Here is a 224,951-nt window from a genome sequence, read left to right on the forward strand (position 1 = left end):
TGGCCGGGGCCCACGTGATCGCGACCACGTCGAGCACAGCCAAGGCTGAACGACTAAAAGCCCTAGGAGTCGACGAGGTAATCAACTACAGGCAAAAACCTGACTGGTGGGAAGACGTCCGGACTCTCACCGACGGCGCCGGGGTCGACCTCGTGGTAGATGCAGCTGGCCCTTTGGAGCAGTCACTGAAGTCCGTCGCCTCAGGCGGCGACGTCGCCTTGGTCGGCTACTGGCTGTCTGGCCTCGATGGGGCCAAGCCAGTCGACCCTGCCCTTATTTTCGCGGCAGGCGCCACACTGCACCGTACCGCGGCAGGCAGTCGACTCTCACTTCGTCGAAGTGAACCGCTCGATCACCATGCACAGGATGCGCCCCGCAATTGATCGGGTGTTTCCGTTCGCGGAGATTCCCGAAGCAATCAGATACTGCGAGTCAGGTCGCAGATTCGGCAAAGTGATCATCAGTCATGATTGATAGCGGATCTTGGCCAACGATCCAGGCAGGGCAGCGCCTAGAACTGCTGAGGACGGACGCCCCCCGTTGAAGACCGAGACCTAGGTTCACAGGATCAACACCCGTGGGAGGTCGTGCTCACCTTCAGCCAACGGCATCCCAGCCCTGAAGGACTTCGCGCGCGACCTGCCGAATCATGCGGTGTCCCAGGTTACGAAGGTCGGAACTTAGGTCGATGATGAAGTCTTAGGACAGGCACGGTCTTGTCGCTGTCTTGGACGGCCGCGGCGCTCGCGGGCAGCTTCGGTTGCTGCGGGCGAGAGGCCCCGCACCACGCGGTGACCTCGGCCTTGGCGTGCGGTCCGTAGTTGCCACAGAACAGGTCGTGCATCCCGGCCAAGAAGCGCCGGCGGAGTGCTTGCAGAAATCGAGAAATTGCGGTCAGCGTTTGCGGTCACGGAACCGGTAGAACATCTGCCCGGTGGCGAGGTCGAGCGCGGCGACATGTGCCGGACCCCGCCAGTGCGCGTGCAAGTCGCGCGCAATTGTACCCGGGCGCCCGACGGGAAACCAGCTCCGGCCGGGGCCGCGGCTGCACGTCAGCGGCCCGAACTTATAGCCGCAGATCCCCCGCTTGTCGACGTTCGGGTGATCGTAGAGGTCGAGGATGCGACCGGCCTGCACCGAGGCCAACACGATCCCAGACCGCCGCAGCCGCACCCGATCGGGCCGATCTCCTGATCTTGACCAGCCACTGGGTCTCCTCCGGTTGGCGAGCCATGGCTCACTTCCACCGGTCAGCCTCGCGATCACCAGCCCGAACGTCCACACGACATGGTCACCACGTCAACGCTACTTGCCGAGGCAGCATAAGGCGGGCGGTGCCGGTGCAGGTCACGCCCTGGGCCCCGGTTGATGGTGGCGGGTAGGCGAGCTTGACGTGCGCTTGGACGTACCCGACCGGTAATGTGATCGCGACCTTGTGCACCGGTGCTGCACGGTCATCTTGCCGCTCGCGCGGATAGCGGTGACGGTCCAGACGTCGCCGTTCTTGACGAAGTCGCGCCGCCGAACAGCGATAGCAATCGATGACTGTGTGCCGGGTGACCACCAGCCCGACCCCGGCAGTCGTGGCATCGTGCAGATCCACCTCGCAGCCACAATCGACCGCACCACGAGCCAGGCGCCGTTTGCGGGCTTCGATGTTCAGCGCGGCGGCGTGCCTCGTTGGTCGGCACGATCAACAACGACTGCACCCCGGCATCGAGATCAGTCCGCCAACGCGAGCGCGCCACGTCGCGCATCGCCGATCCGCCCGAACCGGCACACCGCCAGCGCGATCAACTATGTCAGCACGTCCAGTCTCATCTGCCCCTTGCAGCTCAGCCTCGGAGAAAGACGTGTTGCTAGAGTACGCGGACTTCAATCCTAAGTGAAGTGCCACCATGGTCGCCAGTTTCTGACTTAAGCTGACGGAGACATGCGTAACGCTTCATGATTAAGGAGATAGCCTTGAGGAATATCAAAACTGCGGCGACAGGGGCTGCTGCTGCCGTTTTAGCGGCACTGGGTACCGTAACACTTAATGCGACACCTGCCCGCGCTGACGTGTGGGACTGCGCCGGCTATGTCAATAAATCCGAAAATATCGGCGAGCCGTTCTGTGCGCAGGGGTTCGGGAGTTACTTTGTGCGCGCTACATGCGCCTCGGCACATTGGCCTTATTCGAAGACCATAGATGGCCCGCTGGTTTATAGGTCAAGCAATCAACCGGTCCCTCCCCCGTTTTCAGTAGTTCATGGCGATGCAAATGGTTGTCAAGTCGTGAGCGCCTGGCCTGTAGTCGTCTAGCCTGGCGGGACCGGGGACGGGTCGTGAGAGTTCGAGACGCCGGTTGCCGAGCAGCCGCGATGTGGACGCAGGCTCCCGAGACCTCGACGGGTCCTGGCCGGTATGAGTGGGCTGATTGGTCGCGGTTTTCCAGGGACGGCGCGTCTCGCCCGTGATTTCATAGGTGAGACGCAGCTGGCTTTAGGCGGTCAACAGCAGTCAAGTGCAGCGGTCGGCCGCATCGCGGCGAGCCTCGTTTCGGGTTGGTCCAGCCGAGTGTTTGCTCACTGGCACGAGGATGTCTCGACATCGATCGGCGGCGCACCGCAGTGGGGGTCTCGCCGCCGCGCGATCCTTAATCTTGGAGCTGTCTTTGTGCTGATTGTCGGACACCCCGACTCCCATGCAGCCAACGAGTCGGCGCTCTCAGGCAGCTCGACACAGGGCGGCGCAACGCGCACATAGTCCAGCACCTCGAGCCCGGGCAAACCTGCTGACTCAATCACCGGCGGGGCCGCTTCATTGGAGCGGCCCCGCGCCGACCACAGGAGCAGCAAATGAACCACGACGTGCACCGGCCGATACGACTGGCACGCGCCGTGCTGCAGGCAGCCGACGACGGGACCTGTCGTCGCACATTGCAGCTTAGTTTAGCGCGCGTCCGGCGGCCTTACGCCGGCCGGGTTGGCTTCGATGAAGCACGACAGCGTGCCCCGCAGGCAGACCTGTGCCTCTCCCAGCTCGACGAGCCCGTCGGCGGGCCAAGGCAGATCGTGGTAGCGGAGCTCGTATGGTTTCGGCGGCGAAGAGGTGGATGGTGTCCTGCGCAATGAGGGTCAACGCGTGGGTGGCGCTGCGGGTAGCCCGCGCGAAATCTGGGACGCCCCATGCCGCAACGGCGGCGCAGGCGCGACGCGGGCGTGCCTTCTTCGTTCCAGCCTGGAATCGGGCCTTCACCGCGCGTGTCCCACTCGGCGGAGTGCACGATCAGCGCGCGTACTGCCTCCGGCCACAACGCCGGGTACTCCGCCATCACCGACACCGACAACGCCGCAGCCTGCGCGGTGGCGGCGTGGTTCCCAGGGCGCGTTTGGTGGTCAGCAGTTGCAGTTACGTCGGGGGCGAACAATTCGCCGCCACGGGGACACGTACCCATTGCTCCCGACGCGCTGAGCCACACACTTCAACACCGCCCACTAACACCGCACGGCCGAGTTGGCGAATCAGGACGGCTTCGACATGATCATAGGCGCGCGATAGTTTCACTGGCACATAATCGTCATTATGCATGAAACCGCGTCTAACGCCCTTGATTGTTGCACGCCGCTCTGAATCCGCCGAGATCGCGTGACGCAACGCTGGACGCAGTTCCTCGTCTTCTTAAAACAAATCCCTGCCCACCGGTTGCGAAGAGGTCCTGCGCTATCGGCAGCAACTGGCTCGCCGAATGCCTGCATCTGCTCAACCACGGCAACAATTTGCTGCGCCTGTTCAAAGCCCTAGTCGCCTAAGGCGCCAAACAGGACATTTGGGTGTGGGTGGACGAGCACCGGGCTACCGGCGCCGACCAGCTGACAGTCCAGATTCTCACCGGCGACAACAGGACACGGTCCCGCGAAGAGCGGCGCCGCCACCACCTGGCATGGCCGACCCGCCTGCCCGCCCCAATACGGCGGGCAGGCGGGAGCGCCGCTCGCTCAAGGAGCCGCTGATCAGCTGGCCCCGCGGACCACCGGCTCGACGTGGTGCTCGGCGTACGGCGCGGACTGCAGGTCGTACAGGTCGTGGTACCGGCCGCGAAGGCTCATGAGCTCCTCATGGGTGCCCCGCTCGACGATCTTCCCCTGATGCAGCACGATGATTTGGTCCGCTTGCCGCACGTTCGCCAGCCGATGGGTGATGAGCAGGCATGTCCGCCCATCGCGTAAGGCGCGGAACGCCTCATAGACACCGGCCTCGGCGCGGGCGTCCAGGGCGGCGCTCGGCTCGTCGGCGACCAGGATGGGGGAGTCACGGAAAAGCGCCCGGGCGATGCCGAAACGCTGCCACTCGCCGCCTGACAGGTCTCTGCCGTGTTCGAACTCCCGGGAAAGGACGGTGTCCCAACCGGCGGGCAGGCGCTCAATGACAGGACGCACACCGGCGATCTCGACAGCGCTGGTGAACACGGCCTCGCCGCCGCCGGCCAGGTGACCGGCGCGGCCGAGCCGGACCGCCGCGGCAGCCTTCACCGGCCAGCGCGCCAGCTGCTGGGCCACCACGGCAACAGCGGCCGCGACAGACTCCTCGCTGCACTCGGAGAGGTCGGCGCCGTCCCAATGGATCGTCCCCGAATCAGGCGCGTAGAGACCCGTGACGAGCTTGGCGAGAGTCGTCTTGCCCGAGCCGTTCTCCCCACCAGGGCGACGACCTGTCCCCGGCGGATCTCGAGGTCGATGTCGTGCAGGGCCGGCCGTACCTGGCCGGGATAGGTGAACGTTACCTTGGCCAGCCGAATCCGCTCCGGGTTCGCAGGGGCGCGGCACGGTCTTGTGGCCGGGTGCGGGTACGGCATTCGAGCCGCAGCTTCTCGTAGAGGGCCACGTAGAAGCTGCTCTCGTAGAACTGGTTGACCGTATGAACACCGGCCGACAACGCCGCCGACGAGGTGCGCATGGCCAGGACTGCAGCGCCTGCCAGGGCCAGAGGCATCTGCCCCGTGTAGAGCAGGAGGCCCAGCGCGGCGTAGGCCGCGCCGGTGCCGATGCCCGTCAGAGCGCGTCCCATGAGGTGGACGGCAGTGGTGCGGAGCTCCGTCGTGGTGGACTCGGCGGCGAGCGCGGCACTTGCGGTCCGGTAGTCGGCGAGCACGGTCTCCGCCAGTGTGAAGGCCCTTAGCTCCGCGGCGGTATCGCGGCCGGTCAGCAGCCGGCCGGCGATCGCCTGCCGCCGCTGGGTGGCCACCATGCGGAGGAAACTCGCGTAGCCGAGCCGGGCGGCCTTCGCTGCTGCCCAGGCCGCCGGAAGCATGGCAAGGAGCGTCACCGGAACGAGCCATGGGTTCAGTGACATGACTGCTACTAGGGCCGCCAGCACTTGCACGCTGGCGGACAGCAGCGCTCCGGCATGCCTGAGGCTCGCCTCAATCGCTCTGATGCCTGCCCCGGAACCCTGCTCCACCAGTTCGCCGAAGCCCGCGTCTTCAAAGGCGATGAGCCGGACCTGGGAGACCAGTTCGTGGAGTTCGACCTGGGCCGCCTCGCGTACGCGGGGGATCGTGGCGCCGAGCGCGGCGGCGGCTGCCGCGTCGAGCAGGGCGCGGAGCGAGTACGAGACTGCGACCAGCGCGATCGCGGACAAAGCGGCGACGACCCTGTCGGCCGTCGGCCCGCCGGTGATCAGCTCGTCGATGACGCGGGCGCCTGCGACGATTCCAGAGACCGTCGCCAGGCCGCCGACCAGGTTCAGGAGGACGGCGAGGATCATGGTGCGCGGGGCCACGCGCCAGACGATCGCGAGAATGACCCGTGCCGCCGCGGGTATCGCGGCCAGACCGGCCCACAGGCTGGAGCCCGCGACCTCGCGGTCGATCCGGGTCCAGGGCGGCATGACGGGCTCGTCTCCACCGATGAGAGTCGTGACCGGTTCACGTGCAGGTTTCACACGTACAGCCTGTGAATTCGCGGGGAGGACGACAAGCCTGGGCGGCGCACATTGGCAGGAACGACGCTAAGTTTGGCAGGCACTCGCGTTGCTCGCCCACGGCGTCGCCAACAAAGATGATCGGCATGCGTCTGCATCTTGAAGGCGGGGAAGGCCATTGAAGAAATCAATACATGCCCGTGAACCGGTCTTCGACCCGGCATCCTTCGGGCTTCTGCGACTGCCTGTCTTTCGCGTCGAAACGGCTGCCTCCACACTGACCGATCTCGATCCCGAGGACCGCGAACAGGCCGGCCGGATGGCCACCTACCTGCGATCCGCCATCAAAGACGACGCCGTGCTCGAGGCACTCACGGTCTCGAATCCCGCCTTCGTTCGCGAGCTGAGAAAGCTCGGGGATAGCGACAACAATGACGGAGGGCGGCCGATCCCTTTCACGCGTCTGCGTCGCATGGTGTACACTCTCACGAAATACCTGATCCGGATGTCGCATCGGCCGACCCCTTTCGGGCTGCTGGCCGGAGTGGCTCTCATGACCGTAGGCGACGATCCCTGTTTCGAGTACCGTGGCCTGGGCGAGAAACTCGTCCAGGCCGATACTGAATGGCTACTCGGCGCCGTGTCGCGGTGGGAGAGCCAGCCTGCGGTACTAGCCCATCTGCGCCTGGTCAGGAACGATCTTGCTGTCCTGCGGGGAGAGCGCCTCGTGTTGCCTTACGTGCGGGATGTCGACAGTAAGGACATCATTTCCCGCACGCAGGAGGTGTCTGTCCGCTACACCGCCGCCCTGAGGCGCGTCTGGGAGCTCACCGAGCGCCCGATGGCGTTCGCCACGCTGGCGGATACACTGGCCGAGTCCTTCGGGGCGCCCGCGGAAGCGGTTGGCGGCATGCTTGTGCAGCTCGTCGAGCAGGAGTTCCTGCTGACCGACCTGCGACCGCCCGCTGACGCGCCGGACGCCCTCGGCCACGTGGCGAGCAAGCTGACCCCGGTCGCCGGACTGCGGGACCTCGGTGACCTATCCGCTGCATTCAGCACCTACGCCCGCCTTCCGATCGGCGCCGGGACGGTCCGGCTGAACGAGCTGACGACATCGATGAGCCGAATCCAAGTCAGCGAGCACCCGCTGCAGATCGACCTCGCCGTCGACGTGGACGCCCGCCTGCCGCCGATCGTGACGCAGCAGATGAGCGAGGCCGCCACGGTGCTGTGGCGCATGTCTCCCGACCCAATGCCCGAACACCTGCGCGGCTACCACAACGAGTTCGTGGAGCGGTATGGATATGGGCGTGCGGTGCCACTGAAAGAGATGCTCGATCCGGAACGCGGGCTCGGCGCTCCGGCGACGTATCTGCGCCCGCCGAGCACACGCCCGTTCGACAACCGGCAACGGCCCCGGCAGGAGCGCCAGGAACTGCTGACCGAGCTGCTTCAGGACGCGCAGCGCGCGCGGACCGCCGAGGTGGTCCTGACCGACGCGCTCGTAACCGAGCTTGCCGAGGAAGGCCTGGCGGCCAGGCCCCCGGCTGCCTTCGACATGGCCGTGACGCTGCTCGCGTCCTCACTGGAGGCGGTCGCGGTGGGCGACTTCCGACTGGTGGTCGCCAACGGGCTGGGCGGACCCGCGCCGGGCTCCTACTTCGGCCGCTTCCTGCCCCTCCTGAACGACACGACGGACCGCATCAAGGAACTGTACGGCCGGCCCGAGATGACTCCGCCGGACGCGCTCCTCGCGCAAGTCCGCTTTCAGCCCAACAGCTCGCGATCGGGGAACGTCAGCCGCGTCCCAGCGATGACCCCGCACCAGGTGGTCATGGGGGCTTTCGCGGAACGGGGCGACGAGCGGGTGCACGGCATCGACGACGTCGCGGTGGTGGCGGACCGCGACCGTTTTCATATCGTCATGGCCGCTTCGGGACGGGAGCTGGTCCCGATGGTGGCGCACATGTTGAACCCGTATATCGCGCAGCCGAACGCAGTCCGCTTCCTCAGCGAGGCGACGCAGGTGCGCCGGTGGAGCATCCGCCCATGGGAGTGGACGGGACTGGACCGCTTCCCCATCAGCCGCGCGTCCGGTACAACCGCACGATCCTCGCTTCGGCACGCTGGCGGCTCAACCGGACCCTGCGTGACCCGTCGCTGCCGTGGCCGCACTGGCGTGCCGAACTCGGCCGGTGGCGCGAGCGGTGGTCGGTGCCCGAGCAGATCGAGATGACGAGCGACGACCAGCGCGTCGCCCTCGACCTCACCGTGCCGCTGCATCTGCGGCTGCTGTGGCGGGAGGCGCGCCGGGAGGTCCCGCCGATCATCACTGAGCGTCCCGCGGGCGGCGAGTATGGCACGCAGTGGTCTGGCGGCGTCGCCAACGAGATCGTAGTGCCGATGGTGCCACGGGCCGGCAGCCCCGCACCGACCCGTCCGCCGTCGATCGTCACCGTGTCCGAGCAGCAACGGCACGTCCCGGGTGGTGACTGGGTCTTCGCCAAGCTCTACGTCGCGGAAGACCGCCAAGACGAGTTGCTGACCGAACAGTTGCCGAACCTGCTGGAGTCCGTCGGCGCGGACGCCGAACTCATGTTCTTCATCCGTTACCGCGATCCTGACGCGCACCTACGCGTGCGTTTCCATGGCAAGCGATCCGTGCTCAACGCAAAGCTGCTTTCTCGGCTCCACGACTGGGCCGCGCGATGCTGCGCAACGGGGGTGATCCGGCGGCTGGCGCTCGACACCTACGAGCCGGAGGTCGCCCGTTACGGCGGGGAGAAGGTGCTGGAGCAGGCCGAGCGGGCCTTCGGAGCCGACAGCGGAGCAGTGCTACGGCAGCTCAAAGCCATCGGTTGCGGGACGGTGGAACTCGATCCGGTACTGCTGGCCGCAGCCAACTGCATCGACATCTGCCGCGGCTTCGCTGCGGAGCCGGGCTGGATGGGCCGGTTCCTCGAGGCCTACCCCAAAGGCGGCCATCATCCGGCCTTCCAGGCTCGCCGGGACGTGGCGCGACGTCTGCTCGACGTGCACGGGGAGTGGAACGCACTGGCGGCGGAACCGGGCGGGCCGGAGATCCTGGCCGCCTGGCAGGAACGAGCGCCGGCTCTGAACGAGTACGGCCGCGCCCTGCGCGCGCAGATCGGGGACGACGGTCCCCGCGAGACCCAGGTCGTCACAAGTCTGCTGCACATGCACTGTAACCGCCTGTTAGGCATCGATTCAGAGGCGGAGCAGTCCGCCTACGCCGTCGCCCGCGGTGCCGTCGCGGCGCACCTTGACCGAACGAGGTTCGTACGATGACCGACCTTCGAGACAGGGCCGGTGAGATCGCCGGATTCGTCGCAGGGCGTCTTCGCGATCTTGACCGGCTGCGGCGTTCGATCGACGACAGCGCGGCGCTCGCCCCCGGAAAGCCCGAGGAGCGCGCTTACCAGGAGCTGTCGCTGGCCATGGGATACCCCGGCGTTGTGCTGCTGTTCGCCGAGCTCGGGCGGACCGATAAGGCGCACCGTGAGACTGCGCACCGGCTGCTCGCCGAGGCCGCCACCAAGCCGCACCCTGCGACCGGCGGCTCACTGTATATCGGGCTTCCGGCACTGGCCTTCGCTGCCAGGACAGCCGTGATGCGGCCTGGCGAGTACCGGTCACTGCTAGAACCGCTGGACCGTTACATCATGGACCTCGCCGAGCAGCGCACCCGCGTCTGGCGCGAACGTCTGGACGACCCGGCGCATGTCGCGGGTTCAATGGGCCTGTACGACGTGATCAGCGGTATGAGCGGGCTCGGCCGCTATCTGCTCTTGAAGGCAAACGAGGATGACCGGGTGCTGCGGGACGTGCTCGGCTACCTAGTCGCCATGACTGGAAACGGCGAGGTTGCCGGGCATAGCGTGCCGCGCTGGTGGGCCGCCGGTGGGCCGCGCCTGGACATCCCGCCCGGCCCCGAGTACCGCCACGGCCACGCCAACGTCGGTGTTGCGCACGGCATAGCGGGACCGCTAGCGCTGCTGGCCCTGGCGTGGCGGTCGGGAGTGCGAGTGCCCGGCCAGCGGGAGGCGATGGAGCGCGCCGTCGCGTGGTTGCTGCACTGGCGCTGCCCGGACGGCGCCGGCGTGTGCTGGCCCGACACGATCACGCTTGAACAGCATCTCGGGGGTGAGCGGCCGACACCGGCGTGCGTGCCCACCTGGTGTTACGGGATTCCCGGCATCGCCCGCGCGATCCAGCTCGCCGGCCTGGCCCTGCAACGGCGCGACTGGCGGGCCGCCGCACTCGGCGCGATGCACTCGCTGCTCGACCGGCCGGCCGCTGAGTGGGAACCGGCCTCGCCCTCGTTGTGCCACGGTTCGGCAGGGGTGCTGCAGATCGCGTTGCGTATGTCCGCCGACAGCGACGGAGACTCGACCGCGGCCGACATCGCGGAGCTGGCCGCCGGGCGCACCGTCGAGCTATTCGACCCAGACCTCAATCTGGGATTTCGCTACCGGATACCGCCGCCGAGGCGATATCTAGAGGGCCCGGGGATGCTCGACGGGGCGGCGGGCACCGCGCTCGCGCTGCACGGCTACGCCACTGGACGGGTGGCAGACAGCGACTGGGACGCGGCGCTGCTCATTCACTAGAGCGCTGCTGTGAACGTACGGCGCCGCCGGGAGGCGCGCTGCGGGCGCGCACGGACGATGATCCGGCCATGCGTGCCACGAAGACCGGCAGAACCGGACCTCTGCGGAGATCGCGGAGTGCGTTACGGAAGGAAATAGTATATGGAACGACCCGACAATGTTCTCGGCGCATTCGACTTGCAGATGCGCAGCATTCCCGCGCGTGTTCAGGACGAGGCCGTGACGCGGATGACCATCTGCTCGGCCAATACTCAGTACCAATGCACGCTGAGCCCCATCCAGTCCACCTGCACACAGCCGACGTGCACCGACACCTGCTGTTACCAGCACTCGCGCGTCTGCTGACCTCGAGGGACGGCCGCCGTGGGCGGCCGTGTCCCCACATCCGCCACCACCTTGATGAGAGGCGCCATGCTGACCAATATCTCACACGATCTCGACGGACTGTTCGACCTGGAGATGCGGAGCGTCCCCGTCCGCGCGCAGATCGCGCAGTCGCTGCCGTTCCAGCCGGCGTCGCAGACGACGCCTTACATTTGCACGTATAGCCCTCACATGTCGAGCTGTACCCTCCCGACGTGCACGGACACGTGCTGTGAATTGGGATCCCGGGTCTGCTGACTCTCGACCAACACAACGGACGACACCATGTCGGCTTCCACGGCGCGTGAAGTCGCGCGACGCGTGCTGGATCCGGCGATCCGGTCGCAGGCGCTGAGGCGGCTGGCTCGCGCCACGCTCAAGCCGCAGGTGAACATCTGGTCGCCAGCCGGCGTCTCCCTCGGAGGCGCCGGCCTGGCGATCCTGTGCGCGGAGCTCGACGGCCGGTTCAGCGATGAGGGCTGGGACGTCGCCGCGCACGCGCTCCTCGCGTCGGGGCTCGCCGAGGCGAGCGACCCGGCCCGTCCCCTGGCACTGTTCTCCGGCGCGGCCGGATACGCCGCGGCGGTCTGGCTGGCCAGCCGTGACGGGACTCGCTACACGGGGCTGCTGGCTCAGCTCGACGCCGTCTTGCTGCCGCGGATGCGCGACTTCGCGTCCGCGCCGCCGTCCGGCCCGGCCGCCTACGACACGGTCAACGGTATGGCGGGCTGGGTGGGGTACCTGCTCATGCGGCTGCGTTCGCCAGAGATCGAGCAGGTCGTCGCGCTTCTGGCCGAGGCGCTCGCGAATGTGCTGCTCTTCCCCGGCCGCATGGCCTATCGCCAGGACGGCGCTTTGCGGCTCGACTACGGGTTGGCGCACGGCGTCGCAGGCCCGCTAGCGGCTCTCGCGCTGATCGAAATCCACGGCGGGACGGTGCATCCAGCGACGTCGCGAGCTCTCCGTGAGGCCGGTCTGTGGCTGGCCCGTCAGGCGACATGGCGCTCGGGATGTCTGCTGTGGCCGGCGGGCGCGGAGCCGGACGTCCGCGGCGCTCCGCTCGCCCATGTGCCGGTGAAGAATGCCGGCTCCTGGTGTCACGGCAGCGCGGGCATTGCGCGAGCCGTGTATCTCGCCGGCGTCGCGACCGGCACGCCGGAGCTGACCGACGTGGGGCTGACCGCGATAAGGACGCTCTGTGTCCAGCCGCCGCTCCTGCACTCGCCCAACCTCTGTCACGGTCTGGCCGGACAGGCGGCGTTGCTGCAGTGCTTCGCCCGGGACACCGGCGACCCCGTGGTCGAGACAGCGGCGGCACGTGCGGCAGCCAAGCTTGCGCAGGACTTCGCACCGGGTCTCTGCTCGGCTATCTCGACACGGAGCAGCCGGGAGTGCGAGCGGAAAATCCGGGATTGTTGCGCGGAGCCGCGGGCGTGGCGGCCGTCCTGCTGGCCGCCGAGCACGTGACGGCTCCCGAGCCGGGCTGGTCCCGGCTGCTTCTCCTGGCTTGAGGACACGATGTGGCAGAACACGCCGCTCGAGGCGGCGCCGACGCCTGTGTGGCCGGGGGAACCGCGGTGGCACACCAGCATCATCACGAGCTACTAAATACGTACGCTCCGTGTGAGACTGGTGCGGGCTGGGAATGGCAGAGAGCGACGAACATCGGCGGTTACGTCCCGTCGGAAAACCGGTTCTTCTGGCAGTTTTGGCGAACCACCGGCGACCGGCCGCCGCGACCACCTCCATCCCGTGCCCGGCAAGCAGTGTGCAGTTGAGCGTCAATGTGTCAGCCCGCATCGGTTCGCGCCTGCGCCAACGGCTGAACAGCGTGCCCGCAGACAAAGCATCCACACGACCAGACCAAGAGGTCCGTCAGCTAGCTGATGAACTCTTACGAAATAACGAGGTCAGTATTGTGTTCCCACGTTGTCTTCATTTGCGGACGGGCCGCCGAAGACCTGGCGATACGCGCGCGGTGAAACGCCGCGTCGTTTGAGGAACCTTTCACGCAGCACGGTGGCGCTGGCGTATCCGACCCGTTGGGCTACTTCCTCAATGGACAGCGTGGTGCGCTCGAGTAGCTCTTCGGCGCGCGTCAGGCGCCGGTGCAGCAGCCAGGCGTGCGGCGTCGCTCCGGTCGCCGCTTTGAACCGCCGGGCGAAGGTGCGGGGGCTCATCAGAGCCCGCGCGGCGAGCTCGTCGACCGGGATGGGGCGGTGCAGGTTGCTCGCGGCCCAGTCAAGGACAGCGGTCAATCGCTTGTCGTCGTTGTCGGCCAGCACGGGTGTCTCAATGTATTGGGCTTGCCCGCCATCGCGGTGCGGCGGAACGACCATGTCGCGGGCGATGGTGTTGGCGACGAACACGCCGTGTTCGCGCCGTAGTAGGTGTAGGTAGAGGTCGATGCTGGCGGCCGCGCCTGCCCCGGTGATCACCTGCCCCTCGTCGATGTACAACGCTTCCGGTCGCAGGGTGACAGCTGGGAAGCGGGCCGCGAAGTCGGCCGCGAACCGCCAGTGTGTGGTGGCTTGGGCGCCGTCGAGGAGGCCGGTGGCTGCGAGATGGTACGAACCGACACAGTGGGTAGCGATGATGGCCCCACTCTCGTGGGCGGCGCGGACTGCGTCCACAGCCGCGGCGGACGGCGGGGATCGGAACGTGTTTCCGGGTAGTAGCAGGACAAGGTCGCCCTTGTCGAGCTCCTCCAAGCCGTGGTCGACGGTGAAGCTGAGACCGATGTCGGTCGTCACCGGTCCGGGCCGGTCCGTGCAGAGCACGACGTCGAAACGGGGTACGCCCAGGTGCACACGGTTATTGAACATCTCTGCAACCAGACCGAGGGACAGCATGGTGGCCTGCTTCGGCACGTACGCCGTGATCGTCGCGAAGCCCGCCATCAGAGCTCCGCGGGCGGCGTCAACGGCTGAGCAGACGCGTCTAGTACGGCGGTGTAGTAGCTGTCGATGCACGACACGGTCGCCTCGCACGGGCGAAGTAGCCACGCGTAGCTGCTGTAGAACGCGGCCAACTGCGCCTCACGCTGAGCGCACGGCTTGAAGCCGCGGATCGGATGTGCATCTCCGCCGACCAGCGATGGTTCGCCGTCGACGACTTGGATGCCGTGCTCGGTTACCACTGCCTCCCCTAACGCGACGCCGGCAGGGCGGCCGGCAGCGGTTGCATGATGGTGGCTGGCGCCGCCGACCGTTCGGTCAATCGCAGGACGCCTTCGGGTGACGACACCGGCCGCGCAAGGCGCTCGACCTGGCGTCGACGTCCTGGTCGATAACCCCGCGCCCGTCCCGGCTGGCCGGAACGTCGCCTCTTCCCGTGGCATGACCCCTCAAACGACCGAACCACCCGTCGTCCGACCCACTTTCCAGCGCGCTCACGATATTGCCCCGCAGTCGCGACCGAAAGGGAATTGTAATCGCGGGGCCGTCGGGGCACCGGAGCATGAAGGCCACCTTCGACCAGAAGACTCTCGAATCCACCTGCCTCGATGGGGAATCGGAGACGTTCCGCCGGCCACGTTGTTACTGCGGACACCAACGGTCACACCGTGTACCACAGTTCCCACGGGGTGTAGATGCCGCGACTCTGATTATACTTGCATTCGAAGCTACGCCAGTGACCGCTAAGCACACCACCCCAGCCATCGTCTGTACAGTCCGCGTAGCTCCCGTAGTCGGCATACTTGATAGGCAACGCGACGCCCGCGTCTGCCGTTTCCGTCAATGTAAACGTCGCCACAAGGATCCCAACTGCAGCGATACCAGCGCGAAGCGTTTTACTCATCACGGGGCCTCACTTCTATCAGCAACTTGATCGATACTGGTGACATGTATATTCGAATAGTGACAACCCTGACGGACGGTGAGCGCCCACGACGCCGCTCTGCCCCCAGGAGCGGCGACGTTCCCGGAGGAGCCACTGCCCGCAGCGCTGACGTCGCTCTTCATGTGGTGGAAGCTAGCGCGCGGACAGGCCTTGCGATCCCCGTTTTCACTATTGCCGAAACCGGATGGCCTTCATCCAGAACAGCTGCGGTAATCGGCGGACAACACGAGAGAGCGGGCATCGCGGTGGCCGGGGAAGGTGGCGTCTGCTCGCCACCTACTGTCTCCCCGTAAGACGGAGCACTCGGTCACACATGGTCACCGAAGAGCGGGAGATGAATCCTCCTGCGCACCCACCAGGATGGCGTCAAGCAAACCGGGATAGCGCGCGTCCAGATCGTCGCGCCGCAATGACAGAAGGTTCTCCCGACCCGCCGGACGCTGCCAGATGACGCCGCTGTCGCGCAGAACGCGCCAGTGATGCGTGAGCGTCGACTTCGAGATCGACGTTCCGAGCTGGAGCCCGACTGTCCCGCAGGCGTGCTCGCCACCCTCGGCGAGGATTCGGGTGATCGCCATCCGAATCGGATTTCCCAACGCCGAGAGCACGTTTTCCATCCGGATCTGCCCAGTGGGCGGGTGCTGGCCGATCATCCGGTCAGTATAGGTGACAGTTCGACTCAACGCACACAGTCGTACCTTCCACGAGCCACCCCCCTTTCCCATTGATCGATTGTACGTTAACTTACGTACAGTCGTACTGACTGTCCGCTCGTCCGATCCGAAGGGTGTTCCTCCCCCATGTCCATTCCGCCCACCACGCCTGCTGGACCACGCCGAAGGTTGGGCCTGAGCCTCGGCTTGCTCGCCTTCGCGCAGCTAATCTTTTCCCTCGACTTGAACATCGTGTTCGTCGCCCTTCCCGACATCGGGTCGGACCTGGGCTTCTCCGGGCAGACCCAGCAGTGGGTCGTCAGCGCCTACGTAGTGTTCGCCGGTGGTTTCCTGCTCCTCGGCGGACGCGCAGCCGACTTGCTCGGGCGTCGCCGGATGTTCGCCCTCGCCTTGACGCTCTACGCCTCGTCATCCCTGGCCGGTGGCCTCGCGTGGAGCCCGCTGGTCATCGTGATCGCCCGAGCGATCCAGGGCATCGGCGGGGCGTTGCTGTTGCCCTCGACGTTGTCGCTGATCAACACACTGTTCGAGGAGGGCCCTCGCCGCAACCGCGCTCTGGCCGTGTGGGGTGGCGCGGGTGCCAGCGGCCTCACCGTCGGCGCGCTGCTCGGTGGCGTGCTGACCCAGACGTTCGGCTGGCAGGCGGTGTTCTTCGTCAACGTACCTCTCGCCGGCATCGCTGCCCTGGCCGCCCTCTTCGTGATTCCGGCCGACGTCCGGGAACGCACCCGTCGCCCGTTTGATCTGCCCGGCGCGCTGACCGTCACCGGCGGCGCAACCCTCGCCGTGTTCGTCTTGGTCCAGGGCCCGGAGTCCGGCTGGACCGCACCCGGCGTGCTGATGGCGGCGGTGCTCGCGATCGTGTTGCTGATCGCGTTCGTGATCATCGAGTCCCGCAGCGCTGACCCGCTCATGCCGTTGCGGCTGCTGGGCAACCGCAACCTGACCACAGGGGTGCTGGTCACTTTCGTCTACATGGCCACCTTTGGCACGCTGCCCTACTTCCTCACTGTCCTGTTGCAGAGCGTCCACAGCCTGACGGCCCTGCAGACCGGGCTCGCGTTCCTCGTCCCGTCGGTGGCCATCGCCTCCGGCACTCAGCTCGGGGAGCGGCTTACCACCCGCCTCGGGACCCGGTTCACGCTGATCACCGGGTTCGGCATCGCCATTGTCGGAACCGCCGCGCTGGCGTACGGGTTCAGCGCCGATCGCGGCTACCTCGCGCTGATACCGGGGCTGGTAATCTCCGGAGTCGGGCAGGGCATCGTGTGGACGGCGATGTGGATCGCCGCAGGCACCGGCGTCGAGGTCGCCGAACAGGGCGTAGCAAACGGAATGGCGTCGACCACCCTGAACCTCGGCAACGCCATCGGACTGGCTGTGTTGATTGCCGTCTCCAACTCTGATATCGCGGGCCACAGCGGTCCAGCACTTCAAGCCGCGCTCGCCCAAGGCGGCTCCATCGCGGTCCTCATCGCCAGCGCCGGGATGGTGGTCGGCCTGCTCCTCGCCCTCACTCTTCCGCGCACCGCGTCGACCGGTGAGACAGCTTCGGTCCAGCGCAGAAGCGAGTCCGCACCCAAGACCGGTAGGTGGCGGCGCGAGTGATGCCCGACCGCCACCCGCCCCGACGTGCTTCACCTGGTCACTCGTCGAAATCCTAACCCCGTCGACGCGCACCAGGGCATCGTTAGCCGCGGGGTAGGTGTAGGCCGGCGGCGTGGCGTAACCGGCGATCAGCGACGCCGCATACCGACCGTGATCGCTGCGGAGGTAGGAGCCCAGCGTATGAAGGGTGTGCACGCCGGCCTCGATTCCCCGCACGTGGTTGCCCGCAAGCGGGTGTGCTCGTTCTACGTGGCGGGATATGTGGCCGGGCTCGGCTTCTTCGCCGCCGCATCGAAACTGGAAAGCTTTCTAGGTCCCCTGCTGCGGCCTGCGCACGTTGCGGTCGCGCTGGCTTTCTTGAACATTGCTGTGGCATGGTCAGCGGGATCGACCAATGGAAACCGTGCAGCGAACCCGCTGTACGCAGAAACCTCGCCCGCACGTGGACGGACTGCCAATCAGCATCCTCAGCGATCGTCATGGCAGCCAGCAGAAACTAGTCGTGGTCTGCCTAGCCGGGATGTTCGCGTTCCTCTTGGTTTCCTTTGGCACCAGTTATCCGGTCATGGTCGTTTCTCAAGTCGTCTACGCCATGTTTGCCGCCGGTTTCTAGAGCGTCGGCATGGTGCTTCTCGGGGAAGCTCTGCGATCGGGCATCGGTGGCGGCGCCGCCCTCTATACCGCATTGGTGCAGGTAGGATCCACGGTCGGCATCCTCTCACCGCTCGTCGTGCCCGGCTACAGTCCGTCGGCATTCCTGATCGCGATGGCCTTCTGTGCCGTGACAGGAGCGCTGCTACTCGTCGATCGGGTGTTCATCCATCGTCCCGTGCGATGATAGCTACCCGCTGTGCGCGCAGGGCAGCCACCGTCCGAAGTCAAAGGTCCGCGATCGCACCGAAGAGTGATGGGCATCGGATCCTGCCCAATGTCGACGGCACGGTGCGCAACGACGCCGTTCACCCTCGCGGTCCAAGCAGCTGATACCTCAGGGGGAGGTCCGCCCGGCGTGCTCCAGCCAGACTCTCAGCATGAAACCCACGCTCACCTCTCACCCCGAGGTACGCGACGCACGCCGCCCGCCCCGTTGGGGCAGTCGTCTCCGCCCACCTGATTCCGCTGACAACCTTGCCGTCGGGGATCTGGCGCCTGTTCCTGGCGGGCGGCGCTGATCTCGGGCTGCGTCCCTACGACGTCATTGACGGATGGGAAGCGTTCTCCACCGCCGGGCTGAGCGTCGTCTGCGAAGGCCTCGCCCTGCTGACCCTCGGGCTCGTACGGCCGTGGGGCGAGCGCGTCACGAGTTGGCTCCCCCTGATTGGCGGTCGTTGGGTGGCGCCTCGCGCTGCGGTCCTTCCAGCCGCGTTCGGGGCCGTCGCTCTGGCTGCCATCTGGACGTACACCTTCAGGGACTTCCCAGATGTGGAAGGAACGACATTCGCCAGCACGGGCTGGCAGGTTCTGCTCATAGCCTGTTACCTGCCGCTCTCGCTCTGGGCACCTCTGCTGGCTGTGGTCACCTGGGCGTATTACCGACGCCGCTGCCGCAACTGATCGGAGGAGATCCGCGGCACCTGTGCTTCACCTGATCCGGCAGTAGTTGTCGCCTTTCGATGCCTGCACTCGTTCCCACCTCGCGCGAGTCCGGCACTGCCGTGAGCTCCGGATGAGGACGAAGTCAGCGGTGTGCGGAGACGAGGTCGTGGGCGGCGGCGCCGAAGGCGTGGACGCGGGCGGTGGCGTTGTCGGTGCGCCAGAGCAGGCCCCACTGCAGGGGTGGTGCGTCGTGGAGGTGGACGTAGGCGACGTCGGGGCGGGCGTAGTAGCGCCGGACGTTGGCGCCGACCGGGAAGACGCCGTGTCCGGCGCCGACGAGGGTGAGCATTTCCTGGAACGTGGCGGCCGTGCGGCCGGTGCGGATCAGGTGTCCGGCCGGGGTGGTCACGGGGGTGCGGTCGGCGCGCAGGGATTCGGGCAGGGTGTCCGGCAGCTGCAGCATGGTGACCGTGGCCAGGTCTTCGACGGAGAGGGAGTCAAGCCCGGCGAAGGCGTGACCGGCCGGGACGGCGAGGAAGCGGGCTTCGGACACCAGCACGGGTCCGCTGTCGATGCCGGGCTCGTGCACGGGGAAGGTCGCCAGCGCGAGGTCGACTTCGCCGTCGCGCAGCCAGGGCATCAGTTCGGCCAGCTGGGCTTCGCGGATGCGGACGTCGCAGTCGGGGTGGCGTTCCCGGAACAGGTCGGTGGCGCCGACCAGCAGCTGGCCGGCGGCCGCGCCGGTGAAGCACACCTGCAGGGTTCCGGTGAACCCGCGGCCGGTCTCGATCGCGTGCGCCACCGCGGCGTTGATCGCGGCCCAGGCGGGCCGTAGGTCGTCGCGGAGCCGGCGGCCCACGGGGGACAGTTCGACCCGGCGGCTGGTGCGGGTGAACAGCGAGACCCCGACCCGGCGTTCCAGTTTGCGGATCGTCTGGCTGATCCGGGCGGTGGACACGTGCAGCCGCTCCGCTGTGCGGCCGAAGTGCAGTTCCTCGGCCAGGGTCAGGAACGCCTCCAGCCTCGTGCCGCTCGAGCATGTCCGTCCTCACTTCGTTAAGCGTGGCTTCACGATCATGGCACACATCGGCGTTGTTCCGGGGTTCTGCGCGCCGGAGAGTGGAGGCAGCGGAAACCAGTCCACAAAGGAGCAAGGATGTACGTCACCGATGACCACGCGCTGGCCGCCGGAAGCGGCGCGGCAGTCGTGGCGGAGCTGCGGGACCGGGTCGAGATCGTCGACGCGCTCCACCGGTTCGCCCTCGGCCAGGATCTGAAGGACAGGGCGCTGTTCGCGTCGGCCTTCACCGCGGACGCCGAGCTCGACTTCCGGCCGGCCGCCGCGAAGTGGGGCGCGCGGCCGCCGCTGATGGCAGGCCGGGACACGATCGTCACCACCATCCTCGGCCTGTTCACCGGCCGGGTGGACACCACGCACCAAGTCACCAACACGCGTGTCGCCGTCGAGGACGACACCGCGCGGCTGACCGCACTCGTCGAGGCCCAGCACCTGCTGACCGCCGACCGCGAGGTGTTCGCGTTGTTGAAGAACCCTTATGACGTCGACCTGGTCCGGGACGGCGGGCGCTGGCTGATCCACCGCATGCGGATCGACAACACGTGGTTCACCGGCGACCCGAGCGCGATCTTCACTGCGTGACCCCTCCCCGGACCCGCACACGGAGGGAAGAACACCAGCATTCACAAGCCGGGAGTCCGGAAAAACCCGCGTGCAGGTCCGAGCCGTCGCCGCCCCTTCGTCCTTCCACCGTGGAGTACGACGACTTGGGTCCCGGCCAGCGGTGGCACGTCCTTCAGCAGGCTCAACCGAGCGTGCGCGGACCGAGCGCCCAAGCCGGCACCACGTAGGGCTGCTGGTCTAGGTGAACGGGCGGGAACAGCACGGCCATCGCCCGGTCTTCGCCGCCGACCCAGACCTCCTGAGGCTTTCGCCGGCAGCGAACACACCCACCCCGCCACCGCCTCCCTCCTCGGCGACAACCGCAGCGACCGGACCTCGCCCGCCTCGTTGTCGATCGCACAAGCCACCACCGACCGGGCGTGAACATCCAACCCGACACACGTACGCTCGATAAACACCGGCGCCTCCCGTAAATCGCGGCACTACCACCAAGCGTGGCGGCAACCCGCGCCAACTTACGAGCGAGGCGCCAGCCCTCCATACGGGCTAGGCTAGGCCAGGCCAGGCCAGGCCGGGGCCTAGGCCAGGCCGGGATCTGGCCGGCAACCTCAGCCCGGGTGGGCGGACCTGCCGCCGAGGCACAAGAGACGGGAGCCGGTGAGGTCCTGGGCGCGGCGGGCGAGGTGGAGCATGACCTGTTCAGTGCGTTCCTGCAGGGCGGCGGCCAGGTCACGGTGGACCTGCTCGATCGCCCGGCTGACCGGTCACCGGCGCCTGGCAATCCGCTGCGAACGCAAACCCAGCCATTCCTGGCATTTCTCCCTCTTGGCGCTACCATTACGTGCTAGCGTTTACGCGACCGCTTAACCGTGCGCGTTGTCCGGGCGAACGCCGGCACCACATATGGCAACTTTCGCCAACGTCCGTGCGGAAAAAGGACTACCATGTCCTTGCATGTACCGCCCACCCAGGCGGGCCGATCGGGTTGGTTCCGCAACGGGGTGGATCCATGGCATGACGTTGACGCCCTCAGCGTAATATGACTGCCGTCATTGTAACTGACGTAAATATCCGGCATATGCCTAAGCCTGCGGATTGGATAGTCCGGCGCGACGGTCACTGACGCGGCGCGCCAACCCGTGCGACACACCGCCTTATAACGACGCCACCACCGAACAACTGCAACCACGCTGAACACGAAGAACAGCATTGCCACGAAGATTACAATCCAACAGAAGTCAGCCATATCGTCGTCGACGTTACTTTCGTACATCGTGCGCACGTGGTCCGGGTTTTCTCGCTCATATATGAACCGTGATCTTGTCGCCCGCGTTGTACTGCTTCGATGATTGCTTGATAATCTCAGCAAATCGAAGTTTTCCAAATATCTTGTATTCTACATATAGAATGTCCGCACCATTGCTGCGATGGGAATAATTCAACACCCTGCCCTGCACGCGGTCCCCGGTTCGCAGTAGCACGTCGGCGGGGTGATAGAGTGCCACCATACCCCCGATCGCCACACCGATGATTACTAGCCAGAGTGCCGCGATACCCGCCGCGCGTATATACAACACGTGCAGCTTCGACTTCTTGGCAGCCAACGCCACCGTATCCTCGTTTGCCGCATGCTCAAACGGCGGCAGCCACGCCGTGTCGGTGTCATTTTCAGGCAAAGCTGTCGCCAATCTTGCATGGACGTCGCGAGCCTGAACTAGCGCCACGTTGAGGTTGAAGCCAGACCAATCGGTTGCGAGTTTGCGGACTTATACAACCGTCTCCCGCGTGCGTACCTTTCCAGCACTGACTCCAGCATTACAACGCTCGACGATGTCCGCCGTCAAGGCATTCAGCCTAGACTGAAACTACTCGGTAGCCGATCGCAGTGGCCGCGCGGCTCAGGAGCTGCTTGAGCAGCCGCCTCCCGAGTGGCCAAGCCCAAACTCGCAACCCGCAGAGTCGCCTAACTGACGTCGTCGAGGACGCGCACGCCGGGGATGACTGCCAGCCGGTCACAGAACCTGGTCGCGAGCCCGGGCGCGCGGAGGGAAATCGGCTCCAGGCCGCCCCGGAGCGCGTAGCGTACAGCCGCCGCGTAGCCGAGGACGTTGGCGTACGGGAACTTCCACTCCTCGAACCGTGTCGCGTCCGCAGCCGGCCGGTCCTCGCCGGGCTCAACCCACCGTGCAAGTCCAGGCTGCCGTAGGCGCGGTAAACGTACACCGCCCCGGCCGGCACCCAAATCGCCCGGGTGGTCGGCGCAACCCAAGTGCCCGCGCCGGCGGTCGCGTAGGCGATCGACCGGAATGCGACCGTTGCGCACAGCCTTACAAACGAGGCCGTGTCGTTCTGCCTGATCGGGGTGCTCGACGCGGTCGACGGCGCATGCTTGGCGCAGCACACGCAACACCAGCACGGGGAGCACCGCGCGCGCCAGGGCCGGCACTATCAGCACGGGTGTCCACCGTAGCCCACCGGTGGCGATCACAGCGGTCACCGTGCTGGGACAGGACTACCTGCCCACGCGGGTGGGGGACGGCCAGCGGCGTGACCCTCGGGTTGACGGTCAGCATCGGCAGCCTCGCCAGCCCGGTGATCGGCAGCGTGGCGGACGCACATCCTGTTGGCACTCATAGACGTAAAACGATTCATTCGGAGCCGGTCGCCCAGCAGTGGCGCGAGATGTCGTAGAGGCTGGCACGAATCCAGAGCAGCTTTAGTGCTTCGACCCGGTTCCAGTCCCGGCTTGCTCTGGCAACAATGACGAGTTCGTCGATTCTACGACTGCACATTCGAGCGCATCTACGCAACCTACTGTAACGGAGTGTGGCGTCGCAGCGTCCAGATGCAACGGTTCTCACCCGCCCGCGAGCGTACTCCCTGGCGCGTACGCCCAGGCAATCGACTGTGCAACGATTCGTCGCACGCCAGCGAGCTTCGACCGGCACGGTGCACAGCGCCTCCCGGACGAGCGCGTCGGTTCGGACACCAGTTGCGCCGAACGAGCTCAACATCTGCAGCCCCGCCTCTACGCCACTCCTCGCAGTCACCTCGTGCCCAGCTCTGACCACCAAGGCACCAGCCTGTGCCGAGCACCAGCATCGCCGGCGAGAAGTACGCGCATGGATTCAATTACTCCCCAGACTTCACCGGACAGCAAGCCATGCGCATGCTAACCCGCGTCGACGTCACTGGACTGGGCCAATCGAGGTTGGATAATGTGACCAGTTGGGCTAGCTGTCGCATCGAGTCTGCCGCGCCCCGGCACCATCAGGCTAGACACTGACCCCGACGGATCACATTCGAAAATACTTGAACCGGTCCCACCATGCCCTTGATGACAGTCAGGATGATCTCGCTGGTTGCAGTTCAGAAAGGGAATCAAGTGCTCCGTAAACTTACGCAGGTAGCGGTCGCCACCGCCATGGTGACCGGAGGGATTTTGACCTCCGCCACTGGCACGACCGCGCTCGCCTCCGAGCACAGGGTCGACACGGCCAGTACGTCATCTGTCACAGCCTCGAGTGATCCTTGCGGCTACTGGCGCGCCGGCGACTGGCTCAGCGGCTATACATACTGGTACCGCCACTGCGGCAACAGTACTGTCAGAGTTCACATCGATTACTACGACGGTTACACCGAGTCTAGTTGTTTCGGCCCATGGGAGAAGCGCCAGCTGTCCTGGCGGACCACCAACGCGTACTACGTGGGCCTCTGCTGATTGACTGTATCGGGGCATCGTCAGAAATCGTCTGACGATGCCCCGATACCTACGCACCGGGAGCTGTCGCTGGTCGCCTAGAACTCCGGATCGACACAAGGAAGTCGGAGACACTCGGCAGCCCCTTCGTTCACCGAGGCAGGCGTCAGCCTACGTCCCCTTAGCACTCACCCTCTCGAGGTGCCTGCAGATCGACCAGAATTTTGCCGATGACGGCCCGTCTCTCCAAGCAGACGTGCGCTTCAGCACAGTCTTCTAGCCGGAACCTTGCCGCGATAGGGTGCGTGAGCGAGCCTTGTTCGAGAAGGCCCGTGATCTCACCGCAGGCGCGTTCCATTGCTTCTTGGGGCATGGCGAACACGAACACGGTACGAATGGCGATCCCGCAGCGCATGAGCCGATAAAAAGGTATATTCGGCCAAGGTTCGGCGTCGGATGCATAGGTGGCGATGACAGCATTCTGCGCAACCACCTCAGTGGTGAGCGGCAAATTGGCCCCGAACGCTACATCGACGACTCGGTCGACCCCTCGGCCACCGGTCGCTGCGCGGATCAGCTCGGCCGCGTCCGACCGGCGGTAGTCCACGACGTGGTGGGCGCCCGCGGCGCGGGCGGCCTGGCGCTTCGCCGGCGAACTCGCGGTGGCGATCACCGTGGCACCGCCGAGACGGGCGAACTCGATCGCGTAATGGCCCACCGCGCCAGCACCGCCGGTGACGAGCACGGTCAGGCCGGTCACCGGACCGTCGGCGAAGACAGCCCGATGTGCGGTCAGTGCAGGTACGCCGAGACAGGCACCGATCTCGAAACCGGCATTCGCCGGCAGCGGCACCGCATGGTGCGCGGGCACGACGACGTAGTCAGCCGAAGTACCGAAGGCCCCGGTGAAAGTCGCGGAATGGACCCACACCCGCTCCCCCACCCGCGATGGCGACACGCCGGCACCGACCCTGTCGATCACTCCCGCGCCGTCGTCCCCGGGAATCACCCTCGGATCGACCATCACACGGTCGCCCACCCCGCCCCGTCGCTTCACGTCGCGCGGGTTGACGCCGGCGACCGCGACGCGAACCCGGACTTCACCGGCCGCCGGTTCGGGGTCCGGCAGTTCGCCGACCACCAGGACCTCGCGAGCGGGTCCGGTCCGGTCGTACCAGACTGCTCGCATCAGCGGGTCAACTTGACGACGTACTTGCCGTTGCCCACGCCGGCGGCGAGCAAGTCGTGGACTGCAGCCACGGATTCCAGAGATTCCACCACGGTGACCTCCGGGCGGACCGTTCCGTCGGCGATCATGTCCAGTCCGGTCGAAAGCGCGCGGGCGACCAGGGCTGGAACCGTCGCATTGAGCCGGCTCATGCTGAACCCGAGAAGCCCGACATTGCCTCCGATCAACCGTCCCAGCGGCGGCAACGGTTCCGGGGTACCACCGCGGGGATTGCCGAACAGGATGATCCGTGCGCCCGGGGCAGCGATCATCAGGTCGAGGTCGAGCAGCGCGGTGCCGGTCGGGTCGAGGATCACGTCGACGCCATCGGGTGCGATCTTCGAAACGGCGTCTGGCAGATCGGTGTCTCGCGAGAACACCTCATCCCATCCTGTCGCCCGAGCCACTGCCACCTTTTCAGGTCGTCCCACGGTGCCGATCCGGACGCCGCTGCCCAACGCTGCCGCCACCTGAGCGACCACCGAGCCGATGCCGCCGCTCGCCGAATGCATGAGGACCGTCTCGCCGGGACGAATGCGCGCTTTCTCGGTGAGCAGGAGGACAGCGGTCGACAACGCCAGCGGCGCCGCCGCGGCGATCTCTAACGGCACTCCGCCCGGCACGCCGACAGTGACGTCTGCGGCCGCCACCGCCACCTGCGCGAGTCCGCCCCCGGAGGTGAAAGCCGCGACTCGCTGGCCGAGGTGCAAGTCCCGCACTCCCTCCCCCAGCGCGCGGACGGTTCCGGCGACTTCCAGCCCCGGGACGTACGGCCAACCGGACGCATAACCGGGATCACCGCGCCGGGCCATGACATCGATGAAGTTGATACCTGCATAGGCGACATCGATCGCGACTTGGCCGGCTTCGGGCTTCGGGTCGTCGAGCTCCGCCACTTTCGACGTGCTCCCGTCGGAAGCCGGGCCGGAAATGCTCAACGCGTACATGGTACTCCTGTTGAATATTTGTCGGATTTTCGGTGACAGAAGCTTCTTACGGTGTCGGCGTGATCTGACCAGGAATGATGTCGCCCAGGATCCGGCCGACGTAACGGCCGTGCTCGAGCACACCGGGATCGTCGTGAGCGGGGAGCACGAAGCGATATCGCCGCGCCGCCTTGACCGCGGCCATTTCCTGCCGGACGGAGGTCGTGAAGTTGTTGCTCAGCGCGGGATCGTCCGGAACGAGGTAGGTCGGCTGCACGCCTGCGACGAAGCCGTCTCGGGGCTGACTGCGCAGCGCCCCTTCGGCATCGTAGAAGAGGTCTCCGCACAGGTACGCCTGGCCTTCAGCGGTGTCGACGACCACGGCGATCGAACCCGGAGTGTGCCCACCCGAGAGCCGGCAAGTGATACCGGGCCACAGATCTTCGTCGGTGGCGCCGTACTCCAAGTCGAGGAATCGCAAAGCTCCCGGCGTGTACAGCCGATCGATCAGGTGGTGCAGGTCGTCCTTGGCGTACGCGCGGCCTTGAATCCCAGTGCAGGCACCGCCGAGTTCACTCCGGTTGAGCACCACGGGGACCGTCATCGGGACGCGGTGCAGGTGGCCGGCGTGGTCGCGGTGCAGGTGGGTCATGATCACGCACGTCAAATCGGCGGGCGTGATCCCATGCGCCGCCAGTTGTTCCTCGAAGCCCTGCCCGGGCCCGATTTCTCCGCCGGCACCCAGCACCGACGGATCCCGGTACCCCGCGTCGACGAGGATCGGCCCGTGGGGGCCTACGAGCAGGAACCCCTGAGCTGGGACGGCGATCCGGTTTCCCGGCTGAATTCCACGAAGGCGCATGGACTCGTCGATGAAAACGGATCCGAAGTTCAACCGGTGAATCGTATAGGTCATTCATTCCTCCCGGTGCCGAGCATAACGACGCCAAGCATCCGTGATCGCCTGTCGGATCGCGCCCGCGCCTTGACCGAGATAGTTGCGCTCGACGGTGGCGAGCAAGGGAGCGGGGTCCGCTGTGAGGTCGGCGCCGAGCAGCAAGTCGGCGACCCAGCGCCTGACCACTGTGGTCTCGGCAGTCGCGTCGGCTGCGAGCACTCTCCCAGTACCGGGATCGACCAGCAGGCAAAGGGAGAACAGCCGATGAGTATTGTGGGCTGCTGACGCCGCAGATACCTTGGCGTAGCCGACGACGATCAGGCCTTCGGGCAGATTCATCGCCGAAGTATGCCAGTGAGCAGAAGCCGTGTGCGCGATCCGCGTCGTCATCGGGACGCCCTCACCCGATCGGCGACACGGTCAGCCGCCGGACGACTCGACTTCGCCCGGAACAGGCAGCCCGCGCCGAGCACCATGGCGGTGACCATCGCCGCGAAGACGAGGGTGAAGGAGCCGCTGCTCTGCACCAGCCAGCCGATCAGAACGGGGCCCAGCAAGCCGGCGAGCTGGGTGCCCATGTTGATGAATCCGAGCCAGGTCCCCACCTCGTGCGGCCGGACGACGTCCATCGGCACCGACCAGAACGGGCCGAGCCCCGAGTACAAGAATAACCCGGCAACCGTCAGGAAGATCCCGGACACGGTGGCGTTCGGAGCGATGACGGTGAGCGTGATGCACACGGCGGTGAGCAAGTAGGTGACGGCGACGAACTGGCGTCGCACCTTGTTGAACCGTCGCTCGCACAGCCACGCGCCGAGGAGCATGCCCACGGTTCCGGCCAGGAACGGCAACGTCGAGAACACCCCGGTCCGGGCGAGGTTCAGCCCGCGGTAGGTGAGCAGGTAGGTCGGCAGCCAGGTCATCAGACCGTAGAGCACGAATCCGAAGCAGAAGAAGGCGGCAAAGGTCAGCCAGATGTGTGGCAGCCACCAATTGCGCCGCTCTCGGACGGCTGCGGGTTCCGGCCTAACGACAAGGTTCTTGTGGCCGGGGGCGTCACGGAGGAACAGCACCACGACGACCACGCACAGCAAACCCGGCACCAGCGTCGCGTAGAAGACCGAGCGCCAGCCCCACGCGGTGATCAGCGGAAAGGCGATCGACGGAGCCACTGCCGGACCGAGGGTCAGCGCGCTCAACATGAGCGCGAGGGGCAGGGACCTTCGCCCTGGCGTGAACCAGTTGGACAGTACGCGCCACAGCGGCGGTGCGTGGAACCCTTCACCCGCTCCCATGAGGAACCGGACGACCAGCAGGGCGGCGATGCTCCCGGCGACCACACCCGTGAGAACGCTGAACACGGTCCACCAAGCGATGGCTATGGCAATGACACGCCGCTGGCCGAAGCGATCGGACAGCGCCCCGGCCGGCACCTGAACCAGCGTGTAGCTAAGGAACAACGCACCGGATACGACGCCTGCCATTGACGGCGAGAGCCCCAGGTCGCGGGAGATGAACGGCAAGGCCGAACCGAGGATGACCCGATCGAGGTAGGACACGAGCAGAGTCAGCCACAGTACGCACACGACGACCCAGCGATACCGGCCTGTGGTGGCGGCCATCAGCCGGCCCGCCGTTCGGCGATCGATGCGTCGAACGGATCGTCCGGGGCCAGGAACTCGTTGACCGGCGATCCCAGGAACTCCGGCGTTTCGCCGGGGTCGTGCAAGCCCACGGCGAACCGCTTGATCAACGGGTCGTCCTGGAGCCCCGGTGTGTGGACCTCCAGCAGCGTGCACGGCAGGTCCGCCTTGTTCCAAGACCAGTGGATCCGCCCGGCCGGGATGCGCAAGAAGTCACCGGCGCGCAGGTGGAAGGCACGGTCCTCCACGAACACCCAAAGTTCGCCGTCGCGGAGCCAGTTGAGCTGTTCACAATCGTGTCGATGCGGACGGGAGTGGTAACCGGCGGGCCGGGTGGCGATCATCAAGGACGAAGAGTTCCCGAACACAGCCTTCGTCGTGAATGTGGCGTCGCCCATGTCGGCGATCTCTTCGGGGACGGAATCGCCACGCACGTGGATGGACACAGCATCTCCCTTGACGCTTGCGCGCGGCGGCGCTGACGCGACGCCTGTCAAGGGAGACGACCGGATTGGAGGACGGCGTGAGCGAGTTCGAACTCGGCAACGACCGCGCGGTCCGCGTCGTCTGTTGACCCGATGAGCGTAAACGACGATGCGACGCCGGGCAAGGTAGTCGCCAGAGTGATCTCGAACCGGCTTGAGCAGCGTCGATGACCGGTGCTGGTCTGGACAGACGGATACCGGCGAAAGTGGGAGGCCGTCTGCTGAGCGGCCCCCGGCCCGGCTCGGTTCGGGGGACCGGCGGCTTTCCGGACCCCCGAACTTGCCGCTATCGCGACTGCGCCGCCAGGCGGCTGTGCAGCTTGCTCAGCTCAGCGACCTCGGACAGCGCCGAGCCGTTGGCTGCCACCGTCCCATTGGGCCCGACCGGCGGCTTGGCGGGGTCGACCAGCCACGTCTTGAAGAGAGAGTCCAGCTGCCGTCCGGAAATCTGCTCGGCGAACTCGAGGAAACCCGCCGTCGTGGTCTGACCGCCCTGGAACTTCTGGTGATATCCCTTCAAGATCCGGAAGAAGGCCAAGTCTCCCACCTCGGTGCGCAGAGCCTGGAGAGTCATGGCACCACGCTCGTACACGGCGGGCTGAAACAGTCGGGTGCCCGGCCAGAGCACGAGATCCCAGAAGGTGTCCTCCTCGGAATATCTCGCGTAGAACGCGTCGGCAAGCTCCGCAACGGTGGCACCGCCTTCGCGCTCGGTCCACAGCCATTCCGCGTAGGTCGCGAAGCCTTCGTTGAGCCACATGTTCGTCCAGTCCTGAAGCGACACCGAGTCGCCGAACCACTGGTGCGCGACCTCGTGCGCAACCACCACCGACGGATCCTTGTCCTGCCAGAACTGATTGCCGTAGACCGGGCGCGTCTGGTGCTCGATCGCCGACCCCCACGCATTGGTGGCGACCCCGCCGATCGAGCTGAATGGATACGGCCCGAACTGCGTGGACAAGAAATCGGCAATTTCGGGCGTGCGCTCAATGGTGGATTTCGCGGTCGGCAACGACGTACCCAATGCCGGGTCGTAGGCGTTGTAGTACTGCAAGCCCCGCTGGGTAACGCCCGCGTCCAGCTCGAACCGCCCGAGCGCGATGAACGCCAGGTAACTGACCATCGGCTCCTCGGCCTTCCACCGCCACGTCGTCCAGCCGGGCACCGGCTGCGTGCGGCTGACGAGAGCGCCGTTGGAGACCACGGTGTTGCCGTTCGGCACGGTGGCCGACACAGCGTAGGTTGCCTTGTCCGAGGGATGATCATTGCACGGGTACCACGCCCTGCACAGCCGCGGTTGTCCCGTTGCGATGGCTCCTGTCTCAGTGTGGTACCAGACCTGAACACCGTCCAACCGCACCTGGGACGGAACGTCGGCGTACTCGACGACGACGACCATCTGCTGGTGGGCCGCGACGGGCGTACTCGGAGTGACGACGAGCTCCGTCTGGTTTTCCGGGTGGGGTCCGAATGTCGCCGGGGCGCCGTTGACCTGGACCGAAGTGACCTTCAGGGCGAAGTCCAGGTCGAACTGCGAGAGATCCTGCGTCGTGCTGGCCCGGATCGTCGTCCGCCCGGTCAGTTCGTCGGTGGCCGGCTGGTAACGGAGGTCGATGTCGTAGTGGTCGACGGTGTAGCCGCCGTTGCCTGCCCATTTGTAGAGCGGGTCGCCAACCCCGGGGGCACCGGGGGTGGCCTCGGCATTCGCCGTTCCGGTGAACAACGCGCTCAGCAGACTCACGATCGCTAGGCCCGCACCGGCCCGCGTACTCTTCCGAATGATGTCGTTCTCCTTTGTCCAGGTTGTCGGCTGCCGCGTCGCTCAGGTTCCGGCCGGGAGCGCCTCGTCGGCACACACCGAATTGGGCGGGGGAAGTGTGCCGTCGACCAGATACCGGGTGATGTACGCCTTCGAACACTCGCTGTAGAACCAGGTTGTGTGCGTTTCGCCCTGGAACGTGAGCAAGCGGGCGTTCTGCAGCGTCCGTGAAAGCTTCACTGCGTGCTGGTACGGCACGTCCGGATCGTTGGTCGTGCCCACCACCAGAACCGGGGCGACGCCCGGGGCCGACCATGGGCCACTGTAGCTGGACAGACGTTCGGCCGGCCATTGCGCGCAGGACTGGGCGTTGCCCTGGTCATAGCTCGGCGGCCCGTAGGCGAGCGCCGGTCCCAGAAGTGGAGCGGCCGCCACTGCGATCGACACGTTCGACCGCAGCAAAGCCGTATCCCGCGGGAACCGGCGGTCACCGCATTCGATGACCGCGTTGTTGTTCATATAGGTGGTGTAGCCCGGAGAGATTTCGCGCACCAGCCAGCCGCTGCGTTTGGTGGCTACCTCCTGTAAGTAGCCCGCCAGCATCGGCCAATTCGCGCGGCCGCCGCCGAGTTCCTGGGAAACCCAGAAACTGAACAGAGCCCCGGTGGCGATCACCCGTCCGTCCGAGGCACGGACCGGATCGGCGTCCAGGCTCGCTTGCAGGACACGGAAGGCTTCCACGGGGTGACCACCGCCGAACGCGCACTGCGTCGGCGACTTCAAGCACCAGGTGAGGAACCGGGTGAGTGACGCATCCGCAGCGACATATTGGTCGTAGTTGTTCCGATAGGGATCATTGGTGTAGGAGTCGGGTTCGATGCCACCGTCCAGAGCAAGTACCCTGACCCGCTCGGGAAACAGATTCGCGTAGACCGTACCGAGATAGGTGCCGTAGGAGAAGCCGAAGAAATTCAGTCTTTCATCGCCCATCGCGGCTCGCAGGAGATCCATGTCCCGCGCGGCGAACTCAGTTCCCATGTACGGGAGGAGTTCCGCATCGCTGAGGACGCAACCGTCGTTGAACTGCTTGCCGAACGCGATGGCTCGCTCGAACCCGCCGGACGACGGCCGTCCGGTGGACGCGGCCCACTGCTTGGAATACACCGGCTGCGAAACGCAAGTCACCCGCGCGCTCCCGCCTACACCGCGCGGGTCAAAGCCGACGATGTCGTACCGCTCCCGCAGTACCTGCGGCGCGCTGCTTCCCAGGTCGCGGACGGAATAGAACGCCTCCAGGCCGGGCCCACCGGGACTGGTGAACAGTGATCCGATCCGGTGTGCGGGATCGGTCGCCGGCTTGCGGATCACGGAAAGCGCGATTTTCCGGCCGCCGGGGTTCCGGTAGTCCAATGGCACCTGCGCGATCGCGCACTCGTAGCCGTCACCACTGGTGTCGCAGGGAGCCCAAGCCAGTGCCGGTATCGGAACTCCACGAAGACCGGACGGCGGCCTGGATGCCGCCGAGGCGGCCGGTGGAAACAATGTGAGGCAGGTCAAGACGACCACCCCCACGAACGTCAACACGCGTTTGAGCATGCGTCCTCAATCCGTGCTCGGTTCTTGTCCGCGGACGACCGATTGCTGCAGCCCGTCGCCGCGTGGCCGTGTCACGACAAGGACTGGAAGGTATTTGCTCGAACAGCATGATCAGGCCATCGTCGGTGCGTCAACAGATTCACTGTCCGCTGAAGCCGGTCTTCGAGGGCGGTCACTGCCGCGGCAAGCCACCGACTACGCGCACCAACGCGTCAATCGCCGCGGCGTACGCGTGGGCCGGCGGCGCCGCGTAGCCGACGACCAAAGAAGCCGCGTGCCGGCCGTCGTCGCTGCGAAGGTAAGAGCTGAGTGTATGAACACCCACGGAGGCCTTCCGCAAGGCGACCCTGGCCGTGTCCTCGGCAACGCCCGGAGGCAACTGCACGAGCGCGTGCAGCCCTGCCTCGATGCCCCGGACCTCGGTCCCCGTCAGGCGCGAGCGCATAGCCTCGACGAGGACGTCACGCCTTTCCCGGTAGCCGCGGCGCACTTTACGAAGGTGACGGTCGTAGTCGCCGACCTCGATCATCCTGGCCAGCGCCAACTGGTCGAGCGGGCTCGTGGGCCGGGCGCGGCGTTTGGCTTCGACCAACGACTCGAGCAATGGCGCCGGACAGGCGATCCAGCCCAGTCGCACTGCCGGACCGAGGGTCTTGCTGGTCGAGCCGACGTAGATGACGCGCCCCGGGCGACGGCTTTGCAGCGCGGCGATGGGCTGGCGGTCGTATCGGAACTCGCCATCGTAGTCGTCCTCCACGATCCAGCCGAGGTTGCGGTCGGCCCACGCCAGCAGTTCGTGTCGGCGTCGTGCCGACATGTGCGTACCGAGCGGGAACTGATGGGTGGGAGTGCACACCGCCACTTCCGCGTCCACAGCGTCGAGGACGTCCACCCGCAAGCCATCGTCGTCAAGAGGAACATCGACCACATTCACATGCGTGTCGAGCTGGCGGACGTGGTCTGGGACAGCGGGGTCTTCCATTCCAGCCGTCCGGACACCGACTTCGGCGAACGTTTCGCCGAGCAGTCCGAGCGCTTGGGTGTATCCCGAGCAGATGACCAACTGGGCCGGGTCGATCCGGATGCCTCGTGCCCGGCCGAGGCAGGCCGCCAGCGTGGTGCGCAGCTCGATGCGGCCACGCGGATCGCCGAAACCGAAGGCCTCCTCCGGCGCCTCGCGCAGAGTGTGGCGGACGGCGCGTGCCCACAGCTCGCGCGGGAAGGCGCGCGGATCGGGACGTCCCGGCCTGAGGTCGTGTTCGGGTTCGCCGGGCCACGCGTGCACCCGGAAGCCCGCAGCCGACCGTGCCATGGTTCCGTCGGCTACGCGGGTGGCGGAGCCTTGCCGACTGGCGAGCCATCCCTCGGCGATTAGCTGTTCGTAGGCAGCGGTCACCGTGCCCCGGGACACGCCGAGCTGGGCAGCCAAGTCGCGGCTGGACGGCAGCCGCATTCCGGCCGGGAGCCGGCCGTCTCGGACCGCTGACCGCAACGCTTCTTCCAGTGCGCGGCGGCGGCTCCCCCAACCGGGCAGGTCGAGCAAGAGCTCCAAGCTCGGGGCGTCAGCGGTTGACATGGAAGTGGTCCATCTTCTGCACGGGTAACTGGTCCAAACTTTTGGACAGGCCGTCTCTAGCGTAGCGACATGGACGCCGAACCGCGAACGAGCGCGCCCGGCCTTCCCCGTGGCCTGACCTCGGTGCTGGCAGTAGCCTGCGGCTTGATCGTCGCCGATCTCTACTATGGCCAGCCCCTGCTGCCCGAACTGGCGGCTTCATTCCGCATACCGGCAGGAGTCGCCGGACTCTCGGTCGTATTCCCCAGCTGGGTTACGCGATCGGCCTCGTCTTCGTGGTGCCGCTGGGAGACTTGCGAGCAACACGGCCGTTGATCGTCGGCCTGCTCGTCCTCAACGCCACGGCACTCCTGGTGGCAGCGCTGGCTCCTGCGGTGTGGCTGCTGCTGGCCGCGCTGACTGCCGCCGGCTTGGCCGCTTCCGCCATCAGTATGATCATCGTCCTCGCGACCGCGCTCGCGCGCCACGACCAAGCCGGCGCGGTGGTCGGCAAGCTCATGACCGGACTCCTCACCGGCATCCTGCTGGCTCGCACCATCGCAGGCGCAGTCGAGGAGGTGGCTGGCTGGCGAGCCGTCTACGGCGGCTCCGCGGTGCTGATCGCCGGTCTGGCGACGGTGCTGCACAGGCGGCTTCCACTGCACCCGACCTCCGCCACGACGACCTACTTACCGTTGCTCGGCTCGATCGCCGGGCTGATCCGACGTGAGCCGTTCCTCCGGTGGCGGATGGCGCTCGGCCTCGTCGCGTTCGCCTCCATCCAACTGCTGTGGTCCGCTCTGCCGTTGCTGCTGTACGCGAAACCGTACGAATACTCGACGGGGACGATCGGGCTGCACGGTCTGCTGGGTGCCGTCGGCGCCCTCATGGCGCACCAACTAGGGCGGCTCCACGACCGGGGGCACACCCACCGCGCGACCGGCATCCTCCTCGCACTGGCGGCAACAGCTTTGGCCCTGACAACCGACGGCACGCACCTGATACCGCTCCTCGTCGGGGTCGCGCTCTGCAGCGCGGCAACGCAGGGAATTCACATTCTCAACCAGGCGAGCCTGCTCACCTACACCCCGGCGGCCCGATCCAGGGCATCCACCGCCTACATGACCGCCAGTTTCTTCGGTGGAACAGTTGGCGGCGGCCTTGCCGCCCCCATCCACAGCGCCGGCAGCTGGCCCGCCGTCGTGGCAGCCGAGCTCGCAATCTGCGCGATCGGAGGCTTGATCTGGGTCATCAGCCGTCGACGCGGCCGTACCGCCGCAGCTTCCAAGTCCATTGGATCAGATCCATGATGACCGGCCCTTGCCGATCAGATCACACGGAACCAGAATCAACATGTTGCGTATCAGCTTCAGCGCCCGAGACTTCGCGCGTATACGAGTACTGCAAGAGCCGCAGCCGCTGTGGGAGGTTCTCCTGAGCCTGCACATGCTGCAGACCCAAGATGCGGCCTCCTCCTTCGGAGAATGGCGTCGAGCAACAAGGACGCGACTCTCACCTTCGGTGAAGATGTTGACAACGTTGGCTCGCCCGACAGGATATTCCCGGATTTTCTGACACCGCCCACAACGACACCCGACCTGCACTCCGCACTGGATGCGCTCGCACACACAGATCCTGTCGAAATCCGCGCGGACATCGACCGGCTCGCGACCGAAGCGGCGCTTCCTCCCTGGGCACACGCAATATCGGACGAAAATTCTAACGTGCTCGAGCTGCTGGTTGACAATATTCTTCAGTACTACTCAGTCGCACTGCAGCCATATTGGCCCGTGATCCGGACACAAGTCCAGGCAAGTTGGATGCAGGTCGCCGAGACGATTTTACTGGGCGGCACCGAAAAAGCCATTGGTAGCCTTTTTCCTGATTCATTGTGCGCGGCGATCAGATTCTGCACGTATCTTACCCAGAAGAACACGAGATTGGACTCGATGGCCGTGGGTTAATATTGATTCCCTCGTTCTTCTGCTGGCGCACACCCATCACGTTGGCGAACCCGCGGTCCACTCCCGTCCTGGTGTATCCCGTGGCACACGACCCGAGCTGGTTGAGTACGGGTGCCCGGCAGCCGATGACGCCTTCATATCTAGAGAAGCTCATCGGGCGCACCAGGGCAATCATCCTCTCCACAATCGGAGCGCACGCCGGAATGAACACCACCGAGGTCGCAGCAGCCGTTTACACCTCGCTCGCGAGCGCTTCGCAACATACCACCGTCTTGCGCGAAGCGGGGCTCATCACCACGGCGCGCGAGCCCGCCGGAGCCATCCACAGGCTGACAAGGCTGGGCGCAAGCCTGCTGACAGAAGAAAAGGCACGCTTCCAACAAGACGCTCGAACTGCTTAGGGAATAGGTGAAAGTCAAGGCACTGCGACATCTGCGCCGACTATCTTCTCTTCAACGGGCACTCGGCGAACCACTAAGGGATCGGCGCGCGCAAATAGCCGTTTGAGAGAAGGAGTAAACATGCGTAATCGTGATGCGTAGCCGTATAGGCTACATGTAGCTTCATTCCCGATAGTCGGGACAGTCGATGTCTCCGGCTTGATCCTGATCAGGCCGGAGACATCGACAGCAGCGCATCGAGCCATCGCGGACAAGCGGATGGGAACTCGAGCCCGCGTGTCGCACTGCCCGAGCCAGCACCCTTACTGGCTTGCCGCTTTCAGACAGCTGGCAACGTGCTCAGAGACGTCAAAGATCGTCCAAAGTCACATCAATGTGCGGGCTGAAGCGCAGCAATGGCCTTGTCATGTGGTGCGGCGCCCGCTCCCGGCCCGCTACCGAGAGACCACCTTCTGACGAAGCAGTTTCGCGCGAACGACGGCGAGGTCGACATAGTCCGAGGCGACCTCTAGCGAGATGATTGCTCCGGGAGCTCCAACGGGATCGCAAGCCGACCATCCGGGTACGTTCCCGAGCACGCGACGGCCGGCGCGGCCGATGGCATCGAGACGCGCACGTATCCGGCCTGCCCCCATCTCGTGGAACTCCCCAAGAGCCACCGCGAGGCCTGCTCGTCCTCCAATGAAAGCCTCGCGGCTCTCCAAGCGGCGAACCAGACGATCTTCACCCGGCCAAGCTTCCACGACAAGCGCCGGAGCCCGGGGATGCAGTGCGGGTTGCCACACCTTCGACACCGCCAGGTAACCAACCCCTCGAGGTCCACACAGGAACTTCCGTCCGGTTCCGTAGACCGCCGCGACCCCCTCCGGCACAGCGAACTGTCCAGCCGCTTGTGCCACATCCAAGATCACCGGAACCTCCCGGCTCGAGCACGCCACCAGGCACTCGGTGATCGGCTGCAGAACAGCGCGGTGAGACAACGCCGCTGTCATGTGAAGCAGTGCCGGCCTGCTGTGGCGTAGCCGACGTTCGAGAGCATCGACGTCGAGGACACCGCGAGAGTCGACATCGAGCAACTCAACCCGTAGGCCGCGGTCGATCAGAGCCGCCAGACTCGGCCCCCAGTCCGAGCGCAACGCCCAAACCGTGTCGCCCTTTTCGAGCGGCCAGGATGCCAACAGTTGAACGAACGCAGTCGATGCGCTCTCAGTGAACGCCACGTCTTCCGCGGTGAAGCCGATGAGGGCACCAAGACCTGCCCGGCCGTTCTTGAAGACAGAGGCCATCGAAGCCTCGGCGACATACCCTCCCACCTCCGCTTCATGAGCCAGGTATGTGGCAACCCGAGCTTGGACAGCATGACTGGTACGGCCGCAGGCAGCGGTGTCCAGGTGCAACACCTCCTCCTTCTGGAAGCGGAGGCTCGCCCATTCGCTTCCCAGCTCAGGGTAAGGCAATTCGTCAGTCATGAAACCACCCGCGAATGCAAAAAGGTCGCCGGGAAGCATTGAGCCGAGAAGGAATCACTTGATCACTTTCTACAGTATGACATGAGGTCGCCTGAGGCCTGGCAAGATGAATATTTCAAGCCTTTGCCGAGCATGGATGAGCGACTGTCGCGCCTGCCCTCGCGATCAGCAGCCCGGCGAGAGTTCAACTCGGGGCGTCGCCTCGATGCTAAGCCCGACCGCAGCTCCACTGTAGACCAGTCACGCGCCCTGCATTTGGACCACTTGGTCACTGAGCTCGCTCCGGCGACTGAGCCCGTCGCGCGATCGACCTGTTCCTTACAGAGTGTTGCCGTGAGTGACCGCGACCGGTGACCCGGCGCCGGCAGGGCCCGACTCCCGCGCGAACTCACGCAGACTGCGCGGCGCAACGCCGGTCACCGCGGCGACGGAGTCGGTCGGCCGAGCGCCGTGTCCAGCGGCAATGGTCTCGAAAAGGCTCGTCAACATTTGGGCGACCGGTCGGGGTGCGCCGGCCTTGAGAAGCTGTGAGAGGAAGGTGTCGGCTGTCACTGGCCGGTAAACCACCGTATGACCGGTCGTCGCGCTGAACGTCGCCATCGCTTCGGCGTACGAGAGGAATTCCGGCCCAGTCAGATCGTACGCACAGCCTCGGTGGCGTTCCGGGTCGTGCGCCGTCCTGGCCGCGACAACAGCGACATCGCGCGTGTCGACGAACGCTTCGCGGCCGTTACCCGCCGGCAGCTCCAAGGACCCGGCTTGCACTTGAGTAGCCAGCGGACCCGAAGTGAAGTTCTGCATGAAGTGCGCCGGCCGCAGTACCGACCAGCCCAGGTCTGCGCGACCTGCGAGGTCCCGTTCCACTGCGCTCAAAGCGACGTCTCCGGAGCGCGATCGATGCCGAAAGCGCTCAACAGCGTCACGTGAGCCACACCGAGGGAGATGGCTGTATCCACCCAGCCGGCGACGATGTCGGCGAAGGCCACGTCCTGCGCGGGCGGAACGAGGTAGACGCGCTTGACGTTCTGCAATGCACCGGCGTAGGTGGCGGGGTCGTACCAGTCGAACGCGACGTCCGCGCCCGAGCGAGCCGCGGTCCGCACGGACTCGCCGAGCTGCCGCAGCTCCGCAGCGACGAGGCGACCGGTCTTTCCGGTGCCTCCCAGGATCAACACTGTGTCGTTCATGACTTGAGCCAATCTCACCTGCGGAATGCGAGCAATGCGAGATCGTCGGTGATTGCTGTGAGATAGTCTTGCCGGGTGGACGTCCTGACCGACCTGCTGGAGCGCGCAGGCGCCCGGAGGGCCTTGTTCGGCAAAGCGGAGTTCGCCGGTCCTTGGGCCCTGGACTTCGACGAAGCGCCCGGCTTGGCAATCCACGTCATCGACGACGGCGCCGCGACGTTGGATTCACCGGAAGGGTCCTGTCACCTGCGCAGTGGCGACGTTGTCCTGGTGCGCGCAGATGTGCCGCACCAACTTTCCGGGGGAAACAAGGCAGTCCCGGTCAAGGCATCGACGTTCTTTCCCGCAGCCACCATGCCGCACCAAGCAGCTCACACCCCCACCGAGGAGCAACCTCGAACCCGGCTGTTGTGCGGCGCCTACCGGTGGACAGGCGATCTGATGAAGTCGATCAACCACCAGCTCCCGCCGGTTCTCGTCGTCCACGCGAGTTCGGCCACGTCGTTGAACAACGCATTGGCGTTGTTGCGGAGTCAACTTGAGCAAGACGACGCGGGCCGGCAGGCCATCCTCGACCGGCTCCTCGACGTAGTCCTCATCGAGCTGCTCCGCGAGCACCTGAGGAACAAGCCCACCCACCCACCTGGGTGGTTTCGCGCTCTCGACGAGCCTGCCATATCGACTGCACTCGAGGTGATGCACTCCCGCGCCGGCGATCCATGGACCGTGGCAACCCTCGCCAAGGTCGTCGGGCTTTCGCGTGCGGCCTTCTCCGCCTTATTTACCCGGACGATCGGTTCGCCGCCGATGGCGTACCTGCACAGCTGGCGAATGGCTCTCGCCCGAGACCACCTGCTCACCTCGACTACGACGATCTCCGAAGTCGGTCGCGCCATCGGCTATACGTCGGAGTTCGCGTTCTCCGCAGCGTTCAAGAAAGCCCATGGGTTGCCACCGGGAACCTGGCGCAAGGAAGCCGGACAGATCATGAGCTGAACGACCTCCGAGCGGTTGCGGCGCGATCAGCCAGCTGTCGCCCGCCGCCGCAACTCACCGTGCGCCAGTTCCAAAGCCAGCTCCGCCGCGCCGACGACGCTGGCCTCGGCGCCGAGTGTCGTTATCCGCATTTCCGGCGGGTAAGGCAGCAACAGCTCGACCGACTCCTCGACGGCGGTCAGCAGGAGCGGGTTGGAGCCGACGCCGCCTCCCAGGACCACCAAGTCCGGATCGATTACCGTGCAGACACTGGAAATCGCCATGGCCAGGAGTTTTGCTTCACGAGCGACTATCGCTCGCGCAGCAGGTACCCCTGATGCAGCAAGATCGAACAGGCGCTCGACGGTCTGAGGACAGCCGTCCGGCCAACCCGTACGACGCGCCGCCGCATCCAGCATGCCGGCCGCGGACGCTTCGTCCTCGAGCGCGCCACGGCGACGATGTTCGGGCGCGAACGGGTCGGTCGCCAGAGGCATGTAAGCGATCTCGCCCGCAGCGCCGTGCCGGCCGCGCAACAACCTGCCCTCGCACACGACCCCCATGCCGATGCCGGCACCGGCGGAGAGGAAAGCGAAAGTCGGCGCCGGCCCCGTCCCGCCGTGCCTCAGCTCGGCCTGAGCTGCGCAGTTGACGTTGTTGTCCAGCGCCAGAAGGCTCACACCGCGCCGTCGAAGTAGCGATTCAAGGTCGAACTCGTCGTCCTGGCCGAGGTTGTAGCTCAAGGAGACTCGGTGTGACGACGGACTCACCGCCCCTGGAGTGGAAACTCCGAGGGCCAGGAGCGGGAGCTGCTCGAACCCGTTCTCCCTCTTGACCCGGTCCACGAGCGCGATCGCCTGATCGACGACTTCTGCCGCCCCCACCGGCCTCGTCGCCTCGACTGCGCCGACGAGGCGCTCGCCGCAGAGGCCGACCAGCAGGATACGAATGTTCATCCCGCCGAGATCGACACCGGCGACGCAGCCCGTCTCCGGCTGCAGTTCGTACGCGATCGCGGACCGCCCCCGCCCGGCGCTCGGGCGGACGCCGGCGGGCCGGACGAGGCTGGCCTGCTCGAGCCTGCGGATCGCCTGCGATACGGCCGGCTTCGAAAGACTGGTCGCCACGGCGATCTCCGGCCGCGTGGCCGACCGCTGTTCCAGCAGGGCGTCGAGCACCCGGATCTCACTCGTCATGAAGCCGACCATCCATAAGCAAGCGAGTTTACCAGTAAAGTCGCGCAGGCACACCCGCTACAGCAGGCCTACCCCCTGACCTGCAAGTTTGCCAACTTGACCTTGTCTTTTTTCGTTAAGCCGCTTAACTTGAACAGGTTGGAGACAGGAGGCAGCCATGGACGCACACACCTGCTACGCGGGATCGCTCCAGACTGGTCTCGGACGGGCCATACCGTTGAGCTCGAGGCGGTTGCGCACCTCGGCCGCGCGCCTAGTCGGGAGTGACAGCACCTCCTTAGCGAGCAGGCGCACGCGTCGCTTGAGCTTGAGGTAAGCCTGAACCAGCATCGGACCGCAGGGTGGCCAACTCAACTGAATATCAACAAACTGGGGGTAGCACAATTGCTGCGCATTCACTTCACCGCAAACGATCTCGGTCGCATACAGGTGCCGCCGGAGCCGCACCGCTGTGGGAAGTCCTACTGAGTCTACACCAACTGCAAACTAGAGGAGGAAGCCCACTTTTCGAGTCTTGGCGTCGCGAAGTTGCAGTCAAACTGCCGCCGTCGACGGCCATGCTGACAACGCTCGCGCGACCTCACGGCTACTCACCCGATTTCCTTACGCCAACGACAGCCTCCCATGACCTTGGAGCGGCACTTACTGAAATTGTGAACACGGATGCCGACCACCTTCGAGCCGACATCAGCAAACTCGCCGAAGAAACGAGTCTTCCGTCCTGGACCCAAGCGGTCGCCCGCGGCGACAAAGACATGCTGACACTTCTCACCAACAACATCCACAATTACTACGTGACCGCACTCAAACCATATTGGCATGCCGTTCGGGCGCACACGCAAGCAAGTAGGGCATACGTCGCCGACCTCCTGCTCACGGAAGGAGTCGAAGGAGCGTTAGGCAGGATGTTTCCCAATTCGACTTGGAGGAACTGGACGCTTCACGTTCCATACCCTGTCGATCAAGACCTTCACCTGCAAGGACGCGGACTGATCCTCATACCGGCCTTTTTTTGCTGGCGTCTACCTGTTACCCTGGTCCGCTCGCGCTCGACACCTATGCTTGTTTACCCGGTTCAGCATAAGTTCGACACGCTCTCCACCGACCCTTCCGTCGGCACTCCATCACCGTCGCTGGAGAAATTGATTGGACGCACCAGAGCGACAATCTTGTCGACTATAAGTATGAATTATGGGATGAATACCACCGAATTGGCCAACGCAGTTCACACATCACTTGCCAGCGCATCACAACATGCGAGCGCGCTGCGCGATGCCGGGCTCATCACCACAGTCCGCCGGACTGCGGGGGCCGTCCACAGAGTATCGAAGCTCGGCGCGAACCTCTTGGCGAGCTCGTCACCGCGGATGGAACCCGCACATATCAAGAACCCAGGTACGCGGCAGGCTCGCTCACTCAGCTGAATTATGCCAATTGACGCCACGACACGACAATAAACCGAATATCGCCGAAGACTTCGTCAAGAGTCAGACGGATTCATCATTGCTGCTGGGGGTCCGAACAACATCGAATGCCGGGGCACCCGCAGGCAGAGTCTGCCCCGGCAAGGCGGCCAGGAACGCGAGCGGCGCCGCCGGCGCCGCCGCAATCAACGCCTCCCTCAGTTGATCTTTGCCGCCTGAAGCCGCTATCGGGTAACAAAATAGTCAGAATTCAAGAATATCCAAATGCGTGCCGTCGCCACTGTTCTCAAGCCGCCTGCAATGTGTTAAAAACTACCCAGAGACACCTGCAGACCGATACCACCGAGGACTTCATGCAATTTAGAATGCTTGGACCCGTGGCAGTCATGCATCAAGGCGTATCATTGCCACTCAGGGGACCAAAGCCGACAACACTGCTTGCTGCACTTCTACTGGCCAATGGAAATGTCGTGTCGACCGAGCGATTGATCCACATACTGTGGCCCTACCATGCTCCGAACACGGCTACCGCACTTATACATACTTATATTTCAACTTTACGAAAGATACTGCGAGCGAACACGGGCCGCAACGGTCCCAACATCTTCACCCAGGCACCTGGGTACCGACTCGAAACAGGAGATTCGCAGGTCGATCTGCTCGAATTTAACACAGTTTCGAACAAGGCCAGAAAAGCTTACGATGCGAATCAGACGGCCGACGCCGCCGTTCTGGCCGAACACGCACTGAAGCTACGCCGGGGACCAGTTCTGGGCGGCGCAGTCGGCGAGTACATGGCAATCGAGGTCGCCAGGATTGACGAGTTAATCTTGTCGATCGAAGAACTGCGTGCAGCTGCCCACATCTCACAAGGAAACGCGGCAGCAATCGTGCCTACATTGATGTCGCTTGTTGATGAAAACCCGCTCCGGGAGACGTTCCGGGGCCAGTTGATGGTTGCACTTTCGCAGGTTGGCAATATTCCTGGAGCGCTGCGCGCTTATCGCCAGGGGTACACAATGATGGTCGATGAACTAGGTATTCAACCTGGGGCTCAACTCAGGGCAATACACGAGTCACTATTGCGCACCAGCGCCCTGTAGCCCCTAAGCAACACCGGCTTACAACCGGCGAACCTACCCCACTCCTGAACTGGGGGCCGACGCTGACGCCGACAGTCCAGTTGGATAGTTTGCGTGCATACCACCAGGACCGACAAGCCGTTTTGGTTATATCTGAACCCCGTTGTCGATCTTTCTGGATCAGAAGCCTTGCCGAGTAAATCGCGTATTGTCGCCCGACATGGCACTGACCAAACCGTCACCCGTCCGGCGACGTCATGGAACGACTTCGCAGTCTGAACATGCCTGGACAAAGGGCCTTGTTGGAGCTTCCTCGCCACAGGGAGGCACGTCGTGAGTTCACCCACTCGATCCGGGGAACCGCCCGCGCTGGAGCGCAAGATCGGTCCGCTGCAGGCCACCGCGATCAACATGACCCAGATGTGCGGGATCGGCCCGTTCGTCACGATCCCCGCCATGGTCGCCACCATGGGCGGCCCGCAGGCGATGTTCGGCTGGATCATCGGGGCGATCGTCGCGCTGGCCGACGGGCTCATCTGGGCCGAACTCGGCGCCGCCATGCCGGGCGCCGGCGGCACGTACCTCTACCTGCGCGAAGCGTTCCAGTACCGCACCGGACGGCTGATGCCGTTCCTGTTCGTCTGGAGCGCGGTGCTGTTCATCCCGCTGATCATGTCGACCGGCATCATCGGGCTCGTCCAGTACCTCGGCTACCTGATCCCCGGCGTCACCGACGACGCGGGCACGACCCCGCTGGGCAAGATCATCGGTGTCGGCATCACGCTGGTGATCATCCTGGCGCTGTTCCGCAAGATCGGCCAGATCTCGAAGCTCACCACGGTCCTGTTCGTCATCATGCTCGCCGCGGTGCTGACGACGATCGTCGCGGCGTTCTCCCACTTCAGCGCGGCCCAGGCGTTCGCCTTCACCCCGGGCGCGTTCAGCTCCTCCGGCGACGGGACGTTCTGGGGCGGCCTCGGCGCCGGCCTGATCATCGCCATCTACGACTACCTCGGCTACAACACCTCCGCCTACCTCGGCGGCGAAGTGCGCAGCCCGGGTCGCACGCTGCCCCGCTCGATCATCTTCTCCATCCTCGGCATCATGGGCCTGTACTTCCTGCTGCAGGTCGGCGTGCTCGGCTCGATCCCCCTCGACCAACTGAAGGACGCGAAGTCGGTCGCGTCGTCGGTGCTGGAACAGGTGTGGGGCACCGGGGTCGCCAAGACCATCACCGTGCTGATCGTCATCGCCGCCATCGGGTCGGTGTTCGCCGGCCTGCTCGGCGGCTCCCGTGTGCCGTTCGAAGCCGCGCGCGACAAGGTGTTCCTCCCGGTGTTCGGCAAGCTGCACCCGAAGCTGCACCTGCCGACCGCGGGCGTGCTCACCATGGGCGCCATCACGATCCTCGGCTCGCTGTTCACCCTGACCACGGTGATCAACGCGGCGGTCGCGACCCTGGTCATCATCCAGTCGCTGGCCCAGGTCGCCGCGATCGTCGTGCTCCGCCGCCGTCAGCCGAACCTGAAACGGCCGTACCGGCAGTGGCTCTACCCGGTGCCGACGATCATCGCGCTCATCGGCTGGGTCTACATCTACGTCTCCGCCGACTGGCTGTCCATCGGCTTGTCGCTGGGCTGGATCGTCATCGGCGCGGTCGCCTACCTCGTCTACGCCAAGACCGAGCGCACCTGGCCGTTCGGACCCAGCCCGGCACCCGCTTGATCAGAGCTTCGCGAGGGTCGCCCAGCGATGTTGCTTCCTCGGCGGCAGGAAGCGACCAAACACTGTGCCGGCGAAGTGCCCCCCAGCGACGACAGTGCGGTCGTCGTGATACTGCTCGAGCAGCGCCACCCGGGCGTACGTGCCTCGCTCGGCATCGACATCGAGCAGGAAGTTCCAGTGGGTTTCACTGACCTGAGCCTGGGTGTGCATGACGTCACCCAGGATGAGAACACGCTCGTCACTCCCGGGGTCGGTCACGAGCAGGCTGGTGTGGCCCGGCGTATGCCCGGCGGTCGGCAGGGCGGAGATGCCTGGGACCACATCCTCAGCGCGGTCGAAGAACTGAATCACGGAGCTCAGCGGCTTCTGCACGGCGTCCGGGTCCGGCCCGGTCACCTCGGCTTGTCCGTTCCAGTAGTTCCATTCGTCTCGGTCCACCAGATGCCGAGCCCGTCCAAAGGTCAGAGCGTTCGCCGGGCTGGTGTGGACGACGCCCGGTGCCGGAGCGAGATCACTCGTCCATCCCACGTGGTCGTGGTGGAGGTGCGTGAAGATCACGGTGTCGATTTCGGCGGGGTCAACACCTTCGTCCGCAAGGCTGTCGAGGAGCGCCCCACCGGTGAACGAGCCCATCCCCGGCACCTCGAAGTCGACCGCTCCGAGGCCGAGATCGACCAGGACTCGATGGGTCGGCGTGGTGACGAGGAACGAACCGACGCTCACTGGGAGCCGACCGTCCGGATCGAGGTAGGGCGCATATGCGGCCCACCCGTCCGAACCGGAAGAAGGGAAGAGCGTCGAGGGCTCGAGGTGAACTTCGCCGTCGGGCAGGTAGGTGATCGTCGTCGATCCGATGGTGACTTGGCTCCGCGGTGCCGCACTAAGCATTTCTCATCCTTCCTGAGGGGATATCGCTTACCATCGGTTAGTGTCATCGCTCCCGCAAGTACGCACTTGCAAGTCCGTACTCGGCTGGATCGCGTGGTCGACGAGCTTTCCTCGGGTTAGCATCGAGCCATGCGCGCAACGCATCCTCGGCCGCGTCCTGGCAGCCGCCGACCTGCCCGCGCCCGCTTGGCGGATGGCCATTTGGCCAACGTGTACAGTGCCGCGTGCCCGTCCCGCCAGGCACTGGACCGGCTCGCCGACAAGTGGAGCGTTCTGCTGGTCGGGGCCCTGTCGTCAGGCCCGCACCGGTTCGGGCAGCTGCGGGATCAGATCGACGGCATCAGCGAGAAGATGCTCACACGGACGTTGCGCAGCTTGGAGCGAGACGGCCTCGTCAGCCGGGAGTCCTTCGCCGACCGGACGGTCAGCTATCGTCTGACACCACTCGGCCGAACTCTGCAAGAACCGATGGCCGCCATCCGCCAGTGGGCCGAGCAGCACATCAACGAGATCGAGGAGGCCCGGCTGCTCTCCGACTCCGCAGACGATGGTGACTGACTCACCCATCGATGGTTCGGTAAGGCGCGGGACCGCCGGGCCGCCGCTCGCCGCACACCTGACAGCAGGCCTACGGAGACAGAAGCACCTCAGCTTCCGACAACTCGTGGGCTCCGCCGGGTTCCGATTGGTGTCGCACAAGGACCCGGCCGTCGTCGGTCAAGGCGAACACGAAGATCCGGCCGTCACCGTCGACCACCGATGACGGCTGCCCCACCACCACTGCTCCGAGGTCGGACCACTCATCGTCGAACCTCGAGTCCGGCCCGATCTGCTTCGTGGTGCTCAGGCCGCTACCACCGTTGGTCTCGAAGAGCACGATGCGACGATCGGAACCCACTTGTTGCGTAGCGTCAACGGACGCGATCGCATCAACACCGCCATGTCCGCCGACCAGGTCGGTCGACGAGTTCCACGATCCATCGGGTCGCTGCCAAGTGCGTCCCACCAGGCTCGCACGGTCCACCTGCGCGTTTCGTGCGAGCCGGTAGTAAACCTCCACGTGGCCGTCGTTGCTCGACGCCGCACGCGGCGGCCCGGCCGGCTCCATCCCGGGCAGATCCGGCTGAAGCTCGAAGACCTGAGCGCCTGTCTCGACGTCGGCGCGCCGCGCTCGCCAATACTTGATGCGGCCAACTCCGCTCTGGACAGCATAGGCGAACAGCGACACCATGCCAGTGTTCCCCACGGTCACCGCGAGCCCATCCTGAACACCTGAGCCCCCACCCAAATCCACCCAGTTCGTCCGGAAACCAGCGTTGGGGTAGGATTGGACCTTCGAACTGACGCCTCCGCCGGCATTTTTGATGAAGACTTGCAAGCGACCGCCGGGCATGAGCGACACGATCGGCAGGCCGACTTGCGCCGGATCGCCGGCATCTGCGTTGGGATTCCCCAATGACGTCCATTGCGCGTTGAATTCGCCGTTGGCCGACACCTGCCAGGTGGTGACCACCTCGTTCGTGTCGGTCCGAAGAGCAAAGCACTGAAGACGTCCGTCTTCGTTTCGCGCAACAGAAATACCCGGGGCCAGCGGACCGGGCGACGTCAGCACGGTCGGAGCCGCGAACGATCCGTCAGAGTTCTGCCACCAGGTAACAAGCTGCCCACCCTCCACAGCAAAAGCCTGCACCGTGCCGTCTTCATTTCGCGATGCCCAAGTTGTACCCGTTGATGCACGGTAATACATTCGTTGGGGCCAACCGGCGTAGTCGCCGGTGGGGGGCGCGTCGATCTCCGCGTCGAATTTCAAATACTCACCGAAGACTGCTCTCTTCAGACCGTACGCCTCCGCATCCAAGTTGACTTGGCTATCATCGATGTTGTAATTCCGATACGGAACAACACGTACGGTCGCGCCGCTGGCCGATCTACTGAAGTTCTGCACCGCATCTTGGGCAAACTTCGCACCGACGATGTGATCACTATGATCGTTACCCCAGCTGGGGTTGAACCGGTAGCGTGAATCAGGTTCATAGTCCTGGATACGCACCAAGGTCGCATGAAACTTCTGATACAACGCCGCCAGCACACTGACGACTTGAACACCGCTTTGATATACCGTGCGATTCGCCGACGTAAGGGCACTTCCGTCAGGTATCACCGTACCCGCGCCGCGTTCGTCGGCCCAAAGGTGGTAAAGGCTCGCACCGCGGAGGCGGTAATCGTTCCCATTGACATCGACGTCCACATCTGCCCAGTCCGGCAGGTTGAGGAAGACGAGCTGGATATCTCTCCTGGCCTTCAGAGTGTGAATCTCCACCCATGCGCCGGAGATGAGAAGGGCGTTCTGTTCCCAATCGTCGGCGACACCCGCCATCCGTGCATATGCCGCATGAGCGCCGAGCTGGCGGCAACGTGCGTAGAGCTCACGATCCAGAAATGAAGGCTGGCGGCACACCGTGGGACTCGGTTCGGCACTGACACCCGGGGTCGACGTATATCCGCCTTCTCCGGCGGTGATGTAAACCGTCTTCACAGCTCTCCCGGAACGGATGGAGTTGTACACGTCCGGATTCATGAAGAGCAGGTCGTCATCTTGGTGGGCCACCACGTCAACCACAACGGCAGCTGCCGGCTCGACAGCAGCAGCAGATCCTGGGAAGGGCGACATCGCGACGAGCAAGGGTGTTACAGAAAGGCACCGAATCCAGCTCGGCAGGGAATCCCACATCTAACTCTCCATATTCAGGCGCCAGAGAAGCACTCGGCTGGTTGTTGGTGGTTGGAGGGTGGTCGAGCCGGGGTGGTGTCCCGGCTCGACCGTGGGGGTTAGGGGGTGGGTGGGCCGCCGAAGGGGTTCCAGCCGGTCCAGTCTCCGTTGGTTTTCTGCTGGTGGCGGTTCCAGATTTGGTCGTCGCCGGCAAGGTGGATTTCGAGGCGTCCGTCGGCGTTGGTGGCGATGTTGATGTCGCGGCCGTGGCCGTTCATGTCGGCCCAGCCTGCCAGGCCGAGGTTGGGTCCGATCTGCCAGTTCTGTTCGGCGGCGTTGCCGTTGGTGGTGACAATCTCGAGGTGGCCGTCGGCGTTGCGGCTTGCGGCGATCTGCGCTTCGGGAAGCCCTCCGGTGGCTGCCCAGCCGGTCCAGTCGCCGTCGATGGTCTTCGCGTAGCGGTGCCAGACCTGGTCGTGCCCGGCCAGGAACACTTCCAGACGCCCGTCGGCGGAAGGGGCCACGGCGATGTCGGTGCCGCCGCCGGCTTCTTCCTGCCAGTCCGACCAGCCGCCGTTGGGGTCTTTCTGCCAGCGGTGCAGGGTTTTGTCGGTGTTGACCGCGAAAAGCTCGAGTCGGCCATTGCCGCTGCGGCCGGCGCCGAAGTGGGCCATGCCGAGGCCGCCGATACCGGTCCAGCCGGTCCAGTTGCCGTCGGTGGACTTTTCGTAGCGGTGCCAGACCTGGTCGTGCCCGGCCAGGAACAGCTCCAACCGGCCGTCCGCGTCGGGCACCACCGCGATGTCGGTGCCGCCGCCGGCTTCCTCCTGCCAATTCGACCAGCCACCATCGGCTTGTGTCTGCCAGCGGTGCAAAGTCTTGTCGTTGTTCACCGCGAACAGCTCCAAACGCCCGTCCGCGCTACGCCCGATACCCAGCCGGGCACCCGGCAAACCACCCAGCTGCTCCCAACCCGACCAGGCACCATTCAGCTCCGTCTGCCACCGATGCCACACCCCATCAGCACCACCGGCAAACATCTCCAACCTGCCACTCAACGACGGCGCGGCAACCACCCGCCCCGTGGACTGAAACCGAGGCAAATCATTGTCGATGTAACTGGGCGAATCCGCCTCGGGCGGCGACACGTAGCCTGAAATCAAGACGTTTCCTCCGCCACCTCGACTGGCCAGAGGGTCCACGGTCCTGCGAACCACCGCTTCGTTCCAGTTGCCATCGACAGTGACGATATTTCCGTCCGCAAGTACGTCGACTACGACAGATATGTGACCATCGAAGAAGTCAGGCTCACCATAGATCGCTACGTCTCCTGGACGTGGATTGCCACCCTTCGTACCCGGAGGCCGACGCTTGTACAGCCCTCGAGGCTCGCCCCACTGCGCCCACTGCGTAGCTACCCACGAACTCGGGATGTACTTGACCCCAGCCGTCCGCCATACCCACTGGGTGAAGATTGCGCACCATTCGTACTCCGTACACGGACCGTACTTCAGGCACCTCGCGTTCGCCTCCGAAGCACCGACTTCAGCGTTCGCGATCGCGGCGATGTTCTCGCGTAGGCTCGCTGCTTGCGCAGACGGCGCCGCGACGGAGCCAGCCACGAGGAATGCGGCAGCCATAAGTATGCCGAAGACTGTTTTCAGGTAAGCGTATCTTTTCTGTTTCATACCGTCCTCGTTTCGCTATAGATTGCTGTGGCAGATTAGCCGGTGCCAATGTAGAAACGCTGCAATTGTAAACGCGCGAGATTGCAGTGCATTTATAGGACCAAGTGTTAGCTTGATCGCCTAGCAATGAGCTTCGAAAACCTAAGGAGTGCAAGTACTGTGCCGAGATTTCTTTTGGCGACCCTTGCGGCAGCCTTCGCAATGGGCGCGGCAGCGACGCCGGCCGGCGCTGCCATCGATCCACCGGTGAGCGTCGAGAGCTGCTCCTATATACCGCCAGAGCGGGACTTGTCGGTGACAAAGATTGTGTACGAAGTAGGAAAAAGCCGCGGCGTGTCTGAGAAGGTCATGCTAGCCGCTTTCGAAGCCGGCTGGATCGAATCGAACATGAACAACCTCAACTGCGGCGACCTGGATTCCCTTGGCGTGTTCCAGCAGAGACCAAGTCAAAACTGGGGTACGCCTGAGCAAATCAGAGACGTTCGTTACGCGGCAACAAAATTCTTCGAACGTGCGCAAACTTTGGAACCACTTTTTCCGGGACTATCCGCAGGCTTGCTTGCAGACGAAGTTCAAAATTCGTGCTGTCCATATAAATATGATCAGGCTGAGACCAAGGCGCGGAGCTTGCTGGATGAGGTTAAGCGCCTGCTGCCGAACCTGATCGACAATGATTTGCCTCGGTTTCAGTCCACGGGGCGGGTGGTTGCCGCGCCGTCGTTGAGTGGCAGGTTGGAGATGTTTGCCGGTGGTGCTGATGGGGTGTGGCATCGGTGGCAGACGGAGCTGAATGGTGCCTGGTCGGGTTGGGAGCAGCTGGGTGGTTTGCCGGGTGCCCGGCTGGGTATCGGGCGTAGCGCGGACGGGCGTTTGGAGCTGTTCGCGGTGAACAACGACAAGACTTTGCACCGCTGGCAGACACAAGCCGATGGTGGCTGGTCGAATTGGCAGGAGGAAGCCGGCGGCGGCACCGACATCGCGGTGGTGCCCGACGCGGACGGCCGGTTGGAGCTGTTCCTGGCCGGGCACGACCAGGTCTGGCACCGCTACGAAAAGTCCACCGACGGCAACTGGACCGGCTGGACCGGTATCGGCGGCCTCGGCATGGCCCACTTCGGCGCCGGCCGCAGCGGCAATGGCCGACTCGAGCTTTTCGCGGTCAACACCGACAAAACCCTGCACCGCTGGCAGAAAGACCCCAACGGCGGCTGGTCGGACTGGCAGGAAGAAGCCGGCGGCGGCACCGACATCGCCGTGGCCCCTTCCGCCGACGGGCGTCTGGAAGTGTTCCTGGCCGGGCACGACCAGGTCTGGCACCGCTACGCGAAGACCATCGACGGCGACTGGACCGGCTGGGCAGCCACCGGAGGGCTTCCCGAAGCGCAGATCGCCGCAAGCCGCAACGCCGACGGCCACCTCGAGATTGTCACCACCAACGGCAACGCCGCCGAACAGAACTGGCAGATCGGACCCAACCTCGGCCTGGCAGGCTGGGCCGACATGAACGGCCACGGCCGCGACATCAACATCGCCACCAACGCCGACGGACGCCTCGAAATCCACCTTGCCGGCGACGACCAAATCTGGAACCGCCACCAGCAGAAAACCAACGGAGACTGGACCGGCTGGAACCCCTTCGGCGGCCCACCCACCCCCTAACCCCCACGGTCGAGCCGGGACACCACCCCGGCTCGACCACTGCTTCCGGATCCCGTCGGCGTTGAACACGTCGTTCGGAGTGGCGGGCTTGCGGACAACGAGCTCGTCGGGCGGTGCGGGTGGAAAGCAATGACGCAAGGTGTGCGTGGTTGGGGTAGACCGCGAAAACTGACGTGGGCCTGGACCAGTACCAGGTCCGCCGCTACGACGCCTGGTACCGGCACATCACCCTGGCCATGCTTGCCCACACCTACCTGGCCGTCGCCGCCGCGATAGCCCCGAAAGCCCTGGCAGCGGCCGCATCCCAATCACGCTTGGCGAGGTCAAGCGTCTCCTGGCACACCTGATCACCACCCGCTCGACCGCCTCGCAACCTGGGCCTGGTCACACTGGCGCCGACGCCACCAGCATCGAGCCCGACAAGCTCACTACCAGCGAAGACAAGCTATTGATCACAAGCCGTGTGTTCGGCGTCGGCCTGGGTAGAGGTCACCCGGATGGCAGACTGTGACGAGTCACGCCGCGTGCGGCGGACGAGCTGCTATCAAGCCAATCAGGTAGGCCAGACCGACGCCGACGCTCCAGCAGACATCTCGGGGGCACGGCAAACCATCACTATCGCCAGGTCAACGCAACCGGCTTCCTGTGGGCCTTCGGCGCCATTTCCCGACCTGGACCTGCCAAGGACCACTACGACCGACGACGCGCCCGCGGCGACCGCCACGCCGCCACCCTGCGGCACCTGTTCAACCGCATGCTCGGCCAGCTCGTTCACTGCCTGCACACCGGCCAGACCTACGACCCGATCAAGGCCTTCGGCGAACCAGTGCACCCTGCCGAAGCCACCGCAGCTTGACAGTTAGCGAGATCGGAGGTCTCGATGCCCGGCATCGGAGTCAGGACCGCCGCCCGCATCCTCCTCGAAGTCGGCGACGCCTCCCACTTCGCCACCTCCGGGCACCTGACCGCTTACGCCGGCATCGCTCCTGTCACCCGCAGCTCCGGAACATCGATCAAGGGCGAGCACCCTGCCCGGACCGGCAACCGCCAGCTCAAACGAGCGTTCTTCTCCGTCTTCGCCGTCCTGGCCGACCCGACCAGCCGGGCCTACTACGACCGCAAAGTGCGCCACGAGGCGCTTGATGTTCGAGTGGAGGTGAGAGACCTTCGCCGCCCGGCCGTCGCAGCGGCCGGGTTGAAGCTGGGAGCAGCCCGATCCGGGGAACGCCGGGGAGGGTGGGAAGCAGCTCCGACAACGTCGGGACGCGCCAGCACTGCCAGATGGTGCGGGTCCGGCTAGCGAGGCCAGAGGGTACAGCGCAAGCAAACCAGTGGTTGACGCCCCGTAAGCGTCGTACCGGCTCCAACCTGGCGGATGCGGGCCGGGATGCAGTGCGCGGTTCCTGTTTTGCGAGGGAATCGACTCCGAAGCCATGTTTCCCAAGTGGCGAGGAGGCCACGCTGACAGTCTGCGGCGTAGGCGTGGCGATGCTGCCGGGGTAGAGCTGGGTGCCTGCCTGGCCGATCGAACACCGAGTGAACGTGGGAACCGCCCTCGCTCGCCCTCCCCGCTGGGCAGCCAGCCCGGCGGCGGGCAGGTCCGTTGCCGACCGATGGGCGTGGGGCGGGACGGAGGTCTCGTAGTACTCCGAGCCGGGGAAAGCCCGGCACATGGGGAAGGAGACCAGCAAGTCAGCAAGGAGGATGCTGGAATGCCGGGAGGCCACGGGTGAACACCCGCGATCCGGAATCGGTCCTGTATTGGGCTGAGCGCCGGGTACTGGAGATCCAGACCAAACTGCACCGATGGGCGACCGACGATCCTCAGCGTCGGTTCGACGATCTGTTCAACCTCGTCACCGACCCTGCTTTCCTTTTGGTGGCATGGGATCGAGTGCGGAGCAACAAGGGGTCGCGCACGGCCGGAGTGGACGGCAAGACCGTCCACTACATCGAAGCCGTTACTGGGGTCGAGGAGTTCCTCGACCAGCTTCGCTGCCAGCTCAAGCAGCGCAGCTTCCGCCCGGTTCCGGTCCGGGAACGGATGATCCCGAAGGCGAACGGCAAGATGCGCCGCCTGGGCATCCCGACCACGGCCGACAGGGTGGTCCAAGCGGCCCTGAAGCTGGTGTTGGAACCGATTTTCGAGGCGGATTTCCACCCGTGTTCCTACGGGTTCCGCCCCGGACGAGGGGCGCAGGACGCGATCGCCGAGACATGGTTCCTGGCCAAACACTCCTACGAGTGGGTGGTCGAGGGCGATATCGAGGCATGCTTCGACATGATCGACCACACGGCCCTGATGGACCGGGTGCGCCGTCGTGTCGGAGACAAACGCGTGCTGGGCCTGGTGAAGGCGTTCCTGAAGGCTGGCATCTTCAATCAAGACCGGCAGTTCAGGAACACCGAGACCGGCACTCCGCAGGGAGGCATCCTCTCGCCGCTGCTGGCCAACATCGCCCTGTCGGTCCTGGACGAGTACTTCGCCCAGGTCGAGGGCGGCCCGGCCACCCGCGAGTGGGAACGCCAGAAACGACGGCGGCGGGGCCAGGCCAACTACCGGCTGATCCGGTATGCGGATGACTTCCTGGTCATGGTGTCCGGCGACCGCGAGCACGCCGAACAAGCGCGTGACGTGGTGGCGGCGGTCCTGGCGCCGATGGGCCTGCGTCTGTCGGAAGCCAAGACGATGATCACCCACATCGACGAGGGCCTCGACTTCCTCGGCTGGCGCATCCAGCGCCACCGCAAGCGAGGCACTGACAGGCAGTACATCTACACCTATCCGGCCAAGAAAGCCCTCAAGGCCGTCATGGCCAAGGTCAAGATGATCTGCCGGCAGAACAACAACGAGCCCTTGGCGGCCCTGCTGCGCCGGCTCAACCCGGTGCTGCGGGGCTGGGCCACTTACTTCCGGGCCGGGGTGTCCGCCTCGACATTTCAGTACCTGTCCAAGTACGCCTGGGAACGGGTAATGGGATGGATCAGGCGCAAACACCGCAAGATCACCTGGAAGGAACTTCGACGCCGCTTCTGCGGCGGCGAATGGTGGCCCACCGACGGTCAGTCCTACCTCTTCGACCCCGGCCGGATGCGGATCATCCGCTACCGCTACCGGGGCACGAAGATCCCGACACCGTGGACCGCCACGAGCTGAGGACCACCGGCTACCCGGCCGGGACTTGTGGAGAGCCCGGTGCTCAGCAATGGGCACGCCGGGTTCGGCGGGCGGCCCGAGGAAACGGACCAGTCGAAAGACCGGCACCGCGCCTCGGGCCGACCCAACCGAGCGGAAGGCAAGAAACACAACGCCGCCCTCATCTGCCTGGCCCGCCGACGCTACGACGTCCTTCACGCCATGCTCCGCAACCGCACCCACTACCGCCACCCCGAACCAACACCGGCCCCGGTGCGGCTCGACAAACCCCAAGGTACTCCCCGCAGACGCCGTCGCTCGGCCGAAATCCATGCTGCGAACCGTCCTGTACGATCACCCGATCAGCAGCAGCCGGCATACTGGAGACGTTCGCGCGGAAAACATCACCACGGTGAACACCTCCGGTGTCGGGATACGGCGTGCGCGGCGCGAGAGTCATCGACACTGAAATTATTGCGGGCGAATTGGTTACGATTTGTCCGCACACGGACAACGAAAGTCCGCCCGTCGTGGCTGAAGCCACGACGGGCGGACTTTCTTGCCCAGAAACCGCAGAACGTGGGGGGAACGTCACGGTAACCGAGCCGCATCGGCAGCAATCTGCTGCTGCCGTAATGGCACTGTCGGAAACCTGCCCGTGAAGGGCAATCGACAGCTTTGTCTTTGGCGTTTACCGGACGGTGGCGTCCAGGCTATCCCTACGAACCGAACGTCACGCTGAGCGCTTGGACCCACACCTTCGAACCAGGAGCGATTCGCGTCACAGACCCGGCACAAGCTTCCTGAGTGTAGGCCCACGCATAGGAGTCAGTCTGGTTGTCGGCCCACGTTTGTCCCACGGTGCCGGAGAAGAGAGCATGACAAGGCGCCGGAGCCGGGTTCTGGAGCACTGTCTGTCCATACTTGAAGTAGTCGGTGGCAGCGACGTCGTCGGAACCGGCAGCCGCCGCAAGAGCCGACTCAGGCGACAGTAGTGTCGCAGCAAAACCGACGGTCACGATAGCCACTGTCTTTGACACACGCGCAGATAGGCTAATCATCAAATCTCCCCAGAGCGGAGTCAAAATAGAGTGTAGCGCTTGATACAAACCGAGACCGTTGGGCGTGCAGAACGACGTAGCAATCCGTCATGCAAGCCTTCCATCACTGTGCGACAGGGCCCCACTCCGACAGTGTTAGCGCCAGCTGCGGTAGCCGTTCCTTCAGCATGCTACTGATACCCCTATCGGCTCACTGGCGGAGCACAAGTCCCGGATTGTCGATCGACGACAACCTATCGTTGCCCGGGTCGATTAGACAACTGCCTTCAGTCAATATTGAACTTTGCGTGAGGCTCGTCGACGATCTGGGTCGTCAAGGTCTCCCGAGACCGCGGCGCGCAGCCACCCTGAAGGTTCTCCCTCCGGAGCCGCGACCTGCGTCAACCCCGACGACGCACCAGGTCCGGCTAAACCTCCCGTGGGCCGGACAAGAGGACCCACCCTCGGCCGCGGCCTCTGTCGGTCGACAGCCCGACACAAACAGATGGGAGCACCACACGTGTGTCGGCACGTCTAGACCTAAACGGCTCCGAAGTACACGTCGATATGAACTACCTGGCAACCATCAATCACGAGATGTTCGACATTGCAAAATTGTTTCCCGTCATGCCTCCTCGCATGGTACCGGACAAGAGCATGGCTGCCATCCAACGCCAATTGATCAATCTCAAAAGCGAGCAACTGCTCATGAAACGGCCAACACCTTTTCAGGAACACATTTCGATCTATGCAATCATCGTGCGGGCTTGAGAAGGTGAAATCGCTGGCTATAATCTTTTCGACAAGCGATCGATTACTTGTCTCGTATGCTCGATAGTAGCTTCGAATCAGCTCCGACTTACTGGCTTCCACTTAGTTTCCTTTTGGACTTGGTGGCCGGCAACGCCAGCGCGGCAATCAATCCTGCGGCGGCAAGCAAGGCTGCCGCACTGAACGCTGCCCGGTATCCAGTCGTCAATGCACCGAGTTCGCGTACCGGTCCGAGGCATGCACTTGCCACCGTAGAAAGAAAAGCCACGCCGAGGGCGTTACCCACGGTGAACGAGGTCGTTTGCAGTCCGGATGCCGCTCCGCTGTCGTCCTCGCTTGCTCCGCTCAGCGACGCAATCGAACCGGCCACGTAGGACGCCCCCATCCCCAGCCCGAAAAGCACCAACGCAGGCAGCAAGTCTTCCAGGAAAGTGCCGTTCACCCGGACCGTGCTCAAAAGAATGCATGCGGCCCCGATGAGCACCATCCCGGCACAGGCGACCCTTCGAACCCCGATCCGGCCGATGAAGTGCTGAGCGGCGTAGGACGCGGCGATCGACGCCACCGTCATGACCGCCAGCGCGAGGCCGTACTCGATCGCAGTGTAGTTCAACACCTCCTGAGCGTAGAGCGTAAGGACAAGTAACAGCCCGTCGACGGCCGCTCCCGCCACCAGCATGATTACATTCCCTGCGGCGAGCGCCCGCTGCCGCAGCATCACCAAAGGCACCAAGGGAGTGACCGCTCGGATTTCCACGATAATGAAGGCAGCAAAAAGAACAACGGCTAATGCAGTCAGTCCGAAAGTCTCGGTGCTCGCCCAGCCGACCTGAGGCCCTTCAGTGACCACATAGACAAGCGACAACAAAGCGCCCGTGATGGTAACCGCCCCGGCGAAGTCGAGACGGCTACCTGGCACCGAAGACTCGGAACGTCGATCAGCACTGATAACCAGAGGCGCTACCACAAGCGTCCCGATACCGATGGGAACGTTGAGGAAGAAAATTGATCTCCACCCCAGTGCCTCGCTTGCCACGCCACCGACCAGCAGTCCGACGGTGGCGCCAACGCCACCAATCATCGACCAGATCCCGAGCGCCTTGTTACGTTTCTGTTCGGATGTGAAGACAGTACTGACCAGTGCGAGCGCTGCCGGCGTCAAGAGAGCCACTGACGAGCCTTGGAGGATCCGTGCCGCGATCAATGCAATGTCCGACCACGCGAAACCCGCCATTGTCGATGAAACGGTGAACAGCAACGTTCCCGTCATGAACATCCGGCGGCGGCCCAGTATGTCGGCCAGTCGGCCACCCAGGATCAGGAGTCCTCCTGCGGGAAGCGCCGCCGCAGCGAAGATCCATTGGATCGTGTCGTCGGCGAAACCGAGCTCTGCTGCCATCATGGGCGCGGCCGCGAACACAATGGTGGAGCCAAGCACCACGACCAGGAAAGCAGAACAGAGCAAGGCGAGAGCAAACCAATCGCGTCGCGTGGCGTCGCGTCCGGTCGGTGTCAGGTTCCCAGACATGCCGAGCACGCCGCTATGCAGCCGGCCCCAGCCACTGGCCGCCGCTTACATCCACCGTGACCCCGGTAACCCATCGTGCTTCGTCGGACGCGAGAAAGCCGACGACGTCGGCGACATCGACAGGGGTTCCGAGGCGACCGAGCGCAATTGTGGAGGTCACGGCCGCCTCGATCTCGGGACTGCCATGGACCCAAGAGCCCAACGCAGTGTCGACGATGCCCGGCGAGATCGTGTTGACTGTGATGCCGCGCGGACCGAGGTTTTGGGCAAGGGTGTGACCCATCACCTCCAATGCCCCTTTCGCCATGGCGTAGTGCAGGAACGGAGACGCGATTCGGGTCACAGCCGATGAGATCGTGATGATGCGACCACCGTCGGCAATTAGGGGCAGCACGCCCTGCACAAGGAAAAAGGGTGCCCGCACGTTGACGGCGAAGCTGTGGTCGAACTCTTCCCGGGTGACTGTGTCCAACGGGCTTCCCGCCAGCATCCCGGCGTTGTTGACGAGTATGTCCAAGCAACTTTCGCCAAGGGCAGCCTTGAGCTCGACGAGCACCTTCTCCACGTCGCCGTCGACTCCGAACTCTGCCTGCACGAGGAAACCCTGACCGCCACGGGCTTCGATGGCGGCAAGGGTCTCTTTCGCGCCGGCTTCATCATGCCCGTAGTGGACGCCGACCAGGGCTCCAGCCTCTCCCAATCGCTCGGCCGAAGCCCTGCCGATACCGCGCGATGCGCCCGTGACCAGCGCGGTCTTCCCGTCAAGTGATGTCATCTCACACTCCACTTCTGATTTGCAACTAGTACGACTGTAGTAGTGGTAGTAGTATTGCGCAAGTGAGGAAGATGCAGGAACGTCACGCGCGACGGTCGGGTTGCCCGATCAACCTGTCGCTCGAGGTCGTAGGAGACGCGTGGTCGCTGTTGATCGTGCGCGACCTCGCTTTCGGCGGGGTACGCCACTTCAACGAGTTGCTCCGCTCGGAGGAGGGGATATCGCCGAGCGTGCTGGCCGATCGCCTCCGGAGGCTCACCGACGCCGGAATGATCAGCGTCGGCGAGGACCACTCACACAAGCAGAAGTCGATCTACAGTCTCACGGAGATGGGGATCGAGCTGGTGCCAGTGCTCGTGCGCCTCGGTCATTGGGGGCGCCGGTACCTCAACGCGACGGACGAGTTGAGCGTCCGGATCGAGGTCCTAGAGCGCGGTGGGCCGGCCATGCAGGAACAGTTCTTGGATGAGCTGCGATGCAGCCACCTCGGGCAAGCCCTTGAGAAGCGATCAGGTCCGACCGTGAGTGAGCAGTTAGAAGATGCCTATCGAACACTGGTCGCCGAAAAAGCAAATCCGCCTGAAGCAGGCTAGCGACTGAGCAGGGTGGGCAGTCGGGCTCAAGCCGCGCTCCGCTGAAGCCAGTCACCGCAATCCGGTTGGATGCGCCCGGCGCACGGGGGAACGCCCGGCTGCATGGCGCCTGATCGATCCCTCAGGGGGAATGGTCGGGCGATTGTGCACGAGCAGAACGACGCAGGGCGCTCAAATACTTGCTGTCCCTCGGGCCCGGTTGCGAGAGGCAGGTCTTCATGCTTCACACCACGCGGCTGGGACACATGGGCAAGATGGTCCTCACCCAATCCCCAGGAGCAAGCAGCTCCCAGCGAGCCTGCCAGGGTAGCCGTGTCTTGCAGACGTCGCGCCCCCGCCGGGACGTCGCCAGCCTCCGTCGTTCTGTTCAGTCCCGGCGGCGGGACGCCCTGACCTACTACACCGGTTCCCGAGCAGTGCCCAAGCAAGTGCGCTGAGTCGTCTTCTCCACACCTTCAGCAGCGCATCCTGGCAGCGCACTGCAAGTCAACGCGAGCCGCTTTCCGTGTTCCACTCTGGAGCATCCACGAAGTGGACATCGTACTCTTCGTGGATTCGTGCCACTCCATCCTCCGGCAGCTCTCCGCTGAGGATCTTCGGCAGCAACCGGAAGTAGCCGAATCGCTCAACACCCGGCACCAACGTAATGAAGACGTCAGCGAAAGTCTCCTCCGGGGCAGCGAACGCGTGCCGCACCCCCGCGGGTACGACAGCAAGGCCACCCTCGTGCAAGGTGACCAACTCGGTTCCCACCAGCATCAGCAGCTCGCCGCCGAGCACGTAGAACGCTTCCGCCGACTTCCGGTGGTAGTGCGGTTTGGTGCCCGGCTCACCGGCTCGAAGGAAGAGCCGATTGGCGCCGAGCAATCCTCCCGTATCGCTGCTGTCAGCCAATAGCCACAGAGCGGGGTTCTCGATGGTTTCCGCGTCCTTCGCCTGCACGACCCAGGCTTCGTCCAGCTTCATATCGCCTCGCAAACTAGTTGACAGGTTCAACCGAAGTACGGTGGATAGTTGAAGCCGTCAACTGCTAGGCTTCGTGGGTGACCAGATGGCTCAACTCCGAGCAGCAACGGAACTGGCGAGCGTTCATCGAGGGATCCATCCGGTTCATCGACAAGCTCGACCAGGCCCTGCAGGCCGCACACGGACTGTCCTTGGCGGAGTACGAATTACTGGTCCGACTGTCCGAAGCGGACGAGGGATCGATGCGGATGGCAGATCTCGCCGCGTCGGCCTACTACTCCCGCAGCCGGCTGTCTCATCGCATCCGGGGGCTGGAGAACCGCGGTCTGATTCATCGGGAGCGGAACTCCGGCGACAAGCGTGGAGTGATTGCGCAGCTCACCGAGACAGGATATGAGACTGTGCGCAGCGCAGCGCCGGACAACCTGCGTACTGTCCGGGAGCACTTCATCGACGTGGTCGATCCGGAAGACCTCCGCGCCGTCGGCCGAGCCCTGCGAGCCGTCACAGACCGGCTCGACTGAGACCGATCCGCGTCCGCCATGGACACCGAGCGCACTCCAGTGCGTGGAATTCGGGTCCCCGGCCACGTCGGGCGAAGTACGGTTCGAGGATGGAAAAAGTGCCAGAAGGCAGCTCTGTTACCCGCATCCGGTGGCTCAACACGCCCGACAAGTACGACAGTCCACTCCGGTTCGCCGACTTGGCACTTGCTCGCGCTTACGCAACGTCGGGCGTGATCACCGCCGAGCTCGAACTGGCCACGCCTGATGGCCGGATGATCGCCATCGCCGGCGGGGTGGCCACCGCCGACTCCATCTGGCGCGAGTCGCCGCGGCAAGACCCTGGTGTTCTGCCGGCATGGGGCGCGCAACTCGTTACGATCGAGGTCAGGGACCACGTGTTCGCCAACCCCGACGGCGGCCAGTGGGTCCTGATCGCCGATTGAACGACGAAGACACGCGGCCATGATGCCGTGTTGCCACACTTCCGACCTCGGGTCGGTTCCCTTCGTCCTCGACTTTCCCAGTCAGTGTTCGACGTCGCCGGAGAGGGGAGATTGCCGCAGCATCGCCCGGATGAGCAGGTCGAATGCCTGGGTGATGGTGCGGCGCTCGCCTTCCGTGAGATCCGACAGCAACCTGTTCTCGGTGGCGAGGCGGCGGGGGAAGACCTCGTCGACAAGGGCGATGCCTTCAGGGGAAAGCCGGATCAGGCTGGCGCGGCGGTCGGCCGGATTCGGATCGCGGTTGATGAGCTCCCGCCTCTCGAGCTTGGCCAAGATGTTGCTCATCGCTGCCCGGGAGCAGCCGCGAAGCATGGCGAGGCCGCGGGCGATCATCGGTTCCTCCGCGTGCCGCATGATCACCAGGACGTCCAGTTCAGCGGCGCTGAGTGGGCCGCCGCCGTGCAGTGAGTCCATCTCCAGGTCGTAGAGAGCTTGCAGTCGCCGGAGCCGTCCGAAGACCTCCATGCCTTCCAGATCGAGGCCCGGCCGGGCGGCCCGCCAGAGCGACGCCACCTCGCCCGACGGTGTGACAGGGATCAATATGCACCTCAAACTGTTAACCCATGAACTAATGTCTGACTATCTTAACCTTGTGCCGCGGCACCGCACGGGTTGACCTCGATCGAAAGGCGTAGCCATGGAGCAGACAGTGGTCGGTATCAGCGAGTTCGGTGGTCCGGAGGTGCTTCGGCTCATGACGGCGCCCACGCCTCGGGTGCTGCCGGGAGACATCCTCGTCCGCGTCCACGCGGCCGGAATCAACCCGGTCGACTGGAAGACGCGGGCAGGCGCTCCCACCCCGGCCGCCGCGGCATTGGGAAAGTCCCCGTACATCCTGGGCTGGGACGTGTCGGGCGTGGTCGAGGAGGTGGGGAAGGGTGTACATCTGTTTCGGGAAGGCGACGAGGTCTTCGGCATGCCGTGGTTCCCCCGCCCCGCCGGGGCCTATGCCCAGTTCGTCGCCGCACCGGCGAGCCATTTCGCGCTCAAGCCGCGGAGTCTGGACCACGTCCATGCCGCAGCGATTCCGCTCGCCGGCCTGACCGCGTTGCAGGCCCTCACCGAAGCCGCCGACGTCCGGCCGGGTGACAGAGTCCTCGTCCAGGCTGCGGCGGGCGGGGTCGGACACCTGGCAGTGCAGCTCGCTAAGCACATCGGTGCGCACGTGATCGGCACAGCACGGGCCCGTCACCACGAGTGGCTGCGCAGCCTGGGTGCCGACGAGCTCGTGGATTACAGCGCTGTTCAGTTCGAGGAAGTGGTCGCGGACGTCGACCTGGTCATCGATCTTGTCGGCAGCACCGCTGTCCGATCGCTTTCAGTGCTCCGCCGGGGCGGTGTGCTCGTGCGCGTGGCACCGGGATCCCCGCTGGAACTGCTCGAGCAGGCGGCGCAGCGTGGGGTCCGGGTCAGCCCGGAGATTCTCGTCGCCCCGGATGGGCCTGGGTTGCGCCGGCTCGCCGGGCTGGTCGATGAGGGGAAGCTGTCTGTCGAGGTGGAGAAGACCTTTCCCTTGACCGAAGCAGCTGCGGCGCACCGTCTGGGCGAGGAAAACCACGTCGCCGGGAAGCTAGTGCTCAGGGTCGGATAGGCGTCCGGAGGTCACCCAGCCCAGCGAAACCCTATCCCGCCGACGGCGCATGCCTACGCTGCCGGCGACAACCCGAGCCGCCTCGGCCAGCCACTCCCGCGCCGGCTGTCGCCGCTGAGGGATGACCGACGCGATCATTAGGCAGTCGTCGAACCTCAGCTGTTTTATGTCCAGTTGAAACATCTACTGGCGCCAGCACGGCGAATGGTACGCTGAGTATATCCCTATGACATTAACACTTTTATCGAACTCAGCCTCTCTGACGCGAGCCTGACCCGTCATCTACTCGGCCAGAAATCCGGAAGTATCATCGATGCAATTCATGGTCCTCAGCCTCCGCAAAACCGAAGAATTTACAAGTGCCGACTTCGACGAAGTAATCCCACACGAGACCGATCAGGTTCGTCAACTTTACGCCGATGGTGTGGTACGCCAAATTTGGCTGCGCGGAGACTTGGCAGGCGCTTGCTTGTTGATCGAAGCTCCCGACGAAAACACTGCGAACTCCGTGGTTGACGCGCTTCCCATGGCCCAGTCAGGTCTTTCGGAGTTCTCGGTCATACCACTGCATCCGTACCGTGGATTCGGGCCACTCTGAGCACTCGGCAAGCGGCAGTTGATCGATCGGATCCGGTGGCGGGTGCGCACCGATGCGTCGTGCCAGGACATGCCGGCGGGATACGGGTTCCCGGGTTACACGCTTTGGGCTTTCGACCATGTGCTTCAGGTGGTCAGGGCGTGAAGCACGGCAGCGGCGCGGTATGCCACGATCAGCCTGATGACCTCGTCCGGTTGACCGGGGGTTACCGGTGTCGCACTTGTAGTGTCTTGGTCAGCTGGTGGGCTTCCTCGAGCAGAAGGGCACCGAGCTCAGGACGGCGCTGTTCATGGAAGCGGGACTCGATGCCCGTGAGGGTCAGAGCCCATGCGGGTTCGCCAGCATGGTCGAACACGGCGGCAGCCATGCCCCAGCTGCCTTCGACGACCAGTCCTGGGTTGACGGCGTATCCAAGCTCGCGGGTGCGGGCGATCCGCTCGCGGACTGCGTCCGCCGTGTACTGCGGGCCCCAGTGGATCGTGAGATCCGTTCGGCGGAGGTAGGCGTCGATTTCGCGGTCTTGCAGCATTGCCAGCACGACCTGGCCAGCCGAGACGACGCCGAGGGGGAACCGGGCGCCTTCGAAGAGCACGAACGTGCGAATCGGGAAGGAGCCGTCCTCGCGGAGCAGGCACACCGTTTCCTCGCCGCGGCGGGCGGAGAAGAAGGCGCTCTCGCCGGTCGCGGCGGCGAGCCGGTGCACGCTGTCGCGAGCGTGCTGGGTGACGTCGTAGCGGGATGCGGCAACTCCACCCAGCAGGTATAGCTCCGGTCCGAGGTACCACTGCCCGGTTCGGTGGTTCCTGTCCACGTAGCCTTCGTCCGCCAGCGCCACGAGCAGCCGGTGGGTGGTGGGGCGGGCCAGCGCGCTCGCGCGCGCGATCTCGGAGGTCGACGCGCCGCTGCGCTGTGCGGCCGACAGCGCGCGCAAGACTGCGGCGATCCGGCCGATCACGCTTGGAGAAGGAGCAGCCATGTCTTCGATCCTACGTTCACTCAGTGAACGCACTGCTCGCCCCTGTTCATCTGTCGAGAACTTCAAGTCGCACCTTCTGCCACTCTTGACCGGTGGTCGTGGCCCGAAGTTGACTACTGAGGCGTTCACTGAACAGACCAACAGGAGGTTGATGCCTTCTCAGGTCAGCTTCGTGCGTCCGAATTAGGCGCCGTAGCCGGCCGGTACCGACTCGCTGCTCGGCGTGATCACCATCGCGTTGACCGTGCGCGACCCGCCACGCAGTACTACGACGCCGCCGACCAGTCGCCGGCAACACCCGACTGCGCTGCGCGAAGGCATCAACCTCGTACAGACGCTCACCGCGGTTTGGCAGCTACCCGTTCCAGCGCACAACCGGCAGCTTCGCCACTGATCGCTGCGCTCGCTGGCTTACCGCAATCCCTAGGAGAAGAGGCATGGACAAGGTTGTCACAGCCGAACAAGCATTGGCCGGAATCGCCAACGGCGCGACTCTCGCTGTCGGCGGATTCGGTCTCTGCGGCATCCCCACCACCCTGATCGAGATCCTCCACAAGCTGGAAGTCCACGACCTGCGTGTGGTCTCGAACAACTGCGGGATCGACGACTGGGGGCTCGGAATCCTGCTGGCCGATCGGCGGATCAGCCGCGTCACCGGGTCCTACGTCGGGGAGAACAAGGAGTTCGCACGTCAGTACCTCGGCGGCGAACTCGAGGTCGAACTCTGCCCCCAGGGCACACTCGCCGAACGTTTGCGCGCCGGTGGATCCGGCATTCCGGCGTTCTTCACCCCGGCGGGTGTGGGGAGCCAACTCGCCGACGGCGGACTGCCATGGCGGTACGCGCCCGACGGCTCGGTCGCTGTTGCGTCGCCTGCCAAGGAGACCCGTGAGTTCGGCGGCATCACGCACGTTCTTGAGGAGGCCATTGTCACGGACTTCGCGCTCGTCTGCGCCGCCAAGGGAGACCGGCACGGCAACCTCGTGTTCGAAAAGTCCGCGCAGAACTTCAACCCGCTGTGCGCGATGGCGGGCCGAGTCACCGTCGTCGAGGTCCAAGAGCTGGTCGAACCCGGTGAGCTCGACCCAGCCGAGGTTCACCTGCCCGGCGTGTTCGTCCAGCGCGTCGTGCACACCTCACCTCTCGAAAAGCGCATCGAAAAAAATCACCGTGACGGAGGTGGACCGATGAGTCTCACCCGCGCCCAGATGGCCGCCCGTGCGGCCGCCGAGTTGCGTGACGGCGAGTACGTCAACCTCGGCATCGGGCTGCCGACACTGATACCCAACTTCCTGCCCGAAGATGTGCACGTCGTGCTGCACAGTGAGAACGGCATCCTGGGCACCGGGCCCTACCCGGCGCCCGACGCGATCGACCCGGACCTGATCAACGCCGGCAAGGAAACGGTGACGGTCCGCCCCGGTGCGTCGTACTTCGACTCCGCTCTCTCCTTCGGCATCATCCGCGGCGGCCACCTCGACGTCGCCGTCCTGGGCGCGATGCAGGTTTCTGAACGCGGTGATCTGTCGAACTGGGCCGTGCCCGGCAAGATGGTGAAGGGCATGGGTGGGGCGATGGACCTCGTCCACGGAGCCAGGCGAGTTATCGTGCTGATGGAGCACACCGCCAAAGACGGCTCGCCGAAGATCCTCCGCGAAAACACCTTGCCCTACACCGGGCTCCGTGTGGTGAATCGGATCATCACCGACCTCGCCGTCATTGACGTGGCAAGCGACGGGCTGGTTCTGGTCGAGACAGCGCCCGGTGTCACCGAGGACGAAGTTCGCAGCGCCACGGACGCTCCGTTGCGCTAAGGATGACGCCGTAGCCATGCGCCGCATCTTTGGGGAGCCGGTACGGCCGCACGAGTAGCCTCCAGGGAGCCGCGCGCCGCTAACCCCGATCGCCCAGTCGTCGAGGGCAGAGCCGCCTCGACGTGATCGCACCTATTGCGGAAGCCGCTCTTCCGCAATAGCTCCTAACCTCGTTGCATGACCTCACGCCAGCAGATTCATTCCTTCCGCATCGAGATCCCGCAGACCGCCGTCGAAGACCTCCAAGCCGCCTCGGCGCCGGCCGTTTCGCCGCCGAGGTGCCGGGCGACGCCGCTGCCGACTGGGGTCGAGGTGTCCCTGCCGACTACCTGAAGGAGCTGGCTGACTACTGGCGCTCCGAGTTCGACTGGCGGGCGCAGGAAGCGGCCCTCAACGCCTTCCCGCAGTTCCACACCGAGATCGACGGGCAACGAATCCACTTCTTGCACGTCCGCTCCCCTGAACCGGGCGCCGTGCCCCTGCTGGTCACGCACGGCTATCCGAGCTCGATCGCCGAGTTCACGCACATCCTTGGTTCCCTGACCGATCCCCGAGCCCATGGAGGCGACCCTGCCGACGCGTTCCACGTGGTGGTGCCCTCCTTGCCCGGCTTCGGCTTCTCGACCCCCCTCGCGTCAGGAGGCTGGGAGCTGGGCCGCACCACGGAAGCGTTCGCCGAACTGATGAACCGGCTCGAGTACGACCGGTACGGGGTGCAGGGCGGTGACATCGGTGCCGGCATCACGGGCCGGCTGGCCGCAACCCGGCCGGGGAACGTCATCGGAGCCCACGTCAACAGCGACCGCGGTGCGCTGGGGATGGTGGGCGAACAGCTTCCGCTCCCGGACGACCTGACAGCCGGCGAGCAGGCGGTGGTCGAGCGAGCGCAGGCTGCCTGGAAGGAGGAACGGGGTTACCTCGACGTGCAATGCCATCGGCCGGACACGATCGCCGCCGCACTGACCGACTCGCCGGTCGGCCAGCTGGCGTGGATCGTCGAAAAGTTCCAGGCCTGGACCAATCCTGCTGCAGCGACTCCTGACGCCGCGGTGGATCGGGACCAGTTGCTGACCACCGTCAGCATCTACTGGTTCACCCGCAGCGGCGCCTCGGCGGCTCGCTTCCTCTACGAGACCGCACATTCGACCCTCGACTGGGCGCCACCCTCCGGCACACCGAACGGATGGGCGGTTTTCAACAGTGATCCCGTGCTCCGCCGGATCATGGACCCCGACCACAAGATCTCGCACTGGTCGGACTTCGCGCAGGGCGGCCACTTCGCCGCCATGGAAGCCGGTGACCTGCTGGTCGAGGACGTGCGGACGTTCTTCCGCACCCTCCGCCCGTGACTCGCGTGCCGTTGCTCGAGCGGCGCGCGCTCAACCGCGCGCTGCTCGGCCGCCAGCACCTGCTCGACCGCGCGACGCTCTCCGGAATCGACATGATCGAGCACCTCGTCGGGCTGCAGGCACAGGCACCTCTCGCTCCCTACATCGGGCTCTGGAGCCGTATCCACAGGTTCGTCCCGGCCGACCTCGCCGATCTGCTGGTCAGTCGCCACGCGGTGCGGTCCTCCCTGATGCGCTGCACGATCCACCTGGTCAGTGCCCGCGATTGCGTCGCCATCCGGCCGTTGCTGGACCAGGTGGCGCGCACCGGCTTCACCGGCCACTTCAGCCGTCTGCTCGATGGCCTGGACGTCGACGCCGTCGTCGAGGCAGGGCGGCAGCTCCTGACCGAACGCGCCTTGACCCGGCCCCAGCTGCGCTCGCTGCTGGCCGCGCACTGGCCCAGGCACGAGCCGGACGCCCTCGCCTACGCCGTCAGCTACCTTGTTCCCGGGGTATGGGTGACGCCGCGAGGTCTCTGGGGCCGGACCGGCGACACTCACCACGACCGAGCACTGGCTCGGTCCCCTGTGCCATCGGACGTCGGTCGACGAGCTTGTCGTCCGGTATCTGACCGCGTACGGGCCGGCCTCTGTGCGCGACATGCAGGTATGGTCGGGGCTGACCAAACTCCGCGAGGTCGTCGAGCGCATCCCGAATCTGCTGCGCTTCCGCGACGACGCAGGCCGCGAGCTCTACGACGTACCCGGCGGTCTCCGTCCCGATCCGGACTCCGAAGGCCCCTGTCAGGTTCCTCCCGGAGTACGACAACGTCCTGCTCTCCCACGCCGACCGCAGCCGCATCATCCCGGACGCGCGTCCCGTGCCGTTACCGCCGGGCAACGGGGCCGCCTGCTGCACCGTGCTCATCGACGGCTGGTACGCAGCCGACTGGCGCGTCTGTCGAGCAACCGGATTGCTCACGATCGTCCCGTTCCGACCTCGCACCACGGCGCAACGAGACGAAGTGATAGCCGAGGGCGCTCGATTGGTGTCGCTGGCTATGGCAGACATACCCAAGCGACAGGTCGACATAGCCGGGGTGCCCTGAAACGGCCGAACCCGCTCAGAACCACTCCTCGCCGGCGATGCGGTCGCGAAAACGCAGCAGCGCCTCGGCGCAGTCTTCCTCGCGGCCGTGGAAGCGTTGCGTCGGCATGGGGACGCTTACGGCCATGGCGAGACCCCCGAGCTCGATGGCGATGCCAGCGGCGCAGATCCCGTCGTTCTGCTCCTCGTAGTCGAAGGCGATCCCCGTCGTGCGGATCTGGTCGAGCTGGGCACGCAGCTCGTCGAGCGACGTGAGCGTGTGTGCCGTGGAGGCGGGCAGCCGCGCCGGCAGCAGTTCCCGCACCCGTCCCGGTGGCAATGTCGCCAGCAGCGCCTTGCCCGGTGCGCAGCTGTGCAGGGGGAACGACTCCCCCACCGCACTGACGGCGCGCAGCCGGTGTGGCGCGTCGACCTGGTCGATGAACGTGATCTGGCTGCCGTCGAGCATGGACAGGTCCACGGTCTCCGACAAACGGCCTGACAGCTCGACCAGGAGCGGATGGACGAGCCCGACGATGTCCCGGTACGCCGCTGACGCGAGCCGGGTGATCTCCGGCCCGATCCGGTACCGGCCACGCGGGCCGCCGCTGCCGGCGACCAGCTCCTCCTCTTCCAGAGCGCTCAAAATACGATGGATCGTCGACCGCGGGAGACCGAGCTTCTCGGCCAGCTCCGCCTGCGTCAGCCCACCGGGTGCCTGCCGGACGGTGCGGAGCATCTGTGCGGCCCGCGCGATCACCTGGATCCCGGCCACCCGGCTGTCCTGTTCTCGAGGGCTACCCTGCATGACCTCATCCTGCCGGACCCGGCGGCTTCACCGCAGGCCGCCCGTGGCTGGTTCGTCCCGGCTGCCTGAGGCCTTCGGCAGCGACCTGTCACCACGGCACGACGGGAGGGCGCTCGTCCCGGTGTTCGGCAGTGAACAGCGACGGCAGGAAGCGGGCGAGGAAGGTGAACTCATTGTATGCGTGTTGCAGCAGCGCGACGCCGAGCTCGGTGGGTACCTCGGCCTGCACCTCGTCCGGTGTTGCTCCGGCACCGGGGAGGTCCTGGCCGAGGAAGAAGTGGCTCCGCAGCGCCAGTCCCCACGGGGTGTCCCTGCCTACGTGCAACAGACGGCCGCCGAGCACTGCGCCAGTCTCGCTGCGAGCAGGCTCGTGCCCGAACCCTACCCGGCCGAGAACCGCGCAGGAAATCCACCTGTCCTCGCGCGCAGAGCTGTACTCCCCTCTGTCGAAGAACTCATCCGGTTCCCGGAATTGAACGACGAGGTCCTGCTGGGAAAGTCCGGTGAAGGACTCGGTGACGAGGTGCTCGCTCCCGACGTGGGTGTCGTCGGCCAGCGTGCCTTGCCACGCGGAGGAAACATGGTCCACGGGATGCCACCAGATGTACTTGTGGGTGTCGCATCGCCAGCGGAACCACCATTCGAACATCTCGCCGGTGCAGTCGTGCATGTCCGTGCGCACGGCGACGTGCAGCACTCCGGAGGACAGCCGCTCGTACCCGGTTTCCAGCGGCAGCGGTTCCGGCCGCAACAGCGCCGCTACGTCCTGCAGGTCCATCGTCGTTCCTCTCTCACCTGGGCGAGGCCAGCTTCAGCATGGCTGCGGTCTCCTCAACCGTGGCCACACTTCGGTCAAGGCTGCGCGCGAGCGCGGCGACGCGGGCCACGAGCGGGTCGTTGCCCGGGGTGAGTTCACCCTTGCGCAAGTACAGCGTGTCCTCCATCCCGGCACGCGCGTTGCCTCCCATCGCCATCGCCATCGCGGTCAGGTTGAGATTCGCTTTGCCGATGGCGATGATCTGCCATATTGCCCCCTCAGGGAGCCGGCGGACCAACGTCAGCAGGTTCTCCGGGGTGGCGGCGGCGCCGCCCCGCACGCCCAGGACGATGCTGAACTGGAGTGGCTCGTCGAGCAGGCCTTCGTCGCGCAGACGCAAGCAGGCGTCGAGGTGTCCGGTGTCGTAGATCTCCAGTTCGGGTACGACCCCGAGTTCCTTCATACGAGCGGCCAGCCGCCTCACTCCATCGGGGGGATTGCGGAACTCACCGTCGCCGAAGCTCATCGTGCAAGGGTTGAGCGTCGCCATCCGGGGACGCAGCTCGACCAGCTTCTCGCGTTCTTCGAACGGCACGCTGAGGCCGACCCCTGTGGACAACTGGATCAGGATCGGGCATCGCTCAGCGATGAGATCCATCGTGCGGCGCGCGATGTCCAGGTCGGCGGTGGGCCGGTCACGCTCGTCACGAAGATGAACATGGGCCACCGACGCGCCGAGGTGGTACGCCCTTTCCACCGCTGCCGCGATCTCGTCCGGTTGGGTCGGGAGGTTGGGGTTGTCGGCGCGCGTGGCTATCGGCCCGGTCGGAGCGACCGTGATCACGACGTTCATGGCTCAGGATTCCGTCCGGCTGGGTGTGGCGATGATGACGAGCAGCCGGGCGTCCCGGCCGCTGGTGTTCTCGACACTGCGTGTAGTGCCGCGAGGCAGGTGAACCGAGTCTCCGGACGCAAGTGCCTGCGCGCTCCCGTCCTCGAGGATCAGCCTGAGTTCACCATCGAGGACGACGTAGACGGTCTCTTCGGTCGTGGCCGACCTCTCGGCCACGGCACCTGGCTGGTACCGCGACTCGCCCACCCAGAACCGCTGGGTGGGCCCGGCTTCGTGCCCTTGGAGACGTCGGGCGTCGACGCCCGAGTGTCGAGGTGGGTGGTAGCGGGGGGCGTCGGCGCCGCGGGTGATCCGGACCGTCATGGCCGGTCAGCCCCGCTCGATGCGGTACTCGCCGGTGGGATCGGCGATGGCGACCAGCCGGACGATGCAGCCGTCGCCGCCGACCCAACGCCACGGGAACGCCGCGAATGTCAGCCGTTTCCCGGTCACCGCGTCCAGATCGCCGCCGACGTTCTCGAACCCGTAGATGCCGTTGCCGAGGATTGCGTTGTGGCAGGGTTCCCACTCGGGGAAGTCGTCTTTGACCGAGCGACCGGTGGTTTCCTCGTACTCCCGGACCGCCCACGGAAGCAGTCCGCCACTCTCCTCCGCGGGACCGTGCGGCCCGATCGCGGTGCCGAGCGGGTGGTCGAGAGCCTGGCAGTCCGAGCCGACCGCCTTGACCTTGCGATCGACGAACCACTCACCGGCCTCCTTGTAGAAGCCGGGAGAATAGGCGTAGTACTCGGCGCTGTCGGCGTACTTGTGGTGCCAGCCCGTGTTGACGATCACGAAGTCGCCCTCGCGTACCTCGACGAGCTGGGCAGCCTGCTCCAGGTCTTCGGCGGTGACGACTTCCCACTTCTGCTTGGGGATGCTGAGAACCACTCCGGTGCCGAAAAAGTTCCGCAGAGGGATCTCGTGGAGCAGCGGGGTCCCTTCGACCACGTGGCCGGGAGCGTCGATGTGCGTGCCGGAGTGCATCACGGTCGTGATCTTCTGGGTCAGCACCCGGCTCTTGGCCATACCGTGGAGCCGCTCGATCTTGACGTCTTCGAAGTACGGCCAAGCCGGCACCCCGTGTCCCCACGGGTGGGACAGGTCGTAGAACCGAAGGTTCTTCTCGTTCGGGCCCTCGGCCCAGGTGTACGACATGATCCGGATCCTTTTCTGCTCATCGGCACCGATGTCGCCGATAGGGGTGAACGCAGGTCAGGCTGGTCCTTGACCTCGCTGAGCTGCCTGCCGAGGCCGGAGACCATCAGAACTTCTCGGGCGAACTCAGGGGTTTGCTCTGCCAAGGCCATCGGCCACATGCGCTGCCAATGCGGCGGCCGCCGCGTCCTGGGCTCCCTCAGGCCAAGGAAGGAAGCCTTGCTGTGACTTGGCCCCGAGCCTTCCGGCCGCCACCATTTCCACGAGGAGGGCGTCGGGCTCGGTGGCGCGGCTCAGTACCGGAAGTACCGCCTTCTGGATGGCGAGGGTGAGGTCCAGGCCGACGTAGTCGGCATTCTCGATCGGCCCCATTCTTGCCAACCGCAGACCGATCGTGTTCCGGACGATGAGGTCGATCGTCCGCGCGTCGGCAACACCCTCGCTGACCAACGCGATCGCTTCTCGCCACATCGCGTGCTGAATCCGGTTGCCGACGTAGCCCGGCGTGTCTCGACGAACCCAAACCGGCGTTTTACCCAGTTGTCTCAGCAGTGCCATGACGTCGCCGACGGTCGCGGTGCTGGTGTGCTCGCCTTGCACCACTTCGACGATGGGGATGAGGTCCGGTGGGTTCCACCAGTGGGTGCCCACCACTCGCTCGGCGTTCTCGACGTCGGCACCGATTGCCGTCACGCGCAACACCGAGGAGTTGGTGGCGAGCACCGCGTCCGGAGCCAATCTCGCCACTCGGCGGAACAAGCCACGTTTGACATCGATGTTCTCGACGACCGCCTCGAGCACGAGGTCGGCACCGTCGACCGCGTCGGCGACCGTGGGTGCCGTGCGCACGGTCCCCGGCGCGTCGCCGAGGGCCGCGGCCACGGTGTTCGCCGTCGAAGCCGCATTTCCCAGCAATTCGCTCCGAATATCTGTGATGCTCACATCCATGCCACGGGAAGCGAGGACACCCGCCAGTCGGGCGCCCATCAGTCCCGCGCCGACCACGGCGGCCGACGTGAATCGCGAGGGATCCCCGATCGGCTCGGCCGTGGTTGCCGGGCTGTCGGGCTGTCCGCACGAGTTCAGCATGCGGTGTACCCGCCATCCAGATAAAGCACCTGGCCTGTGAGAAAGGCCGAGGCGTCACTGAGCAAGTAGATGAGCGCACCGACGAAGTCTTCGGGTTCGGCCAGGCGACCCAAGGGGATTCGGCTGAGCATCGCCTCGCGCGTGGCGGTTCCCACCTCGTCGTCTTCGTACATCCAGGCCGTAAGCTCCGAACGGAAAACGGTGGGAGCCAGCGCGTTGACTCGGATCCCGTGTGGACCCCATTCCGCCGCCAAAGTCTTGGCCAACACATCGACAGCCGCCTTCGACGGGCTGTAGGCGCTGTACCCGGCAGGATGCCCCAACTTCCCTCGAGTGGACGAGACGAGCACTACGCTGCCACCGGTCCCCTGCTCCAGCAGACGACGGCCCACGGCCTGACAGGTCAGCCACGATCCGCGCACGTTCGCGTCCATGACCGTCTCGAAGTCCTCGAGCGGCATGTCGACGATGGGCGAAACCTTGTTCATTCCCGCTGCCGTGAGCACCCCATCCAACCGGCCGAAGGCATCCTCTGCTTCGGCGACCATGGCTGCGGCGTCGTGGGCCGACTCGGGCCGACGCTGGACCCGCACCGATGATCTGGGGAGCTCCGCCGCCAACTCCTTCAACCGTTCCGCATTCCCACCGGCAAGAGTGAGATTCGCACCGGCCGCGGAGAGAGCCCGCGCGGCTTCGCTGCCGAGCGTGCCGGTAGCTCCCGTGATCAGGAACGACTTACCGCTGACATCGAACCTTGACTGCGCCGTCAACTTTGACACCATCCCCATTTTGTCCCGCGATGCGCTACAAACGTCCCGCATTACGGAAGGTACGGAGGAGTGCGGTCACTGTCAAGGACTTCGATACTCGGGCACTGATCGCGGGGGAAACCCGTCAAAGGGAGGACAAGGGGCCCCGTCAGGCATCGAACCAGGCGCACTCCGGCCCAGTTACGGTTGCTGCGGCGGCGAACTCTTAAAGCCGCCCAGGGGTCCCCGAACGGCGGAAACGCTATGTCACGGCGGTCGCGAGCAGAGCGGCGAGGGCGAGCACGTCGAGGCGACGCAGTCCGTGCTCGTCGACCGGCACCGGCCAGCGGAGAGCAGGACCGCCCTTGCAGGTCGGCGTACGTCGGCGACTTAACCAGCACCGACAATCACTGGGCACGCCAGAGCGCGGACCACCGCTTTCAATACACGCAGGCGGTCCTGCCGTGCCTGGCGGCGAATACGGCCGTTGATCCAGGCACTGGAGTGGTCCTGAGCCCCTCCTGATGCGGCTTGCACTGCGTCGGCCGCTGCCATCGACGACCTGTTCGTGCACACTGGCACGGCGGCCAAGTCCTCGAGTTGACCCAGTCGCGGAAGTGTCGCGCAGCTGACGGGCCGCAACGTCCTAAAAGGAATCAAGGGGGAAAAGTGGATCGACGTGTCAACCGGATAGTGACGTGGGGCATGTTCGGCGCCTGGGCGATTCACGACTCGGAGGAACTGGTGGCCGTGCCGCAGTGGCTGAAACACGCTCGACCTCGGCTGGAACGAACGCTCCCAGCCGTGCCTCAGCGAACGTGGCAACGACTGGCACCCGGCCAAGCCCACACCTCCGTCGCCATCTGCATCATGGGCGCGCTGGTCGCGGCGGCATCGGCAGCCGGCGACCGCACCGGCGGGCGCAGCCCGTTCTTCCAGGCCGTGCTCGTGGGGTTCGGCGTTCACGCCGTCATCCCCCACATCGCATCCGCGGTCGTGACTCGCGGATACACCCCAGGGCTCGTCACCGCCTCGACCGTGGTGCTGCCATTCTCTTGGTGGGCGTGGCGCGAGTTGGGCCAGGCCGGAGTCGAGAAGGCAAAGGTACCGACCGCTGCTCTCATGCTTGTTCCGCTGTCCATCGGCGCTGCTCACGCCGGCGCCGCCGGCATCATCGCAGCGGGCCGACGACTGCGAGCACGCCGGGAAACCCGGGCGAGCTGACCGGACGGGCGTTCGCCGGACGAACCACCCGCCACGGCGACGAATTTGTTCTCGGCGACCCGGCCACCTGTGGCCAGGCATCGGGGCCGGGGGCGCTCTCAGCCCGCTTACAGCTACTGCGGCGGCGAACTCCTACAGCCGCCCAGCGCGGCCAGCGATGCAGAGAACCCGACACCACACAAGCCGAGCAGCATCTACGCGCGGAAGCCGCGCAAGGGTCGGTAACTGTGCCTCAACCGGACCGCCGCGGCGAATATTAGCGGGTCGGCTGCTCAGACCTTCGATCCGGGAAGGGGCGGCTCGTGCCTTCAGGTCCGGTCATCCGAGGCGACGCAGCGCATCGGCCAGCCTGTGTACTCCCTCACTGACCTGTCCGCGTGTGGCCGGGGCGGCGAAGCTGAGCCGGAGATGCGGGGCCGGCGGGCCGGTGGCGAAGTAGACCTTCCCCGGCATGACAGCGACCCCCGCCCGCAGGGCCTCGGCTACCAGCTGCGACTCGTCGATCCGGTCAGGCAGCCGCAGCCATAGGTGGTAGCCCCCGGCAGGCACAACGGGCACGATGACGCCGGGCAACTGGTCCCGGACGGCGGAGACGGATATGTCGCAGCGGTCGCGCAGTTCGGCGGCCAGGGAGCGCAGGTGCCGCCGCCACGCCGGCGCGGTGACCAGTTCGAGAGCCGCTTCCTGCAGCGGCCTCGGCACGAAGAAGTGCTCGATGGCGTGTAGGCTGCGGATCCGTTCCAGGGCTGCCCCGTGGGCGGACACCGCGGCGATACGCAGAGTCGGCGATGCGGCTTTGCTCAGGGACCGCACGTGAACAACGACGCCGTCGCGGTCGTCGGCTGCCAGAGGCGGCGGCGCCGCGATGGCATCGGCGTGCCCAAGGAGCCGGGCGAAGTCATCTTCGACCACGAATGAGCCGGCCTCACGCGCAACGGCGAGCACGTCGAGGCGACGTTGCCGCGGCCAGGTCGTCCCGGTCGGGTTCTGGAACGTCGGCTGGCACACCAGCAACCGGGCGCGAGTACCCCGGAACGTGTCGGCGAGCAGGTCGGGCCGCAAGCCGTGTTCGTCCATCGGTACCGGCACCGGACGCCGGCCTGCGGACAGCAGGACCGCCAGCAGGCCGGCGTAAGTCGGCGACTCCACCAGGACCGGCGCCCCAGGCCGTGCCAGCGCTCGGACTACCACTCCCAGTGCACTCTGCCCACCACCGGTGATCACGACGTTGTCACCGGTGATCGCACCGGTGTCACTCCCGATGTGCCGGGCGAACCACCTCCTGAGCTCCGGCAAGCCGGGCGCCGGCGGACGGTTCCACACCCCTGGGCGACGTCCGGCCCGCGAGAGGGCCGCCGCGAGCGCGCCCTCCGGTTGCAGAGCCGACGGCAGGTAACCGCCGTTGAGGTCGATGACCTCGCCGGGCGGATCGGTGAGCGCCGTCAACACCGCGCTCGCGTCGACCACTCGCGGCTCCCCGTCGCCACCAGCGTTGAGCGCCACCTCCTGCCAGGACACGTCGGGCACGTCGACGCCGCCACGCGCGTGAGTTGCGCGGAAGACGCCGGCGCCGGGACGCACCGTCACCATCCCTTCCTCTGCGAGGACGGCGATCACCCGGGACATCGTCACGGGACTGATCCGGTACCGGCTGATCAACTCCCGGCTTGAGGGCAGCTTGGAGCCATCCGAGTAGCACTCGATCTCCCCGCGAAGACGAGCCGCAACTTTCCGCACACTGCTACTCTCGGACATGAAGAATGATAATAGCGCTATCGTCGGTGGCCGAGAAGCGATTCGCCCTGGTTTGGTGCTCGCCCTCCTTGGCGTGGTCAGTTTCTCCTTCACCTTCCCTGCTACCACATTGGCGCTCGAAGGTTTCGGTCCGTGGACGGTCGCATGTGGGCGCTCTGTCGTCGCCGGCGTCGTCGCGGCCGGGTGCCTGGCCGCCGGGCAGGTACCCGTCCCGGACCGCAGGCACTGGCGTGGAATCGCCGCCGTCGCGGGGGGCTGCGTTCTCGGATTCCCTCTGTTCACGACCTGGGCGCTACGCCTATCGACCACCGGTCACTCTGCGGTGGTGGTCGGGCTCCTGCCGCTAGCCACCGCCATCGTCGGGGCGCGTCGCGACCGGCGGCGCCGATCGCGACGGTTCTGGCTCGCCGTCGGGGCCGGCGCCATAACGGTGCTTGCGTTCACCTTCTCCCAGAGCCGTGGTGCACCGTCCACGGCAGATCTGCTGCTGTTCGCCGCCTTGGGGCTGTGCGCGTTCGGCTACGCTGAAGGGGGCCGCCTGGCGGCCGAGCTGCCCGGCTGGCAGGTGATCGCTTGGGCGCTTGTGCTCGCGCTGCCAGTCACCGTGCCCATGACCGCGCTAGCGCTGGCGCACGAAGACCCGCGGCCTAGTGGTGCCGCAGTGCTGGGGCTGGCCTACGTCGCGATCGTCTCCCAATTCGGCGGCTTCATCGTGTGGTACCGCGGGATGAGCTATTTGGGCGTTACCCGTGCCAGCCAACTCCAGCTAGCCCAGCCGCTGCTCACACTGGTCTGGTCGGTCCTCCTGCTGCACGAGACCTTGCCGACGGTGGCGCCGGTTACGGCGGTGCTCGTACTGCTGTGCATCGTCATCACTCAGCGGGACCGGGCCGGCGCTTCCCCTTCACACTACGAGAAACTGTGATGAAAACGGACGTATCGAATAGAGGTCTCGACCCCGTTTGGGTCGCGCGATGCCGGAAGTCCACGCATCGGCGGGCGACACTGCAGGCTCATCCCTCCGAGCTGAGCGAATTCGCCTGGCCGACAGCAGCTTACCCGCCGTAGACCGCCGGGCCGTTCACGGCGACGTTCGCCGCGCGGCCGGCGAGCAGATCCGCGGCGACCGCACCTAAATCGACGTCATGGTGTCCGCAGTGGCCGGCGTACCGGGCCCTGCCGATGTGACCATCGCGGTCGACGTCGCCACCTGCATGACCACACGACAGTACTTCGCTCGATCGGCGCGAGAGCCGTCGGCGCATGCCTGCTGCCAGCGGAGATACTAGTCCGGAACCGATGCGGCTGGGTGCGCCCACTCGCTGCGCACCCCGGCAGACACGCCCGCATGCCGTCGAGGCCGATGGCCAAATCCGGCTGGAGTTCGGCCGGTCTCCGACGACAAGTACCGCGTCGCAGACCAGCACACACCGAGCCGAACAGCTGTAGGCAAGTGACTGACGGATTATCGGCCACGGGTTCAGACGCGGGTGAAACCCTCCCCGATCCGACATCGGAAGCAGCGGAACACGTCTGCTGGCTGCCGTGTCGGGTTGGTGCGGCGCCAATGATCGCAGTTCCGGACGCGCCTCGACGGCGAAGTGTGGCTCCGCAGCAGTCATTGAAACCGTCCACATCGGCAAGAGCCGAACCACTTGCCCGCGGAGCGAGTTCCCTGCTCAGGAGGACCCTCGATCCCGCCACGACGGCAGCCAGAGCAGCGAAGGGATCGATGGTCTCCGCGTAGCCACGGGGCGAACCACCGAGGAGCGTCGGCTGTGTACAGGGATGTGCGTGTGCCCGGTCCAGAACAGTGACTCAAAGCCACGTTCCCCGACGGCACGACCAAGCTCAGGAGGTGTCAAGCCTTCACACCCGAAGCAAAAGGCGATGCCGATATTCATTCGCATTTCTGCTCCGATAAGGCTACACCCATCAACCAGATATCGCAGAGCTAGCGAGACGTGCCTACCATCGCACCGAGCTAATCAACGAACACCAACTATCGGATTCAGGTGTTTTCGAAGGTACGACGCGCCGGATCGGGCCGGAAATCACCCGACTCGCAACCGCGCCGAACCCTCCCGGCGTCTCAGAACATCACCGGACTTGGTCAAAACCCGCGGCTAAGATACTCGCCGAACTCGAGCGGTGAAGAGATGTCGACATCTTGACACCGCCAGTCGCGACTCAGCGGCCATTGAAGCGCGTAGAACACCGTGCGCCCTGACTCCTGGATGGCACGCCGCAGGTTCTCAGCCGCAATGGGATCATCGTAGTGACTCTCCCCCTACCACCCAGCCCTGCCGCCCCAAGCCCATATCGTTCATCAGCACGTGAGCCGCCATGAAACGCTGATACTCGTCGCCGCCAGCCCCAGGGTAGAAGTGGAAGTCATAGACATACGGTCCGTTGCCCCGGTAAACCTCCGGGATGCGCATAATCCGTGAAGGATCAGGGATTACCGAGAAACCAAGAGTATCGTTTCTGCCGTACACGTGCGTATAGTCGGTCCAGAGGCGCTGCGCGTACGCGAGCAGCATCGGTTGACTGGGCGCGGGAATAGCTTCATTACATAAATCAATCCGATAATGTATTCCCGCACCCATCACGATCGATCGTAGGTTATGCACCAAGTTCCAGTTTTCTTGGTAGACGTCCTCACGCCACTCGGTCCAAGTGTGGGCAGCATTTTCGCCGACCGGCATAAACGCTACCAGTATCTCTTCGAACCCGACACGCCTGACCGAAGAAAGAAAGTCGGCGAGGTTGCGTCGATTCTGCGCCATCAAGTTTCCACCGGTGGAATCCATGAGCGTCCCAGTTTCAGGACCGCGCCTGTGGTATATCGGAACACGCAACCTGCGCTGACCGTTGAGATACATTGCGGTCAACTGATCGTCAATTGTCGAGGCCGCCTGCCCGTAGTTCTTGATTACACCGTACGACTCCCGGTCACAACCGTCGAGACCGAACCAGCCGTAGTTGGACCCACCCACGCTCCGCGTCGAACGGTCGATCAATCCCGCCTCGGCACCTTCCGAACCCCACATCGATCCGACAGCCGCGCTTGTTCCCAAAATACCAAGCGTACCACCGCTTTGAGGAAGTTCCTCCGACGCATAAGTCCTCAATCCACCAATCTCTGTCACTACACCATTCAAGAATAATTGAAACACGTGACAGAAGACATCGCTGTCCGCGTCACGGCAACGGTACGGCCAGACTACCCCAGCCTGGGCGGACGCATCTGACGTCAATGACTCTCGACCGTCATGGTCGACGACTCGGCTGTTCGGCCCAGAAACTTCTTTTAACAATAATTGACTCTGACTTTCTTCCAGGGCAAAGTGGCCGCGAGCCGTGTACCGTCGCCGGGCATGGCAACGACTACTCTCGCCTGCCGACAACGGAGACGAGACGCGCGACTGCCTTCCGTCCGGGCCGCGGCGCTGGCCGCCGCCGCGGAGAGATTCTCCAGAGAGAAGGCGACGGGCAGTCAGTTGCTCAGAACCGGAGCGGAGACTACAGGCAAGCAGCGTTCTACAGGTAAATCAGCGGTCGCCGTCGGCGCGTTCGCCAGATCGTGGACTGAGAATGACCTGCTCAGGGGCGCGAATGGACGTCGACTGACGACTTGCGCCGACAAGTCGCTCATCCAGTTGTCGAGCCGTCCTTTGCACTGGAGGGGCGATCAGCATGAGCACATGTCCGTGACTTACCGGCAGGTATTTCAAGTTGGCGAGTTCCGCACGCTGTTCGTGAGCATGATGGTGTCCGTTACCGGCGATCAGTTCGCGCGGGTGGCGCTGTCACTCCTGATCTTCGACCGGACACGCTCGGCCGGATGGACTGCGGTGACCTACGCGCTGACCTACCTGCCCTCCGTGCTGGCCGGGCCGTTGCTGTCCGGGCTGGCAGACCGGTGGCCCCGACGGCGAGTCATGATCGTCGCGGACCTGCTGCGCGCCGCGCTGGTCGCGCTGATGGCGATCCCGGGACTGGCGTTGCCGATCGCGGTGGCGCTGCTGGTGCTCGTGCAGGCCGCAGGCGCACCGGGCAACGCCGCGCGGGCGGCGACCGCGGCCGCGGCACTGCCGGACGAGCAATACGTGCTGGGCAAGGGTGCGCTCGACACGATCGTGCAGCTGTCGCAGGTGGTCGGATTCGCCACCGGCGGCGCCCTGGTAGCAGGAGCGGGCCCGGCAACCGCGTTGCTTTCCGACGGCGCGAGCTTCCTCGTATCGGCTGCCGTGGTCCGCCTTGGAGTGCGCGAGCGGCCCGCTCCGAGCACGACGGTCTCCGATGCGGCGATCCAAGCTGGCGTGCTGGCCCGTTGGCGACGCGATCTGGTCGACGGTTCACGCCTGGTCGCACGCACACCGAAGCTGCGATCGCTGGTCGCACTCGCCGCGGTCGCCGGGTTTTATGTGTCGGTGGAAGGATTGGCCGCACCGTACGCCGCCCAGATCGGCGGATCAGCGGACGCGGTCGGGGTACTGCTGGCAGCAAGCCCGGCCGGGGCGGTGCTCGGCATGGCGCTGATCACCAGGTTGCGGCCTCAGGTGCGGTCGCAGCTGCTGGGGCCGCTGGCGATCGCGGCGTGCGTACCGCTTGTGATGTGCCTGGCCCGGCCGCGCTTGGCCGTCACGGCGGTGCTGTGGCTGCTGTCCGGAGTGGCCAGCGCATATCACTTGCCGGCCTCGGCCGAGTTCACCCTTGCCGTGCCCGACCACCGGCGCGCTCAGGCATACGGCCTAGCCGCGACCGTGCTGATGACCAGCCAAGGGCTGGGGATCGCACTGGCGGGGCTGGCAGCGACCGTCGTGGCCCCATCCGCGGCGCTTGCGGGGACCGGCGGCCTCGGCGTGGTGGCCGCCGGTCTGGCGGGCGCCGCGTGGAACCGCGCTCGCCGCGCCTTACCCGCCGAGCAAGCCGGCTAGAACATCCGCGTCTCGGCCGTCGATCAGCGACCCCATTCGTTGCCGCGCTGCCATTCGTTGCCCTGCCGGGACCACTCGTTGCCGTGCACAGCCGAGATCCACTCATTGCCGTATGCGTCGATCATTGTTTTCCTCTCCTATCAACTTTCCCCAGCCGCCTGAACTGCAACGGCCATCGACAGATGGTACCGCGGACGGTCGCGTACGACTGGGAAGGACGGATATAATATAAGGGGCAAAAATAGCGTCGTGAATACCCAGCCAGTGACAGTCTTTGTCGTTGCCGCGACTAGAGATCCATCTTGTGCTAAAGATGACGCCGGTAGAAGTCGCCGTCACCACGTTGTCGACCACCGTTTCTAGGCCCGCGGTTCTACTCACCACTGGCCCGCAGCAGATCGCCGTTTCCGGAAGGTCGATGTGACGGCGGACGCACTTAAGTGTACGCCCCGGTAAACGGCGACATCGGCGATCGCACGCGCAGACCTAAACCAGCATAACAAACTCCAACCCAACGGCACCTAACAAAGCGCTGCTTGGCGGCGACTGCTGAGAGGCGGACCGGTGCGATGTGGCTCACAACGGACGTCGCCCGTCAACAGTTCCTGACCGTGTTGATCTCAAACCAGAGCACATCTCCACTCTGCTTGGAAGGCGCAGGCGCCAGATTTTGCCGGGTGCCGTCGTCAAAATACACGGTTGGCACAGTGCCAGCGGTCTGCCTATTCTGAAAAGAGCCAATCGAGATCCACGGAATTCGATAGTAGCCGCAACTGTACATACCAATGTTGTCACCAGTGTAATTCTCGAACTGATACGCGCAGAACCATCCATAATTGGCGGACGCGCCAGCGCACTGTGGAATTCCCGCGGCCACGAACTGCCGCGCTTTGCCCTCACCAGGCACAGTAACGCTAAGCACGGCCCCGTTTAGATCGATCTGGTTCGGCGACACTTGCTTTCCACGGCCCTTGAGCGCAACAAGATAGCCGTCCACTTTCGCCTGCAGAGCCGCGGCCTTTTCAGTCGAAAGCCCAGCAGCTCGCACTTGGGTCACGAAATCGCTGCGATTCACTGCCGCACCGGCTACGCCCGCTCCCGAAATCATCATGATTAACGATGCGACTACACACCCCAGCAACACGCCGATTCTGGATTTCACCCTTTGTCTCCTAGTTGCCACGCGATCCACTTCCAACGGGAAGGTAACCGGAAGACCTTGGCGACTTCAACGGGTTCAGCCACGACTAAAACAGTCAACAGTCGGAGTCAAGGTCGACCAGGCACAGTGGATGGTGGCTAGGCGACGCTGCGCGCTCAGGCGCCGCCCCACCGCGAGGTGGGAGCACTGGCAGGGTCCCGCTGCGTAACGGTGGTGCACAGCAGTACGAGCTGCGCTACCGCCGCGGCATAGCGCCTCCGCCGACCGTGACCAGCTGTCCGTCGCCGCCGCCTCGTTCACCCGCCCGGAAGGCGTCTTCCAGTACGCGGCGGCGGCTCCCCCTAGTCCGTGAGACGGAGCAGTTCTAAGCTCGGAAAGTCGCCAGACGACGTGCAAGTGGTCTATTTTTTGGGCGGGCAACTGGTCCATTTTTCCGGGCAACCCGCCGTTAGGGTAGCGACATGGAAGCCAAGCCGCGAACGAGCGAGCCGGGGCTTCCCCGCAGCTTGACCTTGGTGCCAGTAGGGGTCGCCGGGCGGTCGATCGTGTTCCGTCAGCTGGGTTAGGCGGTAGGCCTTGTCTCTGTCGTGCCGCTCGGGGACTTGCATGCGGCCCGGCCATTGATCAACGGATCGTTCACCCTCCACCTCACGGCGCTCGTCGTGGCACCCGTGGGCAGAACCGTACGGATACTCGGTCGGTGCGATCGGACCACTCGCCCTCCTGGGTGCGCTCGGCGCCTTAACGGTCCGACAGGTCAAACGCCCCCACGACCAGGGACACGCCCATCGCGCGACCGGCATCCTGCTCGAACTGGTGCGGTTCCCTGCGCGCTGACCGTCAACGTGCTCTGGGGGACACTTAGCGGCGGCATCGCCGCACCCATCTACAGCGCCGGCAGCCGGCTCGCCATCGACCGTGCCGCCGCTGTAACCGGATTCATTGAAAAGAGAGCCATGCACGTCTTCATCGCAGGCGCCACCGGCGCAATCGGGCGCTATCTCACCACAATGCTGCGCGCTGCGGGACACCGAGTCACCGGCACCACCCGCACAGAGACCGGCCTGAGACTTCTCCAAGGCATGGGAGCGCGAGGTGTTCGACTGGATGTGTACAACGCCGAAGCCGCAAAACGAGCCGTTGCCGAGGCCGCACCCGACGCCATCATCCACCAACTCACCGCACTGAAGGGCGGCACGCGGGAGGACAACGGGCGGATACGCCGAATCGGAACGCGCCACCTCGTCGACGCGGCCAAGCTCGCCGCCGTTCCCCGAATCATCACCCAGTCTGTCGCCTGGGCGTACGGACCCGGCGAACGCCCCGCGACAGAACGTGACACCCTGCACTACGAGGCACTTCCGCCACGAGCAACCTTGATCTCGGGCATCCGCGCTCTAGAAAACATTTCATCCGAGATCGAGGAACACATCATATTGCGCTACGGTCTACTGTACGGTCCTGGCACCTGGTACCGCCGCGGTGGGCTCGTCGATGACGTTCTCAACGACCGCGCTCACGATCCCGCCGCACTCTTTCTCGGGGACCTTTCCGCCGCCAACGACGCCGTCTCTTCATTCGTGCACGTCGAAGAAGCCGCGCGCGCGGCGGCCGACGCTCTTACGTGGCCATCCGGGCCAGTCAACATCGTCGACGACGAACCGGCGCCGGCCCGGGCATGGCTGCCAGCACTCGCTGTCTCCGTGGGTGCACCGCCTCCTCGAATCGTCTCCGGACGTAATGCGTGGGAACGCGGAGCCGACAACAGCCTGGCGCGTTCTCTCGGCTGGAAACCCCACTACCCGACTTGGCGAACGGGGTTCTTCCTCGGCTAAGCGACGATAATGCCCCGCAACGAACCAATGACAGCAGTACACGTCCGTCCCTGGGCGGCCACTGCGGGGTCGGGCCGATCGAGGACCTCGCCGCGGCCCACCTCCCGCAAGCCCTCGCCGATCTCACCTGCCTGCACCCTCACGCGACACTGCAGGTGTTCAGCGTCCAGGCCCAGTAATGCGCGAGATTTCGAGAGCGGCCGAATGCCCGTCGCGTTGTGTACCCGCGGTACCTAGCCGAACCACCGCGTTGGTCGGTTCGGCTGTCGCTGGCCTGCCTCAACTGTGCCGGTAGCGGAACTCCTTGCTCGCCGCACTGGACGCCGGCGGATCTGCTATCGAATTTTACACTTTACACCATTGCGACACAGTCAATGATTATTGAACCGACTCTGCTCGGTTGACAACGTTCGACTCGATCATGAACGATTCAGAATCGACGAGGGGGGTCAGGCTTTGCGACGAGATGTTCCCGGCCGACTGCCGGTGTCGTTGCGTCTGGGTGTCTTGGCGAATGCAAGTTTCACCGAATTGATCACGGTAGCGTTGCCGTTGCTTCTCGACGCGCGGGGCCAGAGTAAGACGGCCGTTGCCGTGTTTTCGTCCTGAACGCACTCACGGCCGCAGCGCTCAACCTCACACTTGGGCGTAAATTACGTGAACTCGACTCACACTGGGTGATCTCAGGTAGCGCCGCAACATCGGCACTGGGATTGCTGTCGCTCGCGCTACTGCCGTCTTCGATAACGTCGTGGGCGATCTACCCGGCCGGCATGGCCGTGATGGCGATGAGTTTGGTGTATCCGCAATATGTGTCGCTGGCGCACCGGTACTCTGCCCTGACCGCCGCACGAACCATCGGAAGTCTACGTTCGTTCTACGTAGTGGGATACATCGCCGGGCTTGGCGTATTCGCCGCTGCCTCTGAGTCGCAGACCGTTTTAGGGCCACTGCTGCGGCCGGTGCACGTGGCCGCCGGACTAGCGGTCGTGAACATTGCCGTCGCCTGGTTTCTGGAACCGGCAAACGGCGACGTCGCGGAAAAACCGGCTTCCGTGGAGGCCTCGTCGGTACGGGGACGGGTTGTACTGGTCGGGGCTGCGGCCGCCCTGGTGCTACTACGGGCCGCGGACAGTCTGCGCGGCGTGTACTTGCCGCTCTACGCAACTGATATCGGCGTTGACGGCACCGGCGTCTCGGTCTTGTCCGCGGTCACGGCGATAGCGGAATTCGTCGTTCTGGTCCCGATCAGCATGCTCAGCGATCGTTATGGCAGCCGGCGGACACTTGTCGTCGTCTGCCTCACGGGGACGCTCGCGTTTCTCTTGGTCGCCGTTGGCTCAGGCTATCCGATCTTGGTGGGTTCTCAGGTCTTCTACGCAGCGTTCGCCGCCGGTTTCCAGAGTGTCGGAATGGTGCTTCTCGGTGAAGCCTTGCGATCGGGTATCGGCGGTGGCGCGGCGCTCTACACCGCGCTGGTGCAGGTGGGATCCACGGTCAGCATTCTCTCACCGCTCATCGTGCCCGGTTACAGCCCACCAGCCTTCCTGATCGCGATGGCGTTCTGCGCCTTGGCGGCAGCTCTACTAATCGTTGACCGGGTCGTCATTCGCCGCCCCGTCGGATGACAGCTTCGCTCCGTGCGATTTACCTGCCTTTCGGACATCACAGGCTGAGAAACTTGGTCCACTTGTCCAGCGTAGACAAAGCATCTTTCGCAGACCGATATTGCAGGGTGAACAAACTGCGGTTGACGCCGGCTTCGGCGTAGGCCTCCAAACGACCGGACTCTGGCATCCGACCATCCTCGGCGATCGCACCGAAGAGCGTAATAGGTACCGGTCCCCGGCCGACGTCGGCGGCACGGCTGCGCAGCGCGGAAGCACGCCGGACGAGCTCGTCAACGTCCATCATATCCGCTTGGGGAAGCCAAGCATCACCGAAGGCCAGCACTCGTTCCTCCGACCCTGGTCCGTTCCCGCCGACCAGCACAGGAGGGTGCGGTTTCTGCACCGGTTTTGGCCAGGACCAAATCGGGTCGAAGTCGACAAACTCGCCGTGATACTCGGCCTGCTCAGCAGTCCATATTTCGCGCATTGCGCGAACACGATCGGCAAGCAAGGCCATCCGAATTCGTGGGTCAGTTCCGTGATTGGCCATCTCCATGCGGTTCCACCCGGCACCAACACCGAACTGGAAGCGCCCCCCACTCAGTTGATCGAGGCTGGCCACCTCCTTCGCCGTAGTGATCGGATCTCGTTGAGTGACGAGACAGACGGCAGTGCCCAATGTGATGGTGCTTGTCACCGCCGCGACGGCAGCCAGAGCGACGAAGGGGTCGATGGTCTCCGCGTAGCCGCGGGGCGAGCCACCTGAGGAGCGTCGGCTGTGTACAGGAATATGCGTGTGCTCGGTCCAGAACAGTGACTCAAAGCCACGTTCCTCGACGGCACGACCAAGCTCAGGAGGTGTCAAGCCTTCACACCCAGAGTAAACGGCGATGCCAATATCCATCCTCATATTTTGCCCGATGAAGTCGCTTTCATCAAGCGGGATCGGTGCGCGTGATCGAGACGAGGCTGTCATCGCAGCGAGCTGCTCGAACAGTAAGCTCGAACTCGGTCAGCGGCCGCAGGCGATTAATAATCGTTCAACCAGCTTAAATTGCGCAAGTTTTGCTGTCGTGTGAGGCAGAAACTATCAGGTTCAGTTATTTTCGAGCTGTCGCGTCCGGACTTCAGGCCGATCGAGGGTCGCGCGCACCCGACGGGGCAGTTGGTCAACGCTTATGGTGCCGCCGTCGAGCGCGCGCTTGGGCGGTGGCGGCTCACATTCCCGCTGAGCCGCCACGGCTCCCGGCCCCGGTAGGCTGATCGACAGGAGCACCGCCGTGACCGTGGATCTCACCTCCGGGCGAGGTGATCGGTGCCGTCATCGGAGCCTCGAACTCCTCGACGAGGAGAGCGGGCTCGCACTCGGTTGCACTCCGCGCGTCAACACGCCTCTGCGGGTCCTGCGATCAGGCTGGATCTCCGCCGATCGAGCAGTTATGGACGGTTCTGTACCGCGGCAGTGCCGACCGCCGCGGCCGAGCCGCGTTCGCCACGTTGATCGCTGTCAGTGTCCTGCACCGACCCAGCATGCCTGTTCGGCACCTTCGCTCTCGTCCACGCCGACGACGCACTGGACGTCTACACCAGGGGTGTTCTGACCCACCAGACCGCCGGGCAACTCATCGGTCAGCACTAACCATCCTCGCCGACCGAGTCGCGCAGAGCTCGCATGACCGGCAGCCCGTCTATAGCGCCGGGCGGTGGAAGTGCGTTGTGTGGTCCAACTCGAGATTGCCCGGTCGCGCTACTACGCGCGTGCCGCGGCATCGGCATGCGGGGCGATCTCGATCTGGCACGCCATGAGGCCGAACTGTGGGCGAACCCGTCCTCCCGCTCAGCGGCGACCCCTGGTGGAGGTCAACATCACAACTGAAAGGGGACATGCTGGCGGTCGTCGCCGGAATCGTTCGCGCGGCCGGGAGGCCTGGTTAGAATTGTCCACTGCGTACGCCGACACGACGACAATCGTCGGCAACGTCCGCTATTGCCGCTGAGCGATGAGTGGTCAGTCAGCTGTCGTCGTCGCCGTGCGGAGCCACACGTCGCGCCACCGGTATGCGGTGTGTGCCGAAGTCTGGAGGCGGTTCGCGAACGAACCAACGGGATCCATCCCGCAGTCGGGGTGTGATATGTCGTCGGATTGTCGCAGCTAGCGACGGAATGTGGAGTAGAGCGTCGAGGTCGTGGCCACGGTTGCGTCCATGAGGTGCTGAGGCGCTCGCAACCGCACCCCGGCGCGGCTGAACAGCAGGTCGCCGCACCACAGCCGGCCGAGGCATCCGGAGGGCGTGTTCGAGGAACTTCGGGCTCGGCGCGAGGTTGAGCCGGGGTGGTGTCCCGGCTCAACCGTGGGGTTGGCTCCGTAGAATGGCGCGCGTGGTTCCGACTTGTGCGCTCAGGAGCACGTCCAGGTCGCCGGCGCGGATTTGGTGGCACCTGCAGGCCATGCCAGTCCAACGAGCTCACCGGTCTCCGCCACCGCGTGAACCAATGGCCTGCCAGGCACGTTGCCGACGAACGTCTCGCCTCGCCAGACGCCGAGAGTCGTCACCGTGGACCCCTCCGGGGTGTACCAGGCGGCCAACTGGCCCTGGGAATTGATGCCGATCGGGGTATGGCGCGCCAGTTCGAAGCGGTGCACCACGGTACCCGTGGCATCCCACACCCGCAGGCCGTTGTCATCGGTGAAATCGTGCCCGAGCGCATAACCACGCTGGAAGATTTGCACGACGAGATCCGGCGAGCTGGGCAGACGTGAGGTCGTTCCGTTCGGAGACCACACCAGACCCTTCTCGGTCACCACGTTGCCCACATCATCGATGCCGACCGCTACATCGTTGGCGACAATCTGATATGAGCCCGGATTGCCCAGCTTCCACACCACACTCCGGTAGTCGGTTGCGTACGCGAACGTAGTGCCGACGATGTCGCCGGTCTCGTTGACAGCGCTGGCAAACGTACTGCTCCCGGCGGGAACCGAAAGGTTCTGGAACGTCCCGTCCCGGTAAACGAACGGCACGTCTGAGCGACCATCCCAACCGACGATCGTGCCACTACCGTTGACCGCGGAAACCCGAATGGAGGAACTGACCGGAGCGTTGATCGGCACGACCTCACCGTTGTGCCAGAGCAGCAGAGTGCCGTCAGTCGCCTGCCCGGCCAGATAGCCGTTCGGGCCGGCGGCCTGAACGGATCCGCCCGTCACGCCCACCGGCAGCGGCAAAAATGACTGCGTCCAGGTGCACAAGTCTTGTGTTCGCGCCTGAGCCGAAGATGCGAAGACCGTGGCAAACATTGCCAGGATTGGAACACAAATCGCGATGATTCGACGCATACTTTCCCCTTGAATAGACCTTGACAGCGCCAACATGCCACAATTGCAGATTTCTCGACCTACGTCCATCGGTTTCAAATATAAAGAAAATCCGCGGACGGGCGAAGCATGTCGCATTCGGTGGCGCGCTCCTCGGCAGAGGAGCTAGCACGATGTGGTCTGGAGTTGTATCGTCGACGGCGCCCCGGGGGCGAGGCCCTCGCGACCACTCCCGCCACCGCCATCGCCGCGGTCATGCGGCATGTGCGACCAGCGCCGTGGCGAAGCAGCTCGTACAGGTTGGGCAGCTGGGTGGTGCGTCGAGGTCAAGCTCCTGGACGGTCTCCCAGGCCAGGGTCTGCACGGTGTCGAAACTGAGCCCGTGATCCGGGACTAGATGTTCCACCAAGGCCAGCAGCAGCCGCCCGTACTTGTCCGCGGGCGCGCCCAGGACATGCGGAAAGGCCACGATCAGCCGGCAGTCGTCGCCGGGCGTGAACCGGTCAGGGAATCGATTAAGGTGGTGCAGGTGCTTCACCTGCGTGACCCAGCGATTGGGTGCCGGGTCGCGTGGTTCGCCAGCCGCCCATGCACTCGCTGTGCGGGGCAGCAGGAGCACCCGGAACGGCAAACCCGGAGATTTGCCGATTTGGGTGATGTCGGCGCCTGGGGACAGCAGGTTGGCCAAGGCGGTGCCGCGCGCCACCCGACGGCGCTCATCGTCGTGCCGCTGTCGGTCGTCCGGGCGACCAACATGCCGGTCAGGCTGCTCAGCAGCGCGAACAGCAGCCTCAGCAGCGTCGGCGTTTGCTGGCCTTCGCTGCGATTGACCCTGGTCACGTCGATCAGGCTGCTCGCCAGGTCGGCCTTGACCGTCTGGTAGCGGGTCCGGTCGAGCATCTGCTGCACCTTGGTCAGCGCGGAGTCGACCAGCTCGTCGGACAGCTCACGAGCCTCTGCCACGATCTCCGCCGCACGTTGCTTCGCTCGGGCCTCCATCTGGTCGACATGAACGTCCTCGTCGAAGGATTCCTCGAGCAGTTCCTGCGCAGCCCACGACCACTGGTTGTCGAGCAGCCCACGTGCCTCCGGCACGTTGTACTCCTCGGCCACCTTCAGCCATTGCTCCGCCTCGTCGAGACGTTCCTGCTCGATCAGCGCCTTGGCCAAGGACATGGCGGTGTCGCCGAGCTCGACGCGAAGAGCGTCACGCTCGGCCTCGGCACGCTGTTCCGGAGTGAACCGGCGTACGCGGTCTCGAATCTCGGCCGGCGTCGGCACCGGCAGGTCGCCGACCTGGCGAAAAACCTGAGAGGACCTCGAGCTGACACCGTTTGCGCTCCCACGATTCGACACATCTGCGGAGCTCAGAAGCCAGTCATCTTCCTCGAAGATGCTGATCTGCATCACACTTGAGTTCGTCAGTGGAGCTTCCGGGGACCTGATCCACGCCGATCTCGCCAAGGGCACGTGCGGCTCGGCGTGGACGGCACGGTGACCGTGCTGGACCGCGCGACGGCCCACCGGTTGCCTCGGGGGCAAGAGCTCGCGCCGAGCGGGCGCGCTTCCCACAAGGAGGACCTCCGGCTAGCCCGCTACCTGTGACGCGGCCTTACCGCCGCCACTGAGATGCTTTATCCGGCCCGTGCTCACCAGCCGCTGTATCAGGTCACGAAAGACAGGAGGCCACGTTGGTAACCACTCCCAGCCGCAGGTGTGAGGGTGCGACCGCTTCGCCGACCGCGACGTTCCGAACTACCACCACATCCACCGCGCCGACAAGCTTCCCCAGCCCCGCAGCAGCGACGGCCACATCGTCATTCACGGCTACGCGGTCGAAATCTCCGGAGCCATCCCGCAGACCTGGGTGTTCTTCCACGACCTCGAACCAGCACTGGCCTTCGGGCGTGCCGGCCGCATGTCCAGCGTGGATATTCGCGGCTACGGTGTGTTCGCCGCAGCCCGCGAGATCCGCTTCGACGAACGACTCGGCGACGTCGTCACCCTGCACTTGACCGGCGGCAACCTCGACCGTAAACCGGACGAAGCCAATGCTTTGACCCGATGGCTCGCCGGAGTCACGCCTGAGTCCTCGCACTTCGCGCCTCCAGATCGGCGCTGACCAAGCAGCGAGGAGCAGTGCACCAACCCCGTCGTCAAGGAGGCCACCAACTCCTGCTCACCTGATTCGGTGCCCCCGACGGCGCGTGCGCAACCCTCCGTCAACGACAGCTACACGGCCGTGATCGGCGCGCTGACCGAACACACCTGGACTTGTGCACGTCGCGACAAGACGGAAGCTTCTCGGTATACCTGCCGTCCCTGCGGGCCGATGCTGCCCAGCGTGCCCAGTGGAACTCACCGAAACCACCATGCTGATCTCTGCGGACGGCATCGGCCAAGCACGGAGGCGGTGATGCCCGCAGCTGCGGCGCCGTGACGGAGTTTTTAATCACTAAATCCTCCCTCCAGGCGTCACCGCCCCACAACGCAGAGAAGCCCAGGCCGTTGGCCTGGGCTTTCTCGTCTAACAGCTCCCCCGCTTGGACTCGAACCAAGAACCCTCCGGTTAACAGCCGAATGCTCTGCCAGTTGAGCTACAGGGGAATGTTGCTCACTTCCGGTGCCGGTCTCTCCGACCGACGAGAAGAACTTTAGACCATGCCCCGGAAGCGCCGCACACCACCCCCCACTTAGCGCAACCGCCCCCGCCCGGGCGGTTTTCCTGGACAATGGACAGTCGGACGACCTAACGACGGAAGGCGTGGACGCGGATGAAGAAGTTCCTGCTGGGGGCAGGCCTGGGGTACGTACTGGGCGCCAAGGCAGGCCGGGGGCGGTACGAGCAGCTCGTGCGCACCTACCGCCGGGTCGTCGACCACCCGATGGTCCAGGGTGCCGCCGGGGTGGCGCGGGCCAAGCTCGGGGAGAAGCTCAAGCGCTGACGCGGGCCACGAAGAACACGCGGCGGAACTCGAACCAGGTGACCCCGTCGGGCCGGGCCGGGTAGGCGTCGGCCAGGCGCGGCGCCAGCGCGGCGCGGAACTGCTCCCACTCGGAGTCGGACAGCGCCGCGCGGATCGGGCGCAGCGCCGTGCCGGTGATCCACTCCAGCACCGGCGAAGGCCCGTGCAGCGGCTGCACGTACGTCGTCTCCCAGGCGTCGACGGTGCAGCCCGCGTCGGCCAAGAGGTCCGCGTACTCCTGCGGGGCCGACACCGCGTCGTCCTCGCGCAGCACCACCTCGGCCAAGCGTGATGCCCAGGCCGGCGACGCTGCCAGCTCGCGGGTCAGCACGTGCGAAGGCGCGTTGAAGTTGCCCGGCACCTGCACCGCCAGGTAGGCGCCCGCGGGCAGCTCGGCAGCCCAGCGGCGCAGCAGCGGCCCGTGGTCCGGCACCCACTGCAGGACGGCGTTCGACACGACGACGTCGGTGTCGGGCGCCGGCGTCCAGTCGCGGACGTCGAGCAGGGCCGCGTCGAGGCCGCAAGCGCGGGCCGCGGTCACCATTTCGGGTGAACTGTCACTGCACTCCAGCGCCGCCGACGGCCAGCGTTCCCGGAGGGACACAGTCAGGTTCCCCGGGCCGCAGCCCAGGTCAACGACGCGTCGCGGGGCCGACGCCCCGATGCGGGAGACCAGATCGTAAAACGGCCGGGCCCGCAGGTCGGCGTAGTCGAGGTACTTGCCGGGATCCCACATGGCCACCTCCGGAAATAGCAGTACGCCTGTACTGAGTACGAGCGTACTGCTATTCCGCCGGGTTGACCAGCTTCGCGGCGGCCTGCTCGGCGATGGCCTCGACCAGGGCGGCGTCGGTGCCGGGATCCGGCCGGACCTGCAGCACGGTGCCGTCCCGGCCGGGCACCTTGCGCTGGACGAACCACGCTCCCCCGGCGCCGATCTCCTGCCGGTGCCGCGAGCGGATAGAGCCCTCGACGCGCTGGTAGGCCTCGCGGGGCACCTTGCCCGGCGCCGGCAGCCGGAACCGCACCGGCGGGAGGTCGGCCAGCACGACCGCCGCACCCGCCGTCCCCACCTCGGACGACTCCGTCAGCGTGAAGACGCCGTCCGCCCAGGTCGCCTTGGCGACGAGGTGCCAGCCGACGCGGCGGGGGCTGTCGTCCGCGGGGATCCACAGCCCCAGTGCGGTCACCACGAGGTGGCCGCCGCCCTCGACCGGGGCGCTGTCCACGACTTCTTCGCCCGGCGCGAGCGCACCGGTGAAACCCGGAGGTGTGCGGTCGCCCAGCAACCGGCGCAGGAACCCCATCTCAGCCCCACGCGCCGGCGGCGGCCTGCTCGCCCAGCGACTTCTTGTACTGCTCCAGCGCGACCAGATCACCGAACAGCGCGCGGTAGTCGTCCGGCGCTTCGACCGGCGACAGCCGCTGCAGCTTCCCCTTGATCTCCGCGATCTGCCGCCCGACGAGGCCTTCCTGCAGCCGCGCGAGGATCGAGGAGATGTACCGCGAGTCGACCTCGTCTTTGGCCTGCAACGGTTCCACGGCCAGCTCCGACAGCACGCGCCGGACCGTCCCTTCCGGACAGTGCGGGGCGGCCGCGTCCAGCAGCGCCGGCCCGGTCAGGCCCGAACCCGCGCCGCCCGCCTTCAGGACGGCCTCGTGGACGGCCACGTACACCGGGTGCGTGAACGCCTCCAGCGGCAGGGCGTCGTACTCCGGCCCGGCGATCGCGGGCTGCTGCAGCGCCGCCTTCAACGCTTCGCGCTGCACGGCGAACCGCGGGTCCTTCGGCGCCGGGCGGGCGATGTCCTGGGTGGGAGCGGCGGCCGGCACCGTCTGGGCCCGCGCCGGCTGCCGCACCGGCGCCCCGCCGCGCTTGTCCGTCGCGCCCGCGCTGCCGCGGACGCGGTTGACCACCTGCGCCACGTCCTGCCAGCCGACCCACCAGGCGAGCTTCGACGCGTAGCCGTCCCGGGCCGCGCGGTCCTTGATCGACGCCACCATCGGCACGGTCTTCTGCAGCGCCGCCACCTGGCCGTCGACCGAGTCGAGGTCGTAGTTCTTGAGCGTGCTGCGGATGACGAACTCGAACAGCGGCGTGCGCCGCGCGACCAGGTCCTTCACCGCGCTGTCGCCCTTGGCCAGCCGCAGCTCGCACGGGTCCATGCCGTCCGGCGCGACCGCGATGTACGTCTGGCCGGCGAAGGTCTGGTCGCCTTCGAACGCCTTCAACGCGGCCTTCTGACCGGCTTCGTCACCGTCGAAGGTGAAGATGACTTCGCCGCGGAAGGCGTCGTCGTCCATCATCAGCCGGCGAAGCACCTTCATGTGGTCTTCGCCGAACGCCGTGCCCGAGGAGGCGACCGCCGTCGGCACACCCGCGGCGTGCATCGCCATCACGTCGGTGTATCCCTCGACCACGACCACCTGGTGCCGCTTCGCGATTTCGCGCTTGGCCAGGTCGAGGCCGAACATGACCTGGGACTTCTTGTAGATCGGCGATTCGGCCGTGTTCAGATACTTCGCCGAGATGCGGTCGTCTTCGAACAGCCGCCGCGCGCCGAAGCCGACGACGTCGTTGCCGACGTCGCGGATCGGCCAGACCAGCCGCCGGTGGAACCGGTCCATCGGGCCGCGCTGGCCCTCCTTGGACAGGCCCGCGGTGAGCAGCTCCTTGACCTCGAAGCCGCGGTTGAGCAGGAACTTCGTCAGCTTGTCCCAGCCGCCGGGTGCGTACCCGCAGCCGAACGTCTTCGCCATGGCGGCGTCGAACCCGCGCTCGGACAGGAAGTCCCGCGCCGGGCGCGCCTCGTCGGTGACCAGCTGCTCGGCGTAGAACTCCTGCGCCAGGCGGTGGGCCTCGACCAGCCGGGTGCGGCTGCCGCGGTCGCGCTGGACCGTCGCGCCGCCGCCTTCGTAGGTGAGCCGGATGCCGACCCGGTCGGCCAGCCGCTCGACGGCCTCCACGAACGAGATCAGGTCGATCTTCTGGATGAACTTGATCACGTCACCGCCCTCGCCACAGCCGAAGCAGTGGAAGGTGCCGTGCGTCGGGCGGACGTTGAACGACGGGGTCTTCTCGTTGTGGAACGGGCAGAGGCCCTTCAGGCTGCCCCCGCCGGCGCGGCGCAGCGCCACGTACTCCCCGACGACCTCGTCGATCCGGTTCCGCTCGCGCACCTCCGCGATGTCGCTCTCCCGAATCCGTCCTGCCACCTCACCACAATAGATCGGACCTCGTCCACGGGGAGATGCGACCTCATCCGGCACACTCTTGGCATGGCCTCCTCCACCGCCCAGGACACGCTCGCCGCGCAGTTCGCCGAGCACCGCAGTCACCTGATCGGGGTGGCCTACCGGCTGACCGGCACGCGCGCCGACGCCGAGGACGCCGTCCAGGAGTCCTGGTTCCGCCTGGCCGGGCTGGACGACGCGGGCCGCGCGGCGATCCGCGACCTGCGGGGCTGGCTGACGACCGTCGTCGGCCGGATCTGCCTCGACCGGCTCAAGTCGGCGGCCGCGCAGCGGGAGAAGTACGTGGGCAACTGGCTGCCCGAGCCGGTCGTCACGCCGTTCGGGCGGCCGGTCAGCGAAGACCCACTGGACGTCGCGGTCCGCGACGACGGGCTGCGGATGGCCGCGCTCGTCGTCCTCGACAAGCTGACGCCGGAGCAGCGCGTCGCGTTCGTGCTGCACGACGCCTTTTCGGTGCCGTTCGCCGAGATCGCGGACGCGCTCGGCGTCTCGGTCGACGCCGCGCGGCAGTACGCCTCCCGCGGCCGCAAGGCCCTCGCCGACGCGGACCCGGCGCCACGCATCCCGCTGGACGACCAGGCGAAGGTCCTCGAGAAGTTCGTCGTCGCCCTGCAGGCGGGCGACGTCCGGGCGATGACCGAGCTGCTGGCCCCGGACGTCGTGCTCATCGGCGACTCGAACGGCAAGGGCCGGACCACGCGCCAGCTCATCGTCGGCCCGGACAAGATCGCCCGCTTCTTCGTGGGCCTCACGAGGAAGTACCCGTCCGGAGTGCTCACCAGCGGCACGCCGGTGCTCGTCAACGGCGACCTCGGGGTGTACCTCGCTCCGCAGCCGGCCCGCGACGGCCTCTTCGCCCTCGACGAGCACGTGCAGGCGATGACCGTCCGCGACGGGAAGATCGTGGCGATCTACGACGTCGTCAACCCCGACAAGCTGGCCCGGATCACGCGTCCCGGCGCTTGACCCGCACGATCCCGGCCGCGAGCAGGACGGCGGCGAAGAGCCCGAAGTAGGCCAGCGCCCAGCCCGGGCTCAGCGGCGAATCGGACAGGACCGCGGCGTTGCCGCCGTCCCGGCCCGCGTTGGCCTCCCCGCTCCCGCTGAGGAACTTCGTGACGGCGTTCAGCGGCAGCCACCGGTGGATCGCCTGCCCGGCCCGCGGGATGAGCTGGACGAGGTTCTCGACCATCAGCGGGTAGGCGACGAGCACGGCCACCGCGCCCGCCGTGTACCGCACGAGCAGGCCGACGCCGACCCCGCAGACCGCGGCGAGGGCGAACACCGGGCCGGTCCCGGCGACGATCCGCCAGTCCGCGGCGCTGTCCAGGACGAGGTCGGCGTCCGGGGCGAGGACCCGGGCCACCAGCCAGGCCGTGAACGCGGCGGCTTCGCCCAGCAGGAAGGCGTAGCCGGCGACGAGCGCGGCCTTGGCCAGCAGCACCGGCGTCCGGCTCGGCACGGCCTGGAAGGTGCCGTGGATCGTGCCGGAGTGAAACTCGCTCGTGACGGCGAGCGCGGCCAGCACCAGTACGGCGACCAGCGCGAGCTGGTAGCCGGACTGCGTGCTGGCGACGGTGGGCGGCAGGTGGGCCTCCCCGGCGCTGAGCGCCGCGATCGCGGCCGGGAAAACCAGCGCCACCACGGTGAAGATGCCGCACACCCAGGGCGTGGCGATGCTGAAGAGCTTGATCCGTTCACTGGCGACGAGGTGCATGCGCAGAACGGTCCCGCGCCGGACCCCGGCGGCGCGTCCCACCGCGGTCCGAACTCCCGCCTCCCCCTGTGGTCGGGTGGTCGTGAGTGGTAAGGCGGGTTAGAACCCGCCTTACCACTCACGAGCGGTTACGGGAGCGGGACCCGGCACGCGTCGCCGGAGGTGAAGCCCTGGTCGACGATGCCGAGCGCGCTGTTCATCCGGGCGCGGGAGTTCTCCAGCGCGATCTGATAGGTCAGCTCGAGGACGCCGTCGCGGCCGAACTCGCGCTCGAGCTCGGCGACCTGCTCGTCGGTCACGGTCACCCGGTCGCCGGACATCGCGTCGGCGTAGGCGAGCGCCAGCCGCTCCTGCCTGCTGAACGCGGGCGAGGTGGCGTAGTCGTCGATCTTCGTGAGCCGCTCGATGTCGAGGCCGTCGTGCTTCTGCAGCATGGTGCCGAAGTCGACGCACCACGAGCAGCCGATCCGCGTCGCGACCCGGTACACGGCCAGTTCGCGGACGTTCGCCGCCAGCTTCTTGGAGGCGCGTTCCACCAGCAGTTCGTGCACGACGTTCGCCCGCAGCAGGCCGGGGTGGTGCGCGACGACGGCCATCGGCTCCGGCACGGCGCCGTAGCGGCGGCCGGCGATCCGGTAGAACAGCCTGGTCAGCGGCCCGGCTTCCGAGGTCTTCTTCGCGGTGATGCGCGGCATGGCGGTCTCCTTCGTCCGGTGTCTACGAGCTGGACGAGACGGCGTCGGCCGACGTGACACCGGGCGCTGTGAGCCAGGCCACCAGCATCGTCACCGCCGCCGCGGCGAACACGACGGTGAGGCCCGGCGCGGCCAGCCCGCCGGTGGTGGCGAGCGCGAGCCAGCCGAACACCGCGGCCCCGGCCAGGCCACCGGCCTGCCGGGCGAAGGTCAGCGACCCCAGCGTGACGCCCAGCAGCGCCCGGTCCGCCCGTGTCTGGCCGAGCACGGTGTAGGCGGACGTGCAGACGGCGAAGGCCGCGCCGATCGCGAACAGGCCCGGGGCCAGGAACCCGGGTGCGCCGCCGAAGGCCGCCGCGACGGCGATCGCGGCGAGCCCGGCCGTGCCGAGCAGGCAGCCGGCCCGGCCCCACGCCGTCATGTCCGGGTGCCGCCGGGCCAGTGCGGCGAAGGACGCCGACAGGACGAGCTGTCCCGCGGTCATGGCGGCCAACAGCAGCCCGGTGCCCGCCGCGCCCGCACCGGAAGCGGCGACCAGGGCGACGTAGGTGAAGGTGCCGTAGAGCGCGGCACCCGCCAGGCCGTTGACGACCACCGCGCGCTTGAGGACGGCGTCGGCGAACACCTTCGCCGAGATCAGCGGGCTCGGCGTGCGGCGCTGCCGCCGGACGAACAGGAAACCCGCCCCGACGGTCGTTCCCAGCAGCACCGGCGTCCACAATGGACTCCTGGCGAGCGCATCGACCGTGCCGAGCGCGACGACGGCGGCACCCGCGACGGTCAGCAGCGCACTGCCCGGGACGTCGAACTTCTCCTTGTCCTGACGCCGTTTTCCGGGCAGCCCGCGCAAGCCGAAGACCAGGGCGGGCACGCTCAGCGGCAGGTTGACCAGGAAGATCCACCGCCAGCCGGGGCCGGCCGCGAGCAGGCCGCCCAGCGGCGGCCCGCCGAGCGTGGCGGCCGCGAAGGCGGCCGTCTGCCAGCCCTGGCGGCGCAGCAGCTCGTCGCGGTCGAACAGCTCGCCGAGCGCGCTCATCGCCGTGACGATCAGGCCGCTGCCGCCCAGCCCCTGCAGCGCGCGGGCGGCGATCAGCGAGCCGAGATCGGGCGCGGCGGCGCACCACGCGGACGCGGCGGCGAACACGAGGACCGACAGCGTGAAGGACATCCGGCGGCCGTATAGGTCACCGAGCCTGCCGTGCAGCGGCGTCGCGACGGTCAGGGTCAGCAGGCCGGCGGCGGTGACCGCGACGAGCCCGGTGCGGGCGTGCAGGTCGGCGCCGATCGACGGCAGGGCCGCGGTGAGGACCAGGCCGTCCAGCTGGGCCATGGCCATGCCGAGCAGGAGGCCGACGTAGGCGAGGTTCCGAGATGCGTGCATAAAGCACACGTTATAACGTGTCTTATGCACGCATCAAGCGAGGGTGGCCCGGCCCTGTTCCGCCTGGTCCGGCACTGGGCGCGCCAGTGGGCGCCGGACGTCGTCGAGCGGTTCGGCGAGGACACCCCGCCGTCGTGGACCGTGCCGAACCTGTTCGTCATCCAGGCCGTCGACGGCACGGCGGGCGACGAGGTGACCGTCGCGGACGTGGCCCGCCAGCTGGGCATCGACCGCTCGGTGGCCAGCCGGATGGTGGCCGAGGCGGCGCGAGAGGGCTTCGTCGCGCGCTCGACGTCGACACGCGACGCGCGCCGCGCGGTCCTCACCCTCACCGACTCGGCGAAGGAGTTCCTCGACGCTTCACGGGCCCACCAGCGTCAGGCGTTCGAAGCGCTGGTGGGCCATTGGGCGGAGGAGGACCGCGAGCGGTTCGCCGGCTATCTGAGCCGGCTCGCGGACGAAGTGCTCGGTTAAGCCAGGATCGCGTTCAGCGCCTCCCAGGCGTGCCAGGCCCGGGTGACGCCGAACTGGGCGTTGAACCGCAGGGCCGCCCGGACGTCCTCCGGCGCCGCACCGCCCCGCAGCGCGCGCCCGACGTGCGTGCGGAAGGTGTCGGCCAGGGTCTGGTAGTGGACGTCGACACTGAGGCTGACCAGCCCGCGCTCGCGCTCGCTGAGCGTGCCCGGCCCGTGCCCGGTGCGCATCCGCGACTGCAGGTCGAAGTAGCCGGTGAAGTGCGGGTCCAGCTCGGTCAACCGGGCCCGCACCGCGTCCGGCAGCGGGCTGGGCGCCGCGTCCGGCCCGGTCGACACGAGTTCCGGGGCCAGCGGTTCGGCGTCCGGACGCGGCAGGCCGAGCTGCGCTTCGAGCTCGCTGATCCGCTCGATGCCCGCGGTGGCGGCGTGGTAACCGCAGTCGTACGACACGAACCGCAGCAGCTCACGAATGTCCCCTGTGGACACTCCGGCCGCCAGCCCGGCCCGCACGTGCGCCGTGAACGCCAGGCCGAGGCTCGCCTGGCAGACGTCGGCCGTGACGCACAGGAAGGTCTTCTCGCGGTCGGTCAGCTCGGGAATCGACCGGACATACCGCGCGGTGGCGCCGACCATCTGGGCGAAGACCGGGTCGAGCGCGGCCAGCCGTTCGAGGTTCGTCGGCGTTTCGGTGGTGGTCAAGCTCTGCTCCCTCAGTTGAATGAACGTTCGTAGCGCTACAGCTGTAGTGCAAATGACGCTACACCTGTAGCGCGATGGGTGTCCAGCTACACTCGGTGCCGATGGAAGAGACCAGACGCCGCCCGAACGCCCGGGGCAAGGGCGAGCTGCTGCGCGAAGAGATCGTCACGGCCGCCGTCGGCATGCTCGACGAACTCGCCGACGACGAGGCGCTGTCCCTGCGCGCGGTCGCGCGCGCGGTGTCGATCGCGGCGACCTCGGTCTACCTGCACTTCCCGGACCGCGACGCCCTGGTGCTGGCCGCCATGCGGCGCTGCCACGAGGAACTGGTCGGGGCCGGCGACGAGGCCGCCGCAGCGGCCTCCGGTCCGGCGGACGCGCTCCGCGCCCGGATCCTGGCGCAGGCCGCATGGGCCCAGGAGCACCCCGGGCTCTACAAGGTGCTCCACGAAAGCGCGGTCCACCGGCGGCACGGGATGCCGTTCAAGGAGGTGATGGTCGCCCGCACGGTCGAGGCGGTCCAGGCGTGCATGGACGCCGGTGTCGCCCCGGCCGACGACGCCACGACCGTCGCCATCGACCTGCGGACCGCCGTCAACGGCATGCTGGCCCAGCGGATCAACGAGCCCGACCTGCCCTGGCCGCCCGCGGCCGAGCAGCTGGACCGGTTCCTGGTCAAGCTGGTGGGCCTGCGGCGGTAGCGGCCCGGCTACTCCCCCGTGCTGCCGTCGATCGCCTCGCGGACCAGGTCGGCGTGGCCGTTGTGGCGGGAGTACTCCTCGACCATGTGGACCAGGATCCAGCGCAGGGTCGGCGCGCTGCCGTCCCGCCGGGGACGCCGGGCCCGCTGCGCCAGATCGCCGTTCGCCACGGCCTCCGCCACCGCCGCCCGCGACCGCTCGACCGCGACCGCCCAGAGTTCGCGCAGCTGCTCCGGAGTGTCGCCAGCCGCGGAATCCCAGTCCCAGTCCGGCGTGGCGGCCCAGTCGACGGCGTCGAAGGGCGCCATCCGGTCCCGGCCCCACAGCACGTGGGAGAACCAGTGGTCCTCCACGTAGGCCAGGTGCTTGAGCAGCCCGCCGAGCGTCATCGTGGACGGCGGGTGCGTCGCGCGCAGGGCCGCCGCGTCCAGCCCCGCGCACTTCCAGGCCAGCGTCGCGCGGTGGAAGTCGAGGAAGCCCAGCAGCGTGGCCGCTTCGTCGCCGTCGAGGGGCGGCTCGGGCCGGCCCTGTTCGTCCACAGTGGTCATGAGGCCGACGCCGTCAACGGGCGGACGTCCCAGATCCACACGCCGCCGACGAATTCCGCCGGCTTCCGCAGCAGCAGGTCCACAGTGGACTTCAGCGCTTCCTGGTTCTGCCGCGGCCCGACCACGAGCACGCTCGCTTTCCACTTCCGCAGGTCCGTGAGCGCCTGCGTGCGGTCGGCCTCGGTGATCTCCGCCGCCTGGCCGGTGCGCTCGACCTGCGCGAACAGGTCCGACGTCGGCAGCGGGACGGCGCCGTACCGGCCGCGGCGGTCGTCCGGGGAGGTGGGGCCGACGAAGTAGCCCTCCGGCATCGGGTAGCCGAGCCCGGCGTCGACCTGCCAGTGCAGCGGCTCGGCCTCCCCGGTGCTCGGCAGCGGCACGGGCACCAGCGAACCGCCCGGGGCGACGTACTGGCGCCAGATCCCGTCGGCGAAGAACGGCGGCGAGAGGGGACGCTGGTGCGTCACCAGCTCCGTCGGCGCGATCGGCAGCAGCACGGCCACCACCGCGCCGATCCAGATCATCCGCAGCGGGAACGCCGGCTTGCCGTCGAGCGGCTCCGGCAGCCGGCTCGCCGCCGTCCAGACGCGGTGCGTCGCGATCGCCAGGAGCCCGCCCACCGCCGGGATGCAGCCCATCGCGAGCCGGGATTCGAGCAGCGAGTCGAGCAGCGGCAGCTGGCCCAGCCACTTCCACGGCCCGGCGATACCGGTGTCCTCGTGCGCGACGGTGATCTCGATGCCCAGCGAGAGCAGGGCCATCACGTACATCGTGATCGCCAGCGCCCGCGAAACGACGTCACGCCACAGCCAGATGGTCAGCACCACCATGAGCACGATGAGCGGCCAGCCGAAGAAGGCGTTCTCCTCGGTGCGGTTCATCGAGACGTCCGCGGCCGCCTCGGGCGCGCCGGCGATCGACTGCGTCGCGAACCGGGTGAACGCGGCCGTGTCGTTGCCCGCGGAACCGTGCAGCAGCGAGTGGAAGCTCTGCGGGCCGAAGAACTGCCAGTACAACGGGAACCCGGCGATCAGCAGGGCGACGACCGCGCCGATCCCGACGCCCTTGCCCAGCGGCGCCAGCATGCCCTTGATCTCCGCGCGGTGCGGGATCAGGTAGGCGACCGCGAACACGAGGAAGGCGAGCGCGAAGATGGCCAGCGGCTCTTCGCCGAGCAGGATCTGCCACGCGACGAGCAGGCCGAGCACGATGCCGTTGCGCACCGGGCGTTCGCCGCGCGCGATCTGGATCGTCTTGAGCGCGATGAACGGCAGCACGAACAGCACGACGAAGTTCGGGTGCGCGTTGCCGTGCGAGATCATCGGCGGCGCGAAGCCGCAGAAGGCGCCGCCGATCGCGGCCGCGGTCCGGTTCGGCACCAGGTGCCGGGAGAAGACCCAGTACCAGCCGGTCGCGGTGCCGGCGAGGCCGGCGGTGAGCACGATCGCCCAGGTGAGGGTCGCGCCGAAGGTGAGCGTGAGCGGCGCCAGCGGGATGTTCAGGCCGAACATCGCCGCGTTCGCCGCCATGTTGACGCCGAGCGGGTAGTTCTGGAGGTCGGTGGTGAACGGGTTCTGGAAGTGCAGGACGGCCTTCGCGACGACCGTCGAGTACCACTCCCACTGGCTCTGGTCGGCGCCGCCGTTCCAGAGGTAGCCGCGCTTGAGGTCGAACCACAGCCCGTTGTAGAGCAGGATCGTGAACAGCAGGAACCCGCCGGTGATCGCGGAATCCTGCCAAGCCCAGCGCTTCGGGCCTTCGGGGGGTTCGGGAGCGGGCGGCACCAGCTCGGGGACGGCTTCGGACTTCAAGCTCACGGTTCGACCACCCTGGCGAGGAAGTAGAGCGCCCCGGTTCCGGCGTGCCGGACCAGCAGCAGGAACGGCCGGTCCACCGTCACGGCGACCGGGTCGTCGATCATCATCGAGGTGAGGCGCATGACCAGCGCGGTGGCCGCGGCCCCCTCGAAGCCTTGTTCGTCGACGCGCAGCACGGCCTGGTGCAGCACCTCGGACACGGTCAGCCGCGGATCCGGCGAGAGGCCGGTCAGGTCGGCGTCGTCGGTGAACAGCGTGCGCACGCCGAGGCCGTGCAGCACACCGGCGAGCTTGCTGGAGACGTCGAGCGAAATCTTGGGCAGCGACAGTTCCACCGGCTTGAAGCGGATCTTGCCGAGCAGGCTGGTCAGCGCGGCCTGGTCGAGCCGGGATTCCGCCTCGGCGAGGTCGCCGTCGGGCAGCAGCACGACGGCCTGCAGGCCACCGGCCGCGGCCAGCTGCACCGCCTGCCAGCCGCCGTCGTGCGCGTAGCCGAGCTTCTCGCTGAGCCACATGGTCGGCACGTCCCGCGGGCCGGACGGGGCGTGGAACGGGGCGTCGCTGGTGTTGGCTTCGCGGAACGGCAGTTTCCACGCGGCTTTGAGGTACAGCGCGTTGACGAGCACGGCGGCGACGTCGGAGTCGATCGAGCCGGGCGGCAGCAGCTGCGGGATCAGGCCGCGCGTGGTGCGCCCGACGTCGTCGTTGATCAGCGCGCGAGCGGATTCGGGTGCCTTCTCGAAGGGCGCGCTCGCGACGGCGGCCCCGGGCCATTCGGCCAGCTCGGCCTTGAAGGAGTCTTCGAGCGGGAGCCGGTCGTCGGCCCACAGCGTGTTGGCCACGGCGAGCTCGGGCTCGTCTTCGGTGAGCTGGGTGGCCTCCCGCAGCAGGACGGTCTGCGCACCCGGGTCGCCGAGCAGCGCGACGAGCTCCTCCCGCGTGCGTCCCCGGGCGGCGTGCGCGGCGAGGGTCAGCGCACTGGCCACCGAATACGGCGAAAAGCAGGAGTTCCCGCCCTCGGCACCGAGGGCCGCGTGGACGGCGAGGGCGAACCGGAGGTGGCTGTCCGTGGCCATGCGGGCGAGAGTACCGGAACGCCGCCCCCCACCGGCCCCCCACGCGCAACTCCTCCCGAGCATGACAATTCCCCCGCGAAACTTTCACCGCCCGCCCCTACCGACCCGCTGAGGCCGAACGCAGTGAATGACTCATTCCTGGCGTCGGACGTCAGGAATGAGTCATTCACTGCATCGCCCTCCGTGTTGATTCAGCGGTGGTGGCGGGTGACGTGCCAGGAGTACCAGGCGTGGGCCTGGGCGTCGGTGAGGGAGGCGACCTGGTCGACGACCACGCGGAGCAGGCCGGCGTCGTCCGCGGCGGTGTTCCAGGCCGGGACGAACAGCGGGTCGAGGGACTCCGGGGCCCGGCGGGCCAGTGCGTGGACCAGCTCGGCCAGCAGCTCGCGCTGGCCCTCCTGCATCGCCAGCCGCCGTCGGTCGCTCATCACGTACCGCAGGGCCAGCGCCTTCAGCAGGGCGACCTCCGCCGCCACCTGCTCGGGGACGCACAGGTTCGCCCGGTAACGCGTCAGCGGCCCCTCGCCGAACTTCTCGCGCGTGCCCGTGACCGCCGCCGTGGTGAAGCGGCCGACCAGCTCGCTCGTCAGCCGCTTCAACGCGACCTGGGCCCCGGGCGAACCGTCCGGCTCGGCCGACGCCAGCGCCGACACCACCGGCAGCGCCAGCAGTTCCGCCGCCGCATCCTCCAAAGTGGACACCGATTGCGCGGAGAAGTGCTTGGCGGCGGCCTCGGCGACGGCCGCGCGCTCGTCCGGGTGGGCGAGCACCCGCAGCTTGATCCGGCCGGCCAGCACGCCGTCCTCGACGTCGTGCACCGAGTACGCGACGTCGTCGGCCCAGTCCATGATCTGGGCTTCCAGGCACCGCTGCTCCGCCGGCGCGCCCGCGCGGAACCACTCGAACACTCCGGCGTCGTCGCCGTAGACGCCGTATTTGACCTGCCCCGGCCGGCGCGGCCACGGGTACTTCGTGGTCGCGTCCAGGCACGCGCGGGTCAGGTTGAGCCCGACCGGATCACCCTCGGCGGACAGCAGTTTGGGCTCCAGCCGGGTGAGGATGCGCAACGTCTGCGCGTTGCCCTCGAACCCGCCGCAGGCGGCGGCCACTTCGTCGAGCGCGCGCTCGCCGTTGTGCCCGAACGGCGGGTGCCCGATGTCGTGCGCCAGCCCCGCGGTGTCCACCAGGTCCGGGTCGGCGCCCAGCTCGTCGGCGATGCCGCGGCCGATCTGGGCGACCTCCAGGGAGTGCGTCAGCCGCGTGCGCGGGACGCCGGTGACCTCGGCGCCCTCCCCCGGCCCGACCACCTGGGTCTTGCCCGCGAGCCGCCGCAGCGCCGCGGAGTGCAGCACCCGGGCCCGGTCGCGCGAAAACGCGCTGCGCCCGTCCGCCCGCGCGCCGGGCAGCGCCGCGACCTTGGCCGGCTCCGGCAGCAGGCGGGCGGTGTCGTGCTCGGTGTAGTTCACCCGACCAGCCTAAACGCGCCCACCGACAGAAAGCTCAGCTCAGGAAAGTCGCGAACAGGTCATCCGCGGGCGTCTTCGTCAGCCGGTAGTACAGCAGTGCCCCGGTCTCGCGGACGATGTACCGCACCTGGGTGACGCGCTCCTGGACGATCGGCCCGCTGTGCGTCGGGGCGGTCCAGGCGTCCAGGCCCAGGTCGCCGGCCATGGTGCGGGCGCGGAAGGAGTGCCACGGGTCGCTGACCAGCACCGCCGTCCGCCAGCCGCGGGCCTCCACCTGCTGGGCGACCGCGCGCAGGCTGCGCAGCGTGTCGCTGCCTTCGCCGACGGCGAGCGTCGCCGACGCCGGCACCCCGCGCCGGGTCAGCCAGAGCTGGCCGGCCCGGGCCTCGGTGTAGTTGTCCTCGGCCTTCTTGCCGCCCGCGGTGACGATCGTCTTCGCGACGCCGGTGTCGTAGAGCTGCTTGGCCTTCGCCAGCCGGGCGGCGTAGATGTCCGACGGCTTGCCGTTGTACTGGGCCGCGCCGAGCACGACGATGACGTCGGCGGGGGTCCGGTCGTTGTCGCGGGCGACCTGCCACACCCGGAACGCGGTGCCGCCGATCAGCGCCACCAGCACGAGGACCGTGCCGAAGACGATCCGGCGCACCCAGCTCGCGACCGACGGTTTGCTGCGTTCAGCGGTACCCACCCGGCCCATTGTTTCAGACGCGGCTCAGAGCCAGCCACGCTCCTCGGCGACGCGCACCGCTTCGGCCCGCGTCCGCGCCCCGGTCTTGCCGATGGCCGCGGACAGGTGGTTGCGGACGGTGCCTTCCGAGAGGTGCAGGGCCCGGGCGACGTCGGCCACCGTGCTGCCGTCCTTGGCTTCCCGCAGCACGTCCCGTTCCCGCCCGGTGAGCGGGCTGGCCCCGGTGGCCAGTGATTCCGCCGCCAGCGCCGGGTCCACCACCCGCAGTCCACTGTGGACCCGGCGGACGGCTTCGACGAGCTGCTCCGGCGGCGCGTCCTTGACGACGAACCCGGCCGCGCCCGCCGCCATCGCCCGGGCGAGGTAGCCGGGACGGCCGAACGTCGTGCAGATGATCACCCGGCACGACGGGAGCGCGGCCCGCAGGTCGGCCGCGGCCTCCAGGCCGTCCTTGCCCGGCATCTGGACGTCCAGCAGGGCAACGTCCGGCTTGGCCTCGCGCGCGGCGGCCACCACCTCGTCGCCCGAGCCGACCTGCCCGACCACTTCGATGTCGTTCTCGAGGCCCAGCACGGTGGCCAGCGCCCCGCGGACCATGGCCTGGTCGTCGGCCAGCAGCACCCGGATCAAGCGAGTCCTCCCGCGGGTTCGGCGCGCACGGCCGGGGTGGCCGGGCTCGGTTCGAGCAGCGGGATCTCCGCCCGCACGGTCAATCCTCCCCCGGGCCGGACCGACGTCCGCAGCGTCCCCCCGGCCGCGGCCAGCCGCTCGGACAGCCCGCGCAGGCCGTTGCCCGCGACGACGTCGGTGGCCGTGCCGTCGTCCTCGATCTCCAGCCAGTTGCCGCCCAGCCGCACGCGCACCCGCTTGGCGCCGGAGTGCCGCAGCACGTTCGTGACGGCTTCGCGCAGCACGTACCCGAAGGTGGGCTGGAACTCCGGCCGGACGTTGTCGACGGCGTGCGGCAGGTCGGCGTCGATCTCCGCGGCCCGCAGCGCCGCACGAGCGCCGACGAGCTCCGCCGACAGCGACACCTCGCGGTTCGCCGACACGGTGGCGCGGACGTCGGACAGGGCGCTGCGGGTCAGGCTTTCGACCTCGCGGATCTCCTCGACCGCCCGCGGGATGTCCCCGGCGCTCTCCAGCACCCGCCGGGCCAGCCCCGCCTTGACGGTGATCGTGGTGAGGCTGTGCCCGAGCAGGTCGTGCAGGTCGCGGGCCAGCCGCTCCCGCTCGTTCGCCACGGCCAGCGTGGCGATCTCCTCGTTCGCGCGTTCCAGCCGCCGGACCGCGCGGACGAGGTTGGCCATGAAGAACATGGCCAAGGTGATCGAGGCGACCGTGATCAGGTCGCCGTAGCCGTCCAGGAACCGGCCTCGAGCCAGCAGGATCACCGCGCCGACGGCCAGTGTGGGCAGGTCGATGATCACCGCCCAGGCGGCCGGAACCAGGAACACGACCACCGCCGTGCCGTAGAGCAGGACGAACCCGCTGCCGGCGGCCACCGCCAGCGAGGCGAGCCCCAGGACGTTCATCGCGACGCAGAAGGCCAGCTTCACGCGGCGTTCCCGGTCGAAGACGAACGGGAACACCGCATAACACGCGGAATAGGCGTAGACGACGAGGGCGGTGAGCACGAGCTCCGCGGTGACCGCGGGCTGGGCCAGCAGCGAGCGGGTGACCGGGAGGAGGAACGGCAGCAGGAAGACCACCGCCATGAACGGCCAGCGCCAGCCGCCCGGCCCGTGCTTGCGGGCGTCGGGCAGCGGGTCCACCCACCACGATTCCTTGCTGTCCAGCCCGAAGCTGCGTTTCCCGGTCTCCGCCATCGCCGTTCCCCTCCGGCCCTCAGACGCGGGCGCTGTCCTTACGGTAACGCCTGATCACCAGGGCTCCCAGCACGACCGTCCAGGCCCCGAGCACCCCGGCGGCCGTGGGCAGCGAGACCACCATGTCGCTGGTCACCGCGGGCCGGGCGACCTGCAGCACCCAGTACGTCGGCATGATCTGGGCGACGTCGTGCATCCAGCCCGGCATCGACTCGATCGGGATCCACAGCCCGCCCAGGAACCCCATGCCGAGCGTCACGAGCATATTGATCGGCTGCATCGAGTCCGGCGTGCCGAACTGGCCGAGCAGCAGGCCCAGCAGCACCAGCGGGATCGTGCCGAGCCAGATGCCGGCGAAGATGCGGACCCAGCCGCTCGCGTCGACGTGCACGCCCTCGGCCAGGACGCCCAGCAATGGAACGAGCACGAGCGCGGGCAGCCCCACGAGCAACCCGGAGATCCCCTTGCCCGCCAGGTAGCCGGTGCCGGTCAGCGGGGTCAGGCGCAGCTGCCGCTGCCAGCCGACGGCCCGTTCCAGGGCCAGCCGGGCCCCGCTGTTGGTCGCCGCGGCGAAGACGCCGAACGTCATCATGTTGATCATGATCACGGCGGCGATCTGCGCGTGGTCCGGATCGCTCGACTTGGTGAAGACGTTGGCCTGCAACAGGAACATCAGCACCGGGAAGGCCACGACGAAGATCAGGAACCGCGGCGCCCGGAAGTTCCGGCGGATCTCGGTGAGCAGGTAGGTCGTGTTCATCGCACGGGCTCCGCGGTCTCGTCGGCGGTCAGGGACAGGAAGGCGCCTTCGAGGCCGACGGCGCTGATCTCGACGTCGTGCACGGCCGGCACCGCGGCCTTGAGCGCCCAGAGCGTGGCGTCGGAGTCGGCGGTGGAGATCGCGACGCGGTCGCCGCGCAGCTCGAACTCCTTGACCCCGGGCAGCGCGGCGATCACCGCCTCGGTGGCGCCCGGGACGGCGGCACGCAGGGTGCGCCCGCCGGCCAGCGCGCGGACCTCGGCGACGGACCCGTCGGCGACGATCCGGCCGCGGCGCATCAGCACCACCCGGTCGGCGAACTCCTCAGCCTCTTCCAGGTAGTGCGTGGCGAACAGGACCGTGCGGCCGGACTCGGTGAAGGAGTACATCGACTGCCAGAACTCACGCCGCGTCCCCACGTCCATCGCGGCGGTGGGCTCGTCGAGGATCAGCAGGTCGGGGTTGCTGACCAGGGCGACGGCGAACCGCACCCGCTGCTTCTGCCCGCCGGAGAGCTTGTTGGCGCGACGGCCGGCCAGCTCCTCGACCCCGGCGGCGCGCAGGGCCTCGGCCACCGGCATCGGCTTGCGGTGCAGCGCCGCGACCATGCCGACGGTCTCGCCGACGGTCAGGTCGTCCATCAGGGCGCCGCCCTGCAGCATCGCGCCGATCAGCCCGGCGCGGACGGCGTCGATCGGCTTGCGCCCGAACACGCGCACTTCGCCGGCGCCGGGGCTGGTCAGGCCGAGGATCATGTCGACGGTGGTGGACTTGCCGGCCCCGTTCGGGCCGAGCAGGGCGACCACCTCGCCCGGGGCGATCGTCAGGTCGACGCCGTCGACCGCGTGGACGTCACCGTAGTGTTTCCGCAGGCCGGTGAGGTGAATCGCGGCCCCCGCCGCCACCGCCCGGATGTCTGTTTCTCGCATGCCCCCAGGCTGCCGCCCGGCGGGCCCGGGTCCCCGGATCGTGCGTCACGACTTGGCCGTGACAGGTGTCAGGGGCACCCGGGCCCGGGGGGTCAGCAGCCGATGAGGCGGCCCGCCAGGTAGGACTCGAGCTTGTCGATCGCGATGCGCTCCTGCGCCATCGTGTCGCGCTCGCGCACGGTCACGGCCTGGTCCTCGAGCGAGTCGAAGTCGACCGTGACGCAGTACGGCGTGCCGATCTCGTCCTGGCGGCGGTAGCGGCGGCCGATCGCCTGCGCGTCGTCGAAGTCGACGTTCCAGTGCTTGCGCAGGGTCGCGGCCACCTCCTTGGCCTTCGGGGTCAGGTCGGCATTGCGCGAGAGCGGCAGCACCGCGACCTTGAACGGCGACAGCCGCGGGTCGAGCTTGAGCACCACGCGGGTGTCGGTGCCGCCCTTGGCGTTCGGCACCTCTTCCTCGACGTAGGAGTCGATCAGGAACGCCATCATCGAGCGGCCGACACCGGCCGCCGGCTCGATGACGAAGGGCCGGTACCGCTGGCCCGAGGCCTGGTCGAAGAACGACAGGTCCTGGCCCGAGTGGTTCGAGTGCGTCGTCAGGTCGAAGTCGGCGCGGTTGGCGATGCCCTCGAGCTCGCCCCACTCCTGGCCCGCGTTGAACTCGAACCGGTACTCGATGTCGACGGTGCGCTTCGCGTAGTGCGAGAGCTTTTCCTTCGGGTGCTCGTAGTGGCGCAGGTTGTCGGCCTTGATGCCGAGGTCCGTGTACCACTTCGTGCGCTCGTCGATCCAGTACTGGTGCCAGCGCTCGTCTTCGCCCGGCTCGACGAAGAACTCCATCTCCATCTGCTCGAACTCGCGCGTCCGGAAGATGAAGTTGCCCGGCGTGATCTCGTTGCGGAAGGACTTGCCGATCTGGCCGATGCCGAACGGCGGCTTCTTCCGCGACGTCGTCTGGACGTTGGAGAAGTTCACGAAGATGCCCTGCGCGGTCTCCGGGCGGAGGTAGGCCAGGCCCTCTTCGGTCTCCACCGGGCCGAGGTAGGTCTTCAGCATCATGTTGAAGTCCCGCGGCGGGGTGTACTTGCCGCGCGTGCCGCAGTTGGGGCACGGCACCTCGGACAGGTCGTCTTCGCTGGTCTCCTTGCCGGTGCGCGCCGCGAACTCCTCGGCGAGCTGGTCGGCGCGGAACCGCTTGTGGCATGACAGGCACTCGATCAGCGGGTCGGTGAACACGTTCACGTGCCCCGACGCGACCCAGACCTCACGCGGCAGGATCACCGACGAGTCGAGGCCGACGACGTCGTCGCGGCCCTGGACGACGGTCTTCCACCACTGGCGCTTGATGTTGTCCTTGAGCTCGACCCCGAGCGGCCCGTAGTCCCACGCAGAGCGGGTGCCGCCGTAGATCTCTCCGCTGGCGAAGACGAAACCACGGCGTTTGCACAGGCTGATGATCTTCTCAATGGTGTTCGTGGGCACTCCACGCTCCGAAAAGCTTGCGGGGACGGTTCAGGACTGAACGTCCAGGGTATCGGCCGGGGCCCACCGCTTTTCGCGCAGGTGAGCCTACGGCCGCGACACCAGCGACGCCGTCACGACGCGGTTGTCCTCGTACCCCTCGCTGCCGCCGACGTACTCGCCGCCGCAGGTGACGAGCAGCAGCTTGTGCGGGCCGTCGGGGTCGAACAGCTGCTCGGACCGGCCGGCGAGGTCCGACTTGTGCACGGTCTCGGCCGTGTCGATCCGGTACACCCACCCGCCGCCGGCGGCGTCGGTCAGCTTGACCTGCTGCCCCGGCTTGACCTGCCAGAGCTCGGTGAAGGGGCCCTTCTTGCCCTTCCAGTTCACGTGCCCGGACAGCAGCGCGACGCCGTGGTCGGCGCCCAGCTTCGCGCCCCACCAGGCGGCTTCGTCGAGCCCCTCCGGGATCTTCAGCGCGCCCGCGGCGTCGAGGTCCTCCTTGATCAGCTTCGCGGTGCCGCCGCCGGGCAGGGAGAGCCGGTCCGGGTCGCTGCCGGTCTCCGGACGGGTGCCCTGCGGGGCCGGCTGGTTCGCGGCCGGGACGGGTGTCCCGGCGCCGTTCGCGACGGCCGGTTCATCCTTTCCGGTGAACACGAGGAGGGTCACGACGAGGGCCGCGACCACGAACACCCCGGCGACGCCGACGATCCACCAGCGGCCGGAGCCCTTCTTCGGCTCCGGGTTGTGCTCCTGCATGGGCGTGCGCTCCTTCGCTGTCGTGGCCAGTGCAGGGACAGGCATGCCGCGAAGGGCGCGAAAGGTTGCAGCGAACTCGATCAGCCGGTGGGGCGCGTCACCAGCTTGGCCGTGACCAGGCGGTTCTCGTCGTAGCCTTCGGTGCCGCCGACGTAGTCGCCGCCGCAGGTCACCAGCACCAGCCGGTGCGGGCCGTCCTGCCCGAACCACCGGGCGGCCTGCGAGGGCAACGCCTCCTTCGGCAGCGTGACGACGTCGTCGACGCGGTACACCCACCGGCCGCCGCGCGCGTCGACGACGCTGACCTCGTCGCCGTCGCGCATGCGCCACAGCTCGTCGAACGGCCCGCGCCTGCCCTCCCAGTTCACGTGCCCGGACAGCAGGGCGGCACCGCGGGCCGCGCCCAGCTTGGCGCCCCACCACGCGGCGTCGCCCAGGCCGCGCGGGATGGGCAGCACGCCCGTATCGGTGAGTTCGGTGCGGACCAGGCGGGCGGTGGCGCCACCGGGCAGCCGGACCGTGCCCGGCCGCTGCTGCGCGGCGGACTCGCTGTCCGCGGGGAGCACGGCCGGGGCCGCGTTCTCCCCCGGCAGCGAGCCGGGCGGGGGTGGCGCCGCCAGGGGCGTGACCGTCGGCGGCAGCCAGGTCAGCACGACGATGCCGGCCGCGAAGGCGGCCACGGCCAGCGCCGTCGAGACGGCGGCCAGCGCGGTGCGCAGCACCTAGTCCGACCCGGTTTTGCGCCGCCTGCCCAGCAGCAGGGCGACGGCGGCGAGGAAGACGCCGCCGAAGAGCAGGCCGATGCCGAACGGCACGCGGGAGCCGTCGTCGCCGGTGGCCGGCGCGGCCGCGCCCAGGTAACCGGCCGGAACCTGGGTCGGCACCGCGGCCTGCGTGGCGGCCGGGCCGCCGGTGGGGGCGGCGGCCTTCGCGACGAAGCCGTTCGAGATCGAGCAGCTGACCCCGCCGAGCACGATGTTCGTCTTCACGTCCTGCAGCGCGGCGGCCTGCGCGTCCTTGACGTGGGTGGTGATCTCGACCCGCCAGCCGGCGACCGCGGTGTGGTCGCCCCCGCGCCAGCCGTCCTGGCGGATCAGCTGGCCGAAGGCGGTGACGCGGGTCAGCCTGAGGTCGGAGACGGTGGTCGCCCGGTCGGCGTTGGTGATGTCGCCCGGCGGGCCGAGCCGGAGGTTCTTCAGCTCGAGACCGGCGTTGCCGCCGGGCACCGGGACGATGCCGAGCCCGCCGCCGGCCTGGCGCACCCACAGCCGGGTCACCGCCGTGGCGGCCGACAGCTTCGCCGGACCGGTGCACTCCACCGACGTCTTGGCCCCTTCCAAGACGAGCACGGTGTTGTCGGCCGGTTTGGTGCCGCCTTGCCAGTTGTCCCGCAGCGCATAGTTGGTCTCCGCGGCGGCGGTGGGCACGGTCGTGGCCTGCAACGCGGCGAAGACGTTGTGGTCGCGGCTCGCTACCCCCGGCGGGTACGGGTTCTGTGACGCGCTGTAGCGGCCGAGGTCGATCTGGTAGTGCCCGCCGAAGGTGGCGCGCTCGCCGTCGTCCTTGGGGACCGAAACGCGGTCCGCGCCGAGCTTCGACTGGCCGGGCAGCAGCGGGGACCGTTGCGTTTCGGTGATGAGGGCGCCGCCGCGCTGGCCCTCGTCCCCGATCCGCACCGAGGCGATGTTCGCGAACGAGACCGGGCCGGTCTTCTCGTCGACGGCCTGGGCCTGCGCCCCGGCGACACCCACGCCGACCAGCGGGAACACCGCGACCGTCAGTGCGGCTGCCTTCGTCACGAATCGCGTCATGTCTCCCCACTGCTCTGCTCCGGGCGGCTCGCCGGCGTCCGGGAAGCGGCGAAACGCTCCGCGACAACCTTGCACCGTCGGCCACGACATGCGAAGCCGCAGGGCCAATATCCCACGAACTCACCCGAACGGGGTAATACGACCGGCCGTACCCCGCAGCTCGGCGCCGAAGCGGGGGTCCCGGACGGGGGAACACTAGGATGGGCCGGGCCGTTATCGGCAATGACTACGGAATTCATGGTCGCGGGCAGCGTGGAGGCGGGAATGGCGACGGTCACCGGGAGTGGCGCCCAGCCGGGGCTCGCGGACTGCACCCCGGCGTCCCCGGCGGCGCCCGCCCATCCCCCACAGTCGGTGCTGACCGACGCGGGCGACCTGCTGCGCGCGCTGGCGGCGCCGGTCCGGATCGCGATCGTGCTGCAGCTGCGCGCGGCCGACCGGTGCGTGCACGAGCTGGTGGACGCGCTCGACGTCGCCCAGCCGCTGATCAGCCAGCACCTGCGGGTGCTGAAGACGGCTGGGGTGGTCCAGGGCGAGCGGCGCGGCCGTGAGGTCGTCTACCGGCTCGCCGACGACCACCTGGCGCACATCGTGGTCGACGCCGTCGCCCACGTGCAGGAAGGAAAGTGATGAACCCCGCCGCTGAGCCGGCCGCACAACGCGGCCAGGCCCCGGTCCCCGGGCGCCGCTCCACCCGGCAGCGGTCCGCGGTCGTCGAGCTGCTGAGCACGATCGACGACTTCCGATCGGCCCAGGAACTCCACGACGAGCTGCGCAAACGCGGCGACGGCATCGGCCTGACAACGGTGTACCGCACGTTGCAGTCGCTGTCGGAGGCGGGTGAGATCGACGTGCTGCGCACCGATTCGGGCGAGGCGATCTACCGCCGGTGTTCCGCGCACCACCACCATCACCTGGTGTGCCGCCTGTGCGGCCGGACGGTCGAGGTCGAGGGGCCGGCGGTGGAACGCTGGGCGGAGAAGATCGCGGCGGAGCACGGCTTTTCGGAGATTTCGCACACGGTGGAGATCACCGGCACCTGCGCCGAGCACTGACACCAACGCATCTCGAAGGTCGGGTCGCGCACTCGGAGAGTCGGCTCGCGTACCGGGAGGGTCGGCCTGCGCACCTGAAGGGTCGGCTTGCGTACCTGGAGGGTCGGGTCGCGGGTCTGGGTGAGCGACTCGGCGGTGGCGATCAGGTTCGCGGTGCTGCGAGCCAGGCCACGGTGTCGATGGCCAGCCACGGGGCCGTCGCCAGCGCGGCGGGCGTCAAGCCCGTGATCGCCCGGGCTTGGCGGTGGAGGTGCGACTGGTCCGCGTAGCCGCTCCGGCCGGCCACCGCCGCCGGTGGGTGGCCGGCCGCCAGGAGGTGGGCCGCGTGGTCGAAGCGGACCAGCTGGGCCGCCCGCTTGGGCGTGAGGCCGAGCTGCGCGCGGAAGCGGGACCACAGGCGCTGGCGGCTCCAGCCGACTTCCTCGGCCAGGCCGTCGATCCGCAGTCGGCCGCGGGCGGCCTGCGTCCGGCGCCAGGCCTGCGCCACCTCCGGCTCGACCCGGGACGGCACCGCCAGGCGGCGGGCGAGGACGTCCGTCGCGATCGTGAAGCGTTCGTCCCAGGTCGGGGCGTCGCGCAGGCGTTCCTCGAGCCGTCCGGCGTCGCGTCCCCAGACCTCCTCCAGGGTCGCCACCGTGCCGGTGAGCTCGGCTGCGGCGCCGAGCACCACGCTCGCGACCGCCGGGGACAGCCGGATCTGCAGGCCGCTCCCCTCCTGGCCGCCGGTGCGGAGGCGGCCCGGGAGCAGCCCGGCCACGAAGCTGCCCCGCCGGGAAGTCCCGCCGGCTTCGCGGACGATCCCCCCGGTCTCGCTCAGGTCGAGGAACAGCGTCACCGACGGGTGCGCGACCATCGCGATCTCCACGTCGCCGCGAACCCGCTGGCGGAACCCGGCCATCGCGACGCCCGGCAGGCCGCTTCCCGGGCGCGGCACGGCGACGTCCACGTCCGCCCACGTCCAGCCGCTCACCTACGCAGGGTAGGCCGCCGCCGCGAAGCGCAGCAGGAGTTAGCTCGTCGGTTCCGGAGCCTCCAGGACGGGAACGTGCCCGACGCCCGGGAGCATTTCCACGCGCGCGCCCGGCACCACGTCGTACTCGCGGGCCGACCGCGGATCCCAGCGCGGGTCCGCCGCGCCGAAGACCACCAGCACGGGCCGCCCGAGACCGGCGAGGCGATCGGGGACGCTCCGCTCGGCGACGTACGCGGAATTGGCGCGCAGGATCGCCCGGAACGAGCGGTAGCCGATGTTCTTCAGGTCGGCGACGGCGTCGTCCGGGACGTCCACCGGGCGGGCGGTCGTCGCCCGGATTCCCTTGCGGATCAACGCTTCCGACCGCACCGACCAGAGGAGCGGGCCGAGCGGCGGGGCCGACAGGGCGCGGATCAGCGGCGGTTGCGGCAGGAGCGCGCCGAGGCTCGGGCCGGTGCTGACCAGCGCCAGCGACCGCACCAGCTCGGGGCGCTGCTCCGCGAGCGACGTCGCGACGTAGCCACCGCTCGAGTGCCCGGCCACGGCGACCTGCCGCAGCCCGAGGTCGTCGAGCAGCGCGGCCACGCGGGCGGCCAGCCCGGGCACCGCGTACGACGGCGCCGGCGGGGATTGGCCGCACCCCGGCAGATCGACCCGGATGACGTGGTGCCGGGCGGCGAGGATCCGGGCCACCGGACCCCAGGACGACCCCGAAGCACCCGACCCGTGCACCAGCAGCAAGGGCGGTGCCTCCCGCGGACCGTCGTGGACGACGTACATCCCCGTACTTCTGTGAAGACCCATGCGCCGGACCGTAGGGGCGCGACCGGCCGCGGGTCTTGGACAAATGTCAGTACTCGTACGGGTCCTTGGGGGTGGGGACCGAGGTCACCGACGCCGGGGTGAAGTCGGGGGTGTAGTTGTTGTCCTTCGTCGCCGTGCCCGGCACCACCTCACCGGTGACCTGGATCCACGCGTCGCTTGCCAGGTGGTCCGCTTCGCCGCCGCGGAGGCGGACCGTCACCGGGAACGCGTCCGCTGCGCAGCAGCTGATCACGAGGCGGGCCAGGAGCGTGCTGCCGTCGGTGTGCACCACGAATCCGGTCAGGGAAACCGTGCGGCCGTTCAGCGTGCCCGCCGAGTCCCAGCCCGCGCGGCTGACGAACTCGTTCACCGTCAACGGAACGACGTTCCCCGCCGGCAGTGGCGGGAACGCCGCCGCGTTGACCGCCGCCGCGGTCGAGGGGGCGCGCGCCTCGGTGCGGACCACCGAATCCGCGCCCAGCGCCGGTGGCGCGACCAGGAAGACCGCCAGCACCGGGACGAGCAGCAGCCACGCCGGACGCGCCGAGTGCGAGTGGCCGTCGTGGTCGTGGGACGCCCGCGACGCCATGAGGTCGCGGACGATCGCCACCGCACCGAGCAGCACCATCACGGCGCCGCCCGCGATGATCCACGGCTGCTGGGCGGGCTTGACGTACCGCAGGTAGTCGCCGTTGACCGCGATCTTGACCAGCGCCCCGCCGAGCAGGATCAGCAGGATGTTCTGGGTCTCCCGTTTCACGCGACCCCCACCAGGAACCCGGCCGCCAGCGCGCAGGCCACCGCCACCACGAACGTCACCGGCGCGAACCGCACCGCGAACGACCGTCCGAACGTGCCCGCCTGCAACGCGAACAGCTTCACGTCGATCGCCGGGCCCACCACCAGGAACACCAGCTTCGGCAGCAGGGGCAACGCCGTCAGCGACGCCGCGACGAACGCGTCCGCCTCGCTGCACAGCGCCAGCACCACCGCCAGCACCGCCATCACCACCACGCCCAGTACCAGCTGGCCGCCCAGGACGCCGAACCAGTGCGCCGGCACCAGCACGTTCAGCGCCGACGAGATCAACGCCCCCAGCACCAGGAAACCGCCCGCCTCGACCAGGTCCGTGCGCGCGGTCTCGGCGAAGACCCGCCACCGACGGCCGCCCGCCACGTCCGGGAGGCGCTGCAGCGCCCGCGCGGTGATCCACTCCAGCCTGCCCCAGCGGGCCCACAGCCAGCCCATCACCATCGCCGTGGCGAGGGAGCCCGCGAACCGGGCCAGCACCATCTCCGGCTTGCCGGGGAACGCGACCGCGGTGGCCACCAGCACCACCGGGTTCACCGCCGGCGCGGCGAGCAGGAACGTCAGCGCCGCGGCCGGCGCCACGCCCTGGCCCATCAGCCGCCGGGCCACCGGCACCGACGCGCATTCGCAGCCCGGCAGCGCGACCCCGGCCAGCCCGGCGACGCCGACGGCCGCCCCGGCCCGGCGGGGCAGCACCTTCTCCAGCACGCGGGCGGGCACGAACGCGGCGATGGCCCCGCTGATCAGCACGCCGAGCACGAGGAACGGCAGCGCCTGCACGCAGACCGCGACGAACACGGTCGAGCCGGTGCGCAACGCGGGCACGTCGAACAGCTGCTGCAGCCGGCTCTGGGCCAGGATCGCGACCAGCAGGATCGCGCACAGCACTTCGACCGAGCTGATCCGGAACCGGCGGGTGCGCCGGCCGGGCTCGGCCTCGGTGTCGGAAACGATGTTCACGACGGCGATGATGCCAGGGCGGTCCGACAAGACCGGACCCGCACGGGCCGCGAACGGAGGATCACGGTCCGTTTCGGTACGGAATTCTCCGTTCGCGGCGAAAATCCACCCCGAACGGGTCAGTCGCCGGGCACGATTCCGGGCAGATCGGTCCTCAGCTGCGAAGCCGTCGACACCACCAGCATCAGCAACGTCCCGAGCGCGGCCGCGTCCAGCCCCGCCGCCGGGAAGGCGTACCGGAGCGTGACGTCGACGCCGTTGTCCGAATGCCCGATCCCGAGCGTCCCGAACAGCCCCTGCCCCGCCCGCTCGGCGACGGCGATCGAAAGCGCGGGCTCGTCCGCGAGGTCCCAGCCGACCACGCAGGTCAGGGTGAGCACCGTGAGACCTTCACCGAGCCGGGTCGCCTGGATGACGCACGGGACGCCGCCGTGGGAGAACGTCAGCGCGCCGTCGTCGTCGACGTGGACCTCGAGGTAGCGCTCGAGGGCTTCCCGGGCCCGCGTCAGCAGGTCCGCGGTTTCGACCGCTTCCGTGGCGCTCACGAAGAAGCCGCCTGGTCGACCGCGCCGCCGAAGCGGCGATCCCGCTTCGCGAATTCCAGGCAGGCCCGCCACAGGTGCGTCCGGTCGAAGTCCGGGAAGAGCGTGTCCTGGTAGACCATCTCGGCGTAGGCCGACTGCCACAGCAGGAAGTTCGACGTCCGCTGCTCGCCCGAAGGCCGCAGGAACAGGTCCACGTCCGGCATTTCCGGCTGGTACAGGTACTTCCCGATGGTCTTCTCGTTGACCTTGTCGGGGTTCAGCTTGCCGTCGGCGACGGCACGCGCGATCCGCTGCATGGCGTCGCCCAGCTCGGCGCGGCCGCCGTAGTTGACGCACATGGTCATGTTCAGCGCCGTGTTGTGCTTGGTCTTCTCCTCGGCCGCCTGCAGCTCCTTGATCACCGACGCCCACAGTTTCGGCCGCCGCCCCGCCCAGCGGATGCGCACCCCGATCGAGCCGAGGTAGTCGACCTGGCGGCGGATGGTGTCGCGGTTGAAGCCCATCAGGAACCGCACCTCTTCGGGGCTGCGCTTCCAGTTCTCGGTCGAGAACGCGTACACCGAGAGCCACTTGACGCCCAGCTCGACCGCCCCGCTGGCGACGTCGATCATCACCGCTTCGCCGCGCTTGTGGCCCTCGATCCGCGGCAGCCCGCGCTGGTTGGCCCAGCGGCCGTTGCCGTCCATGACCAGCGCGACGTGCTTGGGCACCAGCTCGCGCGGGATTTCCGGCGGCTTCGCGCCCGACGGGTGCGGATCCGGGGCCCGCAGCTCGTATCGCGACGCCTTGTTCTCGCGTCCCCTGCGCAGCACTGCGAGCCTCCCTGGATGGGTGAATCCGATCAGGCCCGACCTTACTGGCCGGGCGCGGTGGTCTCCCGGGCGCGTCGCTCGACCAGGGGCAGGGACCGCAGTTGACGCTCCAGGTGCCACTGCAGGTGCGCCGCGACCAGCCCGCTCGCGTCGCGGCGGGTGCCGGGCAGGGTCGCCTCGGCCACCGGCCATTCGCCGTGCAGCAAGGCGGTGAGCAGGTCCAGGACCTCGGGGGCGGGGTGCACGCAGCCGGCGATCCGGCAGTCGGAGCACATCGAGCCGCCCGCGGCGATGCTGAACGCCGGGTGCGGGCCCGGCAGGCCGCAGCGGGCGCACTCGGTGAGCGCGGGCGCCCAGCCGGCGTAGGACATCGCGCGGAGCAGGAAGGCGTCGAGCACCAGGGAAGAGTCCCGCTGCCCCTCGGCGAGCGCCCGCAGCGCCCCGACGACGAGGAGGTACAGCTTGAGCACCGGCTCGCCCTCTTCGGCCGAGAGCCGGTCCGCGGTTTCGGCGATCGCGCTGGCCGCGGTGTAGCTCTGGTAGTCGGCGACCAGGGGCAGCTGGAAGGCGTCCACGGTCTCGACCTGGGTGATGACGTCGAGCGTGCGCCCGGTGTAGAACTGCACGTCGACGTGGCCGAACGGCTCCAGCCGGGCCCCGAAGCGCGACGAGGTGCGCCGCACGCCCTTCGCCACGGCGCGGACCTTGCCGTGCCGCCGGGTCAGCAGGGTGACGATCCGGTCGGCTTCACCCAGCTTGTGCGTGCGCAACACCACCCCGGTGTCGCGGTAGAGGTTCACCACCCCGACATCGTCCCACCTTCGGGCGATGCCGGGGTGGAGCGCCCCGCGGAAACGACCGGTCTCAGGAGACGCCGTAGACGATCAGCGGGACCAGGAAGGCGAACAGGAACAGGACGCAGCCGAGGCCGCCGAGGATCGAGGAGACCAGGCACAGCGTCTTGGTCGTCCGCGAGGCCTGCTCGGCCATCATGTAGTTGCCCTGCATCTTGTACGTGCCGACCTCGTTGGACTTCATGATGGCGAAGATGCCCAGGATGAGGCCCCCGAGGAACAGCGATGCGATCGCCCAGCCCTTGTAGTCCTTGATCTGGTTGATGTCGCCACCGCCGGGCATGCCGTAGCCCGGGACCCCGTAGCCGGGGGTGCCGTAGCCACCGGTGGGCGGCTGGCCGTACGGCGCGGGCTGCCCGTACGGCGCGGGCTGGCCGTAGGGCGCGGGCATGCCGCCGGACGGCGGGCCGTAGCCCGGCTGCTGCGGCTGCTGGCCGTAGGGCTGCTGCTGGCCGTAGGGATTGGTCATGACGTTCTACCCCAACTGTTCGTGAACTTCCGCCGGACGGCTCCGGCGGTGCTGCGGAAGGCGGTGCTGTCGGAAAAGAAGGTCAGCGCTGCTCGTTCGGCGGCTGGCCGAACTGGCCCGGCTGGATCTTCTGGGTGGCCTCGGCTTCGCCCTGGGCGTCCGGGCGCAGCATCTGGGTGCGCTCGGCCTGCTCGTCGAAGGCGCTCCCGGAGCCGGGGCGCAGCATCTGCGTGCGCTCCGCCTGCTCGTCGAAGGCACCGCCCGGCGACGGGGCGAGCGGCTGCTGCCCGAAGCCACCCGGCTGCGGGGGCTGCGCGAAGCCACCGGAGGACGGTGGCTGGCCGAAGCCGCCCGGCTGCGGCTGGCCGAAACCACCCGGGGCGGGCTGCTGCTCGAAGCCGCCGGACTGCGGCTGCTGGGGGAAGCCACCGGACGCGGGCTGCTGCGGGAAACCGCCGGACGACGGCTGGCCGAACTGGCCGGGCTGCTGTCCCGGCGGCGGGAATCCGCCGGCGAACCCCGGGGCGCTCTGCGGGGCGACCGGCGCGGCCGCGTCGTCGGCGTTGACGACGACGGTGCCGATGATCTTGTCGGCGAGGGTCTGGTTCTTGTCGTCCCAGAGGGGCCAAAGCCAGCCGACGTAGCAGATGACGTTGTCGACGAAGTGGGCGAGATCGCGCACGAAGGCCAGGCCGGGGCCGACCGGCTGCCCGGAGTCCTCGCGGACGAGCTTGATCTTCGCGACCCGCTTGCCGAGCGACTGGCCGGTGTTGCCCTGCTGGATCCACCGGTTGTAGACGCACCAGGCGATCCAGGCGATCGAGCCGGCCACGGCCACCATCGAAAAGCCGTCGCCGCCAGCGAAGGCGAGGGGGATGAGGATCAGGTAGAGCAGGACGACGGGCCCGAAGTCGATGAGCCAGCCGAGGGCGCGCTGACCCCAGCTCGCGTAGTTGCGCGGCGGGCCGAACGGGTTGCCCTGCTGTCCGAACGGTGCGGGCTGGCCGAACGGCGGCTGCTGCCCGTAGGGCGTGGGCTGCCCGTACGGTGCCTGGCCCGGCGGCTGGCCGAACGGCTGCTGGCCACCGGGCTGCTGCCCGAAGGACTGCTGCCCGTAGGGATCGGTCATCAGGTCTTCCCCTCGCTGGTCACTCACCGCACGCCCCGTGCGGAACCGTGCCGCGTGTACGGCGCGGTCCGCGGGAGCGTACTCGGTTCGCCTTCGGCGTCGCCGCCCAGGCTTCAGCTGTCCGGGTGAATCCCGTGCCGGTGCGACGCGGTCGGTGACGCCCTGGTTCCCGTCCGCCGGAAATCAGACGCGCAAGCCCGTGAACGGGGCGAACGGGAGGTTGCGGATGACGAACCAGACGACGAACACGATCGAAAACACCAGCGGCGTCCACCGCCAGTGCAGCCAGCTGTTCATCGCGCGGCCGCGCAGGCGCCCGAGTGCCCACACGACGATGCTCCACACCAGCAGCAGCACGACGACGAACGAGACGGCGTTGTAGTGCAGGGCGGCCGGGATGTCGCCGTGCATCAGGCTGTACGCCATCCGCATGCCGCCGCAGCCCGGGCAGTCGATGCCGAACAGCGCCTTCGTCGGGCAGAGGGGCAGGAAGCCGCCGGGGGTGGTCGGGTCGCCGATCCAGACGACCGCGCAGCACACACCGAGCCCGGCGACGACGGCCATCGGCGCACCGAGGGCGCGCAGCGTGGCCTTGGCGTCGCGGGCGGGGTATCCCGTGTAGACGGTCGTGGTCACGGCCGCCACCCCGTCGAGAAGACGCCGACCCCGGCCAGCACGACGAAGAAGACCACGTAGAGCAGCAGGAAGATCCCGACCGAGATGGCCGACCACATCGCCCACTTGCGGGCGTCGGCGGCGGCCTTCTGCGCCTCGGCGTGGAAGCCCTGGAACCACAGCGTGTGCACCTGGTTGGCCTTGACGATGGCGACAATGCCCAGTGGCAGGCAGCACAGCACGGTGCTCAGGATGGCCCACACGAGGTTGTTGTCCGGCGGTGGCCCGTAGTTCGGCGGCGAGTAGCCGTAGCCGTAGCCCGGCCCGCCGGGGGGCGGGTAGGGCGGCGGGTACTGGTCGGTCACCGGGGATCCTCCTGCTGCTCGGCTACGTCAGTACGACGACGTGGTCACATTCGCGCTGAAGACACCCGCGATCATCAGGATGACCCACAGCACGATCCACACGACGCCGACGGCCGCCGAGATGATCGCCCACTTCTTGGCCGAGTTGGCGGCCTCCTGCGCGGCGGCGGTCTGACCCTGCGCCCACAGGCCGTTCACCTTCGCGGCCTGCACGATCGACACGACGCCGAACGGGAGGCAGCACAGGATCGTGGTCAGGATCGCCCACACGAGGTTGTTGCTCGGCGGCGGGCCGGGCTGGTAGCCGCCCGGCTGCCCACCGGGGTAGTTCTGCTGGCCGCCGGACTGGTTCGGCTGGTCGCCGGGGTAGTTGGGCATGCCCTGGCTGTCGCTCATGGTCGGTAGTTCCCCTTCGTCGTGCTCCCAAGACGACCACCGGGTCCGCGGGCCGCCCCGACCGGCCGCGGTGTGGTCGAAGCCGCGACTGTAGGGGGCGAGATCATCACGTGCCCCCCGTTTCGTCCCGTCGCGACCGAATCGAGACCAGGAATTCCGCCGCCGCTCCCGCGGCAGGTCAGAATCCGAGCCGGCGTAACTGACGGGGGTCGCGCTGCCACTCCTTGGCCACCTTGATGTGCAGGTCGAGGTAGACCTTCGAGCCGAGCAGCGCCTCGATGTTCTTGCGGGCGGTGGCACCGACCTCGCGCAGCCGTTCGCCCTTGTGCCCGAGGATGATGCCCTTCTGGCTGGGACGCTCCACGTAGAGGAAGGCGTGCACGTCGACGAGGTCGTCGCGGCCTTCGCGGGGCAGCATCTCCTCGACGGTGACGGCGATCGAGTGCGGCAGCTCGTCGCGGACGCCTTCCAGCGCCGCCTCGCGGATCAGCTCGGCGACGAGGGTCTGCTCGGGCTCGTCGGTGAGCTCGCCGCCGGGGTACAGCTGCGGGCCCTCGGGCAGCCGCTGGACCAGCAGGTCGGCCAGGGTGCCGACCTGGAAGCCGTCCACCGCGGACACCGGGACGAGCTCGGCGAACTCCATCACTTGCTGCAGGGCGAGCAACTGCTCGGCGACCTGCTGGGGCTGGACGAGGTCGGTCTTGGTGACGATGCCGATCACCGGCGTCCGCTTGGCGATCTTCTGCAGCTCGTTGGCGATGAACTTGTCGCCGGGCCCGATCTTCTCGTTCGCCGGGACGCAGAAGCCGACGACGTCCACTTCGGACCACGTCGTGTGCACGATGTCGTTGAGCCGCTCGCCCAGCAGGGTGCGCGGGCGGTGCAGGCCGGGCGTGTCGATGAGGACGAGCTGGGCGTCCTCGCGGTGGACGATGCCGCGGATCGCGTGCCGGGTGGTCTGCGGCTTGCTGGAGGTGATCGCGACCTTGGTGCCGACGAGGGCGTTGGTCAGCGTCGACTTGCCGGCGTTGGGCCGTCCGACGAAGCAGGCGAAGCCGGAACGGTGGCCGGTCATCGGTCCAGCACCTTGAGGACTTCGCCGTCCGGGGCGGCGAGGAAGATCGGGGCGCGCGCGGCGATGTCGCGGACGGCGTGCACGGACGCCTCCTTGAGCAGGCCGTCGCCGGTGACCACGGCGGCGGCCTCGATGCCCTCGGCGCCGCTGGAGAGCGCGGCGGCGACGGCGGCCTGGAGCGCGGTCAGCTTGAACGACGGCTGGTCGACCGTGCCGGCGGCGTAGGTGCGGCCGTCGGTGTCGCGGACCGCGGCGCCCTCGGCCGCCTGGATGCGGGCGCGCGAGGACCGGGCCAGCGTGACGAGTTTCTGGTCCTCGGCCTCGAGGTCAGGCATGTTCGACGCTCCTGTCGCGTTCGTCGGGGTGGGGCAGGCGCGTGCGGCGGCGCGTCCGGTCGACGGGGTCGGTCATGGCTTCGGCGTCGGCCGGGTGCACGACCACGGACGTGATCCGCATGCGGCCGCGCCGGTCCTTGCCCCCTTCGGCGAACAGCCGAAGGCCGGCGACCTCGGCTTCGGCCCCCGGCAGCGGGACCCTACCCAGTCGTTCCGCGAGCAGCCCGGCCACGGTCTCCACGTCGTGGTCTTCGAGGTCGATGCCGAACAGCTCACCCAGGTCGTCGACGCTCATCCGGGACGAGATCCGGACCGCGCCGCCGTCGAGCTCCTCGACCTCGGGACGCTCGTCGGCGTCGGACTCGTCGGTGATCTCGCCGACGATCTCCTCGAGGACGTCTTCGATGGTGAGCAGGCCCGCCGTGCCGCCGTACTCGTCGACGGCGATCGCCATGTGGTTGTGCGAGCGCTGCATCTCCTTGAGCAGCTCGTCGAGCCGCTTGGAGTCGGGGACGAAGGATGCCTGGTTCATCACGGACTCGACGACAGTGCTCGGGCCGTCCGGGTCGAGGTAGCCGGCCATCAGGTCCTTGATGTTGACGACGCCGACGATGTCGTCGACGGATTCGTCGATCACCGGCAGCCGGGTGAACCCGGTGCGCAGCGCGAGGGCCAGTGCCTGCCGGACGGTCTTGGTCCGCTCGATCCAGACGATCTCGGTGCGCGGCACCATGACCTCGCGGGCGACGGTGTCGCCGAGCTCGAACACCGAGTGGATCATCTCGCGCTCGGAGTCCTCGACGACGCCGCGTTCCTGGGCCATGTCGACGAGCTCGCGCAGCTCGACCTCGGAGGTGAACGGGCCTTCGCGGAAGCCCTGGCCGGGGGTGATGGCGTTACCGATGAGGATGAGCAGCCGGGACAGCGGGCCGAGCACGGAGCCGAGGACGCGGACGGGCCCGGCGACGTAGCGGCCGATGCGGTAGGGGTGCTGGCGGCCGAGGGTGCGCGGGCCGACGCCGATCAGGACGTAGCTGACCACGACCATGACCACGGCGGCGACCAGCACGGCGACGCCGAGCGGCGCGAGCCGGGTGCCCACGAACACCGTGACCAGCACGGTGGCGGTGAGTTCGCAGCCGAGCCGGAGCAGGAGCAGCAGGTTGATGTGCCGTCGCCGTTCGGCGACGATCGCGGCGAGGTGCCGGGCGCCGGGCAGCCCGAGCCGGGCGAGGCCGTCGGCCCGGGCCTGCGAGACGGTGCTGATCGCGGCGTCCGCCGCCGCGAACACGCCCGCCAGCAGGACGAGCGCGATCGCGAAGAAGAGCTGTTCCATGGCTGGCGCCTAGGGCGTTTCCCCGGCTGGTGGTTCGGCGGCCGGGGCGTCGAGCCCGGCGATGCCGAGGACTCGGTCGTCGGTGCTGCGCTGGGCGTCCCGCTTGTCGAGGGCGGCGACGGCGTCCTGGTACTCGCCGAGGATGCGCTTCTGGAGGGCGAACATCTCGCGTTCCTCGGCGGGTTCGGCGTGGTCGTAGCCGAGGAGGTGGAGCACGCCGTGGACGGTGAGCAGGTGCAGCTCGTCGATCAGGGCGTGGCCCGCGGTCTTGGCCTGGTCCTTGGCGAACGCCGGGCAGAGCACGATGTCTCCGAGCAGCGCCGGTGACGCGTCGGGTGCGTCGGGGCGGCGGGAGGAGTCGAGCTCGTCCATCGGGAAGGCCATCACGTCGGTGGGGCCCGGGAGGTCCATCCAGCGTTCGTGCAGGTCTTCCATGACGTCGAGGGTGACGAGGAGGATGGACAGCTCGGCGAGCGGGCTGACCTCCATCTTGTCGAGGGCGTAGCGGGCGGCGGAGACGATGGACGTCTCGTCGACGTTGACGCCGGACTCGTTGGCGATCTCGATGCTCAACGCCGGTTGCCCTTCCAGCCGTCGTTCTGCTGGGCGTCCTGCACGGCCTGCCACTTCTCGTAGGCGTCGACGATGTCGCCGACGAGCTTGTGCCGGACGACGTCCTGGCTGGTGAGCTCGGCGAAGTGGAGGTCCTCGACGCCGGTGAGGATGTCGCGCACGACCCGCAGGCCGCTGCGCTGCCCGCTGGGCAGGTCGACCTGGGTGATGTCGCCGGTGACGACGATCTTGGACCCGAAGCCGAGCCGGGTGAGGAACATCTTCATCTGCTCGGGCGTGGTGTTCTGGGCCTCGTCGAGGATGATGAAGGCGTCGTTCAGCGTGCGGCCGCGCATGTACGCCAGCGGCGCGATCTCGATCGTGCCGGCCTGCATCAGCCGCGGGATCGACTCCGGCTCGACCATGTCGTGCAGCGCGTCGTAGAGGGGCCGCAGGTACGGGTCGATCTTCTCGTTCAGGGTGCCGGGCAGGTAGCCGAGGCGCTCGCCGGCCTCGACGGCCGGGCGGGTCAGCACGATGCGGGTGACCTGCTTGGCCTGCAGCGCCTGGACGGCCTTCGCCATGGCGAGGTAGGTCTTGCCGGTGCCGGCCGGGCCGATGCCGAAGACGACGGTGTGCTTGTCGATGGCGTCGACGTACCGCTTCTGGTTCAGCGTCTTGGGCCGGATGGTCTTGCCGCGGCGGGAGACGATGTTGAGGCTGAGCACCTCGGCCGGCGAGGCGTCGCCGGTGGAGAGCATGCCGACGGTGCGCCGGACGGTGTCGGGTCCGACCTGCTGGCCGCCGGTGGCGAGCTGCACGAGCTCGGCGAAGACGCGTTCGGCGAACGCGACGTCGGCGGGTGCGCCGGTCAGGGTGACTTCGTTGCCGCGGACGTGCACGTCGGCGGCGAGGAGTTCCTCGGCGACGCGCAGGTTCTCGTCGCGGGAGCCGAGCAGGCTGAGAGCGGCGGCGTCGGGAATGGGGAACCGGGACTGCGCAGCCTGGGCGGCGGCATCCTCGGTCTTGGCGACGTCTCCGGGGACGTCGGGTCGGGCGGCACCACCCGGTACGGTTCCGGCCACGTGGCCTCAGGCCTGCTTTCTCGGTGAGGGACTACGGACCCCACCGATGCTACTGGCACCCACCGACAAGACGCAGGCCGGTTTCCCTAGTCCTGCTCCGGAGCCCCGAACAGCCCGAGCGGTTCCCCGCCGAGAACGTGGGCGTGCACGTGGAAGACGGTCTGCCCGGCGTCCCCATCGGTGTTGAAGACGACGCGATACCCGCTCTCCAGGATGCCCTCGAGCTCGGCAACCTTACGAGCGGTGGCAATGACATCACTCAGCAGCTGCGGATCCCCGGCAGCCAGCTCGGCAACGTTCCGGTACCGCTTCCGAGGCACAACAAGCACATGAACCCGAGCCTGCGCCCGAATATCCCGAAACGCAAAGGTGGTCGCATCCTGATACACAACGTCAGCAGGGATCTCCCCCCCAATGATCCGTTCGAAGAGAGTCTCAGCCTCACTACCGCTCATAAGAGCACCCTATCCACCCCACCAAGCAGGAACCACACGAGCGAGAAGGCCGAAGGCCGCCGAGCCCGCAACACGCCCTCAAGAACCCAGCCACCCACCCGACTCGCGGGGGGTCCGGGGGCGTGCCCCCGGCTGGGGGTCTGGGGGTTTGACCCCCAGAAGAAGGAACGAAACCAAAACCGCGGCTCGACCCGCGAGCGAAGCGAGCGAGGGAGATGCCGCGGTGGCGGTGAAGCCTGGGGGTCGCCTCACCGCGACCGCGGCGGCCGCCGGACCGAGGGGGGAGGTGCCCGGCGGAGTCTTCTTCCCAGTGGCGCACCCGGATGTTGCACGGTGCGTTAGTAAATGAGAGTAACCGGTCGGAGCGTGATCGCGCCATAACTGGGCGCAAAATTCGCCCGGTTTTTTGGTGATCTACTGCCAACGGGTGGTGAGTGCGCCGAGCGCTCCCAAGGCGACCGCGGCGGCGGTGGAGGTGCGCAGGACCGTCGTCCCGAGCCGGACGGCCTGCGCGCCGGCTTCCTTCAAGACGGCGAGCTCCTCGTCGGTGACCCCGCCCTCGGGTCCCACGACCAGCAGGACGTCTCCGGCGTCGGGCAGCACCAGGTCGGTCAGCCGCTCGGGGACGTCCGATTCCAGCACGATGGCCAGCGACATCGTCGCCACGAGCCCGGCCAGCTCCCCGGTGGTCACCGGCTCGGTGACGTCGGGCACGTGCGCTCGCCGGGCCTGCTTGGCGGCCGCCCGGGCGGTGGAGCGCCACCGGGCGAGGGCCTTGTCGCCGCGTCCGCCGTCTTCCCACTTGGCGACGCTGCGGGCCGCCCGCCAGGGGACGATCGCGTCGACGCCGGCCTCGGTGGCGAGTTCGACGGCGAGTTCACCGCGGTCGCCCTTCGCCAGCGCCTGCGCGACCAGGACCCGCAGCGCCGGCGGCTCCTCGGTCCACGACGACTCGACGGTCAGCGTCACCGAGGCGTCCCGCCCGGGCTGGACGCCCTCGACGACGCACCGGGCCATCGCGCCGGCGCCGTCGGACAGGACCAGCCGCTCGCCGACGCGCAGGCGGCGGACGGTGGCCGCGTGCCGGGCTTCCTCACCGTCGAGGACGGCGCGGCCGGAGGACGGCACCGACGCGGTGAGGAAGACCGGCAGGGTGGTGTCGGGCACGGTCAGCGGTGGTTCTTGGCGCGGAGCTTGGAGAACAGCCCGCCGTGCTTGGTGCCGTTGGACGCCAGCGTCGGGACCTCTTCGCCGCGCTGCTGGGCCAGCTCGACGAGCAGCTCTCGCTGGGCTTCGTCGAGCTTGGTCGGGACCACGACGTCGATGTGGACGTGCAGGTCGCCGCGGCCGTCGACGCGGCCGGAGGACCGCAGCCGCGGCATGCCCTTGCCGGTGAGGACGAGCTCGGCGTTGGGCTGGGTGCCCGGTTCGATGTCGAGGTCGTAGTCGCCGTCGACCAGGGTCGAGATCGGGACCGTGGCCCCGAGGGCGGCTGTGGTCATCGGGATCCGGAAGTTGCAGTGCAGGTCGTGGCCCTGCCGGACGAAGACCTCGTGCGGAGTCTCGTCGATCTCGACGTACAGGTCGCCCGCCGGGCCGCCGCCGGGGCCGACCTCGCCCTGTCCGGAGAGCCGGATGCGCATGCCGTCGCCGACGCCCGGCGGGATCTTCGCGGTGACGTTGCGGCGGGCGCGGATGCGGCCGTCGCCGCCGCACTGGCGGCAGGGGTCGGGGATGACCTCGCCGAAGCCGCGGCAGACCGGGCACGGGCGGGCCGTGACGACCTGGCCGAGGAACGACCGCTGGACGGATTGGACCTCGCCGGCGCCGCCGCAGGTGTCGCAGGTCTTGACCGAGGTGCCTTCGCTGGTGCCCGCGCCGCGGCAGAGGTCGCAGACGATGGCGGTGTCGACGGCGATTTCCTTGTCGACGCCGGTCGCGCACTCCTCGAGGGTGAGGCCGAGCCGGATCAGCGCGTCGGAGCCGGGCTGGACGCGGCTGCGCGGGCCCCGCCCGCGCCCGCCGCCACCGCCGGCCGCGCCGAAGAAGGCGTCCATGATGTCGCCGAGGCCGCCGAACCCGGCGAACGGGTCGCCGCCACCGCCGCCGCGGGCGCCGCCGTCCATCGGGTCGCCGCCGAGGTCGACGATCTTGCGCTTCTGCGGGTCCGACAGCACTTCGTAGGCCGTGGTGACCTCGGCGAACTTGTGCTGGGCGTCGTCCGACGGGTTGACGTCGGGGTGCAGCTCCCGGGCCAGCTTCCGGTACGCGCGCTTGATCTCCTGATCGCTCGCGTTCTTGGCCACCCCGAGGATGCCGTAGTAGTCCCTCGCCACCGTCTCTGCTTCTCCTTCTGCTCTGCCCGGCTCAGCGGCCGGCCAGGATCTGCCCCACGTAGTTGGCGACCGCCCGCACCGCGGCGATCGTGCCGGGGTAGTCCATCCGGGTCGGGCCGACCACCCCCATGCCGCCGAGCACCACGTCGTCGCGGCCGTAGCCGATCGAGACGACCGAGGTGCTGCGCATCTGCTCGTCCTCATTTTCCTCACCGATGCGCACGGTGATCGCACCGGGGTTGCGCGCCGCGGCCAGCAGCTTGAGCACGACGACCTGTTCCTCGAGCGCCTCGAGGACCTGGCGCAGCGAACCCGGGAAGTCGGCGACGTTCCGCGTGAGGTTCGCGGTGCCGCCGAGCACCAGGCGTTCTTCCGGGTGCTCGGCCAGCGACTCGACCAGCACGGTGGTGATCCGGATCAGCGCGTCCCGCAGCTCGCCGGGCGACTTGTCGGGCAGCTCGGCGACGCGTGCGGCGGCGTCGTTGAGCCGCCGCCCGGACATGGCCGTGTTGAGCACGGTGCGGAGCCGCGCGACGTCTTCTTCGGTGACGACGTCGCCGAGGTCGACCGTGCGCTGGTCGACGCGCCCGTTGTCGGTGATCAGCACCAGCATCAGCCGCGCCGGGGTGAGCGGCACCACTTCGAGGTGCCGCACCTTGGCGTTGGTCAGCATCGGGTACTGGACGACGGCGACCTGCCGGGTCAGCTGCGCGAGCAGCCGGACCGAGCGCTTGAGGACGTCGTCGAGGTCGGTGCCGCTGTCGAGGAAGGTGGTGATGGCGCGGCGCTCGGCCGCGCTCAGCGGCTTGATCTCCGAGAGCCGGTCGACGAAGAGGCGGTAGCCCTTGTCGGTCGGGACGCGGCCGGCACTGGTGTGCGGCTGGGTGATGTAGCCCTCTTCTTCGAGCGTCGCCATGTCGTTGCGCACCGTGGCGCTCGACACACCCAGGTTGTGCCGCTCGACGATCGCCTTGGACCCGACGGGTTCCTGGTTGGACACGTAGTCGGCCACGATCGCGCGCAGCACGTCGAAGCGGCGTTCCTCCGCGTTGGCCACCGGTTCCTCACCTACCTCGCTCGCTGCTCGATCCGAGTTTACGGAAGCCTGAGCCGGTCGCGCTCAACGCGGGCCGCCCCTGCCGGGTAAAGAGCACGCAAACCGGCGCCCATGCATTGTTCTGGAAATACGACCGCTACCACGAGGCCGAGGAGGCCTACGAGAAGGAGCACCCCGAGTGAACGACCGGCCCGAGGTGGAGCTGGCCAACCGCAACGGCCGGCTCCACCCCGCGCAGCGCGGCGCGCTGCTCGACCTGACCTTCTGGCTGACGGCAGCGGTCGTCATCACCGGTCTCGTGGTGACGGTGAGCCTCGCCCTCGTGGCGACGACCGCGGGCGAGGTGCTGGGCACCGTGGTCCCGCTCCTGGCGATCACCGGCTGGTTCGCGTTCGTCTGCTGGCGCCGCCTGGCCGACGCCTTCGGCGGACGGCTGGCCGTGGTCACGGGCTGGACGCACGACTTCGGCACCGCGCGCCTCACCGACGAGTACCCGATCGGCCTGCATCGCAGCCCGGAGGGGTTCAAGAGCCTCGAGTCGTTCACCCTCCGCGCCGGCGGCCGGACCTACCCGCTGGAGCGGAAGCTCCGCGAGCGGATCCGGCCGGAGCAGGTCAACACCGTTCTGATCGCCCCGCGGTCGAAGGTGCTGATCAACGTCCTCCCGGCTTAGGACGGGCACTTTCACGTGAAAGTGCCCCGTCAGCGGCGCGCTTCGATCACCAGGTCCCCGCGGGTCACCTTGCGGAGGTGGTCACCGGCGAGCACGTCGTGCGGGTAGCCCAGCTCGATCGCGGAGACCTCCTCCAGACGAGCCAGGTGCGCGGCGGTGAAGGCGACCTCCAGGGCACCCAGGTTGTCCTCCAGCTGCGCGGGGGTGCGGGCGCCGACGATCGGGGCCGTCACCGCCGGGTTCCGCAGCGTCCAGGCCAGCCCGGCCTGGGCCGGCGTGCAGCCCAGCTCTGCGGCGACCTCCGTCGCCACCTCGGCGATCGCGAGGTTCCGCTCGGTCACCATGCCCAGCCCGGCGTTGAAGCCCGCGCGGGTCCCGGGTTCCGGCGCGGCCGGGTCGGCGCGGCGGTACTTGCCGGTGAGCAGGCCGCCGGCCAGCGGCGAGTACGGGGTCACGCCCAAGCCGAGCGCCCGGGCCATCGGGATCAGGTCCCGCTCGCCGGCCCGGTTGACGAGGTTGTATTCGATCTGCAGCGCGACCAGCGGCGCCCAGCCGCGCAGGTCGGCGATCGCCTGCATGCGGGAGACCTCCCACGCCGGGACGTTGGACATCGCCACGTACAGGACCTTGCCCTGGCGCACCAGGTCGTCCAGCCCGCGCAGGATCTCCTCGACCGGCGTCGTGAAGTCCCAGACGTGCAGGTAGAGCAGGTCGACGTAGTCCGTGCCCAGCTGCCGCAGGCTGGCCTCCACCGACGCGAACAGGCTCTTGCGGTGCGGGCCCCCGGAATTCGGGTCGCCGGGCCTGCGCAACGTCGAGTACTTCGTCGCCAGCACCAGGCGCTCGCGGCGCCCGCGCGCGAACTCGGCGAGCAGGCGCTCGGAGCTGCCGTCGGTGTAGGAGTTCGCGGTGTCGACGAAGTTGCCGCCGCGCTCGACGTAGGTGTCGAACAGCTTGCGCGCCTCGTCCTTCTCCGCGCCCCAGCCCCACTCGGTGCCGAAAGTCGCCGTGCCCAGGGCCAGCGGGGACACCCGCAGCCCGGACCGGCCCAGCAGCCGGTAGGTGTCGAGGGTGAGGGACATCGGTCCTCCTGTGCTCGTGATCCGTCGAGCACCAGCCTGTGCGCGCCGCGGACCGGGGGTAAGGGAGCGGGCTTCCTGGGAACACGAGTCCCACCCGCGGCGGTTGGACCGGACATGATCACCCCGACCGGCGAGCTGGCCGCGTTCCTGCGGACCCGGCGCGAGCGCCTGGACCCGCGCGACCTCGGCCTGCCCGCGCGACGGCAGGCCCGGCGGACCCCGGGGCTGCGGCGCGAAGAGGTGGCCGAACTGGCCGGCGTCAGCACCGACTACGTCGTGCGGCTGGAGCAGGGGCGCGGCCTGCGGCCCTCGGCGGACGTGGTGGCGGCGCTGTCCCGGGCGCTGCGCCTGAGCCCCGCCGAACGCGCCTACCTGTTCGACCTGGCCGGGCAGCGCCCGCGTGCCGTGACCGAGCCCGCTACCACCGCGGTGCCGTCACTGGCCCGGCTGGTCGCCGACCTGTCACCGCTGCCGGCCATGCTGATGAACCACCGCTACGACGTCCTGGCCTGGAACGGCGAGATGGCCGCACTGCTGCTGGACTTCGGCACCCTGCCGGCGTCGCGGCGCAACGCGATGTGGGTGTGCCTGCGGCACCCGGAGATCCGCGAGTCCTACGTCGACCGCGAGCGCGTGGTGCGCGAGGGCATCGCCCACCTGCGCACCGCGTGGGCCGCCCACCCGGAAGATCCGGCGTTGCTCGGCCTCATCGCCGAATGCCTCCGTGACGAGGACTTCGCGCGGCTGTGGGCCGAGCGGGACGTCGAGGCCACCGGCCGCGGGAGCAAGGTGCTGCGCCATCCCGCGGCCGGCGTCCTCGCGGTGGACTTCGAAGTGCTGCTGCCCCTGGGGGACACCGATCAGCGGGTCCTGATCGGCCGCCCCGCGGACGAGGCGAGCCGGACCGCGCTGAGCAGTCTGCCGCGGCCTGTCGTGAGTGGTAAGGCAGGTTAGAACCCGCCTTACCACTCACGACCGGGGTCAGGAGTTGCGGGGGAAGCCCAGGTTGACTCCGGCGTGCGAGGTGTCCGGCCAGCGGGAGGTGACCACCTTCGTCCGGGTGAAGAAGTGGAACCCCTCCGGCCCGTACGCGTGGCTGTCGCCGAACAGCGAGTCCTTCCAGCCGCCGAACGAGTAGTAGCCGACCGGGACCGGGATCGGCACGTTGACCCCGACCATGCCCACCTCCACCTCGTTCTGGAACCGGCGCGCGGCCGAGCCGTCGCCGGTGAAGATGGCCGTGCCGTTGCCGTACGGGTTGGCGTTGATCAGTTCCAGGGCGTCGTCGTAGGAGGCCGCGCGCGCCACCGAGAGCACGGGGCCGAAGATCTCGTCGGTGTAGATCGACATCTCCGGGCGGACGTGGTCGAACAGCGTCGGGCCGAGCCAGAAGCCGTCCCCGGCCACCTCGATCCCCCGGCCGTCCACCACCAGCGAAGCACCTTCGGCCACTCCGGCGTCCACATAGGACGAAACGCGCGCGTGGTGCGCCGCCGTCACCAGCGGGCCCATTTCCGACGACGGGTCACGGCCGTCGCCGACGCGCAGCCGGGACATCCGCTCGGTGATCTTCTCCACGAGCGCGTCGCCCACCGGGTCGACGGCCACCACCACCGACACCGCCATGCACCGCTCCCCCGCCGAGCCGAACCCGGCCGACACCGCGGCGTCGGCGGCGAGGTCGAGGTCGGCGTCCGGCAGCACCACCATGTGGTTCTTCGCCCCGCCGAGGGCCTGGACGCGCTTGCCGTGCCGGGTGCCGGTTTCGTAGACGTACCGCGCGATCGGCGTCGACCCGACGAACGAGATCGCCTTGACGTCCGAGTGGGTCAGCAGCCCGTCGACGGCGACCTTGTCGCCGTGCAGCACGTTGAGCGCGCCCGCGGGCAGCCCGGCCTCGGCGAACAGCTCCGCGATGAACACCGCCGCCGACGGGTCCTTCTCGCTCGGCTTGAGCACGACGGTGTTCCCGCAGGCCAGCGCGTTGGGGACGAACCACAGCGGCACCATGGCCGGGAAGTTGAACGGCGAGATCACGCCGACCACGCCCAGCGGCTGGGCGATCGAGTAGACGTCGACGCCGGTGGAGGCGTTCTCGCTGAACCCGCCCTTGAGCAGCTGGGCGGCGCCGCAGGCGAACTCGACGTTCTCGATCGCGCGGGCGATCTCGCCGGCCGCGTCGGACTCGACCTTGCCGTGCTCACTGGTGATGATCTTCGCCAGCTCGTGCTTGCGGGCGGACAGCAGCTCGCGGAAGGCGAACAGCACCCGCGTCCGGCCGGCCAGTGACGTCCCGCGCCAGCCCGGCAGCGCCGCCTTGGCCGCGGCGACGGCCGCTTCGACCTCGGCGTCACCGGCGAAGTCGACGTGCGCCCGGACTTCTCCGGTGGCCGGGTCGAAGACCTCGCCGGACCGCGCGGCGGTCCCGGTGAACGACTTGCCGTCGATCCAGTGGCTGATGCGGTCGGTCACGGCGGGCACTCCTCGCGTCGGCAACATCCCGACACGAGTCTCCGTGCGAGCGCCACGCCAGGCCATCGGCAACGTGTACGGACTCGCCGTCCCGGCCGTACAGTCTGTCCCTGCCGATCACTCGAGGAGCCATGTACCCGACCGTCGCCGAGGTCCTCGCGCTGCCGGTGCTGCGCCAGGGCCGCCCGCACGTCGTCGCCGGCGCCGCCGGGCTGGACGCGCCGGTGCGCTGGGCGCACGTCGCCGAGGTCGCCGACATCGCGCACCTGCTGCGCGGCGGCGAGCTGGTGCTGACCACCGGCGTCGCGCTGCCCGACGACGGCCGGGCGCTCGCCCGGTACGTCGCCGACCTGGCCGGGGTCGGGGCCGCGGGTGTCGTGGTCGAGCTGGTCCGGCACTGGAGCGACAAGCTGCCCGCCGCGCTGGTCGGCGCGGCCGAGGAGCACAACCTCCCCTTGGTGACGCTCTCGCGCGAGACGCGGTTCGTGAGCGTCACCGAGGCGGTGAACGGCCAGATCGTCGACGCCCAGGTCGCCGAGCTGCGCGCCGCCGAGCGCGTGCACGAGACGTTCACCGCGCTGACGGTCGCGGGCGCCGAACCCGGCGTCGTCCTGGGCGAGGTCGCCCGGCTCACCGAGCAGCCGGTGGTGCTGGAGACGCTGTCCCACGAGGTCCTCGCCTACGACGCGGCCGGCACCGACCCGGCCGAGCTGCTCACCGGCTGGCCGTCCCGCTCACGGGTGGTCCAGGTCGGCGAGCGCACCGGCTACCACCCGGGGTCGGGCTGGCTGGTGACCGTGGTCGGCGCGCGCGGGCACGACTGGGGGCGGCTGATCCTCGTCTGCGCCGACCAGCCGCCGCACCGCCACCGGGTCGTCGCCGAGCGCGCCGCGTCCGCGCTGGCCGTGCACCGGCTGGTCGCGAAGGATGCCGACGGTCTCGAGCGCCAGGCCCACCGCGCGGTGCTCGCCGAGCTGCTGGCGTCCCCGGCGCCGACGGCCGAGTTGCTGGCCAGGGCCTCGGCGCTGGCCGTGCCGCTGCCCGGACGGCAGCTGGTCGGGCTGGCGGTCCGGCCGCGGCTGACCGGGACCGCGCGACCGGCCCTGTCGACGCCGCCGGTGCTGCGCGAGCTGGCCGAGGCGACGGTGCTCGCGGCCCGCCGCGCGAAGGTGTCGGCGCTGGTGGCGACGGACGACCTCGGCGTGCGAGCCCTGCTCGCGCTGTCCCCGGAGGCGAACGCCGACGCCGTCCTGCACCGGCTCGCCACCGACGTCCACGAGGCCCGCGCCAGCGCGCCGGGCGTGCTCGCGGTGGGCACGACGGTGACGTCCCCCGCCGAAGCCCGCCGGACGTTGCTGGAAGCGAGCCAGGTCGCGGCGGCGGCCCTCGGCACGGGGACCGAACGGGTGCTGCACCGCCTGTCGGACGTCCGCCTGCGCGGCCTCCTGCACCTGCTGTCCGGCGACGAGCGCGTGACGGCGTTCGCCTTCCGCGAGCTGGGCCCGCTGCTGCAGCGCGACGCCGCGACGGGCAGCCGCCTCGTGCAGGCGTTGCGCCACTACTGCGAGCAGGGCGGCAACAAGTCGGCGGCGGCCGCGGCGGCCCATACTTCCCGGACGGCGTACTACCAGCAGCTCGCCCGGATCGAGCAGGTCCTCGGGGTGCGGCTGGAGGAGCCGGAGTCGATGTTGTCGCTGTACGTCGCCCTGCTGGCGTGGGACCTCACCCGGCCGAGCGAAGAAGACTCACCCGGACGTGCAGCACAGTGATCGGCTCCGGACGGCCGATGACACCGATATGGCCCTAATCCCCTTCGCAGCATGCTTGCTGAGCATCGGCTGTCTGGCGCCGGCGCAACCCCCGGCCTCGACGCTGCAGCTGACCACCCACGACACCGCCGGCCGGATCGGCTCGGTGGTCCTGACGTGCGACCCGGCGGGCGGCACGCACCCCAAGCGCGACAAGGCGTGCGCGGTGCTGTCGGCAGCCGACGGCGACTTTTCGCGGATCACCGCACGGCACCAGGCGTGCACGCTGATCTACGCCCCGGTGGAGGCGACGGCCATCGGAACGTGGCGCGGGAAACCGGTGTCGTTCAGCACGACGTACGCGAACCGCTGCGAGGCCGATCGCGACTCGGACGAGGTCTTCGCTTTCTGACGCAGCTCCGCGACAGCGGAACGGCATCACCCGATGGGGCACGGCCTGCCGGGGGGCAGGCTGTGCCCCATGTCACCACCGATTGCGACGCCCCGGGCCCGCGCGCTGGGGTTCGGGATGAAGAGAGCCAGGCAGGCGCGGAACCTGAAGGTCCGTGAGCTGGGCCGGTTGATCGACGTGCTGCCGCAGAACATTTCCAATTGGGAGAGCGGCAAGCGCATCCCGAAGATCGAAGAGCTGGGCACGGTCCTCGGCGCCCTCCGAGTGGGGCCGGCCGAACGCGCCCGGCTCTTCAACCTGGCCCGGACCGCCACCGAACCCAACTGGCTGTACCAGGCTGTTCTCGACGGCCCCGCAATGCTGGCGACCTATGTCGACCACGAGCGGACAGCCACCGGCAAGCTCGACTGGAGCCCCTGCCTGGTTCCGGGGCTGCTGCAGACACCTGCATACGCCAGGGCGATCTTCGCCACCACCGATCACCCCCAGTCCCACATCGACAATGTGGTGATGGTGCGGATGGCCCGGCGCGACAGGCTGACCGGCCGGCACCCGTTGCAGTACCAGGTCTTGATGAGCGAGGCCGTCTTGCGGCAGAACATCGGTGGTCCCACCGTGATGATCGAGCAGCTTCGCCACCTGCTCTCGCGGATGCGGCTGCCGCACGTGTCCGTCCGCATCGTGCCGAACGGCATCGGCTACCACCCCGGGCACTACGGTCCGTTCATCATTTTCGATTACGCGGACCTGCCGTCCATCGTGTACATGGAGCACTACCGGGGCAGTGGGTATCTCTCCGATGAGCCCAACGTGGCCGATTACCGGAAAGCCACCAGGATCCTGGGCTCCCTGGCGTTGAGCGAACAGGACTCCACCGACCTGATCCAGGCGGTTCTCACCGAATTGCGGGCATGCACCCGACCAAAACCTCAGTCGCCACCTGTCACAGATCCGTGACAGCAAAGCCACCCCAGCACAAGCACCGTGCGTACCACCCGAACGTAGCAATGCCTCGGTGAGCGCGCGGAAGCCGCCGGGCCGCCCCCACGACGGTCCGGTGGCTTCCGCGTAACTCTTAACCACGCGCCCTCGGCCGGTGCGGTTCAGCGGCAGCCGGCCGGTGAGCCGAGGGTCACGTCGCGCGCCGCCGCACGGCTGAGGTTCCAGGCCGGCCAGCCGTCCGGGGTGTCGCCGTGCAGCACCTGGCTCAGCACGCACGTGCGCAGCGGTTCCGGCAGGCGGGCCGACACCACCGGGACCACGTCGGCCGAAAAGCGGGCCAGGTAGCGGTCGTCGAGGGGCTTGCCGGCGGCCGCGCGGTCGAGGTTGGCGTCGGCGATGAGGCGTTCCGGGTCGAGGACGGCCAGCACCAGCAGCGCCGCCGCGGCCGTGCCGATCGCCGCGCGCGGCAGCCACGCCGAGCGCAGCCGGACCAGGGCCAGCAGGACGAGCACGAACACCGCGCCGAACCACAGTTCGCAGACCTCGACCAGCAGCCGCAGCACGGTGAAGCCGTACGCCTCCTGATACGTCCACATGCGACTCAACGCCGAACCGACGAGCACCAGGGTCAGCGCGCTGAGCGTCCCGAGCAGGACGCGCTGGCGGAGCCGGTCGGCCTTCGTCGCGTTCGGCGCCCACCGCAGCGCCGCCGCGACGATCGCCAGCGTCAGGACGGTGACGGCGCACAGCTGCCAGAAGCCGCCGCGGGCGTACTCCGCGGAAGTCAGGTTGCCGGTGCGCAGAACGTACTCGGTGCCACCGAACAGCACCACCAGTCGCACCGCGACGAAAACCCCGAAAATCACCACGAGAACGCCGAGCGGAACCGTCCACTCCAGACCATATTTCGTCCGGCGTGGACGGTCAGCTGACGCCCGTGGCGCCGGTGCCGCGAGGAAGTAGCAGGCCCCGGCCGCGACCGAGGTGACGACGGCGAAGACCGAGCACCACCGCACGAGCGTCGCCACGCTGAGCTCCGGGACCACGGCGTTGACCACGGCCGCGAAGGCGGCGTCGGCGCTGGCGAGCAGCGGCACGAAGACCCCGACGAGCCCGGCGGCGGCGAGCACGGCGAGCGCGATCCGGCGGGCCACCCCGTCGCGCCGGGCGGCGAAGCGCCCGGCCCCGCGCCCGACCCACGGAACGGCCCGGACGGCCTCGATCGGGACGGCCAGCATGTCGTAGAGAACGGAGTGCACGGTCCGCTCCCCGACGACGGCCAGCGACCCGGCCACGACGGCGCCGATGACGCAGAGGACGAACAGCCACTCCGACGCCCGCAGGGTCCCCATGGCGAGCAGCGCGAGGGCGAGCCCCGCCCACCCGGCATTGCGCCAGGTCAAGGCCCCCGGCTTCCCGTCCCGAGACCGCCGATCGGCCACCACGACGGCGGCGGTCACGGCCAGCCCGGAGAGAAGCCACCCGATCCCGGGCCGGTCGACGGGCAGCAGGAGAGCGCCCGCCACCCCGGCAAGCCCGGCGGCGGGCAGAACCGCGGACGGCAGCGGAACAACCGCGGACTTGGGCGGCGGCAGCGGCTGAAGGAGAACGGGGGGAGCGGCCACGGCGACACCGCCACCCGCGGCCGGACGGCCCGGCGCCGCGAAGCGTCCTCCGCCGGTACCCAGGTCCCGATCCCCATCCGCAAGCGCCGTCCCACCCCCGGGCCGCTTCCCCGGCGGCACGCCCGCTCCCGGCCCATCTCCAGCCGGACCGTCCGCCTCCCGCACCGCCCGCTCACCCTGCGGCACGCCCGCCCCCTGGCCCACCTCCGGCCACAGCCCCGCCTCCCGCACCGCCCGCTCCCTCCGCGGCGCCCCCGTCCCCGGCGCAGCACCGTCTGGCCCCACTCCGGCGCCCCAGCCCTCCACCTCCCCTCCGGCACCCGCCTCCCGCACCGCCCGCTTCCCCCGCGGCACGCTCTTCCCCGCTCCCGGTTCCCCGGGCGCGTGCATCCTGTTCTTCGGCATCTCGCCTGCTTCCATGTTCGCTTTTGCGAATACCATCGTCCGAAGTCCGCCCCGGAACGCCTTGAATGACTCATTCCTGACCTCCGACGCAGTGAATGACTCATTCCTGGCGTCGGGAGCCGGGCGGAACCTAAGCCGGCAGCGTCACCCGGATCCGGCTCCCCGTCCCCGGCGACGGGTCCACCACCCCGATCGTCCCGCCGTGCAGCTCCACCGCCCACCGGGCGATCGCCAGCCCCAGCCCGGTCCCCCCGCCGGACGGCCGCTCCCCCCGGGTGAACCGCTCGAACACCCGCTCCCGGTCCGCCGGCGCGATCCCCGGCCCCTCGTCGCACACGTCGATGCGCACCTCCCCCGGCCGCACCTGCGCCACCACCCGCACCTGCCCGCCCGCCGGGCCGTGCCGGGCCGCGTTCTCCAACAGGTTCGCCACCACCTGGAACAGCCGCCCGCGGTCCGCCGTCACCACCGCCCCCTCCGGGGACACCGACACCTCGAACGTCACCCCGCGGCCCGCGAACGCCGCCTCCCCGACCACCTCGGACAACAGCGACCACAGGGAGAACGACGTCAGGTGGAGCGAAGTGGCCCCCGCGTCCAGCCGGGACAGGTCCAGCAGCTCGTCCACCAGCGTCGCCAGCCGCTCGGTCTGCTGCAGGGCCGTCTTCAGCGTGCCCGGATCGGGTTCCTCGACGCCGTCGACGAGGTTCTCGAGCACCCCGCTCAACGCCGTGATCGGCGTCCGCAGCTCGTGGGACACGTTCGCGATCAGCTCGCGGCGCTGCCGGTCCGCGTCCCCGAGGTCGCCCGCCATCTGGTTGAACGCCTGCGCCAGCTCGCCCACCTCGTCGCGGGTGGTCGCGCGGATCCGGCGCGTGTAGTCGCCCTTCGCCATCGCCCGCGCCGCCGCCGTCATCTCGCGCAGCGGCCGGGTCATCCCGTGCGCCAGCACCTGCGACAACACCAGCGCGAGCACCATCGCCGTGATCGTCGTCTTCGGCGGCAGCCAGCCGATCTGCCAGTTGAAGAACGCGAACGCGATCCCGCCGGAGGCGACCATCAGGATCGCCAGCTTCAGCTTGATCGACCGGATGCGGTCCAGCGGCCGCGGGATGAAGTTCACGAGCCCGCCTCCAGCGCGTAGCCGACGCCGTGCACGGTCCGGATCAGGTCCGCGCCGAGCTTCCGGCGCAGCGCCTTGATGTGGCTGTCCACCGCCCGGGTGCCCGCGGACGTGCCGTGGACGTCCCAGTCCCACACCTCCGACAGCAGCCGTTCCCGCGGCTGCACCACCCGCGGCCGCCGGGCGAAGTGCACCAGCAGGTCGAACTCGATCGGCGTCAGCTGCGCCGCCACCCCCGCCCGGGCGACGCGCCGCTGGTCGACGTCGATCTCGAGGTCGCCGAGCACGATCCGGGTGCCCGCGACCGACGACGACCGCTCGACCCGCCGCAGCAGCGCGTGCACCCGCGCGGTCAGCACCCGCATCGAAAACGGTTTCGTGAGGTAGTCGTCGGCGCCGACGCCGAGGCCGACCAGCATGTCCGTCTCGTCGGCGCGCGCGGTCAGCATCAGCACCGGCACCGGACGGCGGCCCTGGATCCGGCGGCAGACCTCCAGGCCGTCGAACCCCGGCAGCATCACGTCGAGCACCACCAGGTCCGGCTCCCCGGACGCCTCGGCCGAGACGGCGGCCGGTCCGTCGTGGACGACGTCCACCCCGAACCCCTCGGCCCGCAGCCGGGCCGCGATCGACGCGGCGATCGTGACGTCGTCCTCGACGACGAGCACGCGCCGCCCACCCAGTTCCATGACCACGACCCTAAGCACCCCCGGTGGAGACGGTTCGCGTGAAGTGTGAAGATCCTGTGGAGACGTTTCACCCGCTTTGCCGGTTCGTAACGGCCGCAGGTGTGACGCAGGTCATGCACTCCGGGACCCGTTCGCGCAATCGACAGACTGCACTCCTGATCTACGAAGAGTGAACAGACTGCCGTTGCCCCGGCCCTGACCTGGCGCGCAGGATTCCGCAATGGCGCCGACACCCGCAGACCAGCGCGTGCACGACGACGGCCGGGTCGAGCTCGACCCCGCCGACGTCCGGTCTCTCGAAGGCAGCCGGTTCCTCAACGAGGAGCTGGCCCCCGTCCCCGTCGAAAAACGGACCTGGACCACTTACAACTACTTCGCGCTCTGGATGGGGATGGCCCACAACATCCCCAGTTACGCCCTGGCCGCGTCGCTCATCACGCTCGGCATGAACTGGGTGCAGGCGCTGATCACCATCACGATCGGCAACCTGATCGTGCTGGTCCCGATGCTGCTCAACAGCCACGCCGGCACCAAGTACGGCATCCCCTTCCCGGTGTTCGCCCGCGCGTTCTACGGCCTGCGCGGCGCCAACCTCGCCGCGCTGCTGCGCGCGTTCATCGCGTGCGGCTGGTTCGGCATCCAGACGTGGGTGGGCGGCGAGGCCATCTACGTCATCCTCGGCCGCCTGCTCGGCTCGTGGTGGCGCGACTCCGCCGTGGTCGCCGGGCAGCACTGGACGCTCTGGCTGTCGTTCGTGGTCTTCTGGATCGGCCAGATGCTGATCATCTGGCGCGGCATGGAGGCGGTCCGCCGGTTCGAGAACTGGACGGCGCCGCTGGTGTCCGTCGGCTTCCTGATCATGCTCGGGTACGTGCTGGTCAAGGCGGGCGGGCTCGGCCCGATCCTGTCCGACGGCGGCAGGCTCGGCTGGGGCCCGGACTTCTGGAAGGTGTTCGCGCCGGCCCTGATGGCGATGATCGCGTTCTGGTCGACGCTGTCGCTCAACATGCCGGACTTCACCCGCTTCGGCGGCAGCCAGCGCAAGCAGGTCCGCGGCCAGATCCTCGGCCTGCCGACGACGATGACGTTCATCGCGATCGTGGCCATCCTGACCACGTCGGGCGGGCACGTGCTCTACGGCAAGGACATCTGGGACCCGGCGCAGCTGGCCGACAAGTTCGCCAGCCCGGTCGTGGTGGTCGTGGCACTGGTCGCACTGGTGCTGGCGACGATCTCGGCGAACCTGGCAGCCAACGTCGTCAGCCCGTCCTACGACTTCTCGAACGCGTTCCCGAAGCGGATCACGTTCGCGGTCGGCGGCGGGATCACCGGCGTCATCGGCATCCTCATCCAGCCGTGGCGGCTGTACTCCGACCCGAACATCTACATCTTCGCGTGGCTCGGCTTCTACGGCGGCCTGCTCGGCGCGGTCGCCGGGGTGCTCGTCGCCGGGTACTGGGTCATCAACCGCACGAAGCTGCGGCTGAAGGACCTCTACACACCCGATGGGGTGTATTGGTTCAGCGGCGGCTGGAACTGGCGGGCGCTGGTCGCCACGCTGGTGGGAGCGCTGCTGGCGGTCGGCGGCGCGTACGGCGGGCCGTTCCCGGACGCCGGTCTCATCCCGTTCCTCAAGCCGCTTTACGACTACAACTGGGTGGTCGGCCTGGTCGGCGCGTTCGTCGTCTTCGCCGCCCTCTCCATGCCCCTGTCCACAACGAAGGAGGAAATCAGTGAGCGTGGTTCGAGCCGGCCTGATCCAGCAGCGGTGGACGGGTGACAAGGAGTCCATGATCAAGGCGGCGGTCGACCACATCGGCACCGCCGCATCGCAGGGCGCCCAGGTCGTCTGCCTGCAGGAGCTGTTCTACGGGCCGTACTTCTGCCAGGTGCAGGACGCCGACTACTACTCCTACACCGAGGCCATCCCGGACGGGCCCACCACGAAGCTCATGCAGGAGGTGGCCGAGCGCCACGGCGTCGTGCTGATCGTGCCGATGTACGAGGTCGAGCAGCCCGGCGTCTACTACAACACGGCCGCGGTGATCGACGCCGACGGCACCTACCTCGGCAAGTACCGCAAGAACCACATCCCGCAGGTCAAGGGGTTCTGGGAGAAGTTCTACTTCCGCCCCGGCAACCTCGGCTACCCGGTGTTCGACACGGCGGTGGGCCGCATCGGCGTCTACATCTGCTACGAGCGGCACTTCCCGGAGGGCTGGCGCGCGCTCGGCCTGGCCGGCGCGAAGATCGTGTTCAACCCGTCGGCGACCAGTCGCAGCCTGTCGCAGTACCTGTGGCGGCTGGAGCAGCCGGCGGCCGCGGTGGCGAACGAGTACTTCGTCGGCGCCATCAACCGGGTGGGCGTGGAACCGCTGGGCGACAACGACTTCTACGGCCAGACGTACTTCGTCGACCCGCGCGGCCAGCTCGTCGGGGACGCGGCGTCCGACACCGAAGACGAGGTCGTCGTGCGCGACCTCGACCTGTCGCTGCTCGAAGAGGTCCGGAACACGTGGGCGTTCTACCGCGACCGCCGTCCGGACACCTACGGCCCCCTCGCGGAGGCCTGATGACCACGCTCATCAGCGGTGGTCAGGTCGTCTCGCCGTCGGGCGCGCTGCTTGCGGACGTCCTCGTCGACGGCGAGACCATCGCCGCCGTCGGGGCGCCCGGGACGCTGACCGGCGACGAGACGATCGACGCCAGCGGGAAGTACGTGCTGCCCGGCGGGATCGACGCCCACACCCACATGGAGATGCCGTTCGGCGGCACGCATTCGGTCGACACGTTCTCCACCGGGACCACGGCGGCGGCGTGGGGCGGCACGACGACGATCATCGACTTCGCCGTGCAGGCCAAAGGCACGTCGCTGCTGTCTACTTTGGACAAGTGGCACGCCAAGGCCGACGGCAACTGCGCGATCGACTACGGCTTCCACATGATCGTCTCCGACGTCAACGACCAGTCGCTGAAGGAGATGGAAGCCTGCATCGACGGCGGGGTCGGCAGCTTCAAGATGTTCATGGCCTATCCGGGGGTGTTCTACTCCACGGACGGGGAAATCCTGCTCGCGATGCAGAAAGCGCGGGAAACCGGCGCTACGATCATGATGCACGCGGAGAACGGCATCGCGATCGACCAGCTGGCGGCGCAGGCCTTCGCCGCGGGCAACGTGGACCCCGTGCAACACGGCCTGACGCGGCCACCGGAGCTGGAAGGAGAAGCGACATCGCGGGCGATCCAGCTCGCGAAGGTGACGGGCTCGCCGCTGTACATCGTGCACCTGTCGGCGTCGCAAGCGCTGGCGGCGGTCGCGGAGGCGCGCAACGAGGGGCAGAACGTCTTCGCGGAGACGTGCCCGCAGTACCTGTACCTGTCCATCGAGGACTTGGCCAAGCCGGACTTCGAAGGAGCCAAGTACGTCGCTTCGCCACCGCTGCGGGAGAAGTCGCACCAAGCCGACCTGTGGCGCGGGCTGCGGACGAACGACCTGTCCGTCGTGTCCACCGACCACTGCCCGTTCTGCTTCAAGGACCAGAAGGAAATGGGCCGCGGCGACTTCCGGGCCATCCCCAACGGGATGCCGGGCGTCGAGCACCGCATGGACCTGCTGCACCAGGGCGTCGTCGCCGGTCAGCTGACGCTGGGCCGGTGGGTCGAGACGTGCTCGGCGACCCCGGCGCGGATGTTCGGGCTGTACCCGAAGAAGGGAGTCATCGCGGCGGGTTCGGACGCGGACATCGTCATCTACGATCCGTCCGCTCGGCAGACCTTGTCGGCTGAGACGCACCACATGAACGTCGACTACTCCGCGTACGAGGGGTTCGAGATCACCGGACGCGTGCACACGGTGCTGTCGCGTGGACGTGTCGTGGTGTCGCCTTCCGGTTTCTCGGGATCGACGTCACACGGCAAGTTCCTGTCCCGCTCGCTGAACCAGTACCTGAACTGAGGTCGCGATGGATTTCGGGATCGTGCTGCAGACGGACCCGCCGGCGCGGGACGTCGTGCGGCTCATGAAGGACGCCGAGGACTGCGGGTTCCGGTACGGGTGGACGTTCGACTCCTGCGTGCTGTGGCAGGAACCGTTCGTCATCTACTCGGCCGTGCTGGCCGCGACCTCGTCGCTGGTCGTCGGGCCGATGGTGACCAGCCCCGGCACGCGCGACTGGTCGGTTATGGCGTCGACGTTCGCCACGCTCAACGACATGTACGGCAACCGGACCGTGTGCGGCATCGGCCGCGGCGACTCCGCGCACCGGGTGGTCGGCAAGCCGCCGTCCACGCTGGCCACCGTCCGCGACTGCATGCGCGTGGTCAAGGACCTGGCCGAGGGCCGCGCGGTGACCATGAACGAGAAGACCGTGCAGATCCCGTGGATCTCGAACGGCCGGCTCGAGATGTGGATGGCCGGGTACGGGCCGAAGGCGCTGCAGACGGTCGGCGAGCACGCCGACGGCTTCATCCTGCAGTGCGCGGACCCGGCGATCGCCCGCTGGACCATCGGCGCGGTCCGCGACGCCGCCCGGGCGGCCGGGCGCGACCCCGGCGGCATCACGATCTGCGTGGCGGCCCCGGCGTACGTCGGCGACGACCTGCCCCACCAGCGCGAACAGCTGCGCTGGTTCGGCGGGATGGTCGGCAACCACGTCGCGGACCTGGTGGCGCGATACGGCTCGTCGGGGGCCGTACCGCGGGAGCTGACGGACTACATCCGCGAGCGGGAAGGGTACGACTACAGCCACCACGGCAAAGCGGGCAACCCGTCGACGGAGTTCGTCCCGGACGAGATCGTCGACCGGTTCTGCCTGCTGGGTCCGCCGTCGGCCCACGTCTCACGGTTGCAGGAGCTGGCCGAGCTGGGCGTGGACCAGTTCTCGCTGTACCTGATGCACGACGACCGCGAGGCCACGCTGGCGGCGTACGGGTCGGAGGTCATCCCGAAGCTCACCGCGTAGGGCGTGCCCCACCCCGGATCCGGTGGTCCACCCCCCTGTGCCACCGGGTCCGGGGCGGGACCATCGGCGGATGAATCCTCGGAAACTCCGTGTTGCGCTGGCGCTGGGGGCCACCGCGGGCGCGGTCGCCTTGAGTGCGCCTGTGGCCGCGGCGAGCCCCGCCCGGATCGTCTGGGAAGCCTCCTGCCCGGTCGGCTACGAATGCGGCCACCTCGACGTCCCACTGTCCTATCAGGACACGTCCGCGGGCACGGTCCGCATCGCGGTGGGCCGGCTGCCCGCCACGGACCAGGCCCACAAGCTGGGCACGATCTTCTTCAACCCCGGCGGGCCGGGTTCCTCCGGCCGGTTCGCACCGGCGTTGACACCGGCGTTGCACGCCCGCTTCGACATCGTCGGCTTCGACCCGCGCGGCGTCGGGGCGAGCACGAAGATCCACTGCTTCACCGATCCGTCGCAACTCGAGGTGCTGCAACGAGCTTTGGGCACGTTCCCGCTGACCCGCGAGGCCGAGCAGCAGCAGATCGCGGACACGCGAACGGTGACGGACCTCTGCGAGCGGAACGCCGGTCCGTTGGCCAGCCACCTGTCGACCGCAACGATCGCCCGCGACCTGGACCGGCTACGGGCGGCGTTCGGCGAGCCGAAGCTGCGCTACTACGGAAAGTCGTACGGCACCTACCTCGGCGAGACGTACGCAAACCTCTTCCCCGCCCGCGTCGGCGCGCTGGCACTCGACGCGGTCGACGACCCGGTCCGGTGGTCCACCGGCGTCGCACCGATGAGCTACCGCCTGCAAGGTTTCTCGGACGCACCCCGAGCACTCGAATCCTTCTTGGCGGCGTGCAGTTCGCGTTGCACGTTCGACTACAACGCCATCCTCGACCGGCTCCAAGCCGCCCCGATCACGGTAACCGACACGGCCGGGCGGCAGATCGTCATCACGTACCAGAGCGCAATCGCCCAGATCCACAACTACCTGACCGACGCCCAGTCCGCACCCGAGCTCGCGGCGTTCCTCCAGGCCCTGGCCAACCCGGCTTCCCCAGCCCCGACCGCACCAGGCGGCCTACCGGACATCGACTCCTTGCTAGGCGGCGGCGCAACCCTGTGCTCGGACGCGGCCAACCCGCATGATCCGGCGGTCTGGTGGGACTACGCCGCGCGGGCGGACAGCGTGGCCCTCGGGTTCGGTCGGTACGACGTCTACAAGACGCTGCCGTGCGCGACGTGGAAGGTCACGGACACGGGCAGCTACGCGGGACCATGGAACCGCCCGACGGCACCGATCCTGTTGCTGGCCAACAGCCAGGGCGATTTGGAGACCCCGTACGCCGGAGCGCAACGAACGGAGCGCCTGCTCGGCAACGCACGCCTGCTGAGCCTGGACACTTACGGCCACGGCGCCCGAGGCAAGAGCATGTGTATCGACGGCTGGCTGGATCGGTACTTCGGCGCGGGCGCGATACCCGCTCCGGGCACGATCTGCGCACCGGACCGAGGCCCGTTCGGCTGAGAGGCCTCGCGGTGGCCGGGGCACAGTCCTGGCCACCGCTCAGCGCGGAGTTGCTGCATGAGCGCGTGCATCGATGCAGCCGGAATAGCTACTTCGCAGCGGATGCGCCCGCCTCGGGCACAAAGAACACCGAAGTCGGCACAGCGGCATACGGCAGACCAGCGGCCGGTACGAATTCGCGTTCCAGCCGAGTTCCGTATTTCCGCACAGAACGGTACCCGGCATGGACATCGCGGAGCGCGCGCAGGCACTCGCCCTGAAGATTCGCAAGCACAAGGAAGGCATCGAGACCGAAGAGGCGACCAAAAACGCCTTTGTGATGCCCTTCATCAGCACCGTTCTCGGTTACGACGTGTTCAACCCAGCCGAGGTCATCCCCGAGTTCACCGCCGATGTCGGAACCAAGCGGGGCGAAAAGATCGACTACGCGATCGTGCACAACGGTCAGGTGCAGGTCCTCGTCGAAGCCAAGAAGATCAACGACCCGCTGCGCATCGAGCACGCTTCCCAGCTCTTCCGCTACTTCGCCGTCACGAACGCCCGGATCGCCATCCTGACCAACGGCCAGGTCTACGAGTTCTACACCGATCTCGACGCGCCGAACCGGATGGACGCCAAGCCCTTCCTCGTGCTGGATTTCGCCGACATCGACGACACCCTGCTGCCCGAGCTGGCCAAACTCACGAAGGAATCCTTCGACCTCGACTCGGTAATCAGCGCCGCCGGCGAGCTGAAGTACATCGGCCAGCTGAAGCGGATCCTCGCGACTCAGTTCAAAGAGCCCGAAGACGAATGGGTCAAGTTCCTCACCACGCGGGTGTACGAGGGTGCGTTCACCCAGAAGGTCCGCGAGCAGTTCGGCCCGCTGGTGGCCAAGGCGACCCGTCAGTTCCTGAACGAGCAGGTCAACGACCGTCTGAAGAACGCGCTCGGCGGGCCGGACTCCTATGTGAGTGTGTCGAGCGGCAGCGTGATCCCACCGGAGCAGCAGGAGCCGGTGCCCGTCGCCGAGACCAGTTCGACCGAAGAAAACGAACGGGTCGTCACGACCGAGGAAGAGCTCGAGGGCTACCGGATCGTCCGCGCCATCGTCTGCGCCGAAGTGCCCGCCTCACGGGTCGCCGCACGAGACACGCAGACCTACTTCGGCGTTCTCCTGGACGACAACAACCGGAAGCCCATCGCGAGGCTGTGGTTCAACCGCTCGAAGAAGCACCTCGGCGTGTTCGACGAGAACAAGGTCGAGACCCGGCTGCCGATCGCCGCGGTCGAGGACATCTACCAGCACGCGGACCACCTGCGCACGACGGTGGCGAGATACCTCACCTCCGGAGGCGCGAAGGTCCCCGAACCGGCCGCGTCCGCTCAGTCCACCAGCGCTTGGTAGACCAGCTGCCGCAGCTGGGGGCGCAGGCGGTAGGTGCTCGAGGGCAACAGTTGCGTGTAGAAGCCCACCGTCAGGTCCTCGTCCGGGTCCACCCAGAATGCCGTTGATGCTGCGCCTCCCCAGGCGAACTCGCCCGCCGAGGACAGGGTTCGGGCCTTGATCGGGTCCTCCAGTACCGAAAAGCCCAAGCCGAAACCGTGGCCGTCGAACGGCATTTCGGCGAACAAGGGGCGGCCGAAGGCCTCCAGGTCGACGTGGCCCGGGAGGTGGTTGCTCGCCATCAAGGCCACCGTTCGCGGGGACAGCAAGCGGACGTTGTCCAGGGTTCCGCCGCGCACGAGCATCTCGGTGAAACGCCAGTAGTCCGGGGCCGAAGACACCAGGCCGCCGCCGCCCGAGAGGCAGTCTGGGCGGACCGTGCCCAGGCGGCCGAAAGCATCGTTGCGGACGGCACGTCCCGACGCCGGTACGTACATCGCCGCCAGGCGGTCCGGCGACGAGGCCACGAAACCCGTGTCCGTCATGCCCAACGGGGCGAAGATGCGCGTCGCGAAGAACTCGTCCAGCGGTAGGCCCGACACCACCTCGACGAGCCTTCCGAGGACGTCCGTGGCCACCGAGTAGTTCCACTCCGCGCCCGGCTGGAACAGCAGCGGCAGGGACGCCCACTTCTCCGTGCACGCCGCCAGGTCGAGGCCCGGCGGGGTCCCCCACTCGAATCCCGCCGCGCGGTAGATCGCGTCGACCGGGTGGCCGTGGTGGAAGCCGTACGTCAGGCCCGCCGTGTGCGTCAGCAGGTGCCAGACGCGGATCGGCGACTTGGCCGGCTCCGTCGACGGCGCCAACGCCGATCCCTTGACGTACACCCGCGGTGAGGCGAACTCCGGCAGCCAGCGCGAGATCGGGTCGTCCAGCTCCAGCAGCCCCTCTTCGGCGAGCATCATCGCCGCCACCGAGGTGATCGGCTTGGTCATCGAGAAGATCTGCCACAGCGTGTCCGTCTCGACCGGCAGCGACGCTTCGACGTCGCGGTGGCCGCCGCGGCCGACGTGGACGATCCGGCCGTGCCTGCTCACCACCGCGAGCCAGCCCGGCAACCGTCCGTCCGCGACATACCGGTCGAAATGCGCGTCGATCCGGGAAAGCCGCGCCGCGTCGAAGCCGGCCTCGGCCGGGTCGACGTTCACCTCGAAGTCCGCCATGCGGCGAGGTTACTGTGCCGATGAGTTGCTTTGGCCGGCTTCCTACTTCTCCCGCGCCCGCTCGGCCGCCTTCTCCTCACGCCACGCTTCGTCGTTCTTCCCGTAGCGCCAGTAGCCGGAAATGGACAGCAGCTCACGCCGCACGCCGCGCTCGTCGAGCAGGTACCGCCGCAGCTCGCGCACGAACCCCGCCTCGCCGTGGACGAACGCCTGGACGACGCCCTCGCGCCACGGCAGCTCGCGCACCGCGGCCGCGACGTCGCCCCCCGACGCCCGGTGCAGCCAGGTGATCTGCGCGTCCGCCTTCGTGACCAGCGGCTGCTCCTCGTCCGCGTTGTCCACCAGGATCACCGCGTGCGCCGGCACGCCGGCAGGCAGCGCTTCGAGCGACGACGCGATGGCCGGCAACGCGCTTTCGTCCCCGGCCAGCAGGTGCCAGTCCGCCTCGGTGCCCGGCGTGTACGCGCCACCCGGCCCCAGGATCAGCAGCTCGTCACCCGGCTGCGCCGAGGCCGCCCACGGGCCGGCGATGCCCTCGTCGCCGTGGTGGACGAAGTCGAGGACCAGCTCACCGGCCTCCGCGTCGAACGCCCGCACGGTGTAGGACCGCTGCCGCGGCCAGTGCTCGCGCGGCATCGACGCGCGGCACTCCTGGACGTCGAACGGCTCCGGGTACTCGACGCCGGGCACCTTGAACAGCACCTTCACGTAGGCGTCGGTGAACTCGTTCGGGGTGAACTGCGCGATCCCCTCGCCGCCCGCGACGATCCGGATCATGTGCGGGGTCAGCCGCTCGGTCCGCAGCACCCGCAACCGCGTCGCGGGACGCCCGGACCGCCGGGGTGCTTCAGCCATCGGCCACTCCAACCGTCACTAAGGCTTACCTAAGTCAGCCTACGCGCCGAAATCGGCACGCGGCTACTCAGGTGTGCCCAGTTCCGCGAGCAACCTCACGAACCCGGCCGTCACCTCCTTCCGGAACCCGATGAAGAACCGGTTCGCCAACGGCACGCCCCACCGCCCCCGTGAAGCCGCGTTGACCACCCGGTGCTCGACCCGCGCCCCGGCCGGATCCGCCGTGACCCGGTATTCGCCGCGGTACCACCAGCCACCCTGCACCGCGACGAACCCCCGCTCCCGCTCCACCTCCATCCGCATCGGGTGGCCGCCACCCAGCTTCACCCGCAACCGTTCGAACACCTCCGCCGGCGGCCGCGCGACCACCCCTGAGGCCTCCGCAAGCGTTTTCACCCGCGCGGATCCGAAACCCGCGTGTTCTGGAACGCCGTGATCAGCCATTCGCCTCCCTCCTGGACGAGCACGAAGGACACGGTCGACTCGCGCCCTTCGTCGGCGACCTCCGCTCCGCTCAGCGACGAGCCACCGCCGACGACGGCCACGGCGACGTCCGGCCGGACGAACCGCACCTTCGCCGCGCCGCCCAGCGATCCGGTGAGCTTCGACCCCCGCAACGGCCCTTCGAACAGCGCCCGGTGCGAGCTCTCGATCGCTTCCCGCCCGGGGAAGTTCATCCCGAAGAACGTCACATAATCCGCATCTTCGGTGAAGAGCCGCCCGTACGCGGCGGCATCACCCGAGTTCCAGGCATCGGCGAGCCGGCCCAGCACTTCACGCACACCGGCCTCGGCAGTCGCAGTCATCGCATCCCCCTTCGAACGCTGTTCGTCTCACGAACACCGTTCTACTCTCGAACGGCGTTCGCGTCAAGTACAGTGTTCGGGTGACCGTTCCTCCGCCGCCGTGGCGCAGCGCTCCCCGCCGCCGTGCCGCGAAACCCGCCCTCTCCCAGGCCTCGATCGTGCGGGCGGCCTTGATCGTCCTGGACGACGAGGGGTTCGACGCGGTCACCATGCGACGGGTCGCCCAAGAGCTGGAGACCGGGCCCGCGTCGCTCTACGCGCACGTCTCGAACAAGGACGAACTGGCGGAGCTGATGCTCGACGCCGTGCTCGCCGACATCCAGACCCCCGAGCCGGACCCGGCGCGCTGGGACGAGCAGGTCAAGGAGCTCGTCCGCGACCAGATCCGGGTGATGGCCGCCCACCGCGGTATCGCGCGCATCGCGTGGGACATCCCGGTGCCGGTGACGCCCCACTCACTGAGGCTGGGCGAGGCGACGCTCGCCCTGCTCCGCGCGGGCGGGCTGACGCTCAAGCAAGCCACCTTCGCGGGCGACGCCCTTGCGCTCTACGCCAAGGCGTACGCGTACGAAGCGAGCGGCTGGACCTGGGGCGATTTCGATCAGGCCGAAGCCGGAGAACGCGGCAAGCAGATGGTGGCGTACATGCGGTCACTGCCGCCCGCGTCGTTCCCCAACCTGCTGCAGGTCGGCGAGTTCTTCTCCGCGGAAACGGCGGCGGAACGCCTCGAGTTCGCACTCGAGGCGTTCCTCGCCGGGCTGAAGGCGATGGCGAAGAACTAGGGCCGCAGCACGATCTTGCCGCGCGTGTGCCGCTGCTCCAGCTCCCGATAGGCGTTCCGGACCTCGTCCAGCGGGTAGACCCGGGCGACCGGCAGCTCCAGCAACCCCTTGTCCAGCAGCAGGCCCAGCTCACGCAGCACGTCGGCCGACGCCGCCGCCGCGTTCCCGTCGGTCTTCACGTTGTACTTCTCCGCCGCCGCGAAGTCGATGATCGTGTTGATCCGTCCGGGGTGGATTCCCAGGTGGAGAGCCAGTTCCACGTACCCGGAGCCGAAGGTGTCGACGAACGCGTCCACCCCGGAGGGCGCGGCGTCGCGAATCCGCGACAGCACATCCTCGCCGTAGGCGACCGGGATGACGCCGAGTTCGCGCAGCCACGCGTGGTTGGCCTCGCCGGCCAGGCCGATCACGGTGGCGCCGGCGAGGCGAGCCAGCTGCACCGCAAGGGAGCCCACCCCGCCCGCCGCGCCGGAGACGACGACCGTCTCCCCTTCACGCGGGCAGACCGCGCCGAGCGCGGCGTACGCGGTGGTGCCGGCGACGAACAGCGAGCCGGCGACCTCCCACGGCACCCCTTCGGGCTTCGGCGTGAGGTTCGCGGCCTCCGCGACGGCGAACTCCGCGTGACTCGACCGCGTGTCGACGAACCCCATCACCTCGTCCCCGACAGCGATGTCCGAGACCCCTTCGCCGAGCGAAGCGACAACCCCCGCGAAGTCACTGCCCTGTCCGGACGGGAACGTCGCCGGGAACCGCGAGTGCAGCAGTCCTTTCCGGATGGACGCCTCGCCCGGGTTGATCCCGGCGGCCCGCACCTCGATGAGCACCTGCCCCGGTCCCGGGACCGGCCGGGGAACGTCCTCGACCCGCAGAACCTCCACGTCGCCGTACTCGTCGAACCTGATCGCGCGCGCCATGGGGCCTCCTCGAAAGTCGTTGCTCAATACAAGCAACGACCGGCTCCCCCGTTTTAATCCCTAGCCGGCGAGACGGCGGACCACCCCGTCGGCCAGCAGCCGGCCGCGATCGGTGAGCACCGCGCGGCCGCGGGAGTCCAAAGCGGACGGATCGAGCAATCCCTCGGCCGCGGCCGCGCGGGCCTCGGCCAGCCCCGGCTCGTCGAGCACGTCGAGCGGCAGCCCTTCGGCGACGCGCAGCTCGAGCATGATCCGTTCGAGGTGCTGGTCGTCGTCGGTGAGCACTTCCCGCCCGCCCGCGGGCGAATCGCCGTCGGCGAGCAAAGCGGCGTACCGGGCCGGGTGCTTGACGTTCCACCAGCGCACCCCGCCGACGTGGCTGTGCGCGCCCGGACCGGCGCCCCACCAGTCGTCACCGCGCCAGTAGCCGAGGTTGTGGCGGCAGCGGGCCGCGTCGGAGGCCGCCCAGTTCGACACCTCGTACCAGCGCAACCCGGCCGAGGACAGCATGGCGTCGATCATCTCGTAGTCGGCCGCCAGCACGTCGTCGTCCGGCGTGGGCAGCTCGCCGCGGCGCACGCGACGGGCCAGCGCCGTGCCCTCCTCGACGATCAGCGCGTACGCCGAGACGTGGTCGACGCCCGCGGCCAGCACGGCGTCGAGCGTCGCGCGCAGGTCGTCCGCGCGCTCGCCCGGCGTGCCGTAGATCACGTCGAGGTTCACGTGCTCGAACCCGGCCGCGCGCGCTTCGGCGGCGGCCTTGCCCGGGCGGCCCGGGGTGTGCACGCGGTCGAGGATCTTCAGCACGTGCGGCGCGGCCGACTGCATGCCCAGCGACACGCGCGTGTAGCCGGCTTCGCGGATCCCGGCGAAGAACCCCGGCGACGTCGACTCGGGGTTCGACTCGGTCGTCACCTCGGCCCCGGGCGCCAGCCCGAAGACGTCCCGGACGGCGTCGAGCACCGAGCGGAGCCCGTCCGCACCCAGCAGCGACGGCGTGCCGCCGCCGACGAACACGGTGTCGGCGGCGGGCGGCACGACGAGCACGCGCGCGGCGAGCTCCAGCTCCCGCCGCAGCCCTTCGAGCCAGGACTGCGGCGACGAACCGCTGTCGAGCTCTCCCGCGGTGTAGGTGTTGAAGTCGCAGTACCCGCAGCGCGTGGCGCAGAACGGGACGTGCACGTACACCCCGAACGCTCTGCTGCCGAGCCCCTTCAGCGCGGTTTCCGGCAACGCCGGATCGATCGGCGTGGCGGGGTCGGGACGCAGCTGGGGCACGGTCGAATTGTCCACCCGGTCACGCCCGGTCGCTTCAAGGGGCTGATCGGGTTAACACCTGTTACGACGCGGGGAGGTTGGCCGCCGCCCACTCCGGGTCGGCCGGGATCAGCTCGATGAGGTCGAGCAGCACGCCGTTCGGGTCGGCGACGTAGAAGTGCCGCTGCCCGTAGACCTCGTCGACGACCGGCGTCACCAGCTCGACCCCGGCTTCCTCCAGCCGCTTCGCCTCGGCGCGCACGTCTTCGACGATGAGCCCGAACATCAGCCCCGACGGTTCCTGCGCGCGGTAAGCCGGCGGCACCGACTCGTGCCCGCGCCGCACGAAGCTGATCTCGTACCCCGGCGCGCCGGCGTTGACGCTGGCGAACCAGTCGAGCTCGACGGTGATCGGCAGGCCGACGACGTCCGCGTAGAAGCGGGTGGTCGCGGCGACGTCGTCGACCAGGTAACCCGCCCCGAAACCCTTGACCTGCATCCCCAGTTCCTCTCCTTCAAATCACTGTGCCTGTAGTACTATAATCATAGTGGTCAACTGGATGCAAGCAGGCGAAACGGCCGTCACGCCCCGCAGTCGTGTGCCACTATTTCCGGCATGACGGGTCTCGAAGTCGCGGTCGGCTGGCTCATCGCGTGGGCCGTGCGCAAGGCGGGCCGGGTGGGCAAGCGAGTCGACGCCGAGGTCGACCAGGTCATCGACGCGGGACTCGACCGGCTGCACGACCTGGTCGCGGCGAAGCTGGGCGACGACCCGGCACTGGACAAGCTGCGGGACGAAGCCGCGAAGACGGGCGAAGTGGGCACCCGGACGCAGGCCCGGGTGCGGCTCGCTCTCGAGGACGCGGTGGAGCAGGACCCGGCCTTCTCCGCGGCGATCGAGAAGTCGGTGGCGGAGCTCGAATCGGCCGGTGGGTCGCACAACGTGGTCGTCCACGGTGACGTCCGCGCCGACCACGGCGGCATTTCGATCGGCGGCGTGACCGGCGGGCAGGTGACGTTCGGGGACCCTCCGCGGCCGGACCGGTCGCAGGGCTGACCGCGTCCGGCGCGCTGCACGCCGCCCACTCCGGCACGGCCATCGGCACGGCCGGGAACGTCTACATCGGCGGCACCGCCGGCTTCGCACCGGCCACGCCGGTCTCGCCCCACATCAACCAGCTCACCCCCATCGTGGGCCGCGACGACGAACTCCGCCGGTTGCGGGCGGCGTTCGCGGGCCGGCCGGACCGGCCGGTCGTGCGGGTGCTCGCCGGGCTGGGCGGCGTCGGCAAAACGAGCCTGGCCCGCGCCTACGCCACCCGGCACCGCGAAGACCACGGAGTCGTGTGGTGGGTGCACGCCGAGGACCCGGCGGCCGTCGACCGCGAGTTCCGCGCGCTGCTGGAGATGCTGAACCCGGACGGCGCCCGCCACATCCAGGACGCGGTGGCCGCGGCGCACGCCGCCCTCGCCCGGCAGCCGAGGCCGTGGCTGCTGGTCCTGGACAACGTCCCCGACCCGGCGGCGGCCGCCCGGCTGATCCCGGCCGCGGGCAGCGGCCTGGTGCTGGTGACCAGCCGGTCGGCGCACTGGCCGGAACCGCTGCTGCTGCGCGTGACCAAGCTCGGCCTCGACGCCGCCGCCGACCTGCTCCTCTCCTTGACCCAGGACGACGACCGAGCCGGCGCGGTCGCCCTCGCCCGTGAAGTGGACCGGCTGCCGCTGGCCCTGGTCCAGGCCGGGTCGTTCGCCCGCGCGAACGCCCTCGACCTGGCGACCTACCTGCGGCTGTACCGGAAGAACCGCGCCGAGCTGCACCGCGAAGGCCGGCTCGGCGACGATTACCCGCACACCGTGGCCACCACCTGGCAGCTGGCCATCGAGCGCCTGCCGGCCACCGCCCGCGCGGTGTTGAACCTCCTGTGCTGCTACGCCCCCGACGCGATTCCCGTCGGCCTGCTGCTCGCTCCGCCGGACCCGGCTTACATCGCACTGCCCTCGTCACTGGAACCGCGGCTGCGGCCGCTGCTCGAAAACGAGCTGACCCGCCACCGCGCGGTCGGCGAGCTGTTGTCCTACAGCCTCGCCACCACGACCGACGGCCGGAATTCCTCGGCGGTCGACGTGCACCGGCTGCTCCAGGCGGTGAACCGCGAACAGCTCGTGGCGGAGGGAACGGCAGGCGACTGGGCGCAGGCGGCCCACGAGCTCCTGCTGGAGATCACCCCCGGTGTGCTGAACGACGCAGCCTCGCTGAACCGGTGGAACGCGGTGCACACGCACCTGCGCGCAGTGCTGGAGCACCTCGACGCCGATTCGCCCGAAACCCTGGCCACCCGGCTCGCCCTCGCCGACCGCACCGGGCAGGCCGGGAACGCGGGCGACGCCCGGGACCAGTTCGCAGCCCTGGTCCCCCGCTGCGAGACGGTGCTGGGCCCCCGGCACCCGATCAGCTTGACCACCCGCAACAACCTGGCGTTCTGGACGGCGGTGTCCGGCGACACCGCCGCAGCCCTCGCCGAATGCACAGCGCTGCTTCCGCTCAGCGAAGAGGTGCTTGGTCCCGAACACCCCCTGACCCTCACCGTTCTCGGCAACCTCGCCAACTGGAGCGGGAAATCGGGCGATCCGGCAGGCGCTCGCGAGAAGTACGCGACGCTGCACGCGACCTACCTCCGGGTGTTCGGACCCCACGATCCCGGCACGCTCGCCAGACGCAGCGACCTTGGCCAGTGGATCGGCCAGACCGGCTCACCGGCGGCCGCCCGGGACGAATTCCGCACGCTCCTCCCGATCAGCGAACGGGTGCTCGGTCCGCACCACCTCGACACGTTCACCGTCCGCGGCAGCCTCGCGCACTGGACCGGCGAAGCCGGGGACCCGGCGGGAGCGCGCGACGAGTTCATTCGTCTGCTCGACACCTGCCGGGCCGCGCTCGGTCCGCTGCACCCCTTCACCCTCACGACCCGGCACAACCTGGCGCACTGGACCGGCGAGGCCGGAGACCCGGCCGGCGCGCGCGATCAACTCGCCGACCTGCTCCCCACGTTCGACCACGTCCTCGGCCCCCAGCATCCGGAGGTCGAGATCGCCCACTCGAACCTCGTCTACTGGACGAAGGAGGCCGGGCTCGACCCGGCGACTGCGCCGCAGGGCCAAAAGTCCAGGTAGACGGCTTGAGTGAGCCCGGTCCCAACATCCGGACGGGGCTCGACCACATTGTGGGCACGTGAGACTCTGGCGACGTGACTCGCGCCGGTATCCGCTTGGTGGCCCGCCGCCACGTCGACCTCCGGCGTGTGGCGAGCGCACTCTGTGCCACGTTCCACTGACTCCCCGCCACCACCACGACGGACCCGGCGCCGGTCGCGCACGGCAACGCTGCCGCGCGGTCACGCCTTCCCACCGCCCCGGAGGACACCCTCATGACCACGCCCCGAACCCCAGCCCGTCCCGCGCGTGCCAAGCAGAAGCGCGGCGAAGGGCAGTGGGCGCTCGGTTACCGGGAGCCGCTGAACCCGAACGAGCGGTCCAAGAAGGACGACCACCCACTCAACGTGCGGGCGCGCATCGAGAACATCTACGCCCACCGCGGATTCGACGCGATCGACCCGGGTGACCTGCGCGGCCGGTTCCGCTGGTTCGGCCTCTACACCCAGCGCAAGCCCGGGATCGACGGCGGCCGCACGGCGGCGCTGGAGCCCGAAGAGCTCGACGACCGCTACTTCATGCTGCGCGTCCGCATCGACGGCGGCGCGCTGACCACCGGGCAGCTCACCGTGCTCGGCGAGATCTCGCAGGCGTACGCGCGCGACACCGCCGACATCACCGACCGGCAGAACATCCAGTACCACTGGATCCGGATCGAGGACGTCCCGGCGATCTGGGCCAAGCTCGAGAACGCCGGCATGACCACGATGGAGGCCTGCGGCGACAGCCCGCGCGTCATGCTCGGCTCGCCGGTCGCCGGCATCTCGGCGGACGAGGTGATCGACGGCACGCCCGCGCTGGACGAGATCAAGCGCCGCTACATCGGCAAGCCGGAGTTCGCCAACCTGCCGCGCAAGTTCAAGACCGCGATCTCCGGCCAGCCCGACGTCGCCCACGAGATCCACGACGTGGCCTTCGTCGGCGTCGACCACCCGGAGCACGGGCCCGGCTTCGACGTCTGGGTCGGCGGCGGCCTGTCGACCAACCCGATGCTCGGGCAGCGCCTCGGCGCCTGGGTGCCGCTCGACGAGGTGCCGGACGTCTGGGAAGGCGTCATCTCGATCTTCCGCGACTACGGCTACCGGCGGCTGCGCTCGCGCGCCCGGCTGAAGTTCCTGGTCAAGGACTGGGGCGCGGAGAAGTTCCGGCAGGTCCTGCAGGACGAGTACCTCAAGCGCGAGCTGATCGACGGCCCGCCGCCGGCCGACCCGGCCGTCCCGATCGACCACGTCGGCGTGCACCCGCAGGTCGACGGCAAGTTCTACGTCGGCGCGGCGCCGATCGCCGGCCGGTCCAGCGGCGGCACGCTCGTCGCCGTCGCCAAGGCCGCCGAGCGGGCAGGCTCCGGCCGCGTGCGGCTCACCCCGCAGCAGAAGGTCGTCGTGCTCGACGTCCCCGAGGCCCAGGTCACCACCCTCGCGGCCGAGCTGACCGAGCTGGGGCTGGAGACCAAGCCGTCGCCGTGGCGGCGCGGCGTGATGGCCTGCACGGGCCTGGAGTTCTGCAAGCTCGCCATCGTCGAGACGAAGGCCCGCGCGCAGCAGCTCGTCGCGGACCTCGAGAAGTCCCTCGCCGACATCCAGGACGGCCTCGAGACGCCGGTGACCGTGCACCTCAACGGCTGCCCCAACTCCTGCGCCCGGATCCAGACCGCCGACATCGGCCTGAAGGGCCAGATCGTCACCGACGCCGACGGCAACCAGGTCGAGGGCTTCCAGGTGCACCTGGGCGGCGGGCTCGGCCTCGACGCCGGGTTCGGCCGGAAGCTGCGCGGGCACAAGGTGACTTCGGACGAGCTGACCGGGTACGTCGAGCGGGTCGTGCGCAACTACGTGTCCGGGCGCGAACCGGGCGAACGGTTCCCGCAGTGGGCGGCCCGCGCCGAGGAAAGTGCCCTCCAGTGACTTCAGCAGAGCGAGCAGCGCCGTTCTACTGCCCCTATTGCGGTGACGAGGACCTGCGGCCGGAAGAGAACGGCGGCTGGCTGTGTTCCGGTTGTCGCCGGGTTTTCTCGGTCAAGTTCCTCGGACTGTCCCTGCCGGAGGTGTCCCGATGACCGCCACTGCCGACTACAAGACCCTCGCCGAGCGCGCCTCGAAGGAGCTCGCCGACGCGACCGCGGAAGAAGCGTTGCGCTGGACCGTCGACACGTTCGGCGACGACTTCATCGTCGCGTCCAACATGCAGGACGCCGTGCTCATCGACCTCGCCACCAAGGTGAAGTCCGATGTGGACGTTCTGTTCCTGGAGACCGGTTACCACTTCCCGGAGACGATCGGCACGCGTGACGCCGTCCAGACGGTCTACCCGGACGTGAAGATCGTGAACGCCCAGGCCGAGCAGAGCGTCGCCGAGCAGGACGCGGAGTACGGCCCGAAGCTGCACGACCGCGACGCCACGCTGTGCTGCAACCTGCGCAAGGTCGTGCCGCTGCGCAAGACACTGGCGAACTACTCGGCCTGGGTCACCGGCGTGCGCCGCGTGGACGCCCCGACCCGCGCGAACACCCCGATCGTCACCTGGGACGACCGCAACGGCCTGGTCAAGATCAACCCGATCGCGGCGTGGACCGACGACGAGTTCAACGGTTACATCCGCGAGCACGGGATCCTCGAGAACCCGCTGGTGTCGATCGGGTTCCTGTCGATCGGCTGCGCGCCCTGCACGGCTCGCGTCGAGCCGGGGCAGGATCCGCGCAGCGGCCGGTGGGCGGGGCAGAGCAAGACCGAGTGCGGACTGCACGGCTGAGGAAAGGGACGCATGACGACGTTGGAGCCCGCGACCACTGTGCTTTCTGGGGGAGACCCCCAGACCCCCCTGGCACAAGACAACCTGGCGGCCTTGGAGTCCGAGGCCATCCACATCTTCCGGGAGGTGGCGGGCGAGTTCGACCGCCCGGTGATCCTCTTCTCCGGCGGCAAGGACTCGACGCTGCTGCTGCACCTGGCGATCAAGGCGTTCTGGCCGGCGCCGGTGCCGTTTCCGCTGCTGCACGTGGACACCGGGCACAACTTCGACGAGGTCATCGAGTTCCGCGACCGCGTCGTCGAGCGCCACGGGCTGCGCCTGGTCGTCGCGAAGGTGCAGGACTGGATCGACGACGGGCGTCTGGAAGAGCGTGCGGACGGAATGCGCAACCCGCTGCAGACCACGCCGCTGCTCGACACGATCGCCGAGAACAAGTTCGACGCCGTGTTCGGCGGCGGCCGCCGCGACGAGGAACGCGCCCGGGCCAAGGAGCGGATCTTCAGCCTCCGCAACGCCTTCGGCCAGTGGGAGCCGCGGCGGCAGCGGCCCGAGCTGTGGAACCTCTACAACGGGCGGCACCGCCCGGGTGAGCAGGTCCGCGTCTTCCCGCTGTCCAACTGGACCGAGGCCGACGTCTGGAACTACATCGCCCGCGAGAAGGTCGAGCTGCCGTCGATCTACTACGCGCACCGGCGCGAGGTGTACCTGCGCGACGGGATGCTGCTGGCCGAGGGGCCGTGGGGCGGCCCGCGGCCGGGCGAGGAGGTGCGTGAGCTGACCGTCCGCTACCGGACCGTCGGCGACGGCTCGTGCACCGGCGCGATCGAATCCACCGCGGCGACCGTCGAAGAGGTCATCGCCGAGGTGTCGGCCTCGCGGCTCACCGAGCGCGGTGCGACCCGGGCCGACGACCGGATGTCCGAGGCGGCCATGGAAGACCGCAAGCGTGAGGGGTACTTCTGATGAGTTCGCTGCTGCGCCTGGCCACCGCCGGGAGCGTCGACGACGGCAAGTCGACCCTGGTCGGCAGGCTGCTGTACGACACGAAGTCGGTGCTCGCCGACCAGCTCGACGCGGTCACCCGCGCGTCCGTCGACAAGGGACTGTCCACACCGGACCTGTCGCTGCTCGTCGACGGCCTGCGGTCGGAGCGCGAGCAGGGCATCACCATCGACGTCGCGTACCGGTACTTCGCGACGCCGAAGCGGTCGTTCGTGCTGGCCGACACGCCGGGGCACGTGCAGTACACGCGCAACACGGTGACCGGTGCGTCCACCGCGCAGCTGGCCGTGCTGCTCGTCGACGCGCGCAAGGGCGTGATCGAGCAGACCCGGCGGCACGCGGCCGTGCTCGCCCTGCTGGGCGTGCCGCAGCTGGTGCTGGCGGTGAACAAGATCGACCTGGTCGGCTACGACGAGGCGACGTTCACGGTGATCGCCGAGGAGTTCGCTTCGCACGCGGAGTCGCTGGGCTACTCGCGGGGTTCCGTCCTGGCGATCCCGGTTTCGGCGCTGGAAGGCGACAACGTCGCGACGCGTTCCGAGCGGACGCCGTGGTACACCGGCCCCAGCCTGCTGGAGCACCTGGAAGAAGTGCCGGTCGCGCCCGACCCGCACGACTCGGCGCTGCGGTTCCCGGTGCAGTACGTGATCCGCCCGCGCACGCCCGAGTACCCGGACTACCGCGGGTACGCGGGCCAGATCGCGGCGGGCACGGTCCGCCCCGGCGACGAGATCGTCGTGCTGCCGCAGGGCATCCGCAGCCGCGTCGAGCAGATCGACACCGCGGACGGCCCGCTGGCCGAAGCCGGCGCGGGCACGTCGGTGACGCTGCTGCTCGCCGACGACATCGACATCTCCCGCGGCGACCTGATCGCCGCCGCGGACGCGCCGCCGCGCGTCACCGACGAGATCACCGGCACGCTGTGCTGGCTGTCGTCCAAGCCGCTGAAGCCGGGTGCGCGGGTGCTCGTCAAGCACGGCACCCGCACGGTGCAGGCGCTGGTCGACGAGCTGCACGCGCGGTTCGACGAGCAGACCCTGTCCAGTGTGGACTCGCCGGACTCGCTGGAGCTCAACGACATCGGCCGCGTCACGCTGCGGCTGGCCGAAGAGCTGAGCGTCGACGACTACGGCGTCAGCCCGCGCACCGGCGCGTTCCTGGTGATCGACCCGAAGGACGGCGACACCCTCGCCGCCGGGCTGGTGGGTGAGCGCTTCTCGTGACGCCACCCCTGGTCGCCGTCGCGCACGGCAGTCGCGATCCCCGCTCGGCGGCGACCGTGCGGGCGCTCGTCGACGTCGTGCGCGACCGGGCACCGGGCGTCCCGGTGCACGAGTCCTTTTTGGACCTCTCGGCGCCGTTGGTGACCGATGTCCTGCGGTCGCTGTACGCGGACGGCCACCGGACGGCGGTCGTCGTGCCGCTGCTGCTGGGGAGTGCGTTCCACGCCCGGGTCGACCTCCCGGCGCTGATCGACTCGGTCGTCACCGAGTGCCCGGGCTTCACCGTGCGGACCTCGGACGTGCTCGGCGCCGACCCGGCACTGGAAGCCGTCGCCCTCGACCGGCTGGCGGCGGCACCGCGTCGCGGGGGCATGGGCGTGATCGTCAGCGCGGTCGGTTCGTCGAATGCGTCCGCGAACGCCGTCGTTGCGTCATTGGCTTCTCGCTGGGAGGAGCGGCTGGGCGTCCCGGTGAGCGAGGCGTTCGCCTCTGCCGCCCAGCCGGACATCCCGGCCGCGGCGGCGGCGCTGCGGACGCGGGGCGCGCGGCACCTGGTCGTCGCGTCGTGGTTCCTGGCCCCGGGCCTGTTGCCGGACCGGATCGCAAAGCTCGCTCGTGAGGCGGACCCGGAAGCCTTCATCGCGGAGCCGTTGGCGGATGACCCGCGGGTGGCCGACGTGGTGGTCAGCCGGTACGCGTCCGCGGTCAGCGGACTGCTCCGCCAGTACGCGTGACACCGCCGGAAGGCGGATTTTGCCCGTAGGGTGACCGCATGGGGAACTTCGAACTCGCCCAGGTCAACATCAGCCGGATGAAGGCGCCGCTCGACGACGAGTCCTTCCGCGACTTCGTCGACGCGCTGGAGCCGGTGAACGCGATCGCCGACCATGCGCCCGGCTTCGTCTGGCGGCTGCAGACCGAGGACGGTGACGCCACCTCGATCCGCGCCTTCGAGTGGGACGTGCGGGGCACGTCCGGGATCCTGGTCAACATGTCCGTGTGGACGTCGGTGGAAGCGCTGGCGGACTTCGTGTTCTCCGGCGAGCACCTGGCCGTCCTCAAGCGCCGCCGCGAGTGGTTCCACCGCGTCTAGGACGTGATGACCGCACTGTGGTGGGTGCCCGCGGGCCACCGGCCGACCACCGCGGACGCCGAGGCGAAGATCAAGCACCTGCGCGTCTACGGCCCGACGCCGGAGGCGTTCACGCTGAAGCAGCACTTCTCCCCGGCCGCCGACGCCCGGCCGGGTGAGGCCGATTGGCTGTGCCCCGCGTAACACCGCACCGCGCGGCGGATGTGCAAGGGTGACGGGCATGGCTGACGAACTGGTGCACTACGACGTGGTGGGCGGCACCGCCACGATCACCCTGGACTCCCCGCACAACCGCAACGCGCTCTCGGCGCAGCTGCGCCGCGAACTCTCGGACTCGCTGGGCAAGGCGGCCGCCGACGACGCCGTCCGCGTGATCGTGCTGACCCACACCGGGCCGGTGTTCTGCGCGGGGATGGACCTCAAGGAGGCCCGCGGCGCCGGCGCGGGCGACCAGGGCGTGAACGAGTTCCCGCGCATCCTCGAGCAGCTGTGGACCAGTCCGAAGCCGGTGGTCGCCCGCCTCGCGGGCCCGGCCCGGGCGGGCGGCATCGGCATGGTGGCGGCGTGCGACATCGCCGTGGCGGTCCCGGAAGCGACGTTCGCCTTCTCCGAAGTCCGCATCGGCGTCGTCCCGGCGATCATCTCCCTGACGGTCCTGCCGCGGCTCAACCCGCGTGCGGCCCACGAGCTGTTCCTGACCGGCGACACCTTCGACGCCCGCCGTGCGGTGGAGATCGGCCTGCTGAACTCGGCGACCGCCGACCTCGACGCCGAAGTGGCGCGGTTCGTCAAGTCACTGGCCGCGGGCGGCCCGAAGGCGCTGGCCGAGACGAAGGCGCTGCTGAGCCGTCCCCGCCCGGCCATCCCCTCCGACGGCTTCGAGGAGATGCTCAGCTTGTCGGCGAAGTTCTTCGCCGGTGAGGAAGGCCAGGAAGGCATCCTGGCCTTCGCCCAGAAGCGCAAGCCGAACTGGGTCCCCCAGGACTAAGCCGGGACGCGGGCCTGCCGGCGCGGAACCAGCGCGAGCAGGCCCGTCACCCCGCCGCACAGCGCGGCGGCCACGTACACCGGCGTCAGACCTCCGGCCTGGTAAGCGATCCCGAGCACCGCGACCCCGAGCGTCTGGCCGAACTGCCGGGTCGTCGTCATGATCGCCGCGGCCGTTCCCGCCCGGCCCGGCGGCGCCGCGGACGCCATCGCCGGTCCCGCGACGCCGACGCCGATCCCGGTCACCGCCAGCCCGAGCGGGATCGCCAGTACCAGCAACGACAGGCAGCCGAGCGCGCCCACCAGGACTCCGGCGCCGAGCAGGGCCCGCGGCGGGAACCGGTGCAGCGCCTTGCCCAGCAGCGTCGACGTCAGGAACGACGCCGCCGCGAGCGGAGCCAGTGCGAGCCCGGCCGCGACCGGCGATCGCGAAAGGCCCAGCCACAGCGAGACGTAGACCAGCGCCGCGAACGTCAACGTCGATGCCGCCACGCAGGCGATGAGCGTGGCGAACCCGCCGTCGCGGAACAGCCGCAGGTCCAGCATCGGCTCGGCCCGGCGCCGCTCCACGACGACGAACCCGGCGAACCCGAGCGCCGAAACCGCCAGGGCCCACCGGTCCAGGGTCAGCCCGTGCACCAAGCTCGCGGCGCCGACCGCGAACCACACCGCGCCCGCGACGTCGAACCGGCCCGGACGCCCCGGCTCGTCCGGCCGCACCGCCCGCAGCGCGAACACCCCCGTCGCCACCGCGAGCGGCACGTTGACGAAGAAGATCGCCGGCCAGCCGAAGTATTCGGTCAGCACGCCGCCCACCACCGGCCCCGCCGCCGCGCCGAGCCCGTTCACCGCGAAGAAGACGCTGATGGCGGTGCCCCGCGAGCGCCCGTCGTAAGAAGCGGCCAGGATCGCGAACCCGGTCACCGCCAGCGCCGCGCCGCCGACCGCCTGGACACCTCGTGCCGCGATCAGCGTCCCGATGTCCGGCGACACCCCGCAGGCCAGCGACGCCAGGCCGAACACCCCGAGCCCGCCGAGGAACACCCGCCGCAGACCGAAGCGATCGGCGAGCGATCCCACCGCGAGCATCAGCACCGCCAGGACCAGCGTGTAGACGTTCGGCACCCACTGCAGCTGCCCCACCGACGCCGTCAGATCGGCGCCGATCCGGGGCAGCGCCACCGTGACGACGGTGCTGTCCAGCAGGAACAGGAACGAGCCCGCACAGACCACGGCCAACGGCCACCACTTGCGCATCGAAACTCCTCTCGTATGCCCCGAAAGGTGCCTGCGCAACGCTGATCGCCACCAGGAAAGTCGACAAAACCGCCGGATACCGTCATCACCTACGCTGCGGACATGGAAACCGTCACGCTCGACGACGTCGACCGCGGCCTGCTCCACGCGCTGCAGCTCGACGGCCGGGCGCCGATGCGCGCACTCGGCCGGGTGCTCGGCGTTTCGGAGAACACCGTCGCCCGGCGCTACCAGCGGCTGCGGACCGCCGGGGTGCTCAAGGTCACCGGCGCGGTCAGCGGCGGCGAAGCCGGCTACACGACGTGGACCCTGCGCCTGCGCACGACACCCGACGCCGGCGCCGCCGTCGCGGACGCGCTGGCCGACCGGCCCGACGTCTCGTGGGTGCACCTGCTCTCGGGCGGCACCGAGATCTCCTGCACGGTCCACGCCCCCGACACGGCGGGGCGCGACGACCTGCTGCTGCGCAAGCTGCCGCGCGCCCACCGGGTGACCGCCGTTTCGGCGCACGAACTGCTGCACACGTTCGCGCTGCCGGACAGCTGGGGCGGGCTGCACTGCCTGTCCCCCGGCCAGGTCGAGCAGCTGCGCCCGCCGGAACCGGACGGCCCCGGCCTCCCACCGGAATCCGGAGACCAGCCGCTCCTCGACGCGCTGGCCCACGACGGCCGGACGAGCTACGCCGCGCTGGCCCGGGCGACGGGGTGGTCCGACTCGGCGGTGCGGCGCCGGATGGACCTGCTGCGACGGCACGGCACGCTGACCTACCACCTCGACGTTTCCCCGGCCCGCCTCGGGTTCCGCTCCGAAACGCGGCTGTGGCTGGCCGTCGCCCCCGCGCACCTCGCCGAGGCGGGCGAGGCGCTGGCGAGCCACCCCGAGACGTCGTTCGCCGTCGCCACCACCGGCACGACGAACCTCACGGCGATGGTGAACTGCCGCGACGGCCGCGACCTCTACCGCTACCTCACCGATCGCGTCGCCGGGATCCGCGGCGTGCACACCGTCGAGAGCGCGCCGGTGATCCGCACGGTCAAGCGCGCGGGGACGCCGCTCAGGCGTCCGGCAGCACGACCGTGAGCCGCCAGGAGCCGGCGCTGCGGCCGCTCGGGCCGAGTGCCCGCTGCGCGTCCGACAGGACGCTGCGGATGGCCAGGTACGTCTTGGGTTCGGCCTTGCGCAACGCGTCCGAGCCCGGCCAGATCAGCACGTGTTCCCCCGGCGGCAACCACGACAGGTCGGTCAGGCAGTCGTAGAGCGCGTCGAGGTTGTGCCCGAAGTGGTCCGGAAAGGACAGTGCCTCGGCGAAGGCGGCGAGCGTGCCGGCCTTGTCGACGGTCGGCCGCGAGTTCACCAGGTGGGGGTAGGCACCCCGGGCGAACGCCTCTTCCGCGGCGGCCTTCGCCGCGTCGCCGGCGCTCATCGGGCCGGGTCCACGACGACGAACGACGCGTAGTGGTCGCCGGTGTAGTACAGCTCGTGCGCCTGCCCGGTGATCAGCCGCCGGGCGCCGCGGTCGGCGCTGCCCGGGGTCTTCACCGTGTACTCGTGGTAGTAGCCGGACTTCTTGCCGGGCAATCTCTTCTCGCGGTTCTCGAAGACGACGTCGTCGTTGCGCGGGTAGGGGTACGGGCCGCCGGCCTCGATCAGCTTCCACGTGTCCGTGGCCTGCGGTGGCAGCGTGGAAAGCGCCTTCACCGGCAGCCCGGAGTCCGCGCCCGGCACGGCGGCGCCGCCCTTGGCGGGGGTGCTGCTCTTCGCGGGCGCGCTCGCCGACGTGCTCGGCGCGGGGCTCGACGAGCCGCCGCCGAGGTTGTCCTTGACCAGCCAGCCCCCCAGCACCAGCACGAGGAGCCCGATCAGCGCGGCGGTGATCCGCCTTCGGTTGAACATGGTGCGCGAGCCTATGCCGAGGGGCCGGAGTCGTCGTCACGCCCCGGAGCCAGCCGGTGGGCGAAGAGCCCGACGAGCTTGTCGAGTACCCACGCGGCGGCCAGGCACAGCGGCACGACGACCACCATGACCAGCACGAACTGCACCGGGAACCAGGCTTGGGCGAGCCACAGCTCGACCCCGTCCCACCAGTCGGCAAGCCCGTTGAACACGGTGTGAGCCTACGCGCGCCCTGCTGCCGCCGCGTGCCAGGGGCGGTACGTTGCAGGACATGTTCGCCGTGTACGCGCAGGAACCCAACGCCGACAGCCCGCTGGACTCGCTCGTCGTGGGCGAGCGTCCCGAACCCGAAGTGCCCGACGGCTGGGTCCGCGTGCACGTCAAGGCGGCCAGCCTCAACATGCACGACCTCTGGACGCTGCGCGGTGTCGGGATCAAGCCGGAGCAGTTCCCGATGATCCTCGGCTGCGACGGCGCCGGCACCCTCGACGACGGCTCCGAGGTGGTCATCCACTCGGTGATCAACGCGCCGGGCTGGCAGGGCGACGACACCCTCGACCCGAAGCGCACGCTGCTCACCGAGAAGCACCAGGGCACCTTCGCCGACCAGGTCGTCGTGCCCGCCCGCAACGTCGTCCCGAAGCCCCCGGCGCTCAGCTTCGCCGAAGCCGCCACCATGGGCACGGCCTGGCTGACCGCCTACCGGATGCTCTTCGTGAAGTCCGGCCTGCGCCCGGGGCAGACGATGCTCGTGCAGGGCGCCTCCGGCGGCGTCTCGACGGCGCTGGTCCAGCTCGGCCGCGCGGCCGGGTTCCGGGTCTGGGTCACCGGCCGGACCGAGGAGAAGCGCGCCCTCGCCACCGGCCTCGGCGCCCACCAGGCGTTCGAACCCGGCGCGCGGCTGCCCGAGCGCGTCGACGCCGTGTTCGAGACCGTCGGCAAGGCGACCTGGTCGCACTCGGTCAAATCGCTCAAGCCGGGTGGGATCATCGTGGTCTCGGGGTCGACCAGCGGCCCGGACGCGCACGCGGAGCTGCAGCGCGTCTTCTTCCTCCAGCTGCGCGTCGCCGGCTCGACCATGGGCACCCGCGACGAGCTCGCCGACCTGCTCTCCTACCTCGACCTGACCGGCGTCCGGCCGCAGATCGGCGCGAAACTTTCCTTTTCCGACGCCCCCAAGGGCTTCCAGGCGATGCTCGAGGGAGACACCGCCGGCAAGATCGTCTTCACCCGCTAGACCACCGCTGAGCTGGGCGGATCGGCTTGTTCCGCCCGGCTCGGCATTCGGTGAATCTCCAACGTGCTCAGTTCGAGATCTGGTTGTTAGCCCCGGAAATCGACCGGAATCCCCTGTCTGCCAGGTAATCTTGGAGGATGACCGCGACGAAGCGGCCCACTCCGGCTGGACCGGACGGCCGGCCCAGCAGCGACCCGGACCCGATCCGGGTCTCCTTCCGGCGCTACGCCGGCGTCCGCACCCGGGTGCTCGAAGTCGGCGTCCCCGAACCGGAGCAGCCGGCGCCGCGCCGCTCGCTGCGCCGCCGGGCGGCGACCCCGCACGTCAAGCCGTCCGCACCGAGGCTGGTGCTCCTGCACGGCTACTGCGACAGCGCCGACACCTGGCGCCCCGCCCTGGAGCAGCTCGCGGCCGCCGGAATCCCGGCGGTCGCGGTCGATCTGCCGGGTTTCGGCGACGCCCAGCCGCTGCGGCCGGGCCCGATGCTGCCGCAGCTCGACGCGTTCACCACCGCCGTCGTCCGCGAACAGGCCGTCCTCGGCTCGGTCGTGCTGGCCGGGAACTCCCTCGGCGGCACCATGAGCCTGCGCGCGGCCCAGAACAGCCGGCTGCCGATCTCCGGCGTCGTGTCCATCGCCGCGCCGGGCTTCGTCGACTCGTGGCTGATCCGCGCGGTGGCGCGCTACCCCCTGCCGCTGAGGCTGTACTCGTCCCTGCCGGTCCCGGTGCCGGGGTTCCTCGTGCGCAAGGTCGCCGAGCAGCTCGTCCCGCGGCTGCTGTACGCCGACTCGAGCGTGGCCGACGCCGTGCAGGTGCAGCGCTTCACCGCGCTCTTCCCGGACTACCGGGCGACCAAGAGCCGGCTGGAGGAGGCCCGGCAGCTCGTCGCCGAGCTCGCCGACGCCTACCGCCTCGACTCGGTCGAGGTCCCGCTGCTGGTCGTCGCGTGCGGCAAGGACAAGCTCGTCACCGCGGCGTCCGGGCGGCAGCTGCACACGCTGGTGCCCCACAGCCGGCTGCTCGTGCGCGAGGACTGGGGGCACTGCCCGCAGCTCGACGACCCGGTGGAGGTCGCGGAGCTGCTCACCTACTTCGCGGCGAGCGCGGTCCGGACCACCCAGGCCAAGCGGGCCGCGGCGACGGCGTCGGAGGCCGTGAGCGAAGACACCGCGGCGGGCTGAGCGGCTCACACTGTCTTCACCTCGAGTTGGCGGTAGGTTCCCGCGAGGGCCCGTGATCCGGGCTCTCCACCGACCGTTCGGGAGACGATGATGTCCGCTCCAGCAGGTGCCGGCTCCGGCATCTTCCGGCGCAAGCCGATCGACCAGATCCAGGACCCGACCGAAAGCGGCGGCCTGCAACGCACCCTGGGCCTGTGGCAGCTGACCGCCATCGGCATCGGCGGCATCATCGGCGCCGGGATCTTCGCCCTCGCCGGCAGCGTCGCGCACGGCGACGACGCGGCGGGCATCCCCGGCGTCGGGCCGGCCGTGCTCATCTCGTTCCTCATCGCCGGGGTCGCCAGCGCGGCCGCCGCGTTCTCCTACGCGGAGTTCGCCGGCCTCATCCCGAAGGCCGGCTCCGCCTACACCTACGGCTACGCGGTGCTCGGCGAGATCGTCGGCTGGTTCATCGGCTGGGACCTGCTGCTGGAGTACACCGCGATCGTGGCGGTGGTGGCCATCGGCATCTCGGGCTACTTCAACTTCCTGCTCGGCCAGATCGGCCTCGACCTGCCCGCGTGGATGCTCGGCGCGCCCGGCACCGGGCCGGGCCACAAGGTCGACCTGTTCGCCGCGCTGCTGTGCCTGCTGATCGCGTTCCTGCTCAACCGCGGCATCCGCAGTGCCGCCCGGTTCGAGACGGCGATGGTCGGGATCAAGGTCCTGATCGTGCTGGTGGTCATCCTCGTCGGCTTCTTCTACGTCAAGACCGGCAACTACACGCCGTTCGCACCCGCGGGCTTCGGCGGCGCGGTGACCGGCGCGGCGACGGTGTTCTTCGCCGTCTTCGGCTACGACGCCATGAGCACCGCGGCGGAGGAGTCCAAAGACGCGCAGCGGCACATGCCGAAGGCGATCCTGTACTCGCTGGCCATCTCGATGGTGCTGTACGTGCTGGCCTGCCTGGTGCTGACCGGCATGCAGAAGTACACCGAGATCGACCCGAAGAGCGGGTTCTCGACGGCGTTCAAGTCGGTCGGCCTCGACGGGCTGGCCACGGTGATCGCGATCGGCGCGATCGTCGGCATCCTCACCGTGCTGTTCACGTTCCTGATGGGCGCCACCCGCGTCGGCTACTCGATGAGCCGCGACGGCCTGCTGCCGCCGTGGCTGGGCAAGACGAACCCGGCGCGGCAGGTGCCGAGCCGGATGACGTGGATCCTCGGGGGCGCGGCGGCGATCATCGCCGGGGTGCTGCCGATCGGCGAGGCCGCCGAGCTGACGAACATCGGCATCCTGCTCGCGTTCGTCGTCGTCTGCGTCGCGGTGATCGTGCTGCGCTACAAGCAGCCGGACCTGCCGCGGACGTTCAAGACGCCGGGCATGCCGGTGGTGCCCGCGATCGGCGTCGTGTTCTCGATCTGGCTGATCACGTTCCTGCAGCCGGCGACCTGGATCCGGTTCGGGGTCTGGTTCCTCCTCGGCCTGGCTGTCTACTTCCTCTACAGCCGTCGGCACTCGGTGCTGAACCGCACCGACGGCTAGCGGATCCGGTCGAGGCGCGCGGCGGCTTCGCGCGCCTCGACCTTCAGCCGCTCGATGATCACGGCGGCCGAGGCGTCGTAGGCGAGCGGGTAGGTCTGGCCTGCCCACAGCGAGATCGCCTCGGGGTCGCCCGCCTTCGCCGACGCCTTGCGCACCGGGCCCGCCAGGTGGTTGAGCTGCGGGTACGCGGCCGGAGCGCCCTCGGACAGGGCGTCCATGAACTTGTTGACCAGGCCCCGCGCCGGGCGGCCGCTGAAGGCGCGGGTGAACGCCGTCTCGCACTCGGCGAGGGCGAGCGCCTTGCGGTGGGCCTCGGACGTCCCGGCCTCGTCGGCGCGCAGGAAGACGGTGCCCAGCTGGGCGGCCACGGCTCCGGCGGCGAGCACGGCCGCGACGTCGGCCCCGTGCACCAGGCCCCCGGCGGCGATCAGCGGCAGGTCGACCCGGGCGGCGACGAGCCGCAGGAGCGCGAGGACGCCGTATTCGGCGCCGCCGCCGGGCCGGCGCGGGTCGTCGGTGAACAGGCTCCGGTGCCCACCCGCCTCGAAGCCCTGCAGGACGAGCGCGTCGGCGCCGAGGTCGGCGGCCCGGTGGGCGGCCTCGGGCGTGGTCACCGTGATGACGATCGTGCTGCCTGCTTCCTTGAGGCGCAGGATTTCCGACGGGGACGGCGGCCCGAAGGTGAACGACACCACGGGGACACGCTTCTCGAGCACGACGTCCAGCTTCGCGGGATAGGCGTCGTCATCCCACTTCGGTTCGCCGAGTTCGACGTCGTACTCGCGGGCGAACGCCTCCAGCCGGGTCTGGTGGTCCGAGACGTCGGCGCCCGTGTCGGGCTGGGGGACGAAGAGGTTGACGCCGAACTCGCCGTCGGTCAGCTCCCGCGTGCGGTCGATCTGGGCCGCCAGCGCCGCGGGCGTGAGCATGCCGGCGGAGAGGAAGCCGTACCCGCCGGCCTCGGTCACCGCGGCGACCAGCTCCGGAGTGGTGGGACCGCCCGCCATCGGCGCGGCGACGACCGGGAACGTCAGCTCGTCGAACATGCCACCGAGCGTAGTACTCAGGCGGGGAGCAGCATCGTGTAGAGCTTCTTGATCAGGCCGTCCTCGACGAGCGCGATGTCGATCCCCCGCACGACCGGCGGCCCGCCGTCCGGGCCGAGCGCCCAGGCGAGGTGCCCGAGGTCGTGGTTGACCAGGACCGGGCCCGCGGGCGTGAAGGCGAACCCCGGGGACTGGTCCAGCAGCCCCTTCGCCTTGGCGTTCAGGCTTTCGCGCCCGGTCACGGTGCCCTCGGGATCGGCGAACTCGACGTCCGGCGCGTACGTCTCGGCGATCGCCTTCGCCCGCCGCTCGTCGTCGCGCTCGTTGAACACCCTGAGCAAGTTGGCTTCCATCAGCTCGGCCACTGTCGCCATGCCGCACCCTCCTAGGTCTGCCACCATATTACGTGACATGTCACGTAAACTCAGGGGTGGTCGTCCGGGCGCGGCAGGGTGCCCTGCTCGACCAGGGTGTCGTAGACCCGGTCGAGCAAGGTCGTCAGCTGCGCCAGCTCGGCGGGCTCGAGGGCGTCGAGGAACGCCCGCCGCACGAACCCGACGTGGTCCGGCGCGGCCTGCCGCAACGCCTCCCAGCCGGCTTCGGACAGCGCGACCGCGGTGACCCGGCGGTCCTCGGCGGCCGTTCCGGTCTCGACCAGCCCGCGGTCGCGCATCCGCTTCAGGTGGTGCGACAGCCGGCTGCGCTCCCAGCCGATCCGGACCGCGAGGTCGGTGACCCGCATCCGGCCACCGGCCGCACTGGTCAGCGCGACCAGCACGTGGTAGTCGGCCAGCGACAGCCCGCTGTCCGCGCGCAGCTGCCGGTTCAGCTCGTACTCCAGGCGGAGGTGCACCTTCATGTAGGCGTACCAGGCGGCCGTCTCGGCGCTCGACAGCAGCGCGAACGGCGACCCCGGTGCGAAGTCCCGCGTCACCGCGCGAGCTTAACCACCCAGACTGGTCTAGACCACGGCCGCCGGAAATGCGACGATCCCGGCAGGCGCGACGGCGAGGTCGCGCCCTTCCCGCCAGGAGGTCCCCCGGTGAAGCCTTCCTTCGCGCGGCGGCTCGGCCGCGCGCTCGCCGTGCTGGCCCTGATCGGCGCCAGTACGGCAGCCACCCACCTGACGCCGGCCGCCGCGGCCACGCCGGCGCTGCAGTCGATCGTGCCGGTGCCGGTCTCGGTGACCCCGGCGGCCGGCGTGGCGTTCCCGCTGGTCGCCACCACGAAGATCGTCACCGAAGCGGGTTCGGCACCCGCGCGGCAGGTGGGTGACTACCTGGCCGGCGTGCTGCGGCCCTCGACCGGCTTCGCGCTGCCGGTGTCCGACGCGCCCGCCTCCGTGCCGTCCGACAGCATCGCGCTGCTGCTCAGCGGCGCACCCGCGACCGTCGGCGAGCAGGGCTACCAGCTGGTGTCGACGGCGTCGTCGGTCACCGTGCGGGCCACCACCGCGGACGGGCTGTTCGCCGGGGTTCAGACGTTGCGGCAACTGCTGCCGGGCCGGGTCGAAAGCGCCTCGGCGCAGCCCGGGCCGTGGAGCATCCCGGGCGCGACGATCCTCGACTACCCGCGCTTCGCCTACCGCGGCGCGATGCTCGACGTCGCGCGGCACTTCCACCCGGTGCCGACGGTCAAGAGGTACCTCGACCAGCTGGCCCAGTACAAGATCAACCACCTCCACCTTCACCTGGCGGACGACCAGGGCTGGCGCATCCAGATCGACAGCTGGCCCCGCCTGACGACCTACGGCGGCAGCACCCAGGTCGGCGGCGGCGCGGGCGGCTATTACACGAAGGCGCAGTACACGGACATCGTGAACTACGCGGCTTCCCGCCACATCACGATCATCCCGGAGATCGACATGCCGGGACACGTGAACGCGGCCCTGGCGTCGTACGCGGAGCTGAACTGCAACGGGGTGGCGCCCGCCCTGCGCACGGACACCGCGGTCGGCTACAGCTCGCTGTGCATCTCGAAGGACATCACCTACACGTTCGTCGCCGACGTCCTGCGCGAACTGGCGGCCCTGACCCCGGGCCCGTACCTGCACATCGGCGGCGACGAGGCTTCGGCGACTTCGCAGGCGGACTACCTGACGTTCATGAACAAGGTCCTCCCCCTGGTGGCGGCGACGGGCAAGTCGGTGATCGGCTGGCACGACATCGCCAAGGCCACCCTGCCGGCTTCGGCGTCGCCGCAGTTCTGGGGAACTTCGACGTCGGACGCGGGGGTGTCGACGGCGGTTTCCCGCGGCAGCAAGGTGATCCTCTCGCCGGCGAACAAGGCGTACCTGGACATGAAGTACAACAGCTCGACGCCCATCGGGTTGTCGTGGGCGGGGTACATCGAGGTCCAGGACGCGTACAACTGGAACCCGGGAGCGTATCTGTCGGGTGTGGGCGAGTCGGCGGTCCGCGGCGTGGAGTCTCCACTGTGGACAGAAACGGTGGTGACCCCGTCGGACATCGACTACCTGGCCTTCCCGCGCTTGGGCGCGTACGCGGAGCTGGGTTGGTCCCCGTGGTCGGCGCACGACTGGACGGCCTTCCGGACGCGGCTGGGCGCCCAGGCCCCGCGCTGGGTGGCGCAGGGCATCAACTTCTACCGGTCTTCGCAGGTGGCGTGGGACACGGGCGGGACGACGAACCCGGGCACGTGCGCGGACCCGGCGTGGAGCGCCACACAGGTGTACACGGGCGGGAACGTGGTGTCCCACAACGGCCACAAGTGGACGGCGAAGTGGTGGACGCAGGGCGAGGAGCCGGGAACGACGGGCCAGTGGGGCGTGTGGACCGACAACGGCGCTTGCTGAGGTGAACGGGCAGGCCCGCCCGCGCGGCGGGCCTGCCGGTTAGCCTGAAGCCATGCCGGAAGCGTGCGTGATCTGCGCCAAGCACCGGGGTGCCGGGCCGCTGGTGAGCCCCGTGGTGTGGGCTAGCGACCTGGTCGTCGTCACGCACCGGCCCGGCGACTTTCCCGGGTACCTCTTCGTCGAGACCCGGCGGCACGTCGCGAACCTCGATGGGCTCACCGAAGCCGAAGCCATGGCGGTCGCGCGGGCCGCCTGGGCAGGTGCCCGGGCGCTGCGGGCCGAACTGGATCCGGAGTCCGTGCACGCCGCCATCGCCGGGCGCGGCTTGGCCGGGGCGCACTTCCACCAGCACGTTTTCGTGCGGCACCGGGGTACTCCCGCCGAGCTCGGGTGGATGGACGTCGACTGGCCCGGCGCGCCTCGCGAGGACGTCGGCCTCCTGTGCGGACGGTTGTCACCGTACTTCGGCCGGTGAACATCGGACATCCAGGACGTCAGGCGGGCTAGGTTGGGCACATGACCGCTGATCTGGAGCAGGTTCGCACGCTGTCGCTGCAAGAGCACGGCCTCGCCACCGTCGCCACGACGCGCGCCGACGGCACCGTGCACGCCTCCGTCGTCAACGCCGGTGTCTTCGACGATCCGGTGACCGGTGCCCCGGGTGTCGCGTACGTCGCCGTCGGCAAGGCGCACAAGCTCGCCTTGCTGCGGCGGGCCGGGCACGCCACCGTGACCTTCCGGCGCGGCTGGAACTGGCTCTCCGTGACCGGTGCCGTGCACCTCGTCGGCCCCGACGATCCCGATCCCGCCTTCGACCCCGCCGGCCTGCCGCAGCTGCTGCGTGACGTCTTCATCGCCGCCACCGGCACCCACGACGACTGGGCCGAGTACGACCGCGTGATGGCCGAAGAGCGGCGGGTCGCGGTGTTCATCCGGGCAGACCGGATAATCGGCAATCCCTGACCCCGCCGGCCCCAGGAGTCGTCCCGTTGTCCGAGTCACCGCCTCGCGTCACGACGCCGGTCAAGGTCCTCCTCGGCTTGCTCGCCGTCGCCGACGCCGGGTTCGGTGCGGCGCTCGCCACCGGGCTCGTGCGCGGCCTCTCGCCGTGGCTGATCGGCGGCGCCTACGCGGCGACCGTGCTCGCCGCGGTGGCGGCCTACCGCGTCTCCCGGGCCCGCGACCTCAAGCGCGGCTTCGAGAGCCTGCGCGACCTCACCATCGGCGACGAAGGCCTCCGCCTGCCCGCGGGCACGCTCAGCACGCGCCTGGTCCCCTGGCCGGAGATCGCCGAGGTGAGTGTCCGCCGCTCGGCTCGCTTCGGCGACGGCTACCTGCGCGACGCCCTCTGGGTCGACCTGGTCACCGGCGGAGGTGTCGAGAGCTCGGTGCAGCGCTACGCGCCGCGCAGCAAGCTCCAGCCTGCGCCACCCGACCGGCGGCAGTTCGAGCAGACCGCGGTCCTTCCCCCGGCCCTGTTCGACGCCGTGCTCGACCGGCTCCGGAAGGAACTACGCCACCGGCAGCTGCACGCCCAGCTGCGTGGCACCCGCTTCCGGCAGGACTGACCCAGCGGCCGGGCTCAGCCGATCCGGCCCAGCAGCTCCCGTGGCACGATCCGCACCGGGAAGGGCCGCTCGAGCTCGACCGGCTCGTCGCCCGCCGCCTTGGCCACCTGCTGGTAGTGGCCGTCTCCGTCCAGCTCGAACACCGTCAGCGCCGGCTCGGCCGGTTCGATCACCCAGTAGCTGTGGGTCCCGAGTCGTTCGTAGACCGCCTTCTTCGTGTTGAGGTCGTGGATCGCCGTGCTGGGCGACAACACTTCGACGGCGAGCACCGGCGGCACCGGGAGGTCCTTGTCGGTGAAGTCTTCGTCCCGGCCGACCAGGACGTCCGGCTGTAGCTCGATCTTGTCACCAGAATGCACAGCGAACGGCGCGACGAGCACGTCGTACTCCGCCGGGCACGCGTCCTCGAGAACCCTCGCGAGCTTCAATACGATCTTCTGGTGTCTTCGGCCGGGTGCGGGGCTCACGATGAGCACCCCGTCGATGAGTTCGTAACGTCGGCCATCCTCCGGCATCCCCTCGAGGTCGTGCACCGTCAGGGGGCCCGAATCGGCGGGGTGCTCGATGTCAGCCATGACCGTCATGGTGCTCTCCTTTCGCTCTTCGCACCAGAGGAAACCAGACAGCACCGACAGAAACCACGTCGAACACGGGTTCGGCGCCCATATTCACGCCATCGCGCGAATATGGGCGCAACTGTCACATCAACAGAACAGTTACTTCTTCTTTCCGGAGTCCTCAGTGGACAGTGCGGCGACGAAAGCCTCCTGCGGAACCTCGACCCGGCCGACGGTCTTCATCCGCTTCTTGCCTTCCTTCTGCTTTTCCAGCAGCTTCCGCTTCCGCGAGATGTCACCGCCGTAGCACTTGGCCAGCACGTCCTTGCGGATCGCGCGGATCGTCTCGCGCGCGATGATCCGGGACCCGACCGCCGCCTGGATCGGGACCTCGAACTGCTGGCGCGGGATCAGTTCGCGCAGCCGCGTCGCCATCCGGTTGCCGTAGCCGTAGGCCGCGTCCTTGTGCACGATCGCCGAAAACGCGTCCACGGTTTCGCCCTGCAGCAGGATGTCCACCTTGACGAGGTCCGCAATCTGCTCGCCGGCCTCTTCGTAATCGAGAGACGCGTAGCCGCGCGTACGCGACTTCAGCGTGTCGAAGAAGTCGAAGATGATTTCCGCCAGCGGAATGTTGTAGCGCAGCTCGACGCGGTCCTCGGAGAGGTAGTCCATGCCGAGCAGGCTGCCGCGCTTCGTCTGGCACAGTTCCATGATCGTGCCGACGAACTCCGACGGCGCGAGAATGCTGACCTTCGACACCGGCTCGTGCACTTCGGCGATCTTCAGCCCGGACGGCCAGTCCGACGGGTTGGTCACGACCACCTCGCTGCGATCCTCCAGCACCACGCGGTAGATCACGTTCGGCGCCGTCGAGATCAGGTCGAGGCCGAACTCGCGCTCGAGCCGGTCGCGGGTGATCTCCAGGTGCAGCAGGCCGAGGAAGCCGCAGCGGAAGCCGAAGCCCAGCGCCACCGACGTCTCCGGCTCGTAGTCCAGGGCGGCGTCGTTGAGCTGGAGCTTGTCCAGCGCCTCGCGCAGCTCGGGGTAGTCCGAACCGTCGACCGGGTACAGGCCGGAGTAGACCATCGGCTTCGGCTCGCGGTAGCCCGCCAGCGCCTCCTTGGCGCCGTGGCGCTCCGACGTCACGGTGTCGCCGACCTTCGACTGGCGGACGTCCTTCACGCCGGTGATCAGGTAGCCGACCTCGCCGACGCCGAGGCCCTTGCTGGGCTTGGGCTCCGGCGAGATGATCCCGACTTCCAGGAGCTCATGCGTGGCGCCGGTGGACATCATCTTGATCTTTTCGCGCGGCGTGATCTTGCCGTCGACGACGCGGATGTAGGTCACGACGCCGCGGTAGGTGTCGTACACCGAGTCGAAGATCATCGCGCGGGCGGGCGCGTCGGCGTCGCCCTGCGGCGCCGGGACCTGCTTGACCACCTCGTCCAGCAGCTCGCCGACGCCCGTGCCGGTCTTGGCCGAGACCCGCAGCACGTCCTCGGGCTCGCAGCCGATGATGTGGGCGAGCTCACCCGCGTACTTGTCGGGGTCGGCCGAGGGCAGGTCGATCTTGTTCAGCACCGGGATGATCTGGAGGTTGTTCTCCAGCGCCAGGTACAGGTTGGCCAGCGTCTGGGCCTCGATCCCCTGCGCCGCGTCGACCAGCAGGATCGCGCCTTCGCACGCCTCGAGGGCCCGGGAGACCTCGTAGGTGAAGTCCACGTGGCCGGGCGTGTCGATCATGTGCAGGACGTGGTCCTGCCCGTCGACCTTCCAGGGCAGCCGGACGTTCTGCGCCTTGATCGTGATGCCGCGCTCGCGCTCGATGTCCATCCGGTCGAGGTACTGGGCCCGCATGGCGCGCTCTTCGACGACGCCGGTGAGCTGCAGCATGCGGTCGGCCAGGGTCGACTTGCCGTGGTCGATGTGCGCGATGATGCAGAAGTTCCGGATGAGCTCCGGCGGCGTGAAGGTGGTGTCGGCGAACGTCGTCACTCGAATGAGTCCTCGGAAAGTCGGGGATGGCCACCTCTATGTTCCCATGGCCCTCCGGGTGCGGGTGGGGGTCATCCCCGATGCGGGGTTCCGCGATCCGTGGTGCCCTCGAAGTATGAGCGATATGCACCAGCCGGCACCTCCTCCCCAGCCGGAGACCAGCGGGTTCGCCCGTGTTCTCGACCGTGCGTTCGGTCACCCCTCCGGCCCGCTCGGCCGCCTCGGCGGCTGGGTCATGGCCCGCGGCAACGCCGCCACCGAACACTGCGTCCTCGACCTCGCGAAGATCGAGCCGGACGAGACCGTCCTGGTCGTCGGGCCCGGCCCCGGCGTCGGCCTCGAGGCGGCCGCGCGCCTGGCCGGGCGCGCCATCGGCGTCGACCCCTCCCCCGAGATGCTCACGCTGTGCCAAGAACGCTGCGGCGACCGGGCCGAGCTGCGCGAAGGGTCGGCGGCGCACACCGGCGAGCCCGACGGGTCCGTCGACGTCGTCCTGAGCGTCAACAACGTCATGCTGTGGGCAGACCGCGCGGCCGGGTTCGCCGAGCTGTGCCGGGTGCTGCGTCCCGGCGGACGGCTGCTGCTGTCCGCGCACGAGAAGTGGCTGCCGGTGAGCAGGCACGTCCTGGCCGACGAAGCCGCCGCCGCGGGCTTCGCCGACCTGCAGACCTGGACCTGGGAGCCGCCGGGGTTCGCCGCGCTCGCCGCGCAGCTGCGTGCGGTCAAGCCCGCCTAGCGGGTGTCCGTGCGGATCGGGTGGCCTTCGGGCACCTCGACCAGCACGATGCGCGTGCCGTCCGGATCGGCGATCCAGGCCTCGTCGAGGCCCCAGGGCTCGCGCTGCGCGTCACGCACCGGCTCCAGGCCCTTCGCCTTGAGCTCGGCCAGGGTGCCGGCGAGGTCGCGGACCTGCAGCCAGAGCACCAGATCGGGCGACGAGCCGGCCTCGCCCGTGCCGGAGACCTCCAGGGAGCCGTGGCCGAGGAAGAACACGGTGCCGCCGGGGAACTCCCGCTCCACGGCCAGGCCGAGGGTGTCGCGGTAGAACGCCGTGGACGCGGCGGCGTCCCGCGGGCGGATCAGCAGCCGGCTCTTCAGGATCTCCATCCGACCATCCCTACCGGACGGGCTCAGGCGGCCGCAATCGCGGCGATGCCGGACAGCACGATCACCGACCCGGCGAGCCGCCGAACGGCGTTCTGCTCGCCCAGGACCAGCCACGCGGCGAGGCCGCCGAGCACGATGCTCAGCTCCCGGGCGGGCGCGACCAGGCTGACCGGCGCCATGGTGAGGGCGAACAGCACGAGGATGTAGGCGATCGGCGACAGCACCGCGACGAGGAAGACCTCGCGGCGCTGCTCACGCCAGATCCGCGTCACCTCGGCGCGGTCGGCCAGGGCGCCGGGCACGAGCAGCACGCTCTGCAGGACCGAGCCGAGACCGAAGTAGACGACCGGGGGCACGCCGAGGCCGGTGACCGAGTGCGCGTCCCAGAGCGTGTAGCCGGCGATGACGGCCCCGGTCAGCAGGCCGTACAGGATCCCCGCTTTCACCGCCCGCGGGTCCTCGGCCTTGCGGCCGGTGCTGATCACCAGCACCCCGGTGACGACGAGGAAGGCCCCGACCAGGCCGAGCGGGCCGGGCCGTTCGCCGAGCACCAGGACGGCGGCGAGCACCGACAGCAGCGGCCCGGTGCCGCGCGCGACGGGGTAGACGACGGAGAGGTCGCCGACGCGGTATCCCCGCTGCAGCACGACGCCGTAGGCGATGTGCAGCAGCGAGGTCACCACGGCGGCCAGCAGCCAGATCCACTGTGGACGGTCATCTTCGGTGATCAGCAGCACGATCGTGACCGGCAGCAGCAGGACGGCGCCCACGGTGTAGTAGAGCCAGACGAACTGGGTGCCGCCGGAGGAAATCCGCTTGGCCACGAGGTTCCAGGCGGCGTGCACGACAGCGGCGACGAGGACGAGGGACAAGGCGGTGGCGTTCACGGGACCCCTTCGGTTTTCGCGCGCGCGAAAACTCCGGTCCTCCAGGCTTTTGCACCGTCAGATGAACGACCGGCCGTCCGGGCCCGCCGATGGTGCCGCTCGGACCAGCCCCGCCGGCCCTGGTTGTGGGCTGCTGGAACGGGCCGGCGACGGAACCCTAGGCACTACCGCCGCCCACCGTACTCCGGCCGCGGGACCGGCTGTTAGAGTGGACGCTCGCTGTCCGTGCGGCATTCCGTCATGGAGGAAACCCGGGACTTTCCGGGGCCACTTCAGCGCGGCGGCGATCTCACCGAGTGAAACAGGAGTTGCCCTATGGCCAACATCAAGTCGCAGATCAAGCGCATCACGACGAACGAGAAGGCGCGTCAGCGCAACCAGGCGATCCGGTCCTCGGTGAAGACCGCGATCCGCAAGGTCCGCGAAGCCGCCGAGGCCGGCGACAAGGCCAAGGCCGTCGAGCTGCAGCGCGACGCCGCCCAGAAGCTGGACAAGGCCGTCTCGAAGGGCGTCATCCACGCCAACCAGGCCGCCAACAAGAAGTCGGCGCTGGCGAAGCGCGTCAACGCGCTCTGAGCTGGTTGATTTCTGGGAAAGCCCCGGCTTCGGCCGGGGCTTTTCTCGTGTCCGGGGCACGCGGCCGAGCGCGCCGCGGGTGGCTCGGCGACGATTCACCGAGGCCGGAGCGTCCGTGAAGGTCGGCGACCACCAGGCGCGCGCGGCGGAGGTCGGCGACTGCCCGAGGCGCGCGCAGCGAGCCGCTCCCCGTGCATTCCCCGGCCACCTGCCCTGCGCGGACCGGCCCCTGGCGTGATGCCGTTCGAGACCGGCAGCGGTCAGCGGTCGCCCTTGGCCGCGGCCACCTCGAGGACCGCTCGCTCCAGCGCGTAGCCCGGGTCCGCCGCCACGCCCTTGACCTCGGCGTTCAGCCGCGCGACCACGCGCATCGCCGTCGCGAGGCCGTCGGCGTTCCAGCCGCGGGACTGGCCCTGCGCCTTGCGGATCTTCCACGGCGGCATGCCCAGCTCGCCCGCCAGCTGGTTCGGGTTGCCCCGGCCCGCGCCGGAGACCCGGGCGATCGTGCGGACCGCGTCGGCCAGCGCATCGGCCACCAGGACGTGCGGGACACCCAGCTGCATCGCCCACCGCAGCGACTCCAGTGCCGCCGCGCGGTCGCCGCTGACCGCCTTCTCCGCGACCGCGAACCCGGTCACGTCGGCGCGGCCGCGGTGGTAGCGGCGGACCGCGTCGGCGTCGACGGCGCCGTCCGTGTCGGCGACCAGCTGCGTCGCCGCCGAAGAGAGTTCCCGCAGGTCGGAGCCCACGGCGTCGAGGAGGGCGGCGACGCCCGCCGGGTCGATCTTGCCGCCCACCCGGCGCACCTCGTGGCGCACGAACTGCTCCCGCTCGGCCGGCTTGGTCAGCTTCGGGCACTCGGTGACCTCGGCGCCGGCCTTCTTCAGCGCCGCGGGGAGCGTCTTGCCCGCCTTGCTGCGGCCGCCGCCGGTGTGCACGACGACGAGCACGACGCCGTCCGCCGGGTCCTTCAGGTAGGCCGCGACGGCGTCGGCCAGCTCCTGCGAGATGTCCTGCGCCGACTCGAGGACGATCACCCGGCCTTCGCTGAACAGCGACGGGCTGACCAGTTCGGCCAGCTCCGGAGCTGTGAGATCGGACACCCGGACCCGCGTCAGCTCCGCGGTCGGGTCCGTCGCGCGGGCGGCGGCGAGCGTCTCGCGGACGGCCCGCTCGATCAGCAGTTCTTCCTCCCCGAGCACCAGCTGCAGCGGGGCCGGGGCGGTGGCTTGCGCGGTCACCCCGGAATCCTCTCACTTGCGCTCTCGTGCGCCCGCTCCGGTGATGTCGTGCGGCCACCGTGGCACGGGCCGAGCGGGATGTCGTACGGTGTAGCCGAGGCAGCCCGCCCCGGACGATCCGGCGTGCGCGGCACCGACAACCGAATACCGCTCATCCAGAGGGGCAGAGGGAACGGCCCGACGAAGCCCCGGCAACCGGCGTACAGCCCGTCATCCCGCGATCGCGGGGTAGCTGACGACCACGGTGCCAATTCCGGCCCGCTTTGGCGGGGCAGATGAGGAAAGGAACCTCGCGATGACCGCAACCCTCGGCACGACCTCCACCACCAAGACCCCGGATCTCGGTCCCGCCGTCGAACTGGTGTCGAAGGAAGAGGGTCACCGGCAGCCGCTCGCTCCGGAATTCGTCTCCGCCGAAGACTTCTCGCCGCTCGAGGTCGCCTACGACTTCGGCCGCGTCCGCCGCGAAGACATCGAGGCCGGCCCCAAGAACATCTGGCGCTACAAGAAGCTCCTTCCCGTTCCGTCCAACGTCGAAGAGATCCCGAACACCGAGCCGGGCGCGACGCGGCTGGTCCGCGCCGACCGCCTCGCCAAGGAACTCGGCCTCAAGCGCGTGTGGGTCAAGGACGACACGGGCAACCCGACGCACTCGTTCAAGGACCGCGTCGTCGCCGTCGCGCTGGCCGCGGCCCGCGAGTTCGGGTTCGAGGTGCTCGCGTGTCCGTCGACCGGCAACCTGGCCAACGCGACGGCCGCCGCCGCGGCCCGCGCCGGCTGGCGGTCGGTCGTGCTGATCCCCAAGACCCTCGAGCGCGCCAAGATCCTCACCACCGCGGTGTACGACGGCGACCTCCTCGCCATCGACGGCAACTACGACGACGTCAACCGCCTCGCCACCGAACTCGCCGGCGAACACCCGAAGTGGGCGTTCGTCAACGTGAACGTCCGGCCGTACTACTCGGAGGGCTCGAAGACGCTGGCCTTCGAGGTCGCCGAGCAGCTCGGCTGGCGCATCCCGCCGCAGATCGTCGTCCCGATCGCCTCCGGTTCGCAGCTGACCAAGGTGGACAAGGGTTTCCGCGAACTGGGCCAGCTCGGTCTGGTGGACGCCAGCCCGTACAAGGTGTTCGGCGCGCAGGCCACGGGTTGCTCGCCGGTGTCGGCGGCGTTCCGCGAAGGCCACGACGTGGTCCAGCCGGTGAAGCCGGACACCATCGCCCGCTCCCTGGCAATCGGCAACCCGGCCGACGGCCCGTACGTGCTCGACATCGTCAACCGCACCGGCGGCGCGATCGAGGACGTCTCCGACGAAGAGGTCGTCGAGGGCATCCGCCTGCTCGCCCGCACCGAAGGCATCTTCACCGAGACGGCGGGCGGAGTGACCGTCGCCACGGCGAAGAAGCTGGTCGAGACGGGCAAGCTCGACCCGGACGCCGAGACGGTGCTCCTCATCACTGGCGACGGCCTCAAGACCCTCGACGCGATCGAGAACCACGTGGGTCCCAAGGCAACCCTGCCGCCCTCGGCCGCGGCGGTGAACGAGGCTCTGGGCTCCTGAGCTCCGCCCGGGGCGGGTTCGCCCGCCCCAGGCGCTCAGCCGCGGTCCGTCGGGGCTCGGCGGTCTGGTGGCGGAGAGGTCGCGGCCCGGAAAACGCCGCGCCGACTCGGGCGGGACTTCGCTCGCCGCAACGGGGGCCGTCGCCAGCGAGCGCTCACCGGCGAAACAACGCCGCCAGCCACACAGAACGCCACATCGCCCCGAACCGAACCGCCCCCGGGCCGGAAACCCTGCCGCCGAGCGGATGTCACCGGTGTGGTGGGCCGCGGGGCTCGCCGCGGCGGGATATTGCTGTTCCGGCTAGTACTGCCGTGTCGCCGTCCAGGTCGGTGCGGGTTACTCGGGCACCTAGGGCCGTCAAGGTGTCTATTGTGGATTTGCTGGGATGTCCGTAGGGGTTTCCCGCGCCCACGCTGACCAAGGCCACCCGTGGGACCACCGCCGCGAGGAACGAGGGCAGCGAGTAGCGGCTTCCGTGATGCGGGACCTTCAACACCTCCGCCTTCAGATTTCCGATGTCGGCCAGCAGGTCCGCCTGCGCGGCCAGTTCGACGTCGCCGGTCAGCAGGATGCGGCCCGCTGGGGTCTCCGCTCGCAGCACCACCGAGCTGTTGTTGATCGTCGTGCCGTCCGGTCGTTCGGGCGCACGGGCCGGTACGTAACGCGGGCCCAGGACGTCGAGCGCCAAGCCCGGCCAGGCCAGCCGCTCGCCCGGGTTCAGCTCCACCAGCGGCACCGCCCGCCGGGTGGCCTCGGCGGACACCTGGCGCCACGCCCACCCCGGCGAGCGCCCAGGGCCGACGGCGATCGCGCCGACCGTGCGGCCGTCGAAGACCGAGGTGAGGCCGCCGATGTGGTCGGCGTGCAGGTGGCTCAGCACCAGCAACGGAATCCGGTCGACCGCCAGCCGGTGCAGGCATTCGTCGACCGGGCCCGGCTCGGGGCCGGCGTCCACGACGACCGCGCGTCCCGGCTCGGCGGTCGCCAGTACGACCGCGTCGCCCTGACCGACGTCGCATTCGACCATTGCCCAGTTCCGGGGCGGCCAAGCCGGGGCCAGCACTCGGACCGGCACGAACACCAGCAGTGCGCCGGCGACGAGCACCGCCATCAGCACCCGCACCCGGCGGTGCCGGACCGCGAGCACCAGCACCACGAGGACGGCGGCGGCCAGGAGACCGCCCATCCAGCCGCCGGGCCAGGCGATGACCGCGCCCGGGGCCCGCGCGCCGTGCCGGGCGACGGTGATCAGCCAGCGGGCCTCCGGGTCGGCCAGGTGGACCAGGACCTTCCCGGCCCCCGGCCACCACGGGCCGGTGACCGTCGCCAGCACGCCGAGCACCGTCGCCGGGGCCACCACGGGCGCGGCGAGGACGTTGGTCAACACCGAAACCAGGCTCACCGAGCCCGCCATGCCGGCCAGCACCGGCGCCGTCACGAGGAACGCCGCCAGCGGGATCGCCAGCCCTTCCGCGAAGCCCGGCGGGATCCCCCGCCGGACGAGGGCCTCGGCCCAGCGGGGCGCGAGCAGGACCAGCCCGCCGGTGGCGCACACCGACAGCGCGAAGCCGAAGTCCGTGGCCATCGCCGGATCCGCCACCACCAGCACGCACACCGCGAAGGCCAGCGCGGGCAGCGCCGAACCGCGGCGGCCCAGCGCCAGGGCGAGGAGCGCCACGGCCGCCATGACGCCCGCGCGCAGCACGCTCGGCTCCGGACCGACCAGGACGAGGAACCCGGCCAGGCAGGTCCCGGCCGCCGCGGCCGACAGGCGCGGCCCGAGCCGGAGCAGCCGCAACAGGAGCAGGACCGCCCCGCAGATCACCGCCAGGTTGCCGCCGCTGACCGCGGTCAGGTGCGCGAGGCCCGCGGCGACGAACTCCTGCTCGACGCGCGGGGACAACGCACTCGTGTCGCCCAGCACCAGTCCCGGCAGCAGGCCCGCCGGTTCGTCCGGCAGGACCTGGCACAGGTCGTGGAGACCGGCGCGCAGCCCGGCCGCGGCCCGCTGCCACCACGGTGAGGGGCCGGGATCCGCCGGCGGACCGCGTACCGACAGCACCGCCACGGTCAGGTCCGCGCCGCGGGGCGGCATCAGCAGGCCCGTCCCGGTGACCTCCTGGCCGGGCAGCAGGGACGTCCACTGGTCGACCGGAGCCAGCAGCAGGACGCGGCCGGATGACGGAACCGGCCGTCCGTCGACCGATGCCGTGCGGACGTCGGCCGCGAGGACGACCGAGCGAGCGCCCGCTTGCCGGTCGGCGTATCCCGCGCTGCGCACCGGCTTCGGGCGTTCGGCGATGGTGACCCGCAAGACCGCCGGCAGCCCTTCTGCCGCTGCGGTGCGGAGCTCGTCACGCTGGGCGTCGCGGATGCGCCAGGAGATCGGGCCTGCCGCCAGGAGGCCCAGGACCAGCAGGGCCGCCGCCGCGTCGCGCGCCCGGGGATGGTCGCGCGCTCGCCACAGCACGAGCACGGCAAGGACCGCCGAGGCGAGGCCGATGGCGACGGCCGTCCACCAGCCGGACAGAAGACCGGCCAACGCCGCCAGCCAGCAGACCACTGCCGCCGGGACGAGCCGCATGTCCTGCCGGGTGTCGGCCACGGGGGCGGTGTTCATGCCGCCGCCACCTCCCCCGCACGACCGAACCCGGCCGCATCACCGGCGCCGACCGCAGCCCGCCGGGTGCCCGCCGTCCGGACGCGCCCTCCCGCCACGAGCAGGCTCGCCTTCCCCCACTCCGCCGAGAGCCGGACATCAGGCACGAGGATGGCGATCATCCGACCGTCACCTGCTCCCTCAGTTTCTGGAACCGGCTTTCGCCGATGCCATCGACGTCCCGCAGCTGCTCCACCTTCGTGAATCCGCCGTGGTCCGTGCGCCACTGGACGATGCGCTTGGCCATCACCTCGCCGACGCCCGGCAGCGTGTCCAGCTGATCCGCCGACGCCGTGTTCAGGTCGACCTTGGCGCCGGCCGCCGAAGCTCCGGAGTCCGGTGGTGCGGCCGGCGCCGGGACACCGACGGCCAGCTGCTCGCCGTCCGCCACCTTGCGGGCCAGGTTCAGTGCACCCACGTCCACGCCCGGCTCCGGACCACCCGCCGCGCGCAGGACGTCCGCCACGCGGGCGCCCTGGGGCACCGTGACCAAGCCCGGTGACCGGACCCGGCCGATCACGCTGATCACCAGCCCCGGTGGCGGCGCCGCGCGCGCCTCCGCCACCGGTTTCGCGGTGGGCAGCGCGGGCGGTGGCTCGGGTGGCGGCCCGCCGCCGGCCAGCGCGACCGCGCCGAGGATGACGGCCACGACCGCGGCGAGGACACCGGCCAGCGCCCACCGGCGGCGGCCGGTACCGGCCGTTCCACCCGGCAGCCAGCGCCGGACCAGCCGGCCTCCCGGGCCGACCGTGCTCGCATCGGGCGAGAGCTGGTCGGCCAGCCAGGAGAGCCGGTCGTTGACGGAAGAGCCCGGATCCCGGGCGGACTGCTCGAACACACGATCGACGTTAGGGGGCGCGGGGCGGGGTCCGACAGGGGTGGCGTTGCGTCCTGTGGACAACCGGGGTGTTGTGGATGGATTGCCGGTGCCGAGCCCGGAACCGGGTGGTTCAGTCGTGCCTGAGTGCCAACCGCGGGACCGTCCGCTGGACGACGACCCCCAGCACCCCGGGACCCGTGTGCGCCCCGATCACCGCCCCCAGCTCGGAAACCACGCAGCCCGCCGAGCGCGGCACGGCCTCTTCGAGCCGGTTGGCCAGCTCCACCGCCCGTTCCGGCGAGGCGAGGTGGTGGACGGCGAGCTCGACGTCGTCGTCGGCCGCCGCCTGGGCCGCGAGTTCGACCAGGCGCGCGATCGCCCGGTTCATCGTGCGGACCTTCTCCAGCGGCAGGATCCGGCCGTCGGACATGTGCAGCACCGGCTTCACCGCCAGTGCCGTGCCCAGCAGCGCCGCCGCCGGGCCGATCCGGCCGCCGCGGCGCAGGTGCTCCAGGGTTTCCACGACGAACAACGTCGACGAGCAGCCGGCCGCCGTCACCGCGGCGGCCTCGACCTCGGCCGCCGAAGCGCCGGCCGAAGCGGCCGAAGCGGCGTGCAGGGCGGCGAACCCGAGCCCCATCGCGGTCGTCCGCGAGTCGACGACGCGGACCCGGTCCGGCCCGATCTCCTGCGCCGCCAGCACCGCCGCTTCCCAGGTGCCCGACAGTTCGCGCGACAGGTGCACCGACACGATCGCGTCCGCGCCGTCGGCGAACGCCGCCTGGTACTCCTTCGCGAATTCGGCAGGAGTCGGCCGTGACGTCGTGACGATCTTCCGCTGCCTCATCGCCTCCGCGACCGCCGCCGGTCCGGTCTCGACGCCGTCGAGGGAAACCACGCCGTCGACCAGCACGTGCAGGGGCACCACCCGGACCGAGTGCCGTTCGGCGAAGCCCTCCGGCAGGTGGGCGGTGGAATCCGTGACTACGGCGACCGACACGCCGTCAGCCTACGTGGCCGGGGGCCAGCTCCGGCGCCATCAACACGGACATCGCCTCGCCCACCGCGGCGTGCCCCGGCCAGCCCCAGTGCATGCCGTCCGGGTTGCCCGCGCCGCTCAGCACGTGCTCCCCCACGACGGCTTCGAGGTCCAGCAACGGAACTCCCGCTCGCGAGCTCCACGCCGACATCGCCGCCGCCGCGGCCGGGCGCGCGGTGTGCACGCCGCCGTAGGCCGCCGCGCGGTGGACCGACGGCAGCCAGCCGAAGATCGGCAGCTCGGGCCGCAGGACGCGCAGCGCGCCCACGGCGGTGTCGAGGTACTGCACGGTGAGCTTGGCCGGCAGCACCGCGGGCTTGCCGCGCAGCGCCACCGCCAGCCGCGGTTGCGCCGCGAGGTAGGCCTTGCGCACGACGCGCCGCAGCGGGTCGGGCCGCAGGTAGCGCAGGCCGGTGCGCAGGTAGGTGGGCAACGGCGAGGGCAGCGTGTCCATGCTGCCGATCGCGAACACGACCGCGTCGACGTGGTGCAGGTCGGCCCAGACCCGCGGATCACCGGTCAGCGACCACCAGGCGTCGCGGGCGTTCCAGCCGATGCCCGCGACCAGGTCGGCGGTGCCACCGAGGGCGGCGGCCGCGACATTGGGCCACAGCCGCGGCTCGTCCGCGGCGCAGGGTCCTTCGGGACCGTGAAAGCTCAGCGAATCGCCGAACACCAGCAGGCGCGGCCCCATCGGCTAGCCGTGCATCCCCGCGTTGTAGGCGTGCAGCCGCCACTTCCCGTCGCGACGGCCCAGCTCGACCCAGTGGCAGTTCGAGATCCCGCCGAGGGACGGCCAGGTCGTGACCGGCAGGTTCAGCAGCCGCGCGGTCAGCGCGATGATCAGCCCGCCGTGCGCGGCCAGCAGCACGGTGTCGCCCGCCGCGGAGTTGGCCTGCTGCAGGTCGGTGACGACTTCGCCCGCGCGGTCGGCGACGTCGACGCGGCTCTCGCCGCCCGGAGGCGCCCAGGTCGCGTCGGTGCGCCAGCGGTCGCGTTCACCGGGGTAGGCCTGGTCGACCTCCTCGCCGGTGAGCCCCTGCCATTCGCCCAGGTGCGTCTCGCGCAGCCGCTTGTCGATGCGCAGCGGGACGCCGATGGCATCGGTGAGCACGGTGGCGGTGTCGGTGGCCCGGCGCAGGTCGGAGGCGATGACGAGATCCGGGGAGAAGCGGGCCAGTGCGGGCACCGCGAACCGGGCCTGGTTCCAGCCGCGGGGGGTCAGCGCCGAGTCGAGGTGACCCTGCATCCGCCCGGCGGCGTTGTAGTCCGTCTCGCCGTGACGCCAGAGCACCAGCCGCCGCGGGCTCACGGGACGTCCGGGTCCTCGTCGGCGGGTGGCTCCTCGAGACCTTCCACCTCGATGCGCGGGCAGTCCTTCCAGAGCCGCTCGAGGCCGTAGAAGGTGCGCTCTTCGACGTGCTGGACGTGCACGACGACGTCGACGTAGTCGAGCAGCACCCAGCGCCCTTCGCGGGCGCCTTCGCGGCGGACCGGCTTGTGGCCGCTCTCCCGCAGTTTTTCCTCGACGTTGTCGACGATCGCGCCGACGAGGCGCTCGTTGGACGCGGAGGCGATGACGAAGGCGTCGGTGATGACGAGCTGTTCGGACACGTCCAGCACGACGACGTCGCTGGCCTTCTTGTCCGCCGCCGCGTGGGCGGCCGCTACGGCCAGCTCTCGAGCCTCGGACGTGGCTGCCACAGTGCTCCTTTTCGGATCGGGTTCGCCCGAGAAGGGTACCCGCAGGCACCGACAGTGGTTCAGTCGCTCTTCCGGTACAGGTCGTTCTTGGCGATGTAGCGGACGACGCCGTCGGGGACGAGGTACCAGACCGGCTCCCCGCGTTCGACCCGATCGCGGCAGCCGGTGGACGAAATGGCCATCGCGGTGACCTCGACGAGGCTCACCTTGCCGCTGGGCAGGTGGTGGGAGTTGAGCCGGTAACCGGGCCGCGTGACGCCGATGAAGTGCGCGAAGTCGAACAGCTCGTCGGCCTTGTGCCAGGTCAGGATCTGTTCGAGGGCGTCGGCGCCGGTGATGAAGAAGAGCTCGTCGTCGGGGTACTGGGCGTGCAGGTCGCGCAGGGTGTCGACGGTGTAGGTCGGGCCGCCGCGGTCGATGTCCACGCGGCTGACCGAGAAGACCGGGTTGGACGCGGTCGCGATCACCGTCATCAGGTAGCGGTCCTCGGCCTTGGTCACCTCGCGGGCGGTCTTCTGCCACGGCTGCCCGGTGGGGACGAAGATCACCTCGTCGAGCTCGAATCGGGACTGGACCTCGCTGGCCGCGACGAGGTGGCCGTGGTGCACGGGGTCGAAGGTGCCGCCCATGACCCCGATCCGCCGTGGTGACATGACCGCAGAGCCTATAAGGCGCAGCGCCGGGAAGCCCGGTGCTCTTCGCCACCTCGCCCGACCGGGCCGCAACCTGTGATTTGGATCACAATACGGCCCGTATGCGTCGCGAACGCTCCGTTCGCGACGCCGCCGATTCCCGATCTGTCGGTGGGATGGGGTAGACGTGGGGACGTGGACACGACCAGCACCACCTCACCACTCCGCGACCGCGCCGAGACCCTCCTCCGGGCACTGGCCGGCGACTCGGCGAAGCTGCGCGAAGACCAATGGACCGCCATCGAGGCCTTGGTCGCGCAGCGGCGCCGCGCGCTGGTCGTGCAGCGCACCGGGTGGGGCAAGTCGGCGGTGTACTTCCTGGCCACGGCGTTGCTGCGGGAGCAGGGCAGCGGGCCGACGGTCATCGTCTCGCCCCTGCTGGCGCTGATGCGCAACCAGATCTCCGCGGCGGCGCGCGCCGGGATCCACGCGGCGACGATGAACTCCGCGAACGCGCAGGAGTGGGACCAGGTCCAGGCGTCGGTCGCGGCCGGCGAGGTGGACGTCCTGCTGGTCAGCCCCGAACGGCTGAACAACCCGGACTTCCGCGACAACGTGCTGCCGAAGCTGACCGCGAGCACCGGCCTGCTGGTGGTCGACGAGGCGCACTGCATTTCGGACTGGGGCCACGACTTCCGGCCGGACTACCGGCGGCTGCGCACCCTGCTGGGTGATCTGCCGGAGGGCGTGCCGGTGCTGGCGACGACGGCGACCGCGAACGACCGCGTGGTCACCGACGTCGCCGAGCAGCTGGGCCTCGGCACCGGCGCGGACACGCTGGTGCTGCGCGGCAGCCTCGACCGGGAAAGCCTGCGGCTGTCGGTGTGCCGGCTGCCGACGTCCCAGGCGCGGCTGGCCTGGCTCGCCGAGCACCTGGCCGAGCTGCCGGGCTCCGGGATCATCTACACGCTGACCGTGGCGGCGGCGCACGACGTCGCTTCACTGCTGAAGGACCGCGGGTACCCGGTGGCGGCCTACACCGGCAAGACCGACCCGGCCGATCGGCAGGCGGCCGAAGACGACCTGCTCGCCAACCGCGTCAAGGCCCTGGTCGCGACGTCCGCGCTGGGCATGGGGTTCGACAAGCCGGATCTGGGGTTCGTCGTGCACCTCGGCGCGCCGTCGTCCCCGATCGCCTACTACCAGCAGGTCGGCCGCGCCGGGCGTGGCGTGGAACGCGCCGAGGTCGTGCTGCTGCCCGGTGAGGAGGACAAGGCGATCTGGGCGTACTTCGGGTCGCTGGCCTTCCCCGACGAGCTGCGGGTGACGCAGGTGCTGAACACCCTCGCGTACGCCGACCGTCCACTGTCGACGGCCGCGCTGGAGCCGTCGGTCGAGCTGTCCCGGTCACGGCTGGAAATGGTGCTCAAGGTGCTGGACGTCGACGGCGCCGTCCGCCGCGTGAAGGGCGGCTGGACGAGCACGGGCGAGGAGTGGCAGTACGACCGCGGGCGGTACCGGCGGGTCGCGGAGGCGCGCGACCGGGAGCAGGAGGCGATGCTCGGCTACCTCGCCACCGGCGGCTGCCGGATGGAGTACCTGCGGCGGCAGCTCGACGACCCCGAGGCGGCGCCGTGCGGGCGGTGTGACAACTGCACCGGGCAGCACTGGGACACGACGGTGGCCGACGACGTCGCCGAAGCAACCCGCGAGCGGCTCCAGCGGCCGGGTGTCGAGGTCGCCCCGCGGAAGCAGTGGCCGACCGGGATGTCCTCTTTGGACGTTCCGGTTTCCGGCCGGATCTCCGCCGACGACCAGGCCGAGCCGGGCCAGGTGCTCGGGCGGCTCACCGACGTCGGCTGGGGCAACCGGCTGCGGGAGCTCGTCGGCCCCCAGGCGCAGGACGCCGAGGTACCGGACTCGGTGTTCAAGGCGTGCGTGCAGGTGCTCGCCGGCTGGCAGTGGGCGCAACGGCCGGTCGCCGTCGTCGCGGTGCCGTCGTCGACGCGGCCGCAACTGGTGTACAGCCTGGCGACGCGGCTGGCCGAAATCGGCAGGCTCGACTTCCTCGGCGCGCTCGACGCCGAGGGGCCGCCGCCGCGTCAGGCGAACAGCGCGCAACGGCTGGCCGACCTGTGGCGGCGGATGAGCGTGCCCGCGGACCTCGCGCAGACGCTGCCGGGCGGGCCGATCCTGCTGGTGGACGACGTCATCGACACCGGCTGGACGATGACGCTGGCCGCGCGGCTGCTGCGGCGGGCCGGGGCGCCCGCGGTACTGCCGTTCGCGTTGGCCAGCACGGCCTGAGGGGAGGAGGCAGGCGGTAAACCCTTCGTCATCGGCCGGTCACGCTCGCTACGCTGCGGGCTTTCGTGACCGAGCCGAAGGAGGGACACCGTGCAGCAGACCGCCGACGTTACCGAGGAACTGGCGCGCCGCGTGGTGGCCGCCGCCGGTCAGGCACTGGACGTCGAACTGACCCCGGAACAGGCGCTGGTCCAGGCGTCCCCGCGGGAAGGCGTCGACTTCCAGGCCAACCTCGCGATGAGCCTGGGCAAGCAGCTCGGCCGTCCGCCGCGCGAGGTCGCCGCGCTCATCGCCGGAGCGCTGGAGCTCGACGGGATCGCCGATCCGCCGGAAGTCGCCGGGCCGGGCTTCCTGAACTTCGTGGTGCGCCGGGATTGGCTCGAAGAGCGCACCGGCGCACTGCTCGGTGATCCTCGCCTCGGTGTGCCGGAAACTCCCGCACCCCGGCGGATCGCGCTCGACTACAGCAGCCCGAACGTGGCCAAGGAAATGCACGTCGGGCACCTGCGCTCGTCCGTGATCGGCGACGCACTCGCCCGCCTGCTGCGGTTCGCCGGCCACGAAGTGCTGCCGCACAACCACCTCGGCGACTGGGGCACGCCGTTCGGCATGCTCATCGAGCACCTCCTCGACGTCTCCGCCGGGCAACGTGCCATCGCCGACCTCGACGCCTTCTACCGCGAAGCACGCAGGAAGTTCGACAGCGACGAAGAGTTCGCGACTCGGGCGCGGACTCGTGTCGTCAAGCTGCAGAGCGGCGACGAACACACCCTCGCCGTCTGGCAGGAGCTCGTCGACGAGTCGACCCGGCACTTCAACGAGGTCTACGACCTGCTCGGGATCTCCTTGACTAACAAGGACATCTACGGCGAAAGCTTCTACAACCCCTACCTCGCCGCAGTTGTCGCCGACCTCGAGGCAGCCGGTCTGACCGAAGTCAGCGACGGCGCGATCTGCGTGTTCCCCGAAGGATTCCGCAACCGCGACGGCGACCGGCTGCCGCTGATAGTCCGCAAGCGCGACGGCGGTTACGGGTACGCCGCCACGGACCTGGCGACCGTCCGGTACTGGACCGCTGAACGCGGCGCCACCGACCTGCTCTACGTCGTCGGAACGCCGCAGGCCCAGCACTTCGCGATGGTGTTCGCCGCCTGCCGCGCCGCGGGCTGGCTGACCGGGCACGCCGAGCACGTCGGCTTCGGCACGGTGCTGGGCGCGGACGGCAAGGCCGTGCGGACCCGGGCCGGCGAAACCGTCAAGCTGGTGGACCTGCTCACCGAAGCCGTGACGCAGGCCGCCGCGGTCGTCGCCGAACGCAGTGAGCTCGACGCGGCGGGGCAAGCCGAAGTCGCCCGGGCGCTCGGCATCGGCGCGGTCAAGTACGCGGACCTGTCCGGTGACCGGGAGCGGGACTACGTCTTCGCCTGGGACCGGATGCTCGCCAAGGAGGGCAACACCTCGGTGTACCTCCAGTACGCGCACGCGCGGACGCAGTCGATCCTGCGGAAGGCGGGCGGACTGCCCGAAGGCACCGACGTTCTGCTTGAAGCGCCGGCGGAACGGGCGTTGGCCCTGAAGCTGCTCAGGTTCGGCGAAGCATTGAAGGCGGCGACAAGCGCGTACGCGCCGCACAAGCTCTGTACTTACCTGTACGAAACCGCCGTCGCCTTCTCGCGGTTCTTCGAGGAATGTCCCGTGCTGAAGGCGTCTTCGCCGGAGTTGCGGGCGTCGCGGCTGAGGTTGACGGCGCTGACGTCACAGGCACTCGTTCTCGGGCTCGAACTGCTCGGCATCGAAGCGCCCGAACGGCTTTAGCGGGCGGCGAGGAGCGCCACCAGTTCGTCCGCCAGACTGCGGTCGACCGGTTCGCGCGTCGCGAGGAGCCGGTACCAGAGCGTCCCGAACACGACGTCGAGCACCGTGCCGGGGCGCACGCCGTCCGGGAGTTCGCCACGCTCGCCGGCGCGGTCGACGAGCGTGGCGAGCGCGTCGCGGCGACGGAACAGGAAGTCCTCGCGGAAGCGTTTGCCGAACTCCGGGTCGATCTGCGCCTGGGCCATCAGCGCCCGGAGCGTGTCCGCGACCGGGGACTTCCCGCCCAGCTCGAAAGTGCTGCCCAGGAACCGGGCCAGGTCGGCGCGGAAGGAGCCCTGGTCGGGGACGGGGATCTGCAGGTCCGCCTTCGTCGCGAGCGCGTCGAGCAGGACGTCGGCCTTCGACGGCCACCAGCGGTAGATCGTCTGCTTGCCGACGCCCGAACGGGCGGCGATGCCTTCGATGGTCAGTGCGCCGTAGCCGGCCTCCGCGACCAGTTCGAGGGTCGCGGCGAGGATCGCCAGCCGGCTCTGCTCACTGCGCTTGCGGCCGGGGCGGGACTGGTCGGTCATGGGATCCGATGGTAGCGTCAATTTCGAAACGAGACGTACCGGTTCGAAATGGGGAACAAGCATGAGCATCGCTCTCGTGGCCGGCGGCACTTCGGGCATCGGCCTGGCGACCGCGCGACGGCTGCAGCAGCGGGGATACGACGTCCACGTCACCGGACGGGGCAAGGAGCGCCTCGATGAGGTGGCCGCGAGCGACCCATCGCTGACCGGACACCAGGCCGACGGCGGCGACGCCACGGCGATGGGCGCGCTGGCGTCGTCGCTGGGAACGGTCGACGTGCTGGTCGTGAGCCTGTCCGGCGCGGAAGGCATGGGGCCGGTCGAGACGCTGGACCTCGCCATGCTGCGGCGGGCGTTCGACGCGAAGTTCTGGGCCCACCTGACGACGATCCAGGCCGTGCTGCCGCACCTGGCGGCGGCCGGGTCGATCACCCTGCTCAGCGCGATCACGGCCCGGGCGGCGATGGCCGGCACGGCCGGGATCGGCGCGCTGAACGCGGCGATCGAGGGGCTGGTCAAGCCGTTGGCGGTCGAGCTGGCGCCGAGGCGGGTGAACGCCGTGTCGCCGGGAGTGGTCGACACGGCGTGGTGGAGCGGGTTCCCGCCGGAAATGCGGGAGGGATTCTTCGCGCAGACGGCGGCGGCGATCCCGGTCCGCCGCGTCGCGACGGCGGACGATGTCGCGGAGGTGGTGACGCTGGCGGCCACAAACCCGAATTTGACGGGGACGGTCCTGGAAACCGACGGCGGGGCCCGCCTGGTCTCGCTGGGCTGAGGACAGGCGGGCACTTTCACGTGAAAGTGCCCACCTGGGGTGGGTCAGCGGCGGAGGGGGACGAGGTCGTCGGCGTGGACGACCTCGCGGCGCTGCTCGGCCGGGAGTTCGGGGGTCGAGCGGCCGATCAGGTCCGGGAGCTCCGTCGCGTCGAAAGCGACCACTCCGCGGGCCACCGGGCGGTCCTTGGTGTCGACCAGGTCGACCACGTCGCCGGCCTGGAAGTCGCCGTCCACGCCGGTGATGCCCGCCGCCAGGAGGGATCTGCGGCGGCGGACCACCGCGGTCACGGCACCGTCGTCGAGGCGGAGCTTGCCCGTGGTGTCCGCCGCGTAGCCCAGCCAGAACCGGCGGGCCGACAGGCGCGTGTCCGCCGGGGCGAACGCCGTTCCCGGGGAAGCCGAGGTCAACGCCGCCGAGGCTTCCGAGGCCGCCGCCAGCAGGACCGGAATACCCGCTCCCGCCGCTGTGCGGGCGGCCGCGAGCTTGGACACCATGCCGCCGGTTCCCAGGCCGGAGCTGGACATGCCGACCGAGATACCGTCCACATCGGATTCCGAGAGGACCTCGGTCAGCTTGCGGGTCGCGCCGCCGCGGGGGTCGCCGTCGTACAGGCCGTCCACATCGGACAGAAGAACGAGCGCGTCGGCGCCGATCAGGTGGGCCACCAGGGCAGCCAGGCGGTCGTTGTCGCCGAAGCGGATTTCCTCGGTGGCCACCGTGTCGTTCTCGTTGACCACCGGGACCGCGCCCAGCGCCAGCAGCCGGGAAAACGTCCGCTGCGCGTTGCGGTAGTGCGACCGTCGGACGACGTCGTCCGACGTCAGCAGCACCTGCCCGACCGTCAGCGAGTACCGCCCGAACGACTCGGCGTACGCGTGCGCCAGCGCCAGCTGCCCGACGCTCGCCGCCGCCTGCTGCGTGGCCAGGTCACGCGGGCGTTTGCCCAGCGACAACGGGGCCAGCCCGGCCCCGATCGCCCCCGAGGACACCAGGACGATCTGGGTCTCCCGGGCGACGCGCTCGGCGATCGCGTCGACCAGCGCGTCCAGGCGGCCCACGTCGAGCCCGCTGCCCGCCGTGGTCAGGGCCGACGAACCGACCTTGACGACCAGCCGGCGAGCAGAAGCGATCGCCTCGCGAGTGCCGCTCACTCGTCGACGTCCAAGTCGTCCTCGAGCTCGTCCGAACCCTCACGCCGGACCCGGCGGGCTTCCTTGCGCTCGGCCGCGCCGACCCGGTCGCTGCGCTCCAGCCGGACGTCGGTGCCGCGCCCGGACAGGTGCATCGCCACCGAAGGCGTCGACGGCTCCCACTCGAACTGGACGTCGCCGATCGTGACCGGGCTGCCCGGCCTCGCGCCGAGCTTCGCCAGCTCGTCCTCGACGCCGAGGCGGTTGAGACGGTCGGCGAGGTAGCCGACGGCCTCGTCGTTGCCGAAGTCGGTCTGCCGGATCCACCGTTCCGGACGCGCGCCGCGCACGATGAACGCGCCTTCTTCCTCCGGGTCGACCTCGACGGTGAAGCCGGAGTCGTCGACGGCCAGCGGCCGCAGGACGATCTTCTCCGGCTCCAGCACCGGCTGCGCCTCGCGGTACTTGTCGACGATCGCGGCCAGCGCGAACGTCAGCTCCCGCAGCCCCTTGCGCGACGCCGTCGAAACCTCGAACACCTGAAGGCCGCGGGCTTCGAAGTCGGGGCGGACGAACTCGGCGAGCTCGGCCGCCTCCGGGACGTCGATCTTGTTGAGAACGACGACACGCGGGCGTTCTTCGAGCTTCCCGCCCAGGCTCGGCGTGTACTTCGCGAGCTCCGCCTCCAGCGCGTCCACATCGGACAGCGGGTCGCGGCCCGGCTCCAGCGTCGCGCAGTCGACGACGTGCACCAGCACCGCGCAGCGTTCGATGTGGCGGAGGAAGTCCAGGCCCAGGCCCTTGCCCTCGGACGCGCCGGGGATCAGGCCGGGCACGTCGGCCATCGTGAACACCGTGTCGCCGCCGGTGATCACGCCGAGGTTCGGGACCAGCGTGGTGAACGGGTAGTCGGCGATCTTCGGCTTGGCCGCGGACAGCACCGAGATCAGCGACGACTTGCCGGCGGACGGAAACCCGAGCAGGCCGACGTCGGCGACCGAGCGCAGCTCCAGCGTCAGGCTGCGGGCCTCCCCCGGCTCGCCCAGCAGCGCGAACCCCGGGGCCTTGCGGGCCTTCGACGACAACGCCGCGTTGCCGAGGCCACCGCGGCCGCCCTGGGCGGCGACGAAGGTGGTGCCCGGGCCGATCAGGTCGGCGACCATCTCGCCGTCTTCGGTGAACACGACGGTGCCGGACGGCACCTTCATCACCAGCGACTCCCCCGCCGCGCCGGCCCGGTTGCTGCCCTGGCCCATCTTGCCGTTGCCGGCCTTGGCGTGCGGGCGGAAGTGGAAGTCGAGCAGGGTGTGCACGTTCGGGTCGACGACCAGCAGGACGTCGCCGCCGTTGCCGCCGTTGCCGCCGTCCGGGCCGCCGAGGGGCTTGAACTTCTCGCGGTGCACCGAGGCACAGCCGTTGCCCCCGTCACCGGCGGTCAGGTGGATGACCGCGCGGTCCACGAACCGGGACGCCATGACTTGCCTCTTTCACTCGCGAACGGGGAACACACAAAACAAACGAGGGGTGGCACCGGATATTCCGGCCCCACCCCTCGTCAGAGGTCTAGATCGAAGCCGGGACTCAGGCTTCGACCGGCACGATGTTGACCGTCTTGCGGCCACGCTTCTCGCCGAACTGGACCGCACCGGCGGCCAGGGCGAACAGCGTGTCGTCGCCGCCACGGCCGACGTTCACGCCGGGGTGGAACTTGGTGCCGCGCTGGCGGATGAGGATCTCGCCCGCGTTGACTTCCTGGCCGCCGAAGCGCTTCACGCCGAGGCGCTGCGCGTTCGAGTCACGACCGTTGCGGGAGCTGGACGCACCCTTCTTGTGAGCCATAGCTCAGCCCTCTTTCTACAAAACGAAGATCCGGAGAAACCCTTACAGGGAGATGGCGGTGACCTCGACGCGGGTCAGCTTCTGCCGGTGACCCTGGCGCTTGTGGTAGCCCGTCTTGTTCTTGAACTTGTGGATCCGGATCTTCGGACCCTTGGTCTGCTCGACGACCTTGCCGGTGACCGAGACCTTCGCCAGCGCGTCGGCGTCCGTGGTGACATCGCCACCGTCGACGTACAAAACGGCGGGGAGGATGTGCTCGGTGCCCGGCTCGCCCTCGAGCTTCTCGACCTCGACGACGTCGCCGACGGCCACCTTGTACTGCTTGCCGCCGGTCTTGACGATCGCGTACGCCGACACGGAAGTCTCCTGCATTACTCGACAATGGGTGGGGGCTCCGCGCGATCGGCCCACCTTGTGGAACGGCGGTCCTGGACTCGCGCAGGCGACCTGCTCTGGTGGCAGGCCGTACTACAGGTTACGTGGGGTGCCCCGGTGCGTTACCACCGGGGTCCCCCTAGTCGTTCACTTGCTCTGGTCGGAGGCGTGCACCGGCGGGCCCGCCGGCCGCGACGCCGCCCGGCGCGGACGGCGCCGGGTGGAGCGCACCGCCGGTTCGGGCACGCTGACCTCGGCGTCGGTGACCGGCTCCTCGGCCGGCTCCGGCGCCGAAGACCGCTCGACCTCGGGCTCCTCGTCCTGCGGCACCGGCACCTCGTCCGCCTCGGTGGTCACCGGGGTGCCGGCGACCTCCTGGGCGGGCTCGGCGGGCGGCTCGGCCGCCACCGGCGTCTCGTCGGCCTCCGTGGTCGCCGGGACGTCCGCGACCTCCCTGGCCGGCTCCGGGGCGAGTCCGTTGCCGTTCAGCGCGCCCTGGTCGTGCTCCTTGGCGGCCTTCGAGGCGTTGGCCACCGCCGCCACCGCGGACGCGATCGACTCTCGCCGCTCCGGCGGCGGAACCGCGTGCACCTCGGCCTTGGCGGCTTCGGCCTGCTCCTTGGCGGCCTCCTCGCCCTTGCCGCGGCCCCGCGACCGGCGGGAGCTCTTCTCCCCGCCGCCACTGTTGCCGCCGCCGTTGCCGTTCCCGCCGTGGGACGGCGCCGAGCCGCCGCTCGTGCGCTGGATCTCGGTGGAGACGAGCACGCCCCGGCCCTTGCAGTGCTCACACGGCGTCGAGAACGCCTCCAGCAGGCCGGTGCCGATCTTCTTGCGGGTCATCTGGACCAGGCCGAGCGAGGTGACCTCGGCGACCTGGTGGCGCGTGCGGTCGCGACCGAGGCACTCGGTGAGGCGGCGCAGCACCAGCTCGCGGTTGGACTCGAGCACCATGTCGATGAAGTCGATGACGATGATGCCGCCGATGTCCCGCAGCCGGAGCTGGCGGACGATCTCCTCCGCCGACTCCAGGTTGTTGCGGGTCACCGTCTCCTCGAGGTTGCCACCCGAACCGGTGAACTTACCGGTGTTGACGTCGATCACCGTCATCGCCTCGGTGCGGTCGATGACCAGGTAGCCACCCGAAGGGAGCCAGACCTTCCGGTCGAGGGCCTTGGTGATCTGCTCGTCGATCCGGTGGTCGGCGAACGCGTCGCCGGTGCCGGTGTAGCGCTTGAGGCGCTCGGTGAGCTCCGGGGCGACGTGGCTGACGTAGCCGTTGATCGTCTCCCAGGACCGGTTGCCCTGGATCTCCAGCTTGGTGAAGTCCTCGGTGAAGAGGTCACGCACGACCTTGACCAGCAGGTCCGGCTCTTCGTAGAGCATGGTCGGCGCGCCGCCCTTCTTGCCGGAACCGGCGGCGGCCTTCTCCTTGATGACGTCCCACTGGGCCTTCAGGCGGTCGACGTCGCGGCCCAGCTCCTCCTCGCCGATGCCCTCGGAGGCGGTGCGGATGATGACGCCCGCGTCCTCCGGGACGATCCGCTTGAGGATGTCCTTGAGCCGGCGGCGCTCGTTCTCCGGCAGCTTGCGGGAGATGCCGGTGGCGCCGCCCGCGGGCACGTAGACGAGGAAGCGACCGGGCAGCGAGATCTGCGTGGTCAGCCGGGCGCCCTTGTGCCCGACCGGGTCCTTGGTCACCTGGACCAGCACGGAGTCGCCGGTGGACAGCGCCTGCTCGATCTTGCGGGCCTTGCCCTCCAGGCCGGCGGCGTCCCAATCGACCTCGCCGGCGTACAGCACGGCGTTGCGGCCGCGGCCGATGTCGATGAACGCGGCCTCCATGCTCGGCAGCACGTTCTGGACGCGGCCGAGGTAGACGTTGCCGACGATCGAGCCGGAGCCCGACTGCGTCACGAAGTGCTCGACGAGGACGCCGTCCTCCAGCACCGCGATCTGGGTGGAGTCGCCGTGCTCGGCGACGACCATCGTGCGCTCGACCGACTCGCGCCGGGCCAGGAACTCGGCCTCGGACAGGATCGGGGCGCGGCGGCGGCCCGCCTCGCGGCCGTCACGGCGGCGCTGGCGCTTGGCCTCCAGCCGGGTCGACCCGCGGACGCTGCGCACCTCGTCGCGCGCCGGGCGCTCGGGCTGCTCGGCCTTCGCCTGACGGACGTGCGTGACGGTGTTGGGCGGGTCGTCAGTGGTCTCGGCCTCGTCGCCGTCCGAGCCCTTGCGGCGACGACGGCGGCGGCGACGGCGGCTGCCGCCTTCCCCCTCGTCGGCGTCGCTCTCGGCATCCGAAGACACGGACGACTCGGCGTCCTCGGCCTCTTCGGTGTCCGCTTCGGGCTTTTCGTCGCCGTTGCGGCTCTTGCGGCGCGGCTGCTCCTCGGCCTGGTCGTCCTCGGTTTCGGCGGTCTCGTCGCCGCCCTCGGCACCCTTGCCCCGGCCACGGCCGCGACGGCCCCGGCGGCGGCGACGGCGGCTGCCGCCGTCCTCGTCCTCGTCCGCCCCGGAGTCGGCCGACGGCGTGGTGTCCTCGGCCTCTTCCTCGGCAACCTCGCGTTCGGGGCGCGCCGGCGGCTCCGCGAACGGGTCGGCCGGCTTGCGGACCGGCTTGGCGGCGGGCTCGGCCGGCTCCGGCGGCAGGAAGACCGGGGACGGCGCGGCGAACACCGGCAGGTGGGCGCGGGCCTTCTGCCGCGGCCGCGGCTTCTCGGCCTCGGCGACCGGCACCTCGGGCACCGGAACCTCGGGCACCGGCGGGCGGGTCTGCTCGGGCTGGGCCGGCGCGGCGGACTCGGGGGACTCGGCGACCGTGTCTTCGGTCTCACCGGGCGCGAAGGCCTCGGCCACCTTGAGCGCCACGTCCCTGGTCACGCTCGACTGCGCGCTGCGCACGCTTTCGCCCAGCTCGGCGAGCTTCGCGAGGACGTCCCGGCTGTGCGACTGGAGCAGCTTGGCCAGCGCGTGCACCCGAATCCGGGGCGGCAGGTCGGCCAGCGGGCCGCCCGTGGGTGCGGCGGGATTCCCGCCGGTGTGCTCGGCGGGTGTTTCCGCGTTCGACATAGGACACCTTTCGCCCCCGGGCGCGTCTGCCGGTTCGCACCGGCAGGGACGCGGCCGCGCAGGGGCCCCTTTCTGATCGTTGCCGCCGTGGTGGTCACCAGCGGCGGGAATCCTTGCCCGGCAACCGGGCGCCGCACCACCGCTGCCGATGGGGCGCAACCCGGTCAAAGGTCTGCTCGGCGGCGTGCGAGGCACTTGCGGCCCCCGGGCCGCCCGCCACGTCGTCCAGCCGCCCGGTTCTCGGGCGGCGACGCGCGCCACGGGAGTTCACGCACATCACCGGGCCACAACGCCGCAGGCAGCACCTCTCACGTGCGCCCCACGGCCCAGCGGCCACCCCGAGTATCCCACACCGGGTGACCACTCCGGTGTACTCGGTACCTCCCGCAGGCACCCGGGCGTGCCGTACCGCCCCCACCTGCCCCACGGCCGGGGGAACTTCGCCGCAGCGCTTGTCCGCCGGGCACGCGGTGGCTACGGTGCGGCTCGGGGTGACCGGGATCTCGCGCGCCGGCACCCGCGGTTCCTGCATCCGGTGGGAGGTCCGGTGTCCCTGCTGGCGCGGCCGCTGCGAGCGGCCGTGTGCACCGTCCTGGTGCTTTCGGGATGCGTCACCGCCGGTCCGGCGGCGGCCGGCGAGTCCGGCTGCGCCCACGGCCGGGCCCTGCGTTACGTCGTCACCTTCGACCGCGGCACCCCCGAGGCCGCGGCCCACGCGGAGATCGACGGTGCCTGCGGCGCCACCACCGTCTACTACCCCCAGATCGCCGTCGCGGTCGCGACCTCGGGCGACCCGGGCTTCGGCGCGCGGATCGGGCTCGACCGGGCCTTCAGCGCGCAGGCCGAGCGGCTGGCCGCGCAGCGCGTCGCCGAGGTCAAGCCGCAGCCCGCGCGGGCCGCGCTGCCGGCGACCGACCCCGCGAAGGTGCCCACGGCCGACCTGAGCGGACGGCAGTGGGACATGCGGATGATCGACGCCCCGGCCGGGACGACCGGGGTCGCCGGCAGCCGGGACGTCGTCGTCGGCGTGCTCGACTCCGGCATCGACCCAGACCACCCCGACCTGAGCGACGCCGTCGACCGCGACGACTCCGCCGGCTGCCTGACCGGTGCCCCCGACCGGTCGCCGTCGGCGTGGGTGCCGACGACGTCGGTGCACGGCACGCACGTGGCGGGGATCATCGCGGCGGCCGACGACGGGCGCGGTGTGACGGGAGTGGCACCCGGGGTGCGGGTGGCGTCGGTGAAGGTGATCGACGACCGCGGCTACGCCGACCCGGAAGCCGCGGTGTGCGGGCTGATGTGGGCGGCCTCCCGGCACATGCGGGTCACGAACAGCAGTTTCTTCGTCAACCCGTGGACGCTGTCGTGCATCCGCGGCAGCGACCGCGGGGTGGTGCACGAGGTGCTGGCCCGCGCGGTCGAGTACAGCACGTCGGCGGGCACGGTGAACGTCGCGGCGGCGACGAACGAGGCCGTGGACCTGACGCCGTCGGCGCGTTCGGGGGCGCGCGGGGCGAGCAGCGGGTGCGAAGCCCTGCCGGCCGGGCTGCGGGACGTCGTCGCGGTGTCGGCCGTCGGCCCGGACCGGGTGAAGGCGGGGTACAGCTCGTACGGCCTCGGCGTGATCGACGTCACGGCGCCGGGCGGGGAGACCGGCGAGTGCGTGCTGTCGACGGTGCCGGGCGGGTACGCGCCGCTGTGCGGGACGTCGATGGCGGCGCCGCACGTCACCGGGGTGCTGGCGCTGCTGGCGTCCGCCGCGCCCGAGGCCCGGCCGCGGCAGCTGCGGCGGACGCTCGAGGCGCAGGCGACGCCGATGCCGTGCCCGGCCGACTACGACCTGACCGGAGACGGGCTCCAGGACGCCTACTGCGCCGGGTATGAGGGGTACAACGGGTTCTACGGGCACGGGATGGTGCACGTCCCGGCGCCCGCAGCCCGGCCGGGTGGGGAGCCCGACCAGGCCAGGTGACCGCCGGCCCTGGTTACGGTCTGCCGGTCCCCTGTCCGATCCGGCCCGTGCGCGAAGCCGGATCTTGCGTGATCGGGACCGGATCTCGCGTGATCGGAGGCGGAACTCGCGTGATTGGGCGGGCATCTCGCGTGATTGGGCGGGCATCTCGCGTGATTGGCGGGGCATCTCGTCAGGTCAGGAGGAGCTTCGCGATCCGGCGTGTCGAGGCCCAGAGGCCGAGCGCGCCCAGCAGGACCAGGTACGCGAGGTTGATCAGCATGCCGCCCGAGAGCAGGCCGGTCGCGAGGCCGCGCATCAGCTCGATCGCGTGGTAGAGCGGGAGGCAGCGGACCACCCACTGCAGCGCTTCCGGGTACACCGACAGCGGGTAGAAGGTCGTCGCGAAGAGGAACATCGGGGTCAGGATCAACTGGATGTAGTCGAACTGGGCCGTCGAACGCAGGAACGTCACCAGGGCCATGCCGATCGCCGAGAACGCCAGGCCCACCAGCAACGCCGCCGGGACCATCAGCAGCGCCCACCACGAGCTCAGCAGGCCCATCGCCGCCGCGATCGCGAGGAACGCGACCGCGTAGATGCCGCCGCGGGTGATCGCCCAGCCGATCTCGCCCAGTGCCACGTCCAGCGGGCCGATCGGGGTCGCCAGCATCGCGTCGTACAACTTGGCGTAGCGGAGCTTGAAGAACAGGTTGTAGGTCGATTCGAACACGGCGCCGTTCATCGCCGACGTCGCCAGCAGCGCCGGCGCCACGAACGCCACGTAGCTCATCGGGCGCCCGTCCGGGCCGGCCACCTCGGTGACCAGCTTGCCGAACCCGACCTGGAACGCCAGCAGGTAGAGGAACGGCTCGGTGGCACCGGCCAGGAACAGCAGCCAGTTGGCGCGGGACACCATGACCGAGCGTTCGACGAGCATGCGGGCGCGGCCCGCGTACAACGCCGGCGGGAGGACGCGCAGCAGGAGCCCGGCGCGGGCCTCGACGGTCGTCATCTCAGACCACCAGCCTCCGGTAGAAGGCCCGGTGCGCGAGCGCCCACCCGGCCGCGAACAACGCCGCCAGCACCGCGAAGTGGCCGAGCATCGCCCAGCCGCCGATGCCGCCGACGCTCACCCCGCGGGCCAGCTGCGTGCCGTGCCACAGCGGGGACAGCCAGGCCAGCCAGCGGATCGCCGCCGGCAGCTGGGAGATCGGGAAGAACGTGCCGGAGAACAACGTCATCGGCATCACGACGAACCGGAAGATCAGCCCGAACCGCTGGCCCTCGTCGAAGGTGCTCGCCGCGAACGCGGCCATCGGCGTGGTGCAGGCGAGGCCGGTGACGGTGCCGGCCAGGACGACCAGCAGCACGCCCGGCCCGGTCCACGCGCCGAAGAACAGCGCGACGAACGCGTAGATCGCGCCCGCCAGCGTCAGGCGCAGCGCCGACCAGATCAGGTGCCCGCCGAACACCTGGCCCGGCGAGACCGGCGTCGCCGTGACGGCCAGGTAGTCCTTCTGCCACTTGAAGCCGGACAGGACGGGGTAGCTCGACTCGCCGACCGCCTGCTGCGCGGCCCCGGCGGCCAGCAGCGCGGGGGCGATGTACTGGAGGTAGGACAGGCCGCCGGTGACCGTGCCGGGCCGCACCTGGGAGCCGAAGCCGAGCCCCATCGCGGCGAGGAACAGCACCGGTTGCAGGCCGGTGGAGTACAAAGTGGACACCCAGTGGCGGCGGTACCAAGTCCAGCGCCCTTCGACCTGCAGCCAGGCGCCCTGCCACTTGCCGACCACCCGGCCGGTCGATTCGACGGTGGTCACGGTCGCCTCCTCTCCCACGCCCCGAGCCACGGGAGACGGCCGTTGACGAGGGTCATCGGCGAACGCTTTCCGCGAGCATGGTTCTCCCCCATCCCGAGTCAGTCGACCAGCGTGCGGCCGGTGAGCCGGAGGAAGACGTCCTCCAGCGAGCTGCGGCGCACCAGGCTCGACAGCGGCCGGACCCCGCGGGAGTGCGCGTGCTCCAGCGCGTCCTCCCCATCGTCGCTGTAGAGCAGGACGCGGTCCGGGAGGATCTCCACGCGCTCCGCCAGCCCCTCCACCTGCTGGGCCGCCCCGACCTGCTCCCCCGGCGCGAACCGCAGCTCGACCACCTCGCGCGTCGAATACCGCCGGATCAGCTCCGCCGGCGAGCCCTCCGCCGCGATGCGGCCGTGGTCCATCACCACCAGCCTGTCGCACAGCTGCTCGGCTTCGTCCATGTAGTGGGTCGTGACGATCAGCGTCGTGCCCTGGGCCTTGAGCCGGAACAGCCGGTCCCACAGCAGGTGCCTCGCCTGCGGGTCGAGGCCCGTGGTCGGCTCGTCGAGCAGGAGCAATTCCGGGTCGTTGACCAGCGAGCGGGCGATGGTCAGCCGCCGTTTCATGCCGCCCGACAGCGGGTCGACCTTGTCGCCGGCTCGGTCGGTGAGCTGGGCGAACTCCAGCAGCTCCTCGGCCTTGCGCCGCGCGGCGGCGCGTGACAGGCCGAAGTAGCGGGCGTAGACGACCAGGTTCTCGCGGACGGTCAGCTCGACGTCCAGGTTGTCCTGCTGCGGCACCACGCCGAGGCGCGCGCGGATACGCGGCCCGGCGGCCTCCGGATCCAGCCCCAGCACGCGCAGTTCGCCGTCGGTGCGGGGCGAGACGCAGGCGATCATCCGCATGGTCGAGGACTTGCCCGCGCCGTTCGGGCCGAGGAATCCGAACGCCTCCCCGCGCCGCACCTCGACATCGATCCCGCGCACGGCTTCGAACGCGCCGAAGCGCTTCACCAGTGCCTTCGCCTGCACCAGTGCCGGTTCCCGGTCCTCCGCATCGTCCACGCTTCGCACCATAGGACCCACCACCGACAAAAACTGAGCGGATTAGCCGCGGACGGTCACCACCAGCGCCGCTGTCACCCCGTTGACCTGCACCGACAGCCGTGCGACACCCGGTCGCAAAGCCGTCAGCACGCCCGACGCCGGGTCGAACGAAACAACGCCCCGGCCGACCTGCCAGTCCGCGCTCACCGGGTAGGCCACCGGCACCTCCCGCGTCCCCTGCCGCACCGAAGCCCGGACGACCGCGCGTTCGCCGCGGGCCAGCGACGACGGCCCGGTCAGCGACAGCGCGTCGACGTTCGGCCGGGTCTCGAACCGCACCGGCTGGGCGCGGTCGGCCGGGTCCACCCGCAGCAGCGTCCAGCCGACGAACCCGCCGTCGCCGGGCGCCGCCGCGGGTGCCTTGCCCGAGTTGCCGTTGACCAGGTACGGCACCCCGTCGACCCGTGACAGCGAGAACACCCCGGCGTGCGACGCCACCGCCGCGGCGGGCTTGCCGGAGGACTGCTCGAACCCGGTCAGCCACCGGGTCAGCAGGGCCGCTTCCTTCCGGTCGCCGAGCTGCGAGTTCCCGGTCGGGCTCGGGTCCTGCACCGGGTGGTGCATGGCGACGACGACCCCGCGGACCGACCGGTCGGCCGCCGCGGAGTCGAGTGCCGACCGCAGCAGCCGGACCTGGTCGAACCCACCGGCCCGCAGCGAACCGCGCGAGGAATCCAGCAGCACCAGCCGGATGCCGCGGACGTCGACGACCCGGTGCGTCACCCCGAAGGCGGCCTGGAAGTTCGCGAGGCCGTTGCCGCCTTCCGCCTCGTGGTTGCCCGGCACGTAGTACCAGGGCACCTTGCCATCGAGCTCTTCGGTGATCACCCGCCGGGCCAGCACGAAGTCGGGTGCCGTGCCGCGGTCGACGAAGTCGCCGTTGATCAGCACGAGGTCCGGTTTCGCCGCGACGGCTTCGCGCAGCGCCCGCCGCGCCTGGGCGACCAGCGGCCCCGCCGGGTCGTCCGCGGTGAACTGGGCGTCGCTGACCACCGCGACCCGCAGGCCGCCGTCCAGGACGCCGTCGGTGACCAGCGCCGGGTCGTGCGGGGCGGGGTCGGCGGGCACGGTCGTCGTCGGCGCCACCTCGAAGGTCAGGTCGTCGAACACCAGCCGGCCTTCGTACTGCTGGTCCGGCACGTTCTCGACGGCGTAGAAGCGCCCCAGGCGCTGTCCCGCGGGCAACCCGGCCGGGATCGTGGCGGTGACGTACTTCCAGCCCGTCCAGTCCACGCTCAGCGAAAGGTCCACAATGGACGCCACGTTCGCGGCGTCGCGCAATTCCGCCCGCAGCCAGGCACCCTGGCCGTCGCCGTTCACCCACAGCCCGATCTTCTGCGTTCCCGGAGGAACCGGAAGCGGCGAAGAAGGCGTCACGTACGCGGCGCGCGTCGCGGTCGTGCCGGTCAGCCGGTAGTCCAGCGCCAGCCCGGCGCCGCCGTCGTGGCCGGGCGCCGCGGAGAGCGCCGCGCCGACGACCGCCGGGAACACCGTGGCCGTCCAGCCCGCCGGGCCGTCCAGCGGCGACGCCACCTTCGCCACGGTGCCGACCGACGCGGCCAGGTGCGTGGTCAGGCCGGCCGCCGAAGCGGTGATCGCCGAAGCGCCGGACGCGGTCAGCGCGGTCACCGCATAGCCGTCGCCGGAGGGTTCGACTCGCACGACCGAGTGGTCGTAGTCGAGCTTGACGTCGTCGGGTTCCAGCCAGGTGCCGTAGCCGTCGGCGTCGTAGCCGTAGACCTTGAACGTGCTGCGCGCGCCCGCGCCCGACAGCGCGACCTGCTCGGTGCTCGTGCCGAGCCGGACCGGCCGGCCCAGCACGGAAAGCGCGGTCTTCCCGGACGCCCGGCCGGAGCGCGCGACGATGTCGACGCCGCCCGGGTGGTGCCCCGTGACGACACCGCGCGTCACGGTCGCCCGCCGCGGATCCGAGGTGCTCCAGCGCGGATCGGCGGCCACCGCGGCGCCGGTCTCGTCGTGACCGTCGGCGACCAGGTGCCGGGTCAGGCCCGACAGCACGCGGTCCGCGCCGTCCGCCGCCACGGCCGGTGCCGGCGCGAAGCCGGTGAGCTTGCCGCTGCCCGGCACGGTCGCGAAGCCGATTCCGTTGGGCACCAGGCGTTCCCCGCCGTCGGACGGTGAGTTCCGGACGCTCGGCGCGGCTTCGCCCTCGTTGCGCGCCAGGAGCGTCGATGATCCGCCGCCGTCGAGGTTGATGGCGTCGTCGGCACCGAGGCTCTTCATGTGCCGCGCGAGCTCGAGCTCGGTCATCCCGCGGCTGTCGGCCTGCCGTCCGTCCACGGTGGCCAGCCACAGTCTCCGGCCGTCGGCGGAGAAGCCGACCGCGGTCCGCGGGTGCATGGCCACGTCGTCGACCGGCTGCACGACGCCGTCGCGGAGGAGGACCTCGTTGCCGCCCACCGCGACCGCGATCTTCCCGGCGTCCGAGCGCGGCGCGTAGGTGACGCCGACGGCGTCGCCCGGCCGCAGCGCGGCGAGCGCGTCCGCCCCGGCTTCGCGAGCCAGCAGCAGTGTGGTGCCCGCCGCGACGGGACCGTCGGCCGGCTGCTCGCGCACGGCGGTCACGACGCCGTCGCGCAGCTCGGCCTCGCGCACCCGGGACGCACCCGCCACCGACGTCCGGCGGCTCGAGGCGCCCCACAACGGCGTGTAGACGCCGATCGCGTCGGTGCCGAGGACCGGGCTGTTGAAGTTGGTCGCCTGCACGGCGCCGCCGGGCAGCGTCACGGTGGCTTCCAGGAAGATCGACGCGAGCCGGGCCTTGCCTTCGTCGGTGATCGACGCGGTGAAGTTGTGCCCGGCGGCCGGGGCGGTCTGGAGCTGCCCGCGATCGATACCGACGCCGATCGGCGCGCCGGTGGCGCTGATGTCGAAGAAGTCGCCGTTGACGCCGGCCACCGCGCCCGCCCGCGCGACCTGCTGCGACAGCGGCGTGCGGGCGGAAACCGTCCCTGGACTCAGGTACGTCGGCTTCAGCACCTTGCTGCCCAGGTCGACGGCGAGGGTGTCGCCGCGGATCCAGCCGGCCGGGTCGAACCGGTCGAACTGGGTGAGGTTCAGCCCGGGCGCGACCTCGGTGGTCGCGCTGCCGGTGATCAGGCCGTCGTCAAGGTTCGCGGCGGCGAACGCCGGACCTTCGTGCGCCGACGACCCGGCGGGCGCGGCTTCGACCGGCGGCGTGCCGAGCGGCGCTTTCAAGGGATCGGCGGGAACGGCGAACGCGGTCGCGAACAGGGCGACGAGCGGCAGCGCTATGCGTGACTTCTTCACCAGGTACCCCAGTATCGAGTGAGAGTGAGCCAGGCCAGCACAGCGCAGCGGAACGGCCGGGGGAAGACTTCCCGGTGAACGCCGCCTGAATGGTCTAGAACACCATCACGGGGTAAGAGGTGCGGCGAGCAGCGCCTTCGCGGCTTCGCCGGTGACGCGCGGATCCGGCCCGGTGCGCTTCCACAGGCGCAGCAAGAGATCGCGCGCGGGCGCCTCGACCTCCGCGCCGTCGGCAGCAGGCCCGAGGGTGGGCGGCTCGCCGGGGTGCACGGTCCAGACGTCACCGGTGTCGGTGGCGCGCAGGGTGACCGGCCCGGGCAACTGCGGCACGGCGTGCCAGCGCGTCACGCGCGGCAGCATCGCGCCGAGGACCTCGTCGACGCCGTCCGCGGCCACGGCCGGGTCGAGCACGTGGTCACTGCCCGAGTCGGCGAGGTGGACCGCGGTTTCGTGGACCTGGCGGCGGAACCAGAACGCCTTGGTCTTCTCGGTGCCGCCGAAGTGCCAGCACCGGTCTGCGGGGTCGGTGGCCTCGAGCGCGCCGAGCAGGAGCTGGGCCCCTTCGGCGTACCAAGACGGCAGTTCGGCGCCCGGCAGCTGCGCGAAGTCCTGCGGCTGGACTTCGCCGGTGGTGACGACGGTGGCGGCCCACCGGTGCACGTTCCCGAGGTGGGTGCCGAGGTCGGCGAGCGTCCAGCCGGCGCAGTCCGGCACCGGCGCGGCCGGGTCGCCGGTGCGCAGCCGCTCGGCGAACGCACTGGTGAGCTCGCGCAGCACGGGCAGGTACTCGCGGGCCGGGAACGGCATCGTCGTCATGAAATCTCCCCAGGGGTCCGGGGCCACTCAGTGACCCCGGACCACAGCATCACAGGTCGGGGAACCAGAGCTTCAGCTCGCGCTCGGCCGACTCCGGCGAGTCCGAGCCGTGGACCAGGTTGTACTGGGTCTCCAGCGCGAAGTCACCGCGGATGGTGCCCGGGGTGGCCTTCTCGACCGGGTCCGTGCCGCCGGCCAGCTGGCGGAACGCGGCGATGGCGCGCGGGCCCTCGACGGCGAGCGCGACCAGCGGGCCCGAGGTGATGAACTCGAGCAGGTCGCCGAAGAACGGACGCTCCTTGTGCTCGGCATAGTGCTCCTCGGCCAGCGCCTGCGGAACGGTCCGCAGTTCGAGCGCGGCGAGTTTGAGGCCCTTGCGCTCGATCCGCGAGACGACTTCGCCGACGAGGCCGCGCGCGACGCCATCGGGCTTGACCAGGACCAGCGTGCGTTCAGTCACGACGGTTTTTCTCCTTAGTACTGTTTTCGGTGCGCGCGAGCCTAGCCGACCCCGCTCAGCGGCCTTGCGGGTGCAGTGTCTTCGACCACAGCGACGCCCCGGTCGCGTCCCGCAGGTCCACCGTGAGATCGCCGCTCGCGCCGTCGACGTTCAGCTCGCCGAAGTGCTGGAAGCCGTCGATCGGGGCCGTGTTCGCCGTCGGCGGCGCGTGCACGAACACCGCCTGCGGGCCGAACGTCGGGTCCAGGGTGTTCGGCCCGAACGCGCCGGCGTTCAGCGGGCCGGACACGAACTCCCAGAAGGGGTCGAAGTCCTGGAAGGCCGCCCGGTCGGGCGAATAGTGGTGCGCGGCGGTGTAGTGCACGTCGGCGGTCAGCCAGACGACGTTGCGGACGCGGCGGCGCTGGATCTCCCGCAGCACCCACGCGAGTTCGGTCTCCCGCCCGCCGGGGGCGCCCGGCAGGTTGTTCGCGACGGCTTCGATGTCGGCGCCGTCCGGGACGACCAGCCCCAGCGGCATGTCGGCCTGGACGATCTTCCACGTCGCCGTGCTGCGCCCGAGCGCGTCGGCCAGCCAGCGGGCCTGGGCGTCGCCGAGGATGTAGCCCGGCTTCGTCCGGTCCGCCGTATTGGCGTTGCGGTAGGTCCTCATGTCCAGCACGAAGATCTCGACGCGGGAGCCGTAGGTGAAGCTGCGGTAGACGCGGCCGTCGACGGCCCGGCGCGAGTCGATCGGGTGCCACTCGTGGAACGCCTGGTACGCCCGCGGCGCGAGGACGTCGACGCGCTTCTCGGTGTAGGCCGGGTTGTCGAGGATCTTGCCCGGGTACCAGTTGTTCAAGACCTCGTGGTCGTCCCACTGGACGCAGGCGGGCACCTGTGCGGCGAAGCGCTTGAAGTTGTCGTCGAGCCGGTTGTAGGCGTGCTGGCCGCGGAATTCGTCCAGTGTCTCGGCCACCTTCGACTTCTCGGGTGTGACGACGTTGCGCCAGGTCCGGCCGCCGGGGAGGGTGACGGTCTCGGTGAGCGGGCCGTCGGAGTACACCGTGTCGCCGCTGTGCAGGAACAGGTCCGGGCAGCGAGCCGCCATCGCGGAGAAGATCGTCATCCCGCCCAGTGCCGGGTTGATGCCCCAGTTCTGGCCGACGACGTCGCCCGACCACAGGATGCGCGCGTCGCGGCGGCCCACCGGTGCGGTGGCGAACCGGCCGGTCAGCGGCTCGCTCGTGGCGCGGCCGTCGAGGGCTTCGGCGGTGACGCGGTAGTGGTACTCGGTGCCGGGCGCCAGCGCCGGAATGCGCACGCGGCCGGTGCCGCCGCTGTCCGGGCCGACGAGCGGGCCGGGCACGCGGCGGGCGTGCCGGAACGACGGGTCCCGCGCGATCTCGACGACCAGGCGCGAGGGCCGGTCCGCGCGGGACCAGACGATCGCCGAGCCCGGGGTGACGTCGCCGGACTGGACGCCGTGGGTGAGCACCGGCCGGTCGCGGCGGACGAGCGGGACCGCGGCGAAGGCCGTGGACGGCACGACGACGCCGGCGGCGACCGCGGAGGCGCCGGTCAGCCCGGCCTTGAGCAGGGTGCGGCGGGAGTGTTCGGTCATGCGCGGTTTCTATCCCGCCGCGGCCAACACCTGCTTGCGCCCGGGTGAACGGATATTGGGGTTTTCCCCCATACCGGGAGCCGGTCGCCGTCGGTAGCTTGGTGATCACGACAAGGGGGTACGAATGGCACTCTTCAGGAAGGCGCTCGCCGTTGCCGCGGCCGCGCTTTCGGTCACCACACTCGGCGCGGGGGTCGCGAACGCGGGTGAGGACAGCGCGAAAGCCGTGCTGCGCTACACCGAACACGGCATCCCGCACATCGTCGCGAAGGACTTCGCGGGACTCGGCTACGGGTACGGCTACGCGGCGGCGACCGACAACGTCTGCGAGCTTGCGAAGATCTACGTCACGGTGAGCGCGCAGCGGTCGCGGTACTTCGGCCCGGACGGCGAAGGCTACCCGTCGCTGTCCGAGGCGAAGAACAACCTGCACAGCGACCTGTTCTTCCAGCAGCTCAACGATTCCGGCGTGGTCGAAAGGCTGGTGTCCCAGCCCGCGCCACAGGGACCGCGGCCCGAGGTCCGGCAGGTCGTTTCGGGCTACGTCAAGGGGTTCAACGCCTTCCTGGCCCGCACCGGCCGGTCCGGGATCACCGATCCGGCCTGCCGCGGCGCGGAGTGGGTCCGGCCGATCACCGAGCAGGACTTCTACCGGCACTTCTACTCCATCGCCGTCACCGGAGGCCTGGGCTTCGTCACCGAAGGGCTGTTCGCGGCGCCGCCGTCCGGCGCGCCGTCGCCGGCCACCGGCACGCCCGCGCAGCTGTCGGCGAGCCTGCGCGACGGGCTCGGCAAGGGCGGGCTGGGCAGCAACGGGATCGCCGTCGGCGCGGACGGGACCGCGGCGGGGCGCGGCAGCGTGCTGCTCGGCAACCCGCACTACCCGTGGCACGACGGACGGCGGTTCTGGCAGAGCCAGCTGACCATTCCCGGCCGGGTCGACGTGGCCGGGGCGAGCCTGCTCGGCATGCCGTTCGTCATGATCGGGCACACCGCGGACGCGGCCTGGACGCACACGGTGTCCACCCCGGTCACGTTCGGCCTGTTCGAAGTGCCGCTGGCGGCCGGTGATCCGACGACGTACGTGGTCGACGGCAAGCCGGAGAAGATGACCTCCCGCGAGGTCACCGTCCAGGTGCGGCAAGCCGACGGCTCGCTGAAGCCGGCCCGGCAGACCTTCTGGTCGACGCGGTACGGCCCGGTGCTGAACGACGTCGGCGGGTTCCCGGTGCCGTGGACGGCGAAGTCGGCGTACGCGCTGCGAGACGCCAATGCGGCCAACCTGCGCGGGCTGAACACGTGGTTCGAGCTCGACCAGGCCCGCAGCACGGCCGACGTCGTGCGCGCGCTCAGCCGCACCCAGGGTGTGCCGTGGGTGAACACGATCGCCACCGACCGGGCGGGCAACGCGCTCTACGCCGACATCCAGGTCGTTCCGCACGTCACCGACGAGCTGGCCCGTACCTGCAGCACACCGACCGGCCGGCAGACCTTCGACGCCGATGGACTGGCCATTTTGGACGGTTCGCGGTCGTCCTGTCAGTGGGGTTCGGACCCGGGCGCGCTCGAGCCGGGGCTCTTCGCGCCGGCCCGGCTGCCGCAGCAGCAGCGCCGGGACTACGAGCTGAACGCCAACGACAGCGCCTGGCTCGCGAACGCCCGCGCGCCGCTCACCGGATTTCCGCGGATCGTCAGCGACCAGGACACCGAGCGTTCCCCGCGCACCCGGGAAGCGCTGCTGACGGCCGAGGCGGGCGAGTTCACCACGGACTCGATGAAGAAGATGCTCTTCGCCGACCACAGCCTGTTCGCCGACCTGGCGGCGGCGGACCTGGCGAAGCTGTGCGCGTCGTTCCCGGACGGTCAGGCCCCGTCGTCGTCCGGCCCGGTCCCGGTCGGCCCGGCGTGCACGGCACTGGCGAGCTGGGACCACACGTACTCGCTCGACAGCCGTGGTTCCCTGCTGTTCCAACGGTTCGCCGCCCGGCTGGCCAACGTCGACCGGTTCTCCGTGCCGTTCGACCCGAAGGCCCCGCTGACCACGCCGAACACGCTCAACGTGGGAAATGCGGACGTCCAGAAGGCGTTCGGGGACGCCCTCGGGGAGCTGCGCGCGGCGGGTCTCGCCCCGGACGCCCGGCTGCGCGACGGCCAAGCCGTCAAGCGCAACGGCGAGCGCATCCCGATCCACGGCGCCCAGGGTTTCCTCGGCGTGCTGAACGTGATGACACCGGTGTGGGATCCGGCCCGCGGCAACACCGAAGTCGCGCACGGCTCCAGCTTCATCCAGGTGGTCGGGTTCGGCGGGCGCGGGTGCCCGGATTCCTCGACGTTGCTGACGTATTCGCAGTCGGCCAATCCGGCGTCGCCGTACTTCAGTGATCAGACGCGGCTTTACAGCCGTGGTGAGTGGGTGAAGGGCCGGTTCTGCGAGGCCGACATCCTGCGCTCCCCCGCCCTGCGGGTGGTGGTGCTGCGCTGACGTCCCGGCGGGGGCGGGCTCAGCCGCCCGCCTCCGCCGCCAGCGCACGCAGATCGGCGAAAGCCTCGGCCAGGTGCTCGTCCAGGCCGCGCACGGACTCCTGGATCCACGCCCCCGCCGCGTGGTGGAAGGTGACCCAGCCGACGTGCGCCGCCAAGGAGGCGGCCCGCTCACTCACCCCCCGCTCGCGCAAAGCCGCCGCCAGGGCATCCGCCATCGCCGCGGCCTTGGCCAGATCGCGTTCCCGCAGCGCCGGCGTTGCGGCGATGACCGCCAGCCGCGGTTCGGCGAACGACCGGTTGCCCTCCAGGATCGCCGCGGCCTTCCGGAAGGCTCGGAGCAGGACTTCCAGCGGGGGCAGTCCTTCGGGCGCGTCGGCCACCGACCGGATCAGATCGGCGCGCAGGGCGGCTTCGCCGTCGAACAGCACTTCGCGCTTGTCCGGGAAGTGCCGGAAGAACGTGCGCTCCGTGACGCCGGCCCGGGCGGCGATCTCGGCCGTGGTCGTCCGGTCGAAACCCCGCTCCTGGTACAGCTCCAAGGCCGCCTGCTGGAGGCGGCGGCGCGCTTCTTCTCCGCTGCGTGGCACTCCGTCACCCTACCCGTAGTGACAGTCACTGACATTACAAGGTAGGGTTCGTAGCGTCAGTCACTGTCACTACGTCGGAGAGAACACATGCACGTCTTCGTCACCGGCGGTTCCGGCCTGACCGGACCCACCGTCGTCGCCGAGCTGATCGCGGCCGGCCACACCGTCACCGGCCTGGCGCGCTCGGACGCGGCGGCCGCCCGGCTGGCCTCGCTCGGCGCCACCCCGCACCCCGGCTCACTCGACGATCTCGACAGCCTCCGCACGGGGGCCGAAGCCGCCGACGGCGTCCTGCACATGGCCTTCGGCGGCGATTTCGCCGATCCGGACGACATGATGCGGCGCGACACGGCCGCCATCGAAGCCCTCGGCAGCGCGCTGGAGCACACGGGCAAGCCGCTCGTGAGCACGTCCGGCACGCTGGTCATGCCGGCCGGCCGCGAAAGCACCGAGCGCGACGAACCCGACTCGTCCGGGCTCGCCGCGTTCCGGATCGCCGGCGAACGGGCCTGCCTCGGCTTCGCCGGGAACGGCGTGCGCGCGAGCGTGGTCCGGCTCGCGCCGACCGTCCACGGCCCCGGGGACTACGGCTTCATCGGCATGCTCGTCGACACCGCCCGCAAGACCGGCCAGTCCGCCTACGTCGGCGACGGCGGCAACCGCTGGCCCGCGGTGCACCGGCTCGACGCGGCGGCGCTCTTCCGCCTGGCCTTGGAGGCCGCGCCGGCCGGCAGTGTGCTGCACGGGGCCGCGGAAAACGTCCCGTTCCGGAGGATCGCCGAGACGATCGGGCGCGGACTGGGCCTGCCGGTCGTCTCGCTGACCCCGGACGAGGCCGCCGGCCACTACGTGAGCCCGTTCATGGCCACGGTCTACGGCTTCGATGCGCCCGTCAGCAGCGCTCTCACGCGGGACCTGCTCGGCTGGTCACCCCGGCAGCCGAGCCTGCTCGACGACATCGAACACGGCGACTATCTCGTCGGCTAGCACTATATCCGGATATGCGGATACGCTGCCGGCATGCGTGTGCTCGTGGTGGGCAAGGGCCCGGTGGCCCGGGTATTGGCGACGTCGTTGGCCGAGCGTCACCAGGTCGGGTTCGCCGTACGCGAGCAGACAGCGGACTCCTTGCTCGTCGAGACCCGCCGGCACCGCACCGCGCGGCGGACCGTCGCGCTGACGACCGCCGGCGAGGGGTGGGACGTGGTGATCAGCACGGCCTCGCCCGCGTCGCCGGGCGTCGCCGGGCTGCTCGCGCGGCCGGCGGTCGTCGCGGCGGTCACGCAGGTGCCCTCGGAGGTCGAACTGCTTCGCGAACTGGCGGGCGACCGGCCGTGGGGCCTGGTGGTGCCCGGGTTCTTCGCCGGTGGCGCCGATCCGACGTGGTGGTGGCCGCAGGCGCGGTTCACGGTCGCCGGTCCGGCGTCGGACGTTCTGCGATCGTTGTTCGCGCGCCCGCAGCCGACGGCCCCGCTCGCGGCTCCCCTGGTGTCCGCGGCGGCGACGATGCCCGTCGTGGCCGGGCTGCACGCCGCGGACTTCGACCTCGCGACCGCCCGGCACTCCTCACCGCAACTCGCCGCGGCCGCGACGCAGGCACGCGACGCGGTCGCGGCAGGGTTCGGTGGCCCTCGGCCGCGTCCGGTGAGCCGGCACGCCGTGCGCGCGGCGCTGACGGTGCTTCCCCGGCTGGCGCCGTTCGACGTGCCGCACTACCTCCGCAGTCATTTCGGCGGGCACGGTGAGCAGACGGTCCGGATGCTGCGGGACTGGGTGGACCTGGGCCGGCGGCACGGGCTGCCGACCGATGAGCTCGATGCGCTGCTGGGGCGGGTGCCCGCGTGATCCAGGACGCGCTCACCACCGCCCTGCCCGTGTTGCGCGCGCTCGGCGAAGCGACCCGGGTGCAGATCGTCGGGGTGTTCCTGGACCGCGGCGGCTCCGCGACCGTCGGTGAAGTCCAGGAGGCACTGCAGTTGCCGCAGTCCACGGTGTCCCGGCACCTGCGGGTCCTGCTCGACGCCCGCCTGCTGGCCGTGAGCCGGTCGGGTCCGCACCGGATCTACCGCCTGGATGTGCCGGTGGCTGCCCTCGACGCGCTCGACGCGCTCGTCACCGAGGTGCGGGCCTGCCAGCACCCGTGAGGGTCACGGCTGGGGCTGCTGGCTCGCCAACGTCCCCGCGGCCATCCGCCGCGCCACATCGCGGCGCAGCCACAGCAGCCACAGCCACACCGCCAGGAAGATCACGCCGAGCACGGCGATCGCCGGCAGCCAGAACACGAGCGCGATCAGCACCACCTGCAGCGCCAGGATCACCGGCACCGCCCACGGACGCTTGACGAACCCGCACGTCACCACCAGTAGGACCGCCACCGCGATGACCGTCCAGCCGGTGCCCGTCGAGATCCCGCCGCCCAGCTTGTTGACCACCGGCAGGGCGAGGGCGACCGTGATCGCCTCCATGATCAGCGTTCCGGACATCACGCCGCGGAAGCCCTTCATGGGGTCCTTGGGCTTGGGCGTCTCCTGGGACGTCACGCCGGCTCCTTCCCGAACAGCGTGCGCGCCTCGCCCGCCGTGACCACCGAGCCCGTGACCAGCACGCCGCCGCCGGAGA

General features: G+C 68.9%; 224 protein-coding genes, 1 tRNA gene, 9 pseudogenes and 1 riboswitch (1 of these 235 running past the window's edge). Of the genes and pseudogenes, 95 read left to right on the forward strand and 139 right to left on the reverse strand.

Annotation, left to right across the window (positions count from 1 at the left end):
- Positions 1-383 (forward strand): zinc-binding dehydrogenase (locus ACFPLC_RS00005; RefSeq protein WP_378235616.1); only part of this gene is annotated, 383 nt, incomplete at its 5' end.
- The gene (locus ACFPLC_RS00010; RefSeq protein WP_378235617.1) at positions 367-474 is read left to right on the forward strand and encodes a zinc-binding dehydrogenase; all 108 of its coding nucleotides are present in this window, start codon (positions 367-369) and stop codon (positions 472-474) included. The genes ACFPLC_RS00005 and ACFPLC_RS00010, both read left to right, overlap by 17 nt.
- Positions 475-2,933: 2,459 nt before the next feature.
- Here ACFPLC_RS00010 and ACFPLC_RS00015 read toward each other — a convergent pair.
- The 4 genes and pseudogenes from ACFPLC_RS00015 to ACFPLC_RS00030 all read right to left on the reverse strand — a co-directional run bounded on the left by ACFPLC_RS00015 (position 2,934) and on the right by ACFPLC_RS00030 (position 5,334).
- Complete coding sequence (locus ACFPLC_RS00015) at positions 2,934-3,113, reverse strand: hypothetical protein (protein ID WP_378236303.1); 180 nt, start codon at positions 3,111-3,113, stop codon at positions 2,934-2,936.
- A 65-nt stretch (positions 3,114-3,178) separates the two neighbouring features.
- Positions 3,179-3,439, reverse strand: a pseudogene (locus tag ACFPLC_RS00020) (S8 family serine peptidase); the annotation flags it as partial.
- A 556-nt stretch (positions 3,440-3,995) separates the two neighbouring features.
- Positions 3,996-4,808 (reverse strand): ATP-binding cassette domain-containing protein, encoded by an 813-nt coding sequence (locus ACFPLC_RS00025; RefSeq protein ID WP_378235618.1) that lies wholly within the window; start codon positions 4,806-4,808, stop codon positions 3,996-3,998.
- The gene (locus tag ACFPLC_RS00030) at positions 4,762-5,334 is read right to left on the reverse strand and encodes a hypothetical protein (RefSeq protein WP_378235619.1); all 573 of its coding nucleotides are present in this window, start codon (positions 5,332-5,334) and stop codon (positions 4,762-4,764) included. Before ACFPLC_RS00030 ends, ACFPLC_RS00025 begins: the two co-directional genes overlap by 47 nt.
- Before the next feature lie 54 nt (positions 5,335-5,388).
- On the opposite strand from ACFPLC_RS00030, the gene ACFPLC_RS00035 reads away from it, so the two are divergent.
- From ACFPLC_RS00035 to ACFPLC_RS00060, 6 genes and pseudogenes are all read left to right on the forward strand, one after another.
- A complete protein-coding gene (locus tag ACFPLC_RS00035) occupies positions 5,389-5,940 on the forward strand; it encodes a hypothetical protein (protein ID WP_378235620.1) in 552 nt (183 codons plus the stop codon).
- A gap of 283 nt (positions 5,941-6,223) precedes the next feature.
- A pseudogene (locus ACFPLC_RS00040) lies at positions 6,224-8,139 on the forward strand (lantibiotic dehydratase family protein); the annotation flags it as partial.
- A gap of 168 nt (positions 8,140-8,307) precedes the next feature.
- Positions 8,308-9,213 carry a thiopeptide-type bacteriocin biosynthesis protein gene (locus tag ACFPLC_RS00045; protein WP_378236259.1) on the forward strand — a complete coding sequence of 302 codons (906 nt, stop codon included), beginning with the start codon at positions 8,308-8,310 and terminating at the stop codon, positions 9,211-9,213.
- Entirely contained in the window at positions 9,210-10,535 is a 1,326-nt protein-coding gene (locus ACFPLC_RS00050) for a lanthionine synthetase C family protein (protein ID WP_378207390.1), read from the forward strand. Before ACFPLC_RS00045 ends, ACFPLC_RS00050 begins: the two co-directional genes overlap by 4 nt.
- 141 nt (positions 10,536-10,676) lie before the next feature.
- Positions 10,677-10,880 carry a hypothetical protein gene (locus ACFPLC_RS00055; RefSeq protein ID WP_378207387.1) on the forward strand — a complete coding sequence of 68 codons (204 nt, stop codon included), beginning with the start codon at positions 10,677-10,679 and terminating at the stop codon, positions 10,878-10,880.
- A 303-nt stretch (positions 10,881-11,183) separates the two neighbouring features.
- Positions 11,184-12,365 (forward strand): lanthionine synthetase LanC family protein, encoded by a 1,182-nt coding sequence (locus ACFPLC_RS00060; protein WP_378235621.1) that lies wholly within the window; start codon positions 11,184-11,186, stop codon positions 12,363-12,365.
- A 443-nt stretch (positions 12,366-12,808) separates the two neighbouring features.
- On the opposite strand, the gene ACFPLC_RS00065 is transcribed toward ACFPLC_RS00060, so the two are convergent.
- The 3 genes from ACFPLC_RS00065 to ACFPLC_RS00075 all read right to left on the reverse strand — a co-directional run bounded on the left by ACFPLC_RS00065 (position 12,809) and on the right by ACFPLC_RS00075 (position 15,394).
- The gene (locus tag ACFPLC_RS00065; protein WP_378207381.1) at positions 12,809-13,798 is read right to left on the reverse strand and encodes a GlxA family transcriptional regulator; all 990 of its coding nucleotides are present in this window, start codon (positions 13,796-13,798) and stop codon (positions 12,809-12,811) included.
- Positions 13,798-13,929 carry a hypothetical protein gene (locus ACFPLC_RS00070; protein ID WP_378235622.1) on the reverse strand — a complete coding sequence of 44 codons (132 nt, stop codon included), beginning with the start codon at positions 13,927-13,929 and terminating at the stop codon, positions 13,798-13,800. The genes ACFPLC_RS00065 and ACFPLC_RS00070 overlap by 1 nt, the downstream gene beginning before the upstream one ends.
- 1,129 nt (positions 13,930-15,058) lie before the next feature.
- Positions 15,059-15,394, reverse strand: a complete 336-nt coding sequence (locus tag ACFPLC_RS00075) for an ArsR/SmtB family transcription factor (protein ID WP_378207376.1) — start codon at positions 15,392-15,394, stop codon at positions 15,059-15,061.
- A 252-nt stretch (positions 15,395-15,646) separates the two neighbouring features.
- Here ACFPLC_RS00075 and ACFPLC_RS00080 point away from each other — a divergent pair, with 252 nt between their 5' ends.
- The 4 genes from ACFPLC_RS00080 (at position 15,647) to ACFPLC_RS00095 (ending at position 18,577) form a co-directional block, all read left to right on the forward strand.
- Positions 15,647-17,023, forward strand: coding sequence for an MFS transporter (locus ACFPLC_RS00080; RefSeq protein ID WP_378235623.1), 1,377 nt, complete (start codon positions 15,647-15,649; stop codon positions 17,021-17,023).
- Positions 17,024-17,417: 394 nt separating this feature from the next.
- Positions 17,418-17,636: a hypothetical protein gene (locus ACFPLC_RS00085; protein WP_378207370.1), complete on the forward strand. Its 219-nt coding sequence runs from the start codon at positions 17,418-17,420 to the stop codon at positions 17,634-17,636.
- A gap of 9 nt (positions 17,637-17,645) precedes the next feature.
- Positions 17,646-17,861, forward strand: a complete 216-nt coding sequence (locus ACFPLC_RS00090) for a hypothetical protein (RefSeq protein ID WP_378207367.1) — start codon at positions 17,646-17,648, stop codon at positions 17,859-17,861.
- 290 nt (positions 17,862-18,151) lie between these two features.
- Positions 18,152-18,577: a hypothetical protein gene (locus ACFPLC_RS00095; RefSeq protein ID WP_378207365.1), complete on the forward strand. Its 426-nt coding sequence runs from the start codon at positions 18,152-18,154 to the stop codon at positions 18,575-18,577.
- A 124-nt stretch (positions 18,578-18,701) separates the two neighbouring features.
- Here ACFPLC_RS00095 and ACFPLC_RS00100 read toward each other — a convergent pair whose 3' ends face one another.
- A complete protein-coding gene (locus ACFPLC_RS00100; protein WP_378236260.1) occupies positions 18,702-19,580 on the reverse strand; it encodes a LysR family transcriptional regulator in 879 nt (292 codons plus the stop codon).
- Positions 19,581-19,715: 135 nt separating this feature from the next.
- Between ACFPLC_RS00100 and ACFPLC_RS00105 the strand changes: the two genes are divergently transcribed.
- Positions 19,716-20,219 carry a nuclear transport factor 2 family protein gene (locus ACFPLC_RS00105; protein ID WP_378235624.1) on the forward strand — a complete coding sequence of 168 codons (504 nt, stop codon included), beginning with the start codon at positions 19,716-19,718 and terminating at the stop codon, positions 20,217-20,219.
- 1,283 nt (positions 20,220-21,502) lie between these two features.
- On the opposite strand, the gene ACFPLC_RS00110 is transcribed toward ACFPLC_RS00105, so the two are convergent.
- Together ACFPLC_RS00110 and ACFPLC_RS00115 are read right to left on the reverse strand one after the other, a co-directional pair.
- Positions 21,503-21,889, reverse strand: coding sequence for a hypothetical protein (locus ACFPLC_RS00110; protein WP_378235625.1), 387 nt, complete (start codon positions 21,887-21,889; stop codon positions 21,503-21,505).
- 275 nt (positions 21,890-22,164) lie between these two features.
- On the reverse strand, positions 22,165-22,689 hold the full coding sequence (locus tag ACFPLC_RS00115; protein ID WP_378235626.1) for a hypothetical protein: 525 nt from the start codon (positions 22,687-22,689) through the stop codon (positions 22,165-22,167).
- An 849-nt stretch (positions 22,690-23,538) separates the two neighbouring features.
- On the opposite strand from ACFPLC_RS00115, the gene ACFPLC_RS00120 reads away from it, so the two are divergent.
- Positions 23,539-23,922, forward strand: a complete 384-nt coding sequence (locus ACFPLC_RS00120) for a DUF6355 family natural product biosynthesis protein (protein WP_378235627.1) — start codon at positions 23,539-23,541, stop codon at positions 23,920-23,922.
- A gap of 160 nt (positions 23,923-24,082) precedes the next feature.
- On the opposite strand, the gene ACFPLC_RS00125 is transcribed toward ACFPLC_RS00120, so the two are convergent.
- The 9 genes from ACFPLC_RS00125 to pdxR all read right to left on the reverse strand — a co-directional run bounded on the left by ACFPLC_RS00125 (position 24,083) and on the right by pdxR (position 33,979).
- The gene (locus tag ACFPLC_RS00125; protein WP_378235628.1) at positions 24,083-25,042 is read right to left on the reverse strand and encodes an NADPH:quinone reductase; all 960 of its coding nucleotides are present in this window, start codon (positions 25,040-25,042) and stop codon (positions 24,083-24,085) included.
- Between the two features lie 47 nt (positions 25,043-25,089).
- Positions 25,090-26,067, reverse strand: a complete 978-nt coding sequence (locus ACFPLC_RS00130) for a quinone oxidoreductase family protein (RefSeq protein WP_378207764.1) — start codon at positions 26,065-26,067, stop codon at positions 25,090-25,092.
- Between the two features lie 55 nt (positions 26,068-26,122).
- On the reverse strand, positions 26,123-26,971 hold the full coding sequence (locus ACFPLC_RS00135; protein ID WP_378207766.1) for an MBL fold metallo-hydrolase: 849 nt from the start codon (positions 26,969-26,971) through the stop codon (positions 26,123-26,125).
- The gene (locus ACFPLC_RS00140; RefSeq protein WP_378207769.1) at positions 26,972-27,343 is read right to left on the reverse strand and encodes a DUF3870 domain-containing protein; all 372 of its coding nucleotides are present in this window, start codon (positions 27,341-27,343) and stop codon (positions 26,972-26,974) included.
- Positions 27,340-28,575, reverse strand: a complete 1,236-nt coding sequence (locus ACFPLC_RS00145; protein WP_378207772.1) for an MFS transporter — start codon at positions 28,573-28,575, stop codon at positions 27,340-27,342. The genes ACFPLC_RS00140 and ACFPLC_RS00145 overlap by 4 nt, the downstream gene beginning before the upstream one ends.
- Positions 28,575-29,042: a cupin domain-containing protein gene (locus ACFPLC_RS00150; RefSeq protein WP_378235629.1), complete on the reverse strand. Its 468-nt coding sequence runs from the start codon at positions 29,040-29,042 to the stop codon at positions 28,575-28,577. Before ACFPLC_RS00150 ends, ACFPLC_RS00145 begins: the two co-directional genes overlap by 1 nt.
- A gap of 325 nt (positions 29,043-29,367) precedes the next feature.
- Positions 29,368-30,822, reverse strand: a complete 1,455-nt coding sequence (locus ACFPLC_RS00155) for a M1 family metallopeptidase (RefSeq protein WP_378207778.1) — start codon at positions 30,820-30,822, stop codon at positions 29,368-29,370.
- 81 nt (positions 30,823-30,903) lie between these two features.
- Positions 30,904-32,436 (reverse strand): alpha/beta hydrolase, encoded by a 1,533-nt coding sequence (locus ACFPLC_RS00160; protein WP_378235630.1) that lies wholly within the window; start codon positions 32,434-32,436, stop codon positions 30,904-30,906.
- A 172-nt stretch (positions 32,437-32,608) separates the two neighbouring features.
- Positions 32,609-33,979 (reverse strand): MocR-like pyridoxine biosynthesis transcription factor PdxR, encoded by a 1,371-nt coding sequence (pdxR, locus tag ACFPLC_RS00165; protein ID WP_378207784.1) that lies wholly within the window; start codon positions 33,977-33,979, stop codon positions 32,609-32,611.
- Between the two features lie 281 nt (positions 33,980-34,260).
- Between pdxR and ACFPLC_RS00170 the strand changes: the two genes are divergently transcribed.
- From ACFPLC_RS00170 to ACFPLC_RS00180, 3 genes are all read left to right on the forward strand, one after another.
- A complete protein-coding gene (locus ACFPLC_RS00170) occupies positions 34,261-35,301 on the forward strand; it encodes an MFS transporter (protein ID WP_378236261.1) in 1,041 nt (346 codons plus the stop codon).
- 174 nt (positions 35,302-35,475) lie between these two features.
- Positions 35,476-35,955 carry a hypothetical protein gene (locus ACFPLC_RS00175; RefSeq protein WP_378235631.1) on the forward strand — a complete coding sequence of 160 codons (480 nt, stop codon included), beginning with the start codon at positions 35,476-35,478 and terminating at the stop codon, positions 35,953-35,955.
- 203 nt (positions 35,956-36,158) lie between these two features.
- Positions 36,159-36,356 carry a hypothetical protein gene (locus ACFPLC_RS00180; protein ID WP_378235632.1) on the forward strand — a complete coding sequence of 66 codons (198 nt, stop codon included), beginning with the start codon at positions 36,159-36,161 and terminating at the stop codon, positions 36,354-36,356.
- Positions 36,357-36,790: 434 nt separating this feature from the next.
- Here the strand turns inward: ACFPLC_RS00180 and ACFPLC_RS00185 are convergent, their stop codons facing one another.
- The 3 genes from ACFPLC_RS00185 to ACFPLC_RS00195 all read right to left on the reverse strand — a co-directional run bounded on the left by ACFPLC_RS00185 (position 36,791) and on the right by ACFPLC_RS00195 (position 39,012).
- Positions 36,791-37,825, reverse strand: a complete 1,035-nt coding sequence (locus tag ACFPLC_RS00185) for an aminotransferase class V-fold PLP-dependent enzyme (RefSeq protein WP_378235633.1) — start codon at positions 37,823-37,825, stop codon at positions 36,791-36,793.
- A 318-nt stretch (positions 37,826-38,143) separates the two neighbouring features.
- Complete coding sequence (locus tag ACFPLC_RS00190; protein WP_378235635.1) at positions 38,144-38,689, reverse strand: NmrA family NAD(P)-binding protein; 546 nt, start codon at positions 38,687-38,689, stop codon at positions 38,144-38,146.
- Positions 38,690-38,694: 5 nt separating this feature from the next.
- A complete protein-coding gene (locus tag ACFPLC_RS00195; protein WP_378235636.1) occupies positions 38,695-39,012 on the reverse strand; it encodes an SDR family oxidoreductase in 318 nt (105 codons plus the stop codon).
- Between the two features lie 75 nt (positions 39,013-39,087).
- Here ACFPLC_RS00195 and ACFPLC_RS00200 point away from each other — a divergent pair, with 75 nt between their 5' ends.
- Entirely contained in the window at positions 39,088-40,008 is a 921-nt protein-coding gene (locus tag ACFPLC_RS00200; RefSeq protein ID WP_378207799.1) for an AraC family transcriptional regulator, read from the forward strand.
- A gap of 26 nt (positions 40,009-40,034) precedes the next feature.
- Here the strand turns inward: ACFPLC_RS00200 and ACFPLC_RS00205 are convergent, their stop codons facing one another.
- Entirely contained in the window at positions 40,035-41,195 is a 1,161-nt protein-coding gene (locus tag ACFPLC_RS00205) for an ROK family transcriptional regulator (RefSeq protein WP_378235637.1), read from the reverse strand.
- Positions 41,196-41,836: 641 nt separating this feature from the next.
- On the opposite strand from ACFPLC_RS00205, the gene ACFPLC_RS00210 reads away from it, so the two are divergent.
- From ACFPLC_RS00210 to ACFPLC_RS00220, 3 genes are all read left to right on the forward strand, one after another.
- Positions 41,837-42,607, forward strand: a complete 771-nt coding sequence (locus tag ACFPLC_RS00210; protein ID WP_378235638.1) for an ArsR/SmtB family transcription factor — start codon at positions 41,837-41,839, stop codon at positions 42,605-42,607.
- Between the two features lie 386 nt (positions 42,608-42,993).
- Positions 42,994-43,710, forward strand: a complete 717-nt coding sequence (locus ACFPLC_RS00215) for an AfsR/SARP family transcriptional regulator (protein WP_378207810.1) — start codon at positions 42,994-42,996, stop codon at positions 43,708-43,710.
- Positions 43,711-44,022: 312 nt separating this feature from the next.
- Positions 44,023-45,414: an APC family permease gene (locus ACFPLC_RS00220; protein ID WP_378235639.1), complete on the forward strand. Its 1,392-nt coding sequence runs from the start codon at positions 44,023-44,025 to the stop codon at positions 45,412-45,414.
- Here ACFPLC_RS00220 and ACFPLC_RS00225 read toward each other — a convergent pair whose 3' ends face one another.
- Positions 45,415-46,302, reverse strand: a complete 888-nt coding sequence (locus tag ACFPLC_RS00225; RefSeq protein WP_378208259.1) for an MBL fold metallo-hydrolase — start codon at positions 46,300-46,302, stop codon at positions 45,415-45,417.
- Between the two features lie 210 nt (positions 46,303-46,512).
- Here ACFPLC_RS00225 and ACFPLC_RS00230 point away from each other — a divergent pair, with 210 nt between their 5' ends.
- Positions 46,513-46,860 (forward strand): winged helix-turn-helix transcriptional regulator, encoded by a 348-nt coding sequence (locus ACFPLC_RS00230; protein ID WP_378208265.1) that lies wholly within the window; start codon positions 46,513-46,515, stop codon positions 46,858-46,860.
- 70 nt (positions 46,861-46,930) lie between these two features.
- Here ACFPLC_RS00230 and ACFPLC_RS00235 read toward each other — a convergent pair whose 3' ends face one another.
- The 3 genes and pseudogenes from ACFPLC_RS00235 to ACFPLC_RS00245 form a co-directional block, all read right to left on the reverse strand.
- Positions 46,931-49,033 (reverse strand): DUF8189 domain-containing protein, encoded by a 2,103-nt coding sequence (locus tag ACFPLC_RS00235; protein WP_378208262.1) that lies wholly within the window; start codon positions 49,031-49,033, stop codon positions 46,931-46,933.
- 98 nt (positions 49,034-49,131) lie between these two features.
- Positions 49,132-50,175, reverse strand: a complete 1,044-nt coding sequence (locus tag ACFPLC_RS00240; RefSeq protein ID WP_378236304.1) for a PLL family lectin — start codon at positions 50,173-50,175, stop codon at positions 49,132-49,134.
- 78 nt (positions 50,176-50,253) lie between these two features.
- Positions 50,254-50,700, reverse strand: a pseudogene (locus tag ACFPLC_RS00245) (CHAP domain-containing protein); the annotation flags it as partial.
- A gap of 333 nt (positions 50,701-51,033) precedes the next feature.
- Between ACFPLC_RS00245 and ACFPLC_RS00250 the strand changes: the two are divergent.
- From ACFPLC_RS00250 to ACFPLC_RS00275, 6 genes and pseudogenes are all read left to right on the forward strand, one after another.
- A complete protein-coding gene (locus ACFPLC_RS00250) occupies positions 51,034-52,359 on the forward strand; it encodes a PLL family lectin (protein ID WP_378235640.1) in 1,326 nt (441 codons plus the stop codon).
- 161 nt (positions 52,360-52,520) lie between these two features.
- Positions 52,521-52,706 (forward strand): annotated as a pseudogene (locus tag ACFPLC_RS00255) (IS701 family transposase); the annotation flags it as partial.
- A 527-nt stretch (positions 52,707-53,233) separates the two neighbouring features.
- Positions 53,234-53,482: pseudogene (locus ACFPLC_RS00260) on the forward strand (IS110 family transposase); the annotation flags it as partial.
- A 771-nt stretch (positions 53,483-54,253) separates the two neighbouring features.
- On the forward strand, positions 54,254-55,516 hold the full coding sequence (ltrA, locus tag ACFPLC_RS00265) for a group II intron reverse transcriptase/maturase (protein WP_378235641.1): 1,263 nt from the start codon (positions 54,254-54,256) through the stop codon (positions 55,514-55,516).
- 126 nt (positions 55,517-55,642) lie between these two features.
- A pseudogene (locus ACFPLC_RS00270) lies at positions 55,643-55,765 on the forward strand (IS110 family transposase); the annotation flags it as partial.
- Between the two features lie 1,337 nt (positions 55,766-57,102).
- Positions 57,103-57,306: a hypothetical protein gene (locus ACFPLC_RS00275; protein WP_378196496.1), complete on the forward strand. Its 204-nt coding sequence runs from the start codon at positions 57,103-57,105 to the stop codon at positions 57,304-57,306.
- Between the two features lie 88 nt (positions 57,307-57,394).
- On the opposite strand, the gene ACFPLC_RS00280 is transcribed toward ACFPLC_RS00275, so the two are convergent.
- Positions 57,395-58,834: an MFS transporter gene (locus tag ACFPLC_RS00280; protein WP_378196976.1), complete on the reverse strand. Its 1,440-nt coding sequence runs from the start codon at positions 58,832-58,834 to the stop codon at positions 57,395-57,397.
- A gap of 13 nt (positions 58,835-58,847) precedes the next feature.
- Positions 58,848-59,609: an SDR family NAD(P)-dependent oxidoreductase gene (locus tag ACFPLC_RS00285; RefSeq protein WP_378196499.1), complete on the reverse strand. Its 762-nt coding sequence runs from the start codon at positions 59,607-59,609 to the stop codon at positions 58,848-58,850.
- A 71-nt stretch (positions 59,610-59,680) separates the two neighbouring features.
- Here ACFPLC_RS00285 and ACFPLC_RS00290 point away from each other — a divergent pair, with 71 nt between their 5' ends.
- Positions 59,681-60,202 (forward strand): winged helix-turn-helix transcriptional regulator, encoded by a 522-nt coding sequence (locus tag ACFPLC_RS00290; protein WP_378196979.1) that lies wholly within the window; start codon positions 59,681-59,683, stop codon positions 60,200-60,202.
- A 486-nt stretch (positions 60,203-60,688) separates the two neighbouring features.
- On the opposite strand, the gene ACFPLC_RS00295 is transcribed toward ACFPLC_RS00290, so the two are convergent.
- A complete protein-coding gene (locus tag ACFPLC_RS00295; RefSeq protein WP_378196501.1) occupies positions 60,689-61,168 on the reverse strand; it encodes a cupin domain-containing protein in 480 nt (159 codons plus the stop codon).
- A 77-nt stretch (positions 61,169-61,245) separates the two neighbouring features.
- Between ACFPLC_RS00295 and ACFPLC_RS00300 the strand changes: the two genes are divergently transcribed.
- Both ACFPLC_RS00300 and ACFPLC_RS00305 read left to right on the forward strand, forming a co-directional pair.
- Entirely contained in the window at positions 61,246-61,692 is a 447-nt protein-coding gene (locus ACFPLC_RS00300) for a MarR family winged helix-turn-helix transcriptional regulator (protein ID WP_378196503.1), read from the forward strand.
- An 89-nt stretch (positions 61,693-61,781) separates the two neighbouring features.
- Positions 61,782-62,117 (forward strand): hypothetical protein, encoded by a 336-nt coding sequence (locus tag ACFPLC_RS00305; RefSeq protein WP_378196506.1) that lies wholly within the window; start codon positions 61,782-61,784, stop codon positions 62,115-62,117.
- An 81-nt stretch (positions 62,118-62,198) separates the two neighbouring features.
- On the opposite strand, the gene ACFPLC_RS00310 is transcribed toward ACFPLC_RS00305, so the two are convergent.
- Positions 62,199-62,690, reverse strand: a complete 492-nt coding sequence (locus ACFPLC_RS00310; RefSeq protein WP_378196509.1) for a MarR family winged helix-turn-helix transcriptional regulator — start codon at positions 62,688-62,690, stop codon at positions 62,199-62,201.
- A 124-nt stretch (positions 62,691-62,814) separates the two neighbouring features.
- On the opposite strand from ACFPLC_RS00310, the gene ACFPLC_RS00315 reads away from it, so the two are divergent.
- Positions 62,815-63,768 (forward strand): NADP-dependent oxidoreductase, encoded by a 954-nt coding sequence (locus ACFPLC_RS00315; RefSeq protein WP_378196512.1) that lies wholly within the window; start codon positions 62,815-62,817, stop codon positions 63,766-63,768.
- A gap of 803 nt (positions 63,769-64,571) precedes the next feature.
- Here the strand turns inward: ACFPLC_RS00315 and ACFPLC_RS00320 are convergent.
- A complete protein-coding gene (locus ACFPLC_RS00320; RefSeq protein ID WP_378196515.1) occupies positions 64,572-65,342 on the reverse strand; it encodes an IclR family transcriptional regulator in 771 nt (256 codons plus the stop codon).
- Positions 65,343-65,525: 183 nt separating this feature from the next.
- A complete protein-coding gene (locus ACFPLC_RS00325; RefSeq protein ID WP_378235642.1) occupies positions 65,526-65,663 on the reverse strand; it encodes a hypothetical protein in 138 nt (45 codons plus the stop codon).
- A gap of 116 nt (positions 65,664-65,779) precedes the next feature.
- Here ACFPLC_RS00325 and ACFPLC_RS00330 point away from each other — a divergent pair.
- The 6 genes and pseudogenes from ACFPLC_RS00330 to ACFPLC_RS00355 form a co-directional block, all read left to right on the forward strand.
- Positions 65,780-66,505: pseudogene (locus ACFPLC_RS00330) on the forward strand (CoA transferase subunit A); the annotation flags it as partial.
- A gap of 24 nt (positions 66,506-66,529) precedes the next feature.
- Entirely contained in the window at positions 66,530-67,156 is a 627-nt protein-coding gene (locus tag ACFPLC_RS00335) for a 3-oxoacid CoA-transferase subunit B (protein WP_378196982.1), read from the forward strand.
- A 177-nt stretch (positions 67,157-67,333) separates the two neighbouring features.
- The gene (locus tag ACFPLC_RS00340) at positions 67,334-67,489 is read left to right on the forward strand and encodes a hypothetical protein (RefSeq protein WP_378235643.1); all 156 of its coding nucleotides are present in this window, start codon (positions 67,334-67,336) and stop codon (positions 67,487-67,489) included.
- Positions 67,435-68,505 (forward strand): epoxide hydrolase family protein, encoded by a 1,071-nt coding sequence (locus tag ACFPLC_RS00345; protein ID WP_378196518.1) that lies wholly within the window; start codon positions 67,435-67,437, stop codon positions 68,503-68,505. Before ACFPLC_RS00340 ends, ACFPLC_RS00345 begins: the two co-directional genes overlap by 55 nt.
- 92 nt (positions 68,506-68,597) lie before the next feature.
- Positions 68,598-69,198: pseudogene (locus ACFPLC_RS00350) on the forward strand (winged helix DNA-binding domain-containing protein); the annotation flags it as partial.
- 121 nt (positions 69,199-69,319) lie between these two features.
- The gene (locus ACFPLC_RS00355) at positions 69,320-69,595 is read left to right on the forward strand and encodes a DNA glycosylase AlkZ-like family protein (protein WP_378196985.1); all 276 of its coding nucleotides are present in this window, start codon (positions 69,320-69,322) and stop codon (positions 69,593-69,595) included.
- A gap of 15 nt (positions 69,596-69,610) precedes the next feature.
- Here the strand turns inward: ACFPLC_RS00355 and ACFPLC_RS00360 are convergent, their stop codons facing one another.
- From ACFPLC_RS00360 to ACFPLC_RS00390, 7 genes are all read right to left on the reverse strand, one after another.
- Entirely contained in the window at positions 69,611-70,381 is a 771-nt protein-coding gene (locus ACFPLC_RS00360; RefSeq protein WP_378196522.1) for an IclR family transcriptional regulator, read from the reverse strand.
- Positions 70,382-70,469: 88 nt separating this feature from the next.
- A complete protein-coding gene (locus ACFPLC_RS00365) occupies positions 70,470-71,159 on the reverse strand; it encodes a DAPG hydrolase family protein (protein WP_378196525.1) in 690 nt (229 codons plus the stop codon).
- A gap of 13 nt (positions 71,160-71,172) precedes the next feature.
- Positions 71,173-71,991, reverse strand: coding sequence for a beta-keto acid cleavage family enzyme (locus ACFPLC_RS00370; protein ID WP_378196528.1), 819 nt, complete (start codon positions 71,989-71,991; stop codon positions 71,173-71,175).
- A 3-nt stretch (positions 71,992-71,994) separates the two neighbouring features.
- Positions 71,995-72,354, reverse strand: coding sequence for a cupin domain-containing protein (locus tag ACFPLC_RS00375; protein WP_378196531.1), 360 nt, complete (start codon positions 72,352-72,354; stop codon positions 71,995-71,997).
- A 6-nt stretch (positions 72,355-72,360) separates the two neighbouring features.
- Entirely contained in the window at positions 72,361-73,188 is an 828-nt protein-coding gene (locus ACFPLC_RS00380; protein ID WP_378196534.1) for a cyclase family protein, read from the reverse strand.
- A gap of 126 nt (positions 73,189-73,314) precedes the next feature.
- Positions 73,315-74,277: a 3-hydroxyacyl-CoA dehydrogenase family protein gene (locus tag ACFPLC_RS00385; protein ID WP_378196537.1), complete on the reverse strand. Its 963-nt coding sequence runs from the start codon at positions 74,275-74,277 to the stop codon at positions 73,315-73,317.
- Entirely contained in the window at positions 74,271-75,047 is a 777-nt protein-coding gene (locus ACFPLC_RS00390; RefSeq protein ID WP_378235644.1) for an SDR family NAD(P)-dependent oxidoreductase, read from the reverse strand. The genes ACFPLC_RS00385 and ACFPLC_RS00390 overlap by 7 nt, the downstream gene beginning before the upstream one ends.
- Before the next feature lie 684 nt (positions 75,048-75,731).
- Here ACFPLC_RS00390 and ACFPLC_RS00395 point away from each other — a divergent pair.
- A complete protein-coding gene (locus ACFPLC_RS00395) occupies positions 75,732-76,250 on the forward strand; it encodes an HXXEE domain-containing protein (RefSeq protein WP_378235645.1) in 519 nt (172 codons plus the stop codon).
- A 318-nt stretch (positions 76,251-76,568) separates the two neighbouring features.
- On the opposite strand, the gene ACFPLC_RS00400 is transcribed toward ACFPLC_RS00395, so the two are convergent.
- On the reverse strand, positions 76,569-78,005 hold the full coding sequence (locus tag ACFPLC_RS00400; RefSeq protein WP_378196545.1) for an aminotransferase-like domain-containing protein: 1,437 nt from the start codon (positions 78,003-78,005) through the stop codon (positions 76,569-76,571).
- Here ACFPLC_RS00400 and ACFPLC_RS00405 point away from each other — a divergent pair.
- The gene (locus ACFPLC_RS00405; protein WP_378196548.1) at positions 78,004-78,930 is read left to right on the forward strand and encodes a DMT family transporter; all 927 of its coding nucleotides are present in this window, start codon (positions 78,004-78,006) and stop codon (positions 78,928-78,930) included. The genes ACFPLC_RS00400 and ACFPLC_RS00405 overlap by 2 nt on opposite strands.
- A gap of 130 nt (positions 78,931-79,060) precedes the next feature.
- Here the strand turns inward: ACFPLC_RS00405 and ACFPLC_RS00410 are convergent, their stop codons facing one another.
- Complete coding sequence (locus tag ACFPLC_RS00410; protein ID WP_378235646.1) at positions 79,061-79,270, reverse strand: hypothetical protein; 210 nt, start codon at positions 79,268-79,270, stop codon at positions 79,061-79,063.
- Positions 79,271-80,275: 1,005 nt separating this feature from the next.
- Positions 80,276-81,157 carry a hypothetical protein gene (locus tag ACFPLC_RS00415; RefSeq protein WP_378196551.1) on the reverse strand — a complete coding sequence of 294 codons (882 nt, stop codon included), beginning with the start codon at positions 81,155-81,157 and terminating at the stop codon, positions 80,276-80,278.
- 555 nt (positions 81,158-81,712) lie between these two features.
- On the opposite strand from ACFPLC_RS00415, the gene ACFPLC_RS00420 reads away from it, so the two are divergent.
- Positions 81,713-82,948 (forward strand): MFS transporter, encoded by a 1,236-nt coding sequence (locus tag ACFPLC_RS00420; protein ID WP_378196554.1) that lies wholly within the window; start codon positions 81,713-81,715, stop codon positions 82,946-82,948.
- A gap of 595 nt (positions 82,949-83,543) precedes the next feature.
- Here the strand turns inward: ACFPLC_RS00420 and ACFPLC_RS00425 are convergent.
- Positions 83,544-84,110, reverse strand: a complete 567-nt coding sequence (locus ACFPLC_RS00425) for a hypothetical protein (RefSeq protein WP_378196557.1) — start codon at positions 84,108-84,110, stop codon at positions 83,544-83,546.
- 845 nt (positions 84,111-84,955) lie between these two features.
- Here ACFPLC_RS00425 and ACFPLC_RS00430 point away from each other — a divergent pair.
- Positions 84,956-85,945, forward strand: coding sequence for an NAD-dependent epimerase/dehydratase family protein (locus ACFPLC_RS00430; RefSeq protein WP_378196560.1), 990 nt, complete (start codon positions 84,956-84,958; stop codon positions 85,943-85,945).
- 773 nt (positions 85,946-86,718) lie between these two features.
- The gene (locus tag ACFPLC_RS00435; protein ID WP_378196563.1) at positions 86,719-87,573 is read left to right on the forward strand and encodes an MFS transporter; all 855 of its coding nucleotides are present in this window, start codon (positions 86,719-86,721) and stop codon (positions 87,571-87,573) included.
- Between the two features lie 37 nt (positions 87,574-87,610).
- Here the strand turns inward: ACFPLC_RS00435 and ACFPLC_RS00440 are convergent, their stop codons facing one another.
- On the reverse strand, positions 87,611-88,531 hold the full coding sequence (locus tag ACFPLC_RS00440; RefSeq protein WP_378196566.1) for an LLM class F420-dependent oxidoreductase: 921 nt from the start codon (positions 88,529-88,531) through the stop codon (positions 87,611-87,613).
- A 534-nt stretch (positions 88,532-89,065) separates the two neighbouring features.
- On the opposite strand from ACFPLC_RS00440, the gene ACFPLC_RS00445 reads away from it, so the two are divergent.
- Entirely contained in the window at positions 89,066-89,194 is a 129-nt protein-coding gene (locus ACFPLC_RS00445; protein ID WP_378235647.1) for a hypothetical protein, read from the forward strand.
- Between the two features lie 759 nt (positions 89,195-89,953).
- Here ACFPLC_RS00445 and ACFPLC_RS00450 read toward each other — a convergent pair.
- The 3 genes from ACFPLC_RS00450 to ACFPLC_RS00460 all read right to left on the reverse strand — a co-directional run bounded on the left by ACFPLC_RS00450 (position 89,954) and on the right by ACFPLC_RS00460 (position 92,278).
- Positions 89,954-90,892 (reverse strand): hypothetical protein, encoded by a 939-nt coding sequence (locus ACFPLC_RS00450; protein WP_378196569.1) that lies wholly within the window; start codon positions 90,890-90,892, stop codon positions 89,954-89,956.
- 232 nt (positions 90,893-91,124) lie between these two features.
- On the reverse strand, positions 91,125-91,409 hold the full coding sequence (locus ACFPLC_RS00455; RefSeq protein ID WP_378196572.1) for a hypothetical protein: 285 nt from the start codon (positions 91,407-91,409) through the stop codon (positions 91,125-91,127).
- Complete coding sequence (locus tag ACFPLC_RS00460; RefSeq protein WP_378196575.1) at positions 91,406-92,278, reverse strand: V-type ATP synthase subunit E family protein; 873 nt, start codon at positions 92,276-92,278, stop codon at positions 91,406-91,408. The genes ACFPLC_RS00455 and ACFPLC_RS00460 overlap by 4 nt, the downstream gene beginning before the upstream one ends.
- Positions 92,279-92,341: 63 nt before the next feature.
- Between ACFPLC_RS00460 and ACFPLC_RS00465 the strand changes: the two genes are divergently transcribed.
- Together ACFPLC_RS00465 and ACFPLC_RS00470 are read left to right on the forward strand one after the other, a co-directional pair.
- Positions 92,342-92,476, forward strand: a complete 135-nt coding sequence (locus tag ACFPLC_RS00465) for a hypothetical protein (RefSeq protein ID WP_378235648.1) — start codon at positions 92,342-92,344, stop codon at positions 92,474-92,476.
- Between the two features lie 262 nt (positions 92,477-92,738).
- Complete coding sequence (locus tag ACFPLC_RS00470) at positions 92,739-92,993, forward strand: hypothetical protein (RefSeq protein WP_378196578.1); 255 nt, start codon at positions 92,739-92,741, stop codon at positions 92,991-92,993.
- A 412-nt stretch (positions 92,994-93,405) separates the two neighbouring features.
- On the opposite strand, the gene ACFPLC_RS00475 is transcribed toward ACFPLC_RS00470, so the two are convergent.
- Positions 93,406-93,478: transfer RNA gene (locus ACFPLC_RS00475), tRNA-Asn, on the reverse strand.
- A 167-nt stretch (positions 93,479-93,645) separates the two neighbouring features.
- Here ACFPLC_RS00475 and ACFPLC_RS00480 point away from each other — a divergent pair.
- Positions 93,646-93,816 carry a hypothetical protein gene (locus tag ACFPLC_RS00480; RefSeq protein WP_378196581.1) on the forward strand — a complete coding sequence of 57 codons (171 nt, stop codon included), beginning with the start codon at positions 93,646-93,648 and terminating at the stop codon, positions 93,814-93,816.
- On the opposite strand, the gene ACFPLC_RS00485 is transcribed toward ACFPLC_RS00480, so the two are convergent.
- Genes ACFPLC_RS00485 through dnaG form a run of 3 tightly spaced genes read right to left on the reverse strand, consistent with a single transcriptional unit; the run spans position 93,806 to position 97,053 of the window.
- Positions 93,806-94,573 carry a trans-aconitate 2-methyltransferase gene (locus tag ACFPLC_RS00485; protein ID WP_378196584.1) on the reverse strand — a complete coding sequence of 256 codons (768 nt, stop codon included), beginning with the start codon at positions 94,571-94,573 and terminating at the stop codon, positions 93,806-93,808. The two genes, ACFPLC_RS00480 and ACFPLC_RS00485, sit on opposite strands and share 11 nt — an antisense overlap.
- A 49-nt stretch (positions 94,574-94,622) precedes the next feature.
- The gene (locus tag ACFPLC_RS00490; RefSeq protein WP_378196587.1) at positions 94,623-95,144 is read right to left on the reverse strand and encodes a hypothetical protein; all 522 of its coding nucleotides are present in this window, start codon (positions 95,142-95,144) and stop codon (positions 94,623-94,625) included.
- A 1-nt stretch (position 95,145) separates the two neighbouring features.
- Entirely contained in the window at positions 95,146-97,053 is a 1,908-nt protein-coding gene (gene dnaG, locus ACFPLC_RS00495) for a DNA primase (RefSeq protein ID WP_378196590.1), read from the reverse strand.
- 63 nt (positions 97,054-97,116) lie between these two features.
- On the opposite strand from dnaG, the gene ACFPLC_RS00500 reads away from it, so the two are divergent.
- On the forward strand, positions 97,117-98,058 hold the full coding sequence (locus tag ACFPLC_RS00500) for a sigma-70 family RNA polymerase sigma factor (RefSeq protein ID WP_378196593.1): 942 nt from the start codon (positions 97,117-97,119) through the stop codon (positions 98,056-98,058).
- On the opposite strand, the gene ACFPLC_RS00505 is transcribed toward ACFPLC_RS00500, so the two are convergent.
- The 3 genes from ACFPLC_RS00505 to ACFPLC_RS00515 form a co-directional block, all read right to left on the reverse strand.
- Complete coding sequence (locus tag ACFPLC_RS00505) at positions 98,039-98,809, reverse strand: hypothetical protein (protein WP_378196596.1); 771 nt, start codon at positions 98,807-98,809, stop codon at positions 98,039-98,041. The two genes, ACFPLC_RS00500 and ACFPLC_RS00505, sit on opposite strands and share 20 nt — an antisense overlap.
- A 128-nt stretch (positions 98,810-98,937) precedes the next feature.
- On the reverse strand, positions 98,938-99,504 hold the full coding sequence (locus ACFPLC_RS00510; protein WP_191307382.1) for a carboxymuconolactone decarboxylase family protein: 567 nt from the start codon (positions 99,502-99,504) through the stop codon (positions 98,938-98,940).
- Positions 99,505-99,526: 22 nt separating this feature from the next.
- Positions 99,527-100,885: an MFS transporter gene (locus ACFPLC_RS00515; protein WP_378196599.1), complete on the reverse strand. Its 1,359-nt coding sequence runs from the start codon at positions 100,883-100,885 to the stop codon at positions 99,527-99,529.
- Between the two features lie 24 nt (positions 100,886-100,909).
- On the opposite strand from ACFPLC_RS00515, the gene ACFPLC_RS00520 reads away from it, so the two are divergent.
- On the forward strand, positions 100,910-101,359 hold the full coding sequence (locus ACFPLC_RS00520) for a MarR family winged helix-turn-helix transcriptional regulator (RefSeq protein ID WP_378196602.1): 450 nt from the start codon (positions 100,910-100,912) through the stop codon (positions 101,357-101,359).
- Here ACFPLC_RS00520 and ACFPLC_RS00525 read toward each other — a convergent pair.
- The gene (locus tag ACFPLC_RS00525) at positions 101,356-102,060 is read right to left on the reverse strand and encodes a carboxymuconolactone decarboxylase family protein (RefSeq protein ID WP_378196605.1); all 705 of its coding nucleotides are present in this window, start codon (positions 102,058-102,060) and stop codon (positions 101,356-101,358) included. The two genes, ACFPLC_RS00520 and ACFPLC_RS00525, sit on opposite strands and share 4 nt — an antisense overlap.
- A 101-nt stretch (positions 102,061-102,161) precedes the next feature.
- Here ACFPLC_RS00525 and ACFPLC_RS00530 point away from each other — a divergent pair, with 101 nt between their 5' ends.
- Complete coding sequence (locus ACFPLC_RS00530; protein WP_378196608.1) at positions 102,162-102,761, forward strand: TetR/AcrR family transcriptional regulator; 600 nt, start codon at positions 102,162-102,164, stop codon at positions 102,759-102,761.
- An 8-nt stretch (positions 102,762-102,769) separates the two neighbouring features.
- On the opposite strand, the gene ACFPLC_RS00535 is transcribed toward ACFPLC_RS00530, so the two are convergent.
- The 13 genes from ACFPLC_RS00535 to ACFPLC_RS00595 form a co-directional block, all read right to left on the reverse strand.
- Positions 102,770-103,309: a DinB family protein gene (locus ACFPLC_RS00535; protein WP_378196610.1), complete on the reverse strand. Its 540-nt coding sequence runs from the start codon at positions 103,307-103,309 to the stop codon at positions 102,770-102,772.
- A complete protein-coding gene (locus tag ACFPLC_RS00540) occupies positions 103,306-105,126 on the reverse strand; it encodes a glycosyl transferase (protein WP_378196613.1) in 1,821 nt (606 codons plus the stop codon). Before ACFPLC_RS00540 ends, ACFPLC_RS00535 begins: the two co-directional genes overlap by 4 nt.
- The gene (locus ACFPLC_RS00545) at positions 105,123-106,202 is read right to left on the reverse strand and encodes a serpin family protein (protein WP_378196616.1); all 1,080 of its coding nucleotides are present in this window, start codon (positions 106,200-106,202) and stop codon (positions 105,123-105,125) included. Before ACFPLC_RS00545 ends, ACFPLC_RS00540 begins: the two co-directional genes overlap by 4 nt.
- Before the next feature lie 191 nt (positions 106,203-106,393).
- Positions 106,394-107,668, reverse strand: a complete 1,275-nt coding sequence (locus ACFPLC_RS00550; protein ID WP_378196618.1) for a deoxyguanosinetriphosphate triphosphohydrolase — start codon at positions 107,666-107,668, stop codon at positions 106,394-106,396.
- A gap of 34 nt (positions 107,669-107,702) precedes the next feature.
- Positions 107,703-108,356, reverse strand: a complete 654-nt coding sequence (locus ACFPLC_RS00555; protein WP_191307399.1) for a YdcF family protein — start codon at positions 108,354-108,356, stop codon at positions 107,703-107,705.
- Between the two features lie 24 nt (positions 108,357-108,380).
- Positions 108,381-108,986: a response regulator transcription factor gene (locus tag ACFPLC_RS00560; protein ID WP_103348153.1), complete on the reverse strand. Its 606-nt coding sequence runs from the start codon at positions 108,984-108,986 to the stop codon at positions 108,381-108,383.
- Positions 108,983-110,185 (reverse strand): sensor histidine kinase, encoded by a 1,203-nt coding sequence (locus ACFPLC_RS00565; protein WP_378196622.1) that lies wholly within the window; start codon positions 110,183-110,185, stop codon positions 108,983-108,985. Before ACFPLC_RS00565 ends, ACFPLC_RS00560 begins: the two co-directional genes overlap by 4 nt.
- 19 nt (positions 110,186-110,204) lie before the next feature.
- Positions 110,205-110,945, reverse strand: a complete 741-nt coding sequence (locus ACFPLC_RS00570) for an ABC transporter permease (RefSeq protein ID WP_378196625.1) — start codon at positions 110,943-110,945, stop codon at positions 110,205-110,207.
- Entirely contained in the window at positions 110,942-111,874 is a 933-nt protein-coding gene (locus ACFPLC_RS00575; RefSeq protein WP_378196628.1) for an ABC transporter ATP-binding protein, read from the reverse strand. Before ACFPLC_RS00575 ends, ACFPLC_RS00570 begins: the two co-directional genes overlap by 4 nt.
- Before the next feature lie 92 nt (positions 111,875-111,966).
- A complete protein-coding gene (locus ACFPLC_RS00580) occupies positions 111,967-113,355 on the reverse strand; it encodes a glycine--tRNA ligase (protein ID WP_378196631.1) in 1,389 nt (462 codons plus the stop codon).
- Between the two features lie 87 nt (positions 113,356-113,442).
- Entirely contained in the window at positions 113,443-114,093 is a 651-nt protein-coding gene (locus tag ACFPLC_RS00585; protein WP_378196988.1) for a class F sortase, read from the reverse strand.
- A gap of 80 nt (positions 114,094-114,173) precedes the next feature.
- Complete coding sequence (locus ACFPLC_RS00590) at positions 114,174-114,815, reverse strand: class F sortase (RefSeq protein WP_378196634.1); 642 nt, start codon at positions 114,813-114,815, stop codon at positions 114,174-114,176.
- Positions 114,816-115,904, reverse strand: coding sequence for an LPXTG cell wall anchor domain-containing protein (locus tag ACFPLC_RS00595; protein WP_378196637.1), 1,089 nt, complete (start codon positions 115,902-115,904; stop codon positions 114,816-114,818).
- 264 nt (positions 115,905-116,168) lie between these two features.
- Here ACFPLC_RS00595 and ACFPLC_RS00600 point away from each other — a divergent pair, with 264 nt between their 5' ends.
- Together ACFPLC_RS00600 and ACFPLC_RS00605 are read left to right on the forward strand one after the other, a co-directional pair.
- A complete protein-coding gene (locus ACFPLC_RS00600; RefSeq protein WP_191307870.1) occupies positions 116,169-116,534 on the forward strand; it encodes an ArsR/SmtB family transcription factor in 366 nt (121 codons plus the stop codon).
- Entirely contained in the window at positions 116,534-116,959 is a 426-nt protein-coding gene (locus tag ACFPLC_RS00605; protein ID WP_378196640.1) for a Fur family transcriptional regulator, read from the forward strand. Before ACFPLC_RS00600 ends, ACFPLC_RS00605 begins: the two co-directional genes overlap by 1 nt.
- 142 nt (positions 116,960-117,101) lie before the next feature.
- Here ACFPLC_RS00605 and ACFPLC_RS00610 read toward each other — a convergent pair whose 3' ends face one another.
- The 21 genes from ACFPLC_RS00610 to hrcA form a co-directional block, all read right to left on the reverse strand.
- Positions 117,102-117,929 (reverse strand): helix-turn-helix domain-containing protein, encoded by an 828-nt coding sequence (locus tag ACFPLC_RS00610; RefSeq protein WP_378196642.1) that lies wholly within the window; start codon positions 117,927-117,929, stop codon positions 117,102-117,104.
- A gap of 39 nt (positions 117,930-117,968) precedes the next feature.
- Complete coding sequence (locus tag ACFPLC_RS00615; protein WP_378196645.1) at positions 117,969-118,736, reverse strand: alpha/beta fold hydrolase; 768 nt, start codon at positions 118,734-118,736, stop codon at positions 117,969-117,971.
- 46 nt (positions 118,737-118,782) lie between these two features.
- A complete protein-coding gene (locus tag ACFPLC_RS00620) occupies positions 118,783-119,496 on the reverse strand; it encodes a TIGR03943 family putative permease subunit (protein WP_378196648.1) in 714 nt (237 codons plus the stop codon).
- Positions 119,493-120,500: a permease gene (locus tag ACFPLC_RS00625; RefSeq protein WP_378196992.1), complete on the reverse strand. Its 1,008-nt coding sequence runs from the start codon at positions 120,498-120,500 to the stop codon at positions 119,493-119,495. Before ACFPLC_RS00625 ends, ACFPLC_RS00620 begins: the two co-directional genes overlap by 4 nt.
- Before the next feature lie 125 nt (positions 120,501-120,625).
- Entirely contained in the window at positions 120,626-121,051 is a 426-nt protein-coding gene (locus tag ACFPLC_RS00630; RefSeq protein WP_378196651.1) for a YbjN domain-containing protein, read from the reverse strand.
- Positions 121,048-121,863: an isoprenyl transferase gene (locus ACFPLC_RS00635; RefSeq protein ID WP_378196654.1), complete on the reverse strand. Its 816-nt coding sequence runs from the start codon at positions 121,861-121,863 to the stop codon at positions 121,048-121,050. The genes ACFPLC_RS00630 and ACFPLC_RS00635 overlap by 4 nt, the downstream gene beginning before the upstream one ends.
- A 41-nt stretch (positions 121,864-121,904) precedes the next feature.
- Positions 121,905-122,666, reverse strand: coding sequence for a DNA repair protein RecO (gene recO, locus ACFPLC_RS00640; protein ID WP_378196657.1), 762 nt, complete (start codon positions 122,664-122,666; stop codon positions 121,905-121,907).
- A gap of 61 nt (positions 122,667-122,727) precedes the next feature.
- Positions 122,728-123,186 carry a CD225/dispanin family protein gene (locus tag ACFPLC_RS00645; RefSeq protein WP_378196660.1) on the reverse strand — a complete coding sequence of 153 codons (459 nt, stop codon included), beginning with the start codon at positions 123,184-123,186 and terminating at the stop codon, positions 122,728-122,730.
- Between the two features lie 82 nt (positions 123,187-123,268).
- Positions 123,269-124,315 (reverse strand): RDD family protein, encoded by a 1,047-nt coding sequence (locus tag ACFPLC_RS00650; RefSeq protein WP_378196662.1) that lies wholly within the window; start codon positions 124,313-124,315, stop codon positions 123,269-123,271.
- Positions 124,316-124,498: 183 nt separating this feature from the next.
- A complete protein-coding gene (locus ACFPLC_RS00655) occupies positions 124,499-124,951 on the reverse strand; it encodes a DUF2752 domain-containing protein (protein WP_378196664.1) in 453 nt (150 codons plus the stop codon).
- Positions 124,948-125,295 carry a CD225/dispanin family protein gene (locus ACFPLC_RS00660; RefSeq protein ID WP_378196667.1) on the reverse strand — a complete coding sequence of 116 codons (348 nt, stop codon included), beginning with the start codon at positions 125,293-125,295 and terminating at the stop codon, positions 124,948-124,950. Before ACFPLC_RS00660 ends, ACFPLC_RS00655 begins: the two co-directional genes overlap by 4 nt.
- Positions 125,296-125,322: 27 nt before the next feature.
- Entirely contained in the window at positions 125,323-125,691 is a 369-nt protein-coding gene (locus tag ACFPLC_RS00665) for a CD225/dispanin family protein (protein WP_378196670.1), read from the reverse strand.
- Positions 125,692-125,869: 178 nt separating this feature from the next.
- On the reverse strand, positions 125,870-126,766 hold the full coding sequence (gene era / locus ACFPLC_RS00670; protein ID WP_378196672.1) for a GTPase Era: 897 nt from the start codon (positions 126,764-126,766) through the stop codon (positions 125,870-125,872).
- On the reverse strand, positions 126,763-127,101 hold the full coding sequence (locus tag ACFPLC_RS00675; RefSeq protein WP_191307436.1) for a cytidine deaminase: 339 nt from the start codon (positions 127,099-127,101) through the stop codon (positions 126,763-126,765). The genes era and ACFPLC_RS00675 overlap by 4 nt, the downstream gene beginning before the upstream one ends.
- Complete coding sequence (locus tag ACFPLC_RS00680) at positions 127,094-128,437, reverse strand: hemolysin family protein (RefSeq protein ID WP_191307438.1); 1,344 nt, start codon at positions 128,435-128,437, stop codon at positions 127,094-127,096. Before ACFPLC_RS00680 ends, ACFPLC_RS00675 begins: the two co-directional genes overlap by 8 nt.
- A 9-nt stretch (positions 128,438-128,446) precedes the next feature.
- Positions 128,447-129,010 carry an rRNA maturation RNase YbeY gene (ybeY, locus tag ACFPLC_RS00685; RefSeq protein WP_191307440.1) on the reverse strand — a complete coding sequence of 188 codons (564 nt, stop codon included), beginning with the start codon at positions 129,008-129,010 and terminating at the stop codon, positions 128,447-128,449.
- Positions 129,007-130,074: a PhoH family protein gene (locus ACFPLC_RS00690; protein WP_378196676.1), complete on the reverse strand. Its 1,068-nt coding sequence runs from the start codon at positions 130,072-130,074 to the stop codon at positions 129,007-129,009. Before ACFPLC_RS00690 ends, ybeY begins: the two co-directional genes overlap by 4 nt.
- Positions 130,075-130,160: 86 nt before the next feature.
- Positions 130,161-130,529: a histidine triad nucleotide-binding protein gene (locus ACFPLC_RS00695; RefSeq protein WP_378196679.1), complete on the reverse strand. Its 369-nt coding sequence runs from the start codon at positions 130,527-130,529 to the stop codon at positions 130,161-130,163.
- Positions 130,530-130,943: 414 nt separating this feature from the next.
- Positions 130,944-131,696: a 16S rRNA (uracil(1498)-N(3))-methyltransferase gene (locus tag ACFPLC_RS00700; protein ID WP_378196682.1), complete on the reverse strand. Its 753-nt coding sequence runs from the start codon at positions 131,694-131,696 to the stop codon at positions 130,944-130,946.
- 2 nt (positions 131,697-131,698) lie between these two features.
- Positions 131,699-132,865, reverse strand: coding sequence for a molecular chaperone DnaJ (dnaJ, locus tag ACFPLC_RS00705; RefSeq protein ID WP_191307448.1), 1,167 nt, complete (start codon positions 132,863-132,865; stop codon positions 131,699-131,701).
- A gap of 31 nt (positions 132,866-132,896) precedes the next feature.
- Entirely contained in the window at positions 132,897-133,922 is a 1,026-nt protein-coding gene (gene hrcA, locus ACFPLC_RS00710) for a heat-inducible transcriptional repressor HrcA (RefSeq protein ID WP_191307451.1), read from the reverse strand.
- A gap of 178 nt (positions 133,923-134,100) precedes the next feature.
- Between hrcA and ACFPLC_RS00715 the strand changes: the two genes are divergently transcribed.
- The gene (locus ACFPLC_RS00715) at positions 134,101-134,595 is read left to right on the forward strand and encodes a hypothetical protein (protein WP_378196686.1); all 495 of its coding nucleotides are present in this window, start codon (positions 134,101-134,103) and stop codon (positions 134,593-134,595) included.
- Positions 134,596-134,624: 29 nt separating this feature from the next.
- Here ACFPLC_RS00715 and ACFPLC_RS00720 read toward each other — a convergent pair whose 3' ends face one another.
- A complete protein-coding gene (locus ACFPLC_RS00720; protein ID WP_378196690.1) occupies positions 134,625-135,677 on the reverse strand; it encodes an aldo/keto reductase in 1,053 nt (350 codons plus the stop codon).
- 114 nt (positions 135,678-135,791) lie between these two features.
- Between ACFPLC_RS00720 and ACFPLC_RS00725 the strand changes: the two genes are divergently transcribed.
- A complete protein-coding gene (locus ACFPLC_RS00725) occupies positions 135,792-136,631 on the forward strand; it encodes a helix-turn-helix domain-containing protein (protein ID WP_378196693.1) in 840 nt (279 codons plus the stop codon).
- Between the two features lie 27 nt (positions 136,632-136,658).
- Here the strand turns inward: ACFPLC_RS00725 and ACFPLC_RS00730 are convergent, their stop codons facing one another.
- A complete protein-coding gene (locus ACFPLC_RS00730; protein WP_378196696.1) occupies positions 136,659-138,149 on the reverse strand; it encodes a CoA-acylating methylmalonate-semialdehyde dehydrogenase in 1,491 nt (496 codons plus the stop codon).
- Positions 138,150-138,280: 131 nt separating this feature from the next.
- Here ACFPLC_RS00730 and ACFPLC_RS00735 point away from each other — a divergent pair, with 131 nt between their 5' ends.
- The 3 genes from ACFPLC_RS00735 (at position 138,281) to ACFPLC_RS00745 (ending at position 141,266) form a co-directional block, all read left to right on the forward strand.
- On the forward strand, positions 138,281-139,918 hold the full coding sequence (locus ACFPLC_RS00735; RefSeq protein ID WP_378235649.1) for a PucR family transcriptional regulator: 1,638 nt from the start codon (positions 138,281-138,283) through the stop codon (positions 139,916-139,918).
- Between the two features lie 55 nt (positions 139,919-139,973).
- Entirely contained in the window at positions 139,974-140,309 is a 336-nt protein-coding gene (locus ACFPLC_RS00740; protein WP_373308981.1) for an SSI family serine proteinase inhibitor, read from the forward strand.
- 69 nt (positions 140,310-140,378) lie between these two features.
- Entirely contained in the window at positions 140,379-141,266 is an 888-nt protein-coding gene (locus tag ACFPLC_RS00745) for a helix-turn-helix domain-containing protein (RefSeq protein WP_378196702.1), read from the forward strand.
- A 146-nt stretch (positions 141,267-141,412) separates the two neighbouring features.
- On the opposite strand, the gene ACFPLC_RS00750 is transcribed toward ACFPLC_RS00745, so the two are convergent.
- The 3 genes from ACFPLC_RS00750 to ACFPLC_RS00760 form a co-directional block, all read right to left on the reverse strand.
- Positions 141,413-143,107 carry a DUF4153 domain-containing protein gene (locus tag ACFPLC_RS00750; RefSeq protein ID WP_465251636.1) on the reverse strand — a complete coding sequence of 565 codons (1,695 nt, stop codon included), beginning with the start codon at positions 143,105-143,107 and terminating at the stop codon, positions 141,413-141,415.
- 304 nt (positions 143,108-143,411) lie between these two features.
- The gene (locus tag ACFPLC_RS00755; protein WP_378196708.1) at positions 143,412-144,404 is read right to left on the reverse strand and encodes a HAMP domain-containing sensor histidine kinase; all 993 of its coding nucleotides are present in this window, start codon (positions 144,402-144,404) and stop codon (positions 143,412-143,414) included.
- On the reverse strand, positions 144,401-145,072 hold the full coding sequence (locus ACFPLC_RS00760) for a response regulator transcription factor (protein WP_191307878.1): 672 nt from the start codon (positions 145,070-145,072) through the stop codon (positions 144,401-144,403). Before ACFPLC_RS00760 ends, ACFPLC_RS00755 begins: the two co-directional genes overlap by 4 nt.
- A gap of 241 nt (positions 145,073-145,313) precedes the next feature.
- Here ACFPLC_RS00760 and ACFPLC_RS00765 point away from each other — a divergent pair, with 241 nt between their 5' ends.
- The 6 genes from ACFPLC_RS00765 (at position 145,314) to ACFPLC_RS00790 (ending at position 152,957) form a co-directional block, all read left to right on the forward strand.
- Entirely contained in the window at positions 145,314-146,873 is a 1,560-nt protein-coding gene (locus tag ACFPLC_RS00765) for an NCS1 family nucleobase:cation symporter-1 (protein ID WP_378196711.1), read from the forward strand.
- A 10-nt stretch (positions 146,874-146,883) separates the two neighbouring features.
- Complete coding sequence (locus ACFPLC_RS00770; RefSeq protein WP_378196996.1) at positions 146,884-147,666, forward strand: nitrilase-related carbon-nitrogen hydrolase; 783 nt, start codon at positions 146,884-146,886, stop codon at positions 147,664-147,666.
- Entirely contained in the window at positions 147,666-149,048 is a 1,383-nt protein-coding gene (gene hydA, locus ACFPLC_RS00775) for a dihydropyrimidinase (RefSeq protein ID WP_378196714.1), read from the forward strand. The genes ACFPLC_RS00770 and hydA overlap by 1 nt, the downstream gene beginning before the upstream one ends.
- Positions 149,049-149,055: 7 nt before the next feature.
- Positions 149,056-150,054 (forward strand): TIGR03842 family LLM class F420-dependent oxidoreductase, encoded by a 999-nt coding sequence (locus ACFPLC_RS00780; RefSeq protein WP_378196717.1) that lies wholly within the window; start codon positions 149,056-149,058, stop codon positions 150,052-150,054.
- A gap of 70 nt (positions 150,055-150,124) precedes the next feature.
- Positions 150,125-151,570: an alpha/beta fold hydrolase gene (locus ACFPLC_RS00785; protein WP_378196720.1), complete on the forward strand. Its 1,446-nt coding sequence runs from the start codon at positions 150,125-150,127 to the stop codon at positions 151,568-151,570.
- A 223-nt stretch (positions 151,571-151,793) separates the two neighbouring features.
- Positions 151,794-152,957, forward strand: a complete 1,164-nt coding sequence (locus ACFPLC_RS00790) for a type I restriction endonuclease (RefSeq protein ID WP_378196723.1) — start codon at positions 151,794-151,796, stop codon at positions 152,955-152,957.
- On the opposite strand, the gene ACFPLC_RS00795 is transcribed toward ACFPLC_RS00790, so the two are convergent.
- From ACFPLC_RS00795 to ACFPLC_RS00810, 4 genes are all read right to left on the reverse strand, one after another.
- The gene (locus ACFPLC_RS00795) at positions 152,936-154,159 is read right to left on the reverse strand and encodes a serine hydrolase domain-containing protein (RefSeq protein WP_378196726.1); all 1,224 of its coding nucleotides are present in this window, start codon (positions 154,157-154,159) and stop codon (positions 152,936-152,938) included. The two genes, ACFPLC_RS00790 and ACFPLC_RS00795, sit on opposite strands and share 22 nt — an antisense overlap.
- A gap of 42 nt (positions 154,160-154,201) precedes the next feature.
- Positions 154,202-155,014, reverse strand: coding sequence for a siderophore-interacting protein (locus ACFPLC_RS00800; protein ID WP_378196729.1), 813 nt, complete (start codon positions 155,012-155,014; stop codon positions 154,202-154,204).
- Positions 155,015-155,077: 63 nt separating this feature from the next.
- Positions 155,078-155,410, reverse strand: a complete 333-nt coding sequence (locus ACFPLC_RS00805; RefSeq protein WP_378196732.1) for a hypothetical protein — start codon at positions 155,408-155,410, stop codon at positions 155,078-155,080.
- Positions 155,407-155,820, reverse strand: coding sequence for an SgcJ/EcaC family oxidoreductase (locus ACFPLC_RS00810; protein ID WP_378196735.1), 414 nt, complete (start codon positions 155,818-155,820; stop codon positions 155,407-155,409). Before ACFPLC_RS00810 ends, ACFPLC_RS00805 begins: the two co-directional genes overlap by 4 nt.
- An 80-nt stretch (positions 155,821-155,900) precedes the next feature.
- Between ACFPLC_RS00810 and ACFPLC_RS00815 the strand changes: the two genes are divergently transcribed.
- Positions 155,901-156,602 carry a TetR/AcrR family transcriptional regulator gene (locus tag ACFPLC_RS00815; RefSeq protein ID WP_378196738.1) on the forward strand — a complete coding sequence of 234 codons (702 nt, stop codon included), beginning with the start codon at positions 155,901-155,903 and terminating at the stop codon, positions 156,600-156,602.
- Here the strand turns inward: ACFPLC_RS00815 and ACFPLC_RS00820 are convergent.
- The 3 genes from ACFPLC_RS00820 to ACFPLC_RS00830 are packed head-to-tail and all read right to left on the reverse strand — an operon-like array spanning position 156,599 to position 159,275.
- On the reverse strand, positions 156,599-157,519 hold the full coding sequence (locus ACFPLC_RS00820; protein ID WP_378196741.1) for an NADP-dependent oxidoreductase: 921 nt from the start codon (positions 157,517-157,519) through the stop codon (positions 156,599-156,601). The genes ACFPLC_RS00815 and ACFPLC_RS00820 overlap by 4 nt on opposite strands.
- A 60-nt stretch (positions 157,520-157,579) precedes the next feature.
- Complete coding sequence (hemW, locus tag ACFPLC_RS00825; protein WP_378196744.1) at positions 157,580-158,812, reverse strand: radical SAM family heme chaperone HemW; 1,233 nt, start codon at positions 158,810-158,812, stop codon at positions 157,580-157,582.
- Between the two features lie 46 nt (positions 158,813-158,858).
- Entirely contained in the window at positions 158,859-159,275 is a 417-nt protein-coding gene (locus tag ACFPLC_RS00830; protein WP_378196747.1) for a VOC family protein, read from the reverse strand.
- 117 nt (positions 159,276-159,392) lie between these two features.
- On the opposite strand from ACFPLC_RS00830, the gene ACFPLC_RS00835 reads away from it, so the two are divergent.
- The 11 genes and pseudogenes from ACFPLC_RS00835 to ACFPLC_RS00885 all read left to right on the forward strand — a co-directional run bounded on the left by ACFPLC_RS00835 (position 159,393) and on the right by ACFPLC_RS00885 (position 169,040).
- Positions 159,393-159,833 (forward strand): hypothetical protein, encoded by a 441-nt coding sequence (locus ACFPLC_RS00835; protein WP_378196750.1) that lies wholly within the window; start codon positions 159,393-159,395, stop codon positions 159,831-159,833.
- Positions 159,834-159,967: 134 nt separating this feature from the next.
- Positions 159,968-161,947 (forward strand): tetratricopeptide repeat protein, encoded by a 1,980-nt coding sequence (locus ACFPLC_RS00840; protein ID WP_378196753.1) that lies wholly within the window; start codon positions 159,968-159,970, stop codon positions 161,945-161,947.
- 74 nt (positions 161,948-162,021) lie between these two features.
- A complete protein-coding gene (locus tag ACFPLC_RS00845; protein ID WP_373308993.1) occupies positions 162,022-162,108 on the forward strand; it encodes a putative leader peptide in 87 nt (28 codons plus the stop codon).
- A gap of 93 nt (positions 162,109-162,201) precedes the next feature.
- Positions 162,202-163,890 (forward strand): nitrite/sulfite reductase, encoded by a 1,689-nt coding sequence (locus ACFPLC_RS00850; RefSeq protein WP_378196756.1) that lies wholly within the window; start codon positions 162,202-162,204, stop codon positions 163,888-163,890.
- A complete protein-coding gene (locus ACFPLC_RS00855) occupies positions 163,887-164,042 on the forward strand; it encodes an Insertion element protein (protein WP_378196759.1) in 156 nt (51 codons plus the stop codon). The genes ACFPLC_RS00850 and ACFPLC_RS00855 overlap by 4 nt, the downstream gene beginning before the upstream one ends.
- A complete protein-coding gene (locus ACFPLC_RS00860) occupies positions 164,039-164,734 on the forward strand; it encodes a phosphoadenylyl-sulfate reductase (RefSeq protein ID WP_378196762.1) in 696 nt (231 codons plus the stop codon). The genes ACFPLC_RS00855 and ACFPLC_RS00860 overlap by 4 nt, the downstream gene beginning before the upstream one ends.
- Positions 164,735-164,746: 12 nt before the next feature.
- On the forward strand, positions 164,747-165,697 hold the full coding sequence (gene cysD / locus ACFPLC_RS00865; RefSeq protein WP_191307513.1) for a sulfate adenylyltransferase subunit CysD: 951 nt from the start codon (positions 164,747-164,749) through the stop codon (positions 165,695-165,697).
- Positions 165,697-166,959, forward strand: coding sequence for a sulfate adenylyltransferase subunit 1 (locus ACFPLC_RS00870; RefSeq protein WP_378196766.1), 1,263 nt, complete (start codon positions 165,697-165,699; stop codon positions 166,957-166,959). The genes cysD and ACFPLC_RS00870 overlap by 1 nt, the downstream gene beginning before the upstream one ends.
- Complete coding sequence (locus tag ACFPLC_RS00875) at positions 166,956-167,693, forward strand: sirohydrochlorin chelatase (protein WP_378196769.1); 738 nt, start codon at positions 166,956-166,958, stop codon at positions 167,691-167,693. The genes ACFPLC_RS00870 and ACFPLC_RS00875 overlap by 4 nt, the downstream gene beginning before the upstream one ends.
- A gap of 38 nt (positions 167,694-167,731) precedes the next feature.
- Positions 167,732-168,235 (forward strand): annotated as a pseudogene (locus tag ACFPLC_RS00880) (DUF3291 domain-containing protein).
- 37 nt (positions 168,236-168,272) lie between these two features.
- Positions 168,273-169,040, forward strand: a complete 768-nt coding sequence (locus ACFPLC_RS00885; protein WP_378196772.1) for an enoyl-CoA hydratase family protein — start codon at positions 168,273-168,275, stop codon at positions 169,038-169,040.
- Here the strand turns inward: ACFPLC_RS00885 and ACFPLC_RS00890 are convergent.
- Complete coding sequence (locus ACFPLC_RS00890; RefSeq protein ID WP_378196774.1) at positions 169,037-170,296, reverse strand: MFS transporter; 1,260 nt, start codon at positions 170,294-170,296, stop codon at positions 169,037-169,039. The genes ACFPLC_RS00885 and ACFPLC_RS00890 overlap by 4 nt on opposite strands.
- A gap of 102 nt (positions 170,297-170,398) precedes the next feature.
- On the opposite strand from ACFPLC_RS00890, the gene ACFPLC_RS00895 reads away from it, so the two are divergent.
- The gene (locus ACFPLC_RS00895) at positions 170,399-171,376 is read left to right on the forward strand and encodes an Lrp/AsnC family transcriptional regulator (RefSeq protein ID WP_378196777.1); all 978 of its coding nucleotides are present in this window, start codon (positions 170,399-170,401) and stop codon (positions 171,374-171,376) included.
- Here ACFPLC_RS00895 and ACFPLC_RS00900 read toward each other — a convergent pair.
- Genes ACFPLC_RS00900 through ACFPLC_RS00910 form a run of 3 tightly spaced genes read right to left on the reverse strand, consistent with a single transcriptional unit; the run spans position 171,351 to position 172,401 of the window.
- Positions 171,351-171,719, reverse strand: coding sequence for a barstar family protein (locus ACFPLC_RS00900; protein WP_191307530.1), 369 nt, complete (start codon positions 171,717-171,719; stop codon positions 171,351-171,353). The two genes, ACFPLC_RS00895 and ACFPLC_RS00900, sit on opposite strands and share 26 nt — an antisense overlap.
- Complete coding sequence (locus tag ACFPLC_RS00905) at positions 171,716-172,189, reverse strand: guanyl-specific ribonuclease (RefSeq protein ID WP_378196781.1); 474 nt, start codon at positions 172,187-172,189, stop codon at positions 171,716-171,718. Before ACFPLC_RS00905 ends, ACFPLC_RS00900 begins: the two co-directional genes overlap by 4 nt.
- A gap of 11 nt (positions 172,190-172,200) precedes the next feature.
- Positions 172,201-172,401: a hypothetical protein gene (locus tag ACFPLC_RS00910; RefSeq protein WP_378196784.1), complete on the reverse strand. Its 201-nt coding sequence runs from the start codon at positions 172,399-172,401 to the stop codon at positions 172,201-172,203.
- A 59-nt stretch (positions 172,402-172,460) separates the two neighbouring features.
- Between ACFPLC_RS00910 and ACFPLC_RS00915 the strand changes: the two genes are divergently transcribed.
- The 3 genes from ACFPLC_RS00915 to ACFPLC_RS00925 all read left to right on the forward strand — a co-directional run bounded on the left by ACFPLC_RS00915 (position 172,461) and on the right by ACFPLC_RS00925 (position 176,134).
- Complete coding sequence (locus ACFPLC_RS00915; RefSeq protein WP_378196787.1) at positions 172,461-173,426, forward strand: quinone oxidoreductase family protein; 966 nt, start codon at positions 172,461-172,463, stop codon at positions 173,424-173,426.
- 137 nt (positions 173,427-173,563) lie between these two features.
- A complete protein-coding gene (locus ACFPLC_RS00920; RefSeq protein ID WP_378196789.1) occupies positions 173,564-174,607 on the forward strand; it encodes an alpha/beta fold hydrolase in 1,044 nt (347 codons plus the stop codon).
- Positions 174,608-174,697: 90 nt separating this feature from the next.
- Positions 174,698-176,134: an amino acid permease gene (locus tag ACFPLC_RS00925; protein WP_378196792.1), complete on the forward strand. Its 1,437-nt coding sequence runs from the start codon at positions 174,698-174,700 to the stop codon at positions 176,132-176,134.
- Here the strand turns inward: ACFPLC_RS00925 and ACFPLC_RS00930 are convergent.
- Genes ACFPLC_RS00930 through ACFPLC_RS00940 form a run of 3 tightly spaced genes read right to left on the reverse strand, consistent with a single transcriptional unit; the run spans position 176,131 to position 178,114 of the window.
- Complete coding sequence (locus tag ACFPLC_RS00930; RefSeq protein ID WP_378235650.1) at positions 176,131-177,180, reverse strand: NAD(P)H-dependent flavin oxidoreductase; 1,050 nt, start codon at positions 177,178-177,180, stop codon at positions 176,131-176,133. The two genes, ACFPLC_RS00925 and ACFPLC_RS00930, sit on opposite strands and share 4 nt — an antisense overlap.
- Before the next feature lie 17 nt (positions 177,181-177,197).
- Positions 177,198-177,554 (reverse strand): nuclear transport factor 2 family protein, encoded by a 357-nt coding sequence (locus ACFPLC_RS00935; protein WP_378196797.1) that lies wholly within the window; start codon positions 177,552-177,554, stop codon positions 177,198-177,200.
- Between the two features lie 50 nt (positions 177,555-177,604).
- Entirely contained in the window at positions 177,605-178,114 is a 510-nt protein-coding gene (locus tag ACFPLC_RS00940; protein WP_378196800.1) for a MarR family winged helix-turn-helix transcriptional regulator, read from the reverse strand.
- 108 nt (positions 178,115-178,222) lie between these two features.
- On the opposite strand from ACFPLC_RS00940, the gene ACFPLC_RS00945 reads away from it, so the two are divergent.
- The 4 genes from ACFPLC_RS00945 to ACFPLC_RS00960 are packed head-to-tail and all read left to right on the forward strand — an operon-like array spanning position 178,223 to position 181,563.
- A complete protein-coding gene (locus tag ACFPLC_RS00945) occupies positions 178,223-179,995 on the forward strand; it encodes a family 20 glycosylhydrolase (RefSeq protein ID WP_378196803.1) in 1,773 nt (590 codons plus the stop codon).
- Between the two features lie 52 nt (positions 179,996-180,047).
- Positions 180,048-180,470 carry a histidine triad (HIT) protein gene (locus ACFPLC_RS00950; protein ID WP_378196806.1) on the forward strand — a complete coding sequence of 141 codons (423 nt, stop codon included), beginning with the start codon at positions 180,048-180,050 and terminating at the stop codon, positions 180,468-180,470.
- A 41-nt stretch (positions 180,471-180,511) separates the two neighbouring features.
- The gene (locus ACFPLC_RS00955) at positions 180,512-180,958 is read left to right on the forward strand and encodes a pyridoxamine 5'-phosphate oxidase family protein (RefSeq protein WP_191307550.1); all 447 of its coding nucleotides are present in this window, start codon (positions 180,512-180,514) and stop codon (positions 180,956-180,958) included.
- Positions 180,959-180,984: 26 nt separating this feature from the next.
- Complete coding sequence (locus ACFPLC_RS00960; protein ID WP_378196810.1) at positions 180,985-181,563, forward strand: PH domain-containing protein; 579 nt, start codon at positions 180,985-180,987, stop codon at positions 181,561-181,563.
- A gap of 14 nt (positions 181,564-181,577) precedes the next feature.
- On the opposite strand, the gene ACFPLC_RS00965 is transcribed toward ACFPLC_RS00960, so the two are convergent.
- Positions 181,578-182,147 (reverse strand): Uma2 family endonuclease, encoded by a 570-nt coding sequence (locus tag ACFPLC_RS00965; protein WP_378196813.1) that lies wholly within the window; start codon positions 182,145-182,147, stop codon positions 181,578-181,580.
- A 132-nt stretch (positions 182,148-182,279) separates the two neighbouring features.
- A complete protein-coding gene (lepA, locus tag ACFPLC_RS00970) occupies positions 182,280-184,118 on the reverse strand; it encodes a translation elongation factor 4 (RefSeq protein ID WP_378196816.1) in 1,839 nt (612 codons plus the stop codon).
- A gap of 115 nt (positions 184,119-184,233) precedes the next feature.
- Between lepA and ACFPLC_RS00975 the strand changes: the two genes are divergently transcribed.
- Complete coding sequence (locus ACFPLC_RS00975; protein WP_378196819.1) at positions 184,234-184,854, forward strand: class I SAM-dependent methyltransferase; 621 nt, start codon at positions 184,234-184,236, stop codon at positions 184,852-184,854.
- On the opposite strand, the gene ACFPLC_RS00980 is transcribed toward ACFPLC_RS00975, so the two are convergent.
- Together ACFPLC_RS00980 and ACFPLC_RS00985 are read right to left on the reverse strand one after the other, a co-directional pair.
- Positions 184,851-185,225 carry a VOC family protein gene (locus tag ACFPLC_RS00980; protein ID WP_378196821.1) on the reverse strand — a complete coding sequence of 125 codons (375 nt, stop codon included), beginning with the start codon at positions 185,223-185,225 and terminating at the stop codon, positions 184,851-184,853. The two genes, ACFPLC_RS00975 and ACFPLC_RS00980, sit on opposite strands and share 4 nt — an antisense overlap.
- A gap of 23 nt (positions 185,226-185,248) precedes the next feature.
- Positions 185,249-186,112 (reverse strand): DMT family transporter, encoded by an 864-nt coding sequence (locus ACFPLC_RS00985; RefSeq protein ID WP_378196823.1) that lies wholly within the window; start codon positions 186,110-186,112, stop codon positions 185,249-185,251.
- Between the two features lie 315 nt (positions 186,113-186,427).
- Between ACFPLC_RS00985 and rpsT the strand changes: the two genes are divergently transcribed.
- Entirely contained in the window at positions 186,428-186,688 is a 261-nt protein-coding gene (rpsT, locus tag ACFPLC_RS00990) for a 30S ribosomal protein S20 (protein WP_013228460.1), read from the forward strand.
- A gap of 79 nt (positions 186,689-186,767) precedes the next feature.
- On the forward strand, positions 186,768-186,926 hold the full coding sequence (locus ACFPLC_RS00995) for a hypothetical protein (protein WP_378235651.1): 159 nt from the start codon (positions 186,768-186,770) through the stop codon (positions 186,924-186,926).
- Positions 186,927-186,948: 22 nt separating this feature from the next.
- Here the strand turns inward: ACFPLC_RS00995 and holA are convergent, their stop codons facing one another.
- Positions 186,949-187,929: a DNA polymerase III subunit delta gene (holA, locus tag ACFPLC_RS01000; RefSeq protein ID WP_378196827.1), complete on the reverse strand. Its 981-nt coding sequence runs from the start codon at positions 187,927-187,929 to the stop codon at positions 186,949-186,951.
- A 148-nt stretch (positions 187,930-188,077) separates the two neighbouring features.
- Positions 188,078-188,211, forward strand: a riboswitch (SAM riboswitch).
- A 13-nt stretch (positions 188,212-188,224) separates the two neighbouring features.
- Here holA and thrC point away from each other — a divergent pair.
- The gene (thrC, locus tag ACFPLC_RS01005) at positions 188,225-189,490 is read left to right on the forward strand and encodes a threonine synthase (protein ID WP_378196830.1); all 1,266 of its coding nucleotides are present in this window, start codon (positions 188,225-188,227) and stop codon (positions 189,488-189,490) included.
- A 247-nt stretch (positions 189,491-189,737) separates the two neighbouring features.
- Here the strand turns inward: thrC and ACFPLC_RS01010 are convergent, their stop codons facing one another.
- From ACFPLC_RS01010 to nadD, 8 genes are all read right to left on the reverse strand, one after another.
- Positions 189,738-192,110 carry a ComEC/Rec2 family competence protein gene (locus tag ACFPLC_RS01010; protein ID WP_378196832.1) on the reverse strand — a complete coding sequence of 791 codons (2,373 nt, stop codon included), beginning with the start codon at positions 192,108-192,110 and terminating at the stop codon, positions 189,738-189,740.
- A complete protein-coding gene (locus tag ACFPLC_RS01015) occupies positions 192,107-192,271 on the reverse strand; it encodes a hypothetical protein (RefSeq protein ID WP_378196835.1) in 165 nt (54 codons plus the stop codon). The genes ACFPLC_RS01010 and ACFPLC_RS01015 overlap by 4 nt, the downstream gene beginning before the upstream one ends.
- Complete coding sequence (locus tag ACFPLC_RS01020; protein WP_378196837.1) at positions 192,268-192,987, reverse strand: ComEA family DNA-binding protein; 720 nt, start codon at positions 192,985-192,987, stop codon at positions 192,268-192,270. The genes ACFPLC_RS01015 and ACFPLC_RS01020 overlap by 4 nt, the downstream gene beginning before the upstream one ends.
- A 112-nt stretch (positions 192,988-193,099) precedes the next feature.
- Entirely contained in the window at positions 193,100-193,969 is an 870-nt protein-coding gene (locus ACFPLC_RS01025) for a DegV family protein (RefSeq protein WP_378196840.1), read from the reverse strand.
- A 4-nt stretch (positions 193,970-193,973) separates the two neighbouring features.
- Positions 193,974-194,702 carry a diglucosylglycerate octanoyltransferase gene (gene octT / locus ACFPLC_RS01030; RefSeq protein ID WP_378196843.1) on the reverse strand — a complete coding sequence of 243 codons (729 nt, stop codon included), beginning with the start codon at positions 194,700-194,702 and terminating at the stop codon, positions 193,974-193,976.
- Positions 194,703-194,705: 3 nt separating this feature from the next.
- A complete protein-coding gene (locus ACFPLC_RS01035) occupies positions 194,706-195,320 on the reverse strand; it encodes a histidine phosphatase family protein (protein WP_378196846.1) in 615 nt (204 codons plus the stop codon).
- The gene (rsfS, locus tag ACFPLC_RS01040) at positions 195,317-195,712 is read right to left on the reverse strand and encodes a ribosome silencing factor (RefSeq protein ID WP_378196849.1); all 396 of its coding nucleotides are present in this window, start codon (positions 195,710-195,712) and stop codon (positions 195,317-195,319) included. The genes ACFPLC_RS01035 and rsfS overlap by 4 nt, the downstream gene beginning before the upstream one ends.
- 59 nt (positions 195,713-195,771) lie before the next feature.
- Positions 195,772-196,341, reverse strand: coding sequence for a nicotinate-nucleotide adenylyltransferase (gene nadD / locus ACFPLC_RS01045; RefSeq protein ID WP_229902549.1), 570 nt, complete (start codon positions 196,339-196,341; stop codon positions 195,772-195,774).
- A gap of 198 nt (positions 196,342-196,539) precedes the next feature.
- Here nadD and ACFPLC_RS01050 point away from each other — a divergent pair, with 198 nt between their 5' ends.
- Together ACFPLC_RS01050 and argS are read left to right on the forward strand one after the other, a co-directional pair.
- Positions 196,540-198,651, forward strand: a complete 2,112-nt coding sequence (locus ACFPLC_RS01050; RefSeq protein WP_378196852.1) for a RecQ family ATP-dependent DNA helicase — start codon at positions 196,540-196,542, stop codon at positions 198,649-198,651.
- 90 nt (positions 198,652-198,741) lie between these two features.
- Entirely contained in the window at positions 198,742-200,466 is a 1,725-nt protein-coding gene (argS, locus tag ACFPLC_RS01055; protein WP_378196855.1) for an arginine--tRNA ligase, read from the forward strand.
- On the opposite strand, the gene ACFPLC_RS01060 is transcribed toward argS, so the two are convergent.
- Positions 200,463-201,038 carry a TetR/AcrR family transcriptional regulator gene (locus ACFPLC_RS01060; protein ID WP_378196858.1) on the reverse strand — a complete coding sequence of 192 codons (576 nt, stop codon included), beginning with the start codon at positions 201,036-201,038 and terminating at the stop codon, positions 200,463-200,465. The genes argS and ACFPLC_RS01060 overlap by 4 nt on opposite strands.
- A 61-nt stretch (positions 201,039-201,099) precedes the next feature.
- Between ACFPLC_RS01060 and ACFPLC_RS01065 the strand changes: the two genes are divergently transcribed.
- On the forward strand, positions 201,100-201,813 hold the full coding sequence (locus ACFPLC_RS01065; protein WP_378196861.1) for an SDR family oxidoreductase: 714 nt from the start codon (positions 201,100-201,102) through the stop codon (positions 201,811-201,813).
- Positions 201,814-201,857: 44 nt separating this feature from the next.
- Here the strand turns inward: ACFPLC_RS01065 and proB are convergent, their stop codons facing one another.
- The 6 genes from proB to ACFPLC_RS01095 form a co-directional block, all read right to left on the reverse strand.
- Entirely contained in the window at positions 201,858-202,967 is a 1,110-nt protein-coding gene (gene proB, locus ACFPLC_RS01070) for a glutamate 5-kinase (protein ID WP_378196863.1), read from the reverse strand.
- A complete protein-coding gene (obgE, locus tag ACFPLC_RS01075) occupies positions 202,964-204,421 on the reverse strand; it encodes a GTPase ObgE (RefSeq protein WP_378196866.1) in 1,458 nt (485 codons plus the stop codon). Before obgE ends, proB begins: the two co-directional genes overlap by 4 nt.
- 106 nt (positions 204,422-204,527) lie before the next feature.
- Entirely contained in the window at positions 204,528-204,785 is a 258-nt protein-coding gene (gene rpmA, locus ACFPLC_RS01080; RefSeq protein ID WP_206793069.1) for a 50S ribosomal protein L27, read from the reverse strand.
- 42 nt (positions 204,786-204,827) lie between these two features.
- Positions 204,828-205,142, reverse strand: coding sequence for a 50S ribosomal protein L21 (gene rplU, locus ACFPLC_RS01085; protein WP_003067132.1), 315 nt, complete (start codon positions 205,140-205,142; stop codon positions 204,828-204,830).
- Between the two features lie 165 nt (positions 205,143-205,307).
- On the reverse strand, positions 205,308-208,229 hold the full coding sequence (locus ACFPLC_RS01090; protein ID WP_378196871.1) for a translation initiation factor IF-2 N-terminal domain-containing protein: 2,922 nt from the start codon (positions 208,227-208,229) through the stop codon (positions 205,308-205,310).
- 94 nt (positions 208,230-208,323) lie between these two features.
- Positions 208,324-208,500 (reverse strand): hypothetical protein, encoded by a 177-nt coding sequence (locus ACFPLC_RS01095; RefSeq protein ID WP_378235652.1) that lies wholly within the window; start codon positions 208,498-208,500, stop codon positions 208,324-208,326.
- Between the two features lie 276 nt (positions 208,501-208,776).
- Between ACFPLC_RS01095 and ACFPLC_RS01100 the strand changes: the two genes are divergently transcribed.
- The gene (locus ACFPLC_RS01100; protein WP_378196874.1) at positions 208,777-210,204 is read left to right on the forward strand and encodes a S8 family peptidase; all 1,428 of its coding nucleotides are present in this window, start codon (positions 208,777-208,779) and stop codon (positions 210,202-210,204) included.
- Between the two features lie 172 nt (positions 210,205-210,376).
- On the opposite strand, the gene ACFPLC_RS01105 is transcribed toward ACFPLC_RS01100, so the two are convergent.
- The 7 genes from ACFPLC_RS01105 to ACFPLC_RS01135 all read right to left on the reverse strand — a co-directional run bounded on the left by ACFPLC_RS01105 (position 210,377) and on the right by ACFPLC_RS01135 (position 219,261).
- Positions 210,377-211,198 carry an ABC transporter permease gene (locus ACFPLC_RS01105; RefSeq protein WP_378196877.1) on the reverse strand — a complete coding sequence of 274 codons (822 nt, stop codon included), beginning with the start codon at positions 211,196-211,198 and terminating at the stop codon, positions 210,377-210,379.
- Between the two features lies 1 nt (position 211,199).
- Entirely contained in the window at positions 211,200-212,006 is an 807-nt protein-coding gene (locus ACFPLC_RS01110; RefSeq protein WP_378196880.1) for an ABC transporter permease, read from the reverse strand.
- 98 nt (positions 212,007-212,104) lie between these two features.
- The gene (locus tag ACFPLC_RS01115; protein WP_378196883.1) at positions 212,105-213,061 is read right to left on the reverse strand and encodes an ABC transporter ATP-binding protein; all 957 of its coding nucleotides are present in this window, start codon (positions 213,059-213,061) and stop codon (positions 212,105-212,107) included.
- 30 nt (positions 213,062-213,091) lie between these two features.
- The gene (locus tag ACFPLC_RS01120) at positions 213,092-216,382 is read right to left on the reverse strand and encodes a phosphodiester glycosidase family protein (RefSeq protein WP_378196886.1); all 3,291 of its coding nucleotides are present in this window, start codon (positions 216,380-216,382) and stop codon (positions 213,092-213,094) included.
- Between the two features lie 105 nt (positions 216,383-216,487).
- Positions 216,488-217,198, reverse strand: coding sequence for a maleylpyruvate isomerase family mycothiol-dependent enzyme (locus tag ACFPLC_RS01125; RefSeq protein WP_378196889.1), 711 nt, complete (start codon positions 217,196-217,198; stop codon positions 216,488-216,490).
- Positions 217,199-217,247: 49 nt separating this feature from the next.
- Positions 217,248-217,658 (reverse strand): nucleoside-diphosphate kinase, encoded by a 411-nt coding sequence (gene ndk, locus ACFPLC_RS01130; protein WP_043777641.1) that lies wholly within the window; start codon positions 217,656-217,658, stop codon positions 217,248-217,250.
- Positions 217,659-217,713: 55 nt separating this feature from the next.
- Positions 217,714-219,261, reverse strand: a complete 1,548-nt coding sequence (locus ACFPLC_RS01135) for an alkaline phosphatase D family protein (RefSeq protein WP_378196893.1) — start codon at positions 219,259-219,261, stop codon at positions 217,714-217,716.
- A gap of 124 nt (positions 219,262-219,385) precedes the next feature.
- Here ACFPLC_RS01135 and ACFPLC_RS01140 point away from each other — a divergent pair, with 124 nt between their 5' ends.
- Positions 219,386-221,743, forward strand: a complete 2,358-nt coding sequence (locus ACFPLC_RS01140) for a penicillin acylase family protein (RefSeq protein ID WP_378196896.1) — start codon at positions 219,386-219,388, stop codon at positions 221,741-221,743.
- Between the two features lie 19 nt (positions 221,744-221,762).
- Here ACFPLC_RS01140 and ACFPLC_RS01145 read toward each other — a convergent pair whose 3' ends face one another.
- A complete protein-coding gene (locus ACFPLC_RS01145; RefSeq protein ID WP_378196899.1) occupies positions 221,763-222,332 on the reverse strand; it encodes a TetR family transcriptional regulator in 570 nt (189 codons plus the stop codon).
- An 87-nt stretch (positions 222,333-222,419) separates the two neighbouring features.
- Between ACFPLC_RS01145 and ACFPLC_RS01150 the strand changes: the two genes are divergently transcribed.
- The 3 genes from ACFPLC_RS01150 to ACFPLC_RS01160 are packed head-to-tail and all read left to right on the forward strand — an operon-like array spanning position 222,420 to position 224,476.
- A complete protein-coding gene (locus ACFPLC_RS01150) occupies positions 222,420-223,319 on the forward strand; it encodes an SDR family oxidoreductase (protein ID WP_378196902.1) in 900 nt (299 codons plus the stop codon).
- A 33-nt stretch (positions 223,320-223,352) separates the two neighbouring features.
- Positions 223,353-224,177, forward strand: coding sequence for a hypothetical protein (locus ACFPLC_RS01155; RefSeq protein ID WP_378196903.1), 825 nt, complete (start codon positions 223,353-223,355; stop codon positions 224,175-224,177).
- On the forward strand, positions 224,174-224,476 hold the full coding sequence (locus ACFPLC_RS01160; protein ID WP_378196906.1) for an ArsR/SmtB family transcription factor: 303 nt from the start codon (positions 224,174-224,176) through the stop codon (positions 224,474-224,476). The genes ACFPLC_RS01155 and ACFPLC_RS01160 overlap by 4 nt, the downstream gene beginning before the upstream one ends.
- Positions 224,477-224,479: 3 nt before the next feature.
- On the opposite strand, the gene ACFPLC_RS01165 is transcribed toward ACFPLC_RS01160, so the two are convergent.
- Positions 224,480-224,836, reverse strand: coding sequence for a DUF4233 domain-containing protein (locus tag ACFPLC_RS01165; protein ID WP_378197001.1), 357 nt, complete (start codon positions 224,834-224,836; stop codon positions 224,480-224,482).
- Between the two features lie 32 nt (positions 224,837-224,868).
- Positions 224,869-224,951, reverse strand: partial view of a bifunctional tetrahydrofolate synthase/dihydrofolate synthase gene (folC, locus tag ACFPLC_RS01170; RefSeq protein ID WP_378196909.1) — the end only. It continues 1,573 nt past the right edge of the window; the window shows 83 of its 1,656 coding nt (coding positions 1,574-1,656); the start codon falls outside the window, past its right edge; it ends in the stop codon at positions 224,869-224,871.

The organism is Amycolatopsis plumensis, assembly GCF_042652605.1.
Lineage (GTDB): Bacteria > Actinomycetota > Actinomycetes > Mycobacteriales > Pseudonocardiaceae > Amycolatopsis > Amycolatopsis plumensis.

Bases quoted from the DNA above. Each gene is read 5' to 3' on its own strand.
- ACFPLC_RS00010 (WP_378235617.1), top strand. From the start codon at position 367: ATGCGCCCCGCAATTGATCGGGTGTTTCCGTTCGCGGAGATTCCCGAA.
- ACFPLC_RS00030 (WP_378235619.1), bottom strand. From the start codon at position 5,334: ATGTCACTGAACCCATGGCTCGTTCCGGTGACGCTCCTTGCCATGCTT.
- ACFPLC_RS00035 (WP_378235620.1), top strand. From the start codon at position 5,389: ATGCCTGAGGCTCGCCTCAATCGCTCTGATGCCTGCCCCGGAACCCTG.
- ACFPLC_RS00045 (WP_378236259.1), top strand. From the start codon at position 8,308: ATGGTGCCACGGGCCGGCAGCCCCGCACCGACCCGTCCGCCGTCGATC.
- ACFPLC_RS00050 (WP_378207390.1), top strand. From the start codon at position 9,210: ATGACCGACCTTCGAGACAGGGCCGGTGAGATCGCCGGATTCGTCGCA.
- ACFPLC_RS00055 (WP_378207387.1), top strand. From the start codon at position 10,677: ATGGAACGACCCGACAATGTTCTCGGCGCATTCGACTTGCAGATGCGC.
- ACFPLC_RS00060 (WP_378235621.1), top strand. From the start codon at position 11,184: ATGTCGGCTTCCACGGCGCGTGAAGTCGCGCGACGCGTGCTGGATCCG.
- ACFPLC_RS00065 (WP_378207381.1), bottom strand. From the start codon at position 13,798: ATGGCGGGCTTCGCGACGATCACGGCGTACGTGCCGAAGCAGGCCACC.
- ACFPLC_RS00075 (WP_378207376.1), bottom strand. From the start codon at position 15,394: ATGATCGGCCAGCACCCGCCCACTGGGCAGATCCGGATGGAAAACGTG.
- ACFPLC_RS00085 (WP_378207370.1), top strand. From the start codon at position 17,418: ATGGAAACCGTGCAGCGAACCCGCTGTACGCAGAAACCTCGCCCGCAC.
- ACFPLC_RS00090 (WP_378207367.1), top strand. From the start codon at position 17,646: ATGGTGCTTCTCGGGGAAGCTCTGCGATCGGGCATCGGTGGCGGCGCC.
- ACFPLC_RS00105 (WP_378235624.1), top strand. From the start codon at position 19,716: ATGTACGTCACCGATGACCACGCGCTGGCCGCCGGAAGCGGCGCGGCA.
- ACFPLC_RS00120 (WP_378235627.1), top strand. From the start codon at position 23,539: ATGACAGTCAGGATGATCTCGCTGGTTGCAGTTCAGAAAGGGAATCAA.
- ACFPLC_RS00135 (WP_378207766.1), bottom strand. From the start codon at position 26,971: ATGACCTATACGATTCACCGGTTGAACTTCGGATCCGTTTTCATCGAC.
- ACFPLC_RS00140 (WP_378207769.1), bottom strand. From the start codon at position 27,343: ATGACGACGCGGATCGCGCACACGGCTTCTGCTCACTGGCATACTTCG.
- ACFPLC_RS00145 (WP_378207772.1), bottom strand. From the start codon at position 28,575: ATGGCCGCCACCACAGGCCGGTATCGCTGGGTCGTCGTGTGCGTACTG.
- ACFPLC_RS00160 (WP_378235630.1), bottom strand. From the start codon at position 32,436: ATGCTCAAACGCGTGTTGACGTTCGTGGGGGTGGTCGTCTTGACCTGC.
- ACFPLC_RS00175 (WP_378235631.1), top strand. From the start codon at position 35,476: ATGGCGTCGAGCAACAAGGACGCGACTCTCACCTTCGGTGAAGATGTT.
- ACFPLC_RS00180 (WP_378235632.1), top strand. From the start codon at position 36,159: ATGAACACCACCGAGGTCGCAGCAGCCGTTTACACCTCGCTCGCGAGC.
- ACFPLC_RS00185 (WP_378235633.1), bottom strand. From the start codon at position 37,825: ATGACTGACGAATTGCCTTACCCTGAGCTGGGAAGCGAATGGGCGAGC.
- ACFPLC_RS00195 (WP_378235636.1), bottom strand. From the start codon at position 39,012: ATGAACGACACAGTGTTGATCCTGGGAGGCACCGGAAAGACCGGTCGC.
- ACFPLC_RS00205 (WP_378235637.1), bottom strand. From the start codon at position 41,195: ATGGTCGGCTTCATGACGAGTGAGATCCGGGTGCTCGACGCCCTGCTG.
- ACFPLC_RS00215 (WP_378207810.1), top strand. From the start codon at position 42,994: ATGCATCAAGGCGTATCATTGCCACTCAGGGGACCAAAGCCGACAACA.
- ACFPLC_RS00225 (WP_378208259.1), bottom strand. From the start codon at position 46,302: ATGCTTAGTGCGGCACCGCGGAGCCAAGTCACCATCGGATCGACGACG.
- ACFPLC_RS00235 (WP_378208262.1), bottom strand. From the start codon at position 49,033: ATGTGGGATTCCCTGCCGAGCTGGATTCGGTGCCTTTCTGTAACACCC.
- ACFPLC_RS00275 (WP_378196496.1), top strand. From the start codon at position 57,103: ATGAACTACCTGGCAACCATCAATCACGAGATGTTCGACATTGCAAAA.
- ACFPLC_RS00280 (WP_378196976.1), bottom strand. From the start codon at position 58,834: ATGTCTGGGAACCTGACACCGACCGGACGCGACGCCACGCGACGCGAT.
- ACFPLC_RS00285 (WP_378196499.1), bottom strand. From the start codon at position 59,609: ATGACATCACTTGACGGGAAGACCGCGCTGGTCACGGGCGCATCGCGC.
- ACFPLC_RS00290 (WP_378196979.1), top strand. From the start codon at position 59,681: ATGCAGGAACGTCACGCGCGACGGTCGGGTTGCCCGATCAACCTGTCG.
- ACFPLC_RS00295 (WP_378196501.1), bottom strand. From the start codon at position 61,168: ATGAAGCTGGACGAAGCCTGGGTCGTGCAGGCGAAGGACGCGGAAACC.
- ACFPLC_RS00305 (WP_378196506.1), top strand. From the start codon at position 61,782: ATGGAAAAAGTGCCAGAAGGCAGCTCTGTTACCCGCATCCGGTGGCTC.
- ACFPLC_RS00315 (WP_378196512.1), top strand. From the start codon at position 62,815: ATGGAGCAGACAGTGGTCGGTATCAGCGAGTTCGGTGGTCCGGAGGTG.
- ACFPLC_RS00320 (WP_378196515.1), bottom strand. From the start codon at position 65,342: ATGGCTGCTCCTTCTCCAAGCGTGATCGGCCGGATCGCCGCAGTCTTG.
- ACFPLC_RS00325 (WP_378235642.1), bottom strand. From the start codon at position 65,663: ATGCCTTCGCGCAGCGCAGTCGGGTGTTGCCGGCGACTGGTCGGCGGC.
- ACFPLC_RS00335 (WP_378196982.1), top strand. From the start codon at position 66,530: ATGAGTCTCACCCGCGCCCAGATGGCCGCCCGTGCGGCCGCCGAGTTG.
- ACFPLC_RS00340 (WP_378235643.1), top strand. From the start codon at position 67,334: ATGACCTCACGCCAGCAGATTCATTCCTTCCGCATCGAGATCCCGCAG.
- ACFPLC_RS00360 (WP_378196522.1), bottom strand. From the start codon at position 70,381: ATGCAGGGTAGCCCTCGAGAACAGGACAGCCGGGTGGCCGGGATCCAG.
- ACFPLC_RS00365 (WP_378196525.1), bottom strand. From the start codon at position 71,159: ATGGACCTGCAGGACGTAGCGGCGCTGTTGCGGCCGGAACCGCTGCCG.
- ACFPLC_RS00370 (WP_378196528.1), bottom strand. From the start codon at position 71,991: ATGAACGTCGTGATCACGGTCGCTCCGACCGGGCCGATAGCCACGCGC.
- ACFPLC_RS00375 (WP_378196531.1), bottom strand. From the start codon at position 72,354: ATGACGGTCCGGATCACCCGCGGCGCCGACGCCCCCCGCTACCACCCA.
- ACFPLC_RS00380 (WP_378196534.1), bottom strand. From the start codon at position 73,188: ATGTCGTACACCTGGGCCGAGGGCCCGAACGAGAAGAACCTTCGGTTC.
- ACFPLC_RS00385 (WP_378196537.1), bottom strand. From the start codon at position 74,277: ATGCTGAACTCGTGCGGACAGCCCGACAGCCCGGCAACCACGGCCGAG.
- ACFPLC_RS00395 (WP_378235645.1), top strand. From the start codon at position 75,732: ATGTTCGGCGCCTGGGCGATTCACGACTCGGAGGAACTGGTGGCCGTG.
- ACFPLC_RS00405 (WP_378196548.1), top strand. From the start codon at position 78,004: ATGAAGAATGATAATAGCGCTATCGTCGGTGGCCGAGAAGCGATTCGC.
- ACFPLC_RS00400 (WP_378196545.1), bottom strand. From the start codon at position 78,005: ATGTCCGAGAGTAGCAGTGTGCGGAAAGTTGCGGCTCGTCTTCGCGGG.
- ACFPLC_RS00410 (WP_378235646.1), bottom strand. From the start codon at position 79,270: ATGCGCCGACGGCTCTCGCGCCGATCGAGCGAAGTACTGTCGTGTGGT.
- ACFPLC_RS00420 (WP_378196554.1), top strand. From the start codon at position 81,713: ATGTCCGTGACTTACCGGCAGGTATTTCAAGTTGGCGAGTTCCGCACG.
- ACFPLC_RS00435 (WP_378196563.1), top strand. From the start codon at position 86,719: ATGGCCGTGATGGCGATGAGTTTGGTGTATCCGCAATATGTGTCGCTG.
- ACFPLC_RS00440 (WP_378196566.1), bottom strand. From the start codon at position 88,531: ATGACAGCCTCGTCTCGATCACGCGCACCGATCCCGCTTGATGAAAGC.
- ACFPLC_RS00450 (WP_378196569.1), bottom strand. From the start codon at position 90,892: ATGCGTCGAATCATCGCGATTTGTGTTCCAATCCTGGCAATGTTTGCC.
- ACFPLC_RS00460 (WP_378196575.1), bottom strand. From the start codon at position 92,278: ATGCAGATCAGCATCTTCGAGGAAGATGACTGGCTTCTGAGCTCCGCA.
- ACFPLC_RS00480 (WP_378196581.1), top strand. From the start codon at position 93,646: ATGAAGAAGTTCCTGCTGGGGGCAGGCCTGGGGTACGTACTGGGCGCC.
- ACFPLC_RS00485 (WP_378196584.1), bottom strand. From the start codon at position 94,573: ATGTGGGATCCCGGCAAGTACCTCGACTACGCCGACCTGCGGGCCCGG.
- ACFPLC_RS00490 (WP_378196587.1), bottom strand. From the start codon at position 95,144: ATGGGGTTCCTGCGCCGGTTGCTGGGCGACCGCACACCTCCGGGTTTC.
- ACFPLC_RS00500 (WP_378196593.1), top strand. From the start codon at position 97,117: ATGGCCTCCTCCACCGCCCAGGACACGCTCGCCGCGCAGTTCGCCGAG.
- ACFPLC_RS00505 (WP_378196596.1), bottom strand. From the start codon at position 98,809: ATGCACCTCGTCGCCAGTGAACGGATCAAGCTCTTCAGCATCGCCACG.
- ACFPLC_RS00510 (WP_191307382.1), bottom strand. From the start codon at position 99,504: ATGCCGCGCATCACCGCGAAGAAGACCTCGGAAGCCGGGCCGCTGACC.
- ACFPLC_RS00515 (WP_378196599.1), bottom strand. From the start codon at position 100,885: ATGCACGCATCTCGGAACCTCGCCTACGTCGGCCTCCTGCTCGGCATG.
- ACFPLC_RS00520 (WP_378196602.1), top strand. From the start codon at position 100,910: ATGCACGCATCAAGCGAGGGTGGCCCGGCCCTGTTCCGCCTGGTCCGG.
- ACFPLC_RS00530 (WP_378196608.1), top strand. From the start codon at position 102,162: ATGGAAGAGACCAGACGCCGCCCGAACGCCCGGGGCAAGGGCGAGCTG.
- ACFPLC_RS00535 (WP_378196610.1), bottom strand. From the start codon at position 103,309: ATGACCACTGTGGACGAACAGGGCCGGCCCGAGCCGCCCCTCGACGGC.
- ACFPLC_RS00545 (WP_378196616.1), bottom strand. From the start codon at position 106,202: ATGGCCACGGACAGCCACCTCCGGTTCGCCCTCGCCGTCCACGCGGCC.
- ACFPLC_RS00565 (WP_378196622.1), bottom strand. From the start codon at position 110,185: ATGGCGGAGACCGGGAAACGCAGCTTCGGGCTGGACAGCAAGGAATCG.
- ACFPLC_RS00570 (WP_378196625.1), bottom strand. From the start codon at position 110,945: ATGAACACGACCTACCTGCTCACCGAGATCCGCCGGAACTTCCGGGCG.
- ACFPLC_RS00575 (WP_378196628.1), bottom strand. From the start codon at position 111,874: ATGCGAGAAACAGACATCCGGGCGGTGGCGGCGGGGGCCGCGATTCAC.
- ACFPLC_RS00585 (WP_378196988.1), bottom strand. From the start codon at position 114,093: ATGCAGGAGCACAACCCGGAGCCGAAGAAGGGCTCCGGCCGCTGGTGG.
- ACFPLC_RS00595 (WP_378196637.1), bottom strand. From the start codon at position 115,904: ATGACGCGATTCGTGACGAAGGCAGCCGCACTGACGGTCGCGGTGTTC.
- ACFPLC_RS00600 (WP_191307870.1), top strand. From the start codon at position 116,169: ATGGCGACGGTCACCGGGAGTGGCGCCCAGCCGGGGCTCGCGGACTGC.
- ACFPLC_RS00605 (WP_378196640.1), top strand. From the start codon at position 116,534: ATGAACCCCGCCGCTGAGCCGGCCGCACAACGCGGCCAGGCCCCGGTC.
- ACFPLC_RS00615 (WP_378196645.1), bottom strand. From the start codon at position 118,736: ATGGGTCTTCACAGAAGTACGGGGATGTACGTCGTCCACGACGGTCCG.
- ACFPLC_RS00645 (WP_378196660.1), bottom strand. From the start codon at position 123,186: ATGACCAATCCCTACGGCCAGCAGCAGCCCTACGGCCAGCAGCCGCAG.
- ACFPLC_RS00650 (WP_378196662.1), bottom strand. From the start codon at position 124,315: ATGACCGATCCCTACGGGCAGCAGTCCTTCGGGCAGCAGCCCGGTGGC.
- ACFPLC_RS00665 (WP_378196670.1), bottom strand. From the start codon at position 125,691: ATGAGCGACAGCCAGGGCATGCCCAACTACCCCGGCGACCAGCCGAAC.
- era (WP_378196672.1), bottom strand. From the start codon at position 126,766: ATGACCGGCCACCGTTCCGGCTTCGCCTGCTTCGTCGGACGGCCCAAC.
- ACFPLC_RS00675 (WP_191307436.1), bottom strand. From the start codon at position 127,101: ATGCCTGACCTCGAGGCCGAGGACCAGAAACTCGTCACGCTGGCCCGG.
- ACFPLC_RS00680 (WP_191307438.1), bottom strand. From the start codon at position 128,437: ATGGAACAGCTCTTCTTCGCGATCGCGCTCGTCCTGCTGGCGGGCGTG.
- ACFPLC_RS00695 (WP_378196679.1), bottom strand. From the start codon at position 130,529: ATGAGCGGTAGTGAGGCTGAGACTCTCTTCGAACGGATCATTGGGGGG.
- ACFPLC_RS00720 (WP_378196690.1), bottom strand. From the start codon at position 135,677: ATGTCCCTCACCCTCGACACCTACCGGCTGCTGGGCCGGTCCGGGCTG.
- ACFPLC_RS00725 (WP_378196693.1), top strand. From the start codon at position 135,792: ATGATCACCCCGACCGGCGAGCTGGCCGCGTTCCTGCGGACCCGGCGC.
- ACFPLC_RS00735 (WP_378235649.1), top strand. From the start codon at position 138,281: ATGTACCCGACCGTCGCCGAGGTCCTCGCGCTGCCGGTGCTGCGCCAG.
- ACFPLC_RS00745 (WP_378196702.1), top strand. From the start codon at position 140,379: ATGTCACCACCGATTGCGACGCCCCGGGCCCGCGCGCTGGGGTTCGGG.
- ACFPLC_RS00765 (WP_378196711.1), top strand. From the start codon at position 145,314: ATGGCGCCGACACCCGCAGACCAGCGCGTGCACGACGACGGCCGGGTC.
- ACFPLC_RS00770 (WP_378196996.1), top strand. From the start codon at position 146,884: ATGATCAAGGCGGCGGTCGACCACATCGGCACCGCCGCATCGCAGGGC.
- hydA (WP_378196714.1), top strand. From the start codon at position 147,666: ATGACCACGCTCATCAGCGGTGGTCAGGTCGTCTCGCCGTCGGGCGCG.
- ACFPLC_RS00780 (WP_378196717.1), top strand. From the start codon at position 149,056: ATGGATTTCGGGATCGTGCTGCAGACGGACCCGCCGGCGCGGGACGTC.
- ACFPLC_RS00785 (WP_378196720.1), top strand. From the start codon at position 150,125: ATGAATCCTCGGAAACTCCGTGTTGCGCTGGCGCTGGGGGCCACCGCG.
- ACFPLC_RS00790 (WP_378196723.1), top strand. From the start codon at position 151,794: ATGGACATCGCGGAGCGCGCGCAGGCACTCGCCCTGAAGATTCGCAAG.
- ACFPLC_RS00795 (WP_378196726.1), bottom strand. From the start codon at position 154,159: ATGGCGGACTTCGAGGTGAACGTCGACCCGGCCGAGGCCGGCTTCGAC.
- ACFPLC_RS00800 (WP_378196729.1), bottom strand. From the start codon at position 155,014: ATGGCTGAAGCACCCCGGCGGTCCGGGCGTCCCGCGACGCGGTTGCGG.
- ACFPLC_RS00810 (WP_378196735.1), bottom strand. From the start codon at position 155,820: ATGACTGCGACTGCCGAGGCCGGTGTGCGTGAAGTGCTGGGCCGGCTC.
- ACFPLC_RS00820 (WP_378196741.1), bottom strand. From the start codon at position 157,519: ATGGCGCGCGCGATCAGGTTCGACGAGTACGGCGACGTGGAGGTTCTG.
- ACFPLC_RS00830 (WP_378196747.1), bottom strand. From the start codon at position 159,275: ATGCAGGTCAAGGGTTTCGGGGCGGGTTACCTGGTCGACGACGTCGCC.
- ACFPLC_RS00835 (WP_378196750.1), top strand. From the start codon at position 159,393: ATGACGGGTCTCGAAGTCGCGGTCGGCTGGCTCATCGCGTGGGCCGTG.
- ACFPLC_RS00850 (WP_378196756.1), top strand. From the start codon at position 162,202: ATGACCACGCCCCGAACCCCAGCCCGTCCCGCGCGTGCCAAGCAGAAG.
- ACFPLC_RS00860 (WP_378196762.1), top strand. From the start codon at position 164,039: ATGACCGCCACTGCCGACTACAAGACCCTCGCCGAGCGCGCCTCGAAG.
- cysD (WP_191307513.1), top strand. From the start codon at position 164,747: ATGACGACGTTGGAGCCCGCGACCACTGTGCTTTCTGGGGGAGACCCC.
- ACFPLC_RS00870 (WP_378196766.1), top strand. From the start codon at position 165,697: ATGAGTTCGCTGCTGCGCCTGGCCACCGCCGGGAGCGTCGACGACGGC.
- ACFPLC_RS00885 (WP_378196772.1), top strand. From the start codon at position 168,273: ATGGCTGACGAACTGGTGCACTACGACGTGGTGGGCGGCACCGCCACG.
- ACFPLC_RS00890 (WP_378196774.1), bottom strand. From the start codon at position 170,296: ATGCGCAAGTGGTGGCCGTTGGCCGTGGTCTGTGCGGGCTCGTTCCTG.
- ACFPLC_RS00895 (WP_378196777.1), top strand. From the start codon at position 170,399: ATGGAAACCGTCACGCTCGACGACGTCGACCGCGGCCTGCTCCACGCG.
- ACFPLC_RS00900 (WP_191307530.1), bottom strand. From the start codon at position 171,719: ATGAGCGCCGGCGACGCGGCGAAGGCCGCCGCGGAAGAGGCGTTCGCC.
- ACFPLC_RS00905 (WP_378196781.1), bottom strand. From the start codon at position 172,189: ATGTTCAACCGAAGGCGGATCACCGCCGCGCTGATCGGGCTCCTCGTG.
- ACFPLC_RS00915 (WP_378196787.1), top strand. From the start codon at position 172,461: ATGTTCGCCGTGTACGCGCAGGAACCCAACGCCGACAGCCCGCTGGAC.
- ACFPLC_RS00920 (WP_378196789.1), top strand. From the start codon at position 173,564: ATGACCGCGACGAAGCGGCCCACTCCGGCTGGACCGGACGGCCGGCCC.
- ACFPLC_RS00925 (WP_378196792.1), top strand. From the start codon at position 174,698: ATGTCCGCTCCAGCAGGTGCCGGCTCCGGCATCTTCCGGCGCAAGCCG.
- ACFPLC_RS00930 (WP_378235650.1), bottom strand. From the start codon at position 177,180: ATGTTCGACGAGCTGACGTTCCCGGTCGTCGCCGCGCCGATGGCGGGC.
- ACFPLC_RS00935 (WP_378196797.1), bottom strand. From the start codon at position 177,554: ATGGCGACAGTGGCCGAGCTGATGGAAGCCAACTTGCTCAGGGTGTTC.
- ACFPLC_RS00950 (WP_378196806.1), top strand. From the start codon at position 180,048: ATGCCGGAAGCGTGCGTGATCTGCGCCAAGCACCGGGGTGCCGGGCCG.
- ACFPLC_RS00955 (WP_191307550.1), top strand. From the start codon at position 180,512: ATGACCGCTGATCTGGAGCAGGTTCGCACGCTGTCGCTGCAAGAGCAC.
- ACFPLC_RS00965 (WP_378196813.1), bottom strand. From the start codon at position 182,147: ATGACGGTCATGGCTGACATCGAGCACCCCGCCGATTCGGGCCCCCTG.
- ACFPLC_RS00975 (WP_378196819.1), top strand. From the start codon at position 184,234: ATGAGCGATATGCACCAGCCGGCACCTCCTCCCCAGCCGGAGACCAGC.
- ACFPLC_RS00980 (WP_378196821.1), bottom strand. From the start codon at position 185,225: ATGGAGATCCTGAAGAGCCGGCTGCTGATCCGCCCGCGGGACGCCGCC.
- rpsT (WP_013228460.1), top strand. From the start codon at position 186,428: ATGGCCAACATCAAGTCGCAGATCAAGCGCATCACGACGAACGAGAAG.
- thrC (WP_378196830.1), top strand. From the start codon at position 188,225: ATGACCGCAACCCTCGGCACGACCTCCACCACCAAGACCCCGGATCTC.
- ACFPLC_RS01010 (WP_378196832.1), bottom strand. From the start codon at position 192,110: ATGAACACCGCCCCCGTGGCCGACACCCGGCAGGACATGCGGCTCGTC.
- ACFPLC_RS01015 (WP_378196835.1), bottom strand. From the start codon at position 192,271: ATGATCGCCATCCTCGTGCCTGATGTCCGGCTCTCGGCGGAGTGGGGG.
- octT (WP_378196843.1), bottom strand. From the start codon at position 194,702: ATGGGGCCGCGCCTGCTGGTGTTCGGCGATTCGCTGAGCTTTCACGGT.
- nadD (WP_229902549.1), bottom strand. From the start codon at position 196,341: ATGGGCGGCACCTTCGACCCCGTGCACCACGGCCACCTCGTCGCGGCC.
- ACFPLC_RS01060 (WP_378196858.1), bottom strand. From the start codon at position 201,038: ATGACCGACCAGTCCCGCCCCGGCCGCAAGCGCAGTGAGCAGAGCCGG.
- ACFPLC_RS01065 (WP_378196861.1), top strand. From the start codon at position 201,100: ATGAGCATCGCTCTCGTGGCCGGCGGCACTTCGGGCATCGGCCTGGCG.
- obgE (WP_378196866.1), bottom strand. From the start codon at position 204,421: ATGGCGTCCCGGTTCGTGGACCGCGCGGTCATCCACCTGACCGCCGGT.
- rpmA (WP_206793069.1), bottom strand. From the start codon at position 204,785: ATGGCTCACAAGAAGGGTGCGTCCAGCTCCCGCAACGGTCGTGACTCG.
- ACFPLC_RS01090 (WP_378196871.1), bottom strand. From the start codon at position 208,229: ATGTCGAACGCGGAAACACCCGCCGAGCACACCGGCGGGAATCCCGCC.
- ACFPLC_RS01105 (WP_378196877.1), bottom strand. From the start codon at position 211,198: ATGACGACCGTCGAGGCCCGCGCCGGGCTCCTGCTGCGCGTCCTCCCG.
- ACFPLC_RS01115 (WP_378196883.1), bottom strand. From the start codon at position 213,061: ATGGTGCGAAGCGTGGACGATGCGGAGGACCGGGAACCGGCACTGGTG.
- ACFPLC_RS01125 (WP_378196889.1), bottom strand. From the start codon at position 217,198: ATGACGACGATGCCGTTCCCGGCCCGCGAGTACCTGCCCGTGCTGCGC.
- ACFPLC_RS01135 (WP_378196893.1), bottom strand. From the start codon at position 219,261: ATGACCGAACACTCCCGCCGCACCCTGCTCAAGGCCGGGCTGACCGGC.
- ACFPLC_RS01140 (WP_378196896.1), top strand. From the start codon at position 219,386: ATGGCACTCTTCAGGAAGGCGCTCGCCGTTGCCGCGGCCGCGCTTTCG.
- ACFPLC_RS01150 (WP_378196902.1), top strand. From the start codon at position 222,420: ATGCACGTCTTCGTCACCGGCGGTTCCGGCCTGACCGGACCCACCGTC.
- ACFPLC_RS01155 (WP_378196903.1), top strand. From the start codon at position 223,353: ATGCGTGTGCTCGTGGTGGGCAAGGGCCCGGTGGCCCGGGTATTGGCG.
- ACFPLC_RS01165 (WP_378197001.1), bottom strand. From the start codon at position 224,836: ATGAAGGGCTTCCGCGGCGTGATGTCCGGAACGCTGATCATGGAGGCG.